Genomic DNA, 230,686 nt, shown 5'->3' with positions numbered 1-230,686 from the left:
CGGATCAGGCGACACGTAAGACAAGCAGAGCAATCCCAGCGGCATCGCCAGCACAACACCCGCCAGCAAAAGGGAAACATCGCGTTTGGTGCCTTGGCGCAGGGCTGCGGGCAGGTTTGGCAAAGGCCCCAGCAATTCTGCCGCTGTTAGAAATATCACCGCTTGGACGGGGCTAAGAACCGATGCCGCCACGGGCATGATGATCATTGCGCTGCCAAATCCGGCAAATCCGCGCACCAGCCCGGCAACGATGACAGCGCATAACAGCCAGATCAGACCTGTGGTCGATCCGGCTGCGGCTAATACCTCAGGCATCTATGTTGGCGTATTGGCCTGTGTTGTTGTCTTTCTTGGACCAGTCGCGTTTGACCCCAAGGAACAGCACCACGTTCTTCGCCACAAAGACCGATGAATAGGTCCCGACGACAACGCCCCATGTGATCGCAAAGACAAAGCCACGGATCACATCACCACCCAGAACCAACAGCGCAATCAGCGCCAAAAGGGTCGTGCCCGATGTCATCAAGGTACGGCTAAGGGTTTCGTTCACACTGATGTTCATCACATCGCGCAGCGGGCGTTTTTTGTATTTGCGCAGGTTTTCCCGCAACCGGTCAAAGATCACCACCGTATCGTTGATCGAATAGCCGATGATGGTCAGGATCGCCGCAATCACGGGCAAATCGAACCGGATTTGCAGCGCCGAGAAAATGCCGATGGTCAGGATCACATCGTGGAACAGGGCCGCGACCGCACCCACGGAAAACTGCCATTCGAACCGCAACCAGATGTAGATCAGGATCGCGGCCAGTGATGCACCAACCGCCAGAAACGCCGTCTGGATCAGTTCGCCCGATACTTTGGGACCCACCGATTCAACCGAGGTAAAGATGATGTTCGGCGCGACAGTTTTCAGCGCACCCTCAACCGCTGCGATCATTTCCGGCGTTGCGGCTTCTTCGCCCTCTTGCGCCTGAATGCGCACCATGGCCACGTGTTTGCTGCCATCGCTGGTCGGGTCGAACACCTCAGAAATCGAGATATCACCCAGCTCCAGCGGCTCTAGCGCGGCGCGGTAGGCAGCGACATCAACGGCAGCTTCGCTTTGGGTGCGCAATGTTGTGCCCCCGCGGAAGTCGATGCCATAGTTCAGACCCATCGTGAACCACACGGCCATGGCCAGAACCACAGCCACGCAGGACGCGCCAAAGGTGAATTTTGCGTGTTTGAAAAAGTCAAAGCTGGTTTCGTCAGGGATCAGTCGCAAACGTTTCATATCAATTTCCTAGACCGTGATCGTCTTGGGGCGGGCGCGTTCAAACCAGAACACGACCATCAGACGGGTGACGAAATATGCGGTAAAGACCGATGTAATAATGCCGATACCCAGCGTCACAGAAAAGCCGCGCACTGGCCCGGACCCTAAGGTGAACAGGATCACCGCGATGATAAAGGTGGTGATGTTGGCATCCAGAATAGCGCTGAGCGCGCGCTCGTATCCGAGGCTGATGGCACGCGCCGGACCTTTGGCTGTTTTCAGCTCCTCGCGGATACGTTCAAAGATCAGCACATTCGCATCAACCGCCATACCGACGGTCAAAACGATACCCGCAATCCCGGGCAATGTCAGCGTCGCCCCGATCAGGCTGAGCAGGCCAAAGATCATGCAGACGTTCACGATCAGCGCAATATTGGCAAAGAAGCCAAACAAACCGTAGCTCGCCCACATAAAGAACAGCACAGCGATGAAGGCGACGCTTGTGGCAATCTTGCCCGCGTCGATGCTGTCTTGGCCCAGTTCCGGCCCGATCGTGCGCTCTTCGACAAAGGTCAGCCCCGCAGGCAAGGCCCCTGCCCGTAGCAAGACGGCCAGATTGGTCGATTCCTCGACCGAGAAATTGCCGGTGATGATACCCGACCCGCCCGGAATGGCGCTTTGGATCGTGGGGGCGCTGATGACCTCGTTGTCCAAGACAATCGCAAAAGGCGCGCCGATGTTTTCCGCTGTATATGTCCCGAATTTGCGGGCACCCGTGGTGTCAAAGCGGAAGCTGACCGCAGGCCGACCGTTCTGGTCAAAGCTGGGCTGCGCATCGACCAGCTCTTCACCGGTCACAACGGGGGCGGTTTCGATGATGTAGAACACACCCTCAGACTCCGCGTCGGGCAACAGCGAATTGCCCAGACCGGGGGATGCGTTTTCATCCGCGCCACGGTTCACAACGGGGTTGAACGTCAATTGCGCCGTGGTCCCGATGATCGCCTTCAGCTCGGCCGCCGACCCGATGCCTGGCACCTGAATAAGGATACGGTCCGACCCTTGGCGCTGGATCGTGGGTTCGCGTGTGCCAACCTCGTCGATGCGGCGGCGGATGATCTCCAGCGATTGCTGCATGGTCCGCTCGTCCGTGGCCAGCTTTTCGGCGTCGGTCAAAGTCACGCTAATGATGTCTTCGGCACCGCTGACCACGATGTCATTCTGACCCGCCCCTGTGATCGTTTGCACAGGCCGCGCCAATGTGCGCGTCGCCTCTAGCGCCTCGGCCATCTTGTCCGCGTCGTTGATCCGCACGCGCAACTCGCCCTCGGGCGCGTCAACGCGGCGCACCGGCGTGATCGACCGCAACACATCGCGCACCTCGGGCCAGGCCGCTTCCATCCGGTTGGCATAGACCTCGGCGACGTTGACCTCAGCCAGCAGATGCGCGCCGCCGCGCAAGTCCAACCCGAGGTTCACCAACCGCTCTGGCAGCCACGTGGGCCACAGCGCCGCCTGCGCCTCAAGCTCGGGCGTGGCACCGGCCACGTCCATCGCTTTGATCGCATCATTATGCTGCTCTACGGGGCCGTAAAACGCGTTGGGCAGCGCCAGATACAGGCCAGCCGCACAGGTGAGGATGATCAACACCCGTTTCCACAGATCAATCTGAAGCATGGCGCAAGCCCTTCTTAACGCTGCCCTATTGGCAGTTTACTTGGCGGGTTCGGTCTTGGAGACGACGGTCGCGATGGTCGACTGCACAACGCGCACTTTGACGTTCTCGGCCAGTTCGACCTCAAGCTCGCCATCGTCTTTGACCTTGACGACCTTACCGATCAGACCGCCTTGGGTGACAACCTGATCGCCACGGCGCAGGCCCTTAACCATCGCCTGATGTTCTTTTACCTTCTTCTGCTGCGGGCGGATCAGCAGGAAATACATGATCGCAAAGATCAGAATGAGAGGGACGAATTGTTGAATACCTTGCATGGCGTTGGTCCTTTGAATGAGGGAGCACGCCCGTTCCGGCCTGCCGTCGAAGTTTGGCGGAACCTAGGTCTAGATGCGGGGCTTTGCAAGGAGGCTTAACGCGTATTTCAACCCCCAACGGGCCAAGCGCGGCCCCAAGAGCCGCCTTCAGAGCCTTTCACCCGTTTTCAGCGGTTGTGACAGGAGAATTTGCACGGCATGGTGGTGGGGAATATGAGGGTGTGCCGTTGGACGACATTATTTTTCAGATTGATGGGCGTGAGCTTCTAGGGATCGTTCTGGTGCTGGCGTTTCTATTCGTCCCAATTGGGATTTCCTTTATGCCCTCCAAGGGCGATCCCAGCAAACCGCCTCTTTTTGATCAATTGCAAAAACGGCTCGGACTTTCTGGTTTCAACTCTGGCCTATTATTCGTTGCTATCGCTTTGTGGGCCGTTATCTTTGGATCACTTGTTCTGGGGCTGCTGGCAGTGGTCTGGTCATTCATCTTGGCGGCTACCCCGCAAGGCTCAGAGCAAACATGGGACTGGCGTTTTTCATTAGCAAAGATGGCGGCCTTGACGGCAACCGTTGGTGCTGTCGTAGCACTTCCGTTCACAATGATCCGCCTCACGTTAACTCAGCGCCAAACCCTTGCCGCCGAAGAAGGGCTGATCACAGATCGCATTTCCAAAGCCGTTGAAGGGCTGGGCGCGGAAAAAACGGTCAAGGACAAGGATGATGAGTCCACAAAACCCAACCTAGAAGTACGCATAGGCGCGATCTATGCGCTGGAACGCATTGCCCAAGACAGCCTGCGCGACCACATCCAGATCATGGAAATCCTCTGCGCCTATATCCGTGAAAACGCACCCCTGCGCGAAACAGAGAAAAACCCGTTCCAGATTTGGGAGGACAAAGCGGCAGAAGATGCGGATAAGCCGAAGATGCCCGGTTCGGGAGAAATTTACACTTGGGCAAAAAAACTCCCCAAACCGCGCACCGATATTCAAGTCGCGCTAGAGGTTATCGGCCGGCGGGCATCGCGCCAGATCAAAGTTGAACGGGAGGCGACAGTCAGGGGCAGCGCGGTCGGATATCGACTGGACCTGCGATCAACTTGCCTGCAAGGCGCCGACTTAAGGGAATTGGAATTCACGCGTTGTCTTTTCAATCAGGCGCAGCTGCAGGGGGCGGACCTTCTCATGGCGCAGTTGCAGGGGGCGGAACTCAACGGGGCGGAGTTGCAGGGGGCAAACCTCTACGGGGCGAAGTTGCAGGGCGCGCGCCTCGGTAGGGCGCAGTTGCAGGGGGCCTACCTCAGCGCGGCGAAGTTGCAGGGGGCGGACCTCAGCGCAGCGCAGTTGCAGCGGGCGATCCTCAGTGCGGCGCAGTTGCAGGGGGCGAACCTCTACAGGGCGAAGTTGCAGGGGGCGAACCTCAGCGAGGCGAAGTTGCAGGAGGCCGACCTCAGCAGGGCGGAGTTGCAGGAGGCCTACCTCAGCGCGGCGAAGTTGCAGGGGGCGAACCTCAACAGGGCGCAGTTGCAGGGCGCGGAGCTCCCCATTGCGCAGTTGCAGGGGACGCGCCTCTTCATGGCGAAGTTTGATGGTGAAACATCTTTCGGTGCCGCTAATCTTCGAGGTGCGGCGCTGAAAGATGTTGATTTTACACAAACTAACATAGGATCGGATCAAATTACAGAAACGTTTGGTGATGCTAGCGTGACCTTGCCCGGCGGCCATGGCCCCGATCACGAAAACTGGCCCGAGCATTGGAGCAAAGAAAAACTAAAGTGGGAAGACTTCGACGACCAATGGCGCGCCTTCCAGCGTTCCATCGGCCAAGACCCAGACAACCCCACATAACCCGCCACACCACATCTGGCCCCGCGATCCACAATCGGGCATAACGCGGGCAAAGCGCGCCTGAGCGATTCAAAATCGGGCGATACCAGATCAAAGGACAGACCCATGCATGACATCAAAGCCATCCGCGAAAACCCTGATGCGTTTGACGCGGCCCTCGCACGGCGCGGCGATGCGCCTGTGTCCGGCGACATCCTAGCACTGGACGAGGCGCGGCGCGGCATGATCCTGAGCGCGGAAACAGCGCAGGCCGAGCAAAACAAAGCCTCCAAACTGGTGGGCGCGGCCAAGGCATCGGGTGACGAGGCCGAATTCGAGCGGCTGCGCGCCTTGGTCAGCGAAAAGAAGGCCGAAGTCGCGCAGATGAACGCCGACGCCAAGGAGCTGGACGCCAAGCTAACCGACATGCTGGCGCGCATTCCCAACCTGCCCGCCGATGATGTGCCCCAAGGCGCAGACGAGAATGACAACGTGGAGGTCAGCCGCTGGGGCACCCCCAAGACGTTCGACTTTGAAGCGCGCGAACATTTTGACATCACCGGCGTCGCTGCGTCGATGGATTTTGAGACGGCGGCCAAGATGTCCGGCAGCCGCTTTGTGTTGTTGTCGGGGGCCGTGGCGCGCATTCACCGGGCGCTGGCGCAGTTCATGGTCGACACCCATGTCGATGAAAACGGCCTGACCGAAGTGAACCCGCCCGTGCTGGTCAATAATGACGCCATGTATGGCACCGACAAGCTGCCCAAGTTCGGCGAAGAAAGCTATCAGACCACCAATGGCTGGTGGCTGGTGCCGACCTCAGAGGTGCCGCTGACCTATATCGCGGCGGGCCATGTGATCGACGCCGATTACCTGCCGCGCCGCTATACCGCGCACACCCTGTGTTTCCGGTCCGAGGCCGGATCGGCAGGTCGCGACACCGCAGGCATGCTGCGCCAACACCAGTTCGAAAAGGTCGAGATGGTATCGGTCACGCATCCCGATGAAAGCGAGGCCGAGCAAAAGCGCATGCTGCGCTGTGCCGAGGATTTGCTGGAACGGCTGAACATCCCCTATCGCACCGTGCTGCTGTGCACCGGCGACATGGGCTTTGGCGCGCGCCGCACCTATGACATCGAAGCATGGGTGCCCGGTCAGAAAACCTACCGCGAGATTTCGTCGGTTTCGACCACTGGCGATTTTCAGGCGCGGCGCATGAACGCACGGTTCAAGCCCGCGGATGGCGGTAAGCCCCAGTTCGTGCATACGCTGAACGGGTCCGGTCTGGCCGTGGGGCGCTGCCTGATCGCCGTGCTTGAGAACGGTCAGCAAGAGGATGGATCGGTGCAATTGCCTGACGTGCTGGCCCCCTATCTGGGTGGCAAGACGCTTTTGGGCGCGGATGGCAAGTTGTCATAAACTCTGGGAACTGAATGGCGGCGTGCTATGTTGCGTTTTGAACGATCACTTCAAAAGGACGCATCATGGCCCGCCCCCTGACCGCATTTGTGACATTTCTACTGGCCATAGGCTTTGCTGCGTCACCGTTTTTCGTGACCAGCTTTGCCGGGTTTGACCCCAATCAGTTCCCCGTGCCGCAGGTGTCGCCGCCTGTGCAGCCGGCGGGCTATGCGTTTTCGATCTGGGGCGTCATCTATCTGTGGCTGATCACCGGCATGGGCTGGGGGCTGTGGAAGGCCCGCGAGGATTTCACCTGGCATGACATGCGCATGCCGCTGGCGGTTTCGCTGTTCATCGGATGTTTCTGGCTGGCCGTCGCCAATGCCAGCCCGGTCTGGGCGTCCGTCCTGATCTGGGGCATGCTGATTGCAGCGCTTGTCGCCCTGTTCGAAGCGCCTGACGGTGACCGTTGGTTCGCCGCCCTGCCAGTCGGGCTATATGCAGGCTGGCTAAGTGCCGCATCCTGCGTGTCACTGGGTCTGCTCGCCGCTGGTTATGGCTGGGTCGGGGCGGAAACGGCCGCGCTGATCTTTGTGAGCCTCGCCATCGTGATTGCCGCCGCGGTGCAATCAACGCTAATGCGTGCGCCCACTTATGGGGTTGCAGTAATCTGGGCGCTGAGCGCTGTAGTGGTCCAGAATTATGCCACCACACCAAGCGTTGCAGCGCTGGCAGCAGGTGGTGCAATCGCACTACTGCTGCCAACCTTCAAGTCTTGGCGCAAGGCCTGAGGAGCGCGCCTAGCGGTCCTGACGGTGCCCGTTTGTATGTTTCCGCAGCTTTGATGGCTTGGCCTTTTTGCGCCCCTTATAGGGGTTCGCATCGGACTGGCCGCGCATCCAGATACGGATCGGCGTGCCGGGCATGTCAAAGTCAATTCGAAGCCCATTCACCAGATAGCGGTTATAGCTTTCGGGCACTTTGTCAGGATGGCTACACATGACAACAAATCCCGGTGGCCGGGTTTTCGCTTGGGTCATATAGCGCAGTTTGATGCGTTTGCCTTGGGGCGCGGGGGGCGGGTGCGCCTCCATCATGCCAGACAGCCAGCGGTTCAACTGCGCTGTAGTGATTCGGCGGTTCCAAACCTCGTAGGCGCGCATGATCGCCTGATGCAGGCGGTCCAGACCACGACCCGTTTTGGCCGATACCGTCACCAAAGGCGCGCCTTTGAGCTGCGGCAGCAAGCGCTCGAAACTCTCACGCAGGTCTTTCAGCTTGCCTTGTTTGTCGGTCTCAAGATCCCATTTGTTGACCGCAACGACGACGGCGCGGCCTTCGCGTTCAGCCAAATCGGCAATACGCAAGTCTTGCTGTTCAAAGGGGATTTCAGCGTCCAGCAACACAACAACGACTTCGGCAAATTTCACCGCACGCAGGCCATCGCTAACGCTCAGCTTTTCCAGCTTTTCCTGTACTTTCGCCTTTTTACGCATGCCAGCGGTATCAAATATCCGCATGGGTACGCCGTCCCAATCGGTTTTCAGCGAAATCGCGTCGCGGGTTATCCCGGCCTCTGGTCCGGTCAGCAAGCGGTCTTCGCCCATGATCTGGTTGATCAACGTGGATTTACCCGCGTTCGGGCGACCCACGACGGCGACTTGCAACGGTTTGGCGTTGGTGGGCACGGGCATGGGCGCGTCTTCGTCGCCCAGTTCGGCCTCTTCCTCGGTCAGGTCCACGTCGGTTTCGGGGGTATCGGTGTCAACGCGTTCGGCGAAACCATCAGCGATGGGCATTAGTTGTGCATAAAGATCGTTCAACCCTTCGCCATGCTCAGCCGACATGCGGATCGGTTCGCCCAGACCAAGGCTATAGGCCTCGATCACGCCAGCATCGGCGGCTTTACCTTCACCCTTGTTGGCGGCCAGAATAACATGGGCGGATTTTTTGCGCAGGATATCGGCAAAGACCAGATCGGACGGGGTCACCCCCACGCGAGCATCAATCATGAACAGGCAGATATCGGCCATATCGACCGCACGTTCGGTTAGACGGCGCATGCGGCCCTGAAGGCTGTCATCGGTGACTTCCTCAAGCCCGGCAGTGTCGATCACGGTGAAACGCAGGTCGGCCAGACGTGCAGCGCCCTCGCGCAGGTCGCGCGTCACACCGGGTTGGTCATCAACCAACGCCAGCTTTTTACCGACAAGACGGTTGAACAGCGTGGATTTTCCCACATTGGGACGGCCCACGATGGCGAGGGTGAAAGACATTGAAACGGCTCCGAAGGTCAGGTCAAGCCTGCCCTCTAGACTATTTCAAGGTCAACGGAAAGCGTGCAATTGACCTTTCGACGACACGACATAAAGCGTGCCACCCGCCACCACAGGCGCAGTGGTCGCGCCGCCGGGGATTTCTGTAGTCGCAATCAACGCGCCGTTTTTGGGATCAAAGCTGCGCATCAGCCCGTCATTCGACGCGATGATGATCCGGCCCCCGGCCAGAATCGGGCCATAATGGGCAAAGACTTCGGATTGACGTTTCGGCTTTTCCTTGACGAAATTCGGCAATTCCGCGCCCCAGATACGCTGGCCAGTATTGGCGTCCAGCCGAACCAGTTCGTTCAGGTCGGTGATCCCAAAGATGCTATCGCCTACGGGCCAAACCGGTCCAACAACACCGTCACGTGCCGTCCACAGACGTTCACCGCCGGCCAATGTCACAGCCGACAAGCGGCCCGATATGTTACCCACATAAACGGTGTTTCCAGATATGACCGGCGCGCCGGTGATATCAGACACATTCGCAAAAGCGCGGCCCGGGCGTTTGCCCAGAACCGACGTGTCCCAGCGGTTCAACCCGCCACGGCGGAACAGGCCCTGCACCTCGCCTGACCCGAATGCCATAACGGCGATTTCGGGGCTGATGGCCGGGGCTGGCGCGCCCAAGACGTTGCCAACAACCGAGTTCGATCCGGTCTGCCACTGCACGCGACCGTTGTTTTTGTTTAAGGCCCAGCCCAGATCATCACCCGATGTGAAATAGACCAGATCGCCGTAAACTGTTGGCGCACCTGAACCCGTCGCGTCGATATCCTGTTTCCAGCGGGTGGCACCGGATGCGGCATCCAACGCGCTAACGGTACCAAAGCCCAGCGACACATAAACCGTGTCGCCCTCGACGGCCAAACCGCCCCCCGTCGCGTCGCCCTGCCCGTCGTTGGTAGGTGTCAGATCGCGTGTCCACAAGGTCACCCCGGAGGTCGAGGTCGCGGTGACCAAGGCGCTGGAATCGATGGTATAAACCCGTCCGCCTGCAACAACAGGGGTTGCGGTGATGCGTTGTTTGCGGCTGTCGCCACTGCCGATGTTGGCAGACCATGCCAATTGCGGCGCGGCAGACAACGCCGCGTGGTTGACCCGTGTGCTGGGCGTACCCGCTGCTTGGGGCCAGCTGGCATTGTTGGTCATGGCAGGCAAGGAAATCGCCCGCGAAGTGTTTTCCGGCACAGCCAGATCGGCGTTCGCATCAAAGCTGTCATCGCTTTGAACCACCGCGCGTACATCTTCGCGCAGGCCCGGCAGAATCACATCCGGCTCAGAGCAGGCAGACAGCAACAGCGACGCCACAACGGCCCCCAGACCAAGCGAGAGCCGCCCGGCTTGCGATGATCTTGCACAGATGCGGTGGAGATTGGTCATAGCCCTGCTCGCTTTGCTCTTAACTCATGTCATTCTTGCGCCATTTCTGACGTTAGTTGCCGTCCGTACCTGTCGCATCAGACACTTCAGGTTGCGCGCCCAAGGCTGCGCCGCCCATCTCAGGTTCGCCGCCCAAGGCCACAATCACCTGAAGGGCACGTTGTTGCAAGTCCGTGCTGACCTCGGCGTCCAATAAGATGGCCTGATACTGGTCAATTGCCGCTTGTGTATTGCCTTGTTCGATCTCGATCAGCGCCAATTGTTCACTAGCCAGCAAACGCAGGGTGTTGCCGGGCTGGGCCAGCGCCTCAAGCGCGAGACGGCGGTCACTTACCGGTGTGTCGGTGCCCTGCAAGGTCAGCGCCTTGAATTGCGCAATCTCGCGGTAGATCGCAGGCACGTCGCCATTCGTGGCAATCGTGTTCAGGCTCTCAATCGCGGCGGCAGTATCGCCTGCCTTGGCCTGTTCCGCTGCTGTCAGAAACGCAACAACGGCTGCAGATTGCGGCGCGCCTGCCTCGATATCTTTGAAAGCGGTGATACGGCCATCCGAATCCCCGACCGCAAGGGCCGCGAACATCGCATCGCCAAGCGCCTCGGCTTTGGCGCGCGAATGTGCCTTTTGATATTCATTCCACGCGGCACCGCCGACCAGCAGCACCACGGCCAGAACGGCGATCCAGCCATACCGCTTGAGCATGAAATAAAACCGGTCGCGGCGGACTTCTTCGTTCACCTCGTCAATGAAACTGTCTGTATCGCTCATGTCTTGCCTGTCCCACCGTGAATTAGCGCCCCTCTTAACCTGCGGCAGCCAGCCTGCCAAGGGCATCCTTGCATCGTCTTTCAGCATCCAACCAAGGACAACGATTCAGTTTGCATAAAAAGATGCTGCGAACTGGTCATACCTCTCAATTTGGCCTAACAAAACCATGACGAAAATATCCGACCCTCAAAACCTGACCGGCCAAAGGCAAATTATGCGTATTTTTTCCATTATTGCGGCGATTGTCGTTTCAGCCCTCCTGTACATGGCGATCTTTCAACGTGACGCCCTTTTGGGCCGGTCTGGGGATGTGCCCGAGGATACCGGGACCGCACAGGACAGCGCGGCGGAAGACGTTCAAAACCCGTCACAGATCGGCACGCCAGAGCTGGTAAAAGTTGTCGTGCAGCGCAGCACCGCAAGCCCCTTGGCATCCGCCGTGATTGTACGTGGCCAAACCGCCGCCGCCCGAACCGTTGATGTCGCCTCAGAAACATCCGCCATCGTGACATCCCCGCCCCTGCGCAAAGGGACGAAAGTCACCGCAGGCGATACCATGTGTACGCTGGACATCGGCACACGCGGTGCCGCCAAAAGCGAGGCCGAGGCCCGCCTTGCCGAGGCTGAATCGCGCGTCCCCGAAGCCCAAGCCCGCGTAGAAGAGGCGCAAGCCCGCTTGGACGAAACATTGATCAAGCTGAATGCAGCGGAAAAGCTGGGCGCAGGCGGGTTTTCATCCACCACACAACTGGCAACCGCACAGGCAACAGCCGCAGGTGCGCGGGCCGGCCTAAGCTCTGCCCGGGCGGGGTTGAACGCGGCCAAAGCCGGGATCGAAGCCGCCGCAGCCGCCGTGGCCAGCGCTCAAGCAGAAATCGACCGCCTGACATTGACCGCCCCCTTTGACGGATTGCTGGAAAGCGACACCGCGGAATTGGGCAGCCTTTTGCAAACCGGTAGCCTGTGCGCCCGTGTTATACAGCTGGACCCGATCAAGCTGGTCGGCTTTGTTCCCGAAACCGAGGTAAGCCGCGTCACATTGGGTGCCATGGCCCGCGCACGACTCGCCGCTGACAACCGCGAGATCGGCGGTCAGGTTACATTTATCTCGCGCGCCTCTGACCCGACGACGCGCACCTTCCGTCTCGAGATTGACGTCAGCAACGATGATCTGGCGATCCGTGACGGGCAAACCGCCGAAATCGCGATATCCTCGGCCGGGGTGGACGCGCATTTGCTGCCGCAATCGGCGTTAACGCTGAATGACGAGGGTATCTTGGGCGTGCGTGTGATCGACGATGCTAACGTCGTCGGCTTTGTCCCCGTGCAACTGGTCCGCGACACCAAGCAAGGCGTCTGGGTCAGCGGTTTGCCGCACATGTCGAACGTTATCGTGCTGGGTCAGGAATACGTGGTTGCGGGCGTCACCGTCGCGCCGACCTACAAAGAGGTCACCCAATGAGTGGTATCGTCGATTGGGCCGCTGGCCGTGCCCGTATGGTTATGGCGTTTATTCTGCTTAGCCTTGTGGTGGGCGGATATGCCTATTCGACCCTGCCCAAAGAGGGTGAACCCGATATCGAAATCCCTGCCCTGTTTGTATCTGTGCAGTTCCCCGGCATTTCCGCCATCGACAGCGAAACCTTGCTGGTCAAACCGATGGAAACCGAACTGTCTGATCTGGACGGGCTGAAAACCATGTCGGGCACTGCTGCTGAGAATTATGCAGGTGTCGCGCTTGAGTTCGAATTCGGCTGGGACAAGACCAAGATCATGGCCGATGTACGCGATGCGATGAGCACCGCCGAGGCGAAGTTCCCCGAAGGCTATGAAAAATATTCAATCAACGAGATCAACTTTTCCGAGTTTCCGATCATCATCGTTAACCTGTCTGGCCCCGTTCCGGAACGGACAATGGCCCATGTCGCGCGCGAACTGCAGGACGAGCTGGAAGGCATAGATGCCGTGCTGGAGGCCGGGCTTGCCGGAGATCGCGACGAGATGCTTGAGGTCTTGATCGACCCGCTGCGCCTAGAAGCTTATGACGTCACCGCAGGCGAATTGATCAACACGGTTCAGAACAATAACCAGTTGATCGCCGCTGGCGAGGTACAGTCGGATCAGGGTGCGTTCTCGGTCAAAATTCCATCTTCCTTTGACCAGCCGCGCGATGTCTATGACCTGCCCGTAAAAACCAATGGCGATCGTGTTGTCACATTGGGGGATTTGGCCACGATCAACCTTACGTTTGAAGACCGCGAAGGCACGGCACGTTTCAACGGCGAGAAAACGCTGGCCCTGCAGGTGGTAAAACGCAAGGGTTTCAACCTCATCGACACGTCTTCCCGCGTGAAAGAGGTCGTGGCCGAGCAAAGCGCCAACTGGCCCGACGGGCTGAAGGCCGCTGTGGAAATCGGCACCTCAAACGATCAAAGCCGCGTCGTGGACAGCATGGTGCAGCAATTGTTGGGGTCGGTCCTGACTGCTGTGGCGCTGGTGATGATCGTGGTATTGGCCGCCCTTGGTATCCGTGCGGCCCTTTTGGTTGGTTTCGCGATCCCCACCTCGTTTTTGCTGTGTTTTGCATTTTTGGCACTGATGGGCATCTCGATCTCGAACATTGTGATGTTCGGGCTGATCTTGGCCGTGGGCATGTTGGTTGATGGGGCCATCGTTGTTGTCGAATATGCCGATGCGCGCCAGCAACAGGGCGAAGGGCCGATGCAGGCCTATGTCACCGCCGCCAAGCGCATGTTCTGGCCAATCATTTCATCCACAGCCACAACGCTTTGCGCGTTTTTGCCAATGCTGTTCTGGCCCGGTGTTCCGGGGCAGTTCATGGGCATGTTGCCAGTGACATTGATTTTCGTGCTCTCGGCCTCTTTGGTGGTGGCGCTGGTCTATCTGCCTGTTTTGGGTGGTGTGACCGGGCGGCTAGAACGCTGGATGGCCGAGAATATGACCGCCATTGCGAACCTGCGCCTGTATCTGCATCTGCTGCTCTTTCCCGTGGCCTTTGCGATGGTCGCGCTTCCAATGGCACTGGCGCAGCCCTTATTTGCTGTGATTTCCGCGCAATTTGCATCCATGGACGGGCTGGATATTCTCGGCTCGGTCATTCCGGTATTTGCCGTTGTTTTCCTGTGCATTGCGGCGCTTGCTGCCTTACTCTCCATCGGCGTTTCGGGCGCGATGCTGGGGCTGGTCAGCTTTTTCGCGCTGTTCACCCGTATGGGGCGTGGCGGCCAATGGGTCACGTCCAAACTGTTCCGCAAACCCGCCGATGTGATCCAAGCGGGCTATCGCAGATCGGCCTTTGGCCGCGTGATCGAATTTATCGCGGGCAACCCGGTGATGCCATTGGCCGTGCTCGGTGTAATCTTTGTTTTTGTCGGCACCACGCTGATTTTCTTTAGCAACAACTCAAAGGGGGTTGAGTTCTTTGTCGAATCCGAACCCGAGCAGGCCATCGTTTATGTCTTGGCGCGCGGCAACCTGTCGCTGACAGAAAAAGACACGATCATGAAGCAGGCCGAAGAGATCGTGCTGCGCCATCCCGGTATCCTGACCGCCTTTGCCTTTGCGGGCGAAGGCGGGTTGAACAGCAATACTGGCGGTGCGCAGACCCCCAAGGACAGTATCGGGCAGGTCCAGTTTGAAACGATCCCGTGGGAGGACCGCGCCCTGCGGCCCGATCTGGATGGCGATCTGGTGATCTCCGAGCTGACCGAAGAGCTGAGCCAGATCCCAGGTATCAAAATCGAAATTCTGGCGCAGGCCCGTGGACCGGCGTCGGCCAAGCCGGTGCATCTGCGCCTGAAAGGCAATGACTTTGACGATCTGATCACTGCGACCGCACTGGCGCGCGACCATTTCGACAAAACCCCCGGCCTGACGCTGATCGAAGACACACGCCCCCTGCCCGGCATTGACTGGCAAATCGACGTGGATGTCGCCAAGGCGGGCCAATACGGGGCCGATGTGTTGACCGTCGGCGCCATGGTGCAATTGGTGACGCGGGGGCTGCTACTGGATACCATGCGGGTTGATAGCTCGGACGAAGAAATCGAGATCAGGGTCCGTCTGCCCGAAGAGGACCGCGTGCTGAGCACTCTTGATACGCTGAAGGTGCGTACGGCTGACGGGCTGGTGCCGCTGGCGAATTTCATCACCCGCAAGCCTGTCCCGAAACTGGCCGAGATCAACCGCGTCGATCAAAAGCGCCACCTTGATATCAAGGCCGGTGTATCCGTTGGGTTGGCAAAGCTGGTCAAAACCGAAGATATCGACGGCGCAGAGAAAGACATAACCCTTGCCACCATGCGCCCGGCGGCATCTGACGGGGATATCACCGCGCTTGACGGAACGGGCTACAAAATCACAGACCGCACGGCTGCGGCCACTGGCGTTGATCTGCAAGACGGGGTGGACAAGACCCAGCTGCGCATCATCCCAATCAATGCCAACGAACGGATCACCGAGATCACAAAATGGCTGGAGACGGCCCCCCTGCCCGCTGGCATCAGCTATGAGTGGACCGGCGACCAAGAGGATCAGGCCGAAAGTCAGGCGTTCCTGAGTTCTGCCTTCACGGCGGCCTTGGGGTTGATGTTCATCATCCTGCTGGCCCAGTTCAACAGCATCTATAATTCGGTGCTGGTCTTGATCGCCGTCGTCCTATCGACCACTGGCGTGTTGATCGGGATGCTGGTGATGGATCAAACGTTTTCGATCATCATGACCGGTACAGGCATCGTTGCCCTGGCCGGGATCGTGGTGAATAACAACATCATTCTGATCGATACCTATCAGGAATTCAGCCAGTACATGCCCCGGATCGAGGCGATTATTCGTACCGCGCAGGCGCGTATTCGTCCGGTTCTGTTGACCACGATTACAACAATGGCCGGCCTTGCCCCGATGATGTTCGGGCTTAGTCTGGATTTCGCCAATGGCGGCTACACCATCGACAGCCCCACGGCGCTTTGGTGGAAACAGCTGGCGACAGCCGTTGTATTCGGTCTTGGCGTGGCAACGGTGCTGACGCTGATGGTGACGCCATCGCTGTTGGCCCTGCGCGTGTGGGCCACCACCTATGCCCGCTGGGTGGCGCAGCTGCTGGCCAAGATGTCGCTGGGCCGTGCCAGCAAGGCGGCACAGGATTGGGCGCTGGAAAAGGACGCACAGCGTCTTAAGACCGGCATCCTGATCTGGGGCGATGACGCAGCACCTTTGGCAAAGCTGAAGGTCGCTGAATAGCCCCTAGGCGGTAGCAAGCTCCATTTGCTGCTGCCGCAGCTTTGGCATGGTCACAATCACCAGCCCCACCGCCGCCAGCCCGCATAGCGCGATGCTGACAACCATCGGCAATGCGGTCCCGTCAAAAAACGGGGTCGACAGGCCGATGCAGGCTGCGCTGATCATCATCGTCATGCTACCGCTTAGGGATGATGCCATGCCAGCCCGCCGTCCGTGGGCGTCAAGCGCCGCCACCATGGCCGACGGGATGACCACACCAAGGCAAGCGTAGGCCAGAAACAATCCGATCAGCAGCACCCACATCCCTTGGAAACCCGCCAACTCGAGCAGAGCCAATACGGTCGCACAGGTCGCAAATCCGATCACGCCGCGCCCGATCAATGTGGCAAGGCCCCAAGCCTCTGCCAGCCGCCCCGCCATCTGGGTCGCGATGAAAAAACCGACCGCGTTGAACGCAAAAGCCAATGAAAATTCAGTCGGCGTAAGCCCGTATTCGCCAGTGTAGACAAACGACGCGCTGGACACGAAAAGGAAAAAGCTGGCCATGCCAAAACCTGCAATAAAGGTCAGGCCCAGAAAAACCGGATCGCGCAGCAATATCCCACAGCTGCGCGACAGCTCCTTGATGTTCACCTTGCGCCGACGGTCGGGCTTCAGGGTCTCTGGCAACGTCACCTGCGCCAAGGTCAGGCTTAGGGCTGCAAATACCCCCATCACCAGAAAAATCTCGCGCCAGCTACCGAACGCCACAATGCCACTGCCCGCCAAGGGGGCCAGCATCGGCGAGATCGAGATCACCAGCATAATCGTCGCCATCAACCGCGTCGCCTGTGCGCCAGTGTACATGTCGCGGATAATCGCACGGGGGATCACCATCACCGTCGCCCCGCCCATCCCTTGAACCAAGCGCCCAATGACCAACACCTCGATTGTAGGTGCCGATGCGCAGATGACCGAGCCGACTGCAAAGATGCTCATCCCGATCAACAACGTCTTTTTGCGCCCGATCTGATCTGACAACGGGCCATACACCAGTTGCGACACCCCATAGGCCAGAAAATACGCCACCAAGGTCAGTTGCGCCCCTGAAACCGATGTGCCCAGTGCGGCCTCGATCGCAGGGAGTGCAGGCAGATACATGTCGATGGCGAAAGGGCCGGTCACACAGATCAGACCCAGAATTAGCGCCGTGCGCAGCATGCTGGCTTGCATTGGTATTCCTTTGGGTTGGATATCAAATCGCTCTGGAACAGCGCTGCTGCGATGCGACAAGAGACGATTTTATGTATCACGCAAACGACGGGTTGCAAGGGCCGCTAGCCGGCCCAAGACATCAGCCGCCGCACTTAAATGCAAAGCGCCATCATTATCATTTTAGTCAGGCGTGTCCGCATTTCAGGATGGTGCGCCGTCGCGCAAACAAACGTGGCAAAGCCCGACGTCAGCAATGAGCCCATTTTGACCGATGCTGCATGGAGCACGAAGGTCGGCCTTCAATGTTAGGCATTACGTTTTTGCGACCAAACAACGGCTAGGAAAATGATGGACCCGCCAATGATTGCGGGAGAGGTTGGTACCTCTGATAACACAAGAAACGCTAAGACGGGTGCAAGCGGCATTTCCAGCGTCGAAAGCAATGCTGTTTCCGCCGACGGCAAACGCCTCGCGCCCTCCGTCAACGTCACCGAGGCAACCGCGAAAACAAGGCCGAAGGCTATTAGTATCGGCAATTCGTGACTTTGCACGGCAAACGGGTCGCCATACGCCAAAGCAAATGGCAGCACCACGATGGATGACAGGGCAGCCGGTAGCGCCGCAGTTGTCGATGGGAATTTCCGGTAAACAACCATAATGCCTGACATCATCAGGGTCATGAACAGGGCAAGGAAATCTCCTGTTAGCTGACTGCCGCCAAATGATGCTGAAACAATGACGAACACCCCGCCGAGCGCTGCCAAACTTGCAAAAATGACCCGCGTGGTTGGAAGCTCTTTGATGAAAATCCACGATAGCCCTGCGGCGATGAAAGGGGCTGTGGCATAGATCAAAGCGACATTTGCGACGCTGCTGAGTTTGAATGCGGGGATAAAGGCGGCAGTGCCAGCGGCCATCATCAAGGTCACAAAGAATGCGGGTTTGTTGAATGCTCTGATTTCTGCAAGAAGTGCACCGCGCAACACCAAATAAATCAGCGTAAACGCCGCCGCTGCAACCCCTCGCCAGAAGATGACCCCCCAAGCGTCTGTTGAAACGCCATTGGTGAAAACACCGGCAGAACTAAAGACAATCGCGGAGGCTACCACGAGAACAATGCCTGCTTTTCTTTGGTTGGTATTGATCAGTGTCACCGGATGCCCCTTGCATTGCTTGTGCATGAATAGCTACAAACTACTGACATCTGTATGTCAGGAGTGTTTCATGCCGGGTATAAAAAGGTGAACAGTCATGGCATCCAAGACGACACGGTTTTTCGAGATCATTCAGCTATTGCGCGACGCCAAGAAACCGCTTTTGGCGCGTGATCTAGCAGCGACCCTCGAAGTGTCAGTCAGAACCGTCTATCGGGACATTGCCAGCTTGCAGGCCATGCAAACCCCAATACTGGGGGAACCCGGTATCGGTTATGTTATGCGAAAGGGCTACGACCTTCCTCCGATCAACCTTGACGTCGATGAAGCCGAGGCCATTGCGGTTGGTTTAAGCCTTGTTGCACGCACGGGCGATCCCGGTTTGTGGCGCGCAGCGGGGCGGGCCTCACGAAAACTGCATGAGGCAGCACCGGGGACACGAAAGCTCGTTACCTCATCGTGGGGCGTCGAGACTGAGCCGCCGATAGATCTGTCAGGTCTTCGCGCCGCGATCCGCTCGGAAACCAAGTTGGAGATTTTCTATCGAGATGCGGAGGAACGTGAAACCCACCGCATCATCTGGCCGCTTGTTCTCATTTATTATGTGGACAATGTCATGATCGTTGCGTGGTGTGAGTTGCGTCAAAGCCTGCGCCACTTTCGCGTTGACCGTATCGCCCACGGCGATTTCTTGTCGGCCGATTTTAAGGGCGAAGGGGACGCCCTTATTGCGCAGTGGGAGAATACGCAGAAGAATGAGACTGTTTCGACAAAAGACTTCTAGCGCACAAAAGCCGCCATTGGAGCAGTCGCAGCGAAATAGTGCTTTGTCCAACAAAGTCGCCCTCGGAGGGTGGAGTTGGTTCAAACAACATCCGCAACCGCGGCGAATTGCTGGAAAGAGCCCCTTCTACCAGATTTCCGCACTGAAGCTAAAGTCTGGTTTGGGGAAGGCCAAGGTAAATGCTCACGGTCGCCGCACCCGAAGCGATAGAACTACGCGACCCCCGACTGATCCTCAGGTTGTTGGTATACACCCTTCTGGTCAACATCGCGGGCTTCTTCGTTGCGAAACACAACAACCTGTTCATGACTTGTGAAGATTCTGCAGTAGCCGAAGGCGTAGCCTCTGCAAAAGCTGACCTTACGCCAATCGATCAATCAGAAAATCCATAAAGCACCTGACTTTCGGGGTCAGAACGTTGGATTTCGGATAGATGAGCCACAGCACTGATTGATCGTTCAGACGCCATCCGGGAAGGATTTGCATCAACGTTCCTGCTTCGAGGTCATGGGCGACGCTCCAAAGTGAGTTTATCGAAATGCCCAACCCCGAAAGCGTTGCAAGGCGCTGCGAGGTGCCGTCGTCCAACACAGTTCGGCAAGTCATTTTTTCAGGGTCGAGGATCGCCCTTTGACCGTCTTGGTGCACGATCTCGCGAGCGGCCATGTCCGACCAAGCTAAAAACCGGTGTTCCTTCAAATCTTCTGGGGTTACAGGCACACCAAACCGATCCAGATAGGCCGGAGATGCGCAAAGCACACGACTGTCGTCAGACAGCTTTCGTCCCAAAAGGCTGCTGTCTTTCAACGGCGCATTCCGCAGGGCAAGATCAAAACTTCCGTCGATGATGTCGAAGCGTTTGTCAGAAAGCCGTAGATCCAGCGTGATATCCGGATAGCGCTCCTGAAATTCAGGTAACAACGGAATGATATGGAGTTGTGCAAAGCTACTGGGGGCTGCAAATCGCAAAATGCCACTGGGCCTGAGCGTATCCTCCCCTAATGCGGCACGACCTGCCTCTGCCTGCGCGATTATTTCGCGTGCATAGGGCAAGAACGCGGCGCCGTCTTGGCTCAGCGACACCTTGCGGGTTGTTCTATGGAGCAGTTCGACCCCCAGTTCCTTTTCAAGCTTTGCCAGGCGATTGCTGGACATCGCAGGCGCGAGGCCAAGGTCGCGGCCTGCCGCAGTGATGTTGAGCCGCTCGGCAGCGGCGACAAAAAGGCGAAGGGTATCTGTGTCCATGCAGCTTTATTATATCGAAAATCGGAATTATGAAACCAAATATCCGCTATTTCTATAATTTTTGGCGATGGTATTTAGCTTACTGAAACCGCACATAGGAGCAGGACAATGAAAGCAATCGGATATACGCAAGCTGGCCCAATCGATGGCAATGGCGCGTTGTTAATGATGGATGTTGCCAAGCCGCAAGTCGGCCCGCACGACCTTTTGGTTGCGGTCAAAGGCATCTCGATGAACCCCGTTGACGTAAAGCTGCGCGAAGGCCGCCCGCCTGAAGGTCCAACGAGCGTGTTGGGATATGACGCCGCAGGAACCGTTGTCGAAATCGGTTCTGACGTGACGGGCTATGCGGTTGGCGATGATGTATTTTATGCAGGTGATGTGACCCGCGCGGGCACGAACGCAGAACTGCACGCAGTTGATGAACGTATCGTTGGCAAAAAGCCAGCGACGCTCGACTTTACCGAAAGTGCGGGTCTTCCCCTAACGTCCATCACTGCTTGGGAAATGCTATTCGATGCCTTTCGTGTGACTGAAGGCGGTGGCGCGGGGCAAAGCCTATTGGTTATTGGCGGTGCTGGTGGTGTGGGTTCAATGCTGATCCAACTGGTCAAAACGCTAACCAATCTGACCGTCATCGCGACCGCCTCCCGTCCCGAAACCCAGGACTGGGTACGCAAGATGGGCGCAGATCATGTGATTGATCACCGTGGCGATTTGGCGGCGCAGCTTAATGACCTTGGGCAGACGCCGACTTATGTTGCAGCTTTGACGGCTACTGATCAGCACTGGTCTGCGATCATAAACCTGATTGCCCCACGTGGACACATCGCATTGATTGATGACCCGCAGAGCATAAACATCACGGATGCAAAGCCAAAGGCCCTGACGATTTCGTGGGAATTCATGTTCACACGGTCGGTGTTCAACACCGCTGACATCGCTGTCCAACGTGATCTTTTGAACCGCGTGTCCGCTATGATCGACGCGGGAACGCTGCAATCCACCGTTACGGAACGCGCCGATGTGCTGACTGTCGAAACGCTGACTGACGCGCACAAACGCCAAGAGAGCGGCCGCGTGATCGGCAAGCAGGTTCTTCCTGGTTTGTCCGCGTAACTTTGAAAAAAGGAAGTAATTATGACTTACTACTCGGTACTTGATGTGACCCCCACCAGCGAAGACTGGATTCCTGACTACCTGCCGGCGGCGAATGCCCGTGTAGCGGCCCACGGCGGGTGCTACATCGCCCGCACAGCCAACCACGAACAAGTCGAAGGCTCACCCCAAGAGGCCGGATTGCGTATCATCATCGAATGGCCATCCAAAGACGCCGCAGAGGCCTTTATGGCGGACGACAAATATGCGCCGTACCTCGTGGAACGGACCAAAGGCTCTGTCAGCCATCACTACCTGATCGCGGGCAAAGACGACCTTGCCTAATACCGCTGCGTCGCCCCGTCAAAGGGGCGGCGCACATCACGGGAGACCTCAAGTGCGCGACGAGACCAATACCCCCTTTCCGCAAATCAATCGCGGCTTTGATACGACGTTTCAGAACGGCCAAATCAGCCTCGGTCTTGTCGTGCCGATCGCACAATACGGGCACAGCCCCGTGCCGGATATGTCTGACCACCTGCGCCGAGTAAAACAAGCCGAGACGCTTGGCTTCAAGGCTGTCTGGTTGCGCGACGTACCGTTCAACGTACCCAGCTTTGGGGACGCGGGGCAGCTCTTTGATCCGTTCACCTATCTGGGATTTCTGGCTGGGCAAACTTCGGAGATTGCCTTGGGCGTTGCCAGCATTGTCCTGCCCCTGCGCCACCCCGCGCATGTGGCCAAATCCGCCGCGACCGCCGATGTGTTATCAGGCGGGCGGGTGATCCTCGGCCTGGCCTCTGGTGATCGCCCCGAAGAATATCCGGCCATGAATGAAAACTTCGATGCACGCGGCGACGCTTTCCGTGAGAGCTTTGAATACATCCGCGCAATGGGACAAACGGCACCGCAGGTCAGCAACGGCTTTGGTTCGGTAATCGCGCCCGTCGATATGCTACCAAAACCTTCTGGAACAAAACTGCCGCTTTTGATCACAGGATCAAGCCGCCAATCCCCCGACTGGATTGCAAAGAATGGCGATGGCTGGATGACTTACCCACGGCCCGGCGTCGCGCAAGACCGGGTTCTGCAAGACTGGCGCGAAACCTTGTTACGACTTGGGCAGCCACCGAAGCCGGTATTGCAACCATTATATATCGATCTGGCCGAAGACCCCGATGAGGTCCCAAGCCCGATCCATCTCGGCTTTCGCTCCGGCCATCGCCCGCTGACGCGCTACTTAAAGCAACTCGAAGAGATCGGCGTAAACCATGTCGCTCTGAACCTGCGGTTTAGTACCGGCCCCATTGAAGATACGCTCGAACAACTTGCCGAGCATGTTTTGCCAACTTTCAGTTAAGGAAACTAAAATGACTAAAACCATCCTGATCACCGGCGCAACCGACGGAATTGGCCGTGCCACCGCTTTGGCCCTTGCAGCCCAAGGGCACCGCATGATCGTTCACGGGCGCAGTGCTGAGAAACTGAATGCTTTGGCGCAAGAGATTGGCGGCGATGTCACGACTGTTCAGACCGATATGTCCGATCTATCGCAGGTCGCTGAAATGGCGCGCGGCCTCAAGAGCAGCAACGACAGGATCGACGTTGTGATCAATAACGCGGGCGTGTTCAAAGTGCCCGAACCACTTACGCGTGATGGTTTGGATGTCCGATTTTTAGTGAACACATATGCGCCTGCGCTCCTCTCGGACCTCTTGCTGTCCATCATGCCGAACGACGGGCGATTGGTGCATCTATCGTCAGCCGCGCAAGCCCCCGTCGACGTTGATGCAATGAAGGGCAAGCGACGCCTGAACGACATGGAGGCCTATGCGCAAAGCAAACTGGCGCTGACAATGTGGAGCCAGGATTTCGCGGCACAGCATCCCGACGGGCCGCTGTCGGTGGCCGTAAATCCGGGGTCTCTACTGGCCACGAAGATGGTGCGTGAGGGCTTTGGCACCGCCGGAAATGATCTGAACATCGGCGTTGATATCCTGTCCCGTGCGGCGCTTTCGGATGAATTTTCAGATGCGTCGGGTCGGTATTATGACAATGACTCTGGTGCATTTGCAGCGCCACATGTCGATGCGGCTGATGCGGACAAAGTCGCAAAGGTTGTTGCCGCGATTGATGGACAGATTAAAGGTGCGCTTACATAGGGGCGGCTACAACATCAAATCTGAACGATGCGCAATGAAATGATCAATCAGGCGTCGGGTTAGCGCCTTTTGCGGGCCGATGCCCGGCCAAACAGCGTAATTGCCCAATGTGGGCAAGTTCCAGTCCGGCAAAACTCTTACCAATTGTCCTGTGACCACCTCCTGCTCTATCACGCTAAGGGGGAGGTGTCAGATGCCAAGCCCGGCCAGTACAGCGGCCTTGGAGGCATTTACCTCAGTACGCATGTTTACGGGGGCAACCGGACGTTCACGACTGCGAGACGAATGGCAGCTTCGTCCGCAAAGCGGACAAACACAAAGCACGGACACAGCCTGAAATCAGACTGCATCCTCGGATTGTTGGCGCTGCCAAAGCTGGGCATAGCGGCCATTGCGTGCCAGCAGATCGTCATGGCCGCCCTGCTCGACGATCTCGCCTTGTTCAAGCACCACGATGCGATCGGCTTCAGCGACGGTAGACAGGCGGTGCGCGATGGTGAGAACCGTGCGGCCCTTGCCAGCCTGACGCAGGGCGTCTTGAATCTCGTGCTCGGTCTCGCTGTCTAGGGCGCTGGTGGCTTCGTCCAGCAACAAAATCGGCGGGTCCTTGAGCAAGGTGCGTGCGATCCCCACGCGCTGCTTTTCACCGCCCGACAGCTTTAGCCCACGCTCGCCCACGGCGGTGTCGTATCCGTTTGGCAGACGTTGGATAAAATCGTGGATTTGCGCCGCTTTCGCCACCGCTTCGATCTCCGCTTGGGTGGCATTATCGCGGCCATAGCCGATGTTATAGCCGATTGTGTCGTTGAACAGCACGGTGTCTTGCGGCACCACGCCAATGGCCTTGTGCAGGCTGTCTTGGGTCACGTCACGCACGTCTTGGCCGTCAATCAACAACGCCCCGCCATTCACATCATAGAACCGGAACAGCAGCCGCCCGATGGTGGATTTGCCCGATCCTGTTGATCCGACAATCGCCACCATTTCGCCCGGTGCGGCCTCAAGCGATATCCCCTTGAGGATCTGACGATCCGGGTCATAGCCAAACTGCACGTCCCGCAAGGTGACCCGCCCGCCGTCGACCTTCAGATCGTAGGCATCTGGTTTGTCTTTAATTTCAGCGGGTTGATCCAGAAGTGTGAACATCTGCCCCATATCGACCAATGCCTGACGGATTTCACGATATACCGTCCCGAGGAAATTCAACGGCACGGTGATTTGCACCATATAGGCGTTCACCATGACGAAATCGCCGACCGTCAGCGACCCGTTTTGCACGCCAATCGCGGCCATGATCATCACGCCAACCAACCCACATGTGATCAGCAAGGATTGGCCAAAGTTCAAGAACGCCAGCGAATAATTGGTCTTGATCGCGGCCTTTTCATAGCCCGCCATCGCCGTATCATAGCGCTGTGCCTCGCGGTTCTCTGCGCCAAAATACTTGACCGTTTCATAGTTCAGCAAGCTGTCGATGGCCTTTTGGTTGGCATCGGTATCTTGGTCATTCATCTGACGCCGCAGCTTTACCCGCCACTCGGTCACCGCAAAGGTGAACCAGACATAAAGCCCGATGGTCACGGCAACGACCAGCAGATACCAGAAATCAAACAGCACCGTCAGAATGATCCCGATCAGTATCAGCTCGAGGATCAGCGGCCCGATCGAGAACAGCAAAAAGCGCAGCAGGAAATCAACGCCTTTGACACCGCGTTCAATAATCCGGCTCAGACCGCCCGTCTTGCGGGTGATGTGATAGCGCATCGAAAGCTTGTGAATATGGTGAAAGGTTTCCAGCGCCAGCATGCGCAAGGCACGCTGCCCCACCCGTGCAAACACCGCATCGCGCAGCTGTTGAAAGCCGACGTTCATCGCCCGCGCCACACCATAGGCAATGGTCAACCCAATCGCACCAAGCGCCAAAAACGGCACACCCTCGTTCGCCAACGCGTCAACGGCATCTTTGTAAATAATTGGGATACATACGGAAATCAGCTTGGACACGATCAAAAACAGCATCGCCCAGACGACACGTCTTTTCACCCAAGGCATGTCCTTGGGCCAAAGGTAAGGTGCCACCTTTTTCAATACCAAAAGGTTTGATTGACGTTCGGCGGCGTCGGCCATTTCTGCTTCGGTCATAGGCGTGCGAGGTGGGGCTTTGGCACCAGGTGTGGCGCGGGTGGTATCGGCTGACATAAATTTTCCTGAATGCGTGCACCACTACATAGGCCCCAACCCGCGCGGTTGCCAGAGCAGCAGGTAAAATCATCGTCCTAAATGCAGGTGGGATGCGTCAGTCAGGCAGATCGAAAACCTGTCCGGGATAGATCAGATCGGGGTCGCGGATAGCACTGCGGTTTGCCTCGACCACACGCAAATACAAGGTCGGATCGCCATAGCGTTCGCGGGCAATCGCCCAAAGCGTGGCACCTTCCTGCACGGTGACTTCCTTGATCGGGCCATCGTAATTGGCAGTAGCACGGGCCAAAGTCTCGGCGCTTTCGCGTTTAAACGGCGTCTCGACCCGGCTGATTACGCCACCATCCTGATCCAGCTCATCCACGCGCAGGGTATAGATCCCTGTATCGATGCCTTCGATATCGCCGCTCCAGCGGCCTTCTTCGTCTACCGGCAACTTACCAACCGCATCATTATCAAGATAAACCTGAACAGCGGCTCCTTGAGATTGGGCGCGCCCGGCCAGTTGCACCTCTCCCTGCTCGGAATATGTAATGGTGTCCAGCGCCACGCTTTGCGCGGCATCGCGGTCGTCATCGGTTAACAGCTCTACCCCGTCCCGCGTCGATTTCAACAAAGCCACTTGCTGTGTTGGTTCTTGCTGCGCCGGGACTTGCGATGCCGGTTCGGCTGGCTCCGATTGTGCGACCTCACTGTCGATTGCTTCTGTTTTCGGTTTCTCTTCAACGGCTTCCGATACGTCCTTTGAATTCTCTTTGGCCGCTACAGCTGCAGGGGCCTTAGGCGTCATAGGGGCCAGAATAACCTCATCCTCGGACCGGGTTTCGGTATCTTCCACTTGCGCCTCAAGGCTTAACACCTGGCCCTTCCCGTCAGGGGGCAGAATGGCAAGCGTCGCGAATTTTCCAGCGCTGTCGGCAGTGGTTTTCGCGATCTCAGTGCCATTGCTGACAACTTTGACCTCGCTGCCTGGCGCGGCGCGGCCTGCGATGACCGTCATGCCATCAGCGTCCCTGCGTACCTCATCAAAGCTGGGCTTTTGCGGGGCTGGGTCGGGGATTTGTACTGGTGGTTCCGCTGCGGCAGGGGGTTGCGGCTTGGCAGGTTCAGGTGCGGCGGCGACTTGATCATCGGCGGGCGCGATCTGTACTGTCTCGCCCCCCTTAAAATCCTGATTAAAAAGGAAATATCCCGCCACGACTACAACCGCAGCAACAACAATTCCGCCCAAAACCTGAGCATTTCGCGATTGGAAAACCGACATTACCCGCCCCCTTGGTACTCACCACATTGAGCCCTTGTAGCAAGCAGGCTATCAAGGGTCAAAATAGAGCTGCGCCGCGGCCTCACATTTACTGACAAGGACCCTGTGATGTTTCAAAAATCCATCTGCGTTTATTGCGGATCACGCCCCGGTGCGGACCCAGAATATATGTTGGCTGCGCAGGCCATGGGCCGGGGGCTGGCGGATAAAAACTGGCGGTTGGTTTATGGTGCTGGTGACGTGGGATTGATGGGGGCCGTCGCACGGGCGGCGCAGGATGCGGGTGCCGTGACCTTTGGTGTGATCCCCGAACATCTGGTCAAATGGGAGGTCGGGAAAACCGATCTGACCCAGTACATCGTGACCGAGACCATGCACGAACGCAAAAAAGTCATGTTCATGAACTGCGATGCTGTTGTGGTGCTTCCGGGGGGTGCGGGGTCGCTGGACGAGCTGTTCGAGGTGCTGACATGGCGACAGCTTGGCCTGCATGAAAAGCCTGTAATCCTATTGAATACAAATGGTTACTGGGATCCGTTGATCAAGCTCCTAGAGCATGTTGTTGCAAACGGCTTTGCGGATAAGACACTGCTGGATTACTTCGTCTCCGTCCCCAATGCTGCATCCGCACTAGAGACATTAAGCGTTTCACTAAGCTGAGACGCAAGGGACTGCGAATAAACCATAGTGCCGGAAAAACAGGCGAGCCGAGCATATCAAAGATCATTCAGATCAGGGCGTCCAGACGTTCAACCACGTCTGCAAGTTTCCGTCGACGCGTTCGATACAGATACTTAACGAGAAAAGACCACCCGCAAGTAAGGTGGCATTTAAGCTGATTGGCTTTGGGAAAATTGGGGCCGAAGACCTCTCCGCGCCGCTCTAAGCCATGTTGCAAAATTGTCTCGTACAGCTTGCTACTTAAAGCGGCACCGAGGCCGTTTAATTGCCTTCCAGCTCTGCCTTAACAATCTTTTCGATCTCGTCCATCGGGTGATTGGTCAGCGTCTTGGGGATTTCACCAACGACTTTGGCCACGACCTCTTGATGCATTTCATCGCGCAATTCGCCCAAGGTTTTCGGCGGTGCAACGATCACGATCTTATCGAATTTACCTTTATGCGATTGTTTATACAGAATTTCTGCCAGCTCATCCGCGAAACGGTCTTTTGACAGTTGATGCCAGTCGGTGTCGTCCACGGCAGAGCGGTGCACCGAAGGACCGTCGTTAAAGCGCCCACGACGGTTGGCGGCCTGATCCCGGTTGGGCGGGTTGTCCTGCTCTTCCTCGCGGAAGACTTGCAAGAACGGGTCTTCGGCATCCGTCTCGTTCACCATAAACAGTGCTTTTTCACCGTCGGCGATCAGCACCCAAGTTCCATTTTCCAGCTTTGCCATTTGTCTACTCCTATCCTGAGAGTTGCGTCATTGAGAAAACAGTTCAAGATCATCCTAGTTCCAAAGAAAAAGCCCCGCAAACATCGTTCACGGGGCTTAATATTTTAACGCTTCGATAGATTACATGCGCGAGGCGACGTTTTCCCAATCAACCAAGTTGTCGAGGAAGTTGGTCAGATAGTCAGGGCGCGCGTTGCGGAAATCGATGTAATAGGAGTGTTCCCACACATCGCAGCCCAGCAATGCAGTTTGACCAAAGCACACGGGGTTCACACCGTTTTCGGTTTTGGTCACCTTCAGGCCGCCGTCTGTGTCTTTGACCAGCCATGCCCAGCCGGAACCGAACTGGCCCGCGCCAGCGGCTTTGAAATCATCCTTGAATTTATCAACGGAACCAAAGCTTTCAGTGATGGCTTTCTCAAGCTCGGTCGGCATTGCGTTGCCGTTTGGACCCATCATTTCCCAGAACTGGTTGTGGTTCCACAGCTGACTGATGTTGTTGAAAATGCCGCTTTGGGCGACCGCTTTGGGATCGTATGTGCCCTTGATGATCTCTTCGAGAGATTTGTCAGCCCATTCGGTGCCTTCAATCGCTTTGTTTCCGTTCACAACATAGGCATTGTGGTGCTTGTCGTGGTGATATTCCAGCGTTTCAGCAGACATACCTTTGGAAGCAAGGGCGTCGTGGGCATAGGGAAGATCGGGAAGTGAAAAAGCCATTTTTTGGGCCTCCGTTGATTAATTTCATCTGGGTCACATGAAGCCCCTCATGGCCTAAGGTCAAGGGGCAGGACACAAAAGAACGTCGCCCAAAGACGCATCGATACGGGTGGCTTCGCCTGACGTCTTGGTACCTCAACAAATCAAAACCGCGCTAAGTTCCGTTATCACAACGGGTTTTATGCGCAGGCTATGACTACAAAGGTTAACCGCGGTGGTAATTCACCTCTGATCCGGGCTGTGCTGCGGTTTTCAGCAGATCAAAGACATATTGCGCGACCGACCGGAAACAGACCAGTTCTGCCGTATCATCATCGATCATCCAGAATGCGGCAGGCACCTGCGCCAGCCGCGTGCGCCGGATTGTGCCGGGGGCAAAGGCATCGCGGCTGGTATCCACCGGCGCAAGCTTGGCCAGAACCTCGCGGGTATGCACGCCGCTCACGCGGAAAACCGCGCGTGCATCGGATACATTCACCGCCAGCGCATGGTTGCTGCCAATGGCCTTGTGCAATGTCTCAAGATTGGTGGCGACGTCAGCATAGGGGCCGATCAACAGCAGCTCATCCGGCGACATCCAAGCAACGCCTTTGCCAGCGTCAAGATTGATGCCGCGTACCTCGGGCATGGCGACGCCGGTGATCTTTTTGACGGGTTTCTTCAGATAGCTCGCAGTCAGATCACCACGGAGCGAGATCATACCAATCGGATCAAGGGCGGTGATTTCTGCGATACCTTGCGTATAGGTGGCCCCTTGCAGGGCGCTGATGGGCTCAGACATTCTGCTTCTCCCCTTCTTTATCGTAAAACACCGGATCGACGATTTTCGCATGGTAGATTTTGCCGTCGGTGCCGGGGAATTCCAGCACTTCACCCATGCGGTCAGGGCCGTTCAACACCAGCCCCATGGCAATACCTTTGCCCAGCGTCGGCGAATGATAGGTCGATGTGACGCGCCCGATCATGTTGCTCTGGTCGTTTTCATTCACGCCCTCGCCCACGGCATAGGCCCCGTCCGGCAAGGTGCTGCCATCGGTTGTCTCAAGCCCCACGAGCTTCCAGCGGGTCGGGTCCACCATATGGCTGCGCTGCTGCGCGCGTTTGCCAAGGTAGTCTTCTTTCTTTTTCGAGATCGCCCAGTTCAGCCCCAGATCCTGCGGGATCACGGTGCCGTCGGTTTCGTCACCGATCATAATGAAACCCTTTTCGGCGCGCAAAATGTGCAGACATTCCGTGCCATAGGGCATCACGCCCAGATCATTGCCCGCGACCATCAGCGCATCCCAAAACGCCTGCCCCACGCCGGCATCAACGGCGATTTCATAGCTCAGCTCGCCCGAGAACGATATCCGGTAGATGCGGCATTTGAACCCGCCCAGCTCTCCATCGACCCACTCCATAAAGCCAAGCGCGTCTTTGCTGACATCCATCCCGCCCAGCTTTTCAAGGCACTTGCGGGCATTGGGACCAACGACGGCGATCTGCGCATATTGTTCGGTGACATTGGCGACATAGACTTGCCAATCCCACCATTCGGTTTGCAGCCATTCCTCCATATGTTGGTGGATACGGTCCGCCCCGCCGGTCGTGGTATGGCACAGGAAGGTGTCATCATCGATGCGCGCGACCACACCATCGTCGATCAGGAAACCGTTTTCCGAACACATCAGACCATAACGGCATTTGCCCGGTTTCAGGCTGCTCATCATATTGGTGTAAAGCATGTCCAGGAACTTGCCTGCGTCCGGCCCTTTGACGATGATCTTGCCAAGGGTCGACGCATCCAGCAGGCCCATGTTAGTGCGTGTATTGGTCACTTCGCGCATCACCGCGTCATGGGTCGTCTCGCCGGGGCGGTTATAGGAATAGGGCCTGCGCCAATGGCCGACAGGTTCCCATTCGGCACCATTCGCCGCGTGCCAGTCGTGCATGGGGGTGCGGCGCAGCGGTTGGAACACATCGCCGCGCGCCTCGCCGCCAATCGCACCCATTGAAATCGGGTGATAGGGCGGGCGAAAGGTTGTGGTGCCCACGGTAGGGATATCCGCATCCAAGGCCCCCGCAAGGGTCGCAAGGCCGTTGATATTGCTAAGCTTTCCCTGATCCGTCGCCATGCCCAGGGTGGTATAGCGTTTGGTGTGTTCGACGCTCACGAACCCTTCTTGCGCGGCAAGGCGCACGTCGGAAACCTTGACGTCATTCTGGTAATCCAACCACGTCTTTTCACGCAGCTTGACGTTGGCACCATGGGGCATCATCCAGACCGGGGCCAAGGGGGTTTCCTCTTGGCGCTCGGCGTTGGGAGAAACCACATCGACGGGCAGTTTGAAGCCCAAAGTCGTCACGACGCCGTCCGCCGCAGCATGGGCATCATGCAAGATATCGTCCAGACTAAAGAACCCTGCCGCAGCGCCTGCGGCTGTGACAAAGCCATGGCCATCGGCACCAATCGGCGGGTGGTTCACGTCAGGGCGGAAGGTGGCAAGGCGCGCATCCCACACCAGCTTGCCGCCGCAATGGGACCACAGATGCACCACGGGCGACCAGCCGCCCGACATAGCCACCGCATCGCAGTCGATGGTTTCCAGCACCGCGCCTTCGCCAGCCTGGCTGCATACGTTCACGGCAGTTACCCGTTTGCCGCCTGTAACCGATGACACCGCGTGGCCCATCAAAACCCGAATGCCCAGTTCCTTGGCACGGGCCATCAGGGTGGAATCCTCGGGCAACACGCGGGCATCAAGGATCGCTGGCACATTCAGGCCAGCCTCGGTCACCGCGATTGCCGTGCGATACGCATCGTCATTGTTGGTGACCACGACGGTGCGATCCCCGACGGAAACACCGAAATTCACCAGATAATCCCGCACAGCCGCCGCCAGCATCACACCCGGTATGTCATTGCCCGCAAAGGACAATGGCCGCTCGATCGCGCCGGTTGCGGTGATAATATGCCCCGCCCGAATGCGCCACAAACGGTGGCGTGGCCCTTGGGCACCTGGTGCGTGGTCAGTCAGGTGCTCGTAGCCCAGCACATACCCGTGGTCATAGACCCCTGCCCCCATCACGCGGGTGCGCATCTGGACGTTTTCCATCGCGGACAGTTCGCTGACCAACCCGTCGATGTGGGACGTCACCGACGCCTCTTCGACCGCGCCGCCATCAACAGCCGCACGTCCGCCCCAATGGGCGGTTTGCTCAAGCAATATTACCTTGGCCCCGGCACGCGCAGCGGTGCGCGCAGCCTCAAGCCCCGCGACGCCCCCACCGATGATCAGCACATCGCAAAAGGCGTGGAAATGTTCGTAACTGTCCGCGTCTTGTTCTTTGGGGGCTTTGCCCAGTCCGGCGGAGTGACGGATGATCGGTTCATACACATGTTTCCAGAACGGGCGTGGATGGATGAACATCTTGTAATAAAAGCCTGCGGGCAGGAACCGGCTGAGGTGTTTATTGATCGCCCCCATGTCGAACTCGAGGCTTGGCCAGTGGTTCTGGCTGGTCGCATCAAGCCCGTCAAACAATTCGGTGGTCGTCGCGCGCTGGTTGGGTTCAAACCGCCCGCCACGGCCGAGGTTCATCAGCGCGTTGGGTTCTTCCGGGCCAGCGGCGACAATGCCACGTGGACGGTGATATTTGAACGACCGCCCCACCAGCATCTGGTCATTGGCCAAGAGCGCCGAGGCAAGCGTGTCGCCTTCGTAACCGCGCAACTGTTTGCCGTTGAACGAAAAACTGACAGCGTTGGATTTGTTGAGCAGGCGGCCGCCTGTGGCAATTCTGGTGCTCATGGGTCTAACCTTGGTGTTTGCGGAAAGCGCGGATGCCTCCGGCGGGAGTTTTTTGGGCAAAATGAAACAGCGGCATCTATGCGGTCTCGGGGGGCTGCCAATCTGGACGGCGGTCGGTGATTTTGTCGATGATATCCTGAGGGACCGTGCTGGTTTGGGCCGTGTAGGTGCCAAAGATTTCCAGCGTCGTTGTATCGCGGGCAGCGTGAAACCATTTGCCGCAGCCATAGACATGGCGCCACCGTTCAAAATGCACGCCCTTGGGGTTTTCGCGCATGAAGAGGTATTTTTCAAAGTCATCATCCGATGCGCCGGGGCCATGCCGGGTCAGATGCGCCTCTCCTCCGGCGTGGAATTCGGTTTCTTCGGCGGTGATGCCGCAGTTGGGACAGGTGAGGATCAGCATGGGACGCTCCTTTGGCAGGTTGCGCGAAACGCAAAAAAGCCGACCCCGCATGCGGGATCGGCTTTGGTCGCGAAAGAATGATGTGTTTTAGGCTCAGTTGCCGGTAGCGTTGTCCGCAGCGTCCTCGATGGAGTCGGCCGCGGATTGCGCTGCGTCCCCAACGGAGTCTGCCGCGTTTTCCATCGCATCGCCGGAACCTTCGACGGTAACGTTGATGTCGTTGGATGTATCCATCGGATCGCCGTCCGAGAAGTAGTAGAAGGCGAAGCCAACAACCAGCACGGCGAGAACGCCGATGACGATACCGATACCGGTATTGCTGGTTTTGTTAACCGTGGTGTGCGGGGTGTGGTTGTGTTCTGGTGTAGCCATTGTACTCGTCCTTCATAAACTCTGTATGAGGACACAACACCGTGAACGGCGGAATTGTTCCGCGTTTTGTTTGGGTTTATGGCGACCCGCGCAAACATCAATGCGCCACCCCAGCAGCCACGCTTTCGTCGATGAACCGGCCTTCTTGAAAGCGGTTCAGCCCGAAGGCGTCTGTGAGCGGCGAGCGGCCTTTGGCCATCAGTTCGGCCATGGCCCAGCCGGACCCCGGGATTGCCTTGAAGCCGCCGGTGCCCCAGCCGCAGTTGATGAATACGCCGTCAACGGGGGTTTTGCTGAGGATCGGAGAGCGGTCGCCCGTCACATCAACGATGCCACCCCATTGGCGCAGCATCTTGAGGCGTGACACCATTGGAAAGGTCTCGATCAGGGCGCGGACGGTTTCCTCGATATGGTGGAAAGACCCGCGTTGGGTGTAGTTGTTATAGCCGTCGGTGCCGCCGCCGATGACCATTTCGCCTTTGTCGGATTGTGACATATAACCGTGAACGGTGTTGGCCATGACGACCACATCCATGCAGGGTTTGATCGGCTCGGACACCAGCGCCTGAAGCGAGACGGATTCAATGGGCAGCCGGAAGCCCGCCATATCGGCCAGATGACCCGAATGGCCTGCGACGACCATGCCCAGCTTGTCGCAATCGATGTCACCGCGGCTGGTGGACACACCCACGACCTTGCCGCCTTCGGAGCGGATGCCGGTGACTTCGCATTTCTGGATCACGTCCATGCCCATGTCAGAACAGGCGCGCGCATAGCCCCATGCCACTGCATCGTGGCGCGCCGTACCGCCACGCGCCTGCCACAACCCGCCCAAAACGGGATAGCGGGGGCCGTCGAGATTGATGATCGGCACCAACTCCTTGACCCGCGCGGGGCTGATAAATTCTGTCGTCACCCCCTGCAGCGCGTTGGCGTGGGCCGTGCGTTGATAGCCGCGTACCTCGTGGTGGGTCTGGGCCAGCATGATCACGCCACGGGGTGAAAACATGACGTTATAGTTCAAATCCTGGCTCATCGTCTCGTAGAGGCTGCGGGCCTTTTCGTAGATCGCGGCGGACGGGTCCTGGAGGTAGTTCGAGCGGATGATCGTGGTGTTACGGCCCGTGTTGCCCCCGCCAAGCCAGCCTTTTTCAAGGATCGCCACATTGGTGATGCCAAAGTTTTTGCCCAGATAATAGGCTGTTGCCAGCCCATGCCCGCCTGCCCCGATGATGATCGCGTCATAGCGTTTTTTGGGCTGTGCGTCGCGCCATGCCCGTGTCCAACCTGTGTGGTGGCGCAATGCTTCGCGGGCGATGGCAAAAGCGGAATACTTCTTCATAAAGGACGGTCCCCGGGATGGATTCGCACGTGGCTGTGTGCTTGGGTTCTTTCTGGGTGAGCAGGCAGAAAAGAGGATACTCTGCGCGGCATTCCGTATCAGTTTTACGACATACCCCGCAATCGCACAAATCACAGATCAGGGTGCTGCAATATGGCCCCTTTTGTCACGGGACAACACCGTTTAGATATGCACCCTACTGAATGAATGGACCCGACCCACATGAACTTTTGGATCATCGCCGCCGCTAGTGCCACCCTTGTGACCGTTTTGCTGATCCGCGCCTTGTGGCGTGGGGCAACAGCGCAGGCACCGTCGCGGGCCGAACAGGACTTGCAAGTCTACCGCGATCAATTGGCCGAGGTCGAACGCGAGGTCGCGCGCGGTGTTCTGCCAGCCGAGGATGCAGCGCGTGCCAAGACCGAAATCTCGCGCCGCATTCTTGCCGCCGACAAGAGCCACACAGCCGAGATACAGACCGGGCGCGCGCCGTCAAAGCTGCTGATGACCATGATCGCAGCGGCGTTAATCGGGGGCAGCTTGTATCTATATACCAACCTAGGCGCGCCGGGCTATGGCGACTTGGCGCTGAAAGACCGCATCGCTTTCGCCAAGACGTTGCGCGAAACCCGCCCCAGCCAGGCCGATGCCGTTGCGGGTATTCCTCAAGCGTCGGTCGGGGCCGAGCTGAGCGCCGAATACGAGACCTTGCTGGCACGGCTACGCGAAACCGTTGCGACACGGCCTGACGATGTGCAGGGCCAGACCTTGCTGGCGCAGAACGAGGCGCGGGTTGGCAATTTTGCTGCCGCCGCCGATGCGCAATCTACCGTGGTGCGTCTGAAAGGGGCCGATGCGTCGACCGAAGAGGTCGCGAATTACGCCGAGCTGTTGATCATGGCCGCAGGTGGGTACGTGTCGCCCGAGGCCGAGGCCGTCTTGCGCGCCGTGTTGACCCGGGATGCAGAGAACGGGACCGCCAGCTATTACTGGGGCTTGATGCTGATCCAGACGGGGCGGCCTGATCAAGGCTTTCGGATTTGGGATGGATTGCTGCGCCGTGGCCCCGCCGATGCGCCGTGGATCGAACCCATATTGGGGCAAATCGAACCGGTCGCCGATCTGGCTGGGGTCGATTATGCCATACCAGAGATCGGCACCGGCTTGCGCCAAAGTGACCTGCCCGGTCCGTCGCAGGATGACATTGAGGCGGCGCAAGACATGACGCCAGCCGCGAGGATGGAGATGATTGGCGCAATGGTTGACGGACTGTCAGAGCGCTTGGCAACCGAAGGGGGCCCCGCCGAAGATTGGGCGCGCCTGATATCGAGCCTTGGTGTGTTAGGGCAGACCGACCGTGCCCAGGCAATATACGACAACGCGATGGATGTCTTTGCGGGTGATCCTGCATCGATCGACGTTATTGCCCGGGCGGGCGAAAAGGCGAATTTGATAAAATGATCTATGAGGACATCGCAGAATTCTCCGCGGCCCTGCCCCCGATGCAAGCGCTCATCGGGTTGGACTTGGGTGAAAAAACCATCGGCGTGGCGGTCAGCGACAGTTTTCTGTCGATTGCCACCCCGCTTGAAACCGTGCGGCGCAAGAAATTCGGCGTTGACGCGGCACGGCTAAGCGAGCTTATCGCGGAGCGACGCATCGGCGGGCTGATCCTTGGGTTGCCACGTAATATGGACGGATCAGAGGGGCCACGCTGTCAATCGACCCGTGCCTTTGCGCGTAATTTTGACAGGCTGGGTGATATTGCCATCGGGTATTGGGATGAACGGCTTAGCACCGTTGCTGCCGAACGCGCCCTGCTCGAGGCGGATACATCTCGTAAACGTCGCGCCGAGGTCATTGATCACGTGGCGGCAGGGTATATCTTGCAAGGTGTACTGGACCGTTTGCGCGTGTTGCGCATTCAAGGGGGCACACAATGACAGACGAGGTCTGGAAACGCGACGAAATCGAAAGCCCCTGCGTCAAGCTGTGCGTTGTGCACCCCGAGACGCGGTTGTGTACCGGGTGCCTGCGATCTATTGATGAGATAGGCGAGTGGTCACGGATGACACCTGAAACACGGCGTCAGATCATGGATGAATTGCCATCGCGTGCGGGCGCGCATTCAAAACGGCGCGGTGGACGGGCGGCTAAACTGGCCAGACAGCAGGATTAATTCGCTTACTGGGCAACGCCGTAGAGAAAATCCAACAGTAAATCGCTGGTTTGCGCACCCTCAAAGGCAGAGGGGCCGTAGTTGTCATTTGCAGGGCTGATGTGCTGAATATTCTGAAAATGTTGCGCGACGGCCCAATGACCACATGCCGGAGCCTTGGGCCTGAAAGCGATCACATTCCTGTCGTGGTTTTCAACTTTCGATATCATTGCACTGTCTCTCAATTCGGGGCCACGCTGATTCTGTCGCGTGGTGTTAGTCTCAAAATTTTTTCTTCCTATTTGATTAACTAACACCCCAGTTAAGGCGAGATTGCGGCAACACAGAGGTATTAGCGCGCAATTGCGAAACAATTCAGCGATACCGGCTCGCAACTGAGCAGGTTCTTAATGAAAGGCGGTGCAGAAATACCGCCGGTTAAAGCCCCAGCGACTTGCGCAGCATGTTGAGCGCTACGAGGATCAAAAATACCGCAAACACGCGTTTGAGCGGTTTCGGGTCCATGGCATGGGCCAGTTTGACCCCCAAGGGCGCGGTCATCAGCGTCATTGCAATCACAATCGCAAAGGTGGGCAGGTTCACCGCACCAACAGTCCAAGGCGGACTGTTATCAGGGGACGCAACCAGCAAAAACCCGATCACCGATGGCACCGCAATCAGCACACCAAACCCGGCGGCAGTCGCCACCGCGCGGTGGATCGGCACGTTAAACAGACTCATCAGCGGGACACCAAAGCTGCCGCCGCCGATCCCCATCAGCACCGATAGAAACCCGACCGAAGGCGACAGCGTTGCGCGCCCCAGACCAGTGGGCATCGCCTGCCCCAAGCGCCATTCCGTCCGGCCAAACGCCATATATAGCCCGACGATCAGCGCCAGCCCGCCAAAGATCCCTTGCAACACCGATGTGCGCAGCTGCGCCACGGTCAGCATGCCAATCACCGCCCCGATCACAATGCCCGGTGCCCATGTTTTCAGGATACCCCAGTCAACAGCACCCTTTTTATTATGGCTGTGCACCGACCGCAGGGACGTCACAATGATCGTGGCAAGCGACGTCGCCAAACACATCTGCATCAATTGCGGTCCGTCAAAGCCAAGCGTTTGAAACGCATAGAAAAACGCAGGCACCAAGACGATACCGCCGCCCACCCCCAATAGCCCGGCCAACACGCCCGCAAAGGCACCGATAAAGAGGATCAAAACGATCATTTGAATTAAAAGGGACATATCCGTCATGGCGCAGGGCTCCGTTAATGCTTGCCCTTGGTGCTACACCGCTTTTTGCGCCTCTGCCAGCGTTTGCATTGCATCAAGCGCATCCACCAAAACCTGACGGTCCGCCTGCGGGCCTGATGCGTTTTCGGACAGCATCCGCCGCCAGATCCGCGCCCCGGGCCGCCCGGCAAAAAGCCCCATCATATGGCGGGTAATCTGGTTCAACCGCCCACCGGAGGCGATATGCGCATCAACATAGGGCAGCATTTGCGCGACAGTATCTTCGGCGGTGGTGTCCTCGCCCTGCCCGTAAATCCGCCGATCCGCTTGGCACAATATATCAGCCGGGCTGTGATAGGCACTGCGCCCGATCATCACGCCGTCCAAACCACCGTCCAGAAACGCCTGCGCCTGATCCAGCGATGTAATCCCACCGTTGACCGAGATATGAAGGTTCGAAAACAGCCCCTTCATCCGGTGCACCAAATCATAATCCAAAGGTGGAATATCGCGGTTTTCCTTGGGGCTTAACCCCTTGAGCCACGCCTTGCGGGCGTGAATGGTCACACGTTCACACCCTGCCCCCACGATATGCGCCAGAAATTCCGGCAGCACAGTTTCGGGATCCTGATCATCCACCCCGATGCGGCATTTCACGGTCACTTCTACATCAACCGCCCTGCGCATCGCCGCCACGCATTTGGCGACCAAGGCGGGCTGCTCCATCAACACGGCCCCGAAACTGCCCGATTGCACACGGTCGGACGGACAACCGACGTTAAGGTTAATCTCGTCATACCCCGCCTGCGCCCCCAACCGCGCGGCCTCGGCCAGCTCTGCCGGATCAGACCCGCCCAGTTGAAGCGCCACCGGATGCTCTTGCGGGTTATGATCCAACAAATGCAACGCCCCCCCGCGCACCAACGCAGGCGACGTCACCATTTCGGTATAAAGCAACGTGTGCTTTGACATCAGCCGGTGCAGATAGCGGCAATGGCGATCCGTCCAGTCCATCATGGGCGCCACCGAGAGGCGTGCATTTCGGCTGAGGTTATATTTATTCTTTTCAGACACTTACGAAACCCATGTGCTGTGCGACTGGCATATGTGTAGATAGGGGGAAATTGGAGCGACGACAATAGGGGGATGGGGGAGGTCTTGTTATACACCCGCATGGGATGGCGAATGGAACGTGGGCGTTAGCTGCGCATCCGATAATCCATCTCGTGTGTGATCAAAGTAAAGATTTGCGTATAAAAGTTTTAGAGCAGTTCCATGAACTGGTTCAGCGTTTCTGCGGTTTGAAACAACTTTCGATCTTTTATCCGCTGAAGTAGCTCCCCAGCATCCATGTCTGGGTTCTTAAACCGGTCGCGCATCTTTCGTACTGCGGCTACGGCTGTGAGCTGATCAAGTTCAATCGCATCCGAAATAAACTCATCAGCAGAAATAGGCGTAATGTCAAAGGGAGCGAGAACCTTGCTCGGAAAGTCTTTAAGGTTTTCCGTCACAATCACTTGCGCTGATGTGGTAATGGCTGCCGCTAAGACGTGACGATCATCTGAATCGGGCAGTTCAAGGCTTGCTACAAGACCAGTATATCCTGTTACACACGCCTCCGGAAAGGCCCGGTCCATGACGGAACATTGCTTGACCAAATCGGCTTTACCTTTAGTAATTTTTGCGATCGCACCTGCTGTCTCACTCATAATTTCAGCACTCCACCGAGGCCGGAAAAGTCCGGCCTCGGCCAGCGACAGAATGATGTTTCTACGCATCGCACAGGCTAATACATTTGCATCAAGCAATGCTGTGAAACGGTCTGCGTAGTCACTCATAAAAGCTCGTTCTCCATGTCCATCACTGCGAGTTCAGACAGCGCGTCAGATCGTTCGGTGTCGCGTTTCTTTTTGTAGGCAAACAGATCTGCAGCTTTTACGCGACGGTGCCGCCCTGTCTTAACAAACGACATCTCATTGCTTTCCAATAGCTTTACGAGATGTGGACGCGAAACATTCAACAAATCAGCAGCCTGTTGAGTGGTCAACTCAGCGTCGACCGGGATCATCCGAAACCCTTTACCGCTCGAGACCAACCGTAACAACTCCATCAAGGATGCAGCCAGCGCCGGGGCAAGCGTGACGGGTTCAATCTGGTTGTCACCGAGTGCAAGACTCAACTTCACAGCTTCATCATCGTCCGCCTGCGAAGCAAGGATTCGGCGAAGGCTATCGGCATTCTCAATTTCAATCTGATCCGGCATGCGCTCTGCGAACGCATCTTTTGCTTGCATCATCGTAGTATCTCTCCTTTTTGACGGTGGGGTCTTACGCCCCTACTCGCAATAAACGAAATAAACGAAATAAACGTAAATACAAGTGTAAACTCGTTCACAAGATGGAGAGTTCGCCTCGGAGCAATCGGAACCTCCCCATCCAAGGGGGGCTGATTTAAGGACGTAGGACCACAAAAAATTACAGCAGTTTAAATGAAAGCCTTAGGCTTAACCAACCCACCCCTACTCAAAGAGCGTCGCATTCCGACCGCCGACGACGATATCAAAGTCATAGGCCTCTTTCACATCCGCCGTCTGCGCCCGGGCACCGTCAACAGAACAAGCCTGCACTGATGATGAGCGTGGTACACATCCAGCAAACTCAAAACGCCCCGCCGTTCATCAACAGCGGGGCGCTTTATTCTTTTACCGAGCTTACCGAATTTTAGATGTTCTTCAGCTCTGAACGCAGGCCTTTGTAGATGGCATAGCACATCACCAGCAGCACCACCGTAAACGGCAGGCCGGTCGAGATGACCATCGACTGAAGTGACGACAGCCCGCCGACCGACAGCAAAAGCACGATGGCCACTGCGCCTTCGAACACACACCAGAACACGCGTTGGGGTACCGGTGCGTCGATCTTGCCGCCGGCAGTGATCGTGTCGATCACCAGCGATCCTGAATCCGAGGATGTCACGAAGAACACCATGACCAGAATAATCCCGATCATTGATGTGATCCCCGCCAAAGGCAGCGCATCAAGCATCGCAAACAGCTGGCGTGGCAGCTCTGCCTCTTGGGCGGCGGTATAGCCGTCTTGCACAACTTGCTGGATGGCAACGCCGCCAAAGACGCTCATCCACAGGACGCAGACAAGGCTGGGGATCAGCAGCACGCAGGTCACGAATTCACGCACCGACCGGCCCCGGCTGACACGGGCGATAAACATGCCCACGAAAGGTGACCAGCTGATCCACCATGCCCAATAAAACGACGTCCAGCCTTGGCTAAAGTTCACATCTTCGCGCCCGATGGGGTTGGAAAGGCCCGGCAGGTATTCCGCATAGGCCAGCAGCGATGACCCAAAGTTTTTGAGGATCAAGAACGTCGGACCGACCAGCAACACAAAGGCCAGCAGCAAAAAGGCAAGGCCCATGTTCAGCTCGGACAGGATTTTCACGCCGCCATCCAAGCCACGCAGCACCGAAACCAATGCCACCGCAGTAATGCCCGAGATCAACAAGACCTGTGCGGTAGGCCCGACGGGAACGCCGAACAGCTCGTTCAGGCCGGCATTTGCCTGTGTCGCGCCAAAGCCCAGCGATGTGGCCAAGCCGAACAGCGTCGCAAAGACTGCCAGAATATCAATGACATGTCCCGGCCAGCCCCAGACTCTTTCACCAAGCAGCGGGTAGAAAGCCGAACGAATGGTCAGCGGCAAACCCTTGTTGTAGCTAAACAAAGCAAGAGACAGACCCACCACCGCGTAGATCGCCCAAGGGTGCAAACCCCAGTGGTAGATGGTGGCCGCCATGCCCAAACGGATCGCCTCGGCCTGATCGCCAGCCGCCGCGCCCAAGGGGGCCCAGTCGGTGCGCAGCCCGTCCTCACCCACAGCCGTTCCGCCCATTGAGCTTGAGAAATGTGACAGGGGTTCAGAGACGCCATAGAACATCAGGCCGATGCCCATGCCGGCGGCGAACAGCATCGCAAACCAGCCCAGATAGTTGTAATCAGGCACGGCCGATGCGCCGCCCAGACGGACTTTGCCCAGCGGTGTGACGATCAAAAGCAAGCAAAACAGAACAAAGATGTTGCCCGCCGAGATAAAGAACCAGTCGAACCCTTTGGTCACTGACGAGAACAACCAGCTAAACACTGCGCCCGCCTGTTCAGGCAGTGCCAGTGTATAGAATACAAAGGCGACGATGCAGATCCCCGAGATCATGAAAACGGGGTTGTGAATGTCAAAGCCGAACGGCCCGACGCTGCCCTCTACGTTGTCTTGGCCAATGGTATAATCGGTATCGATCACATTAGCCGCGCCATCCGGGGTCGGAATGCCTGGCGTCGTCACATCTGTCATAAGATGTCCTCCTTCATATTAACTGTGTATTAACTTCGTAACCTATTTACGCCGAGACGTCGCCAACTATCTGAGGTTGGGGTATCGTAGGTTGATTTCGTCTATTGGTGCCCCTTACACAACGGCGCAATGAGATGTGCAGCTAGATCAGATTAACCGCACGGCGAGGCTTGACCCCAAGGCCCCTGTGGTGCGCAGTACGCATCAGATGATTGCCAAGCCAAGGACGACAAGATGACCAGCCAGATCACCCCGACCACTCCAATCGAAGGACAAATGCCCGGCACGTCAGGACTGCGCAAGAAAACCCGCGTTTTTATGGGGCCGAATTATCTTGAGAATTTCATCCAAGCGACATTTGACGCGATCGGGGGCGGCGATGGTGGCCGTTATATCGTCGGTGGTGACGGGCGTTTCTTTAACAAGCAAGCCATTCAAACCATCCTAAAAATGGCTGCTGCCAATGGCGCAACCGAAGTGATCGTCGGGCAAAACGGTATCCTGTCCACCCCTGCAGTGTCCCATTTGATCAGGCTGAACGCATTCGACGGCGGGTTTATTCTGTCGGCCAGCCACAACCCCGGCGGCATTGATGAAGATTTTGGCGTTAAATTCAACGCCAGCAACGGCGGCCCCGCCCCCGAAAAGCTGACCGCCCGGATATTCGACGCCACCAAAACTATCAGCCGCTACAAGATCGCCGATTTTGAGGATGTGGATCTAAGCCAGATCGGTGAAACCCGTCAGGCGGGCATGGTGATCCGCGTGGTCGATCCGGTGGATGCCTATCAGGCGCTGATGGCAGAGCTGTTCGATTTCGACGCGATCCGCGCTTTGTTTGCCAGCGGGTTCACCATGCGATTTGACGCGATGCATGCGGTCACAGGCCCCTATGCCAAGGCGATACTTGAGGGCACATTGGGGGCCGCACCCGGCACCGTGGTCAACGGCATCCCGCTTGAGGATTTTGGCAAGGGCCACCCGGATCCAAACCCGATCTGGGCGAAGCCCTTGATGGACTTGATGATGTCGGACAACGCCCCCGATCTGGGGGCCGCGTCCGACGGCGACGGCGACCGCAACATGATCGTGGGACGCGGCGTCTATGTGACGCCATCCGACAGCCTTGCCGTGTTGGCCGCCAATGCGCATCTGGCACCGCCCTATCGCGGTGGTTTGGCTGGCATCGCCCGATCGATGCCCACCAGTGCCGCCAGTGATCGCGTAGCGGAAAAGCTGGGCATCGCCGCATATGAAACGCCGACGGGGTGGAAATTCTTTGGCAATCTGCTGGACGCGGGCAAGGCAACACTATGCGGTGAGGAAAGCGCCGGCACCGGATCAAACCATGTGCGCGAGAAAGACGGGTTATGGGCGGTGTTGTTGTGGTTGAACATCTTGGCCGTGCGCAAACAATCCGTCGCTGAGATACTGGCAGAGCATTGGCAAACCTACGGGCGCGATTACTATTCCCGCTATGATTTTGAGGCTGTGGCCTCAGACAAAGCTAACCGCCTGATGGATCATCTGCGCGATCAACTGCCTGATTTGGCAGGAAAAACTTTGGCCGGCTTGACCGTGACTACGGCGGATGAGTTTTCCTATCTTGATCCCGTTGACGGATCGATCAGCAAGAACCAAGGGCTGCGGATCGGGTTTGAGGGCGGTGCCCGCGCTGTCTTTCGATTGTCGGGCACAGGTACCGAAGGGGCCACGATCCGCCTTTATCTAGAGCAATACTCAGGCACCGACGGCGACACCACGCAAGACACTCAAGCCGCCCTTGCCGATGTCTGGGCCGCGGCGCAACAGGTCAGCGATATGGCCCAAATCATTGGCAGAACCACGCCCGATGTGATCACCTGACCGCCTAAACGCGCCCTATCTTGAACCCGCGCGAAAGGTGGCTGCGCATCGCAAAGAGCAGCGCAGCCCCCGGCAGCATAGACGCAACCGTGACAGCCATCACCAACCCGATGTCGGTTTGAAATCCGAACAAGGCGTTCAGCGCCATCGAAATCGGCTTGCCGTTGGTGGTGGTCAGAATGCGCGCGAAAACGACCTCGACCCACGAAAACATAAAGCAAAAAAATGCCGTGACCGCGATGCCGGGCGCGATTTGGGGCAACAGGATTTTCCAGATAAACTGGCGGCGCGAATAACCATCCAGAAAAGCGGTTTCATCCATTTCCTTTGGCACGGCAGATATAAACCCCTGCAAAATCCAAATCGAAATAGGCAGGTTGAACAGGCAATGGGCCAGCGCAATGCCAAAGACAGAGTTCACAATCCCAAGTGTCGAAAACAGCTGAAAGATTGGCAGTGTCAGCACCACGGGCGGTGTGATCCGAAAGGCGATGAACGCCAGAAACAGATGCTTGTCCCCGACAAATGAAAGCCGCGAAAACGCATAGGCCGCAGGGATCGCCACAGGCACCGTGACGCAAATATTGATCAGCACATAGGCGATCGAATTAGCAAAAGCCGATCGCAGGTTCGGGTCGTCTAGAATGGCGCTGTAATTACGCAAGGTAAACGCGCCCAGCGGCGCATCGGGATGGGCCAGCGTGGCGACAAAGCTGATCATCGTCATCTGTACCAATGGCAGGCTGACAAACACCACGAAAGCGGTCAGCGCCAATGCTTTGATGATCCGCCACATGCGCGCGCTATCCCTCATGATGTTTGCCTGTCGCTGAGTTTGGATTGTGCTTTGCTAAAGCTATAGGCGACGGTCAGCACGATCAGGAAATAGATCACCGAACGCGCAGCAGAGGGGCCATAGTTAAACGCCTTGATCTCTTCGCCCAGATCCACCGCCAGAAACATCGTGGCCCCGTCCGGCCCGCCTGCATTGATCGGAAACGCCTCGGTGTAGATCATGAAGCTGTCCATGAACCGCAGCAGAACGGCCATGAGCAACACATGATAAAGCTGCGGCAGTTGGATGTGGCGAAACACCTGCCACGGCCCTGCCCCGTCGATGGCTGCGGCCTGATAATGCGACGGCGGAATGGTTGTCAGCGCGCTATAGCACAAGATCACGACAAGGCTGGTCCAGTGCCAAACATCCATTGCGATCACCACGGCCCATGTGTGTGGGATCGACAGTTTCCAATCCACCGGCCAGCCTAGCCCCCCAAGCACGCGGCCCAAAATGCCGGTATCCGGGTTCATCAAAGCCAACCAAAGCGACGGGATCATATTCCATGGCACCAATAGCGGCAGCGCCACCACCGCAAGGCTGATCCCGACCCATGTTTTACGCTGCGGGATACATAAGGCGATGGCGATACCCAACGGGATTTGAATGGTAAGGATCAACATTGAAAACAGAGCGCTGCGGCCAAAGCTGGCCCAGAAGTGACCCGAGGTAATGATGCCCTCGTACCACTCAAACCCGACCCAAAACCGTGCATCTAGAATGAAAATCTCAAAGAATGAATAGTTCACCACAGTCATCAGGGGGATCAGCCCCACGAGGCCCAGCACCAGCACAGCGGGCAGCACAAAAATCCAACCGGTGTTGTCGCGATCTTTCATGCGCGCTCCGCTTTGGGGCGGCGTGGTTGCAGGCTATGCAATCACCACCTCGGTCTCCCATGCCGCGCAATGGGCCTCAAGCTCGGGCGACAGTGCGCCATCAGTGAAGAGCACATCAGCATCGCCCAATGTGGCGATGGCCAGCGGGGCGGTACGCTGGAATTTCAGGTGATCGGCCACCACCATCACCTTGCGCGACCGTTCGATCGCGGTGCTGCTGACGATGATTTCCTGACCGTCATAATCCAGAATATCGCCATCCGCATCGATGGCTGAACATCCCAAAACGCTGTAATCAAACTTGAACTGCTTCACCATATCTACGGTCATTCCACCGACGATCCCGCCGTCCGCACGGCGCAAGACCCCGCCCGCGAGGATGATTTCGCAGCTGTGGTTTGCCGCCAAAATATTGGCGATGTTCAGGTTATTCGTCACCACCAACAGGTTTTCGTGATTCAGCAATTCGCGCGCCACGGCCTCGGTCGTGGTGCCGATATTCATGAACACCGACGCCCCGGCAGGAATGGCTTGGGCGCATCTGACGCCGATGGCTTTTTTGCCCGCATCGTTCAACCGGCGCCGTTCTTCGTAGATGATATTCACCACCCCCGACGGCACCACAGCGCCGCCATGGACCCGTTCAAGTTGACCCGTTTCGGCGAGGTCCGACAAATCCCGGCGGATGGTTTGAACGGTCACGTCATAGTGCAACGCAAGACCATCCACCGTGACCCTGCCGTCTTTGCGTGCAAGCTCAAGTATCTCTTTTTGCCTGAAGTTCGAAACCATTGCGCCCTCCCGTGGTGCATACCCCCGTGCGGACAACGCCCGGCCTGCCGCATCCCCCACGCCACAATCAGCAGTCTGAGCGGAGCGTCAAGTGGTCGAATCATGGTTAACGCAAACAACCCGCCCAATACGGAAAGAAAACTTACCAATATTTGCGTATTTCACAGGGACTTGACCAAAAAGGAACGTAAACGAACATTCGTTATTGCGTTCTGGAGGAATTAAGTGTTCCTTTACCAGCAATCGCAGACCGCAAGGCTGCGGTGCAAAATGAATGCGGGGAGGCTTCATTGAGCCAGTACAAACACCATCACATGGTCGATCTGTTTGTCATCGGTGGCGGCATCAACGGATGCGGTATTGCGCGTGATGCTGCAGGCCGCGGCCTGAACGTCGAACTCGCCGAGATGCACGATCTGGCCTCCGCGACCTCCTCTGCCTCGACCAAACTGTTTCACGGCGGTTTGCGCTATCTGGAATATTGGGAAGTCCGCCTTGTCCGCGAGGCGTTGATTGAACGCGAAACCCTGCTGCGCGCGATGCCGCATATCTCGTGGCCGATGCGGTTCGTGCTGCCTTATCATCCCGATATGCGGTTCGAAGGCGACACACCGACATCGAAGCTGCTGAATGTCGTGATGCCATGGATGAAGGGGCGCAGGCCCGCGTGGCTGATCCGGCTGGGCCTGTTCATGTATGACAATCTGGGCGGTCGAAAGATTCTCAAAGGCACCACATCTCTGAATCTGCGCGGCACACCCGAAGGGGTGCCGCTGCAAGACCGCTTTGAAAAAGCCTATGAATACTCGGATTGCTGGATTGAAGACAGCCGCTTGGTTGTCCTGAACGCACGCGACGCCGAGGCGCGCGGAGCCAAGATCAATGTCCGCACCAAAGTCGTATCTGCCCAGCAGCAAGACGGTATCTGGCACATCGCCCTTGAAGAAATGGATGGCGGCGCGCAGCGGGTGGTGCAGGCGCGGATGCTGGTGAATGCAGGCGGCCCCTGGGTCGAGGACATCATCCGCAACACCGTGCGCATCAATTCGACCGAAGGCGTGCGTCTGGTTCGGGGCAGTCACATCGTGGTGCCAAAGCTCTATGATCATGGCAAATGCTATTTCTTTCAGGGCGAAGACGGGCGGATCATTTTCACAATCCCCTACGAGACTGATTTCACCTTGATCGGGACCACGGATGCCGAGCATACCGATGTGGATACCAAACCGGTGTGTACCCCCGAAGAGCAATCCTATCTCGCGGATTTCGCGTCTAACTACTTTAAGAAACCTGTGACAACCGACGACATCATCTGGACCTATTCCGGCGTGCGCCCCTTGTATGACGACGGCGCGACCTCCGCGACGGCTGCCACGCGCGATTACGTGCTGAAGGTTAATGAGACCGCAGGCGCGCCAATGTTGAACGTCTTCGGCGGCAAGATCACAACCTACCGCAGGTTGGCCGAAACGGCGCTGGAAAAGATCAGCTCGTTCTTTCCTGATATCAAGGGGCCATGGACAGCAGGTGTGCCCCTGCCCGGTGGTGACTTTCCTGTCGATGGTGTTGCCGATCTGACCGCCCGTTTGAAGACCCAATTCCCGTTTTTGACCCCCGCTTGGGCCAGCCGTCTGATCAAAGCATATGGCACCGACGCGTTCGTGATGTTGCAGGGGGCTACGTCAGAAACGGATTTGGGACAGAATTTTGGTTCGAACCTGACCGCGCAAGAAGTGTTATGGTTGATCAAGAATGAATATGCGCGCAAAGCGGATGACGTGGTTTGGCGACGGTCCAAACTGGGGTTACGCATGAGCGCGCAGGAAATCGAAATACTGGATGTTTGGATGGCGGAGAACACGCAGCAAACCACCAGCAAGCCGCAGCCCGCGCTGCGAAAGGGGAGAGGTTAATGTCACTCGTTCTTGAGGGTGTGTCCAAGGCCGTGAATGGCCAGACCCATATTTACCCCACCAACCTTGAGTTGCGCCCGGGGACAATGAACGTGCTGCTGGGGCCAACATCTGCTGGCAAAACATCGCTGATGCGTTTGATGGCGGGCCTCGATGTACCAAACACCGGCAAGGTGATCTGGAACGGCACGGATGTGACAGGGTTGCGCGTGCAGGACCGTGGCGTGGCGATGGTTTATCAGCAGTTCATTAACTATCCGTCGATGTCGGTTTATGACAACATCGCCAGCCCGATGCGTCTGCTGGGCAAGTCGAAAGATCAGATTGATCAGGCCGTCAAAAAGGCCGCGGAACTGATGAAACTAACTCCGTTCCTGGACCGCAAGCCGCTGGAACTATCGGGCGGACAGCAGCAGCGGTGCGCCCTCGCCCGCGCCTTGGTCAAAGATGCCGGTTTGGTTCTGCTGGACGAACCGTTGGCCAACCTTGACTATAAGCTGCGCGAAGAACTGCGCGCCGAAATCCCCAAGATATTCGAGGAAGCCGGTTCGATCTTTGTCTATGCGACCACCGAACCCGAAGAGGCATTATTGCTGGGGGGCAATACCGCCGCGATGTGGGAAGGCCGGATTACCCAGTTTGACCGCACGCCGGTTGTGTACCGTCAGCCCGTCGATGCGACGACCGCGCGCGTTTTTTCGGACCCGCCGATGAACTTCCTGAAGGTCACTAAATCCGGCGATACCCTATCCTTTGGCGATGGTCAGACTGCCCCCGCGACAGGCACATTCGCGACCCTTGGTGATGGCGGGTATTTGGCAGGGTTCCGCCCCAACCATCTGGAACTGGTGAAACCGACACCAACCGCCCTGACCTTTAGCGCCAAACTGCAAGTGACCGAAATCACGGGGTCAGAGACCTTTGTGCATCTTGATCATCACGGCGACAATTGGGTGGGCCTGATCCACGGGGTCAAGAACCTCAAGATCGGGTCGGCACTGGATGTCTATCTTGACCCCGCCCACGTCTATATTTTTGCAGAAGACGGCACGTCGGTCGCCCCTGCATCCTATGCAACCGCAGCCTGAGGGAACACGACATGGCAAAAATCACCCTCGATAATCTGGCGCATTCCTATCTGCCCAAACCCGTCACCGAAGACGACTTTGCGCTGAAGGAACTGAACCTTGATTGGTCCGACGGCGAAGCATACGCACTGCTGGGGGCATCAGGTTGTGGCAAGTCCACGTTGCTCAACATCATTTCGGGCCTGCTGCACCCAAGCCAAGGGCGCATCCTGTTCGACGATAAAGACATGACAATGGCACCGACCACACAGCGCAACATCGCGCAGGTGTTCCAGTTTCCCGTGGTCTACGACACCATGACCGTGCGCGACAATCTGGCCTTTCCCCTGCGCAACCGTGGCGCTGATCCGGCCTATATCCAGACCCGCGTGCAACAGATTGCCGCGATGATCGGGATGGAAGACACGCTGAACCGCAAGGCGCGCGGGTTGACCGCAGATGCCAAGCAAAAGATATCCCTTGGCCGTGGCATGGTGCGCGAAGACGTGAATGCGTTGCTGTTTGATGAACCGCTGACGGTGATCGACCCCCATATGAAATGGGAATTGCGCACACAGCTGAAATCGCTGCACCACGAATTTGGTCACACCATGATCTATGTGACCCATGACCAGACCGAGGCGCTGACTTTTGCCGATAAGGTCGTTGTGATGTATGATGGCCGCGTCGTCCAAATGGGCACGCCGCAGGAACTGTTCGAAACGCCTGAACATACGTTCGTCGGGTATTTCATCGGCTCCCCCGGTATGAACCTGATGGATGCTGACGTGAAGGGCGACAAAGCCGTGATCGGCGGCGTCGAGATCGCATTGGGCAAGGGTTTTGGCACCCCCACGGGCAAAGTGGAGCTGGGCGTGCGGCCCGAATTCACGTCGCTGCAAGCCGGTGACAGCGGCCTGCCCGTCACCATCAAACGGGTCGAAGACGTGGGCCGCCACAAGATCGTGCGCACCGATTTCCAAGGCACCGAGATCAACGTGATCGCCCCCGAAGGTGGTGAAATATCGCCCGATATGAACCGCATAGTCTTTGATACGGCAGGGGTGAATGTGTATTCTGACAGCTGGCGCGTCGCGCCAAAGGTGGCTTGATCATGAACAAGACAGTCAATCAAAAAGCATGGTTTCTCATCCTGCCCGTACTGGTGTTGGTCGCCTTTTCAGCCGTGATACCCCTGATGACCGTGGTGAACTATTCGGTGCAAGACACCTTTGGTAACAATCAGTTCTTCTGGGCCGGGCTTGAGTGGTTCGAGGAAATGCTTGCGTCCGAGCGGATGTGGGATGCCTTGGGGCGTCAGATAGTATTCTCGCTGATCATTCTGGCCATCGAAATCCCGCTGGGCATCTTTGTCGCGCTTAACATGCCCAAGAAAGGGTTCTGGGCATCGCTATGCCTCGTGCTGATGTCCCTGCCCCTGCTGATCCCATGGAACGTGGTCGGCACGATCTGGCAAATCTTTGGTCGCGTCGATATTGGCCTGCTGGGTCATACACTTGCCGCGCTTGGCATCGACTATAACTACACTCAGGATTCCACCGCCGCATGGATCACCGTGATTGTGATGGATGTCTGGCACTGGACATCGCTGGTGGCCCTACTGGCCTATGCCGGCCTACAATCCATTCCCGACGCCTATTACCAAGCCGCGAAGATTGATCAGGCCAGCCGCTGGAAAGTGTTCCGCTTTATCGAACTGCCCAAGATCATGGGCGTGCTGATGATCGCGATCCTGCTGCGGTTTATGGACAGCTTCATGATCTACACCGAACCGTTTGTCGTCACAGGCGGTGGCCCCGGCAACGCGACCACATTCCTGTCGATTGATCTGGTCAAGATGGCCTTGGGTCAGTTCGATCTGGGTCCGGCGGCGGCGTTCTCGATCATGTATTACCTTGTGATCCTGCTGGTGTCCTACGTGTTTTACACCGTCATGACGAACCTTGATAAAAGGGATGGCCACTGATGTCTGATCTTACCCAATCCCCCCCGAAACGCGGGTTTGGCCTGCCGTCTGTAAATGGCAGTGCCATTGTGATGGGCCTGTATCTGCTGTTTTTGTTGTTGCCGATCTATTGGTTGGTGATGATGAGCCTTAAGACCAACACAGAGATCCTGAACAGCTTTACCCTGTGGCCTCAGAACCTGACGTTCGACAATTACCTAACCATCCTTACTGATGCGTCTTGGTACACCGGCTATCTGAACTCCATGGCCTATGTGGTGATGAACATGGTGATTTCGCTGGCCGTGGCATTGCCCGCCGCCTATGCGTTCAGCCGCTATTCCTTTATGGGCGACAAGCACCTGTTCTTCTGGCTGCTGACCAACCGGATGGCACCGCCCGCGGTTTTCGCCCTGCCCTTCTTTCAGCTCTACAGCTCGGTCGGGTTGTTTGACACGCACATCGCCGTCGCGCTTGCGCATTGCCTGTTCAACGTGCCGCTGGCGGTTTGGATCCTCGAAGGGTTCATGCGCGGCGTGCCCAAGGAAATCGACGAGACCGCTTATATCGACGGCTATTCCTTCCCTCGGTTCTTCATCAAGATTTTCACGCCGCTGGTCGCATCTGGCATCGGGGTAACGGCGTTTTTCTTGTTCATGTTCTCTTGGGTTGAACTGCTGCTCAGCCGCACCTTGACCAGTGTTGATGCCAAACCGATTGCCGCCACCATGACCCGCACCGTGGGCGCGTCGGGCATCGATTGGGGCGTATTGGCCGCTGCCGGGGTTCTGACGATCGTGCCCGGTGCCTTGGTCATCTATTTTGTTCGCAACTACATCGCCAAGGGTTTTGCCCTTGGGCGCGTATAAGGGAGAAAACGCATGGAATGGATGGCATGGACTTGGCCGACCGCCATATTCTTCGCAATCATTGCAGCCACGCTGGTGACCTTCACCGTGCTGGCCATCAAATTTCCTGAAACGCCGCGCAATGGGGTTTTGGGGATCGAAACGACCCGTGGTGATCGTCTTTTCATCACGCTGCTGGGCTCGGCCTTTATCAATCTGGCCTGGCTTGGTCTGTTCAGCGCGCCCCAATGGGGGGCACTGATTGTGTGTTTCTTCTATACCATCGCGGTTTTCCGCTGGGTGTAGTTGATCAGGTACTCCGGCGCGCAAGAACCGGGGCTGCTTTCACTGTTCTAATTTAGGGAGGAACAACCATGAACTTGCGACTAAAAGGAACGACGGCCATCGGGCTTGCTGCTTGCATGCTTGGCGCGCCAGCGTTCGCGGACATGGATGCCGCCAAGGCATTCCTTGATAGCGAGATTGGCGATCTTTCGACATTGTCACGCGCCGATCAAGAAGCTGAACTGCAATTCTTTGTAGATGCAGCGCAGCCTTACCAAGGCATGTCTATCAACGTGGTCTCCGAGACAATCGGCACCCACGAATATGAATCAAACGTTCTGGCCCCCGCGTTCGAGGCCATTACAGGTATCAAGGTCACCCATGACCTGATCGGCGAAGGCGACGTTGTTGAAAAACTGCAAACGCAAATGCAGTCGGGCGAAAACATCTATGACGCCTATATTAACGACTCTGACCTGATCGGGACGCACTGGCGGTACCAGCAGGCACGTAACCTGACCGACTGGATGTCGGGCGAAGGTGCGGCTGTCACAAACCCGAACCTCGATCTGGAAGACTTCATCGGTCTGTCGTTCACCACGGGTCCGGATGGTAAGGTTTACCAACTGCCCGACCAACAGTTCGCGAACCTTTACTGGTTCCGCTACGATTGGTTCAACGACGAACAGAACAAGGCCGACTTCAAAGCGAAATACGGCTATGATCTGGGCGTTCCGGTCAACTGGTCCGCGTATGAGGACATCGCTGAATTCTTCACCGGCCGCGATCTGTCGCGTCTTGGCGTCGAGGGCGAAGTCTTTGGTAACATGGACTACGGCAAGAAAGACCCGTCCTTGGGTTGGCGTTACACTGACGCGTGGCTGTCCATGGCTGGTGCCGGTGACGTGGGCGAACCAAACGGTCTACCCGTCGACGAATGGGGTATCCGCGTAAATGAAAACTCGCAGCCCGTCGGGTCCTGCGTCGCGCGCGGTGGTGCCACAAACGGACCAGCGGCCGTTTACGCTGTGACCAAAGCAATCGAATGGTTGGAAAAATACTCCCCGCCTGCCGCTGCCGGTATGACATTCTCTGAAGCGGGTCCAATCCCTGCCCAAGGTAACGTCGCCCAGCAGATGTTCTGGTACACCGCGTTTACCGCAGCATCGGTGGAACCTGATCTGCCCGTGATGAACGAAGACGGCACGCCAAAATGGCGCATGGCCCCTTCCCCACACGGTGCATATTGGACCGAAGGTACCAAGATCGGCTACCAAGATGCCGGTTCCTGGACGCTGATGGAATCCACACCAGTGGACCGTGCACAAGCCGCATGGCTCTATGCACAGTTCGTGACTTCCAAGACTGTGGACGTAAAGAAAAGCCATGTTGGTCTGACATTCATTCGTGAATCCACGATCCAGCACGACAGCTTTACCGAGCGTGCACCGAAACTGGGTGGTCTGGTCGAATTCTATCGTTCGCCTGCACGGGTTCAGTGGTCGCCAACCGGCACCAACGTTCCTGACTATCCAAAGCTGGCCCAACTGTGGTGGCAGAACATCGGCGACGCAATGTCCGGTGCGAAAACCCCACAAGAAGCGCTTGATGCGCTTTGCGCAGATCAGGAAAAAGTTCTGATCCGTCTGGAACGTGCTGGTGTTCAAGGTGATATCGGCCCGAAAATGAACGAAGAGATGGACCCAGAGTACTGGCTGTCGCAGCCCGGTTCGCCCAAAGCGAAACTGGCAAACGAAGACGAAACGCCCGTCACCATCGCGTATGACGAGCTGATTAAATCCTGGCAGTAAACGACCCTTTCCGGGGCTAGGCAGCTGGCCCCGGTTACTCCTAACTCTTGAACCATGGGCCCATGTGCCTCAAGTTCAGATCAGCGGCTGCCCCTCAAGGTGGCCGCTTTTTACCTAACGCTTCGGGGATCCACATGACCTATATTCTTGCCATTGATCAGGGCACCACATCGACCCGCACGATTGTGTTTGACCGCGCAATGAACGTCACGGCCCAAGCGCAACAGGAATTCCCCCAGCATTTCCCGCAATCCGGCTGGGTTGAACATGATCCGGTGAACTTGTGGGACACCACGGTTGCCACCTGCCGCGATGCGATCAAGGCTGCGGATATCGTCGCCACTGATATCTCGGGCATCGGTATCACCAACCAGCGCGAAACCGTCATTGTCTGGGATAAGACAACAGGCGACCCCGTTTACAACGCCATCGTCTGGCAAGACCGCCGTACAGCCGACACCTGTCGGACCCTGCGCGATGCCGGTCACGAGCCGATGATCACCGTCCGCACCGGTCTGTTGCTGGACCCGTATTTCTCGGCCAGCAAACTAAGCTGGATTTTGGACCATGTTGACGGTGCCCGTGACCGCGCTGCCAAGGGAGAGCTGCTGTTTGGCACGGTTGATTGTTTCCTTATCTGGAAGCTCACCGGTGGCACCGTTCATGCCACCGACGCCACCAATGCCGCCCGTACCATGCTGTATGACATTCACAAAGGCCGGTGGAGCCAGACCATCTGCGGCCTGCTGGACATCCCCATGGAGATGCTGCCCGAGGTAAAGGATTGCGCCGCGGATTTCGGCCAGACGCAGCCGGACCTTCTGGGCACCCCGGTCCCGATTTACGGCGTTGCGGGCGACCAGCAAGCGGCCACCATCGGGCAGGCGTGCTTTGAGCCGGGCATGTTGAAATCAACCTATGGCACCGGCTGTTTTGCGCTGCTCAATACCGGTGACACGCCTGTGCAATCGAACAACCGCTTGCTGACCACCATCGCGTACCAGCTGGACGGCAAACCCACCTACGCGCTTGAAGGCTCAATTTTCGTGGCCGGTGCTGTCGTACAATGGCTGCGGGACGGGTTGAAAATCATCTCGGACGCCGCGCAAACGCAAGCGCTGGCCGAACAGGCCGACCCGCATCAAGACGTGATCCTCGTGCCCGCCTTTGTCGGTCTTGGTGCCCCCTATTGGAACCCCGATTGCCGTGGTGCCACCTTTGGACTGACCCGTGGCACGGGGCCCGCTGAAATGGCCAAGGCCGCCCTTGAAAGCGTCGGCTACCAGACCCGCGACCTGATTGAGGCGATGTCTGCGGATTGGAAAGCCACCGGCGTGCAGCCGACCTTGCGCGTGGATGGTGGTATGGCGGCCAATGATTGGGCGATGCAGTTTCTGTCCGACATTATCGCGGCCCCAGTGGATCGCCCCGTTAACCATGAAACCACCGCTTTGGGGGTCGCGTGGCTGGCGGGGATGCGGGCGGGTCTATACCCCGATCAGCAGGGCTTTGCCGCTGGATGGGCGCGCGAAACGCAGTTTTCACCGCATATGGATGAAACCCTGCGCGGTCAGAAATACGACGCTTGGAAACGCGCGGTTCAGGCGACACTTAGCGTCTAAGACACTGCCACGCAGCGCAAGGAGCCTGATATGTTTTCGTTTTTCAGCCCTCAAGCCATTCATTTCGGTCGTGGTCAAAGCGCGCAGGCCCCCAGCCTTGCCCGTGCGTATGGTAACACCGTCCTGTTGGTTCACGGCGCAAATGCACGACGTGCTGATTGGTTGGTGAACGCCTGCACAGACGCTGGCATGAACCTGCGCAGCCTTGGCTGCGAAAACGAACCCAGCTTGCCCGATGTCCAGCTTGCTCTGGCGCAGCTCAAAGGGTTCAACCCCGATGTCGTGATAGCACTTGGCGGCGGTGCGGTCATTGATTTTGCCAAGGCACTCGCCGCCCTGATACCTTGCACCTCCCCGCCACAAGAGTACCTTGAGGTCGTGGGCACCGGTCGTCCGCTTGACCATGCCCCCCTGCCTCTGATTGCCCTGCCGACCACTGCCGGAACCGGCGCAGAGGTCACGAAAAATGCGGTAATCACGGTGCCGGAACACGGCATCAAGGTCAGCTTGCGCGATCCCCGCATGATCCCCGACATCGCCATCGTTGATGCGGGCCTGATGCAGGGTGCCCCCCGCCGCGTCACGCTGTCTGCCGGGTTGGACGCGATTACCCAAGTGATCGAACCCTATCTTTCGATCAAGGCGAACCCGATGACCGACGCGCTGTGTCTGGCGGCCATTCCAACCGGCCTTGGCGCGATCAGGGATGTGGTTGAAAACGACGACCCCGCCGCGTGGGACGCTATGGCGCGGGTCAGTACTTGGGGGGGGCTTGCCTTGGCCAATGCCGGATTGGGTGCTGTACACGGTTTCGCAGGGGTGATCGGCGGCAGAACCAACGCCCCCCACGGAGAGATTTGCGGCGCGCTGTTGCCCGCGGTTCTGGCATCGCACCAGCGCAGGGCCAAAGACGGGACAGATATTCATGCCCGGTTGGGCTGGGTTTTGGATCAGATCGACCAGCAATTTGGCGCGGGCGGCATGGGGCTATCGCAGCTCAAAGCTTGGTCGCGGGACATGTGCCTTCGGGGCTTGGGCGATATGGGTGTGACAACCGCCGATCTGGAGGAGATTGCGACCGCATCAGCAGGCGCATCATCGATGAAGGGCAATCCCTTTGCCCTGTCGCAACACGAGCTGGTCGAGATATTGACCGACGCCCTATAGCGTCAAATCGCGACTTCACTGCGCCGATTTTTCCATGTCACAAAGCCGTCGTCACCCAAGCTCAACGCTGCGGATTTTGTGACCAGTCCCGAGGCCGTGGCGCGGATCAGATAGAATATCTGCTACCCCTTAACGCAGCGCCAACGCCCCATGCCCGCCCACACCGATTATATCATCCGGGTGCAGCACCAATGCGTCAACCATGCGACAACCCCTGTATCACGCCGCGCAATTCGGCCAGCCCGCGCAACCGCCCGATCAACGGATAGCCGGGGATCAGATCGCGTTCATGATCCGACAACATGTGGTGACCATGGTCCGGCCGAAACGGGATCAACACATCCTCACGCCCCGCAGCCAGCCGGCGCTTTTGTTCCGCCAACAGCACGGCAATCAAGGCGACCATATCGGTGTCGCCGTCCAGATGGGCCGCTTCCTCGAACGATCCGTCGGGGTCTTTGTGGACATTGCGCAAATGGGCGAAATGGATGCGATCCGCAACACGTGCCGCAATCGCGGGTACATCGTTCTGGGGGTTCGCGCCCAGCGATCCTGAACACAGTGTGATGCCATTGGCGGGGCTGTCATATGCACCAAGCACCCAGTCCAGATCATCGCCGTTTGACACGATCCGAGGCAACCCCAGAATATCGCGGGGCGGATCGTCCGGATGCACGCAAAGCCGCATGCCCAGTTCTTCGGCTGTGGGAATAACCTCGTCCAGAAAGCGTTTGTAATTCGCGCGTAACCCGGCGCGATCAATGCCGTCGTACTGCGTTAGCGCATCCCGTAACCCGTTGACATCATAGCGGTCAAATGCGCCGGGTAGACCGGCCATAATCGCCGCCAACAACGTGTCACGGTTCGCTTGAGTTGCTTGCTGAAACCATACGCCCGCCTGCACCACGACATCCGCGCTATAGTCATTCTCGGCCACCTGCCGGCCCAGCATATGGATTTCGAACGCGGCCATGCGCACCGCTTCAAAGCGCAGGCAGGTTGCCCCGCCCGCCACAGGAGCAGTAAGGTCTGTGCGGGTCCAATCCAGCAGCGGCATGAAGTTATAGCAAACGGTCTTGACCCCTTGCCCCGCCAGATTTGCCAGCGATTGGCGGTAATTTGCAAACAGCTGCGACAGATCGCCGTCGCCTTTTTTGATGCGCTCGTGAACGGGCAGGCTTTCGACGACCTCCCAGCTGAACCCCGCATCGATAATGCGCGCCTTGCGCTCGGCGATGGTGTGCGATGGCCAGACCTCTCCATAGGGAACCTCATGCAGGGCCGTGACGATGCCGCGCGCACCAGTTTGCGCGATCTCGGCCAACGAGATTGCGTCTAGATCACCGTACCAACGCCAGGTTTCAATCATGAGGATACCTCTTGCGCCGCAGCTCGGGCCCCTTTGGTCCACAGCAATTGCGCGGCTTGGGTCACCGGTTCTTGCAGCTTGTCTGCCATATCCGCAGGGAAAATATCACGCAGTGCAAGATAGGCCGCGACCTTGTCCGCAACCGTATCGGCGCTGGCCGCAGCGGCGCGCATCTGATCGGCAAGGGGATCGCGGACATCAATGTATTGCCCCGCCTCGTCCGTGCCAACACCATAGCGCATCCACGCCGCTACCGCCAAACACAACCTCGGCGATGGCCGCCCCGCCGCCATGTTGTCGCGCAGCGTGCCAAGAATGCGTTGCGGCAGTTTCTGGCTGCCGTCCATCGCGATCTGCCATGTGCGGTGGCGAATAGACGGGTTGCTGTAGCGCGCAAAAAGAGCATCAGCGTAGTCGGCCAAAGATACCCCTTTGGGGGCCTCTACAGATGGCATAATCTCGGACCACAGCAGACGGGCGTATTGCGCAAAAACCGGGTCAGCGATTGTATCGGCGATGGTTTCGTGACCTGCAAGGTATCCCGTATAGGCCAGCGCTGAATGCGTGCCATTCAGCATGCGCAGCTTCATGTCTTCATGCGCGGAAACATCGGCAACCATTTCAGCGCCTGCCGCCGCAAAATCTGGGCGCGCATCGTCAACAAAATCATCCTCGATCGCCCACTGACTAAACGGCTCATGAAACACCGGTCCGGCATCCGAAATGCCAGTACGCGCTGCGATCCGGTCAATATCGGCTGGTGTGGTGGCCGGTGTGATCCGGTCAACCATGGTCGACGGAAACCGGCCATTCTTTTCGATCCATACGGCCAGACGTGGGTCAATTTCTTGGGCAAGTTGCAACACCATGCCACGCACAAGTTTCCCGTTCTCCGGCAGGTTATCGCAGGTCAACACCGTGAATGGCATATGGTCGGCAGCGCGCCGCATTTCCAAGGCGCGGACCAAAAACCCGGGCGCTGATACGGGGGTCGGGTGCGCCAGATCATGCTGAATATCAGGATGATCAAGGTTCAGCGCCCCGGTTGACGGATTATGGCAGTAGCCTTTCTCGGTCACGGTCAGCGACACGATCTTGATCGCAGGATCGGCCATTGCGGCCAGAACCGCGACGGGGTCGTCGGGCGCGACAAGCACATCGTTCAACACATCAATATCGCAGATCATTTCGCTGTCAGGGGCCAGCGTGACCGACTGATAGCGCCAACCGCGTGGCCGCAGCGCGTCGCGGGTGTCGGGGCTGCGCAGCGACACACCAATGATGCCCCAGTCACCGCCCGACGCCGCCATTGCATCAGCAACATAAACGCATCCAAAGGCCCGAAAAAACGCGCCTAGCCCAAGATGGACAATCCCAGAGGCAGGACGTGTCTTATCTTGAGGGATGGCGTTACCGGGCAAGCCAGCCTCCATCAACGTTCAGTACTGCGCCGTGCACATATTGCGCGGCAGGTGTACATAGATAGACCGCAGCACCGGCAATGTCGGCGGCATCGCCCCAACGCCCTGCAGGAATACGGTCAAGAATTGCGGCGTTGCGGTCGGGATCATCGCGCAGCGCTTGGGTGTTGTTGGTCGCGATATAGCCCGGTGCCACGGCGTTCACATTGATACCCTTTGCCGCCCATTCATTGGCCAAAATCTTGGTTAATCCCGCCACACCATGTTTCGACGCGGTATAGGACGGCACGCGAATGCCCCCCTGAAACGACAAAAGCGAGGCGATGTTAACCACGGCCCCACGGGTGCCGCGCGACAGGGCATCCTTGGCAAAGGCCTGAGTGGTGAAAAACAGCGCCTTGAGGTTCACATCCATCACAGCGTCCCAATCGTTTTCGGTGAAATCCACCGAGTCATTGCGCCGAATGATACCAGCGTTGTTGACCAAAATATCGATGTTTTTCCCTGCGAACAGGTCTTGGCCCGCCATCGGGTCGCTGAAATCAACCAGTACGGATGTGGCGCGGCCGCCTGCATCCGTGATCTGCGCGACGGATTCGTCACTTGCACGGCGACTGGCGCAGATCACTTGCGCCCCTGCCGCAGCCAGACCCACCGCAATGGCCTGACCGATGCCGGTATTGGCACCCGTCACCAAGGCATGCCGCCCTTCGAGAGAAAACGGATTGGTCATCGCAGATCACCCATTGCGATCATGTCCATATCGGTGAAATCAACGTTGTCGCCCGCCATCGCCCAGCAGAATGTATAAGACGATGTACCAGCGCCCGCGTGAATAGACCAAGGCGGGGAGATCACGGCCTCTTCATTCGCCATGACAATGTGACGGGTCTGGCTTGGTTCGCCCATCAAGTGGAAAACGCGGGCGTCTTCCGGCATGCCAAAGTACAAATACGCCTCCATCCGGCGGTCATGGGTATGGGCGGGCATGGTGTTCCAAACGGAGCCTTCGGCAAATTGCGTATAGCCAACCAGCAACTGACAGCTTTTGCACACATCAGGGTGCAGCAGTTGAATGATGACCCGCTCGTTTGCGGCCTCTTTCGATCCCATTTCAACACGGCGCGCGTCGGCGATTTTGATCAGGGTCGTCGGATATGTGTGATGCGCCGGGGCTGACAACAGATAATAGCGCCCTGCCCCGCTGAATTCGACCGGACCCGCGCCCATGCCGATATACAGCACTTCGCCGTTTTCGATGGTGTGGCTGGTGCTATCCACGGAGACGGTCCCCGTATCACCGATGTTCAGAACCGCCATTTCGCGACGCTCCAGGAAACTCTGGGTGCCCGTCGCCTCGACATGGTCAAGGGTCAGCGGCGATCCGTTTGGCACGGCAGAACCCAAGATTAGCCGGTCATAATGGCTGTAGACCACATTGATCTCGCCGGGGGTAAACAACCCCGCAACATGGAAATGGTCGCGCAGCTGATCGGTGTCCAATGTCTTGGCTGTGGCTGGATCGATGGCATAGCGGGTCTCAGTCTTAATCATGGAAGGTGTCTTTCTTATCAAAGGAAATCGTCGCGGCGCGGTGTAAAGGTGTCGATCAGCGTACCCGCTTCAAGGCAGACGCAACCGTGTGTGATATTGGACGGAATGATCAGGCTATCGCCCGGCCCAATGTCGTGGTCGACCCCGTCCATATGAAACCGAAAACGCCCGCTTTCGACATAGGTGGATTGAACATGCACATGGTGATGCAGCTTGCCCTCTGCCCCGCCCTCAAAGCGAAAGGCGACAACCATCAGATCAGGGTTCTCGGCCAAAATCTGGCGGGTCACGCCGAGGTCAGCGGCCACAATTGGATAGGTCATAATGTCTCCTTAGCGAAACAGAGAGGGCAGCCACAAAGACAGCGCAGGGATGTAGGTAACAAGCAGCAGAACCGCAAAGGCCGCGCCGTAAAACGGCCAGATCGTACGCACCGCATCCCAGACAGGAATGCGCCCGACAGCACAGCCCACGAACAGCACCGCACCCACCGGAGGGGTGCAAAGGCCGATGCCGAGGTTCAGGATCAAGATCACGCCGAAGTGGACAGGATCCACCCCAAAGGCCATTGCCACAGGCAGGAAGATCGGCGTGGTGATCACGATCAGCGGCGACATGTCCATGAAGGTGCCAAGCATCAGCAGCACCAGGTTGAGCAGTAGCAGGATCACAATCGGATTGTCCGATAGCCCCTTCAGCAGGTCTACCATCGACGCGGGCACTTTGGTGTAGGCCAATAGCCAGCCAAAGGATGCGGCACAGCCGATAACCATCAATACCATTGCCGTGGTCCGCACGGCGGCAAATGTCGCTTGGACAAAGTCATTCCAGCTGAGGCTGCGGTAGACAAAGAATGTCACCAGCAGCGCATAGACGACCGCGATATTCGACGATTCAGAGGCTGTGAAAATCCCCGACCGTACCCCGCCAAAAATAATTGCAACAAGGATCAGACCAGGAGCAGCAGACATAAACAACGTGCCGATCATCCGGTATCCCTGAAAGGGTTGCACCGGATAGCCTTTGCGCTTGGCGACCCACCACGCGGTGATCATCAGCACCAATGCCAGTAGAAATCCGGGGATGATGCCGGCCGTGAACAGATCTGCGATGGAAATGCGCCCCCCCGCAGCGATCGAATAGATGATCATGTTATGCGAGGGCGGCAACAAAAGTGCGATGATCGAACTGACCACCGTGATATTGACCGCATATTCCGGCTCGTATCCACGTTCGACCATTTGCGGGACCATCAATCCGCCCACCGCCGACGCATCCGCCGCAGCAGACCCCGACACGCCGCCGAACATTACCGATGACAGCACATTCACTTGCCCCAGACCGCCACGCAGATGGCCGACAAAGGCCCCGGCGAGGGCAACCAAACGGCGGGCAATATCGCCGCGCACCATCAAATCGCCGGCAAAGATAAAAAACGGGATCGCCATCAGCGCAAAAACCGACACGCCCGAATTCAGACGTTGAAAGACCACCACGGGGGGCAACCCCAGATAGGCAATGGTCGCGAAGCTGGACACACCCAGGCAAAAAGCCACTGGCGTCCCAATCAGAAGCAAGAACACAAATGTGCCGAACAGGACATAAAGCTCCATCGGTTAATCCTCCACCGGGTCATCGCCAAAGCGCGCAGTCCCCAGGCCCGCAGCACGACGCGCGACACGCTCGACCGAGAAAATAAAGACCAGAAAACCGCCCACCACGATGGGAACAAAATCAAAGGCACCTGAAATGCCAAGGCTGGGCAGCTTGTTGCTCGCCGTCTTTTCGGCCAGTTGCCAGCCGAACCAGATCATCCCCACGCCAAAGCCTGCCACGGTCAGATCAGAGATCGAGTGGAGCACGAGCTTGGCCTTTTGCGGGATCATATAAAGGATGACATCAAAGGACAGGTGATACCCTTCGCGGATGCCGACGGCGGCCCCCAGAAAGATAAACCATCCCATAATCATGACCGACGCAGGTTCGGTCCACACGATGCTGTCGTTTAAAACGTAACGCCAGACGACCTGTGCCGCGATCAAGGCAGTCATCGAGATCAACCCAAGTCCGGCAGCCCACAGCGACACATGCGCCATTCGGGAAGTGGCACGGGCGACGAACCTCATCGTATCTTTCACTTGGTGTTCCTATCCTTGAAAAAACGGCCCGCCGGAAAATGCGCGGCGGGCCGTCTTGTTATTTATTTGGTCGCTTGGATATCGGCGACCATCTGCTTCAGAGTGTCCGAGGTCACATACTTTTCGTAAACCGGCACCATCGCTTCGATGAAGGGGGTTTTGTCGATGTCTGTCACGATCTCAACACCCGCTTCACGCACACGCGCTTCGGATTCTTTTTCGCGTGCCTGCCACAGATCGCGCATAATCGGCACGGAGTCTTTGGCGGCCTGACGGACCAAGGCCTGATCTTCGGCGCTTAGCTTATCAAAGCTGGACTTCGACATAACCAGAACTTCGGGCACGATCAGGTGCTGGTCGAGCGTGTAATATTTTGCGACCTCAAAGTGACCCGAGCTGTCATAGGACGGCCAGTTGTTTTCGGCACCATCGATAACGCCGGTTTGGATCGACGAATACACCTCGCCGTAGGGCATTGGCGTTGCGTTCGCGCCAAGGGCAGACACCATATCAACGAACATGTCCGACTGCATCACGCGGAACTTCATACCTGCAAGATCAGCCATGGAATTGATCGGCTTTTCCGAGTTGTAGAAGCTGCGCGAACCACCGTCGTAAAAGGCCAAGCCGACCAGATCGTGGTCAGAGAACGCATCCAGAATTTGCTGACCTACAGGGCCGTCCATGACCTTGTGCATATGCTCGACCGAGCGGAAGATATAAGGCAGCGAAGGGATTTGGGTTTCTTCGATGATGTTGTTGAATGGCCCAAGCGAAACGCGGTTCATATCGATCACGCCGAACTGTGTTTGTTCAATCGTGTCCTTTTCCTCGCCCAACTGCGCAGAGTGGAACACCTCGATGCACAAACGATCACCGGAACGTTCCTTGATCATGTCGCCCATCGCATTCACCGCAGCTACCGTCGGGTAGCCATCGGGGTGCGTGTCAGATGACCGAAGCGTGACCTCGCACGCGGATGCAGCCGTGGAGAGCGCCACGGATGTCAGCAGCGCCGCACCTAAAGATTTCATATAAGTCATTGGTTTTTCCTCCCAGAAAATGGCTCATTCAGAGCCGGTAAGCCTGTTTTGCAAGCCGATATGCGAGGTCATGTGCGACCTCGAATGCTTCGTCCTTGTCCAGTCGGCCCGTTGCGACCAGCGTGGCAAGAAACGAGCAATCCACCCGACGCGCCACATCGTGACGGGCGGGAATGGAACAGAATGCGCGGGTATCGTCGTTAAAACCGACGGTGTTGTAAAAGCCTGCGGTCTCAGTGGTCATTTCGCGAAACCGCATCATCCCTTCATAGCTGTCATGAAACCACCAAGGTGGTCCCAGTTTGAGGGCGGGATAAACACCTGCAAGCGGCGCCAGTTCGCGCGCATAGCTGGTTTCATCCAGCGTAAATATAATGACCGTCAGATCAGGGTTTTCGCCCACCGCATTCAGCAAGGGGCGCAGTGCGGTCACGTAATCGGTGCGGGTTGGGATGTCATAGCCCTTGTCGCGGCCAAACCGGTCAAAGATCGACGCGGAATGATTGCGCGTCGCGCCGGGGTGGATTTGCATAACCAGCCCGTCATCCAGGCTCATCCGCGCCATTTCAGTCAACATATGACCGCGAAACCGGTCCGCCTCCTCTGCGCTGCATTTGCCTTGCAACGCCTTGGCGAACAGCGCTGCCGCCTCGGCTTGTGGCAAGTCTTCGGTGCGGGCGGTGGGGTGGCCATGATCGCTGGCCGTAGCACCCCCAACCGTTTTGAAATAGGCGCGTCTGCTGCGATGGGCCGCCAGATAACCGACCCAGGTCGATGTATCCTCGCTCGTCAATTCACCCAAAGTCGCAATATTTTCGGCAAAGCCGCCAAATTCCGGGTCAATCACCGCATCAGGGCGGTAGGTGGTCGTCACCTTTCCCGACCACCCGCTGTCGCGGATCATCTTGTGCCAGTGCAGGTCGTCAAGCGCGCTTTCCGTGGTGGAAATCGCCTCGATATTGAAACGCTCAAACAGGGCGCGCGGGCGGTAGGCATCTTGGCTTAGGCATTCAGCGATCTGGTCATAGATTTCGTCAGCCGTTTCCGCCGACAGCCGCTTGTTGACGCCAAAGACCGTTTGAAACGCATGATCCACCCAGATGCGCGAGGGGGTCGCGCGGAGCAGATGGTAATTCTGTGCAAACAGCCGCCAGATCTTTCTTGGGTCAGCCTCGACCGGGCCGCCGTCAGCACGCGGCACGCCCATTGCATCCAGCGGAATGCCCTGCGAATGCAGCATCCGGAACACATAGTGATCGGGCGTGACAAACAGATTTGCGGGATCTGGAAACGGTTCGTTTTCAGCAAACCAGCGTGGGTCCGTGTGGCCATGCGGGCTGATGATCGGAAGGCCCTGAACGCTGCTATACAGCTCACGCGCCAAGGCACGCACCGCAGGCTCCGTCGGAAAAAGCCGATCGTCGTTTAATAGTGGCATACACCCTCCCAGATGAGGCTGGATGCACATCTACGCCAGCCTACCCAACTAATAACCTAGTTAATCAGATTTTGCGAGTCAACTAGTATCCCAGTTGTCATGTTCGGTAAACACTGTCATACAATAGGGCACCAATAACTATGTGTAGGAAGACCAATCGATGGTGACCTCAAAGCGGCAAAACGAAAACATATTGCCCTTACCGACGATTACGCAAATCCCGCAGCCTACTGTTGCAGATCAGGTTTTTGACGCATTACGGCGGCGCATCCTCAGTCTGGAACTGCCCCCGAGCACCAAGATTTCCGAGGCAGAGGTCGCGCGCCAAATGGGCGTATCGCGTCAACCGGTCCGCGAGGCGTTCAAACGGTTGGCCAAACTTGGTTTTCTGATGATCCGCCCGCAAAGCGGCACAACGATAAGCCTGATTTCCGAAGATGCGGTGATGCGCGCACGGTTTATTCGCAAAGCGCTTGAGGGCAAAACCTGCCGCAGAGCCTGCCGGACAATAACAGATTCAGGGCGTGATACCCTTGCTGCGCTAATAGAAGTTCAACAAGCCGCCGTCGCCAAAGGCGACCGCGCCGCGTTTCATGACGCAGACGATGCATTCCACCGCGAAATTTGCGTCATCGCAGGGGTCGAATACGTCTGGGACTTACTGGAAGAAACCAAAGCCCATATGGACCGTATCCGCATGCTGTCGCTGGACAGTACGTCGCAACAAATTGCCCTGCAGGAACATATCGATCTGTTCGATGCCATCATATCCAATAACCCGGACGAGGCTGAGCGCGTGCTCAACCAGCATCTGTCGCGGATATTGTTCCTGATTGCGGACCTCAAAGCCAAAGATCACAATTACTTCACGGAAGCGACCACATGAAACGGATTGTTTCAATCGGCGAATGCATGATCGAGATGGCACCCAATGGAAACGACGGCGGCTATCAGTTGGGTTTTGCCGGCGATACGTTGAACACTGCGTGGTACCTGCGCCAGCTGTTGCCGCCCACCATCCAGATTGACTATTTCACCGCCGTTGGCTGCGATTCCGCATCGGATCAAATGGTTCGCTTTATCGCAGATACCGGCATCGGCACCGCCCATATTGCGCGCCGTGACGGGGCAACCGTGGGGCTGTATATGATTCAGCTCAGCGAGGGGGAACGCAGCTTTAGCTATTGGCGTGGTCAAAGTGCCGCGCGCACCCTCGCCCATGATGCCGGGCCGCTTGCCGACGCGCTGACCGGTGCGGATGTTGCATATTTCTCGGGGATTACCTTGGCGATTTTGCCGCCCGAAGATCGCGAACGGTTTCTGGATGTATTGAGCACGTTTCGCCGCGATGGTGGTGTGGTGGTGTTTGACCCCAATTTGCGCCCGCGGCTTTGGCCATCCGTCGCAGACATGACGGCCAACGTGATGAAAGCCGCCGCCGTCAGTGACATCGTGCTGCCATCCTACGACGACGAGGCCGAGTGGTTCGGCGATGCAGACCCGCAAGCCACGGCACAGAGATATGCCAAGGCCGGTGTATCCACAGTGATCGTCAAGAATGGCCCCGGCCAGATTTTAGCGCTGCAAGACGGCGCGCTGACACACCACGCACCGGTTACTGTCGACAAAATCGTGGACACAACCGCCGCAGGGGATTCGTTCAATGCAGGGTTTCTGGCCGATTGGGCCCAAGGGCGCAGCACGGACCAAGCGATCAACGCGGGATCCGCGCTTGCCGCCCGTGTTATTCAGTATCGCGGCGCGTTGGTGCCCCTGCCCTAATATTCACCGGCCGGGCTCGGGTTCTCTTAAGCTGTGAACAAGCCCTGAAACTGATCGCGCAGCGCCTTTTTCTGGACCTTGCCCATCGTATTACGGGGCAGTTCAGGCATGATAATGATGCGTTGCGGATGTTTGAAACGGGCTAGCGATCTGGCAATGTTTGCCTTGATCGCCTCGACATCAGGCTGCCCCGTCGGTGCCGGCACCAAGATCGCCACGACGGTTTCGCCAAAGTCAGGATGCGGCACGCCGATCACGGCTGATTCCAGCACGTTTTCTTCCTCGTCCAGCATCTGCTCGATCTCTTTTGGATAGATGTTATAGCCACCCGAAATGATCAGATCCTTGTTGCGCCCGACGATATGAACATAGCCGTCCTCGTCGATCTGCCCCAAATCGCCAGTGATGAAAAACCCGTCTTCGCGCAGTTCCTCGGCGGTCTTCTCCGGCATCTGCCAATAGCCCTTGAACACATTGGGGCCGCGCACTTCGATCTCTCCGATCTCGCCTTGGGGCAAGGTTTCACCGGTTCTGCTGTCGGTGATCTTTAGCTCAACCCCCGGCAGTGGGAAGCCGACGGTGCCTGCGCGACGCTCACCCGAGTAGGGGTTGGACGTGTTCATATTCGTTTCGGTCATGCCGTAGCGTTCCAATATCCGCAGACCGGTCAGCTGTTCGAACTGGACATGGGTGTCGGCCAAAAGCGGCGCGCTGCCCGACACGAACAACCGCATATGCGCCACCAGTTCCTTGGTGAACCGCTTGTCGCCCAATAACCGCGTATAAAAGGTCGGCACCCCCATCAGCGCGGTCGATTTGGGCAGGTTTTCAATGATCTGGTCAATGTTGAAGGTGGGCAGGAAAATCATCTGCCCCCCCGCAAGCAATGTGATGTTGGAGGCCACAAACAAACCATGCGTGTGAAAGATGGGCAAAGCATGCAGCAAAACGTCGTCTTCGGTGAATTGCCATTCAGTGACCAATGTTTGCGCGTTCGACAGCAGGTTGCCTTGGGTCAGCATCGCCCCTTTGGAGCGGCCGGTGGTGCCCGATGTGTACAAGAACGCGGCCAGATCGTCCAAGCTGCGGTCAACGGTCGCAAAGCTGTCCGGCATATCTGCTGCCACATCGGCAAATGTGCCTGATCCGTCGGCGTTCAGGGTCGCCAGTTCCGCACTGCATGCTGTCGTCACTGGCACCATCGCCGCTTGTTTGGCCTGATCGCAGAGCACTAGACGCGCCCCACTGTTTTCGACGAAATAGGATACTTCATCAGCGGTATAGGCTGTGTTCAGCGGCAAGAAAATCACACCTGCCTGCGCGCAAGCGGCATAAACGGCCAACGCTTGCGGGGATTTAGCGATTTGCACCGCCAGTCGGTCACCCGGACGCAACCCAAATTTCGTGAGCGCCCCGGCATATTGCGCAGCCATGCGCAAAAACGCCGCATAGGTGATGGTCTGCCCATCGGCCAGATGCAAAAACACCCGCGATGTACCGGCATGTTTCCCGAAAAGACGATCAAAAAGCGGATTGGCCATTCTTCAAATTCCTACACTTCTAACCCACAGGATGCGCTTAGCGCGCGGACCTCAGCGGATGCAACAACCGTTTTCTCACCGACAAACAGTTCATGGTTTTTTGATATTTGCGACAGATCATAAAGGTAATTCACCATCACACCGCTGGATTGCCGCATCCCGTTTGGCGACAGGTCCGCGCCTGCGTGAACGGCGTGCACCATGGCACCATTGCCCAGATGGAACCGCGCGACGGGATCAAAGGGGATGCCGTCGGGGCGCTTGGCCTCAAGCAGGTAATGGGCCGCGATGGCTGTTTGATCGGCCTCTGCCGCGGTCTTGGGGTTCGCAGTCGCGCGCCACTTGTTGAGACCGGGGATCGGCGACAGGGTGACGAAAGTTTTGAGGCCCGGCAAGTCGCGAGACAGATCGGCCACAACTTGTTTGATCAGCGAGTTGCCAAAGGAAATCCCCGCCAGCCCTGCCTGACAATTTGAGATCGAATAAAAAACCGCCGTATCCGCATCTTCGGCATTGATGGCGTTGCGCCCGTCGGCCAGCAAGGCCTGAACCGAATTCGGGGTGCCCTTGGTCAGAGCGACTTCGACGAAAATCAGCGGTTCATCTTGCATGGCGGGGTGAAAGAACCCGAAACACCGTCGGTCGGCAGGCTGCACCCTGCGGCGCAGATCATCCCAACTGTCGATGGCATGCACGGCCTCATAGGCGATGATTTTCTCAAGTATATTCGCGGGGCTGGACCAGTTTATTGGCCGCAGCACCAGAAAGCCCCGATTGAACCAAGAGGTGAACAGGTGCTGAAAGTCCACGTCCAACGGCTCTAGCGCGGGTTGGTCGCGCAGCATCGACAGCAAATCCTTGCGCATCGCGACCAACTGCCCCGTACCGCCCGGCACCTGATTTAACCGGCGCGCCAGTTCCTGACGCTGCGGCTCGCAGGCCTGTGCAAATGCGCGGTAGGTCTTTTTGGACGGTGCATCACCATAGGCCGTGAGGGTGTTTTGGACCGCCTGCGGATCAATCTCGAGGCTATGCGTCATAAATTCGAAAAACGCCTGTTTTTCAGAGACATCCATCGCGCTGTAGCGATCCAGGATCAACCGCGCCAGGGTACTGCCGGACACTTCGCCATGACTGCTCAGCAACTGGCGGCACAGCTCGTTTGTTGTATGCCCCTCAGCTTTGTCCGAGATCGCCTTGCGGTGGCTTCTCTCAAAGACCGACGCGAGAAGGCCCGAGAAAAAGCTCATAGCGCGGCCCCCATCACGGCATCAGGCAACCATGTGGCCAGCCCCGGAAAGATACATAGCAGGATGATCGCCAGCACCATGCACGCCACGAATGGCAGTGAACCCATCAAAATCGTCTTTAGCGAAATATCCGGCGCGATGCCGTTGATCACATATAAGTTCAATCCCACCGGAGGCGAGATCAGCCCGATTTCCATATTGATCGTCAACACAACCGCGAACCAGATCGGATCGAAACCCGCCGTCGTGATGATCGGCAACAAGATCGGTGCCGCCATCAAGATCACGGCCACCGGGGGCAGAAAGAAACCGGCGATCAGTAGAAATACGTTCACAAAACCCATCAACACCCATGGATTGACGTCCAAGGTGCCGATCCAATTGGCGATGGATTGCGTGATATAAAGGCTGGATAGCATGTAGGAAAACACACCCGCGGCGGCGATGATGAACAGGATCATCACGCTTTCTTTGGTGCTGTCGCGCAGCACGACCCACAGGTCGCGCGGGTTCCACAGCTTATAGATCACCATCGCGATCAGCAGGCACAACAGCGCGCCCACGGCAGCCGTCTCGGACGGCGTAGCGACCCCGCCATACATCGCATAAAGCACGCCAACGATGATGAACAAGAACGGCAGAACGCGCGGCAGGATTTCGAATTTTTCCTTCCAGCTGTAGCTGCCCGTGGCCAGCAATTCACGGTTGCCGGATTTCCATGTGGAATACAGCGACCACGCCATGAACAACGCGACCAGCAACAAGCCGGGGATCACCCCCGCCAAGAACAAGCGCCCGATCGAGGTTTCTGTGGCAATGCCGTAAACGATCATGGTGACCGAGGGTGGGATCAGAATACCCAAGGTACCGCCCGCTGCAATCGACCCTGCGGCCACCCCCTCGGGGTAGCCACGTTTGCGCATCTCGGGGATGCCCATCTTGCCAATTGCCGCGCAGGTGGCGGGGCTGGAACCGGACATCGCGGCAAACAGCGCGCAGGCGCCGAGGTTGGAGATCACCAACCCGCCCGGTACACGCGTCAGCCAGCGTTCAAGCGCCTCGTAAAGGTCGGCCCCCGCCCGCGTGGATGCAATGGACGATCCCATGATGATGAACATCGGGATCGACAAAAGCGCAAAGTTATCCAGCTTGCCGAATAGGATTTCGGGCAGCAGTTCAAGCGAACGCATCCCGTCAAAGACCATCAAAAACCCGGTCGATACGATCAGCAGGCCAAGGGCCACCGACACGCCGGAAAACAGAACAATAATCGTGCTAAAGGCGACGAACGCGCCAAGTGTAAGCGGATCCACTAGCGCCCCTCCAAGCCGAACGGCTTATCAATTTTCAAAACAACTGCGACAAGGTCGGCAATCAGTTGCAAAAGAAACAACGCAAATCCGATGGGCAGCGCGGCATAGGGTATCCACAGCCGGACGCCCCATATCGTGTCGGATTTCCAGTTGCGCTCAAAGGCGAGGTGCCAGAATTCATAGCCGTACCACAGCATGATCGCGACCATCACGATGGACAGCGACAGGGTAAACAGCGCCATGACATAGCGTGCCCGTGGCCCCAACGAAATCGGGATCAGGTCGACATTCACATGGCCACGCAGACGTTGCACATAGGGCAAACCCACCAGCGTTGAACCGATGGCCAGATAAATCACCGCCTCGGTCTGCCAAACGGTTGATCCGTTCAATACAAAACGGATGAAAATCATCTGGCAGGTGATGGCCACCGCCGCGACAATCATCGCCGCCGAACACCACCCTGCAACCGTTGAGATCGCCGCCACCATGCGCAGGAATACATTGCCCCCTGTCTGCGCGGCCACGGCCGAGCTTTGGCCCGCCATAAAATCACCCTTAGAAAGTTTAGAAATTCATCTGATCAAGGAAGGCCACAACGATGCAGCCTTCCTTGAGTGTATTATTCGACCGCCAGCGCCATATCGAGCAGCGCTTGACCGTCCGGTACATCTGCGACGAACGCTTTGTAGGATGTTTCCTGCGCCAATGCGCGCCATGCGTCAAAGTCTGCCGGTGTCATCTGCGCGATCTCGACGCCCGCATCACGGAACACCTGCTCGGAAGCTGCGTCTTGCTTTTTCGCTTCTTCCAGATAGAACGCCTGCGCTTTAGCAGATGCGTCCAGCAGTGCATTTTGCTGATCAGCTGTCAGACCGTCGAACTTGGATTTGTTCATCAACAGCGGTTGATACATGAACCACAAAGCCACATCGCCCGCAGGTGTATAGCAGGCCACCTGTTCGTAAATCCGGTAGGATACGAAGGACGAAGACGATGTGTTCGCAGCAGTCAGAACGCCGGTTTGCATTGCATTGTAAATCTCGGACGATGCCATGGACGCAATCGACGCCCCTGCCCCTGCCAACATTTGTTCAAACGCCTTACCAGCCGCGCGGGTTTGCAAGCCCTTCACGTCTTCGGGTTTGGTGATGCATTTGTCTTTGCCAACGAAACCGCCCGCAAGATAGCCATGGACCAAGACCATCACATCATCGTCGGCCATTTTCTCTTCCAGCGCGGCCATAAAAGGTGACGCGCTAAGCCGGGCGGCGTGATCGTGGTTTTTCACCATGCCGGGCATCAGTGTCAGGTTGAACGCGGGCTGTTGACCACCGGCATAGCTCAGCGGCAGAACTGTCATATCCAGCTGGCCACGGCTTAGGGGGCGATATTGCTCGCGTGGTTTAAACAGGGACTTGGACCCGAAAATCTGGATATCCAGATCGACATCGGCAGCCGCGACACCATCAGCAACAATCTGTGCCACCTGATGGCGTACATCAGTGTTTGACCATTGGTGCGACAGGCGCAGGGTTTCAGAATGTGCAGCAGATCCAAGCGTAAAACAGGCAAGCGTCGCCGCTGCCTTGAGTGCAGTCATTTTCATCTTTTCCTCCCAGAATGTGACCAAGGTCAAACGCCCCGGTTCTACAGTACAAAACTTTCCACGCTTTGCATCCCAAGTCAAACATCTTGTATACAATATCACTTATATTGCATTACCTCCCAACCGTCGCTAGATTGCATTTATGGATATCAGACGTGCAGACATGATTGCGGAAACCTTGGAACAGCATGTGTTTGCTGGCAAATACCGCGATGGCGAACGGCTGGACGAATTAAAGCTGGCCGATCAATTCTGCGTATCCCGGACCCCTGTGCGCGAAGCGCTTCAGGTTCTTGTTGCAAATGGCATTGCCGAACAATTCCCGCGACGGGGCGTGTTTGTACGCCTGCCCGGCCCCGTTGAACTGATGGAGATGTTCGAGATGATGGCCGAGCTGGAAGCATCCTGTGGCAGGTTGGCCGCGTCCCGCATGACGGAAACAGGTCTGCGCCAATTGGCCGAGGCCAACATCCGCTGCCAAGAGGCGATCGACCAGAACGACCATGCAAAATACTACGCCGAGAACGAAAAATTCCATCAGATCATCTATCGCGGATCGGCCAACGGCTATCTGGAACAACAGACGTTGCGCTTGCAAAACAAGCTGAAAGCCTATCGCAGGATGCAGTTGCGATTCCGTGGACGGATGGCGCAATCCATGGCCGAGCACCGCGAAATCGTCGCGGCACTTGAGGCCGAGGATGCAGAGAAAGTAGCGTCAGTCCTGCGCAACCACGTTGCCGTGCAGGGCGAAAAATTTCATCAGCTTATGGCGAACTTCAACAGCTAGGCCGCGTCGCTGCAATCGGTCAGAGCTGGTCCGGTGGCTGGTCGCCGCGGAAAAACGCATCCAGATTATCCAAGGCTTTGAACCCCATCGCATTGCGCGTGGTGACGGTACCGCTGCCGGCATGAGGCATCATCATGATGTTTTCATGCTGTGCAAATGCCGGATTTCCGCCCGGCTCTGTCACAAAGCAATCAAGCCCCGCCGCCCCGACATGGCCGCTTTTGATGGCAGCCAGCAGCGCGTCTTCGTCCACCAGCGCGCCCCGCGCCGTGTTCACCACCACGCAGCCTTTGGGCATTTGCGCCAACCGTTTGGCGTTCAGCAATCCGGTTGTGTCCGGCGTTGCGGGACAGTGCAATGACAGGAAATCAGAAACCTCCAGCAGATCATCAAGGTTATCGTGATAAATCGCGTCGGCCTCATCCTTGGGCGAAAGGCGGCTGCGGTTGTGGTAATGGATTTCCATATCAAAGCCGCGCGCCTTGCGGGCAAAGGCGCGGCCCACGCCGCCCATCCCAACAATCCCCAACCGCGCACCCGTCACCTGCTTGCCCACCAGAAACGCTGGCGACCAGAAATCCCAAGCGCCGGACCGCACCGTGCGATCCCCCTCAACCGCGTGACGGGCAGCACCCAGCATCAGCATCATCGCCAGTTCCGCCGTGGCATCCGACAGCACGCCGGGCGTGTTGGTGACAGTGATCCCCTTGGCGCGCAGTGCTGGTAAATCGCAATGGTCGACGCCAACAGAATGGTTCGCGACGATCTTAAGACGTCGATCAAGCTGGGCCACAACATCGGCGCTGAAATGTTCGGAATGGCAGGGGATCATGCCATCAACCTTGGCGCTCATCGCGATGATATCATCCGCGCTACCCGGTGTATCTGCGGGGTCCCAGATGACTTCGTAGTCGCGGCGCGCGCGCGCCAAGGTGGCATCTGACAGGGTGCGCGTGATCCAGATAACCGGCTTGGGCATGTGGCTAGTCCCGCTTGTTTTTGCTTGAGGTGGTAAAATCATAGGCCACGAACGCAAGGGTCACGACGACAATGATCACCAGATCCGGGCTGGGAACTTTGACCGCCAAGATCAGCAAAAAGGCAGCAAGCGTGGCGAATGCGAAAAGGGCGAGTATGCGGTTCATATCATGTCATTCCTTATGAGGGTGCGCCATCGGCCCAGTTAAACAGCCATTGCGCGCTGCGCATCAGGCGCGCGTCATTGCCACGTTCCCCGATAAGCTGGACGCCCATTGGCAGCCCCTCGACCGAGGTAAGCAGCGGTAGGCTGATGCAGGGTGTGCCGCAGAATGTCCAAAGACCGTTGAAAATCGGATCGCCCGTGTCTTCAAGCCCGCGCGGTGCGGGGCCCGTTGCCGACGGGCAGATCAAAGCGTCGCAGCGGGTCAGCAATTCATCCAGCGCCGCATTCAGTACCTTGGGCATATCGCAGGCCGACTGGTAATCACGCGCCAGAACCGCGTTCCCCTCGTTGATTGCGTCCTGCGTCACCTGCCCCAATTGATCGCCCATATCGCGGGCATAGGGGTAGTAATGATAGGCCATTTCGGCAAAATTGATCAGCTTGCGTTGCTCAGCGGCGGATCGGAAAACCGCGGGCAGCGGCAGCTCAAACGCCTGATCGCCAAGCGCCGCAATCAGCTCGTTGAACGCTTCCTTCAGCTGAGGGTCTGCATGTTCGTCCCAGCCCGGCGGGCGCACGAAACCGAATACAGGTGGCAGCGGTGGTTTTGACACCGCCGCGGTATGAAGCGCGGGTGCGGGGGCCAAGCTGGTTGCCGGATCGTCAATATCGTGACCGAACAAAACCTCAGCCAACAATGCGGCACCCGCTGGATCGCTGGCGAAAACCCCGATGGTGTCCAATGTCGGTGATTGAGCCAGCACCCCGCGCCGCGGGATCGCGCCGAATGTGGGTTTATAGCCGGTCACGCCGCAAAAGGACGCAGGCCGGATCACGGACCCGCCAGTTTGCGTGCCAATGGCCAAAGGCACCATGCCGTCAGCGACGGCGGCGGCAGATCCTTGTGATGACCCGCCCGGCGTATGGGCCAGATTATGCGGATTGGCGGTTTTTCCAGGATGCATAAAGGCAAGCTCGGTCGTGACCGTCTTGCCCATGAGGATCGCACCCTCTTTCTTGAGCCGCTCAACGATAAAGGCGTCGCGCAGTGGTACCCGCCCCGCATCGCCCGCGCATCCGTTTTCTGTCGGAATACGCAGGGTATCGATCACATCCTTCAACCCCACCGGCAACCCGTGCAAACGGCCTAACGGCAGCCCTGCCCGGCGTTGCGCATCCAGCGTTTTGGCCTGCGCGCGCACGAAATCCGCGTCGAACCATGCCCACGCGCCGACGTCCGCCTCGCGGGCCTCGATCCGGGCGATATAGCTTTCGACCAGAACGCTGGCATCCAGCGCACCGGATGCCAGCCGATCCCGCAGCAACGTCACGCTGGGCGATGCGACCATGTGATCGGCCTGTGGGGCGTTATCGTCCATAGAACATTTCCGGTAGATAGAACACGATCGACGGGAAGACATACATCAGCACCATCGACAGGATCACACAGAACAGGAACGGCATCACGCCTGCAAAGATTTGCGTCAGGCGCAGTTCGGGCGGTGCAATCCCCTTGAGGTAATAGGCCGACATGGCCATGGGCGGCGTCAGGAAACTGGTTTGTAGATTGAGCGCCACCAATATCCCAAAGAACAGCGGGTCGATCTCGAACACAGCCAGAAGCGGCAAAAAGATCGGGACGAAAATGATGATGATCTCGGACCATTCCAACGGCCAGCCCAGCAAGAAGATGATCAGCTGGGCAAGGATCAGGAACTGGATAGGCGTGAGGTCCATGCCTTGAACGAACTCGGAAATCACGTGTTCCCCGCCAAGATACGAGAACACCGCCGAGAAAGTATAGGAGCCGACAAACAGCCAGCATACCATCGCCGTTGTACGCACGGTCAGATAGACGCTTTCGCGCATCCGCTGCCACGTCATCGCACGATAGATAAAGGCCAGAAAGATACCGCCCAAGGCCCCAATGGATGCCGCCTCGGTCGGGGTGGCAAGGCCAAACAGGATTGATCCGAGAACCGCAAAGATCAAAAAGGCGAGCGGCACAAAGGACGTGATGATCATCCACACCAGCTTGACCATTGGCATGTCCGGTACTTCGTCATCGGTGGGTTTGGGGGCCGAGGATGGCTGAAGCAACGACCGACCGATGATATAGATCAGGTACAGGCCAACAAGCGTCAGCCCCGGCAACAACGCCGCCGCGTATAGGCGCACGATAGATACGTTAGTGGCCGCCGCATAGACGATCAGCATGATCGACGGCGGGATCAAAATGCCAAGCGTACCGCCCGCGCAAATGATGCCCGCCGCAAAGGATGGGTCATAGCGCGCTTTGAGCATCGCAGGCAGCGCCAGCAAGCCCATCAAGGTGACGACCGCGCCCACAATCCCTGTGGCTGTCGCAAACAAGGCGCAGGTGATCAGCGCCGCAACACCCATCGAACCCGGCACGTTTTTGGACGCGACATTCAATGTGGTGAACAGACGATCCACGATGTTGGAGCGTTCGACGATATAGCCCATGAACAGGAACAACGGCACGGCGGTCAGAACTTCGTTCGACATCACCGTAAAGGTCTGGTTCACAAATAAGTCGAATATTCGGTTATTATAAAACCCCTCTAACCAGGTTGACCATTGTTCCCACTGCCCCGCAGTTTCGTCTAACCGGTCAAAGCTGCGCCACATGCGGCGCGCGTCGAAATAGGCGTAGTAGCCAAAGCCGATGCCCATCGCCATCAGCGTGAATGCAATCGGAAAGCCAAGGAATACAAAGATGATGAACAGGCCCAGCATCATCAGGGCAATATGCGGATCGGTCATGTGATATGGTCTTTCTCGGCTTTATTGGCCTCTTGCATAAGCAGGTCTTCGGTTTCAAAGACGTCTTCGTCGGGTTCCACCCAATAGTTATCGCGAATGGCGATAATACATCGACATACCTGCGCAATACCCTGAATAAACAGTAAAATACCTGCGGCGACGATCACCGTTTTGAACTGGAATATCGGCACACCCGCCGGGCTGTTCACTGAAACCTCGCCATATTGCCATGATCGGGCAGCATATTTCCACCCCGCCAGAATAAGGGCCGTCACACCAGGAAAGAAGAACAGGATGTACAAGACAAGGTCAATCTTGCCTTGTGTCCGGGGTTGCAAAAGCCGGTACAGAAAATCGCCCCGAACATGCCCGCCCCGCGACAGCGTATAAGCGCCGCCCATCATGAACAATGTGCCGTACATAATAAACGATACGTCCAGCGCCCAGGCCGTGGGGTTGTTCATCACATAGCGCACGAAAACTTCGTAGCCCGTGCCGATCGACATCAACAAAATGAGCCACGCAAATGACTTGCCGAACCAAGCCGACAGATTATCGGCAAAGCGGATAATGGATAACATAGTGTTCCCTTACTGCGCGTAAGAACCCCGGCATAAAAAATGCCGAGGTTCGTTTCTTTACACTGACCTATGCGATCAAAGCTTGATCTTGCCGGGGAAGTAATGCTCGTAAGCCAACCCGTAGTCAGGCGAGTTCATCAACTCATAGTACGACACACGGCTGACCCAGTCACGCTGGCTGTCGAGACATTTCTTCATGAACGGGTCTTGCTCCAGTTCTGGAATAAGTTCGTCCCATGCCTTGAGTTGCGCATCCAAGATTTCCTTGGAAGTGCGGCGCACTGTAACGCCCGCATCATTCTCCAAGAACTGGAGATCGGCAGAGTAGCGGTTCATCGCCTTGGCTGTGTTCGCCGTCGATACGGCCTCGACACCGTATTTCAAGATCGCCTGAAGATCAGGATCCAGGTCTTCCAAGAACGTCTTAGAGAACAGGAATTCAAAGCTTTCCGACGCTTGGTGATACGAGGACAGATAGTAGTTTTTGGCCACATCCTGCGCGCCAAAATCCTTGTCCGACGATGGGTTGTTGAACTCGAACGCATCGATCACGCCGCGTTCCATCGCGGGCACGATCTCGCCGCCGGGCAGCTGCGCGACCGACATGCCAAGCTTGGCCATCAGATCAGCCGCGAGACCAACGGTGCGGTACTTAAACCCTTGCAGGTCCGCAACGCTGTTCACCTCTTCCTTGAACCAGCCAAAAGGCTGCGCGAACATCGGAAAGCCCATGTAGCCAACGACATCAAGCCCCATAACGTCTTGGGTCAGCTCGTTATACAGCGCTTGACCGCCCCCTTCATAGAACCAGGACAGCATGGTTGTTGCAGAGCCACCGAAAACAGGTCCGGTGCCGAACAGCGATGCAGCTTTGTTTTTACCGTACCAGTAAACCGGCACAGAGTGTGCGGCATCAATCAGACCGTCGTTCACCGCGTCCAGCACTTGGAATGCAGCGACAACCGCCCCGGCAGGCAACACGTCAACCTTCAGACGGCCCCCAGACATTTGTTCAACGCGGGTTGCATAATCACGTGCAAAATCCTGCCAAATGTTGGCGTCATTCCACGATGTCTGCATCTTGATCACCAGCGGCGCTTGCGCAAGAACAGCAGGTGCGGCCAGCATGCTGCCAGCAGCAGCGCCGCCCGCAACGGCAGATTTCGCTAGAAATGAACGCCGGTTAATGTTTGTTTTTTCTGTCATTTTTTCTCCTCCCAGAGTGAACGCGCGCAAGCTTTCGCAGCGTGCGGCCGTCGCGCGTTCTAAACGAAAGGTTAATGTTTTTGTGTCTGCAAGCAAGAATATTTACGCAAAGGCGCACTCAAATGCATAAGCCGAACGCAAACCCGGGCGCAGATATAAATCTGCGCCCGGGTTTGCGTATGTTTCGGCCCCGCCATGCCGACAGGCACTGTATTTAACTTAGTTAAACAGCAGCTTGGCTTCGTATTTTTTGACAGTCGAACGTGCTGTCCGGTAGTTTCTGATCCCCATTTCCGTTTCAAGTTCGGGGAAGAGCGACAGGATTTCGTCCCGCTGGTCCGACCCAAGACCGTCGATTGTATAATCCCCGGGATAGAAGCTTTCGGTCCAAGCACCATCCGACAGCACGACCTCGTGCCGCTCGAACATAAAGTGGATATAGCTTGTTCCGGCCACGTCCACATGGCTGACCCCGTCCCGTCCGACAAGATGTTTGGCCGCGGCTAGAACTTCGGGTTCGTCAAAATACATCGACACGCCTTTATCGGCGATCAGCATCCGGTGGTTTGGCGACACCATGATGTCACGCTCTGGCATATCTTCACCAAGCGATCCGGCCTTGATCAGAACCGGCCTCAGCTCGGGCTGATTGACAAAGTCTTTTTGCGTCAAGGGCTTTTGACCCACCCATGCGATTTCCTGCAACCCGTTGTCGCGGGTGATAACCATGTCACCCTGCTGCAGATCTTCGACACGGCGCTGACCTTTGGCTGTCGCAATCAACGTGCCCGGCGTAAAACACGGCACGATTTTTTCGATGTTGGTGAAATCAAGACGACCGGTTTCGTTACCCAATGCATCGGTAAAGACGATTGTCCCGTCTAGGCCGTCGTTGCGGCTGCCATCATCGTCGGTATCCCCCACGTCGGTGTCAGACTTCAGGCCGTCAAGGTAATAACCGCCACCGTTCAGCGACCCCGTCAGATCGATAACGTCATAGTCTGTGGCCAACGGACCGGAACCCCCGTCGATCGTATCGCCGCCGTTCACGTTAAGGAACAGATCCTCGTCGTCACCACCGCGCATGCTATCATTGCCAGCGTCGCCGTGGATCGTATCATTTCCTACTCCGCCGTCGATGGTATCATCGCCGTCACCACCGCTGATGGAATCCGCGCCCGCCCCCCCTGATAGGGAATCGTTCGTGGCAGTGACAGTGCGGGTTGAGGCAACCGCCGTGCGAAATGTCGAAGGGCCGACGACGGGCTCTGCATCGCCATAGATCGTGTCATTACCGCTGCCACCATCAATGGTATCGCTACCACTACCGCCCTCGATCAGGTCGTCGCCAGTGTTGCCCTCGATTTTATCGTTATCCAGACCGCCATCGATGGTGTCATCGCCACCTTCCCCATAGATCGTGTCATTGCCCGCATCACCGGTGATAACATCATCGGCACCTTCGGTCCCCGGGGTGATTGGGCCAGATGTCGTATCGTAATACATTTCGGTCACATTAATGCCCGAATTATCGCTCCCGTCTTGGGTGTGGGTCAGAACGATACGCGATACCGGGCCGGGAATTTGAACATTCAGAGTATACTTAGCAGAGTCGACATTCTCGTGGCCGCCCCTGCTATCGGCGATTTCATTGCCGGGCACTGCATCGTTGTCCTTCAGCGTGATACCGGAACCACTGGTAAGGTTCACCGTGATCAGCTTGCCGCTCGCGTCATAGGCTTGGATCTCAACGACGCCATCCTGATCAAGATCGTTCACATTGAATGAAACGTTGCCAACCGGTGCCGAGAAATCCCATTGAAACTGACCGATGTTGCCTTCGCCCTGTGTCACAGATTTAAGCGAGCTGTTGTCATCAACCACGCCCCCATCTGAAATAACGCCGTCTGTGTTAAGCTGGTCTGACGAAGCCTCGGCCTTGTGCTTCCCGGTATCTTTGGTTTGCGTAAATTCAACCGTAACATTGCCGGTATCTTGGCTAAACCCGTCGGTGATTTGACGATTGGTTACGCCTTCCCACTCAAAGCTCTCGCGCACAACTGCTGACGAAGCATTCCCACTGTCGCCAAAGATCAGGTCATCCCCTGCGCCACCGCTGATCGTGTCCTCGCCCACCGAGGTGTCATCAATGATAAATGTGGCCGGATTGTCGAAATAGACGTCCGTAACATTAATCCCAGAGTTGCCATCGGACGACCCTGTGTGAACGAATTCAATCTTCGATACCGGCCCGTCGATGGAAACGTTCACCGAATATTTGGATCCGCTTGCCTCTTCGTCGCCGCCCTTACTTTTGGCCAGATAGACATTGCTTGAATCGCTTAAATCAATGCCGGATCCGCCGGTTAGATCAATATCCAGCTTATTCCCGGCCGCGTCATAGGCAATAATTTTAACGGCACCTTTGTTGTCGATATCGTTGATATTAAACGAAATATTCTCAACTTCGGCGTCAAACCGCAGTTCGAACTCGGCTGTATTGTGCTTGTTGGCCAGTGAATCGAATGCACTGTTTTTATCAACGGGGCTACCGTCGCCAACAACGCCGTTAATGTTCTGGTCATCATAGGTGTATTTCTGATCGTCGGCCCGGTTATTGGTGTTCGACTTCACTTCGAAGGTGACATTCACGGTGCCTGTGTTTTGCACAAATCCGTTTTTTAGGATGTCATCTTCGTCAATGGAGGTACCCGGATCGTTGGGATCTGGCGCTTTGGACCACTCAAAGCTTTCGCGCGCCGCAGTGCCTGTGACTGATGTACCCGCGTCGCCGAAAAGAACATCGTCTCCGTCTTCGCCAAGAATGCTGTCGTCGCCTGACCCGCCCAGCACCGTATCATCGCCATCGCCAGCCGAAATGGTGTCATCCCCACCACGGCCCAAGATGAAATCATCGTCCGAGCCTATGGTCCCAAAATTAATGGCGTCATTCGCATCCACGTAGTCGCCATTCGGGTCGCCAGTATAGGCGGTGTCGATCACGTCCCCGTCACCCGTCCCCTCGACGATACCATCCTTGGAGCTTGACCGAGCGGTTGACGTTGTAGAGCCGCTCTTGGACCCTGAATACATGCTTAAAAGGCTACCTAAGAAATATGTCATGTCTGTCGTCTCCAAATTACTTGCGAGGCATCTGCTCTGCGCCCCAAATCTCTAATGCCCGGTGTCGGGCGAACTGTGTTCAGTTCAACCCCTGTTTCGAGCCCTGCTCAGTTCTGTGCCGCGATCGGGGAAAGTCTCCGAGGCCGCAGGCAGAGGGGGTAGAAAAATAAATTTTCGCCAATCGTACTAAGTGGCGTGCAAAAAATGAGCCGCACAATGTCTTGGTAGAGACAATATGTGGTATCGATTTGATGCGATTGTGGCGAGTTGAAGGTGAAAATAGGCAGTTTCCGTCTGTGGTGCGGCGCGGAGTCGTGGTTGATGCGATTGGCCCGCTCAACATCCCGGCTTTTTCAAACCTGTTCATCTTTCTCTCCCTCACCCGCCAGACAGACGGACCGCAGCTATGCGGCGAACAAAAAATACCCAAGAGCACACTTCGGCGGTCTGATGACGGCACCCAGTGAACCTTGACCCGAAAGAAGGGATGTCGGGTCGCAAGCGACCAGTCCTGACCGAACCTTGGCCAGAAATATATTCGACGACTTAGCAGCGCGACGAACACATCTATCCCGTACGTAACAGCACGCGTTCAATGCGGTCGCCCCCGTGACCTGCAGACTTTGCCCCCCCAGTTGGGCCCCTAATCGTTAGCGGCGCTTCGGCATTCGGGGAAGGGAAAATTACCATATCTGGTCAGCATGGTGACGCTTTTACGCCCTTTTTTTGAGAGATTTCCGCCATGCCGATCCAACCGCAGAGTGCCCATTGTTTCGACAGCACCCGAAAATTTCTGGCGTTAAGATCGGTAAACATTGAAGAAAATCGGAATCGCCGCGTTAATGAATCTTAACCTGACCAAAGAACTGTATCTAAAGCCGAAACAATTAACCTAGCGTAAAGTAGCGGCAAATTTCTGCCATTTTTTTTTGACAATCCCGTAAAAAGAGAACCAATCGAGGGAAAATTAACTATTTGTTTACGAAATTTAAACGTAGCGCCTCATTCCTGCCGAATCACTTCCGCGATAGATTCGGCTGATCTTGATTAATGTAACTATTATAGGGGCATGCAGGATCGTATCGAAAAGATGCCCGAACGACATGCCTTATGCGGATACGCAAGAGCAATCGCACAACCGGTGGTATTGAGGCGAAAATGCGCTCAAACCCCTAAGAGGTCGGATGACTGCGCCCTATAATCACACCATGCGCCAAGTAATGCACGCCCCGATCAAGTGTCACAAAAAGGGCTGCAGAGTGATCACAGTCTTCACCCGTTGTCAGCCCCGTTCATCGCCTGCCCGGCGATACGTGACGCTTTATGCGTGGCGTAAAGGCGGTTAACAAATGCCACAATAAACACCGCTGTCAGGATCAGAACAATGGTCGGGGCCGGCGCGCTGTCGATGAAAAAGCTCAGGTAGGTGCCTGCGAACATCGACGCTGTGCACACCGCGACCGACATGATCAACATCGGACCAAAGCTGCGCACCAACAGAAACGCAATCGCCCCCGGTGTGACCAGCAAAGCGACCGCAAGGATCAGCCCCGTTGCGGTCAAGGTCGCCACGATGGTCAGCGACAACACGGCCAGCAAGCCATAGTGCAGCAGATCTGTGCGCAACCCGCTTGCCTGCGCTTGGGCCGGATCAAAGGCGTGCAGCAGCAGGTCCTTCCACTTCAGCACCATAAACGCAGTTACAAAGATCGAGATAACGCCAGCCGTCCATAGGTCCTGCGGACCCACCCCCAGCATGTTGCCAAACAGGATGTGATCCAGATGCTGGTTGGTCGAAATCGATGTGTACATGATAATGCCAATGCCAAACATCCCCGAGAAAACTACCCCCATCACGGTGTCCTGCTTGATCCGGCTATTGTGGCTTAGGTATCCGGTCAGCAAGGCGCAGGACATGCCCGCAGCAAAGGCCCCGATGATCAGCGGAATGCCCGTAATCCAGGCCAGAACCACCCCCGGCAGCACCGCATGGCTAACGGCATCCCCCATCAGCGCCCAGCCCTTGAGAACCAGAAAACAAGACAGCAATGCCGTGGGGGGTGCGACCAGCAGAATGATCCAAAAGGCATTTTGCATAAAGGGAAACTGAAACGGAAACAGCAATGTGTCGATCATGATGGCACCTCGTCTCGCAAGGACTGCAGCGCTTGGGCCGCCTTGCGCCGTGCCGCCAGCACGCCGTGTTTTGGCGCAAAGACAAAGGCCGCAAGGAAAATGGCAGTTTGCAGGGTCACAATCACACCGCCTGTCGCGCCATCCAGAAAATAGCTGGCATAGGCCCCCAGAAATCCGGTTAACGTCCCGATGATCACCGACACAATGATAAGGCGCGGAAACCGGTCGCAAAGCAGATAGGCCGTGGCACCGGGGGTCACGACCATCGCGATCACCAAAAATGCGCCCACGGTCATCATCGCCGCCACAACGGCAGCAGACAGCAACATAAAGAACACCGCCTTCAGAACATCCGGTTTCAGCCCGATGGATCGCGCGTGGTTTTCGTCGAAAAACGTAACCATTAAATCTTTCCACTTCAGCAGCAGCACCGTCAGGCAGACCGCGCCGATGATCGCCAGTTGAATGATGTCAGACGGGGCGATGGCCAGAATATTGCCCATGATGATGGTTTGGATACTGACCGACATGGGCGACAGCGACACCATGAACAGGCCCAGCCCAAAGAACGATGTAAAGATGATGCCAATGATGACGTCGATCTTGAGGCCCGAGCGCCCCGACAGAAACAACATCGCCCCCGCCGCCAGTCCGCCCGCCAGAAACGCGCCAAGCGCAAAGGGCAGACCCAACATATACGCCCCTGCCACACCGGGCACGACCGAATGGCTCAGCGCGTCGCCGATCAGCGACCAACCTTTCAGCATCAGGTAGCATGACAGAAACGCGCAGACCGCGCCGACCATGGCCGATACCCACATGGCGTTGAACATGTAGCCGTAGCCGAACGGCTCTAGCAGCAGGTCGATCATTTGTCGTCCTCGCCCTTCGCCAGCGCCTCTCCGTAATGAACAAAGGGGCGTTCGTCGTCAGTGATGATCCGCAGCTCGCGGCCATCATCGTCGTCATGCAGGTCACTACCGCCAAGGGTAAAGTGACGCAGCACGCCACCGAATGCCATCTCAAGGTTGTCATGGGTAAAGACCGTTTCGGTCGGCCCATAAGCAAGGACGGTCCCCTTGACCAACACGGTACGGTCGCAGAATTCGGGTACAGAGCCCAGGTTATGGGTCGAGACCAACATCACGCGGCCCTCGTCGCGCAGTTCGCGCAACAGGGCCACAATCTGATCCTCGGTTTTGACGTCCACCCCGGTGAAAGGTTCATCCAGCAGGATCACGCGGCCGTCTTGGGCCAAGGCGCGGGCCAGAAACACACGTTTGCGTTGGCCGCCGGACAGTTCGCCAATCTGGCGGTTCCGAAAGTCGCTCATGTTCACGCGGCGCAAGGCCTCGTCCACGGCTGCGTGATCTGCGGCTTTGGGACGGCGCAGGAAACCCATATGCCCGTAACGCCCCATCATCACCACGTCCTGCACCAACACCGGAAAGGCCCAATCGACCTCCTCCGATTGCGGCACATAAGCGACAAGGTTCTCGCGCAGCGCCTCGCGCACGGATTTGCCAAGCAGCTTGATCTCGCCCGCTGCGGCGGGAACAAAGCCCATGATGGCCTTGAACAAAGTGGACTTCCCCGCCCCATTCACCCCCACCAGCGCGGTGATCGTGCCGCGCGGAATCTCGAAATTCGCATCATACAGCGCCGTGTGACCGTTGCGATACGTGACGGTCACATTATGGGCAGATATCCCGCTGTCTTGGGGCGCGAAATGTTCAGCATCATGTTGGATTTCGGCGCTTAGCATAACTGTGTTCCGATCACTTTAAGTTCTCAGCCAGTCCATCGGCGATGGTCTGGGATGTCACCCGCAGCAGGTCCAGATAGCTGGGCACTGGCCCCTCCGCCGTGCTGAGGCTGTCGACGTATAGCACCCCACCATAGGCCGCATCCGTTTCACGGGCGATCTGTTTGGCAGGTGCTGTATTGACCGTGCTTTCGCAGAAAACCACGGGAATATCATTGGCCCGAACCTCGTCGATCACGGTGCGCACTTGCTGCGGTGTGCCGGTCTGGTCTGCATTCATCGGCCACAAATACAGCTCTTTCATAGCGAAATCACGGGCAAGATAGCTAAACGCCCCTTCGCAGGTGACCAACCAACGCTGCGCTTGGGGAATTTCCGCCACACGGTCCCGCAGCGGCGCAATTGTATCACGAATCTCGCCCTTATACGTTTCGGCGTTCGCCAAATAGATATCGGCATTGTCCGGGTCATATTCCGCAAAAGCGGCGGCGATATTGTCGACATAGATCAGCGCATTATCCAATCCCATCCATGCATGTGGGTTTGGCTTGCCCTCATAGTCGCCAGTAGCGATCGAAATCGGGTCAATGCCATCCGTCAAAGTCACAGACGGAATATCGCCAAGATTGGACAAAAACTGCTCGAACCACAGCTCGAGGTTCAGGCCGTTCCACAAGATCAGATCGGCATCAACCGCCCGCACGATGTCACGCGGCGTGGGTTCGTAGCCATGAATTTCGGCACCCGGCTTGGTGATCGATACAACCTCGGCCGCGTCCCCCGCTACGTGCTGGGCCATATCCGCAAGCACTGTGAACGTCGTCACCACCTTGAAATCCGCCGCCCACACAGGGGCCGCTGTCATCAATACTGTCGTGGAAACCGTCGCCAACAAAGTTTTTTTCACCAAAGCCTCCATAGCTTAACACTTCAGCTACATGTAAATGCGAATTATTCGCAAATGTCAAACATGCGAATGAGAATAGATCGCAGAATGTTGCAGGCAAGAAAAAACTTGCTTAAAGTCGTGGCAACACAAGGATGGTGACCGCATTGGAAAATGACCCCGACTACAGGAAAATGCTGCGCGATGCCGGGCTGCGCGTCACACCGCAACGTGCATCGATTGTAACGATTCTGTCTGAAACCGATGACCATCCCAACGTCGAAGACCTGTATGAGAAAGTGCGCGCGCTGGATGATACTGTGTCGGTCGCAACCGTATATCGCACCATGTCAGTGCTTGAAAACGCAGGGCTGGTGCGCAAGCTGGTGATGGACGATGCCCCTGCCCGCTATGAAATGATGCCCCATACCGAGCACGACCATCTCGTCGACCTTGAAAGCGGCGATTTAGTCGAAATCCCCGGCACCGAAATCGCCGAGCTGATGAGCAGGGTAGCGGCGGAACTGGGCTATCAAATCGTCAGCCATCATACTGTGATCCGCGCCCGCAAAACCTGATCTGAATTACGGGGTATCTTCGGCCTCTAACGACCGGATCATCGCAGTAGCGCCGGCAGAAATGGCCCGCAGGATTTGATCGCTGGGAATATCGCGGTTCAGCCAATCACGCATGGGGCCAAAGGCAGACAAAAACACCATCAGGTTTGACACAATATCAAGACGGCGGTCTTCGGATGAAATCCCCAGCCGAAGGCTAAGCTGATCGGCCAGATCCTTCATCGCCGCATATTCGCGGGCGTGCAAGGCTTCGCGGTCCTCTGGCAGCATATGGGGCACGCAGCGATAGGCCAGCAATGTGCCTTTGCGCTTATATGCCCAAGTTTCGCGGAAATACTGTTCAATCGCGTCTTCCAGCGAAAGCGATTGATCTTGCAGGATCACTGACAGGGTTGGCACGTCTTCGCGAAACCAAAGCTGGTTCAGAAGGCGGCGCAGGATATCATTTTTGTTGGCGATGTAATCATAGATGCTGGCCTGATTAACACCCGAGCGCGCGCAGATGTCGCGTATTGTTGTGGCCGCAAAGCCTTTCTCCAAAAACAGCTCAAGCGCGGCGTCGCAAATCTGTTCGCGGCGGCTTTGGATCAACTCTTGGTTTTGGACACTTGTTATATCTGCCTCGGCCAGAAGCTGCGTGCGCAATTTATGAAGACGTTCCGGGTACACGGACGTGGGCATGGCTTCGGACATTCAGGCTTCCTCCTGTCAAAGAAACTACGCACTTTCGACATGTGAAACAACAAAGAAGCTACACGCGCAGATTACGAAAAACCGCCCCTGCGTCGGCAAAGGCGGGTCATTGGTTTGGGTCGCGTGAAAGCCGCTGTTTAGTCTTCGATACCAATCGCGACAAAACGCGGATCTCCGGCGCGCCGGATCAGCAAGAGCAACGATTTGCGCCCCGCATCCTGTGCCTCGGCGATCCGGTCCTCAAGATCCGCCACTGTGGCAACGCTTTGCTGGCCCGCCTCGGTGATCACGTCACCTGTGCGCAGGCCCTTTTCAAAGGCCTCGGACACCTCATCAACATCTGTGACGACCAAGCCGGTCGTGGTGTCATCAGCGCCGAGTTCCGCACGCATGTCATCCGTCAGTGGGGTGAGAGTCAGGCCCAGCAGCGATGCTATCTCAGGCTCTTGCGGTGCGTCGTCGTCCTCCGGCGTGCCAGCGGGGCTGGTGTCATCAGCATCTTCGCGGCGTCCAAGGGTCACTTTGAGCGTTTGCGTTTTCCCGTCGCGCAGCACCGTAACCCGCACAGCCGCGCCCACGGCACTGTTGCCGACCTGACGGACCAACGCACGGGTGTCTTCGACCTCGACCCCGGCAAAGCTCATGATCACGTCTCCGGTTTTCAGCCCAGCTTCCTTGGCCGGTCCGTCGGGCACGTCAGTGATTAACGCGCCCGCCGCCTTGGCCAGCCCCATGGCATCGGCCACGTCCTGGGTGACGTCCTGAATGCGCACACCCAGCCAACCCCGGCGGGTTTCACCGTATTGCTTAAGCTGGTCCACCACGCGTTTCACCACGTTAGACGCCATGGAAAAGCCGATCCCGATCGAACCGCCATTGGGGGATAGAATGGCCGTGTTCACGCCGATCACAGCGCCATCCATGTTGAACAATGGCCCACCGGAATTCCCGCGGTTGATCGCCGCATCGGTCTGGATGTAGTCGTCATATGTCCCTGACAGCGCCCGGTTGCGCGCCGATACGATCCCGGCGGAAACCGAAAACCCCTGCCCCAGCGGATTGCCCATCGCGATGACCCAGTCGCCCACACGTGCTGCGTCGCTATCGCCGAACTTTACGAAGGGCAGCGGCGATGGGGCCTCGACTTTCAACAAAGCAATATCAGTATTGGGATCCGTGCCTATAACCTTGGCGATCAATTCCGCGCCCGAGAAAAATTCAACCGTGATTTCATCCGCGCCTTCGATAACGTGGTTGTTCGTCACCACATAACCGTCTTCGGAAATCACAAACCCAGACCCAAGCGCCGATGACTTGCGTGCAGACGGACCCGATTGCCCATCATTATTGCGATCCTGAAATTCGCGAAAGAAGTCCTCGAACGGTGACCCTTCGGGCACGATGCCGCGCGGGCCGGTGCGCCCTTCGACCACCGTGGATGTCGTGATGTTCACAACCGACGGGCTGATTTTCTCGGCCAGCGGTGCCAGGCTTTCGGGCTTGGCATAGGCCATGACGGTTTGCATCGCGACAAATGCCAAGGCCAGCATGCCCATCAAGAGCCACTGCTCCCAAACAGGCGAGGTGGTTGTTTTCGACACGGGTACGGCCTTTGGCTGCATTCACAATCTCCTGAACAAGGGGGACGCAGGGCCGCGCCCGAAATTTCTGACAGCAGAGTGCATCTGCAATGCCACTGCTGCAAGGTGAAAGATGTGATCGTTCACGCGCATGTCAACGGGCAGTGCCGCTTGGTGGACCCGGTTGATGTCATTTCAGGGACCGGCGGCGTTTTCTTATAGCAGGCCTTGCGAGGTGAAATGCACGCTGACCGAGACTGTGCCTGCACCTACCTTGGGCAGGTGGTTCAGTCGTGAGTGATGTTTCTAAGGGGCGACATCAAGCGGTACTGCGGATCAGTCAGGCAGTTGAAACAAGTCCTCAACAGCTACGCCAAGGCAGCGTGCAAGCTTCAACGACAAAACGGTGGATGGCACAAATATTCCGTTTTCGACCGTGTTAATTGTCTTCCGGCTGACCTCAACCTTTTCGGCCAATTCAGCCTGCGTTAGCCCCGCCCGCTTTCGATGTTCTTTCAGGTTCGCTCGTAGCAGGGTCATCCAGCACGCCCCAGGAAAGTTGCGATAATCATCCACAGCGATGGCGCCCCCATCAGGATAACGCCCACCCAAAGGAAAGAGCTATCTACTTCGGTATTGGAGACCCGAGAATACAGGAACAGTGCCCAGAACCCGATCAGCGCCGACCAATAGCCAAACTGATATGATCCGCGATGCGACGCGACCGATTGTTCGTCCCACGCCGGTTTGATGTCGCGTGGACGCATGACCGATACCATAAACTGCGCGACGCCCCCCAAAAGAGCGAGAGCGCCTATAACGATCACATGGAACGGCGCTATTGCCGTCCCCCAGAACATCATGATCGTGAGCAAAAGCACCGCAGCGATAAGGAGAATGTTTCCAGTCAAACGCGTTATGGCAAGCAAGTTCATCATTGATACCTCTAGCAACCTATGGGTTACATAGCGGGTGACGATAGTAACGTCAAGGTTACACATTATACGCAATGCGCATTCCATCAAGCTGGATCAAGCGGCAATAACAACGGCTTGGATGCCTAATCTCGGACGCAATACTGCTTACGTGCGGCCCTTCCATGGGACCAGCCAATCCTCGGCTTTGCGCATCAGGATGTCGATGCTAAAGCCAATCACACCGATCAGGATGATCCCCATAAGCACGATATCGGTCAGTTGGAAACGACTGGCGACCATGATCATCATACCTGCCCCTTTTTCGGCAGCAACCAATTCGGCTGCGACCACGGTGCCCCAACAAACCCCCATAGCGACGCGTGCGCCGGTGAAAATTTCTGGTAGCGAATTTGGCACGATAACATATCTCAGAACCTGCCAGCGGCTTGCGCCCAGCGAATAAGCCGCGTGCACCTTGGAAATCGCAACACCCGATACGCCCGCGCGCGCTGAGATGGCCATGATCCACAGTGCCGCCAGGAACAACAGGATGATCTTGCCGCTTTCGCCGATGCCAGCCCAGATGATAACCAGCGGGATCAAGGCGAGCGGCGGCACCGGGCGCATAAATTCTACGATCGGGTCAAACCAGCCGCGGAACCAACCGCTTAGCCCCATGGCATAGCCAAGTGGAATACCGACAATCGCGCCACATAAGAAGCCAACGATGACGCGGAATAGCGACCAATAAAGATGCTCCCACAGGGTGAAGTTCTGATACCCTCTCACCGAGATTTCCTTGACCCGGGCGACCACGGATTCCGGCGCGGGCAGCCAGATCGGCTCCATCTGCATGCCGCCATCGGGCACAAAGTTCAGCGACCCTTTCGACGTAACGGCGACGGTACCATGGGCAACCTCTACACGGCTTCCCGGCGATACCGGTTGCCCGTCGATAGCAACGACCTTGCCGCCGTCTTTGCGCGTGATTTCATCGTTCTTATCCATAAGCACCAGATCGGAACGCCAAGCAGCAAGGGCGATGCTGTCGTTTTTCGCGAAACCATCCCCCGCTGGCACGTCCTGCGGGTCGCCCTTCTCTCCTGTCGGCAGGACCCGGGCATAGACGGTGGCATCGTCGCGGGCACCATCGGGTGCCTCCATCGTATAGGTGAATTCCGTATCGCCCACGAAGGGGCCCGGCGCATGAAACGGCACCCAAGCAGAACCTGTGAATGCCCCCCAAAGGAAGAATAGCGTCAGCACCGACAGGAAACTGGCCCATCTGTTAGGGCGCACCGCGCTTTCGTCGCCAAAGGTTACGGTCTTGAGTGAGGTGAAATCGCGGCGTTCCGTGATTTTGCTTATCCCGAAACGTACAACAATAAATGCTGCGCAGAAAATCGCGATATAGATACCAAGAACGATCATGCTTTTGCCTCCTCGGTACGGCCCATGATCTCTTCTTCCATGTCCCAGATCATTGACAGAATTTCCTCGCGTTTTTCAGCAAATTCAGGATCGCGCTTAACGGTCCGCAAATCCTTGCCCACCCCTGCGGCAGCGAATGGAAGGCGGTATTCTTTGTGGATGCGCCCCGGTCGCGGTGCCATCACCAAAAGCCGTTGCCCCAAAAGCAAGGCTTCCTCGACCGAGTGGGTGATCAGGATGATCGTCTTGCCGGTTTCCTTCCACAGCTTCAGGACCAGCCCCTGCATCTTTTCGCGGGTCAGCGCATCGAGCGCGCCCAGCGGTTCATCCATCAAGATCACGTCCGGATCGTTCGCGAGGCAGCGGGCCAGTGCCACACGCTGCTGCATACCGCCCGAAAGCTCGTAAACCGACTTGTCTTTGAAATCCTGAAGCCCCACCACGTCAAGCAAGTGATTTACATTGTCCATGTAGTCTTTTTTCTTGCGGCCAGCCATGCGCGGCCCAAAACTCACATTGTCCCGCACGCTCATCCACTCAAAGAGCGCCCCTTGCTGAAAGACCATTCCGCGCTCGGCGCTCGGCCCGATTACGGCATTATCATTAAGTGTCACACTGCCCTCGGTCGGCGAGAGAAAACCGGCAAGGATATTGAGAAACGTGGTCTTGCCGCAGCCCGAAGGCCCCAAGACGCTCATCAGCTCTCCGCTTTCAATGTCCAGCGAAACGTCCTTGAGCGCCTGCACAAAGCTTCCGTTGGGAAGGTCGAACCGCATGGAGAGATTATTGATCGAAAGTTTCGACATACGGCACCAGGCACCCTTTAATGTATCAGCGTTTAGAAAACGCGGGCCCACATCCGTGCGCGCCCGCGTCATTGGTATCGTTACATGTCGCCAGCTTGTGCCAGCGGGCCTGTATTTACGTTCTCGGAATAGTCATCCTTGGCGGCGTCGAAGCTGCCTGCCTCGACGAACACATCGGCAACGCCCTTCATGAAGGTTTGCGCACCACCACCAAGCCATTTCTGGCTCAGCTGATCCTCGACGCTGGGGAACGCAAATGTCGCCATGGTAGCAGCGGCTGCGTCTTCGTCCATCCCTGCATCCTTGGCGATGGCGGGCAGCATCTTGTCGGTGTTTTCACCGCTGTTCCACATTGCATTCGCCTTAGCCGTCACAGCAAGAAAGCCAGCCACGACGTCAGGGTTTTCCGCGATATAATCGCTAGGGCCAGAGGTCACGTCGAAAACGAGGATCCCCAGTTCTTCCTTTTCCGCACCAGTCAACAAGACGTTCCCGTGCTCGAGCATACGCCGCAGGCTACCGCCCCAGCCACATGCCATGTCGATAGAACCCTGCGCGATTGCCGCAGCACCTTCGGGTGGGGCCATATTCACGACCTGCATCGATCCGATGTCCACGCCGAAATGGTTCATCTGCACGATAAAGTTGTAATGCGCGGCAGTGCCCAGAGGCACGGCAACCTTCTTGCCGGCCAGTTCGCCAGCGTTGCTCTTGTCGATCTCAAGCGCTTCGCGCACAACGCAGTTGTCGTTTTCCGAATAGCTGACCGCCACATCGAGAACCTGCAAATCCTGACCCGCACTCGTTGCGACCACGAAAGGCGGCACACCTTGGCTGACCGACAGCTGTACGTCGCCCGACGCCATTGCCGCGCTCATCGCTGTACCGGTATCGAACGCGCGCCATTGGACTTCCATGCCCAGCGCGGCATCATACATGCCTTCAACTTTGGCGTATTGAAATGGCATCGGCCATTCCTGGAAATAGCCGACAGTCAGCTGTTCCTGTGCGGCAGCGCCCTGAGCCGACACCGCGGCAATAACGCCCGCCAGGATCGACATCCGTTTGGTTTCTTTTTTCACTGTTGTGTTACTCCTTGTTGGATTTTTATGGTGTAGCCTTGATAAGGCAGACGATGTTTCCTCGATCTGCGCCGAGGCTAATTGCCGTAAAGTGTACCGCTTGACGGACGGTGGTTTTTTGTCACTGTCGAACTCCTTATGACCCGATGGGTGAATGAATTCAAAAGCTTGCCTTTCCGATATCTGCACATGTACCAGCATAATAGCACCGAAAAACGGCAGCCGCTTTCAGATTTTTTAGGCTTCCACGGATTACAAAAATATCCGACGACAATTTGTTTTGTGAAATAAATTGAGATTTATATTCCGTATATTTAGAAACAAGGCAACATCCTCAAACTGGTTTAGGAGATCTTGTCATGGCCCATCGCTCTACGTCAAAGGATCTTAACCTCAAATGGCTGGAATTATTTCAAATATGTGCACAGAAGGGTACTTTGCAGGCAGCGGCACAAGAATCCGGCCTGACCGTCAGCACCGTATCCTATCATCTTCGCAGCCTTGAGGATCATCTGGGCGTGGCGCTTTTCAATCATGCCCGAAGACCGATGGTGCTGACGCCCAAGGGCACGGCGTTTCTGCGCAACATAGATCAAGCGCTCCAATCCATCCGCAAAGCCAAGGCCGAAGCATCGGCTGGAACCCTCTCGGACGCGAGTTTCCTGAGGATTGGCACGATCGAGGATTTCGATAGCGATATAATACCCGAACTGGCTGTATATCTGTCCGAGAAAATGCCGGGTTGCGATTTTATGTATCACAACGATTCCAGCCATTCGGTCATAAAGATGCTGAGGGACCGCCAGCTGGACCTGGGCGTCACCACCATCCCAAGCGAAAGCATACGTGACCTTAAAGATCGCCCCCTGCTGCGCGATCCATTTGTTATCGTGCTTCCCCAGGTCGATGACCGATCCCTGACAGAGATCGTCGAAGGGCGCACCAAGATGCCGTTCCTGCGGTTTTCCAGCAACCTGATGATCGCACAACAGATTGAATCCCAGTTGCAGCGCATCGGACTGTCGCCCCCCCAGAGGTTCGAATGCACCAGCCATCAAACGCTGATGGCCATGGTTGCTGCCGGTGCCGGATGGACCATCACCACCCCATTGCATTTCTCGCGCGCGAAACGGTTTCATTCGAAGCTTCGAATGCACCGCTTTCCCGGCAAGACTTTTTCGCGCACGTTGGCGATCGTCATCACACCGGACTGCTCAAGCGCGCTTGTCGACCTGATCGACAGCAAACTACGCAGTCTGGTCCTTCAGCACGCTATCGCGCCACTTCATCAAAGCAATCCATGGCTCTCAGACAGTTTCACGCTTGTCACTTGAGTACAGGATAGCGGTGTGCGGCTCCCTTTTCCTGCTATCACTACGTCACAAGTATATTTCGATATTTTAACAACTCCGGACTGAGTGTTGCGACGAGACGGCGTTCTGCGACTTACTTCATGAAGTAGCTTCGGGGATGCCTCATGAAATCGCGAACCAAGGTCGTTGTCATTGGCGGTGGGATTGCCGGGTGTTCGACGCTTTATCATCTTACCCAAGAAGGCTGGAGCGACGTTGTCCTGATCGAGCGTGACGAGCTAACCTCGGGCACGACATGGCATTCCGCCGCTCAGGTCACCAACTTTGGGGCCAACCAGACAATGGTCGGCCTGAAAAGCCATTCCATCGCGCTTTACAAAAAACTGCGCGACGATCCCGAGTATCCGGTCGGCTATCACCACGGCGATGGCGGCATCCGGTTGGCCAATACCGAAGCACAGATGCAGGGTTATCGGCATTTCGCGTCTATGGCACGCGGTATGGGCGTCACCTACGAGGTGATCGACGCAAAGGAATGCGCACGCCGCCACCCTCTCATTTCAACCGATAACCTGTTGGGCGGCCTTTGGGATGGGGAGGATGGCGATATCGACCCTGCGCAGCTGTGTCAGGCGTTGGCCTTTCACGCGCGAAAGGCTGGCGCAGAGGTGTACCGGCAGACAAACGTCACTGGTCTGACCCAGAAAGCCGACGATACTTGGAGCGTCGAGACGGACAAGGGCACAATCGACGCGGATATTGTCGTGAATGCCTGCGGCTACCGCGTAAACGAAGTCGGCGCAATGATGGGCGTGCATCACCCCGTCGCATCGATGGAGCACCAGTATTTCGTAACCGAAGATATTCCCGCCATCGCCGAAGCTGGCCACCGAATGCCACTGCTACGGTGTCCCATCTCTGACTATTATTCACGGCAGGAAAAGAACGGCCTGTTGGTGGGTTTTTACGAACAGGATTGCCGCACATGGGGGATGGACGGGATCAGCCCCGGTTTCTCGAATGATCTGTGCCCCGACGATCTGGACCGTGTGATGGACGTGCTGGAAGGCGCGTTCGAGCGGATGCCGGTTCTCGCCGAGGCGGGCATCAAGCGCATCGTCAACGGCCCAATCACCTACACCATCGACGGCGCGCCATTGGTCGGCCCGATCCCCGGAAAACGCAATGCGTTCTGTATCATCGGCCTGCGCGCGGGCCTTGGCGAAGGCGGCGGTCATGGCTGGCTGCTGGCGCAGCAGATCGTGCATGGCGAGGCGCAATACGACACATGGGTTATCGACCCGCGCCGCTTTACCGGACACACAAATGTGGAACTGACGGCGCTCAAGGCGATCGAGGATTACCAGAACGAATTCCGCTTTCATTTCCCGCACGAACATCGCCCCGCAGGCAGGCCCGCCAAAACAACGCCGCTGACCCCCGTCTTTGCCGCCGAAGGAGCGGAATTCACCGTGGTGAATGGCTGGGAACGGGTCGACTACATCAAGCCGACAACCGTTTTCCACCCCACACTCGACTTCAATTTCGACGAAACATTTGACGTGATCGGTGCCGAAATCAAGAACGTACAAGAGAACGTCGGCCTATGCGAAGTCAACGGTTTCAACCGGTTCGAGATCACTGGCGCGGATCGGCACGCGTTTCTTGATCGCATGTTCTGCGGCACGGTGACCAAGCGCGACGGCCGCGTCGGGTTGGGGTATCTTTTGAACCATCACGGCATGATCAAGGGCGAAGCGACCATCGCCAACCTGCCTGCCAGCGACCGTGGCCCCGAACGCGTCTGGTACGGCTCCGCCGCGGCAAGCGAATTCCATGACATGGATTGGCTACAGGCGCATCTGGCGGATGACGAAGACGTCACAATCCGTAGCCTGACCAATGACCAGACGATCCTGGTCCTTGCCGGCCCCAAGGCACGTGATGTGCTGTCAGCCTGTTCGCGGGGCGATTGGTCCAAGACCGCCTTTCCTTGGCTCAGCGCGCGCGAATGTTTTATCGGGTTTGCCCCCGCCACCGTGCTTGGCGTCAGTTTTTCCGGCGAATTGGCCTATGAAATTCACGTCCCGAACGCGTCGCTTTACGCGGCCTATCTGGCATTGCGCAAAGCGGGCGAAGCGTATGGGCTGAAGATTTTCGGCGCGCGCGCGGTCGATTCAATGCGGATGGAGAAAGGTTTTTTACACTGGAAAGCCGACCTTTTGACCGAGTTCGATCCGTTCGAGACCGGGCTTGATCGCTTCGTTAGGCTTGAGAAGGGCGATTTCATCGGCAAGGCCGCCCTGCTGCAACGCAAGGCCGACGGCCTGCGCAAAAAGCTGGTCACGCTCAAGATCGACGCGGACCACGCCCCGGCCCATGGCGGCGCGTCGCTGATGCGCGACGGCAAGGTGGTGGGCACTGTGACCTCGGGCGATTGGGGCCACCGGATGGGGATGAACCTGGCCTATGCCTTTGTTGACCCTGATCTAAGCGTTGAGGCCAGCACCATGCAGATCGACCTTTACGGTGATCTTGTGAATGCCACCGTGATTGCGCCATCGCCCTATGACCCCGATTACACGCTGATGCGGGGATGATGTAGCATGACGCAGTTTCAGCGCAGTGTAGTGATCAAAAACGAGGCTGTCGCATCCGCGCCCCAAGTCTTTGAAATCATGGATATTTGCGGGTTCGGCAGCCCGTCATACTATTTCACACCATACGCCAGCGCCTTTGGCGCATCTCCGTCACAACGCCGTGCACATCTGTCGGGCAAGGCTGCCCCGCGCGGCTCCATCTCGTAGTTACAAGGATAACAAAATGCATCTGTCACGCTTTCCCCGCGTTCGCCTCGCCCATCTGTCCACACCACTGGAACCGATGAAACACCTCTCCAAGGAACTGGGCGTCGACCTTTGGATCAAGCGCGACGACTGCACCGGATTGTCGACAGGCGGCAACAAGACCCGCAAGCTGGAATTCCTGATGGCCGAGGCGCTGGAACAAGGGGCCGACATGGTAATGACCCAAGGGGCCACCCAGACCAACCACGGACGTCAAACCGCCGCAGCGGCTGCAAAGCTTGGGCTTGCCTGCCATATCCTTCTTGAGGATCGCACAGGTTATGACGATGCCAACTATAACACCAATGGCAACGTCCTGCTGGACCACCTGCACGGCGCGACAACGCAGAAATTTCCCGGTGGCCATGACATGCCCGCCGAGATGGAACGTGCAGCAGAAAAAATGCGGGCCAAAGGGCACAAGGTTTATGTGATCCCCGGCGGCGGGTCCAACCCGACTGGGGCGCTTGGCTACGTGAACTGCGCTTTTGAACTGCTGACTCAATTCACCGATACCGGCCTCAAGGTTGACCGCGTCGTCCATGCGACCGGATCGTCGGGCACGCAGGCGGGTCTGGTCACTGGCATGTGCGCAATGAACGCGCAGATCCCTGTATTGGGCATCGGCACCCGTGCGCCGCAGCCCAAGCAGGAACAGATGGTCTATGATCTGGCCTGTAAAACCGCCGAGAAACTCGGCTGCCCCGGCGTGGTCAAGCGCGAGGATGTGATGGCTAACACCGATTACGTCGGTGAAGGCTACGGCCTGCCAACCGAAAGCGGCATCGAAGCGATCCGGATGTTCGCCGAGCTTGAAGGTATCCTTTTGGACCCTTGCTATTCCGCCAAGGGAGCCGCTGGCCTGATTGATCTGGCACGCAAGGGCGCATTCAAAGACGAACGGATTGTGTTCCTGCACACTGGCGGTGCTGCCGCTCTTGGCGGTTATGATTTCGCCTTTGACAGCAGCGACCGCTGGGTCACGCTCTAGCGATGGGCACCGTCGTGGGACGCAGATTTACAAGGTATTTCACCCGGCAAGAGCCGATCCCCGCGGTAGCCATTGACGCTGTTGTGCTGCCCGATGGGATTACTCTTGCCCCCGTCCCCGGTGCCATCAGCGCCGCTGCAACCGAGGTGGCACCATGATGCGCAATCTTGTTGGCGTATTGGGTGGCATGGGGCCCGAGGCGACCATCCTTTTGCAAGAGCGCCTACTGGCTACCGTCGTGGCCTATGATGATGCTGATCATATCCCACTGCTGATCGACATGAACCCGCAGGTGCCCTCGCGCATTGCCCATCTGATCGAAGGTACAGGTATCGACCCCGGCCCGACCCTCACCGCGATGGCGCAACGGCTTGAAGCCGCAGGCGCGACGGCGCTGGCCATGCCCTGCAATACGGCCCATCACTATGCGCCCGAGATTGCAGCGGCCGTATCTGTGCCGCTGCTTAATATGGTTGATCTGTCCGTCGCCCATGCCGTGCGCTGCGCCCCCGAAGCAGCCAATATCGGCATGCTCGCGTCTCCTGCTGTGCAGCGGGCCGGGGTATTCGATACGGCCTTTCGCGGGGCAAACCTATCAGCCCTTTGGCCCGAGGATACCGACCGCATGCTGCGGGAAATCCGCAACATCAAGGCCCACGGTGCCACCTCCGAGGCCCATCAAACGCTCCAATATGCCGCAGACGAACTGGTCGGCAAGGGTGCCGATATTCTCTTTATTGCCTGCTCTGAATTTTCGCTGCTTACCCCGGATTTGCACGCGGCGGTTCCCGCCATCGATACTGTAGACGTGCTGGCACGCGCGATACGTGACCACACCCTGATGGAATAGAATTAACCATGGCTATTACCTATCTCAAAACCGCCGATCCCCGCCCTTTGGTCGAGAACAAGGACATTCGCGATATCGTGCACATCATGCTTGCCAATATCGACCGTGAAGGCGAGACAGCCGTGCGCGACTACGCAAAAAAGTTGGACAGGTGGACCGGTGATATCGTGCTCTCGGACGCGGCCCGCCGCGCGGCTTGCGCCCGCGTTCCCGAAGACCTCAAGAACGACATCCGCTTTGCGCATGGCAATATCCAACGCTTTGCCGAGGCGCAAAAGGCCACGATGGGTGAATGCGAAATCGAGGTGATACCCGGCCTGATCGCTGGCCAAAAGCAAATCCCGGTCTCAAGTGCGGGCTGCTATGTGCCCGGTGGCCGCTATAGCCATGTCGCCAGTGCGCTGATGACGATCACGACCGCCAAGGTTGCTGGCGTACCGCATATTACCGCCGTATCCCCCACGCGGCCCGGCATCGGCATTCCCGATGCCATCGTTTTTGCGATGGATTTATGCGGTGCGGACCTGATCCTGAACCTTGGCGGCGTGCAGGGGATCGCCGCTATGGCCAAGGGGTTTTTCGGCGGCAAACCCACTGATATTCTTGTCGGGCCCGGCAATAGCTATGTTGCCGAAGCCAAGCGGATGTTGTTCGGTGAAGTCGGCATAGACATGTTCGCGGGGCCCACGGATTCGCTGGTTATCGCCGATCACACGGCCTCTGCCGAAACTGTCGTTTGGGACCTGATCAGCCAGGCCGAGCACGGCATGGACAGCCCCGTTTGGCTGGTCACCACAGACAGGATGCTGGCGATGGATGTGCTTGCCCGTGCCCCTTCGGTGATCGACAGCCTGCCCGAACCGAACGCCACAGCGGCCCGTACTGCGTGGAATGAACGCGCCGAAGTCATCTTGTGTGACACCCGCGAAGAGGCCGCAGAGGTGGCTGACCGCTACGCACCTGAACATCTGCAGGTCCAAGCCGATGATCTGGACTGGTGGCTGGACCGGCTGTCAGTATATGGCTCGCTCTTTCTGGGCAAAGAAACCACCGTCGCGTTTGGGGATAAAACCTCAGGCCCCAATCATGTGCTGCCGACCAGCGGTGCCGCACGATATACTGGCGGGCTGTCGGTCCATAAATTCACCAAGACAGTGACATGGCAGCGCTGCAATGCCGCCGCCTCGCACGAGTTGGCCCTGCGAACCGCGCGGATCAGCCGGGTCGAGGGGATGGAAGGGCATGCCCGCGCCGCCGATTTGCGGCTGCGGCCCCAGGCTGTCTAAGGGTCCCTGAGTGACCTATTGCGGCGGTCTACTGGCGCATGGGCATGCCACGATATGTGATTGCCCAAACGAGAGGCGAAATGCGGACGCCCTTAAGTTCATGGAAGCGACGAAAAAAGGGCCAGCGCAGTGGCCGGCCCTTTGTAATCACACATTGTCAGTGGGTTTTAGTTTCCTGCCCCCTCGGAGGCGCGGCTGCCTTGATCCGATCCCAGATAGTTAAAGAATTCGCTGTCCGGGGACATCACCATGGTCGAGTTCTCTCCCTTCAACGCTTGTTCATAGGCGCTGAGCGAGCGGTAGAATTCAAAGAATTCCGCGTCCTTGGAATAGGCTTCGGCAAAGATTTTGTTGCGTGCGGCGTCTGCCTCACCTTCGGTTATGCGGGCATCACGGCGAGCTTCTGACAAAATTTCCTCATACGTACGATCCGCAAGGGCCGTGACACGTTGCGCGGCTTCGCGGCCACGGGCACGTTCATCGGTCGCTTCGCGGGCACGTTCCGCAATCATCCGCTGCAATGTCGCATCAAAGTTCTGCTCGGGCAGATTGGTCTGGCGCAGGCGCACGTCAACCACATCCAGACCCAAGGCCTGCGCACGCGCATCGGACCGTTCGCGGATCTGATCCATCAAAGCCGAGCGTTCAGGCGACAGAATGGTGTTCGATGTCACACCTTGCGAACCCAGAACCGCACGGATCTGACCATCAAGGATACCGTTCAGCTGGATTTCAGCCTGACGGGCCCCATCGGTGCCCAAAGCCTGACGGAACTGACGCACATCGGCGATGCGGTACAGAACAAAGGCGTCGACTTCCAAGCGACGATCATCGGCTGGGGTGACTTCGATCATAGGCGTCTCAAGCGACAGGATCCGGTCGTCATAGCGCACGACTTCGTCCAGCAGCGGGATTTTGAACCCGATGCCTGCGTCTTCACGCACCTGTTTGATCTGACCAAAGCGCAGAACCAGCGCCTTTTCACGTTCATCAACAATAAAGATCGACGACAGCGCAACAATTGCCGCAATCACGATAACGGGGATAAGAAGGTTTAGCTTACGCATCAGTTTGACCCCTGTTTCGAACGCAGTTCATTAAGCGGCAGATAGGGGACGACCCCCTGCCCGCTTCCGTCTTGGTTGTTTTCAAGAATAATCTTGTCCACGTCACCCAGAACCTTTTCCATGGTTTCGAGGTACAGACGCTTGCGCGTCACCTCGGGTGCGGCGCGGTATTCGGTCAAAACGGCCTCGAACCGGCTTGCCTCACCCACGGCATCGTTCACAACCCGCGCGCGGTACCCTTCGGCTGCTTCAAGCAGTTGCGCCGATTGTCCGCGTGCTTCGGCGGTGCGCTGGTTGGCATAGGCGTCCGCCTGACGTTCCACCCGGTCGCGTTCTTGCTCGGCGGCCTGAACGTCACGGAAGGCGTCGATGACGGATTCCTGCGTCACCCGACCATCTGCGTCTGTCACAGTCACGGTCTGGCTTGGCGGGTCCACTTTGTTAAAGTTGACGCGGATAATGTTGATACCTGTCTGACGGTTGTCCAAAGTGGTCTGGATCAACTCGCGGGCATTTGCCTCGATTGCCGCACGGTCACGGTTCAGGATCGGGGCCAGTTCGGATTGCGCGATGATTTCACGCATCGCCGATTCAGAGATCGCCCGCACGGATGCCGTCGGGTCCCGCAGCGAGAACCGGAAATCTTGGGCGTTTTTCACATTCCAGACGACCTGAAAGTCGATGTCGACGATGTTTTCATCTGTTGTCAGCATCAAGCCTTCGTTGTCGCCGCCAGAGCGGCCAGCGCCAATTGTTTCGGCACGGTTGGTTGTCACGTCGAACACTTCGGCGGTGACAAAGGGCCACGGCGCAAAGTTCAGACCTTCGGTGCCAATGCCAGAGAATTCACCAAGAAATAGTTCAATCGACTGCTGTTCAGGGCGTACAGTGTAAAAGCTGGCCATGCCCCAAAGAACCACGGCTGCCAATGCGCCCAGTCCGATTGTGCCACGGGTGAAACGCGGGCTATTGCTGTCGCTGCCCCCGCCGCCAGTACCGTTACCACGGCCGCCGCTTTTGCCGCCCATCAAAACGCGCAGCTGTTCCTGACCTTTTTTCACCAGATCATCAATTTCGGGGATTTGTGGTTTGTCACCACCGGGGCCACGGCCCCCACCACTTGGTCGGTTGCCATTTGGCTTATTCTGGTCACCACCAGAATTGCCGCCTGTGTTTCCTCCGCCGCCCCAAGGGCCGCCTGTATTTCCAGCCATTAACTCTTCCCTATTACGACCGCCTTTGCGGTCTCGTCTCGTTCAAACTTGGGCATAAATGCCCGGATTTCAAGCTGTGCGTGTCGGTGTGCGCATCGTGACCAGTTCTTCCGACATGGTCGGATGCACCGCACAAGTCACATCAAACTGTTCTTTTGTCAGCCGCGCCTTGACGGCAATGCCCACCATCTGGATCAGCTCGCCAGCATTGGGTGCAACGATATGGCACCCTAACACAACGCGAGTGTCCTCACACACGATCAGTTTCATCATCACACGTTGGTTCTGTTCGGCAAAGGCCGTTTGCATGGGCCGGAACGAAGTTGCATAGATTTCAACCGGGCCCGCGTCACGCGCCTGCTCTTCGGTCAGCCCGACGGTACCCATTTCAGGTTGGGTAAAGACCGCCGACGGGATCAGATCGTGATCCACCGCTGTTGGGTTGCCGGCAAAGACCGTCTCGACGAACGCCATGCCTTCACGGATCGCGACAGGCGTCAGGTTGACGCGGTTGGTCACATCGCCAATCGCATAGATCGACGGCACGCCGGTCTGGCTATACTCATTCACTTCGATTTCGTTACCGCGGCCCAAGCTAACGCCGACATCTTCGAGGCCCATATCGTCGGTCATCGGTGTGCGCCCTGTGGCGAACAGCACGGTATCAAAGACTTTTTCATTGCCATTAGTGGATTTAACCCAGATCGGCCCTTGTGAACCCTCACGCGCAGCGGCGTTGTGGCGGTTCAGTTCACCTGCTTGGTTAACCGTAGCCCCCATCGCGGCGTCAGAATTGCTGAGCGCGTCGGCGTTGCCACGGTCAACCTCAAGCGCCATTTCAACAATGTTCGTGCCACAGTGAATGTCGATCCCGCTTTCGCGCATCGATTCAGCGACCAGCCCGCGGGCTTCATCGTCAAAGCCGCGCAGGATTTGTGCGCCGCGATAATATTGTGTCACCTCAACGCCAAGCCCCTGCAAGATGCAGGCGAATTCACAGGCGATATAACCGCCACCAATGATCAGAATAGATTTAGGCAGCTTTTCAAGGTGGAAAATATCATCGGATACAATTCCTAGATCAGCATTTGGCAGATCAGGGCGCACCGGGCGTCCGCCGGTAGCAACCAAAATATGCTTGGCGGTTTTCACCTCGCCGTTGGACAGCTCTACCGTATGCGCGTCTTTGATCTTGGCCCGCGCATCAAACGTCTCGACCCCGGACCCTGACAACAATTTACGGTACACGGCCTCAAGACGGTCCAATTCGCCGTGCAGGCGCTTGCGGAAGGAATGCCAATCAAATGTGCCCGGCTTGATATCCCAACCGTAAGCTTGCGCCTCGTCCGCCATGCCGGAATAGCCCGACGCAAATACCATAAGCTTTTTCGGCACACAGCCCCGGATTACGCAGGTCCCGCCATAGCGGTCCTCTTCAGCCAACCCGACTTTGACCCCATGTTCGCTGGCCGCCACCCGTGCGGCACGCACCCCGCCTGAACCGCCGCCGATTACAAACAGATCAAAATCAAAATCACTCATTGGGCCCGGGCCTTTCTATGGTCAGTCAGTCAGGTCAGAAAACACATTATCCGACTCGACAAAATCAACGCGATCACGGTCAACCGTACCCTCGTTGATGTCGCGTACTTCGAAACGCCCATCCCCAAAGCCGATGATCACTGCGTCACAGATATCAATAAACAATCCGTTTTCAACAACACCGGGCATCTGATTGATCACCAGCGACAATTGGCGCGGGTTTCCGATCCGGTTCAGGTGCAAATCCATGATATAATTGCCCTCGTCCGTGATGAACGGCACTTCACCATTCATCCGCAACGTAGACGTCCGCCCCAGCACATCCATCGAGATCAGCGTTTCCTCGACCAGCGCTTGGGTGGTTTGCCAGCCAAAGGGGATCACTTCGATCGGCAAGGGGAACGCGCCCAGCGTTTCGACCTCTTTACCGATGTCGGCGATCACAACCATCTGGTCAGACGCGGTAGCCACGATCTTTTCTTGCAGCAGCGCACCGCCGCCGCCTTTGATCAGGTTCAGCTCGCCATCAAATTCGTCGGCACCATCAATGGTCAGGTCCAGCCATTTAGCCTCGTCCAGGCTGATCACTTCGATACCGACCTCGCGGGCCAGTTGCGCAGTGCGCGTCGATGTCGGCACCCCTTTGATGCGCAACCCTTCGTCGCGTACCATTTCACCCAAACAACGCACCAACCACGCAGCGGTTGATCCGGTACCCAGCCCAACACGCATGCCGTCTTCGACAAACTGCGCGGCACGTTTCGCGGCAACAAATTTCGCCTTGTCAATGGGTGACAGTTCTCCGGCCATAATAGCGACTCCTGATTTATCGCTGCCCTTATAGACGCTGAGAGCGGTGGGTGCGACCCCTCAAAACCACCCACTGCACAGCTGGTTTGCGCGGCGCGGTGAATCATGTTTTGGGACGCCTGAGTAGACAACAATCGGAACGCATCATTTTGTGCAAACCGTCTGCTTTTTGCGCCCGCCGTTCCACAATGCACGCGAACATGTCGTTTTCAATCGCTCAGACCCACCGCAATCGGCTAACACAGCGGTATGAGCACCTATACACTTCACTATGCCCCCGATAACGCGTCGCTTGTCATCCGCCTGGCGCTTGAGGCGTTGGGCCAACCCTATCGCACGGTATTGGTCGACCGGAAGCTGGCAGCGCACAAAACGCCGCCCTACCTAAAGCTTAATCCCCATGGGCTTATTCCCGTGCTCGAATGCGCTGATGGCCCGATCTTTGAAACAGGTGCAATTCTGCTATGGCTCACGGATCAGCACGGAGAGCTTGGGCCGCAAGCTGACAGCCCGCAGCGCGCCGATTTCCTTAAATGGTTGTTTTTCATCTCGAACACGGTTCATTCTGCGCTGCGTATGACATTCTACCCCGAAAAATACGCAGGCCCCGACCCCGCCCATCAGACGGCATTGCGTCTAACCATGCAGGACGCGCTGAAACGCCATCTGGCAGAGCTGGATGTGCGGGCCGCCAAGGGGCCATTTGCGCTGGCCATCCAGCTGTATCTTGGCCCCTTGCTGCGTTGGTCTGTGCTGTATCCTGTGCAAAAAGACCAAGACTGGTTTAGCCTTGATGCTTACCCCAATCTCAAACAGATGTGCCTGACGCTCGACAGTCTGCCTTGCACCGCCGCGGCACAAACCGCCGAAGGGCTGGGCCCCACGCCCTTTTCGGCCCCACGCTATGCCACCCCTCCCCAAGGAAGTGCCACCTGATGTTTCTCTCTGTCTTCGATATGTTCAAGGTCGGCATCGGCCCTTCGTCCTCCCACACCATGGGGCCGATGGTGGCTGCGGCACGGTTTTTGGACCTGATGCGCGCATCGCCGTTCAAATTTGCGGGCTTGCGAGCGTCGCTTCATGGCAGCCTCGCCTTTACCGGTGTGGGCCACGCCACCGACCGCGCGACGATCCTGGGGCTCGCGGGCTTTACCCCCCAGGACTACGATCACGACAAGGCAGAAAATGTACTGACCGAGATACGCGCCAGCAATCTGATCACGCTCCCTGATTTTGGAACGCTCAAATTCAATCCCAAGACGGATATGATCTTTGACTATGATGTAAAGCTGGACGGCCACGCCAATGGCATGATGCTGATGGCAACCGACGCCCAAGGCGACGTCACCCTGCGCGAAACCTACTATTCCATAGGCGGCGGTTTTGTGATGACCGAGGCCGAACTAAACGCTGGCAAAGACACCGACGAAGGCGCGCCCGTGCCGTTTCCGTTCAAATCAGCCAGCGAGATGCTTGAGATGTCACAAGCGTCCGGCAAAAGCATCGCCCAGATGAAACGCGCCAACGAGGAATCGCGCGGCGGGGCGGCCCATCTGCGCGACGGGACCAAGCGACTGTGGCAGGTGATGAACGATTGTATAACGCGCGGGCTTGAAACCGATGGCATCCTGCCCGGCGGATTAAACGTCAAACGCCGCGCCAAGGGCATTTATGATGCGCTAATCGCCGAACGTGGCCTGAACCAGCAAGCGCCCCACACAATCAACGACTGGATGAGCGTCTACGCCATGGCTGTGAACGAGGAAAACGCCGCTGGCGGTCAGGTCGTCACCGCGCCCACCAATGGCGCAGCGGGAGTGATGCCCGCGACCCTGCGCTATTATCTGGATCACGTGCCCGGCGCGTCCGAGGCCCATATCGAAGACTTTCTTTTGACCGCTGCCGCCATCGGCGGGTTGGTGAAATTCAACGCCTCAATCTCGGGTGCCGAAGCAGGCTGTCAGGCCGAGGTTGGATCGGCCGCGGCGATGTCTGCGGCCGGATTATGCGCCGTTATGGGCGGGACGCCTGAACAGATCGAAAACGCCGCCGAAATCGCGCTGGAGCACCACCTTGGCATGACATGCGATCCGGTGCGCGGCTTGGTGCAGGTGCCGTGCATCGAACGCAATGGTCTTGGCGCGATCAAGGCGGTTTCCGCCGCATCCCTCGCCCTGCGCGGTGATGGCACGCATCTGGTTCCACTGGATGCATGTATAGAGACCATGCGCCAGACCGGCGCGGACATGTCCGAGAAATACAAGGAAACCTCGCTGGGCGGTCTCGCCGTGAATATACCAAACTGCTGATCTGACGCAGCGGCACCCGGCCAACCGACGCTTGACCCTGCCAGCCCTTTGCAAGACGCTGACATCTGTCAGGAAACGTCGGGAGGGACATCATGGAACTGGAACAGGCAATGTTGGGGCGCCGCAGCATCAGGGGCTTTACCAAAGACCCGGTATCGCGCGCGCTGCTGGAAGAGATCATTGAGCTGGCCAACCGCGCGCCATCATCGATGAACACCCAGCCTTGGCATTTCCACGTCCTGACAGGTGACCCGCTTGAGAAAGTCCGCGAGGGGAATTCCACCCGCATGTTGCAAGGCGTCCCGCCGGTGCGCGAGATCAGCGATCACGGGGCCTATGCGGGCGTGCACCGCGAACGGCAGGTTGATATCGCCAAGCAACTGTTCGCCGCCATGGGGATCGCGCGCGAAGACAAAGAACGCCGTCAGGATTGGGTGATGCGCGGTTTCCGTCAGTTTGATGCGCCCGTGTCAATCGTCGTTTGTTTTGACAAATCGCTGGATGACAATGGCACCATCGCGCATTTCGATCTGGGCGCTGTGACCTATGGCTTGGTCCTTGCCGCGTGGAGCAAAGGGTTAGGGTCTGTCATCAACGGCCAGGGGATCATGCAATCGCCCGTCGTGCGCGAGCATGCCCAAATCCCCGACGACCAAGTGATCATGACCTGCGTGGCCCTTGGCTGGCCTGACGAAAGTTTTTCTGCAAATGACGTTAAATCGGTGCGCCGCCCGGTGGACGCTGTGGCGCGGTTCGTGGGCTTTGACGGCTAAGACCGCAGCTCAGCGCGATTAACCATATTATGGTTGTTTTCGGGTATTTTCACCGGGTTGGAAAACCTGAAAACATCGTATTTTCAGGGGTATAACAGGCAACCCTCCCATCGCGTCTTAACAGTAATTAGGGTTAATATTTTCTTAAAAATCTGTAAACGATGCGATGCGGCCAAACGTGTTTATTAACACTTTCGCAGCTTTGCCTTTGCAAAAGCGTCGCGGTAAAAACTAAACACCAAATGATGCCAATAGTTTGCCGCGCGCACCTCTCCTATGACCTTAGAATTTACCATGGTTAACGCGCAGCGACCTCATAGCCGCGTTCTTCAGGCTCATCGTCTATCAATTCTTGAGGAAACCCATCTGCCAGTATTTTCAGGCCGGTTGCGTCCTCTAACCGTTCGATAATACGGTCCGATTGCGCCCGTTCACCATAGCGTTGTTGCCCGTCTTTCATGATCTCAATGATCAGCGGGGACAGTTCAAGCGGGATCGAACGTTGGTCAGCAAGCTTTTGAAATAGCCCGATATCTTTCTGGATAAGGTCCATGGTAAAGTTCACATCCCGCGACCCCGACAGGATCAGCTGGCTTTCTGTTTCATGGACAAAAGACGTTCCCGATGACATGGCAATCGCCTGATACGTCGTCGCCATATCCATTCCTGCCCCCTTCATCACGGTCATCGCTTCGCAGACGGAAACCAGGTTCACAGTGGCAAGGTAATTTGTCATCACCTTTAGCACGGACGCCGTGCCCAGATCGCCTGTATGCAGCACGCGCCGTCCCATCAGCGTCAGCAGCGGCAAGACGCGATCAAAACCGGGCCGATCGCAGCCCGCAAAAATGCTGATATTGCCAGTGTCGGCGCGGTGGCATCCGCCCGAAACGGGGCAATCAACGGCGGTGCCCCCTGCATTAATCACAGCCGCGCCGAGGCGTTTGATCTCGGCCTCGTCCGTTGTCGACATCTCCATCCAGATCTTTCCGGGGCCGACATGAGGCAGCATCTCGGCCATCACTGCCGCCGATGCCGCCGGACTGGGCAGGCAGGTGATGACCACATCGCAGGTCTGCATCAGATCCGCAGGTGATGCGCCGTCCTTGGCCCCCGCTGCTACTTTGGCGGCTACGAAGTCAGCATTCAAATCATGCACATAGAGATCGACGCCATTCCGAAGCAAGCTGCCTGACAGCTTGCCGCCCACGTTACCCAAACCAATAAATCCGACCTTCATGCCTGCGCTCCCCTTTAAGTTAACGATAGGTGAACCGCGCCAGGCCAGCCCGGTCGCGCCTGTTTGCGACCCCTGCAGCCCTGTCAGCGCAACAGTTCAAATTTGCACAAGCTTGGTTCGCCGCTGCGATATTGCAGCGCGGTCAGTATCGACCTACCTATGGGTCAACTCACGAAAGGAGAGCGACAATGTCCCTCAGACCCACACTTGAGACCCGCGCAGCTGTCCCAACTTTGGAAGGCGCAGGCGTCAAATTGCACCGCGCCTTCGGGTTTCAGGATCCCAGCGAGCTGGACCCGTTTTTGCTGTTTGATGATTTTCGGAATGAGCGCCCCCAAGATTTCGAACGCGGCTTTCCGTGGCATCCCCATCGGGGGATCGAAACCATTACCTATGTTCTGTCAGGCACGGTGGAGCATGGCGATTCCCTTGGCAATGTTGGCACCCTAGGGGCGGGCGATGTGCAGTGGATGACTGCCGGATCGGGGATTTTGCATCAGGAAATGCCGCACGGAAATGCGCAGGGCCAGATGCACGGCTTTCAGCTGTGGGGAAATCTGCCATCCGCGCAAAAGATGACCGCGCCGCGCTATCAGGATGTCACGGCCAAGGATATTCCGGTGATCACCGATGATGATGGCAGCGTGGTCAAAGTCATCACCGGCGAATTCTGGGGCAAGACCGGTCCGGTAGATGGCATCGCTGCCGATCCGCAGTATCTGGACATTTCCGTACCCGCGGGCGTCAAAAAGACGTTCAAGATCGACACTTACCGCCGTGCTTTTGCTTATGTATTCGAAGGGGCTGCGGCGTTTGCAGATGCTTCAAAGCCATCGGGCGTGCTGCTTGAAAAAGAGGTCGGCGGCGAAGAGGTCAACATTCGCGATCTCAGCGGGGACCGGACGCTGATCCGTTTCGGTACGGGCGACGAGGTGACATTGCAAGCCGGGCCTGAGGGGGTGCGTTTCCTGCTTATTTCGGGTGCCCCGATAGACGAGCCTGTGGCCTGGCATGGCCCGATCGTGATGAACACGCAGGACGAATTGCGCCAAGCAATGCGAGACCTGAACAACGGGACATTCATAAAACCTGCGCATTGAATGAGACGCGCATTGAAAAACGGGGGTATGGCCGACTGCGGCCTACCCCGACATCACTGACTTACGCACCATATCCCAATATTGCGCAATGACCTGATCCAGCGAAAGCCGGCCACCGACCCGAAACCACGTATTCACGCCCGTGAGCATCGCGATAACAGCCAGCGTCGCGATTTTGGTGTCAGCAATGTCAAACTCACCCGCATCAGCACCGCTTTGCAAAATGGCCTGTAGGCGATCTTCGTACTGGCGGCGCAGCGCTTCGACAGCGCTAAAATTCTCGGGCGACAGATTGCGAAGCTCCATATAAGAGATGAAAACCTCGTCGGGGCGGTCGGCGTGGAACCGAATGTGGAAATCCACGAAGCGGCGCAGCCTGTCCACCGGCGCGAGGCTCGTGTCGTCGGTAAACGCCGCCAAAAGCTGCTCCATATGGGTGCAAAGCAGATTAAACAGCAGCGTTTGCTTGTCTGGCGTATAGTTATAAAGCGCCCCCGCCTGCACGCCGACCTCGCTGGCGATGGCACGCATGGACACGGCGGCAAACCCGTTTTGCGCAAACAGGCGCAATGCAGCCTCGCGGACCTTGGGGCCGGTGATATCAGAATGTGAACCAGTGGTACGTGCCATACTCAAACGCTAATTGAACAGTCGTTCAAAGGCAAACCCCGCTTGCACGATAACTATGGCTGGTGCATGAATTGCCGCCATGACACATCACATCCTTCGCCGCCTTTGCGCCCTTGCCCTGCTGTTGCCAGCCGCCTGTACTCAGTTTCCAGCGCTCGACAGCCGTGCCACGCCTGAAATGCTGGCCGCGCAGTACCCTGCCCTTGTTCCCGTGGATCCGCTGTCGGCGCAGCTGACGACCGGGCAGAGTGACGCTGAGCAGATTGAAAGCACGATGGACGCCCGCGTCGCGGGTTTGCAGGCCCGGGCAGCACAGCTGCGCGGATCAGTTCTCACAGATGCCGAGAAACAACGGCTCAGCGAAGGCCTGCAATAGACGATTTTCCGACGGGCTGCGTTGCACGTGGGGTTTGAACCCGTTACATCGCCGCCATAGAGTAATTTCGTCGCCCCTGCGCACCGTTTTAAAGGAACCGCACATGTCACATCCGCTTCAGTCTGGGCCACTTCGTCTTGGGATTGCGGGATTGGGTACGGTGGGCGTTGGCGTTGTGCGTATTTTGCGCAAACAGGCCGATCTGCTTGAGGCCCGCACAGGCCGCAAGATCACCATTTCGGCCGTGTCCGCCCGCAGCAAAGACAAAGACCGCGGCGTCAACCTGTCGGGCTATGCTTGGGAGGACGACCCCGTCGCCCTGGCCAAGCGCGATGATGTCGATGTGTTCGTTGAATTGATCGGTGGCGACGAAGGTCCGGCTAAAGACGCGACCGAGGCCGCATTGGGCGCTGGTAAAGACGTTGTAACCGCAAACAAGGCGATGCTGGCCATCCATGGTCAATCGCTTGCCGAACAGGCCGAGGCAGCTGGCCGCCACATCCGGTACGAAGCGGCGGTGGCAGGCGGTATCCCCGTGATCAAGGTCCTGAACGAGGCCTTGGCCGGAAACGAGATTACCCGCGTGATGGGCGTGATGAACGGGTCTTGCAACTATATCCTGACCCGGATGGAGGACGCTGGCCTGCCCTATGAGGACGTTTTCGCCGAGGCTGACGGCCTTGGCTATCTTGAGGCTGATCCGGCGCTGGATGTGGGCGGCATTGATGCTGCGCATAAACTGGCGATCCTGTCATCCATTGCCTTTGGCTCGCGCGTTGATTTCGACGGGATCGACCTTGAAGGCATTGAACGGGTCAGCATCGAAGACATCCGTGCAGCCGCTGGCATGGGGTACAAGATCAAACTGTTGGGTGTCGCCCAGATGACCGGACGCGGGCTTGAGCAGCGCATGCAGCCCTGTCTTGTGCCTGATACATCGCCTTTGGGGCAATTGTCCGGCGGCACCAATATGATCGTGCTTGAGGGCGACGCCGTTGGCCAAATCGTGCTGCGCGGCCCCGGCGCGGGCGAAGGTCCTACTGCCAGCGCCGTTCTGTCCGACATCTGCGATCTTGCCCGTGGTTGGCAAGGGCCGGTGTTCGGCCAAAAAGCCAGCACCCTGACCAACACCGCGTCGGCCATGTCACAGGCCCCGGCGGCATTCTATCTGCGCATGGGCCTGCTGGACAAACCCGGCGCATTGGCCAAAGTAGCAACGGTGCTGGGCGAAGCAGGCATCAGCATTGACCGAATGCGTCAGACCGCCCACCATAACGATCACGCGCCGGTTTTGATCGTCACCCATAAAACCACTCGCAGCGCGTTAGATGATGCTTTGGCCGCAATGGCGAAAACCGGAGTTCTGGCCAGTGATCCCGTTGCCCTGCGGATCGAAGACCTTTGAGCCGCCCTTAAAAGATTGATGTAAAAGGAACCGACCCTCATGACCTCTCCTGCTGATTTCAAAGACCGCATGTTGTCCCTTGGCCTTGCGCGCGTATCCGAGGCCGCAGCGTTGGCGTCGGCCAAACTGATCGGTCGCGGCGACGAAAAAGCGGCAGATCAAGCGGCTGTAAACGCCATGCGCAAACAGTTGAACATGCTGGATATCGCAGGCGTCGTGGTGATTGGCGAAGGCGAACGTGACGAGGCCCCGATGCTGTATATCGGCGAGGAAGTCGGCACCGGCAATGGCCCCGGTGTAGACATCGCGCTGGACCCGCTCGAAGGGACCACATTGACGGCCAAGGACATGCCAAACGCGCTGACCGTAATTGCCATGGGCCCGCGCGGGTCAATGTTGCATGCGCCTGACGTGTACATGGACAAGCTGGCCATCGGGCCGGGCTTTGCCAAGGATGTTGTGACGCTTGATATGACACCGGCGCAACGCGTGCAGGCCCTTGCCGCCGCCAAAGGCTGCAGCACGCAGGACATCACCGTATGTATTCTGGAACGCCCCCGCCACGACGAAATGATCGCCCAGGTCCGCGAAACCGGCGCGGCGATCCGGCTGATCACCGATGGCGACGTGGCCGGCGTCATGCATTGCGCAGAACCCGGCACGGGCATCGACATGTATATGGGATCTGGCGGCGCGCCTGAAGGCGTACTAGCCGCCGCCGCTTTGAAATGTATGGGCGGGCAAATGTATGGCCGCTTGCTGTTCCGCAACGACGATGAACGGGGCCGCGCCGCCAAGGCCGGGATTACCGATCTTGACCGTATTTACGGGCGCGACGAAATGGTCACCCAAGACGTGATCTTTGCCGCGACGGGTGTGACGGGCGGTACACTCTTGCCCGGCGTGCAGCGCGAACCGGGCTGGCTGACAACCGAAACACTGATCATGCGGTCCAAATCCGGGTCAGTGCGGCGGATCAATTATCGCACGCCGACCGATAGCTAAGCACGTTGGGCACGCAGACTACTGGATAAGTTACTGAACATGAACGGAGTGAGGGACGCATGAGCTTTTTAGGTGTTGATGCATCCCTGACCGGGCGCAAATGGGTCGGACCCAGCGTCGAGTCCGAACGCGCCACACAGGTGCTGTTGCAACAGACCGAGCTGCCGCAGGCGTTATGTCAGGTGCTGGCCCGCCGTGGCGTAGGTGCCGCCGTGGCCAAGCAGTTTTTGTCCCCATCTTTGCGCGAGTTGCTGCCCGATCCACGCAGCCTGCGGGATATGGAAAAGGCCGCAACACGGTTTCTGGCAGCCGTTAAATCCCGTCAACGCATTGCCGTGTTTGCCGATTACGATGTCGATGGTGGCAGTTCCGCCGCGCTGCTGCTGGTGTGGCTGCGCGACATGGGCTGCCAGGCGACGCTATATGTGCCTGACCGCATAGACGAAGGCTACGGCCCCAACGAAGAGGCCATGGCCGCCTTGGCCGCCAAGCACGACCTGATCATCTGTGTCGATTGCGGGACGCTGTCACATGGGCCAATTGCTGCGGCGGTGGGCGCGGATGTGATTGTGCTGGATCACCACCTTGGTGGCGAAAACCTGCCGGATGCTGTCGCGGTCGTGAACCCGAACCGGCAGGACGAAGACGGCGCGCTGGCCCATCTGTGCGCCGCTGCCGTCGTATTCTTGATGCTGGTCGAGGCGGGCCGCCAACTGCGCGAGGCGGGCACCAAAGGCCCCGATCTGATGTCCATGCTTGATCTGGTCGCCCTTGCCACCGTAGCCGACGTGGCCCCGCTGATTGGCGTGAACCGCGCTTTTGTACGCCAAGGGTTGCGCGTGATGGCACGACGAGATCGCGTTGGGCTGGCCGCGCTTTCTGATATCGCACGGATGGACACGGCCCCTGCAGCCTATCATCTGGGGTTTCTGCTGGGTCCGCGCATCAATGCGGGCGGGCGCATCGGGCAGGCCGATCTGGGCGCGCGCCTGCTGTCCACCAATGACCCGCACGAGGCTGCGGCCTTGGCCGAGCGGCTGGATACCCTGAATACCGAACGCCGCGATGTCGAGAACGCAGTGCGCGCGGTGGCATTGGATCAAGCCGAGGCGCGTGGCTTTGACGCGCCGCTGGTCTGGGCCTCTGGCGCGGGCTGGCATCCCGGCGTCGTGGGCATCGTCGCCTCGCGCCTTAAGGAAGCATCGAACCGCCCGTCCATCGTGATCGGGTTCGAAGACGGCATTGGCAAAGGATCGGGCCGATCCGTGTCCGGCATTGATTTGGGCGCGCCGATCCAACGGCTGGCCGCCGAAGGGTTGTTAATCAAGGGCGGTGGCCACAAGTTGGCCGCTGGTCTGACCGTCGCCGAAGACAAGCTGGACGCCGCAATGGCACGGCTGGCCGAGTTGCTGGAAAAACAGGGGGCCCATCTGGCTGGTGCCGCAGATCTGCGGCTGGACGGTATGCTGATGCCCACCGCGGCCACCGTTGAACTGGCCGAGCAAATCGAACAAGCGGGCCCGTTCGGTGCCGGTGCCCCTGCCCCGCGTTACGTTTTTGCGGATATGCAGATTCGGTTCGCCAAGCGCGTCGGTGAAAGCCATCTGAAAATCAGTTTCGGGGATGGCGGAGGTGCCGGTACCAAACTGGATGCCATCGCCTTTGGTGCATTCGACGGCCCGCTTGGCCCAGCCCTTGAAAACCACGGCGGTGCGCGGTTTCACTTGGCGGGTCGGCTCGACATCAATAGCTGGCGCGGGCGGCAAACCGTGCAACTTCGACTGGAAGATGTAGCACCCGCATAAAACTTTTTCACATTAGGGGTAATTTCTACTTGCGCCCTTTCGCGTGATTGCCTAATGAACCGCTCACAAGCTAAGTGGCCCGTTCGTCTATCGGTTAGGACGTCAGGTTTTCAACCTGAAAAGAGGGGTTCGACTCCCCTACGGGCTGCCACTTCCCTCCTAAAAGCCTTTATTCATTGGCATCTGATACTTCAGGTGTCCCACGGTTTTCGTGGCGTGGGACACTTCGCTCTTGGCGAGCTCTCTCAACCCTGTCGAAACCAGACTCGACCAATCGGGCGCGATCAACTCCCTGGACATAGGGTGCCGACGATTTGAAGTCCGAGTGAGACAGGCGAGCGGCAATCTCATAGACATTCGCACCCGATAGGGCCATCTCGTGTCCAGTAGCTTTTCGAACCCCGTGTTGAGAGCGCGTGGCCCTCTTTTCAGTCCTTTTTTTACCTGTCTTGTTATCTACCACTTCAATACTTTTGTAGAATCCTGCTTGCACAACCCACTTTGAAATCTTGTTTCCCAATGAATTTTTCGAAGCGAACGGACGACCGAATTCGGTGAGCAAAAAAGCGTCCTCATGCACACCGAGTTCCAGTTCCTCAGCAAGCTCTTTCATTAGAGGCACCTCCACATACTTAGAGCCGTTCTTTTTGGGCTGCCAACCCAAAAAGGCACGTCCTTGCTTGAGCTTGATGCTCTCCGGTCCAATATCGAAAGTGTCTCCGATGCGGCCTGCCATATTCTTGGTCAAATAAAACCAGCGCCGCGCCATGGTGCCACTTCCATGTGTTTCCAAGAATTTTTTCTCTTCTTCTTCTGTCCACGCTATTGCGCCACCACGCCCCTTATGTGGGCTTGAAACTACGAAAACTTCCGACTTCTCTGGAAACCCACGAGATTCACCCCAGCGGTAAGCGGCCTTCATGGCTTTAAGACACGTTTCCGCAGCACCTGTGTGCGAACCAAAAGAATCGAGGATGTGAACGAATGCTTTTTTGGGGAAGTCCGCGTTGAGCTCCCCCATGCGCCGTCCGCGCATTTTCACATCGGCTGCCTGTCGAAGTCCACGCTGCCGACCGGTCCTTGTGTCTTCATTCAGAACCCCAGCCATTACCATGTCTACCATCGCTGCATTGAAACGCTCACACAGTTCATCAAAGGTGCCACGTGCGACCTTAGCGGGAATCTGAGCCTCCAGCTTAATTCCAAGTCGCGCAGCCTCGTAGTGATCCTTAAAAGCTGGATTACTCGGGCCCACGGGTATTGTGATACGCCGAGATTTATCGCCTTCTACACGAACTCGCCAACGGGGATTTCCCGCAGGTGTAAATTCCTCCAGAAGACCCGGGTATTCTGTCCAAACTCTCATCGTAGGTCCTCAAATCTTTCTGGCTCGTCCGAAAACGCCTCTTCACTTCGAATTTTCGTATCGATTGCATCTGAGACAGATATTTCGATCCGGAAAGAACCGTCTCCGTGAACATGAAGAGCACCGGGTATGAGCCCTGCGGTAATCACGGCACTGATGGCATTTGAGAGAGAAGCTTGAGATGGGCGTGCGGCTGGCATTGTGTTTCCTCATTTTCGAGGATGTGCGTCGGATTTTCGCATTTCGGGGACATCTGTGTTTATGGTTCGATATCTCTCGAATTCCGGTAGATATTTCAAATTAATCATTATAAATCAGTTACTTGAATCGAGTCACTGTATGGACAAAAACTCAAAACTGAGAGCGCAGCTGATCAACTACGATTTCCTCTGCACCCTTTTTGCGAATTATCTTGAGCGTTCCTTTGGAGATCGGCCTATCGCGGCGTAATCAACATCGACAAAAGCCTTCGTCGAGACAGATTGCATATCAAACGCGTGCAGGCCGTGAGCAGCAGTTGGGGTGAAAGGCCGGCACGCGCTGGCTGGTGGCTGGCCAAGGCAACCTCTGGGCATCTCAGCCCTCAAGATGACGGCGCTGAAGCTCAGCGCCGTCCTGCGTCATCCCTGAAGAAGGTCGTCCATCAACCGCTCGGCCTGGACCGTATCGATTACTTCGGTGACCGCCTCGTAGAGCCCAATAAGATGTCCGACAGCGACCGCCAGAGAATGTGTGCGCGTATCGAAATGACGCTGGTGATGCCCACCATGCACGTTGTGTTCATCCGCGATCCACGTCGTCTGAACATCTTTTTCGATTTCAACTCTCATGAAATCAATGAGTATCTCCAGATCATGGAGGAATGGCTCCGTGAGCAAAGCATCTGCGTTGAGGTGACGCTTTACTGCCTCAGCGATTGCTCGGCGCAGAGGAGGAAGCGACGGAATGATAACATCATAAAGTTGGTCGCGGGCAATGCGAGCTTGCATCACCGCGTCTGCAGTCAACGCCAACAAAAATTCTCGGTGGGAAAGTTCTACACTCATTGCAGATCTCCCATTTCTTGAGCAACGGCGTGATGATGGGAACCATGAACGCCGTTGACGTTGTTTGCACAGTTACCCAGCGGGGAAGCCTCGGAACAGATGCGCAATGCCTCGGCAAAGCCGTCAGCGAGCAGGCAGATCTCCTCGACCATTGGGTCCGCGGGGTCGATGGCCGCGAAATAGCCAGATTCCGGTTGGTATGGCTCATCAACGTGCTTCAGGAATAAGATGTCCTTTAACTTGCTGAGCAGGCCCATTGTCCGTCGGGACGGCATCATTTCTCGGCCCAGAGCATCGGAAATATTTTCGACGAGGTTTGCTCCTTCGCCACCGGCCAGCAAGTATGCCGCATGGTGAAGTCCATTGTGATATTTCTCAACAAACCCATGAATGGGAAAATTTGAGTGTTGATGTGGCGTTGTCGGCTTGAGAGCCCAAGGGGTGACAATATTCATATTAGTCGTACTCCAACAGTGCAAAGAGGAACTCCTTGCTTCAAGCATCTATTCGCTGCTGGTGGCGGGTTCATTCTGTCCGCGGTCTCTCACAGAAGAGCGCGGACAAAATGAACCGCAGCCTCTTTACTCCAGTGTTCTAATTACTGATAAAATCTGGGCACTTCGTCGCTTCGGAGTAAATATTGCCGAACTTTGGTGACGTCGATGCAGTGAACCTTCGGGAGTAGCGTCAGGCCATCTGATAAATCTCACTGTCTTGCTGGATGCAACTTCGCAAAAGGTCTGCCAATCGTCGGATCCTCAGTCTCAGCGCGCAATTCCGATACATATCTCGTGCAGCTTCCAGCAGGACTACGCTCTGGTGGCGATGTAGCCATGACCTTGGCAGACAACATCGAGATTGGCAGGAGATTAGGGCGTAAGCGGGCGCTGTCGGCGCGCTGCCTGATCGAAGGTATATGCTCCATGGAGTGTTTCGGGTTGCTGTCGGGGGGGTGTTTGAGCGGCTGGTGCCCCACTGCAGCCTTTAGCAATGGCGTTCCGCGTGGCAAGCCCCCCTGTCGTAGTAGTAGACTTGTCTCACTTTTTCTGCAGGGTTCCACGTCTTTAATTTCAGCGGTTTTTCTTTCTGTCACCGACGCGGGTGGGCATCCCTTTCGATACCATGTCGACCGAGAATAACCGTGTACCAGCCATGGCTTTTCGGTCGAGATGTTGTTTGCCGCCAGGTAGTCCTTGCGCATCTTCATGCCCTTAGCACGGCGACGGGCGGCTTCGCTCTCAACCCGCCGTTTACTTCTTTCCACGGAGGAAAATACTTGCCGCAAATCGAGCTTCTTCGCGAGGCAGTCGGAGACTCCGAGCATCTCCGCAATTCGCGCACCAGAATAGTTATACTTTTGCTGGTCGCGCTTGAGGCGCCGAATGGCGGCTCGGATCACAGACGCCACCTCCGTCCGCGACAGCCCGATGCAATACTGGGCTGCGACCCGCTCCACTTCAGACTCAAGGTCTTTCACATCGTGTTCATGCGTGAGGCACGTAGCATAGACATGTAGCCACACGTTGCGGAGACCCTCGGGTACCTGATCTTTCCAGTAGTGCACGAGCGTCAATAAATCGCCGCGCACATGACGGAAGCGTGTAGCTGGGGCGAGACCACGCGGTCCCGTAGAACCCTTCTGCTTGTTCGCTTTCTGTACGGAGGTCATGTCAGCAAGTGCAGCCCGCGTTGGCCGACCCGCCGCAATATAAATTCGATCAGCGAGCGCATCAAAACCGTAGCGCCGCAGCGTGCCTCCAAGCACGGCGACCTCGCGACCATTCTTATTATTGATAGTTTCAGGTATGCGAAAAACTCTCGCAGGGTCGCAACAGGCGCGATCCGCTCCAAACTTCTGGAACAAATCTATAAGACAGGCCTGTGCCGCCTGCCATCTTTCCAAGGCTGCCGGATGCAGCTCGTCAATAAACCACAGAGCCGCGAAACCGCGCCCGGTATCCGTCAGCGTTGACGGCATCGGCAGCCCCAAGGATTGTACGACAGCCGAGAATGCCTCGACGACTTTGCTGAGCGCGGCATCTCGCCAGCAAGGCATGGTTCTATAATCAAGGTCCAAGGCCAGTACATTGAGTGCCGCCAGACGGCCGTAGCTGCGAGGGCCATGAAACCGGTGCAGCGTGACATAGGCCGAGACGTCGAGCCAAACAGAGGCTGTAAAAGGCAGAGATGCACAATCATATGTGCGGGCGCATTTCACATCGTCGTCCAGCCGCATCAACGTTACTTGGCCGTGCGCACCTTCTGGGTGAAGCAGCCGTAGATAATCCTCGGCCCGCATCTTGGTGAGGGCCGGTAGGGGATGATCGGAGAAATGAAGTTGTTGCGAGGGTTCCATTTTGAGGACTTACGTCCGAAATGAACCCTCTCAAAATTTCGCGACGTAATTCTTTAGAGGTCAAATGCACTCGACCGTTTCCGTATCACCCGAGGTAGCTCCACTTCCTAACCACAGGCAGAATAACTCGCCCGTATTTAGACAAAGGATAATCGAATGCTCGCCCTCCCTATCGCCCTACCTGCTATTCTTGCTGGACAAATTGACATCGAGACTGTGAAGATAAAGTGTGAAATCGACAATGCGCTTCCAGTAAAATTTCGATCTTCGTTGAAGGAGCTAACGCTTGACGTCTGGGGTACGTTTCAATTCGATAAAACCAATCGATTTATTAAGTTTTCGCTCTCAACTGAACGCATTTCAAAAGCTTCTTTTCAGGTGACTTTCGACAATGAGACTTTCTCGCACGCGAAATATACTGTGGAACATCAGGTGGTTTCCGCTTGGTTAGACATGGCGATTAAGCGGCGCATAAGCTGGGGACGTGAACTCGCCCAATATTTCCGACGATGATCTCGACAACCGCGCATTTGGCGGATTGGTCAGATTAGTCGGAAACCACACAAGCGCTCAAGAGCACGTCGCGCTACAAGAACTTTTTCTTTTCCGTCTGTGTCAGGCGGAACGCGAAATACGCAAGACCGCAAAGTCAAATCATTCAACACTTGAAGCCATCTCAAAAGCTCAACCTCTTCTCCAGCTTCTGGACGATGAAAGGTTGAGGGCGAAGGATTGGGCAGTTGCGGCCAGTGAGCGCGAACTCAAACTGGTCCATTACGGCGAAGAAACAATCCCGAAGGAAATTCACCTAATTTATGCTTACCGCCGCTACCACATGAATAGACGAGAGAATTTCCCACTTTTCAATCAATGGGGTGAGCCATGGGGCAAAGCGAGTAAAGTGAACTGCGCTTCCAAGACTGTATCCGCAGCAGCATGATCGTCTCGGCGGGCGACCGCAACTCTTCGGGTCTGAACGCCGGTCGACACCGCTCGGTTTTAAGCTTTACTCCTAAGCGCCGCGTGTTCTCTGGCGCTGCCGTTGACGAGCAAACCTACTCGCAGCATTTTTGTTGATTTCTACGTTCGGCGGAATCCCCGACCCTGAAGTAGCCGCTGTTTCCGTCTCCGGATTCATACGCCGGTCTGAAGCCGGATCAATCGTTTCATCCCTACCGCCTTTTGCCCAAGCCATTGCCGCTGCATAAGGATCGAGCGCGTCAAGGTGTGGTGCTGCTTCAATCGCTGCGACACGCGCCGTCTCGGTTTTCGTAGCCGCGATCTTTGCTTCCGCTTCTGACGCCTCCATGCGCCTTGCGGCCTCCGTCTGGTTAGCGTGTTCTCTCGCTCTCTCCAACCTGCCTTTTTCGCGTTCAAGCGCCCGAAGCGTCAACCAGCTATCCCAGCAATTTGCATTATGTTTTTGGGTTTCTGCTCGATCGACTCCAAGGTAAGTACTATCTTCACCGACCTCTAACTCTCGCTGACGTCCACGCGCGGCATTTTTAGGTCCCATCTTCTTTTGCGCCATCAGACCTTCAGGCGCATCGCCAGCCGCCGCCATTTTCTTGTAACTGCGCAAATCTACTTTCTCATTGATGCCATGTTTAATAAGCAAGCGATTGACGCGGCGCTCCCACTCATCTCGAACAGACTGGACAAACTTCGGTCCCTTCACGATATGATCGAGATCACGCAGTTTTTTTGTGAACTGTCCTGTTTCGTCGCACCAGTGCCGTGTTGGGCAGAGAATATGAACATGCTGGTTCAGAGGGTTCCCTCGTTCGTCTTTTCGCACCTTGATTGGCTTCTTCCTTCCCTCGGTCTGTGGCCTAAGATCAGATAATATCTCTTTGTCCGCCCCGTCCGACAGCGGATGATGGATTGACGCAAATGAGGAAACACCATGGGTCTCATGCATCCAGAGGCAATATCCGCGGACCAATTTCCGCTGAACATCGAGCGGTAGATCGACGGGCAGCGATATCACAAATTCCCGTGCCAGCCGTGCTCCCGGGTGTTTTTCAACGGCATCTGCCGCATTCCAGATCCGCTCTGGATCATGCGGCATTTTGATAGACTCGACCGAGACGACATCGCGGCGGCACTGATAGTTCTTTAATCGCCCAGTGCGGTCGCAGCGGTAGCGCTCGCCAGCACAATAGGCGGCAGCAGCAACAATCGAAGTACAGTTGCTGCGGTTGCGGATCTTAATCTCGAGACGTGATGCTTTGTGTATCATAAAGAGGACTTGGTGCCCGCAGCCGAAGTCCGCTCCCGAAAAAAAGCCCGCGGCAGGCGCGCGGCAACTCCACCGGAGTTGCGTAACCGCGCCCTTCGCCTTTTTTGGCTTCGGGTTTATCGGCACCCACCTCATCTGCCGTCAAAAATTGTAATTCCCGCGCGAAATTCCTGGCAAAGACCTATGTCCAATTCAACAATGCCAAAATCGGAGAAATCGTAATGGTAAACATCGACCAAAAAATCGCAGCCGCCGAGAAGAAGATTGACAGAGAACGGCAAAAGCTGCGCGATCTAAAAGCACAATCCAGTAAGCAGGAACGTAGAGATGATACCCGCCGAAAAATCCTTTACGGCGCAGCATACCTTGCTGGCCTAAACACCTTGTCCGAGCGGCAGCAAGAACAGAGTCTGGAGCGCATTCACGCTCTGATTCGATCACAAAGAGATCGAGATTTCTTGGGGCTTTCTGTGCTCGATTATGAATGCTTCGCCGGAACGGAGAAATCGAAAAAGCTTGATGGGGTAAAGACACAAAGCCTGCCGTTCATACCTTCAGACGCTCCCAAGAGCTGACCACGACCTCCAGATTTGCTTCGATCGACGCGTGCCTTTCACTTTCTGATGAGTGTCACCTCATCAGGCTGGCATCCGAATAGATGCACGCTCCAACCTGGATCTTCACAACGACATCATGGATCATGTCCGTCGGCACGACAGACCATTCACGCAAGCGGATGGGCTTACCAGAACGACCACGGATTCGATTGGCAAACGCTCCCTGCTTAGTGATCCCAACGTGCGGGCGGAAGGTCTGGCCTCCGTCGGACAGCGCGGCCTCAGTACCATAGCCTGCAATCAAGAATTGGGATCATACCGACGGGACGCGAAAAACATTTCAACTGTAGATGGAAGGCCGTAGACCGTCGCCTTTTGAGATAGGCTTAACCCACGCGTATGGCGGGCCACAATCTGATTGTATTTTTCGACGCGCTTCGCAATCCGTTCGTCAACGTGCTCGAAGATGGTTACGTCGTCACAGAACGCAAAAGACTTTTGCCAACCATATAGCTTTTTTCCGAGTGTGTGTAGGACAGAGCTTGGAGATTGCTGCGAATGAAAGGAACCGCCCTTTTCCTTGAAGCGCTTGATGGTGTTTTGAGATTTAGAAAACGTGTCCTCTGCGTCGGCTAAAATACGTTTCACAGATGCGGCGCTCGGCACACACTTTTTCGGATGTAGAGTGCATCCCAAGAACCCGAAACTGTCTGAACACCTTCCAGTCTCGGCCTTATCGCTCCCGTTAATAGGTTCATAGAGGGTAAAACCAAGGTTTTTCAGCTTTAACTGCGCTAAGGCGACTGCCGCATCCAGTTTCCCCTGAGTATCTGCAACGATCATTATATCGTCAATATAGCGAATTCCGGTGACGCCCAACGCGTTAATTTCATGATCCATATCATAAAGAAGCACGTTGCCAGCAAAAGCTGACAGGGAGGAGCCTTGAGCTACTCCGTGCCCATTAGAAGGAAATAGGTGCGCATACCCACGAAGCTCATCCTCGTTGCCAAGGTGTACTTCAAGGCCAAGTGCAAACAGGTCTGCCAGTTTGTCATCGCCTGTTTCTTTCCTGACGAACTCGATAACCGGGGCCACCGGAATGTCAGTGAAGAACGCCTTGATGTCAGAGCGGTAAAAAAGCGTCGCTCCGTGATTCATGGCTGACATGATTGCATCGATACCACGCCCAACACCTCCATAGGGTTTGATCAGCCCCCCAACGCCATAAGCGGATGAGTTTACGTCATTAATCTTACCCAAAGCCGGATTCACGGTAGTTTCGAAACGACCATCGACCTCTTTGACATCCCGGGGTTTGCGTGGTTGTAAAATTTGTAAGATAGCACGCTGTACAACACGGTTTTTAAGGGTGGCGATTGCTATCGGCCTTGGATCCTTATTTGCTCTCTCACGCTCTTTTTTATCGGCGAGCACACCTTGTACCGCATCGAATTCAAACGTCCCCTGCTGCAACTGGCGAATGAAACGCTTGATGTAGCGCTGATGCTGGTGCTCAAAAACTGACGCCGCGCCTTTGATCTCCATGTTAGCGGAACTCAGCGCACTTCTTTTAACATGACGCCATGCGGCGAACATATTGCTTTCAGCTCGAACTGCCTTGAAAAGATCACCCATAAGTTCTCCGGTTCGGACCCCCGTGCATGCATCTCCGACCGTTGACGGGTACTTCATCCATCTCGCCTGAATATTCCCAGACAAGAGACACGTTGGCAGCCAAGGCCACCTCGGTATTGCCACCATGACGCGCGATCCGCATGGACAGTGCCAGCTTCACGTCGGACGCCATCGCAACAATGGACGATCACAATATAGTGCTCCCAGAACTGCGCTTCAATAGATGTTGAACCGTTTTCCATTATATTCAGGTAAATGGGCTGGACTTATAAAGAACAATTTCACATTGGGGATGAATTCATGTGTCCCTCCAGAAATAGAGCCTTAGTCTTACATGACCGCAATAATTGAAGCTATCTAAGCGGAAATTCGCTATTCCGTACTGCGACACTTCCCTGCAACTGCGTTCGGAGTTGATGCCCCCACCCTTCGTGTTGATCCAATCAGAACTTCACCGAAGTTCAGCTTCGACACCAACCTGCATGATCGAACCCTTATTCTTGGCTGGAGAGAAACTTTCGATTTTGATTGCCGGCGGTCACTTGCCTAATCCATCACATCCGTCCTGTATGTAGGTCATCAAGCTGCACCGCCTCAAAACTACTTCGAGCTCTGGTTGACGGATGCAGCGCAGTAAACCAAGGTCAACATGAGAGAAATACGGCTTGCCTTTTCGTAATCACTTTTTGCATTATCTAAATTATTGGTGTGACATCATGCTTTACAACCGCATTATCAAGCAGGGAACCATTAACGAGCCAGAGGGTAAACCGGACCCGCAATTCGCGCTACCCGCGACTGTTAACTGGATGCGTGCGCTGCGAATATTAGCCGAGGACGAGGGCATCGATTTCACGGCGGCGATTTCCTATTACAGGCAGGAAGGCAAGCGGAACATGGATGCCCGGGTGGAGAACACCGTTCTCGAGCAGCTCTTCCTCGGACTCCATCATCTTTCCGCGCTTGATCAGTTTCGCGGCGGAACGACAGCCGCGGACTATGCCCGGGTCGGGGTTCTGGCCTGGTATTATGGCATCGCCAATGCAGCGAGCGCGATGACAGCCGCTCAATCCGGGTCGTTTCAAGAGGACCATGCGGGGACGGCTCGTCTGTGGGACGAACAGATCGCAAGCCGAAGTCTGGCCATGGCACCATTTAGTTGGAGGGTTAGTAGCCTCGTGGGGAAGACCTACAAGACAGAGATCGACGCACTACGGAACGCCAGCAGCGGAAAGCTCCAGACGCAACCAATCACCAAAGACGACGCGCAAGGCGCAGCAGCCGGTTACCTATCAGGGTCGGCGAAATGGTATGCATGGAAAACGGAGGAGGATCTAAGGCGCAACCGTGCGTTCAGGGATTTGGGAGTAGACAACTTTCGATCAAAGCCAGCGCGAGCATTGCGTGATCAGTGGCTCGATCGGAAACCTGTAGGCTTTGTTCACCAGGCAGCCCGTTACCGTGGCAAAGCGAACTATAGGGAAGCGCTGTTTCTCGCATACGGACCTGGTACCGAGACCCTTCTTTCTGGATACATCGATGACATGCATGCAGTCCTAAAGGCGTTTCTCGTAATGGCCGGTGCATTTGCAAGTCGGAAGCTGGGCAAGAACTTGTGGTTGGAATTCGTCGCAGACGTCGATGCAAAGAAGGCCTTCACAACGAGCGCCAGCAACATCTGGACATGATTGAGTCTCTATGGATATTTGTGCGAATTTAGCAGCAAGATTATAAGCCTTGGTACCAAAGAAGACGCTGAAGCAGGAAAAATTTTAGAACGCGACCAATTAGCCCGCACTGCTGCCGATCAATCGCCAAAGGGCACAGTGCTTGAGGCAAGCATCAACCTCAGCGTGCGGGAAGGCGGAACTTATGGGCTACCTTCCTAATCGGTCGCCAGCTGTCGCGGCAACTATGCAAATTTCGATCACTGGACACTGCTGAAGCTATCTTCAAACGCAGCGCTGATTAAGGGCCAACCCTCGAATATTATGGCCATCATGTTTACGCTGGCAATGTCACCGATATATTGGGCCGCAAGCGAGAGTTCGCAACGTTCAATCCACCGTCCTTGGACAAGCGACAAACAGATACTTGAACCTTTACGGAAGTAGAGATCCAAATTCGTATAAACTGCATTTTATTGTGCTGCAGAGAGCTGTTGGAGCTCAGTTGAGTTCTAATTATTAGTAATGGGTCTTTGCGCACCCGCTAAAGCTGATAGAAACATCGCAACCACACCCGAACCCGGACGTAGATAAAGTGAAAATTATTCAAAAGCTTCAACGGGCCTTGTTGCCCTTTTTTTCTATAACAACAGAAGTAAACGCGCAGAGTGGTAAGTTCGTTGATCTTGCCCCTACAAGCCAGGCCGACGAAAAAGGAGCCTACTTCGAGGCACTCAATTTCGCGACCAACAATGCCGCCGTATTCAACATTGCGCTAACCGGCCCGTACGGCTCGGGAAAAAGTAGTGTGATCAAATCGTTTCTCAGGAGATACAGCCGACCTTATCTGCAGATATCGCTGGCATCTTTTGTTTCAGATTCGGACAGCAGTAACTTTTCTACATTGTCCGATGACCGAACATCCAACGTCAATAATCAAGAAATTGAAATAAGCATTCTTCAGCAAATGCTGTACGGTGCTGACGCCAACAGTTTGCCTCTTTCACGCTTCAAACGCATTCAATCACCAAAGTGGTGGGCATCAGCTGTTTCGCTATTGATCATATTCGGCTGCATGTCCGTATGGTATCTACTGCAACACAAAACCGAGATCGCATCTGGCGAATTCTTTCAACCACTTGACTGGTCGAATTGGGTTAATCTCAACGTCTTCGCTTTTGGCTTCTTGTTTCTTTGGCTGATATTGCATCGAATTTATCTCCAGAGCTTCGGATTATCTCTGAAGGGCATCTCTCTGAAAGATATTGAAATCGCTCCAGAAAACGCTGGTGAAGAATCAATCCTCAGTCGCCACCTCGATGAAATCATTTACTTTTTCCAGTCAACTTCCTACGATCTGGTTATTATTGAAGACTTGGATCGCTTCGACAATCCAGAAATCTTTGTAACTCTCCGCGAAATCAATGGCTTGATAAATTCAAACAAGGGTGTGAAACGCCATGTTCGGTTCTTGTATGCTCTTCGAGACGACATGTTTGACAATACGGACCGAACTAAATTCTTTGAATTCATTGTTCCAATCGTTCCAATCATCAATCACTCGAACTCGATTGATAAGATTTTGGAGCAAGGGAAACGACTGTCGCTCGTGGAACGTCTCGACCCGCAGTTTTTGAGGGAAGTGTCGCGCTATCTGAACGACCTAAGGCTAATTCACAATATTTTCAACGAATATGCCATCTATGTTGATAATTTAGAGCGCGACGATGAGGGCGTTCTCAACGCAAATAAACTTTTGGCTTTGTTAATCTACAAGAACGTGTTGCCAAGCGACTTCGAAGCTCTTCATCAACAAAAAGGTGCTCTCGCTTCGTTACTTCAACGATATGAGGAATTCATTGAAATCACTGAAACTGACATCAAGGGTCAAATATCCGAAATAGAGGCCGAGATCGGTGAAGCAAACAAGCAGTTACCTAAGGATTTAGGAGAATTGCAAAAGATATATGCGATGGCCGTGATTGAAAAATTGCCACCTGGCCACGGTCACATACGCGTTAGCAATAATGAATTTGTCGTTGGTCAGCTCGCCAGCCGCGAGGACCTCGAACAGATAATGGCATCAGACAAAATCGTAACTTCGCAGAATCCAAATGGCGGTTGGCAACAGAGCCGTCTTCCAGACATTGAAAAGGAGGTTGATGAGAGTAAAACTTTCGTTGAACGGAAGGCGGAAATTGAGAAAAAATCGGCTAAGTACGTAGCAAAATCTGGGCAGACAGTTCGAGATTTGAAGTCGGACATCTCAGTTTTGCGTATTCGGAAGTTTGCCGAGGTTATCCGTGCAAACTCCACCTTAGCCGAAGCCTGCTTCAAGGATCTGGGAGACAACAAGGAACTGATGAAATTTTTGGTGTTTGAGGGACATCTCGACGATACCTACTACCAATACACTTCATTGTTTCACAAAGGCCGTTTGTCTCCTTATGACAACAAATTCCTAATCCAAATTCGAAGCTTCAACACGCCCGATCCTGACGTCCAGATTGACAACCCAGCCGAAGTGATTGTCGCGATGCGGGAGGCCGACTTTAGGCAAAGCTATGTCTTGAATTGCCATATCGTTGATTGCCTCTTTGATAATCAAGCGAAGTATGCTGAGCAGATATCTTCTACACTGGCTTACATTTCTACAAATTTTGATGACTGCCGTCAGTTCTTCAATAGCTATTATGAAAGGGGGCGAAATGTTCAGGCTTTTGTTGCGTCCCTTGCCTCCCAATGGTCCGAGTTTCCAGCCATCGCTGCCGAAAGCGAACAGAACGTTTCGCATATTTCCAGATTGGTTGCCTACGCTCCCGAACAGATGCTGACAGAGGCACCATACGCGGAAGGGCCTGTATCTGCGGTTTTCTCCACGAGCACCCGAGAAGTGCTCAGCGAAGGCGTTGAAATTGAGCTGTCGAGACTAAGTCAATTGAACATAGAAGTATTTAATCTACCAAGCCTTGCCGATTTTCCAAAGGAAATTGAGTTTATAATGGATGGTGGTCTGTATCAGGTCAACATTCCGAACATTCAGTTCATATTCGAGAGCATGCATAGCACTATCGAGATCAGCTTGCTGGAGAAGAGCCACTACACCACAATTCTGGCGTCCAATAACACAACTCTGAAAACCCGCGTTGAGGCAGATTTCATTCGGTATGTCCGGCGTGTGCTTCTCAAGCTTGAAAGCAACACAAGCGAAGACGAGTCTGCGATATTGGCCGCCCTGCAGCACGATGAGGTCGCAACCGAATACTTGGAAGAATACTGGGAGAGACAAACGGCAATTCTGTCCTCACTTGCAGAGATTCCCCACTATTTTCACCCGTATGCTTTTGAGAAAAAACGTATAGATCCCTCATGGGATAATTGCCTTAGGTTCTTAAACAGCGAAAGCTTTAGTTCTGAACATTTGACCAATTACTTGCAGGACGATGACATCAGAAAATTGCTTCTTGCCATAGACATCCCAGATAGCAAAGAAGCACTCCAAATTCGCGAGTTTTTGCTAAACAATGGGAATTTTGACGATGATACCTATAGGTCCTATATCTCAAAACTTTCCAAGCAATTCAAAAATTTCCCGACCGACTTGAGTCATGATAAGTTGAAGATCTTGATCGAAGAGAAAAAAATCTTGTTCTCCGTTCAGAACTTTATTTTTCTGGGGGACCAACTTGATCTCAAATTACAATTTGTTGCGCAAAATATCGATGTATTCCTGAGCGCGTCAAGTGACTTCGAAATCGACGATAACTTCAGAGCAGGACTTCTGAGTTCAGAGATTTCTGACGACCAAAAGAGAACTATCGTTAAAGATATGGACCCCGTGTCAATCACCGCGGATGGCACTCGAGCATCAGTTGTTGGCCCCATTTTGGATCGAACAAGCTTCGAGACAGATGGGTTCGGATTTGACTTCCTTCGGTCAGTAATTGTCAACTCCAGCCCTGCGTCGGTTCAGGTATCTCTGCTGAACAAAAGCCAAGAAGCGCTGAACGTCGAGCAAGTTCGAAGTATTCTTGAGGGATTGCCTGAACCATACTCTGAAATTGCTAATTTTGGAAAGTCACCAAAGATCGAAAACACGGCAGACCACCGATCTCTGGCAGAGTGGCTGGAAAAACGTCAAATCATCTCATCTTGGAAGCCCACATTCTCGGAGAAAGACATCCAAATTCATACTTTTAGAAAAGCAAAAGAGAAACCAGAATAGCTCGCGCACTGCCGGTCAAAGGTGAGACTGAAACCAAATATCCGGGATAATCTCAAAAGAAACTCCAACTTCAGCAATAAAAATATTCTGCCAAACGCAAGAGAGCCTTGCGGAGTTTGTGGTTTTTCCCTTGGAACAGCGTGGGACACCCACCTGATAAACCATTGATTTCCATTCCGCCCAGTCGGCCAGATCGTGGGACACCTACGCCTATATTTCATTGGAACTTTGGGCACTTTTGGGAGGCCCCTACGGGCTGCCACTTGTACCGCTTACATTCTGATATAGTTGCCATATATCGCCGCTGAATGCCCCTAATATCATTGCGGGTCTTCTTATCGTGCGCCATCCCCGTCACCAAGCCCCCCGCCGCCGCAGGCAAGCAGTTCACCACATGCCTATCTGCCGCCAAGCGTCTGCGACCCTTAGATTTTCCCAAAGGTACTGGACAATCTTCCCATGGGTACACGGAACTTTTCGGATGGCAGCGTGTTGACTGACAACTGGTAGCGACATGCTTGCATTCGCACGCGGACCTGACCGCTGTGCACGATCTAAAACTGTGCAGGTAATGGCAAAATCGGGGCTGGTACATATGCACCTCATCAACCGAAAGCGCAAAATGTGAACAATTCAAAGATGACCCACACGCCAAAGATCGTAATTATTGGCGCGGGTCCGATGGCCATCTACACTGCCAAAGGGCTGCTACACGGGGATGCCCCACTTGAATTAACCATCTTTGACGCAACCGATCAGGTCGGATGTGGCATGCCCTATCGCGCGGGCATGAATGCCGATTACATGTATTGTAACGCCTTCAGCCGCGAGATTCCGTCAATTACGCAGCCGCTTGTGTCTTGGCTGCATGATCAAGACGACGCATTCCTGAACGCTTGGGACCTGGCGCGCGACGACATCGACGCGCGCGATTTTTACCCGCGCGTCTTGCTTGGCCACTATATGAAGTCCGAGTTTGATCAGCTGTGCGAGGCAGGTCGAAACGCAGGCCATACGGTGCGTGTTTTGCCAAATCACAAAGTCGTCGATGTTGTCCCGACCGAAAGTACTATCAAGTTAGAGGCTATGACACCTGACGGCCAATCGTCTTTTGCCTTCGATAAGGTGGTGTTGGCCACAGGGCACGACTGGCCCACTGCCCCTAAAATTGGGGGTGCCGATCTGGTGTCGCCATGGCCCTATACGAATATCACGGACCTGCCCGCCGGGCGGGTTGGTGTGCTGGGGTCATCCCTGTCGGCGATTGATGTGATTGTCGCCTTGGGTAAACAGCACGGCACGTTTATAGAAGAAGGCGACAAGGTCAGTTGGTTCAGCAACCCCGACAGCGAAGCGATGTCCGTCACGATGGTATCGCACAAGGGCATCATGCCGGAGCCGGATTTTTACTATCCCTACCCTTACGAAACATTGCAACACGTGCACCCCGAGGCCGTTTCAGCGGAGCTGGAAAGCGGCACTGGTGCCCTGCTTGAGAGGGTCTTTGCCTTGCTACTGGCCGAGCTGAACGACGCCGCGCCTGACTACATGGAGGCATTAGGGCCGAAGGCGCAATCCATAGACGGGTTTTCAGAAGCTTACTTTAACCACCGCGAAACCGTCGGCGGCCTGCGCGCCCTGCGCGAGACCCTGACCGCCGCCGTCAAATCGAAAGAGAATAAAGAGACACAACATCACCGTTATGCGCTTTTGCGTGGGCATGAGAACTTTGAGATGATCCTTGAACATCTAAACGATGAGGATTGGCAGATTTTTAGCGAAAAGCTCATGCCGGTTTTCGGCGACTGCTATGCCGCGATCCCTCATATCTCGGTCCGGCGGGTGCTGGCGTTATATGATGCCGGCGTTTTGCAAATTATTCCCACAGGCCCGGAATCGTCGTTCAGCAATAGCCATTCTGGCGGGGTGACAGTCAAAACAGTCGATGGTGATATCACGTTCGACGCATTGATAGATGCCCGTGGACAAGCGGCGGCAGCACTCTCTGATTTGCCATTTCCGAGCTTGGTCAGTAAATTGTCCGCACCTAAAGGCGATCTGCGCGCGCCGTTCAAGCTTGATCTTTCAACTCCAACCAAAGGGGCCGTTTACTGCCTGTCGATGCCGCAGATTTTGCAGCGGCATCCGTTCTCGCAAGGTTTGCCCAATTGTGACGCGCTTGGCCGCGACGTATCAAAAGATATTCTACGCAGCATTTAGACACATGTATTTCCCGATCGCGGTCATGTTTTGGCCGAAAGGCGATCTTAATCTGCCCAGATAGAGGGGGCGACTATATCGGTTTTTTGGAACAATGTCTGGCGGGAACGGCCGGCATTTTTGGATTGGTACAGCGCCATGTCAGCGTCAGCCAAGATATCTTTGGCGTCCAGCATGTGACCTTCTTGTATCCAGACGGTACCGATGCTTGCGGAAATATTGCATGGGTTGCCCTGAAATTTTATCGGATTTTCAAGCCGCTCAATCAGTCGGTCGCCGATGGACAGTAGCATCTGCTCTGACCCGACATTGGGCAAAATGAGCGTGAATTCATCACCGCCCACCCTTGCGACGGTGTCTGCGTTGCGCGTTTCTTCGACCATGATTTGTGCGACAGCCTGCAACACATGATCCCCCGCCGCATGACCAAAGGTGTCATTGACGGCCTTAAAGAAATCCAGATCGATTTGCATCACAGCAAAACTTGCCTGTGTGCTGACAAGGCGCGTCAACACGTGATCCAAGGCGCGCCGGTTTTTCAGGCCAGTCAATGTGTCTGTGAATGCTTGTTCTTCTGCCGCGATTTTCGCCCCCTGCAGGCGCAGGTTCAATTGGCGCGACGCATCCATCGCCGCCGATTTCGCCTCGATCAGATAGAGCATTTCAATGGCAAGGTCAGTTGCGGCAAAATCTGCATTGCTTAGCGCATAGGTCCGCACACCATCAAGGATCGAGATTCCAAAGGACAGGTTGATCACCACCTTGCCGTTATCGATGTCATACGGCACCAGCACCGCCTTCAGATCGCTGTCTGGATCATCGCGCAGTGAGATATGCAGCTTGCTGCCCGCTCTGCGTCTCAGCGCCTCGATGTTGCGGATGCCTTTGGGTCGTTTCACCGCGAAAAGGTCGAAAAAGCTGGACCCGACCAATCTGTCCGGTGGGCAAATTTTTTGCACTGTCGGCCCCGCGTGGCTAATCGTGCCATCCTTTTCAAGCAGTACATGCATTGGGCACAGCACGTCCATCATCGCATTCAATTGTACATTATTCATCCGACGCGGGCCCCAAGGTCAAACTGCCGCCCTTGGGCAAAATCCTTGTCTACCAATGTGATAAACACCTTTTCGACGCCGTCATTGCCTGTCTCGTGATCCAGCAGCACCAATGCGCCATAATCATCCGCAATCACCCGCAGCATGCCAACAAAGACATATCCGAAACCAGACACGGCGCTGCGGCAGAGCAGTTCAAAACAGCCGCTGGCGCGTTCATCCATTTCCAGTTCCGGCAGATCCAGATCAGAGACGGCGAGCCGCGCCCTGTCTGGCAAATCGTCCAAAGACAGCAGGAATTCCTCGAACGTGACGCCGCCAAACCGCAACAGGCGCCGCACCCCTTCCAGTTTGGGCGTGGACACAAGGTAGGTGCCGATGTCTTCCAACAGGTCATGCCTGGGCCGCGACGTAACCAGCGACAACGCATCAATAACGCGTGTCGTCACGTCATCTTCGTAGGTCATCATCGCCTCGAAGTCGGTGAACCCCAAATCCGCGCTGCCGGTCACCTGGCCCCAGACATCATGCCCAAACGTGTCGGTAACATAATTTTGGACACTGCGATTAATAAGCCCGTGCATCTGAACCCTTCCGATTGACCAAAAGGACCATCGGAAAAGACAATTAACATTTGGCAAAAACAGCCCCAACAGCCCCTGCACCCGCCACGGGAAATACGTTGAAATTGTCGATAAATTTCAACGAAACGACCTTAGTTGCGGGCTTTCAACCTCGCGAGGTTAACCATCCGACACTTAAAAGTCAGTCGGTGCTCCGCCTTCGGTTTTGCGCCGCGCAACAAAATCGGCCAGTTCGTCGCGAATGGCAGAGTCCATGGGCGGCGCTTCGAAATTTCCGACGATCTCTTTGAACATCATATGCGCGCGCTCGGGCGTCCAGATTGCGCCTGCGGCCTCCCATCCTTCGTAGTTTTTCCAGTCACTTAGAAACGGTTGATAGAACGCGTCGGTATAGCGATCCTGAGTGTGTTGAATGCCAAAGAAATGGCCCTGATTGCCGACAGATTTAATCGCGTCCAAGGCGATCTCATCCGGGCCTGTCGCACAGATCACCGAATCCATATAGCGCTGTATTTGCTGAAGAACCTCGCAATCCATGATGAACTTCTCGGGCGATGCGATCAGCCCGCCCTCAAGCCAACCCGCGGCGTGATAGACCATATTAGTGCCCGATTGCACGGCGGCCCACAGGCTGTTGGAGGTTTCCCACATCGCTTGCCCGTCGGGCACATTGGCCGCACATACCCCTGATGACCGCATGGGCAGATTATAGTACCGGCACAGTTGCCCCGTCATCTGAGTTGCGCGCATATATTCAGGTGTACCAAAGGCGGGCGCGCCGGTCTTCATATCGACGTTGGATGTGAACGTGCCGATTGCACATGGCGCGCCGGGGTTGATGATCTGCGCCAGAACCACGGCGCAGAGCGCCTCGGCCAGTGATTGCGCCACAGCACCTGCCATTGTGACTGGGGCCATGGCCCCGGCCAGCGTAAAGGGCGTCACGACCAGCCCCTGCCCGCGCCGTGCCAGCCGCATCCAGCCGTCCAGCATCGGAATATCGTGTTTCAGCGGTGAGGTCGAGTTGATGTTGGTGTACATGCGCGGGGTGGCGTTGAATTCATCATGGGTCAACCCGCCCGCAATGCGCACCATCTCCATCACGTCTTCGACGCGTTCCTTGCCCAGACTATAGGCATGCATAACCTTGTCGGTCAGCGTTAACTTGTCATAAAGTACATCCAGATGACGAACGGACGCGTGGATATCGACCGGTTCCACAGGATAGCCGCCCGCAAAGTGGATACAGTTGAAATACTGCGTCAACTTTAGCAAATCCTGACACATGGCGCGGGTGCCGGGGACCTTGGTGCCAATCGACATGTCCCAGTAGTTTGGCGGCGACGATACATTGCCGAACAGCAAATGCTTGCCGCCCATCGTGATCTGGCGATCTGGGTTGCGCGGCGTGAGGGTGAATTGCGACGGTGCTTTGCCGATCCACTCCATCACGAAATCACGCCCCATGCGGACGTTTTCACCGTTCACCGTGCACCCCGCTTTGCGCAATATTGCAAGCGCCTCGTGGTTCAGGAATTCGATCCCGATCTCTTCGAGAATACGCATGGCACCGTCATGGATTGCCTCGACCCCCTCGGGGGTCAGCGGTTCGGTGGGCCGGTCAATGTTGATCGGCGGGTTCCACGGCATCTGATCGATAACAGCAGTGCCGCGCCGGTTCCTGGCACCCGCACGCCCGCCGCCACGTGTTCTGCGTTTTGGATCGGTCTCGGCCATGGCAACCTCCTGAAAGCTGATCTCAGAAGGCATCATCCCCGCAACGGGATCGTTTCCATTACCGACGGTAAATGTCGCTTTTCGCGCCTGAACCGCCTAGCGGCGCTGCGAATTCCAGCTGTTGATCCAGTCTGGCAAATGGCTGATGTTGGGCAAAACGACATCCGCAAAGGGTGCCAAATCATCGGCCGACGCCATCCCGGTCAGCACACCGACACGCAACATACCAGCAGCCTCGGCCGCCAACAGATCATGGGTGCTGTCACCGATCATGGCAACCGCCGCAGGGTCCAGCGCCACATGTCTAGCAAAGCCAAGCAATTGCCCGGGCGCTGGTTTACCGCCAAAGCCACTGTCGAATCCGGCTACAAAATCGAAAAGATGCGTAGCACCTGCACTGTCCAGATGTGCCAAGGCCGGTTCCTCAGCATCATTGGTGGCCACACCCAGATGCAGCCCCTGCGCCTTAAGCCCGGTCAGGAATGGCACCAATGGGGTTACTTCGATCTGGGGGGCGTTTCCGGCCTCTTCGTTGATCAGATCAATCAATGCCTGCTGCGAATACTCAGGTAGGTGTTGTTCGAGCACGGAAACGACATCTTTGGGCGTGCCCGCAATCACGACGCTGTTGGCGGCAAAGCTCTTGGCACTGTAATCAAACCCGATCGCGGCACCGATGGTGCTGGCCCGAGCGGTATCTTCTGCGGTCAACCGGGTCAGGAACGCATGGGCCCAAGCCTCCCATGTTGTCGCGAAATCGAACAGGGTTCCGTCCTTGTCGAAAAGAATGCCTTTGATCACTGTCATGTCCAATTCACCTGTTCGCCACCGGGCAACGCCTGACGCGACTGCATAAGGGTTTCATACTGTGCCCCTATGGTGTCACAGAACGCAATCACCCACGCATCATCCATCATCAGAAAATCCAGAACAGCGCCTAAAAGCGCCGGATCGGAAGCCTGCGCACGCAGGTCATCCGCCCCGACACCACTTGCATCCATGAACACAGGCAAAAGGTCGTCATTGGCCACCAACCACGCCAAAGCCTGCAATCCCAAAGCTTCGGCGGCTTCCTGCTTACCCATGGGTATTTCCTTATTGTTTAACTTTTCTGGCAACTCTTTTTTAACCAATTCGGGCAACAAAGAACGCTATATCCTTGTGATTTTGGTATATTTTTCGTGGGAAAGGAAGGCAAATGCGGGGCAAAATCCTCATCGTTGATCCGATCGCCACAAATAGAATTATGCTGAAAACCAAGCTGGGGCCGGCGTTTTATGACGTGCGACAGGCAACCACTGTTGCAGACGCATTGGTTCAGGCCAATCAAGACCCGCCTGACCTTGTCATTACGGCATTTCAACTGTGCGATGCTGATGCGACGGCGATGCTGGATGGGTTGGCCCAAGGCCAAAACGGTCGCCGTATTCCCGTGCTTGCCATCGGCGAGGATGAAAGCGCCGCCCTGCGCCAGTTGTTTCTGTCGCGCGGTGCACGCGATGTGCTGGTTAAACCGCTTGCGGATTCCCTGCTGCTTAGCCGGGTAAGAAGCCTGATCCGTCTGTATCACTCGAGCGAGGAATGGCATGTGCGCGCCGAAACCAGCCGCGTCTTCGGTCTGGCCGATCCCCCTGCCCGGTTCCAAACGGCAGGGCATGTTCAGTTGGTCGGATCGGATAAGGGGTTAAACCATATCTGGGCCGGCCAACTGCGGCGCGACACACCCCATAAAATTTCCGTCGCAGCGCCAGAGGACGCCATGAACGGGTTATCAGGCGACGGGATACCAGATGCCTTTGTCCTTGTGCTGACACCTGATCCTGCAGCGGTCACCGGCCTGATGCACCTGATCTCTTCGATCCGGTCCAACGCACGCACGCGCCACTGCGGTATCATTGTTGTGCAAACCACGGTGGATTCAGATGTTGCGGCAAACGCCCTGGATATGGGTGCTGATGATCTGATGCCACAAGGCTTTGACACGGACGAGCTGCACCTGCGTCTGACCGCGTTGCTGGAACGCAAGGCGCAGATCGACCGCATTCGTGAAAGCGTTGATCTGGGTCTGCGCGAGGCGATATTTGACCCGCTGACCGGCCTGTATAACCGGCGCTATGGTCTGGCCGAAATAACCCGCCAAACCAGCGAGGCAAATTCGGACGATCTGCCCTTTGCCGTGATGATGGCGGATATGGACCATTTCAAACGCGTTAACGATAGATATGGCCATGCCGTCGGCGATGCCGTGCTGGTTGAAACTGCGCGCCGCCTGCGAGAGCACCTGCGGCCCCGTGATATGGTCGTGCGCATGGGCGGGGAAGAGTTTTTGCTGCTGTTGCCCGCCACTCAGGAGGCCGCGGCCACTGCTGTTGCCAAGAGGTTGTGCCAGACGTTCGAGCATACACCCTTCGTGATTCCGCGTGTCCCAGCCCCCTTTACCGTCACAATCAGCATTGGTTTGTGCATGATCTCCCGCGCCGACCTGGCAGATTTCGATATATCGTCGTCTGCGCTTGAGTGGGCGGATAAAGCGCTTTATGCCGCAAAGAACAAAGGGCGTAATCGCGTGTTGTTAGGTCGCCCTGCGGCGTAACTCTTACTGGGATCACCACTCCCGCGACCATTGTGTGAATTAATACCTTGAACTTCACGTAAAAGTGGAGAGTATACACTTTTAGGTTGATATTTTTGCGGAAAAACACCATGAGCGATAGCGACAAGCCTTTGATCGGAATCATGCTGATGCTGGGCTTTTGCATTGTCGCGCCCATCGGCGATGCGGTGGCAAAGCTGCTGGGGACCTCTGTGCCACTTGCACAGGTCGTATTCGTGCGATTTGCCGTTCAGGTGATCCTGCTTTTGCCCATTGTATATCTGACCAAACGGAAATGGCGCATGTCGGGCATGACGCTTTGGCTGACGTTCCTGCGCACCTTGCTGCATATATTGGGGATCGCCGCCATGTTCACCGCGCTAATCTATCTGCCGCTGGCCGATGCTGTCGCGATTGCGTTCGTGATGCCCTTTTTCATGCTGATCTTGGGAAAATATGTCTTGGGAGAGGAAGTTGGCAGCAGACGGCTAATGGCGTGCATTGTGGGGTTCATTGGGACCTTGTTGGTGGTGCAGCCCAGCTTTGCCAACGTGGGCTGGCCCGCTTTGTTGCCTGTCTTTGTGGCGGCCAATTTTTCCGTGTTTATGTTGGTCACCCGCAAGATCGCGAAACAAACAGATCCGATTGGATTGCAAACCGTCAGCGGTGTCATGGCCGTTATCTTGATGCTGCCGCTGCTCTGGCTTGGGCCAAAGCTGCATATAGATGCGCTTGCACTGATCACACCCAACGTAGCCCAGTGGTCGCTTTTGCTGGCGCTTGGCATACTGGGCAGCATGGCGCATCTGCTGATGACGTGGTCCTTGCGCTACGCGCCTTCGGCCACGGTGGCCCCAATGCAATATCTGGAAATACCTTTTGCCACACTGATCGGCTTTGTGATCTTTAATGACCTGCCCAACCCGATTGCGACCGTGGGCATCGTCATCACCATGACCGCTGGCCTTTATATTATTATGCGCGAGGGGGCCATCCAGCGGCAGCTTCAGACACAAGCGCTTGGGCAACCGGCTGAATAAGTTTGCGTGGTAACACCAGCACCGCATTGGGTGCTGACATCTCAAGCGTGAACTGCCCTTTTGCCCGGTTCGATGTGCCCACTTTGGACAAGGTATCAAACGCAAGCCCCTCGATCGGCCACTCAAGCCCCTGACTGCGCCCTGTCACGGGACCAAGCGGAAAGATCGACACCACATCGCCCGGCTCTGCTGGCAGCTGGATCACCGGCGGCGCGATCAACACAATTTCAGTCTGTGCCATCAGAATGCAGGGCCGATGGGCATGCATCGCCAGAATGTGCAGCGCATGCATTTGATGATCCATGCGCCCCCCCAGAAAGCCAATGCCAATCACCAGCGGCGCGTCGATATGCCTTAGGGCCTTGTCAAAATCAGTGGTTTCCTGTTCACTTATTATAATTTGCCGGTCTTGGGGGATCTGCGAAAGAGTATCTGCTGAAATGGAATCCATATCACCGATCACGGCCCTAAGCGGTATTTCCGCACGACGGGCCAGCTCTGCTCCGCTGTCGGCTGCGACGCATACCGGCGCAAGGCCAAGCGCCTCTTTAAGCTGTATGACGCTGGCATCCCCACCACCCACAAGGGTGACTGGCTCAGAACTGGATACAATATGGCGTTTCAATGTCTTTTTACCTCTTTTCGGAAACCTCGTCACAATGATGACACCAAATGATACCCCGCACGGCACAGATTCGGGCCGCTTTAGTCTTGAACGTCATGGTAAACAGTAAGCTGCAAAACGGCAGAGGACGAGCATCAGATGATGAATAACAGCAAAATTCTGACGGTCTCATACGGCACGTTCTCGTGTACGTTGGAGGGCTTTGACGATTCATTCGGCACCATGAAGGTCATTGCGGAGTATTTCCGCGATCTGGCGGCGGAAGATCGGTACTTTGGTGCTGAGCCCCCACAGCCTGATGCAGAGATGTTGGCCCATATCGCGCAAAAAGAGATTTCGCGCAAAGTTGTCGGCTATCAGCAAGACGGCCAGATTGTGTTAAACGCCCGTGAAGATAGCACGCCGCCCGAGGCACAGACCGCCCCGGCGCAGCAGCCCGCTGCGGCTAATCTGCCAGAGTCTTCCCGTGTAGACGAAACCGACAAGGCCACACAAGCTGCGGAAACGCCTCAGGTTGACCTGTCCGAGGTCGATATCGTTCCCGGCCAGCCCGACGAAGATATTCACGCATTCTTTGATGACAAGACAGCGGATGAAGCCGAGGATAGCCCCCCAAGCGCGCCATCACATGCCGCGCAAAACAGCAGCATCGCCGCCAAATTGCAGCGCATCCGGTCAGTCGTATCGCGCCAAGACGTTGATGCCCCTGACGCAGATTATACCGAAGACGAGCATGCCGAAGAAAACCCGGTCCCTATGGCAGAGACCAACGGATTTGTTGCCGATGCAGTCAAAGACATCGAAAGCGCCCTTGCTGCCGATGACGCATCGCAGACTGCTGACACCTCTATGGAGGCTTCCACTGCGCCGCGTGGCCGTGTGGTCAAGGTAAAGCGCGCCGATCTGACCAATGCCATCGCGCGTGGCACGCTTGAAGAATATGATGACGACAATGGTGCGCCAGTTGCACAACCCAGCGACATCCAGAAACCTGCGCCTGAAACCGTAGTTGATGTCCCTGTCCAGTCTTCCTTGTCTGCGGAAGATGAGGCCGAGCTCGCGCGCGAACTGGCCGAAGTCGAAGCCGATTTCGCACAAGACGATGTGGCAACGGAAACGGCAGAAACGACAGAAGACGATATTGCGCCTCAAACCCAGGCCAGTGCCGAACCGCGCCGCAAGCTGCCGTCCCTGGACGACGCCCAAGGTGCCGATATGAGCCGCCTTTTGGCCGAGACCGACAATCAAATGGACGATCCGGAAGGCACTGTGCGCCGCGACGCCATCGCACATCTGCGTGCGGCCGTTGCCGCCAAGAAAGCGGACATGGCCATGGGAAGCGCCGATGCCGCCCTCGACGATGGGACCGCATACCGCAGCGATTTGGCCGAGGTTGTTAAACCGCGCCGCCCCGCCGCTGCTGAACAGCGTACAGACCGGCCCACAGGGCCGCGCCCGGCCCCCTTGAAGCTGGTCGCAGAGCAGCGGATCGATGTTAACTTTGTCAAACCCGATACAGCCCCCATACGCCCCCGCCGCGTGGCTGCCGTAGCTCCGGCACCGGCACCAGCCACCGCTGCGCCGCTCGAGGGCGGATTTGTTGAATTTGCCTCTGACATGGGTGCCACCACATTGCCCGAGCTTTTGGAAGCAGCGGCTGCCTATCTGTCGTTTGTCGAAGGGGTCGGTCAATTCTCAAGGCCGCAAGTGATGCAAACCGTGCGCTTGGCCGGGACCGATGACTTCAGCCGTGAAGAAGGCCTGCGCGCCTTTGGTCAGCTGCTGCGCGCCGGTAAATTGATCAAACTGGAGGGTGGCCGTTTTAAAGTGTCGGATGACATCGGATATCAACCCGAGGAACGTGCCGCTGGATAACCGCCACGGTAGATACCCAAATTCAAAAACGGCCCCGCATCAGGGGCCGTTTTTCATTTCTAACTGTCGGATTGTTCCGGATCGGCCTGGCCAACCCCCTTGAACACGAACTTGAACGGTATCGCCCAGATGATGCCAAGGACGACATAGACCACCAGCTCGACCCAGAATGGCGGCCGGTCAAACTGGCCGATGATCGCCACCGCCGCGATGATATAGGCGGGCAAACCAACCAATAAGATCACCAGCGACCAGCGCCGCCGTGCCTTGTAACTTAGTGCCATTACCATCTCCTTTTGCGCGAACGACAGAGGCCACAGCCCCTAAAACCCACCTTAGTCGGCGAAAGGGTCCGTGACCAAAATAGTGTCATCGCGTTCGGGCGACGTGGACAGCAATGCAACTGGGCACCCGATCAGCTCTTCAACCCGGCGCACGTATTTGATCGCATTGGCAGGCAATTCCGCCCAGCTGCGCGCGCCTTCGGTCGATTCGGACCATCCGGGCATTTCCTCGTAAACCGGTGTGCACCGCGCCTGCTGATCTGCCGCTGTTGGCAAATACTCAAGCATCGCGCCGTCCAGTTCATAGCCCGTACAAATCTTGAGCGTCTCAAAACCATCCAGCACGTCCAGCTTGGTAAAGGCGATGCCGTTCACCCCGGATGTAGCACATGTCTGGCGCACCAGAACTGCATCAAACCAGCCACAGCGACGTTTGCGCCCGGTGACGGTGCCAAACTCGTGACCCCGTTCGCCCAAACGCTGGCCATCCGCGTCATTCAACTCGGCCGGAAACGGACCTTCGCCAACACGGGTGGTGTAGGCTTTGACGATCCCCAAGACGAAATCAATCGACCCAGGCCCGATACCGGTGCCCGTTGCCGCCTGACCTGCAATCACATTGGAAGAGGTGACAAAAGGATAGGTGCCAAAATCAATGTCCAGCAACGCGCCTTGCGCACCCTCAAACAAAATCCGTTTGCCGGCTTTGCGCTTCTCGTTCAGCACTTTCCAAACCGGTGCTGCATATTCCAATACCGCTGGCGCAATCTCGCGCAAGGCAGCTAGCAGCGCATCACGGTCAATCGGCTCAAGCCCAAGGCCCCGGCGCAACGCATCGTGATGCACCAATGCGCGGTCTACACGCAGCTCCAGCGTGGCATCATCGGCCAGATCAGCCACCCTAACCGACCGGCGGCCAACTTTATCCTCATATGCCGGTCCGATACCGCGACCCGTTGTGCCGATCTTGGCAACACTGGTCTGGTCTTCTCTCGCGCGGTCCAGCTCCCCGTGAATGGGCAGGATCAGCGGCGTATTCTCGGCGATCATCAACGTCTCGGGGGTGATGGCCACGCCCTGCTCGCGCAGAATCGCAATCTCTTTGACCAAATGCCACGGGTCCAAAACAACACCATTGCCAATAACAGACAGCTTACCGCCCCGCACAATGCCCGATGGCAGCAGGCTCAGCTTGAAAACCTTGCCGTCAATAACCAGCGTGTGCCCGGCATTATGCCCGCCCTGAAACCGCGCGATTACATCAGCGCGCTCGCTCAGCCAGTCGACAATTTTGCCTTTTCCCTCATCGCCCCACTGGGCGCCTACGACAACAACATTGGCCATGGTGATATTCCTTTAACGGTGCAAACCCGCGCCGGTATAGCCGCGCGCGCAGCGAACCGAAACTGCAAAATGACATCTTCGCTTCTCTGGCTCACAAATATCCTCGCCAACGGCGAAATCTTTTGGACTGACCATAGACTTTTATGCCTTCGGCGAGGATATTTACAAACCAGAGAAGTAGGGGAATGAACTGAATGGGTTTTATTATAAGATGGCTATGTGCCTTGGTCCTGCTCACGGTCACCTTTAACCCGACACAGTATAATTACATCACTTGGCTGCGCGAGTATGGACAGATGAACATGTCCATCGCCGTGCTGCTCGGGCTGCTCTTGTTTATTGCCTACGTGATTTATCTGCGTGCCACGCTGCGCTCGATCGGCGGATTCGGTATGTTTCTGGTTCTTGCTGTTGTCGGCGCAGGTCTTTGGGTCCTGTTTGATTTTGGCATACTGAGCTTGGATAATAAGGGCCTCAACGTCTGGCTGGGCCTGCTTGCCCTCAGCTTTGTGCTCGGCATCGGCCTCAGCTGGAGCATCGTGCGCCGTGCCTTATCAGGTCAAGCGGATATGGATGACGTCGAAGAATAAATGGCATGGCGGGCGGGGCGTCTTGGCCGCCGGGCCAAGCGCGCCATGGCCATCCAGCGGATGATCAGCGCCGCGCGGGCCAATCCTTACTTGCCCCCATGGGCAAACATGCCTAGATACCTGCAAAGTTAAAACCAAAGCCCGTAGGTACTCATGGAAAACGTTGTCCTGATCGTCCATCTTATTCTGGCCCTCGGCCTGATTGCCGTTGTCTTGCTACAACGGTCCGAAGGCGGCGGCCTTGGTATGGGCGGCGGAGGCGGCGGTGCCGTATCCGGCAGATCCGCTGCAACGGCTATGGGCAAGATCACATGGGTGTTGGCCATATTGTTCATCATCACCTCAATCACGCTCACCATCATCGCGGCAGAAAAATCCGCAGGTTCATCCGTGATTGACCGTCTGGGGGCCACACCGCCCGCGCTGAATGACGCACCAGTGCTGCCAGATACCGACAGCTTGCTGCCACCAACGCCGGCAGACAACACGCCGCAAGTTCCGACAGCGGATTAATCCAGTCACCACAATAACTTGAGGTCAGGCCAAGTTTAGCAACAGGATGTTGCGACTTGGCCTTGCCTTATCCACCACAATTCTGTTAGGCTTTAGTCCCGTGGTGCTGCGGATTTCCGCAGCTCATTTGGCTGGCTTTGGCCACATCAAATTTGAACTTCACGGGGGTCTTCGATCACATGGCACGCTATATTTTCATCACGGGCGGTGTGGTTTCCAGCCTTGGCAAAGGGCTTTCATCGGCCGCCTTGGGCGCTTTGCTGCAAGCACGCGGCTTTTCGGTACGTCTGCGCAAGCTTGATCCATACCTGAACGTTGATCCCGGTACGATGTCACCGTTTGAGCATGGCGAAGTGTTCGTGACCGATGACGGCGCGGAAACCGACCTTGATCTGGGCCATTACGAACGCTTCACCGGTGTTGCCGCGCGCAAGACGGATTCGATCAGTTCAGGCCGCGTCTATTCCACCGTTCTGGAAAAAGAACGTCGTGGCGATTACTTGGGTAAAACCATTCAAGTCATTCCCCACGTCACCAACGAAATCAAAGATTTTTTGCATGTCGGCGATGACGAGGTTGATTTCATGCTCTGCGAGATCGGTGGTACCGTGGGTGACATCGAAGGTCTGCCCTTCTTTGAAGCGATCCGCCAGTTCAGCCATGACAAGCCGCGCGGCCAGTGTATTTTTATGCATCTCACCCTGCTGCCCTATCTGGCCGCCAGCGGAGAGTTGAAAACCAAACCTACCCAACACTCGGTCAAAGAGCTGCAAAGCATCGGGATCGCGCCGGACATTTTGGTATGCCGGTCCGAGCATCCGATCCCCGAGAAAGAACGCGAAAAGATCGCGCTGTTCTGTAACGTGCGCAAAGAGGCCGTTGTTGCAGCCTATGACCTGAAAACCATTTATGACGCGCCGCTTGCCTATCACGCCCAAGGGTTGGATCAGGCCGTGCTGGATGCGTTTCAAATCTCACCCGCGCCCAAGCCTGATTTGACCGTCTGGCGCGATGTATCCGACCGCGTCCACAACCCCGAAGGCGAGGTCAGCGTGGCCATCGTGGGCAAATACACTCAGCTTGAAGATGCCTATAAATCCATCGCCGAGGCGTTGACCCATGGTGGCATGGCCAACCGGGTCAAGGTCAAGGTCGAATGGGTCGATGCCGAGGTGTTCGACAAGGCGGATGACGTTGCGCCGTACCTCGAAGGGTATCACGCGATCCTTGTGCCGGGTGGTTTTGGCGAGCGCGGGACCGAAGGCAAAATCAAAGCCGCGCAATATGCGCGAGAGCACAAAGTACCCTATCTGGGCATCTGTCTGGGCATGCAAATGGCAGTGATCGAGGCTGCGCGGAATGTTGCGGATCTGCCCAATGCGGGCTCAGAGGAATTTGATCACGAATCCACCGGCAAAAAGCGGTTCGAACCGGTTGTTTACCATCTCAAGGAATGGGTGCAGGGCAATCACAAGGTCGAACGCAAAGTCGGCGATGACAAAGGCGGCACCATGCGTTTGGGCGCCTATGACGCGACGCTGAAAGAAGGGTCACATGTGGCCGAGATTTACGGCAAGACATCGATTGATGAACGCCACCGCCACCGCTACGAGGTCGACACCGCGTACCGCAAAAAGCTTGAAGAAGCCGGTCTGGTATTTTCGGGCATGTCGCCGGATGGCAAGCTGCCCGAGATCGTGGAATGGCCCGATCACCCGTGGTTCATCGGCGTGCAGTTCCACCCCGAGCTGAAGTCCAAGCCCTTTGACCCGCACCCCCTGTTCAAGGATTTCGTCCGCGCAGCGAAAGAGATATCGCGGCTCGTCTAACCCTATAAAAGGCGGCCCCTCATGCTGAGCTATCAACATATCTACCACGCGGGCAATCTGGCCGATGTGCACAAACACAGTCTGCTGGCGTGGACCTTGGGCTATATGACCCGCAAGGAAAAGCCGCTGACCTACATGGAAACCCATGCCGGTCGCGCGCTGTATGATTTGTCTGATACTGCCGCGCTAAAGACTGGTGAGGCGGTGCAGGGTATTGGCCGCGCGCGCGGCTGGTTTGGCAAGGATCACCCTTATACGCGCCTGTTGAATGACGTCGCACAGGAACACGGGCCCGATTCGTACCCCGGCTCGCCGCTCATCGCCGCCAAATTGCTGCGCGAGACGGATAATATCCATCTGGCCGATCTGCACCCCGGTGAGTTCAGTGCGCTTGATCTGGCGATGTCGCCCTATAACGTCAAATGCCATCATAGCGACGGGTTCGACATGGCCTTTGCTTTGACGCCGCCCACCCCGCGGCGCGGGCTGATGCTGATTGACCCCAGCTTCGAGATCAAGACCGATTACGTGGATATCCCCCGCCACATTGGCAAGCTGGCCAAGGCGTGGAACGTCGGCGTGATTGCCCTTTGGTATCCGATCCTGACATCCAAGCTGCACCAACCCATGCTTAGCGCGCTGATGGGCGCGCACCCCGATGCCCTGCGTCACGAGGTCGGGTTCGCCCCCGCCCGTCCGGGGCATGGCATGATCGGATCGGGCATGTTCATGATCAATCCGCCCTATGGGCTAAAGGAAGAAGCCGCTAGGCTGACCGGAAAATTCAAAACGCTGCCAAGATAAGGAAATACGATGCCCAAAGGATACTGGATCGCGAATGTCGATGTGCGTGACGCCGCCGTTTACGAAAAATACCGCGCTGCCAATGCGAAACCCTTCGCCGATTTCGGTGCCAAGTTTCTGGTGCGTGGTGCCCCTGCTGATGTGCGCGAAGGCACCTCGCGGCCCCGGATTGTGGTGATCGAATTTGCCAGCCTTGCCGATGCCGTCGCCTGCTATGAAAGCGCTGATTATCAAGCCGCCAAAGACATTCGTTCGGCCGTGTCAGATGGCACGCTGGTGATCATCGAAGGGTACGACGGTTAGGGCTGCGTCCTTTATACATCAGTCATGTGTCATCGCTGTTTCTGTGGGAACAGATCGCCGCAAACAATGTTAAATTACCTCTGCGAAACCATCTAGTGAGTGCCCATGTTCGAACGCCTGTTTCCACGTCGCAAACCTGATCCCAAACCCTTGCCCCAACCGACGCCGCAGTTGGCACTTGGGGCGCTTTTGGTACGAGTGGCCTTTGCAGACCAAAACTATGAGCTTGCCGAGGTAAGCCAGATCGACCGGATCCTTGCGCGGACGTTCAACCTTAAACCGCTTGAGGCCGCAAAACTGCGCGCCACCTGCGAGGCGTTGGAGCGCCACGCCCCCGGCACGCCGGAATTCGCCAGCATCTTGCGCGAAGAAATCCCCTATGCGGACCGCAAGGCGCTTGGCGATGCGATGTGGTCGGTGGCGCTGGCAGACGGCGGCAGGGATGAAAACGAAGAAATTCAACTGCTTGCCATTGAAACCGCCCTTGGCCTGACGGACGAAGACATGGCAGCGGCACGCGAAACCGCGCTCAAGGCATTGTAAGCTTGGCCTTTCTGCATGGCGGGACTATATGACCCCCATGTTTGCAGATTTTCTAAAGCGGCTGACACAGCCTGAACCCGCCCAAATGCCCGATGCCGATGCACGTCTGGCGCTGACCGCCCTTTTGGTGCGCATCGCCAAGTCGGACAATGAATATGCCCCGGCTGAAAAATCCCGCATCGACCAGATCACCGCCAAACGCTATGGCCTTGATTCTGGTGGCGTAAAGGCCCTGCGCGCCGACGCAGAACAGCTTGAAGCCGAAGCCCCAGATACCGTCCGTTTCACCCGCGCCATCAAAGACGCCGTCCCCTATGACGCGCGCCTTGGGGTGATTGAAGCGCTGTGGGAAGTCGTGCTGGCCGACGGCATGCGCTCTGACGAAGAGAACGCACTGCTGCGCTTGGTCACCAACCTGTTGGGCGTGACCGATACCGACAGCGCCATGGCCCGTCAGCGGATCGAAGAGCGCGGCTAATTTCACCGCAGCCTGCTGCAATTACGCCGGGTCAATGCCGTTTATTTAGGCAAAAACCAAGTTCTAGATTGCAAACGCCCCTTAGAATAACCTTTAATCGCTTGAGCCAGCGCAACAAGGATGCCTCGTGACACAACAGCCCCCTGTGATTGAGATCAGAAACCTGCACAAAGCCTATGGCGCTTTGGAGGTGCTGAAAGGCGTGTCGATGGTTGCACCCAAGGGGCATGTGATTTCGCTAATCGGGTCCTCGGGGTCGGGCAAATCGACGTTGCTGCGCTGCTGCAATCTGCTTGAGGACAGCCAGCAAGGCGACCTGATTTTCAACGGGGAACCGGTGACGTGGAAAGGCGACGATCATAACCGCCGCCCTGCCGATCCCAAACAGGTGCTGCGCATTCGCACCAACCTGTCGATGGTGTTTCAGCAGTTCAATCTCTGGGCGCATATGACGATCCTTCAAAACGTGATGGAGGCCCCGCTGACCGTGTTGCGCCGCGATCGTGCCGAGGTGGAAAAATCCGCACGCGCCTATCTGGACAAGGTCGGCATTGGCGACAAATGCGATGTCTATCCTGCCCAGCTGTCTGGCGGCCAACAACAGCGCGCCGCCATCGCCCGCGCCCTGTGCATGGAACCCGAAGCCCTGTTGTTCGACGAACCCACGTCGGCGCTGGACCCCGAGCTGGAACAGGAAGTTATCAAAGTTATCAAAGATTTGGCAACCGAGGGGCGCACGATGCTGATCGTGACCCATGACATGAAACTGGCCGCGGATGTGTCGGACCATGTCGTGTTCCTACACCAAGGGCTGATCGAAGAACAAGGGGCACCGGACCAACTGTTCGGTGCGCCCAAATCGGAACGTCTGCGTGGATTCCTGTCAGCAGGCCACGTGTCGTAATATCAACAAAAAACGTTGGGAGACTACAAAATGAAGAAACTACTTTTGGCGACAGCCGCCATCGCGCTGAGCACCGGTTTCGCACTGGCAGACGGCCATGGCAAAACAATCCGCATGGGGACCGAGGGTGCCTACCCTCCCTATAACTTCCTGAATGACGCTGGCGAAGTTGATGGTTTTGAGCGCGAAGTCGGCGACGAGCTGTGCGCGCGCGCAGAACTGACCTGTGAGTGGGTCACGAATGAATGGGACAGCATCATCCCGAACCTGACATCCGGCAACTATGACACGATCATTGCCGGCATGAGCATCACAGACGAGCGTGAAAAAGTCATCGATTTCACGCAAAACTACTTCCCGCCAGCGGCCTCGGCCTATGTGGCGAAATCTGAAGGTGCAGACATCGCAGGCGGTGTTGTTGCAGCACAGACCAGCACGATCCAAGCAGGCCACGTTGCCGAATCCGGTGCGACTTTGCTGGAATTCGCGACCTATGACGAAACCGTCGCAGCCGTGAACAATGGCGAAGCCGACGCTGTTTTTGCAGACAAGGATGCGCTGGCCCCAACCGTTGAAGAATCCGGCGGCGAGCTGGTGTTTGTTGGTGACGACGTGCCATTGGGCGGCGGTATCGGCCTTGGCCTGCGCGAAAGCGACACCGAGCTGAAAGAGAAATTCAACGCCGCGATCCAGTCCATGAAGGACGATGGCAGCCTGAACAAGCTGATCGTTAAATGGTTCGGCGAAGGCGCGAATACCTTCTGATCGGGAACTTCTGATCTTAGGGGGCGGCGTCACACCCGCCCCTTTTTCCATAGTTCAAGACGCCCATTAAGGGCGCTGCCACCGGGGACATCTCGTTATTTTTGCCTGTACCGATCCTGAAACGCTTTCCGGCCTGTCTTGGCTGACGTGCTACCTGACCACGGGCAAGCATCTGGCGTTCTACGGGGCCTTTGGCACCGTGCTGTTGTTGCTGGCCGTAACGGCACCGGCGGCGATGATCTTTGGCTTTAGCGGGGCGATGGCCGCGCGGTCGCGGGTTTTGCCGCTGTCGTGGCTGGGCCGTGGCTATATCGCCATCGTGCGTGGCGTACCCGATATTGCATTTTTCCTATTCTTTGTGATCGCGCTGGATCAAGGCATCGAATACCTGCGCCACAAGATCAAATGCCCCGATTGGAACGAGCCGATCCGGCAGGGCAGTGATTTTATCGTCTGTCAGGCGGCCAAAATGCCATTGGGCAACTCGCCCCAATGGGTTCATGAGGCCTATGGGTTTTCGCTGGCCGTTCTGACCTTTGCTATCGTTTTCGGGGCCTTTGCGGCCAACGTTCTTTACGGTGCCATGCGCGCCGTCCCTCGTGCCCAGCTTGAAACAGCCGAGGCCTACGGCATGTCGCCCCGCCAGACCTTTTGGCGCGTGTTGGTGCCGCAGATGTGGGTCTATGCCCTGCCCGGTTTGGGCAACCTGTGGATGGTGCTGATCAAGGCCACGCCGCTGTTGTTCCTGCTGGGCGTCGAAGACATCGTCTATTGGGCGCGTGATCTGGGCGGGGCCAAGACGCCGCGCTTTACCGACTATCCCCACCCCGATTGGCGGATGTGGTATTTCCTGGCCCTGTTGGTGTTTTACCTGTGCTTTACGCGCCTGTCTGAAATTGTGCTGGACCGCACCATGCGGCGGCTAACCCACGGGCAGGCCACAGCGGGCGGCGAAGCCCAGCGAAAGGCGCTGACATGACCTGTTTGGAGACAATTCAGGCCTATGGGCTACGCTCGCTTGGGATTGGCGAGCGGCTGTTGCCACGCAGTGATTTCACCCTGTGCGATCAATTCACCCTGATCGGGTCGGGCATGATCTGGAACGTCTATTTCGGATTTTTCGCATTGATCTCGGGCTTTCTATTGGCAACTGCGCTTGCCGTCGCCAAAGCCAGCCCGAACCGGTGGCTGCGCAAACCGGCAGAATGGTTCATCTTCCTGTTTCGCGGCTCGCCGCTGTTTATCCAGTTCTTCTTTGGCTATTTTTTGTTCCTTAGCTTAAAATCTGTGCATCCGTTTTTTGATGCATTTACCTCTGCTTGGCTGGGTGCACTGGTGGTTTTGTTCTTTAACACCTCGGCCTATTCCGCCGAAATCTTCTATGGTGCGCTGCAATCCATCCCTAAGGGAGATACCGAAGCGGCCGACGCCTACGGCCTGTCTGGATGGCATCGGTTCAAGCGTGTGATCTGGCCCACCATGCTGCGTCTGGCGTGGCCCGCCTATACAAACGAGGCTATTTTCCTGTTTCACGCCACAACTTTGGTGTTCTTCACCGGGTTTCCCGCGCTGCAACAACGCGGCGATGCGCTCTATTATGCCAGCTATTTCGCGGACAAAACATTCAACCCCTTTATCCCCTATCCGATACTGGCGATGTATTTCGTCATGCTGACGCTGGTCATCATTGGCGTCTTCGGTCTGATAAATCGCCGCCTGAACAAGCACCTACCGCAAACGCAAATTCGGAAAATTCGCTTGCGTCCTAATCTGATACGGTAGTATCCATCTTTTGATCAAATTATTTGGCGCGTGGGCGCCTACCTCGGGTTTCGCTTATTGAAAACCCCGTTTCATGCCCGCCGCTTACAAGGTGCGTTATGAAAAATTGGCTCCGTAAACATCCTCAGGTTCGCACGATCCGTGTGGCTGCCGCCGACCTGAACGGTCAGGCTCGCGGCAAACGCATCCCCACGCGTTTCGCTGACAAAATCGTCGAGGATGGTACGCGCTTTCCCGTGTCTGTCCTGAACCTGGATATCTGGGGCGAAGACATCGACGACAGCCCGCTGGTGTTTGAATCCGGCGATGCCGATGGGGTGTTGTTCCCCACCGAACGGGGCTTTCTGCCGATGCCATGGCTTGATTCTCCCTCGGCCTTACTGCCCATCTGGATGTTTCGCGAAGATGGCACGCCCTACCCCGGCGACCCGCGTCATGCACTGCGCGCCGTCTTGGAGCGCTTTAAGGAACGTGGCCTGACGCCGGTTTGCGCGGTCGAGCTTGAGTTTTTCCTGATCGACGATTCTGGCCGCAAGCTGCAGGTCCCTGTCTCTCCACGATCGGGTAAACGGCGCAAGGCGGCAGAGACCCTGTCGATCCGGGCGTTGGACCAGTTCGATGAATTCTTTACCGATCTCTATGACGCCTGCGAGGAAATGGACATTCCCGCAGACACCGCCATCTCAGAGGCCGGGCTGGGCCAGTTCGAGATCAACCTGATGCATTGCGATGACGCCTTGCGCGCCGCCGACGATGCGTGGTTCTTCAAGATGCTGGTCAAAGGCCTTGCCCGTCGTCACGGCTTTGCCGCCAGCTTTATGGCGAAACCCTATGAGGATTACCCCGGCTCGGGTCTGCATACACATTTCTCGGTGCTGGATAAGAATGGCAACAACATCTTTGACGATGGTGGCCCGGATGGGACTGCGATCATGCGTCACGCCATTGCGGGCTGTATGAACGCGATGGCCGGATCAGCGCTGGTGTTTGCGCCCCATGCCAACAGCTTTGATCGGATGGTGCCGGGTTCCCACGCGCCGACCGGTATTTCCTGGGCCTATGAAAACCGCACATCGTCGATCCGTGTGCCGTCGGGCAGCCATAAGGCACGGCGGATTGAACACCGTGTGTCCGGGGGCGATGTGAACCCCTATCTGATGCTGGCGGCCGTTTTGGGCGCAGCGATGAACGGCATCGAAGACGCGATTGACCCACCTGCCCCCATCACCGGCAACGCCTATGCCGCCGATCTGCCGCAAATCCCCGGTGACTGGAAAACCGCGATTGATCTCTTTGAAACCTCCCCCGAGGTGGCGCGCATTTTCGCCCCCGAACTGATCCGCAATTTTGTCCTGACAAAGCGCCAAGAGCTGCATTACATGCAAGAGCTTACCCCACAAGAACAGGTCGAGATCTATCTCGACACCGTATAAAGGCAACGTGATGAAAATCGGCATCCTTCAAACCGGCCACTCGCCCGACAACATGAAAGACCAGTTGGGCGACTACGGCGAGATGTTTACCAAACTGCTGGGCGGGCATGATTTCGACTTTCAGATTTGGTCGGTTGTGGATGGCGATTTTCCGGCCTCGGCCGTGGATGCCGACGCATGGCTGATCACCGGCTCGAAATTCGGCGCATATGAGGATCACGACTGGATTCCGCCGCTCGAACAGCTGATCCTAGCCATTCGCGAAACCGGCCGTCCCTTAGTTGGTATTTGCTTTGGCCACCAGATCATCGCCCAAGCACTTGGCGGTAAAGTCGAAAAATTCGACGGCGGCTGGTCTGTGGGCCCCACGGAGTACATCGTGAACGGACAGCCGATGGCGCTGAACGCGTGGCATCAGGATCAGGTCACGACCCTTCCCAAAGGGGCCAAGGTTGTCGGGTCCTCGGATTTTTGCGCCAATGCGGCGCTGCTCTATGACGATCAAATCTGGACGATCCAACCTCACCCGGAATTCAGCGCTGATTTCATCGACGGTCTGATACGCACCCGCGGCAAGGGTGTGGTACCTGATGAACAGCTTGCAGCGGCTGCAAAGCGGCTGGATACCCCCACAAATAACGCTGATATTGCAGATTTTATTGCCGATTTCCTCAAGAAAGAGAGACCGTGATGTCCGACTGGATTGACGACCTGCCCGAACCTGCCCGCGACTATCTGGAGGGGAGACGTCTGGATGAAGTCGAATGCATCATCCCGGATTTGCCTGGCATCGCACGCGGCAAAGCCGTGCCCGCCAAGAAGTTCTCGCGTCAAGAATATTTTCACCTGCCCGACAGCATTTTCTATCAGACCATCACCGGTGAGTGGGGCGAAGCCGCGGGTGCCGATGGGTTCATCGAAAAAGACATGATCCTGCGACCCGATATGTCGACGGCGACCGCCGCACCCTGGACTGCGGATTGGACGCTTCAGGTGATCCACGACGCCTATGACCGCGATGGTGAACCGGTGCAATATTCGCCTCGCAACGTTTTGAAACGCGTGGTCGAACTCTATCGCCAGCAAGGTTGGGAACCTGTTGTCGCCCCGGAAATGGAATTCTTTCTGGTCGCACGCAATCTGGACCCTGCCCATGCGATCAAACCGATGATGGGCCGCTCAGGCCGCCCCGCAGCCGCGCGTCAGGCCTATTCCATGACTGCCGTGGATGAGTTTGGCCCGGTGATCGACGACATCTATGATTTTGCCGAGGCCCAAGGTTTCGAGATCGACGGCATCACCCAAGAAGGCGGTGCGGGCCAGCTCGAGATCAACCTGATCCACGGCGATCCGGTGCGGTTGGCGGATGAAGTGTTCTATTTCAAACGTCTGATCCGCGAAGCCGCACTGCGCCACGATTGCTATGCCACGTTTATGGCCAAACCGATCGAGGACGAACCCGGCAGCGCCATGCATATGCATCATTCGGTGCTGGATATTGAAACCGGCAAGAACATCTTTTCCGACACAAAGGGCGGCGAAACCGATGCGTTTTTCCACTTTATCGCAGGCATGCAAAACCACATGCCCGATGCGCTGGCTGTGTTGGCCCCCTATGTGAACAGCTATCGCCGTTACGTCAAAGACCACGCAGCACCGATCAACCTTGAATGGGGCCGCGACAACCGTACCACGGGCATTCGCGTGCCGCTGTCCAAACCCAACTCACGCCGTGTAGAAAACCGGTTGGCCGGGATGGATTGCAATCCCTATCTGGGCATCGCGGCATCGCTTGCATGCGGTTTTCTGGGGCTGATGGACAAGAAACACCCGAAACCCGAATTCAAAGGCGACGCCTATGAGGGCGACGGGGACATCCCGCAGGTTCTGGGGTCTGCCTTGGATTTGTTCGAAGAGGCCACCGGGCTGCACGAAGTATTAGGCCCCGATTTTGCCCGGGTCTACGCCATCGTGAAACGTGCCGAATATGACGAGTTCCTGCAGGTTATTTCGCCTTGGGAACGCGAGCATCTACTTATGAATGTTTGATCCCGTCGCCGATGGCGGATGCCTTCGGCGAGGATTTAAAACCATTTGGAAGCGGGGACAGGAGCCCCTTTGCGATGAACCTGCTTTATGCAAATGATGAAAAAGGCGCTTATCCTGACAGCTGGTATGCCGCGACGGCGACCCCGATGCAACGGTTTGCCCCCCTCAAAGGTGCCATAAAAGCAGATGTTTGCGTGGTCGGGGGCGGCTATACCGGCCTGTCCGCTGCCCTGCATCTGGCACAGGCAGGTCGCGATGTTGTTTTGCTGGATGCGCAACGCGTCGGGTTCGGGGCGTCCGGTCGAAACGGCGGGCAATTAGGCGGCGGCCAGCGGATTGAACAGGACACGCTGGAAAAGACGTTGGGTGTAGATCATGCGCGCAGATTGTGGGATTTGGGCGAAGACGCAAAGGCTTTGGTCAAAGGCCTGATTGCTGAGCACGATATTGACTGCCATCTGAAGCCGGGTGTCGCTTGGACAGCATCCACAGCCAGCGACCTGCACCATCTACACGACTATGCCGGACACCTGCAAAGCCGCTATGGCTATGACCAGATCGAAGTGCTGGACCACGACGCCTTGCAATCGGTTTGCCCCTCGCCCGATTACAAGGGTGGTATTCTGGATATGGGTGCCGCGCATTTACATCCGCTTAACCTCGCCCTCGGTTTGGCACGGGCGGCACAAAAGGCAGGCGTCCGTATCTATGAAGGCTCTGCCGTGAACCATATCCAAGAGGGCGCGAAGGTGGTGGTTCAAACCGACGGCGGGCGCGTCACGGCGGGACACGCTGTGCTGGCGTGCAACGGCTATATGGGCGGTTTGAACCGCAAGGTTGCGGCGCGGGTCATGCCGATCAACAACTTTATCGTAGCGACCGAACCGCTGGGCAATCGCATCCGCGATGTATTGCCCCGCGATGTGGCGGTGGCCGATAGCCGGTTCGTGGTGAACTATTTTCGGCTGAGCCATGACGGTCGGCTACTGTTTGGTGGCGGGGAGAGTTATGGTTACAAATTCCCACGCGATATCGCCGCCAAGGTACGCGCCCCAATGTCCGTGGTGTTCCCCCAGCTCAAAGACGTGGCGATAGATTATGCTTGGGGTGGCACGCTTGCCATCACTATGAAACGTCTGCCCTATCTTGCCCGCGTCGCCCCCAACATCCTGTCCGCGTCGGGGTATTCGGGACACGGTGTCGGCACAGCCACCCATGCTGGGCAGCTCATGGCCCGTGCCATTATGGGCGACAGCGACGGGTTTGATGTGATGTCCGCCATCCCCACCAATCCCTTTCCCGGCGGCGCGGCAATGCGCACGCCTTTGCTGACCCTTGCAATGACCTGGTACAGCCTACGCGACAAGCTCGGCCTGTAGTCACAAATATTTCACAGTTTTCAAACCTGAATTCGCTTGGCCGTAATCCGCCGCTGTTTTAATATTCTGAAAGAAAACCTTCAGGATTTTGAAATATGCCCCTGCCCGATATGCATCACGCAGAGCCGATCCCAGAAGCAGCCCGCGCCGAGATTGAGCGGCTTTTGCAAACCGGCGATCTGTTTCGCTATACGGCCGCCAGCGAAGCGCCTGTCTCCCTGCTCGAGACCGAATTCGCCCAGATGATGGGGTCCCGCTACGCCCTCGCGGTATCTTCGTGCTCGGCTGCGCTGTTCCTGTCGCTGATGGCGCTGGACCTGCCAAAAGACGCACGCGTGCTGATCCCGGGGTTTACCTTTGCCGCGGTGCCCTCCTCTGTGATCCATGCAAATTGCCAACCGGTGCTATGCGAGGTCGGGGATAACTACCGCATCGATATCAGTGACTTCGAGGCCAAACTGCCCACAGTCGATGCCGTCATCATCAGCCATATGCGGGGGCACACCTCAGACATGGACGCCATTATGGCCCTGTGCAACGCGGCCAACATCCGCGTCATCGAAGACGCGGCGCATTCACTGGGCACGCTCTGGCACGACCAGAAAATCGGCACCATCGGCAAAATCGGATGCTTTTCTTTCCAATCCTATAAGATGATCAACGCCGGCGAAGGCGGGATTATGATCACCGATGACGCCGACCTGATCGCCCGCGCGATCATTATGTCAGGCGCTTATGAACACAATTGGAAGAAACATCCCCACATCGCTGACGCCTGTGCCCGCTGGCAGAATAAACTGCCTCTATACAATCTACGCCTCAGCAACCTGTCCGCAGCCATCCTGCGCCCGCAACTGGCCGAACTCCCCCGGCGTGTAGCGGACGGGCGTCGCAACCACGACTATGTCGCGGCCAAACTGAACCGGTCCCCCTATCTCAACGTCCCCACACCATTGGCCCCGGAAACCCGCGCCCCGGATTCAATACAGTTCAACATGATCGGGTTGGACGATGATGCAGTCCGTGCTTTCGCAAACGCCAGTGCCGCCGCAGGGGTCAAGGTTCAGGTCTTCGGCCAAAGCACCGACAATGCCCGCGCCTTCTGGAACTGGCAATTTATCGAAAGCCTGCCGGACCTGCCGCAAACCCGCAAAATGCTAATGACAGCATGCGATGTGCGCTTGCCCGTTCACCTCACACCCCGCGACCTTGATGCCGTCATCGACGTCCTGCTGGGCGCAGTTCAAAATGCGGCAAGCTCCGAGGCCGCCTAACCTGCCTTTTCATTTTGCCAGGTAAACTCCCGCCGGAGGCATCTAACACATGCGAAAAAGCCCACCCAATAGCGGGGTGGGCTCAGGTCTGATCTGGATCAAATAAAACAGTCGCACGTCAGTGCGGCCGCTGGATCACTTCAACTTTGACAGCTTATCCTGCAATTCGGCCAATTGCTGCTTGATCGCGTCCAGACTCTCGTCTTGTTTACTATCGGACTTCTCCGGCTGCGGCGGTGTCTCGGCCTCGGGCTTGGTCATGCCGGGCCATGCGGCGGGGATATTGCCCGTCATGGCTTTCATGAATGCCTCTTGCTGGGCCTGCATCACATCGAACCCTGGCATTTTGGACATCGGGTTGATCGTGTTCATGTTTTCCAGCACCCGCGATTGGCCATCGCGCAGCATGTCAAAGGACGCTTTCAAAAACTGCGGCACAACGCTTGCGCCAGGCGACATGTAACTGCGCACCAGATCGTTCAGCACATCTACGGGCAAAACTGATTCACCACGGCTTTCGTGATCTGCAATGATCTGCAGCAGATACTGACGGGTCAGATCATCACCGGATTTCAAATCCAGAATCTGGACTTCGCGCCCATCCCGGATAAACCCCGAGATATCCTCAAGCGTCACGTAATCGCTTGTTTCCGTATTATAAAGCCGCCGGCTGGCGTAGCGCTTGATAAGCAGAGGCTTGTCTGTGTCGGCCACGGTGGATCCTTCCCAAAGTGCGTGCTGCATTGCAGCTTAGGGTAGCACGTTTCAAAAAGAAAGGGCCTCGCAACAAAGAAAGGGCAGACTTTCTCAAGCCTGCCCCCTCACTCATGAAAGTGGTTTTGCCGTGCGGCGCGTTACTTTGCAGTCGCTTTTTTCGTGGCTTTTGTGGCTTCAGCTGTGGCTTTTTTCACGGCAGCTGTTGCTTCCTCGGACATGTCTTTGCCCGCAGCCATCATCAGTTCAACAGTGTCCATTTGAACGGATTTTGCGATTTCAGCGAATGCGGCCATGTGCTCGGCTGCAACTTCGGCAGAGGCAGATGTGAAATCTGTCATCGCTTTTGCATAGTCAGCAGGCTCGGACTTGGCTTTGGACATTTCGGCCAGCTTGTTGAGTGTTTCTTTTTGCCATTTGTTGGAAATCTCGGCGGATTTCTCGGCAGCTGTCAGTGCAACGCCGGACAGTTTTTCATTCAGTGTTGCTGTTGTTTTGAACGCATCGTTCAGCGCAGTTGTATCAACTGGGAATGCGCCCATAACGTCTTTCATCATGGCGGAGATATCAGGTGTCTTTGTCATAGTCTCTTCCTCTTTCAGTTGAGAGCGGCAACAGCCTACTCGTTCTGGTATAGGAGACACCTACATGCTGCGGCGCGGCATTTCAAGTATATTCTGCACTGCAGCATGTGAAAGTTGACCTAGGGGAAAAGATTAATCAGATCAGTCTCTTGCTTTGCGTGTGACATAGGTTCCGGGGGCATCACCCAGTATTTCACGACCGTCCGCGCCCGGCACACGTGCCTCGATCAGCCCGCCAGAGTGATTCTCAAGCCACTTGCCCCAACGGGGCCACCATGACCCTTTGTGGAACTTGGCACCGTCCAGCCAGTCTTGGTATTCCAGCGACATATCAGCGTTCGTATAATGGCCATACTTGCCTTTGCTGGGCGGATTAACGATGCCCGCGATATGGCCCGACTGGGTCATGATGAATGTTTTGTCCTTACTGCCCATCTGCTGGACGCCGCGGTAGCTGTCTTTCCACGGTGCAATGTGGTCCGTTTCGCACCCGATGGCGATCAGCGGCACGTCGATATCGCCCAACTCAAGGTGGTGCCCCATCAGATCAAACCCGCCCTCGGCCAGTTTGTTTTGTTGGCACAGCCCGCGCAGGTATTCCATCGCCATACGTTCAGGCAAGTTCGCCCCGTCCCCGTTCCAATACAGCAAGTCAAACGCAGGCGGCGTATCGCCCAACATATAGCTTTTGATCGCAGGGCCATAGACCAGATCGTTTGAGCGCAGGAACGAAAACGTCCGCGCCATGATCACCGATGGCAGTATGCCTTTGTCCTTGGTCTCCGCTTCGATCCCGTCGATGAAATCATCGGTCAGGAAGGGCTGGAATTCCCCCTGATCCGAAAAATCGGTCAGCGCGGTAAAGAACGTCGCCGATTTTACCGATGGGTCGCCGCGCTGCTTTAGTAAGGACAGTGTCAGCGACAGCGTGGTGCCCGCAATACAATAGCCCACAGCGTTGACCTGATCCTGACCGGTGATGTTTTTGACCTCTTCAATGGCCGCGACGAACCCATCCTCGATATAGTCGCCCATGCCGACATCGCGGTAGCTGCTATCGGGGTTGATCCAGGACACCATGAACAACGTGTGTCCCTGATCGACGACCCATTTCACCAGACTGTTCTGTTCCTTCAGGTCCAGAATGTAGAATTTGTTGATCCACGGCGGAAAGATCACGATCGGTGTTTCATGTACCGTTTCGGTGGTCGGGGCATATTGGATCAGCTCGAACATGTGGTTGCGAAACACCACCTTGCCCGGTGACGTGGCAATGTTGCGGCCCAGCTCGAACGCGGTTTCATCGGCCAGCCGCACGATCATCTCGCCGTTGTTGGCCTCAAGGTCGGCGATCAGGTTCTCAAGCCCTTTGATCAGGCTTTCGCCTTCGGTGGCAACCGCACGCTCCAGCGCATCGGGATTGGTTGCCAGAAAATTAGTCGGGCTCATCAGGTCGATGATCTGGCGGCTGAAATATTCCAGCCGTTGTTTCTCGCGCGGTTCAAGGTCGGACACATCTGCAATCGCCTGGTGCAGCGTTTCGGCGTTGATCAGATACTGCTGTTTGACATAGTTGAAATAGGGGTGGCTTTCCCACAACGGGTTGGCAAAACGTCTGTCCTTGGGCGTGGTATCAGCCGGCGCTTCCAGCTTGCCCTTGGCCAATGCCTTTTGAGCCTCGACAAAATGCGACACCGATTTGGTCCAGAATGAGACCTGTTGTTCGATCAGCTTGGCTGGGTTTTGTACCGCTTCGTTCCAATAGGAATGCGCAGCCTTGGCGAATAATTCCTGATTCGGCCCGTCCAGGGCGGCCTGATGCCCCTCCCGGTTCACCATAATCTGAGATAATCGCGCGCCCAACGCTTCAACTTTATTCATATTCTCTGTCATCCGCGCCAGCGCGGCTGCATCAGGTTCCAAGGGCTCATTCGTTTTTGTTGTCATCTTAACGGTTCCTCCCTATGTTTGCACTTGCAGCATCGCGCCGTCCTATCTGGGAGGGGACCGGCGGAGCGCCCAAGCACAAGGGCCAACCAACAGGAGACCCCTCATGAAGTATATGGCATCTTATGATTTAATGGAAACAATGCGTAACACCAATCAGTGGCTTGGTGCTACAGCGCAGGCGTTTGCGTCATATCCTGTATTTTCCGCCTTCCCCAATCCCGCGATGGATTGGATGGCCGCTTGGGGCGAAGTCACCGAACGCAGCTTTGCACGGATGGTTGCCAAACCCGATTGGAACCTGCCCGCCGTCGTTGGCGAAGACGAGGCAGACCACCAAGTAGAAATCGAGAAAGAAATCAAAGGTGCGTTTGGCGATCTTTTGCATTTCGTGGTTCAGAACCGTCCAGCGCCAAAGCGCAAGGTGCTGTTGGTCGCCCCTATGTCAGGCCACTATGCCACATTGCTGCGGTCAACCGTGATCAGCCTGATCCCCGACACAGATTTGTACATCACCGATTGGCACAATGCCCGCGAAATTCCCGTCAGCGCGGGCAAGTTCGACGTCGAAGATTACACCCTGCATCTGGTCGAATACATGCGCCATCTTGGCCCGGACGTTCATATTATTGCCGTGTGCCAACCTGCGCCGCTTGCACTTGCCGCCACCGCTTATCTGGCCGAGGAAGAACCAAGCGCGCAACCCAGCTCCCTGACCCTGATCGGCGGCCCGATTGATCCCGACGCCGCCCCGACCGAGGTCACCGATTTTGGCGACCGTGTCCACATGGGGCATCTTCAGGAAATGTCGATCCAGCGTGTGGGCTTCAAATACCCCGGCGTGGGACGCAAGGTTTATCCGGGGCTGTTGCAGCTCAATTCCTTTATCTCGATGAACAGCGAAACCCATGCCAAAGCATTCCGCGATCAGATCATGCGCGTCGCCCAAGGCGAGGCTGGCGATCACGACAAACACAACAAATTCTATGACGAATATCTGGCCGTCATGGATATGCCCGCCGAATTCTATCTCTCCACTGTCGAGCGGATCTTTAAAAACAACGAAATCGGCAAGAACAATTTTACCATTGCGGGTAAAAAGGTCGATATTGGCAAGATCACAACCGTCGCCGTTAAAACGGTCGAAGGCACCAAGGATGACATTTCAGCACCCGGTCAATGTATTGCGGCGCTTGATCTGTGCACCGGCCTGCCCGACAGTAAAAAGGCCAGCCACCTAGAAGACGGTGCTGGGCATTACGGTATCTTCGCTGGCAAAAGCTGGCGCAATAATATCCGCCCGCTGGTGCTGCAATTCATTGATGCAAACCCACGTGACGCCGAAAAGCCAAAAGCAAAAGCCAAGAAACCGGCCAATGATAACGCAGCTGCCTGATGTTCAAAAAGCCTAAAGATGTCGCCTTTTTCTGCAGCTGTGGCACCGTCACTGGCACGTTGCTAGGCGCATCGCCTGCCGTCGGCACGCATCTTGAATGCTTTTGCAAAGATTGCCGCGCGGCCGAGGTTTTTTCAGGCCAACCCGACACCCCATCGGTGGCCCTGTTCCAGACCACACCGAACCGGATCAAATTTGACCAGGGGTTCGACCAAGTGGCGGTCTTTTCCTTTGGCGAGAAAAACGTACTGCGGTGGCATGCAAAATGTTGCGGTTCCGTGATCGGCAACACCCTGCGCAATCCCAAGATCGCATTTTCCAGCATCCGCACCACGATCCTGACAGACCCCGATGCCATTGGCCGCGTCGCCACCAAGGCGAATTTGCACGCCCCTGGCGACAAGCCCAAGCACAAGGGCATGGGCCGTTTCGTCTGGGGCGTGCTCAGCCGCGGACTGGCAGCACGGATAACGGGCCGTTGGAAAGACACGCCATTTTTCGACACAGACAGCCTGAAGCCCGTGCGCGATGTTTATGTGGTGCCCAAGGACAAACGCCGCGAAATCAACGCGCAGCTTAGTTAAGCGCGCAGGTCCGCCCTGCACCGATCATTCAGGATAGGTAATGCCGCGCAAGGGCGGGAAATCGGCATATCGCGCACGGCGCTGCGCGGCCTCCTCGGCCGGTGTGTTCCCGGCGCGCAGCAACATGCCCCTAGGCGCGATGTAGCTTGAGATCGTGCGCAAAGGCCTGGGCCGCCAGACCAGATTGAACGCCGCCAGTTTGGGAAAAAACCACATCTCGGAATAAGGCAGATGGTCGTGTACCCACCACGCCAGATCGCGCCAATCGCGGCCCTGATCATATTGATCCGCAAACCATGGGATCACGATAGACGCCCCTGCAATGGCCGCATCACCCGCGTCCCGGTCCCAGATGTGGCATTCGAGGGGGTTGCCGCTGGACGCGCAGTTCAGCTTGTTGGCGTTGCCGTAATCATTCAACGCCCGCGACCGATAGCCCGACCGCACCGCGACCCGGCCGAATGTTTCCTCAAGCGGGTCCAGTAGCGCGATACAAAACGCCCGCCCGTTTTCGATCGCCAGATCGGGATTGTCGGGAATGTTCGGGACGCCGTGAAAGCCGTTGATCTCGGAATACAGAAAATCGCGCATGTAGAAATGTTTCGACAGACGTACCCGCCCGACGGTTTCAAGGCTCCACATGCTGGCGGGTTTACGCATCCGCGGCCTTATCCAACACCTCTTGCAACGACGCTTGCATCAGCCCCAGACAGCGGTCGTCGGAAAAGCGGTGATCGGCATCTTTGACCAGTTGTAACTGCATGTCCGGCCCCGTGGCATGTTCCAGCAGTTTCACCGCTGTTGCGACGCTTACCGCTGTATCCGCCGTGCCTTGCAAAAACCGCACCGGAAACGGCAGGTCCAACGCAGACCGCAGCACCAACTGCTCGCGCCCGTCCTCGATCATCCGGCGCGTGATGATGTAAGGCTCCATATAATCCGACGGCAGTTCAACGCGGCCTTCGGTTTCCAACCGCTGCTTTTGCGCGTCGGTAAAGCTGGCCCAATACCCGTCTTCGGTAAAATCCGGCGCTGCCGCGATGGTGACCAGCCCAGCAATCCGCTCAGGCATCGCGCGGCACAGCAGCAGCGATTGCCAGCCACCCATGGACGACCCCACTGGCACGATCTTGCCCTTGGTCAACGCGGTCACGGCGGCCAGCGTATCCTGCGCCCAATCGCCAATACAGCCATCGGTGAAATCGCCCGAGGATTCACCATGACCCGAATAATCAAACCGCAAAAAGGCGCGGCCCTCGCGGCGGGCCCATTCCTCAAGAAACACCGCCTTGGTGCCTTGCATGTCGGATTTCAGCCCGCCCAAGAAGACCACGCAAGGCCCGCGCCCATGCGTCAGATGATAGGCCAGCGTCCGGCCTTGTGGCGTCTTTAGGGTTTGCGCCATGGTCATCCGCCCAAATAGGTGCCCTTGGCGGGGCGATAGAATATCTTTTGATTGTGCAGACGCCCCAGCAAGTCGTCGATCTTGCGCAGGGAATCCACGGTCTTATCGGCGGGCAGCATCTCTTGGGTGCCGTTATAGACGTCCGCTGATAGATCACGCTTGGTGATATGCAGGGCGGCCTCGATCAGGTCGATATCGCTGACTGTCAGTTCGAAGTTGCGGTTGTGTTTGGACATCTCGCCATCCTTTTGAATGCGTGTACCGTCCCCCATGTCATAAAACCATGCGCGCCGACGTTCAATCCACTGCGTCGACCTCGCTGAGGCCAAAGGCCACAACCGCCGCGCCCACGGCCATAAGCGCAAACAAAACCAGCGTTGCATTTGGCCCGAACAGCGCCGCACCGCCCCCGGCAAATCCCGCAATCAACAACAAGACACCGATCACCGTGTTGGAAACCGCGGCATAGGCCGACCGCTGATCCTTGGGCGACATATCCACCAGATAGGTCGACCGCCCCTGCCGCACCCCGTGATAGGCGATCATCAGGATGAACAGCACCAGCGGCATCGCCCAGATTTGCGTGGCCAACCCCAACAGGCTAAGCGCCACAGCCCCCAGCATCGCACAGGCCCCGACGATACCTGTTAACATCAACACCTTGCGGCTGGACTGATCCGACAGACGACCCCAGATATAAGAGCTTAGGAAAGATGCCAGCGCCGATGCCAGCACCAAAGCGCCCAATTGGCCAAGGGCGGATTGTTCCTCTCCCCCCGCCAACACCACAAAATACGGCGGGGCCAACGCGGTCGAGGCCAGCAATCCCCGCACCAGAATAAAACGTCGCAGGTTCGCGTCTTGTTTCAATATACTGAAATCGGCCCCTTCTGCCTTGGACGGGTCGCTTTTCATTTCTTTCAATGTGGAAAACAGCAGTGCGGCCGCGCCCCACAGGCAGGCACCCAAAGCGATGGCGGCAATAACAATGCCGGTGCTTTCAAACAGGCCCGACATCAGCAGCAGCGCCAAGATGACCACACCTACAGATGACACCGATCCCGCCAGCCCGGTGATCGACCCGCGCCGCGATTTACCGACGGTCTTGCCCAAGATATCTTTGTACGACACCGAACAGGCCGCACGACACAGCGCCAGCCCGCCAAGGGCCGCGCAGATGGCAAACCCGGCGGCGGCCCCTTCGAGGGTGAGCGCAGCAAGCACGATCAACGCGGCGAATATCCCCTGCCCCGCGCTGCCCAGCACCCATGCCCATTTGCGCCGCTGCATCGCCTGCACCCAAGACGCCAGCAACATCTGCGGCAGCAAAGCGCCACTTTCGCGGATCGGCACCAGTGCACCGGCAAACACGGCGGGCGCACCAAGCGACGTCAGCAACCATGACAACATTAGTTTGGGATCAATCAGCCCATCCGCCACCTTAGTCATCGACAGGCTGGCAACATGGCGTAAGGCGTTTGGCGCTTCGGCGTTTTGTGCGCCCCCGGTCAGGTCGTCGGCGTCGCCCTCGGCCCCTGACAGTTTCTCAAAAGCCTTGCGTGTCCATCCGTCCTGCATCCTGTCGTTTCCCATCGTGCTGATTTTTTTGCGGCGTCATCATAACGCAACGCACAAACACCCAAAGAGGTTTCGAAAAACGCCGCAGTTATTGACAACCCCGCCGCGCGCCGCCATCTAGCGCAGGCACATAACCCGCAACCGGGCGTCTCGTAGGCGCCAAACCGACGAGGAGGCCCAAATGGCCCAGATCACTCTCACCCTTCCCGATGGCAATGCACGGCAGTACGGCGCAGGTATCACTGCGGGCGACGTGGCCAGCGACATCTCAAAGTCCCTTGGCAAGAAGGCGATCAGCGCCACCGTGAACGGTGCGCATTACGATCTGGCCTGGCCGATTGACGCCGATGCCAACATCGCGATCCACACCATGGCTGACGAAGAACAAGCCAACGAATTGGTCCGTCACGACCTTGCCCACATCATGGCTCGCGCCGTTCAGGAAATCTGGCCCGACACGAAGGTCACCATCGGCCCGGTGATCAAAGACGGCTGGTATTATGACTTTGACCGCGCCGAACCCTTCACCCCCGAAGACCTTGGCGCGATCGAAAAGAAGATGAAGGAAATCATCAACAAGCGTGATCCCGTCCGGACCGAGGTCTGGGACCGTCCCCGCGCGATCAAGCATTACGAGGATCTGAACGAGCCCTATAAGGTCGAGCTGATCGAAAGCATCCCCGGCGATGAACCCTTGCGCATGTATTGGCATGGCGACTGGCAAGACCTGTGCCGTGGCCCGCACCTGCAACACACCGGCCAAGTGCCCGGCGACGCGTTCAAATTGATGTCCATCGCCGGTGCTTATTGGCGCGGTGATAGCGACCGTGCCATGCTGCAACGTATCTATGGCGTGGCCTTCACCGGCAAGGAAAAGCTGCGCGCGCATCTGAACATGCTCGAAGAGGCCGCCAAACGTGACCACCGCAAGCTGGGCCGCGAGATGGACCTGTTCCACATGCAAGAAGAAGCCCCCGGCCAAGTGTTCTGGCACGCCAACGGCTGGCTGATTTACACCCAGCTTCAAGACTACATGCGCCGCAAACAACGCGCTGGCGGCTATGTCGAGGTGAACACCCCGCAGGTCGTTGACCGCAAACTATGGGAAGCATCGGGCCACTGGGAAAAGTACCAAGAGCACATGTTCATCGTTGAAGTTGACGAGGAACACGCCCGCGAGAAATCAGTCAACGCGCTGAAACCGATGAACTGCCCCTGCCACGTGCAGATCTTTAACCAAGGCATGAAATCCTACCGCGACCTGCCGTTGCGCATGGCCGAATTCGGCTCGTGTAACCGCTATGAACCCTCGGGCGCGCTGCACGGTATCATGCGTGTACGGGGCTTTACCCAAGACGACGGCCACATCTTCTGCCGCGAGGACCAGATCGAAGAAGAGACCCTGATCTACATCGAATTCCTGTCCGCCATCTACAAAGACCTTGGGTTCGAGAACTTTAAGGTCAAGTTCTCGGATCGCCCCGAAACCCGCGCCGGATCGGACGAGGTATGGGACAAAGCCGAAGCAGCCCTGCTGTCAGCGACCCGCAAAGCCGGGATCGAGCCTGAGATTAACCCAGGCGAAGGTGCGTTTTACGGCCCCAAACTGGAATTCGTGCTGACCGATGCGATTGGGCGCGACTGGCAATGTGGCACCCATCAGGTTGACTTCGTACTACCCGAACGGCTTGATGCGACCTTTGTCGGGTCGGATGGCGCGAAACACCGCCCCGTCATGCTGCACCGCGCAACATTGGGGTCGTTTGAACGTTTCATCGGCATCCTGATCGAAGAACACGCAGGGAAACTGCCATTTTGGCTGGCCCCGCGTCAGGTCGTTGTGGCCTCCATCACCTCAGAGGCGGATGAATATGTGCGCGAGGTCATCGAGACCCTGACCGCCGCCGGTGTCCGCGCTGAAGCTGACACACGCAACGAAAAGATCAACTATAAGGTCCGCGAACATTCGGTTGGAAAGGTGCCAGTCATCCTTGCCGTGGGGGCCCGCGAGGTCGAAGAAAAAACCGTATCGGTGCGCCGTCTTGGGGAAAAACAGACTTCTGTCCAATCCCTTGCGGACGTCGCAGCGGCCCTCGGGGTCGAGGCAACTCCGCCCGATCTGCGCTAACTATATTGTAACAAACCCATCCGGGCGGCCAAAAAAATCTGCCCGGATGTGACCGTTTGTTTCAACGAAAAACCCGTTTTCGGGGTTTTTCTGCCAAATATTACAAAAAAACAGCGGTTTTCCTGACGTTGATGTGAGACACTTTGACGTGAATAGATTTGTCACATCAACATGGGCTTAATTAGGATACGAATAAGAATTACCAATCAGACCATCAGGAGGAACATACAATGTCCAACACAATGAAAACATTCGCCGTCGCCGGTGCCGTTGCCGCAGCCATGGCCGCGCACAGCACGCCCGCCGACGCTGCCGCCAAAGAAAAATGCTATGGTGTGGCGCTGGCCGGTGCCAATGATTGCGCCGCCGGTCCGGGCACCACATGCGCTGGTTCATCCGTGACCGATTACCAGGGTAATTCGTGGAAACTGGTTGACGCAGGCACATGCGAATCCATGGAATTGCCCGAAATGGCAGACGGTTCCGCGCGCAAAGGCTCGCTTGAGCCACTTGATCGCGACCTGCCCGCATAATTCTAGATCAGGCGCAGGCGGTGGCAATCACCGCCTGCGTTTCTTACACCTGAACCCCCAAAGGGAGCGCGCGTCATGCTGGACAGTCAACGCCGCTTTGACCGACTGCCCGCCAGCCCGGGGGTTGGCTATAAGCTCCAACATTTCAACGACATCCTCGGCGATCCCGGTCCGGTGAAATGGATCGAAATCCACGCAGAAAACTATATGGGGGACGGCGGTCGTCCCCTTGCCCAGCTTCGCGCGCTTTCGCAACGTTTTGCGCTGTCCGTTCATGGCGTGGGCCTGAGCATCGGGGGCGAAACCCCGCTGGACCGCGACCACCTGAACCGCTTGAAAAAGCTTTGTGATTGGGCGCAACCTGCCAGCTTTTCCGAACATCTTGCATGGTCGACCCACGGGGCCGAGTTCCTGAACGATCTGCTGCCCCTGCCCTATACCGACGCCACATTGAACCGCGTCGCCAGCCACATCAGCCAGGTCCAAGACACCCTTGGCCGTCAGATGCTGCTTGAAAACCCGTCCAGCTACCTCGCCTTTGCTGAATCCACACTATCCGAGACCGAGTTTCTGGCCGAACTTGTGCGCAAAACCGGCTGCGGCCTGCTGCTGGACGTCAATAACGTCTTTATATCCGCCACCAATCTGGGCCTATCCGCCCAGCAATATATCGATGCCTATCCGCTGGCGCATGTCGGCGAAATCCATGTCGGCGGCCATGACGAAGACACCGATGACACGGGTGCGCCCTTGCTGATCGACAGCCATGGCAAACCCGTGATTGATCCCGTCTGGGCCTTGCTGGATTACACCCTTGCACGGACTGGCCCCAAACCGGTTTTGGTTGAGTGGGACAATGATGTGCCGGATTGGCTCACCCTGCGGGCCGAGGCGCAGCGCGCGGCCCATGCGCTTGCCGCATGACAGGTCAATCCGATTTCCGCGCCGGCCTGCTTGACCCGTCCGCCGCCGTTCCGGACGGGCTGGAAAGCGGCGATGGCACCCCTGCGGGCAAGCGATATGATGTCTATCGCAACAATGTCACCCATTCGCTGATCGCAGCACTACAAACGGCCTTTCCCTTGGTACGTAAAATTCTGGGTAGGCAAAATTTCAACAGCCTTGCACCGATTTATGTCCGCGCGCATCCGCCCAAATCGCCATTGATAATGCATTATGGCGATGCGTTCCCGGACTTCCTTAGCCAGTTGCCACAGCTCGAAAAGCTCGGATATCTGCCCGATTGCGCGCGGTTGGATCTGGCGATGCGGGCGTCTTATCATGCTGCGGACGCCCCCGCCTTTGATTTGACCGGGTTCCAGCAGTTGCCGCAGGAAGCGATGATGTCGCAGACACTCACCCTCGCCCCTGCAACGCGGGTCTTAACCTCTTCTTGGCCGCTTTTTGATATCTGGCGTTTCAACATGATCAAAGATGCGCCGAAACCCGTCATGCAGCCGCAGGATGTGCTGATCACAAGGCCGGATTTCGACCCTGAGCCAAACCTGCTGCCACCGGGTGCTGCGGATTGGCTGGCGCATCTGGGTCAGAACGAAACCTTGGTCGCAGCCTATGAGGCAACGGCGGCAACGACCCCCGAATTCGATCTGGCCGCCGCATTGACCATCACATTTACCAGCCAAGCTTTTTGCGCAAATGAAAGGGCCTCGGATGCAACAACTTCTTGATCGTTATGACCGCATCGCTGCCACCCTGTCACGTCAGGACTGGCTGCTGGCCACCCTTGCCCGGCTGGTGTTTGCAGCCGTACTGGCCGTATACTTCCTGAATTCCGGTGTTACCAAATTGGGTGACGGTCCCCTTGGCGTGCTGAACCCAAGCGCCGGTGCCTATATCCAGATATTCCCCCGCGCCTTTGCCAATGCGGGCTATGACAGCACGGCGCTTGGGCTGTTTCACCATGCGATTGTTATCGCGGGAACCAGCGCCGAGTTCCTGTTGCCCGTGCTGATACTGATGGGTCTTTTCACCCGATTGGCTGCGTTGGGCATGATCGGTTTCGTGCTGCTTCAATCGGCGACCGACATCATTGGCCACGGGCAATACGACGCCTTGGGCCGCTGGTTCGATCACATCCCCGATGCGGCCATTATGGATCAACGCGCATTGTGGCTGCTGTTACTGATCACACTTTTGGTCAAAGGCGCGGGGCCGCTGTCCCTTGATAAACTGTTGCTGATGCTGCGCCGCTAAACGCCAAGGGCGCTCTGTACCTCTTTGGTCCAGCCCAGATGCAAGGTGCCCGCGTCGTCAATCAACGGCCGTTTCATCAACGTGGGGTGCTGCGCGATCAACACCAGCGGATCGTTGTCCCGTTCGCCCGCGTCCAGGCCCCGCCATGTGGTCGACCGTGTATTGAGCAAGGCCATGCCAAACTGCGCAAATGCCCGCTGCATTACGTCATCCGAAACACCATCTGCCCGCACATCAACCAATTGCGCATCAGGCAACGCTTTGACAGCCTTGCGGCAAGTATCGCAGTTTTTCAGCCCGTAAATGATCATATCTTGTGATTTCCCTAAGATTTTCACCCCCGCAGCACCACTAGGCCGGGAATTTCCTTGATTTTTGCCCAAAGCAGACGATGTTTTAATGTACTCAGCCAATGAACGTTGGTTGGGTCTCATTACTACGGCACTAAGTACTACTCAACAGGAGGCACCGAAGGACATGCCAACAGGAACCGTTAAATGGTTTAACACGACCAAAGGGTATGGATTTATCGCACCAGAAGATGGCGGCAGCGATGTGTTTGTGCACATCTCGGCCGTTGAAGGATCGGGTTTGACCGGTCTTGCAGACAATCAGAAAGTTTCATTTGAATTGTCAGAGGGCCGCGATGGACGCCAGATGGCAACGAACCTAAGCCTTTTGTAGGCCCGTACCCGATGTGTCTGCATCGGATCATTATACACGTAAGGCTGCGGTTTTAGCTGCAGCCTTTTTCACCTGAAATGCACGGAAGACCCGGCTCGGCAACGCGTCTAGTCGACCGGAGGTGCCATGACCTGCGCAAGCGGCATGGACCGGGTTGGCGTAACACAACGGATCACCCAGCATGGTGATCGGATGGACCTCGGCTGGGCAATAATTAACGTGCACGGGTACGAGAAAATCTGTTTTCCAACAGAGGCTTGAACCCCAAACGCAAAGCGCGCGTCCATCATACCAAGCCCGGCTATTACACTGCCCGCAGATACTCGCGCACGGTGCATCTTGGCACCGCTTCGCGCAGCACGCGGTCGTTGACGACGCGCCATTTTGCGGGATCAAAGGCCGGGAAAAACGTGTCCGCATCCTTAATCTCTACGTCGACTTCAGAGATCAGCAACCGGTCGGAAAGCCCTAGCATCTCTTGGTAAATGCCTGCCCCGCCAATTCCATAGACGCGGTCATAACCCTGTGACGATGCCATTTTGATCGCCTCGGCCACCGACGGCACGACGATCTCCGCGGCATCGGGCCGTGAAGACACGACGATGTTCAAACGCTTGGGCAGCGGTTTGAACGGCAGGCTATCCCACGTGTTGCGCCCCATGATCAGCGCACCGCCAAGGGTTTCGCGCTGAAAAGATTTGAGGTCTTCGGGCACGTGCCAAGGGATCGTACCGTCCCGCCCGATGGCACCGTTCACTGCTTTGGCAACGATCAAGGTAATCATGATCAGACCGCCACGGGTGCGCGGATCAGCGGATCAGGGTCATAGCCCTCGATCTCAAAGTCCTCGTATTTAAAGTCAAAAATCGACGTCACATCGCGTTTTATCCGCACCGTCGGCAGCGGCTTTGGCGTTCGGGACAATTGCAATTCCACCTGTTCCATATGGTTCGAATAGATATGTGCGTCGCCCAGCGTGTGCACAAAATCGCCCGGCGTATAGCCGGTCACGTGCGCCAACATGACCTGAAGCAACGCGTAGGATGCGATGTTAAAAGGCACGCCCAAAAACATGTCCGCTGAGCGTTGGTAAAGCTGCAGATGCAGCTTGTTATTGGCGATCCGGACCTGCCACATCGTATGACAGGGCGGCAGCGCCATCAGCGGCACATCGGCAGGGTTCCATGCGGTCACGATCAAACGGCGGCTGTCGGGTGTTGTTTTAATCATCTCAACCAGTTGCGCGATTTGGTCAATGCTGCCGCGGGTATAAAGCGGCGTGCCGTCCTGGGTCTGGTCCGTGGCTTTCAGCGTCGGAAAATTACGCCATTGATAGCCATAAACCGGGCCAAGATCGCCATTCTCGTCGGCCCATTCATCCCAGATCGAAACACCGTTATCCTTAAGGTATTTAACGTTGGTATCGCCGGATAAAAACCACAGCAGCTCGTGAATGATTGATCTTAGGTGCAGTTTTTTCGTGGTAACCAACGGAAACCCATCGGCAAGGGGATAGCGCGATTGCATGCCGAAATAGGACCGCGTTCCAGTGCCTGTACGGTCGGTCGACTCGTCGCCCTGTTCCAAAATCATTTTCAACGCATCATGGTATTGCTGCATCGTTACCCCGCCTTATTACATTGCCGCACTGCTGTTTACCTCCCAAGCTATAGCGCAATTCATGCGGCGACCGCCATATGTAGTGTTGATCTCGGGCCGCCCTTTATGGGAAAGATGCCCCGAAGCCACGCAAAACCGGGCGTTTTTGCATTCAATATGATGGTAGTTTTTGACACGCGCGGCTTTGCGTCTAAATTCACTGCTAAGGCGAGCCAGACATATTCACCGCCCCCCGTTTTGAGACCGGAAATCCTGGACTGCGACATGGGGCACGATCCCTTTCGCCTTCCACAAAAAGACCAGAAAGAAGGACCCCCATGCCGATCAAATATCTTCACACGATGGTGCGCGTTAAGGATTTGGAAAAATCCATGGCCTTTTACGAATTGCTCGGCCTGCAAGAGCGCCGCCGCATGGACCACGAAGGCGGGCGGTTTACGCTGGTCTATCTCTGCGCGCCCGGTCAGGACGATGGTCATGCGGACCTTGAGCTGACCTATAACTGGGATGGTGACGACGCATTGCCTGATGACAGCCGCCATTTCGGACATCTCGCCTATACGGTCGAGAATATTTATGACACCTGCAAAATGCTGCAAGACAACGGTATCGTGATCAACCGCCCGCCCCGCGACGGGCGCATGGCGTTTATCCGGTCGCCCGACAATATCTCGGTCGAGCTGCTGCAAGAAGGTGATGCGCTGGAACCGGCAGAGCCATGGACAAGCATGGAAAACATCGGCCACTGGTAGGGCCCGTGCGGGCTGCGCTTGCGGTTTGCACGGCGGCGGGTCTTTTGGCCCCCGCCGCTGCGGCAGCGGCGCAGTGCCGTCTGGCCTTGGTCCTTGCCATGGATGTGTCCAGCTCTGTCGATGCGGCAGAGGACCGGTTGCAGCGCGGCGGCATGGCGTCGGCGCTGGTGTCAGACGCCGTGGCGCAGGCGTTTTTCGCCAGCGATCTGCCTGTGGCATTGGCGGTTTACGAATGGTCGGGGCGCTACAATCAGCAACTAATCCTGGATTGGACGTCAATTGACACGCAGGCCGATTTGCTGAGCGCCGCGGAGACCGTCGCCCGCAGCACACGCAGCCACAATGATTTCCCCACGGCGATGGGCTATGGGTTGGGCTATGGCGCGGGTCTGTTGGACCGCGCACCGCGCTGTTTGTACAAGATGCTGGATATAGCCGGAGATGGCCAGAACAACGAAGGCTTCGGACCGCATCACGCGTATGATGCGTTTCCCTTTGAGGGGGTCACCGTGAACGGGTTGGTGGTGAATGCCGCCGACTACGAGGCCGAAGTCGGATTGATCGCCTTTTACCGGTCCGAGGTGTTGCACGGGCCGGGCGCGTTTTTGGTCGTGGCCAACGGGTTCGAGGATTACGAGCGCGCCATGCGGATCAAGCTGGAACGCGAGCTTACACCCCCCGCGATTGGCATGCTGTCCGCACCGGTGGACGCGGGATGATACGTGCACTGGCCTGTGTTCTGGCGCTTGCGCTTGGCGGGGCGGCCGATGCGGCTTGCCGTCAGGCGCTGGCGCTTGGGTTGGATGTATCAGGTTCCGTCGATGCGCGGGAATACCGGTTGCAGATCAACGGACTGGCGGCAGCACTGGACAATATCGCGGTGCGCGATGCGCTGCTATCGTCGCCCGGCGTGCCGGTGTCGGTCATGGTTTATGAATGGAGCGGCCCATCTGATCAGGCGGTGATCGCGCCATGGGCTGTGATCGAGAATGCCGCGACTTTGAACGGATTGATCGAGACGTTGTTACAAACCACCCGGCGTGACGTATCGCCGGGGACAGCCTTGGGTACCGCGATAACCCTGGGCGCGCACTATCTGGATCAGCAGCCCGGATGCTGGAAACGCACCTTGGATATCTCGGGCGACGGGATGTCGAACCTTGGCCCGCGTCCCCGCGATGTGAAAGACGCGATTGGCGCGCGGGGTATCACGGTGAATGCGCTGGTGATCGGGGCAGATGCCACCGTGGCGGACCCATCTGAGAGCAACGCGCTGCCCTCGTACTTCAGGGCCGAGGTGATCACCGGCCCCGATGCATTCGTAGAGACAGCATTGGGTTTTGAAGATTATGAGGCCGCAATGACCCGCAAACTGCTGCGCGAGCTGGAGGTGCTGGCAGTGTCAGAGTTGGTGGCCGACTAGATTTCACGCACCTCGCCCGACACACGGATCGACGCCCCTTTTTCATCGGGGATTTCAGCGGTGATGATGGATTTCACCCCCATGTCCTCGCCTTGGATGATGGTGATTTTGCCGCCATGCGGCCATGAGATATCGCGCAGATACCCTGAAAACGCAGCGGCGGCGGCACCGGTTGCGGGGTCTTCAAGCACACCGCCAGAGGCAAACGCATTGCGCGCGTGGAACAGCTGATCGTTTTCGATCCAGACCAGCATGATTGTGACAAGGCCATGTTCCCGCATTAGATCGCGCCCGGCATCCAGATCATAGGACATTGCCGCCAGCCTATCGCGGCTGTTCAGGGCAAGGATAAGATGCGTAGCCCCTGCCCCTGCAAAACGGGGGGCGATGCGGGGGTCCAGATCGTCGGGGACAAGCCCCAGCAGGGCAAGTGCTCCGGCGGTTAAGTCCGGGGCGGCGGGGTTGCTATGCGTGGCGGGGGATTGCAGCGCCGCGCGCATCTGGCCGTTTTCGCTGTGCCCTTCGACGGTGATGGTCGTATCGTTCAGAACCAGCGTGTAGACGCCATTGTCATGCTGGGCCGCAAGTGCCGCGCCCAAGGCCACGGTGGCATGGCCGCAAAAGGGGACTTCACTTTCCGGGGCGAAATAGCGGACGCGCCATGCATCATCTTGCGGACTGGCAAAGGCGGTTTCGGAATAGCCAAGATCGGCGGCAATCTGGCGCATTTGATTGTCCGAAGGAAGCTGCGGCGCAATCATGACGCCTGCGGGGTTGCCACCTTTGTTGTCGGTGGAAAAGGAGGCGAGACGAAGTAGTTGCATAGTATGATCCCAGAATGAATGACGGGATCATGGTGTCGTGAATATGTCGGGGAGACCAGAGATATGTCCCCAATCGGTCATGACGATTTGATCGCTATCACCGCACAATAATTGATCAGTAGATGTATCTGATCTGATCGGACCAATAGCGTTCGACCCGCTTTAGCGAATGGGTGATGTCTTCGATCCCTTCAGGGCCCAACACGCCCTTGCTTTCCAACCCAAGAGCATGGCGTGCAAACAACTCAGATACGATGGTACTGATATTGCGCCCTTTTTCGGTAAGACGCACGCGCACCGACCGGCGATCAATCTCGCACCGCTGATGGTGCATATAGCCCATATCAACCAGTTTTTTCAGGTTATAGCTGACGTTGCTGCCCTGATAATATCCGCGGGTTTTCAACTCTCCGGCGGTGACCTCGTTGTCGCCAATGTTGAACAGCAACAACGCCTGTACGGCATTAATCTCAAGCGCGCCCACCCGTTCGAATTCGTCTTTGATCACATCAAGCAACAGCCGGTGCAATCGTTCCACAAGGCTGAGCGCCTCGAGATAACCCACCATGAACCCTTTTTGGGATCCCGGTAGGGTGATTGGGTCTTGGACACTCATAATTTTTCTCCGACAAAAAATGCTATGTCGGAAACTCAACAAAAAAGAGAAATATATCGTTAAACCAGTTACATGCTTATTTCGAATGCAAATTAAACGCTTAACCCATCGGCCTAAAGTGGGTTATCCGCAATATGCGTCTGGATATCGGCGATCAAGGCTGCGAACTCCGCGGGGGGCTGCTTTTGCCCGGTAACCCATTGATATAGATCATGATCATTCTCGGCCAACATGTCATCATACAGCGCAAGCGCGGTATCATCCATGTTTTCCAGGCGGGTGGACGCATAGGACGGCAGGATCAAATCCATCTCTTTGATCCCGCGGCGCATGGATCGCATGTGCAGACGCTTCACCTTGTGTTCGCGCGGTTCAGCCATGTTATGACTCCCGCAGCGATTTACGCAGGCGCTTTTCGAGGCGGCCCAGCTGCTCTGCCCGTTTAAGCATAGAGGCGCGCAGATCGCGCAATTCATTCAGCACATCCATGGCGCTTTCATCTGCAGAGGGGCCTTCCTCAGGAGCGTCAAGGCCTTCGCCTTCGCCGTTGATCAGCCACATCATCGACACGCCCAGAACCCCAGCCAAAGTGGCCAGACGGTTCGCGCGCGGCTCTGACAGATCGTCCTCCCAGCCGCGCAGGGTCGATTGTTTCACGCCCAGCCGTTTGGCCAAGGCCGCCTGTGTCATTTGGGCATTTTCACGTGCCGCAGCGACGCGATCCCCAAAGGTGGCCACGTCCGGGCCATACCAATCTTCGTTCTCGGTCATTGGTTCTCTCCTGTATGGCACCGTTGTTGCTTGATCGGTGCGGGGGTCAGCCGTATGAGTGTCACGCACACATATCAAACTGAGGCCGAAATGGAACTGCTGTCCAAGACACTTGCCCGCGTAAAACCGTCCCCCACCATTGCTGTGACCCAAAAAGCGGCCGAGCTGAAGGCCGCAGGGCGCGATGTGATCGGTCTGGGTGCCGGTGAACCGGATTTTGACACGCCCACCAATATCCAAGAGGCAGGGATTGCCGCGATCAAGGCGGGCAAAACGAAATATACGGCAGTCGATGGTATCCCTGAGCTAAAGCAAGCGATTTGCGAAAAGTTCAAGCGCGACAACGGGTTGGACTATGTTCCGGCACAAGTCAGCGTGGGCACAGGCGGTAAGCAGGTGTTGTACAACGCGCTGATGGCAACGTTGAACCCCGGCGAAGAGGTGGTGATTCCCGCGCCCTATTGGGTCAGCTATCCCGATATGGTTTTGCTGGCTGGTGGGGAACCTGTCATCGCGCCTGCCACCCTTGAGAATGATTTCAAGCTGACGCCCGAGGCGCTTGAGGCCGCGATCACGCCCAAGACCAAGTGGTTCATTTTCAACTCGCCCTCGAACCCCACCGGTGCGGGCTATGGCTGGGACGAGCTGAAGGCCCTGACCGATGTGTTGATGCGCCACCCTCATGTCTGGGTGCTGACCGATGATATGTACGAACATCTGGCCTATGACGACTTCAAATTCTGCACCCCCGCGCAGGTGGAACCGGCCTTGTATGACCGCACCTTGACCATGAACGGTGTGTCCAAGGCCTATGCCATGACCGGCTGGCGGATCGGCTATGCCGCTGGACCCGAAAAGCTGATCGCGGCGATGCGGAAGATTCAGTCGCAATCGACGTCGAACCCCTGCTCTATCAGCCAATGGGCCGCAGTCGAGGCGTTGAACGGTCCGCAGGATTTCATCCCCCAGAACAACAAAATGTTTGTCCGCCGCCGCGATCTGGTGGTGGATATGCTGAACGACATCGACGGCATGATCTGCCCCAAGCCAGAGGGCGCGTTTTATGTCTATCCGTCGATCAAGGGGCTGATCGGCAAGACATCAGCGGCTGGCACCAAGATCACCGATGACGAGGTGTTCGCGACTGCGCTGCTGGAAGAAACCGGCGTGGCGGTGGTGTTTGGCGCGGCATTTGGGCTTAGTCCGAACTTCCGCATCAGCTATGCCACCTCGGATGACGCGCTCAAGGAAGCATGCACACGGATACAAGGGTTTTGCGCGGGGCTGACATAAGCCCGGCCTGCCCTGCCCCAAAGGTATTCATTTATTAGCCATTCACAAGCTATGGCTGCGCCAAGGCCAGACAAAAGGACCACCGAGATGACCAGCGAGTTGCCAGAGTATTATTTCCGCGTCCGGGAAAACGGGGCCGCGGTTTTTCGGATTGATACCGCGAACCGTCAGCGCCGCATTGAAATGGATCAGATCGCCGTCGCAAACATCCGCAACGGCGATATCAAACCGCAGGGCGATCGGGAACTGTCGGATGATGATATCAAGCATATCCGGGCGTGGATGAAAGAACGTACCGCGTTGCTCGCTCGGCGCGATATGGATGACATCCACCGCGCCATTGATCACTTGAACCTGACCACGCAATGGGTGCAGTCCAAGGCCAGTGATGAGCAGCTGGAAGAGGTCACCGATGCGCTGCTTCTGGCCATGCATGATCTGCGCAGCACTTTGGTACGCAAGAAATCCTCCCGCTTGCCCTAGGCGGGCAACGGCGCGCTGCCCTTGCGCAGGCCCCGCATGGCAGGGCCCCAGAACCGCAGGTTCAGCAAGATCGCGGCCACCCCCAGCCCAACAACCAGCCCTAGCCAGACGCCAATGCCGTCCAGCCCAAGGGTAAAGCCCAGCAGATAGGATGCGGGGATGCCCACCACCCAATAGCTTATGCCGGCAAGGATCATCGGTATCTTGGTATCTTGCACCCCGCGCAGCAGGCCAAGCGCCACGGCCTGCGCACCATCGACAAGCTGGAACAGCGCCGCCATCGCCAAAAGCCCGGTACCGACGGCCAGTATTTGCGCCCGCGCCGGTTCTGATTTCTGCATGAACAGATTGATCAGTGGTTCTGGCCACGCAACAAAGGCGACGATTGTCAGGGCGGCAATACAGATCGACATCGTCGTGCCGGTGATCGCCCCCTTGGCCAGGTGTTCTGGATCGCGGCGACCGTAAGCATTGCCTGCGCGGATTGTGGCGACGTTGCTGATGCCCAGATGCACCATGAAGGTCATGGATGCCAGCTGCAGCGCGATCCCATGCGCGGCCAGGGCCACCGTGCCAAGCCAGCCCATCATCACTGCAGAGGCGGCGAACAGGCCGACCTCGCTTAGCCCGGTAAAGCCGATGGGCAGGCCCAGACGGAACACCCGCGCAAGCATATCCCAATCGGGCCGCCACAGACGTACGAAAATCTGATGCTCTGGCAGTGCCTTGAGGACATAGATAACCACCGCAAGCAAGGCGACAGAGTTAGACGCAAGCGACGCGATTGCGGCACCGCGAATGCCCAGTTCCGGCGCGCCCCAATTGCCAAAGATAAAGGCGTAATTGGCCAGAACATTGGCGATGGCAGACAGGATGGTGATCCAGAAAACCACTTGGGTCCGCTCCAGCGCGGCCAGATAGCTTTTGAGAACCATCACCAGCAACGCAGGGATAATACCCCATCCGGCAATCGCCAGATATTGGCCGACCATTTCGGCCAGCGCCGGTTCCTGCCCCATCAGCGCCATCACGGGACGTGACCAGATCATCAACGGCAGGGATAAACAAGCAAAGCCCAGCGACAGCCACAGCCCCATGCGGGTGGCGCGGCGCAGGCTGGTTTCATCGCCTTCGGCCTCGAACGCGGCGACCATGGGCATCACGCCCCAAGCAAAGCCAGAGCCGAAAATCAGCAGAACAAAGAAATATGTGCTGGCAAGGGTGACGGCGGCCAGCGCCTCAACGCTGTACCAACCCATCATGACCGTGTCGGTCACACCGATGGCCACCTGTCCCAGATGGCCGCCAACCAACGGCAACCCCATCACCGTAATTGCGCGAACGTGGCCAATATATGTCATGTTTGAACTCATGCTTGATGACATAGGCCAGCAATCACCCAAGGGAAAGAGATTCTAATCAGGCACGCATGCGTGGGCCCGCATCAAAGCACCACAACCCAAAGGCCGCGGCGCGGCACTTAAAAACCTGTTGCCTTGGACCGTTTTCACTACACTCCCCTGCTTTGCTTTCCCAAGAGCGCTTGTCACAGTATTCCCGTCGTAGTAGTGGGTTTACCTAAAGGGAGCGCCGTGCATAACCGTATTGATATCGTGCGCCCTGATGCGCCCAGTCTAGCGGCGCGCGGGCAACATCCGGTCGGGGTCACAACTCACGAGATTACCGTCTATGCAGGCCGCGCATTAACGACGGAAATCTGGTATCCCGCACATCCCGATACAGAGTCCGGCATCGACTACCACACATTGATCCGCGATGGGGTCACACCGACTGTTCTGCACGGTTCTGCTAGCCGCAACGCCGAACCCGCCCAAGGGATTGCGCCGCTGGTCGTCATCTCGCACGGCTATCCGGGCAATCGGTATCTTCTCGCACATCTAGCCGAAAGCCTTGCCGCCAAGGGATATGTTGTGGCGGCCCCTGATCATGCAGGCAGCACCTATGAGGATCAGCAGCCTTTTGACGTCACCTTGGCCCACCGGCCCCTGGATCAGCGCGGTGTGATTGATGGGATGGCACAGCTGGGCGGTGATCTGGGTGCATTGGTCAATTGCGAAAAGGTCGGGCTGATCGGCTATTCGATGGGCGGCTATGGCGCTTTGATCTTTGGCGGTGCCGGATTGGCTCCAACAGCCCTGAACCATACCCGCGCGGGCGAAGATAATATGTTGGCCCGGCATCTGGCTGGATCAGATACCCATGCCGCCCTGCGCGACCCGCGGTTAAAAGCAATTATACCAATCGGGCCTTGGGGCAACGGGCAAAACATGTGGGATGCGGACTGTCTGGCGCAGTTGGACACCCCCATGTTCATGATGGCCGGAACATCTGACGAGGTATCAAACTACCGCGCGATGCGCCGCATCTTTGAAGGGGCAAGCGCAGATCGCTATCTGCTAAGCTTTCAGGGTGCTGGTCATAATGCCGCCGCGCCCATTCCGGCCCCTGCCGAAAGCTGGTCCATGTCTGATGTGTTGGGCTGGTCCCCGTTTTTTCACTATGCCGATCCGGTTTGGGATACGTTGCGCATGAACAACGTTGCCCAGCATTTTGCCGCCGCGTTTCTGGGTCTCCATTTACGCGGCGAGGATATGCTGCATTATCTCGATGGCACCATTTGGCGCGGCTTTGATCCCGGTACCTCGGCTGGTCTTGTGCTCGAATATATGCCAGCCACGCAACGCAACATTACCTTTGGGGGAGGGCACATCGGATGACAGCCGATTGGACAGAAACAGTGACGCTGAACGGGCATCCTTTCTTTGTGCGCCATTGGGGCGACAAGAACGCGCCGAAACTGTTAATGCTGCACGGGTTTCCCGAATATTCAGGAGCGTGGAATGATGTGGCCCCCTTGCTGGCCACACGGTTCCACTGCATCGCCCCGGACCAACGCGGTTATGGCCAAAGCTGGCGTCCGGCTGAGGTCGAACATTACAAAACGGCGCAGCTGGTGTCGGACATGGCCGCGCTGATCGGCGATGAGCCGGTGATCCTGCTGGGTCATGACTGGGGCGCATCGGTGGCTTATGCGCTGACCATCGGACGGCCCGAACTGGTGTCGAAACTGATCATTATGAACGGCGTCCATCCGGCTCCGTTCCAGCGCGAACTTGCCAAAGGCGGGCCGCAAACCGACGCGTCACAATACATCCACTTCCTGCGCCGCGAAGGATCACAGGACATTCTGGCCGCCGATGATTTTGCCAAGCTGATGGGACTATTTTCGGCGCATATGGATATGAGCTGGCTAGAGGGCGACACCTTGGCCGGCTACAAAGCCGCATGGCGGGATGCATCTGGCCTGCGCGGGATGGTCAACTGGTACCGCGCCTCACCGCTCAAGATCGGCCAAACCGGCGAGGCGATCAACGATGCGCTGACCTTTAATCCGGCGCGGTTACAAGTGCGCTGCCCGCATCTGTTGGTCTGGGGCGAGGACGACACCGCGCTGATGCCCGCATCGACCCAAGGGCTTGAGGACTATGCCCCCGACCTGACCCGCGTTGCGATCAAGGGCGCGGACCACTGGCTGCACCACCAAAAACCGCGCGAGGTTGCAGACGCGATTTTGAACTGGCTATGAAACGGGGTGTGAACGACACCACCCTTCCGTCCGCGTCGCACCCGCCCATCAAAACCTGCGCCACAGCGCTGGAAAACGCCTACGTGCGACGTCATCCGCCCTTCCCCCGCCCTACGTGCTCTGGCATAATAGGACCCTAACAAAAGCAACAGACAGGCAGGCCCCCCTTATGTCCGATCTTCTTTCCGGTACGCAGCCCGCGGCCAAAGAATATGACGCATCATCCATCGAGGTGTTGGAGGACATGGAGCACGTCCGCCTGCGCCCGGGTATGTATATCGGGGGCAAGGACGACCGCGCACTGCATCACATGGTTGCCGAGATCATCGATAACTCCATGGACGAAGCGGTTGCAGGGCATGCCACCTGGATCGAGCTGGAATTGCATGAGAACGGTCATGTCACCGTGCGCGACAACGGGCGCGGTATTCCTATTGATCCACACCCCAAAGACCCGAGCAAATCCGCGCTTGAGATCATCTTTTGCACCCTGAACGCGGGCGGCAAATTCTCGGGCGATTCGTACGAAACATCGGGCGGCTTGCACGGTGTTGGGTCATCCGTGGTCAACGCCCTGTCCGACCATCTGCGGGTCGAAGTTGCGCGCAACCGCGAACTGTTTGCGATGGAATTTTCGCGCGGCAGGCCGCAAGGACCTCTGGCCAAAATCGGGGCTGCCCCGAACCGCCGCGGCACCGCAGTCACCTTTCACCCCGATGCCGAAATCTTTGGCGCGCTGAAACTGAAACCTGCGCGGCTGTTTGCGATGGCGCGGTCCAAGGCGTATCTGTTCTCGGGCGTTGAAATCCGCTGGAAATGCGGCCAATCCGATGGCGACACCCCTGCTGAAGCAACGTTCCATTTCCCCGGCGGCCTGTCCGATTATCTGAACGAAACCCTAAGCGGATCAACCACCTATGCCGAGGCCCCCTTTGGCGGCACCGTAGATTTCCGCGAAAAATTCAACACCCCCGGCAAGGTCGAATGGGCGATCAACTGGACCCCGTCACGCGACGGGTTCATCCAGTCCTACTGTAACACCATCCCCACACCCGAGGGCGGTACCCACGAGGCCGGTTTCTGGTCTGCGATCCTGAAAGGCGTCAAAGCCTACGGCGAATTGGTCGGCAATAAAAAGGCCGGCACCATCACCCGCGACGACCTGATCACGGGCGGCTGCGCGCTGGTGTCCTGCTTTATCCGCGAGCCTGAATTCGTCGGCCAAACCAAAGACCGGCTGGCCACAGTGGATGCGCAGCGCATGGTCGAAAACGCCGTGCGCGACCACTTTGACAACTGGCTGGCGGCGGATACGAAATCCGCCGGTGCGATCCTTGATTTCCTTATCCTGCGCGCCGAGGAACGCCTCCGCCGCCGTCAGGAAAAAGAAACCGCCCGCAAGACCGCCACGAAAAAGCTGCGCCTGCCCGGCAAGCTGACCGATTGTACCTCCAAAACCCGCGAAGGCACCGAGCTGTTCATCGTGGAGGGGGACTCCGCCGGTGGGTCCGGCAAAGGTGCCCGCAACAGGGTCAACCAAGCGCTGCTGCCGCTGAAAGGTAAGATCCTGAACGTGCTGGGCGCGGCCTCTGGCAAGCTGAACACCAACGCCGAGATCAACGATCTATGCGAAGCGCTTGGCGTCGGGATGGGGACCAAGTTCAATCTGGACGATCTGCGCTATGATAAAATCATCATCATGACCGACGCGGATGTCGACGGGGCGCATATCGCGTCCCTGCTGATGACATTCTTCTTTACCCAAATGCGCCCGATGATCGACGCAGGGCATTTGTACCTCGCCTGCCCGCCGCTCTACCGTCTGACCCAAGGGGCCAAACGCGTCTATGTGGCGGATGACATCGAAAAAGACATGTGGCTGGAGAAAGGTCTGGGTGGCAAAGGCAAGATCGACCTGCAACGGTTCAAAGGCCTGGGCGAGATGGACGCCAAGGATTTGAAAGAAACCACCATGGACCCCACCACCCGCAAACTGATCCGCGTGACCGTGCAGGAAGACACCCCCGGAGAGACCGGCGATCTGGTGGAACGTCTGATGGGTAAAAAGCCCGAACTGCGCTATCAGTATATTCAGGATAACGCGCAGTTTGTGGAGGAGTTGGATGTTTGAGTGACAAAGAACAACATATTTTAGCCAAGCGGGGACTGGCAGCGACTTGGATCTATTTGATCATTCTTATTGGCGGCGTTCCGCTACTAGGAACTCTTGGCGCGATTGAAATTAAGCCAATCTCGTTGAACGAACTTGGGGATTTACTTGCTGGGGCGTTTGGGCCGCTCGCAATTTTCTGGATTGTCCTTGGCTTTTTTCAACAGGGACGGGAATTACAAAATAGTGTAGCGACTCTTGAATTGCAGGCAAAGGAGCTTGCCAACTCCGTGACCCAGCAGAAAGAGCTAGTTTCGGTCACACGTGAGACCCTAGAACAAGAACGGCAAGTACTTAGTTTAAAGGAAAATCAACGGAAAAAGGCTCTGCAGCCAACGCTTCAGATTAGTTTTCAAAACGGCGGTTCTTACGGTCAAAATAGCTTCGTTCACGATCTCAGAATTGTAAATACCGGTGAAAGTGTATCAAATTTTTCAGCAAACTTAGTTTCTGGGACTGAGAAGATTTGCTCTATTTCAGCCGTCCATTTCAAAAATGATGGTGCTCTTGATAGCCGCCATTATGGCAAGATCGAGAAATTCGACGGAATCTTGGATCTAGTGATTGAATACACCGATAGGGATGGTGAAATAACGGGTCAACTTTACGGTATTGAATATGTGGAGCAAAGTGATCGCGCGAAGTATGTCATCACCTTACGAGAAACCTGAATATATTATTAAATAGAACTCATTAGTGACCGCAAATTTTTGAGTGCTGAATCAAATAATACCACGTCGACACGACGACACCCCACAAACCACATCCCTGACCGTATCCCATGCGCCTTTGGCGCATAGCCCCTTCCCTTCCCCCCATGGGGAAGGGGCTTCGACGGAACAGAGGTTGGGGAATGTACGTCGTTACATCCAATAATTATCCGGTTTGTGGGGGATGGGGCTTTGGTGGGTTGCACCCACCCTACGTAGGGTGGGTGATAACCCACGCGTAACCGACCTCACCGCACACGACCCACGCGTCCCCAACCTCCACGCACACACCCACCGCGCGCCCCGCGCACCTCCCCCATCACCGCGAAAATTCCCCTTGATCGTCCCGCGGCTTTCACCCACGGTTTGGGCATGAAACGCGCGCTGATCCTTGTCCTGCTCCTTGCCTCTTGCGGGCGTCCGTTGACGGTGAATGAACGCGCATTTGCGCAGACCATCACGGGCGATACGCTGAATGTCGCGCGGGTGCGGCTGCATGACGGGGCCCCGTCCAAGGCCGTTACCATGACCCGCAAGGCGCGGCCCCGCACCACCTGTCGCGAGCGCATTTTGCCCCCTGAAAAAGTGGGCGAGGTGATCACGACCAAGCCCGCCGCGATGGCTGCGTTCAACACGGTGCTCTTCGACAAGGATTGGTATCTGGACGATTATCTGCCCGATTATCCCGACCAGATCAGCCTGATCGAGGCGATGGTGTTCAGCCACGAGCTGACCCATGTGTGGCAATGGCAAAACCGCGCGACGACGGGCTATTCCCCGCTGCGCGCGGCGTTTGAACATGGCGGGATGGCCGACCCCTATCTGTTTGATCTCACGGCAAAACCGCAGTTCCATGACTTTGGTTTTGAACAACAAGGGGCCATCGTCGAGGAATTCGTCTGTTGCCGGGCGCTCGCCCCGCAGGCGTCGCGGACCAAGCGGTTACATGCGCTGATCTCGCAGGTGATGCCGGTCGCCCCCCTGCCCCAAAGCCGCGCCTATGCGGTGCGGATGCCGTGGAATGGGGTCGAACTACGCGGGATTTGCGACTAGCGCTGGATGCTTTCAAGATAGACCAGCAGCCCGGCCAGCACGCGCGGTGTCGGGGTCCATGCGCCGTCCAGCTCGACCGGCACCAGATCCAGCGCCATTTCCTTGCCAAAGTCGGGCATGACGCGAGTCAGGTGGTTTTCCTGCGGATCGCCATAGATATAGGCCAGCGTTTTGGTTTGCGGGAACCGGCCATCATTGTTGCGCGACAGCAGCGTCAGATCGGGCGGCGTGGTGGTCAGGTTCCCGGCCAAGGGGCCATCGCCGCGTGCGGATGTGCCGTGGCAAGCAGTACAGTTGTCAGCAAAAAACGCAGCCCCCTCGGGCCGTTCCGGCATGCCGGTTTCAACGCAGGCCGCAAGGGCGAGCGGGCCGAACATACACGAGATCAGGGGCAGACGCATTTTTGTTTCCTTTTATTGCTGGGACTAAACCTTGCCGTTCACCTGATGCTTTGCCATGATCTGTGTCAATTGGATAGAATAAATTGAGAGCTCCCATGGCCCACTATGCGATCATTATGCTTTTGGCCGGGGTCGGCATTCCAATTCTTGCAGGGTTGAACGCGGCCTTGGGCGCGCGTATCGGATCGCCAGCCGCGGCGGCCACGGTGCTGTTTATCGTGGCTTTCGGGGCCAGTCTGATCGTCGCGCTCGTTCACAATCCGCAAGGGTTTGCCAAGATGCCCGCAGCGCCCCGTCATCTGTTTCTGGCCGGGCTGTTCGTCGCGTTTTACGTGCTATCGATCACGTTTATCGCGCCGCATTTTGGCGTCGGCAATGCGGTGTTCTTTGTCTTGCTTGGCCAGTTGATCAGCGCCGCGGCGATTGATCATTTCGGGCTGTTCGGCGCGCAGGTGTCGCCCTTGGGGGCTGCGCGCATGGGGGGCATTGCGCTGATGTGTGCCGGCGTCTGGCTGACCCAGCAGGCATAGCCTACAGCGGCACCAACTGCCCCGCATCCAGCCGTATCTGACGGTCCATCCGTGCAGCCAGTTCAAGGTTATGGGTCGCGATCACCGCAGACAGCCCCGTGCCGCGCACCAGTTCCATCAACGCCGCAAAGACCTGATCCGATGTGGCCGGGTCCAGATTGCCCGTGGGTTCATCCGCCAGCAAAAGGCGCGGTTCATTGGCCAGCGCACGGCAAAACGCGACGCGCTGCTGTTCACCGCCCGACAATTCAGCGGGGCGATGGCTGGCGCGATGTGCGATGCCCACCTGATCCAGCAAGTGCAGCGCGCGGGTCTGGGCGGCAGCCTTGCTGACGCCATTGGCCAGTTGCGGCAACACGATGTTCTCGACGGCTGAAAACTCGGGCAGCAGATGGTGGAACTGATAGATGAACCCCACATCGCGCCGCCGCACGCCCGTGCGTTTGCGATCGGACTGGCCCGTCATATCTGTGCCCGCGATTTCAACCGTGCCACTGTCCGGCGTGTCCAGCAGCCCCGCGATATGCAGCAAGGTCGATTTACCTGCACCAGATGGCGCGACCAAGGCCACGACCTCGCCCGGGGCGACGGTCAGGTCTATGCCGCGCAAAACCGATACTTCGGATGGAAGACCGGCGTTATAGGCCTTGGAAATGCCCGACAGGCGCAACACGGGATCATTCATAGCGCAGTGCCTCGACCGGGTTCATCCGCGCGGCACGGCGTGCGGGAAAGATTGTCACGATGAACGACAGGCCCAACGACAGGACCACGGCCGACATCACATCGCCAAATTGCAGCTTGGCCGGCAGGAAATAAATGCCGCGCACTGATGCGTCCCATGCAGTTCCGCCTGACAGCCAGTTCACCACGCCAAAGATTTGGTCGACGTACAGTGCGAATAAACAGCCAAGGATCACGCCCATGGCGGTGCCAATGATGCCGGTAAACGCGCCACAGATGAAAAACACCCGCAGGATCGATCCCTCGCTTAGGCCCATGGTGCGCAAAATGCCAATGTCGCGGCCCTTGTTTTTCACCAACATGATCAGACCTGAGACAATGTTCATCGCGGCAATCAGCACAAGGATGCTCAGGATCACGAACATCACGCGGTCTTCGATATCCAGCGCATCCAGAAACGACCCAGACGCGTCGCGCCATGTCCAGACCATCGCACGTTCGCCAGCGGCGGCCATCAAGGGCTGGCTTAGGGCGTCAACGTTATCGGGGTCCTCGACCATGACTTCCAGCTCGTCCGCCACCCCTTCGCGGTTAAAGAACGACTGCGCCTCGGTCAGGGGCAGATAGGCGCGGGTGCGGTCGATGTCATAGCGTCCGGCGCTAAAGATATAGACGACGTCATAGGCGTTGATCCGCGGGCTGGTCCCAAGGGCGGTTTTCACCCCGTTGGGCGAGATAATCTTGATCCGGTCGCCAAGCCCGACCCGCAGCGCCTGCGCCACGCCAGACCCGATGGCGATGCCCTGATCGAAATTCGCCAGATCGCCCTGCGCCGTTTCAGGGTTGGCGATACGCGGACGGTTCGCCAGATTAGCACCATCAATGCCATAGACCTCGATCCCGGTGTTGGCCTGTCCCTTGTTGGCCATCACCTGCCCGCGCACCAAGGGGGCCACATGGGTCACACCGGGCACCTGTGCCACCCGCGCCGCCATGTCGGTGTAATCGGGTATTCCGGTCTGGCTGACACCGTTTTCATCAACCGTAGCCAAATTATAAACGGTCACATGGGCATTCGCGCCCAGAATGGTGCCCACGAATTCCGCCCGAAATCCGGACCGTACGGAAAGCGTGGCAATCAGCGCGAACACCGCCAAGGTAATCCCGATCAGGCTAATCCATGTCATGACACTGACGCCGCCCTCGGCCCGGCGGGCGCGCAGGTACCGCCATGCGATCATCCATTCAAACGGGGCAAAGGGCGCGGTGGTCTGGGCAGGTTTCGCCATCAAAGGGCTCCGGTCAGATAGGTCGCAGGCAACCTGCTGGTTTGCGCACGACGGGTCAAGCGGTGAAGGGGCGGCAGCATTCCGCGCCGCCGCCTGCATTCATTTAGCCGGAACGTTGCCTTAGGCAATCGCGCGATAGATCGCTGCGACCTTTTCGACGGCCGCTTCTGGTGTCATCTCTTCGCTTTCGCCGGTCTTGCGCGAGGTCAGCTCGACAACACCGTTCTTCAATCCGCGCGGGCCGACCGTGATCCGCCACGGCAAACCGATCAAATCCATCGTCGCGAATTTGCCACCCGCACGCTCATTCCGGTCGTCATAGAGCGGATCAAGCCCCAAGGCGGTGATGCTGTCATAGAGCGCCTGACAGGCTGCGTCGGCCTCTTCGTCGCCTTGTTTGAGGTTCACGATCCCCACATGGAACGGTGTGACACCTTCGGGCCAGATGATGCCCTTGTCGTCATGGCTGGCCTCGATGATCGCGCCCAGCAAACGGCTGACACCAATACCGTGGCTACCCATATGGACCGGTGTCGATTTGCCATCGGGACCTTGCACCGTCGCGCCCATGGCCTCCGAATATTTGGTGCCAAAATAGAATATCTGCCCCACTTCAATGCCGCGCGCGGTACGCTGACGGTCTGCAGGGACTTGCGCAAACAGATCGGCGTCATGGGTTTCGTCGGTGCGGGCATAGCGCGAGGTGAATTCTTCCAGCACGGCCTGACACTGATCGACCGAATCAAAATCAATCTCGCGGTCGCCGAATTTCAGATCGGTGATCTCGCTGTCATAGAACACTTCCGACTCGCCCGTGTCGGCCAGCACCAAAAACTCATGGGTATCGTCACCGCCAATAGGCCCGGAATCCGCACGCATCGGGATCGCTTGCAGGCCCATCCGCTCATAGCTGCGCAGATAGCTGACCAGATGCCGGTTATAGGCATGCAGCGCGTCTTCCTTGGTCAAATCAAAGTTATAGCCGTCCTTCATCAAAAACTCGCGGCCACGCATCACACCGAAACGCGGGCGGATCTCATCTCGGAACTTCCACTGGATGTGATACAGCGTCAGCGGCAAATCCTTGTAAGACCCGACATGGCTGCGGAAAATATCCGTGATCATCTCTTCGTTGGTGGGACCATAGAGCATATCACGGTCCTGACGGTCCTTAATGCGCAGCATTTCGGGGCCGTAGGCGTCATAGCGTCCGGATTCCTTCCACAGATCGGCAGGCTGCAAGGTCGGCATCAACATCGGAATATGCCCAGCGCGCTGCTGCTCTTCATGCACGATATTTTCAATCTTGCGCAGCACCTTAAAGCCCAGCGGTAACCACGAATAAATCCCGGCAGCTGATTGCTTGATCATGCCCGCCCGCAACATCAACCGGTGGCTGACAATTTGCGCCTCGGACGGGTTTTCCTTGAGCACGGGCAGAAAATAACGGGACAGACGCATGATGATCCTCTCAAACTGGCTTCGGCCCTGATTATGCCAAAGCCATCAGGGAAACAATCACCAACACCGCCCCGCTTCTCTGGCTCTTAAATATCCCGGGGTTTGGGGCAGAGCCCCAATCGAACCCATGCCACACGCACCGCCCCTAAACCGTCAGCCCGGCACCGCCCGCTTGGCCAGTTCCAGCGCCACCCGCAAGGCCTTGGCCATATCCTGAACCGATATCCATTCAAGCGGCCCATGAATTTCCTGCATTCCGGTAAAAATATTGGGGCATGGCAGGCCCATCTCGGTCAAACGCGACCCGTCTGTGCCACCCCGAATGGGGATCGATACCGGCTCCATCCCTGCCGCGCGCACCGCATCATGGGCCAGCGTCACCGGCGTCATGTCATTTTCCAACCAATAGCGCATATTACGATACTGCGGCATGATCTCGCAGGTGATCTGCGCGCGCGGCTCCGTCGCCTGAACCGTTTCACATACCTGTTGCAGCAATGCGCCCTTCTTGGCCAATCCCTCCCGCTCAAAATCGCGCAGGATAAACTTGATCTCCGCCTCCGATGATCCGCCCTTGATGGTTGAGGCGTGAATAAACCCCTCAAGCCCATCGGTCGTTTCAGGTGTCATGGTAACATGCGGCAGGGTCATCAGGATCTTGGCCGCCAGATGTAATGCGTTCACCATCTTGTCCTTGGCCCAACCCGGATGCGCCGAAACACCTGTTACAGTCACCACCGCCGCATCCGCCGAAAACGTCTCGAACTCAACCTCACCCGGTTTCGATCCGTCAAAGGTATAGGCAAAGTCGCAAGCCATATCGGCAGGCAAACGCGCATCGACACCCCGACCGATTTCCTCGTCAGGGGTAAAGGCCAGCCTGATCTTGCCGTGGGCCACTTCAGGGTTTTCCAACAGATGCCGCGCGGCGGTCATGATAATCGCCACACCCGCCTTATCGTCGCCGCCCAGCAATGTCGTGCCACTGGCCGTGATGATATCGTCGCCCTGCTTCTCAGCCAGAAAGGGTGAATTTTCCGGTGAAAGCTTTAACTCTGGCGCGTCTGCAAAGGTGATATCGCCGCCGTTATACCCCCGATGCACGACCGGCTTGACCCCGGTTGCATTAAATTGCGGTGCGGTATCCACATGGGCGCACCACCCCATAACAGGCGCACCATCGACCGTGGCGGGCACCGTGGCCAGAACCACGCCATAATCGGTCAGTTCAACATCAGCCGCCCCCATTGTCTCCAGCTCTTCCATCAGCAAACGCGACATATCCAACTGCCTCTCGGTGCTGGGACTGGTCGGACTGGTCTCATCACTTTGGCTGTCGATCGCAGCATAGCGCACCAGACGCTGTTCAAGTTCACGGTCAAAATCACTACGCATATCAGGTCTCCTTCTTGGCCACAGTGGCAATGGCCATCGCCCTGTTGTCAAGCCGCACAAAGCAAGAGCCACCGACCCAGCGCAACCTTCAATTTCCAAATGGTCTTAAATCCCCGCCGGAGGCCCTACATCCGCCAAATGCGCCCATGATTTAGTGCTCACACGCCGCTCAGCCCTTGAAAATCCGGTACCAGTGCGCAATGTCAACATGGAACGCGTTTCGGAGGTTGCCCATGGCACTGCCTATCAGAGATCAATTGAAATACTGGGGGATTGCGGGCGCAGTCGCCCTTGTGATCCTTTGGTTCACCGGGGATATCCTGCTGCCCTTTTTGATCGGCGCCGCGATTGCGTATTTCCTTGACCCTGTTGCGGACCGGCTTGAAAGCTTGGGCCTTAGCCGCGCCATGGCCACCGCAGTCATCACGTTATTCGCGCTCTTGATCTTTGTCGTGATGGCCCTTTTGGTGGTGCCGACCTTGGTCAGTCAAGCGATCAATCTGATCGAAGTCGCGCCAGAGCTGACCCGCAATTTCACCGATTTCTTAACGGACCGCTTCCCGACGCTCTTGGTCGAGGGATCAACCCTGCGCACATCAATCACAGGCATTGGCGCGACAATCCAGGAACGCGGCGGAGAGTTGCTGAACACCGCTCTGGCCTCGGCTGCGTCATTGTTGAACATCCTGCTCTTGTTCGTGATCGTCCCTGTTGTAGCCGTTTATCTGCTTCTCGACTGGGACCGCATGGTCGCGCAAATTGACAGCCTGCTGCCCCGTGACCACGCGCCAGTCATCCGCCGTCTGGCCCGCGAGATTGACAAAACCCTTGCCAGCTTTATCCGCGGTATGGGAACTGTCTGCCTGATCTTGGGCACCTACTACGCCATCGCGCTGATGTTGGTCGGGTTGCAATTCGGCCTTGTCGTCGGGTTCATCGCAGGGCTGGTCACCTTTATCCCCTATCTTGGCGCGGCACTGGGCGGCGTGCTGGCCATCGGCCTGGCCCTGTTCCAATTCTGGGGCGACTGGATATCGATCGGTTTGGTCGCAGCAATCTTCGTTCTGGGGCAAATGCTCGAAGGGAACTTCCTGACGCCAAAACTGGTCGGGAATTCCGTTGGTTTGCACCCTGTTTGGCTGATCCTTGCATTGTCCGTCTTTGGCTCCCTGTTCGGCTTTGTGGGCATGCTGGCTGCGGTGCCAATCGCTGCGGCCCTTGGGGTCATCGCGCGCTTTGCAACCGAGCAATATCGTGAAAGCGTCCTGTATAAGGGCGTTGATCAAACCACCTTGGACGAACGGGCCGACTGATATGGCAAAACAGCTTGGCCTTGCACTTCCCAGTCGCACCGCACTGGGGCGCGACGATTTCTTTGTTGCCCCGTCGAACGCGATTGCGGCGGCGATGATTGACGGCTGGCAAGGCTGGGCGGGCCATAAACTCGCGCTGACCGGCCCCGCCGGATCGGGCAAAACCCACCTGACCCATGTGTGGGCCGCCATGTCAGGGGCGCAGATCATCAGCGCCGCAGATCTGCCCGATGCCGATATCCCCCAATTGGCGCAAAGCTGTATCGCCGTCGAAGACGTGCCCGCCATCGCGGGCAATACAGCTGCCGAAACGGCCCTGTTCCACCTTCACAATCTGGTTCTGGCCGATGGGCACAGCCTGTTGATGACAGGCACGCCCCCTGTCGCTGGTTGGAACCTGACCCTACCGGATCTGACCAGCCGCATGGGTGCCGCAGGTTCGGCCGCACTTGAGGCCCCCGATGACATGCTGCTGACGGCCGTGCTGGCCAAGCTTTTGGCAGACCGTCAACTGACGCCGAAACCCGATTTGATCCCCTATCTGCTGCCCCGCATGGACCGGTCCTTTGCCGCCGCAGGCGATCTGGTTGCTGCCCTTGACGCAGCCAGCCTTGCGCAGAAAAAGCCTGTGACCCGTACGCTTGCCGCACAAGTGCTGGACAATCGCGCCTAACCCGCGCGATACTCGCACCACTTTCCGTGTCATAATTCTGTTGTAATCCAACGCCATAAGGCCGCTATGAACCAAGCTGACTTTCTAAAAGCCGCCTTCCCCGACCCTGAAACCCTGCCCGAACTGGATATGTCTGGCCCGGGCCGTTTCTATAACCGTGAACTCAGCTGGCTGGGTTTCAATTGGCGTGTGCTGGAAGAGGCGCAGAACCCTCGGGTCCCGTTGCTCGAACGCCTGCGGTTCCTGTCGATTTCCGCCAACAATCTAGACGAGTTTTACACCGTCCGCGTGGCGGGTCTGCGCGAATTGGCCCAAGCGGGCAACACAACTCCCGCCGCCGATGGCCTGTCCCCTGCCGAACAGTTGGTGTTGATCAATGAGAACGCCCGCAAGCTGATGCTGACCCAGCAAAGCACGCTGGTAGATCTGATTGCCGAAATGGACGCGCAAAACATCATGCTCGAACGCGCCGCCGATCTGGACAATGCCGATCTGGCCCATCTCGAAGATGTGTTTCTAAATCAGGTATTTGCGGTCCTGTCCCCATTGGCCATTGACCCTGCACACCCCTTTCCTTTCATCCCCAACACCGGCTACGCGCTGGCGCTGCAACTGGAACGGACAGCGGATAAACGCCCCCTACAGGCGCTGCTGCCGATCCCGGCCAAGATCGATCGCTTCGTCGCACTCCCCGCGCCAGAAGGTTGCCAGAGGTTCCTGCCCCTCGAAGACTTGTTGGTGCTGAATGTCCCGGGCCTGTTCCCCGGCTACAAACTGAAAGACCACTTTGAGTTCCGCGTCTTGCGTGACAGCGATCTCGAGGTCGAGGACGAAGCCGAAGATCTGGTACGAGAATTCGAGGTTGCGCTAAAACGTCGTCGCCGCGGCGAGGTGGTGCGCCTCACCCACTCCTCGGGTGCACCTGAAAAGCTGAAAAACGTGGTCATGGCCGAACTCGGTGTGCGCCCCCAAGACGTCATAGAAATCGACGGGATGATCGGGGTTGCTGACCTGTCCGAACTGGTCATCGACAGTCGGCCCGATTTGCTATGGCCGCAGTTTACCTCACGCGTGCCGGAACGGGTCACTGACCATGATGGCGATATGTTCGCCGCGATCCGCTCCAAAGATATGCTGCTGCACCACCCCTATGAAACCTTCGATATGGTGGTGCGCTTCCTGACCCAGGCCGCACGCGATCCCAATGTGGTGGCGATCAAACAAACGCTTTACCGCACCTCACGCGACAGCCCCATCGTCGAAGCACTGTGCGAAGCCGCCGAAGACGGTAAATCCGTCACCGCACTGGTCGAGCTCAAGGCCCGCTTTGACGAGGCCGCAAATATCCGCCAATCGCGCAGGCTCGAACGGGCCGGCGCCCATGTGGTTTACGGCTTTATAGATCTGAAAACACACGCAAAAATCTCGACAGTGGTGCGCCGCGAAGGCGATCAACTGGTGACCTACACACACTACGGTACCGGAAACTACCACCCGATTACGGCGCGCATTTATACCGACCTTTCGCTGTTCACCTGCGATCAAAAGCTGGGGCGCGACGCCACTAAAGTGTTCAACTACCTGTCCGGCTATGCCCAGCCCGAGACCTTGGATAATCTGGCGATCTCACCGATTACCCTAAAGCCCCGCCTGCTCGATATGATCGCCGCAGAGGCAAAACATGCCGCCGCCGGTAAACCCGCCGAGATTTGGGCCAAGATGAACTCCATCGTGGATGCCGATGTGATCGACGCGCTTTATGCCGCCTCGCAGGCGGGCGTTAAAATCAGCCTCGTCGTGCGCGGTATTTGCAGCCTGCGCCCCGGCATCAAAGGTCTGTCCGAAAACATCCGCGTCAAATCCATCGTCGGACGGTTTCTGGAACATTCGCGCATCGTGTGCTTTGGCAATGGCCACGGCCTGCCCCATAAAAAGGCCCGCGTTTTCATGTCCTCCGCCGACTGGATGGGCCGCAACCTGACCCGCCGCGTCGAAACGCTGGTTGAAATCGAAAACCCCACCGTCAAGGCACAGATCACCAGCCAGATTATGGCGGCAAATCTTGCGGATGTGGCCCAAAGCTGGGTCATGTCCGCCGATGGGAGCTTTACCCGCCCGCCCCTGCAAGAAGGCGTATTCGCATTCAACTGCCACCGCTTCTTCATGGAAAACCCGTCGCTTTCCGGGCGCGGCAGTGCCGGTGCCTCGGACGTGCCCAAACTGACCCATACCGAAGACTGATCCCCTTTTCATTTTGCCAAATAAACTCTCGCCGAAGGCGCAGCTTTCCTCCCCGATCCCGTCTGCGGCCATATGGGGCTCACGCCTCCCCCACGCGCCAAAATGTCACGAGGGCCGCAGGCCCTCTCCTTTTTACAACAGGCCCCGCACCGTTAACAATTGACCTCCCCCCCACAACTGGGCCAATTTGGACATGAACCAAAGCCCCCGCAGGAGCATTTGTGGCAGATACGCTAGACACCAATCCGCCCTCCCTTGTCCCTGAAACCGGCGTGGCCGATCTGGGGCTTTTCGGAAAACCACTGTTCCAAGATCCCTCAGCCCGCGCGTTGGCCAAGGTGGGCGTGGTCGACGTCGGGTCAAACTCTGTCCGCTTGGTGGTGTTTGACGGGGCTGCACGATCGCCCGCGTATTTCTACAATGAAAAAATCATGTGCGCCTTGGGTGCTGGCATGGCGGAAACCGGTCATCTGTCGCCACAGGGGCGCGCGCGCGCTTTGTCAGCGATGAAACGGTTCAGGAAACTTGCCGATGGCATGCAACTGGCTGAACTGACCGTCGTGGCCACGGCCGCTGTACGCGATGCCTCCGACGGCCGCGCCTTTTGTGACGAGGTCGAACGCGAAACAGGCTTGAAAATCTGGGTCATCGATGGCGAGGAAGAAGCACGGCTTTCGGCGCAAGGTGTTCTTTTGGGCTGGCCGGGGGCCTACGGTCTCGTCTGCGACATCGGTGGCTCGTCGATGGAGCTGGCGGAAATTTCCGCTGGCCGCGTGGGCAAGCGGGTTACATCCGCGCTTGGGCCGCTGAAACTGCGCGATATCAAAGGCGGTGCCAAGGCACGGCAGGGACATATCAAAGAGGTCATGCAAGGCTTGGCCGAAAAAATGGGCGCGCAACGTGACCGTCTGTTTCTGGTCGGTGGATCATGGCGGGCGATTGCGCGCATCGATATGATGCGGCGCGGCTATCCGCTGCATGTGCTTCACGAATACCGCATGACGGCCAAGTCCGTACGCGATACAGTCAAATACATCAAGAATAACGACCTCGAAGAGCTGCGCCAGATTAGCGGCGTTTCCTCAAGCCGGATGGCACTGGTGCCCTTTGCCGCCGAGGTTCTGTCGCGCTTGGTTAAAACCTTCAAGCCCAAAGACATCGCCATTTCCAGCTATGGTATCCGCGAGGGGATGCTGTACGAGCAGATGCCCCAACGGCTGCGCGACCGCGACCCACTGATCGAGGCCTGCCGCTTTGCCGAGGCCAAAGACGCCCGCATGCCCGGCTTTGGCAAGGTGCTCTATGATTTCATTCAACCGCTCTATAAATCTGCCCCGCCACAGCGCAAACGCTTGGTCAAGGCGGCCTGTTTGCTCCATGATGTCAGCTGGCGTGCGCATCCCGATTACCGTGCCGAGGTCTGTTTCGACAACGCCACCCGCGCCAATCTGGGCGGGCTAAAACATTCCGAGCGGATATTTTTAGGCCTTGCCCTACTCCACCGCTATTCCAACAAACGCGAAAATACCCGCTTTGAAGATCTCTATGAGATGGTCGATGAAAAGACACGGGTTGAGGCTGAAATTCTCGGTAAGGCCATGCGCTTTGGCGCGATGCTGTGGATGAACAAGGACGAAGACCGCGGCACATTGCGTTGGTATCCCAAGAAGAAACAGCTTGAGCTGTGGCTAACCAATGACATGCTACCGCTGTTTGGCGAGGTCGCCGAGGCGCGCCTGAACTCCCTTGCCGCCTCTCTGGGTGCCGAGGTTCAGCTTAAGACGGTCAAGTCCTAGGTAGCAAGCACACCGCGCGGCGAGGTGATTGGGCCTGCGGTAAAAGATGCCGCACCCTGCCGTTCAGTCGTCGAACTCGATTGTCACCGGAAAGTGGTCCGATGCGGTGATCAACGCATCGCGCAAAGCCGTATCCGCCCAGCAATCAGGATCGTCCAACGGATGCCAGATGCGCCAACGTGCATTGCGCTGCACAAACGCAGGGCTGACCATGATATAATCCAGCAAAGCCTGCAAATACCGGTTCTCGGGCGCAATCCAAAACCGCGAGGTCGTGGGCGTCGCACCGATGCGTTGGGACAGCGCGCGCTCAGCATGCGGTTCAATCAATGCGTTTTCACCCCGGTGCCCCATCACAATTTCGACGGACGACCGCCCGAACAGGTCCTCAAAGGAATCCAGCCCCGGACCGTCGTTCAAATCGCCCAGCACCATCATCGCATCGCCTGCCACAAGATGGGTCTCGATCCGCCGGCGCAACCATATCGCCTGGGCCAATTGTTTGCGCCGGTTGGCAATGCCCAAACGCAGCACGTCTTCGGGAGTCTTCGCACCATGGGGCGCTTTTGACTTCAGATGTGCGCCGATCATTCGGAACGCAAACCCCGTATTGGTCTGAACGTTCAGCTCCAGCGGCGGCTTTGAGAAAACGACCAAATCTTCCTTGGCATCAATATCCAGATCGATCCGCAAGACACCGTCAAAGCGTGGTGCGCCGGTTGCACCTTCTCGTCCGGTCCCGTCGCCGCCCGGGCTATGGCTGACCGTCAGCTTGTCCGGGTCATAGAGCAATGCAATTTCCTGCTGGGTATCATTGGCAAACCCCATGATTGCGTCGGTCGTGCGCAGGCCGAAATGTGCAGCAAAATTCTGCAAGGCCGCCACGGTCGCGTGATTGCGGCTGGTATCCGGTGCCTCGATGATCATCACCGCATCGGCATCAAGCGCATGAAACACACGGCCCAAGGCTTGGGTCTGCTGGGCGCGTGTCACATTATGCCGCGCCGACCATGCGCCATCGTCAAACAATTGATCTTTCTCGTCAAACAGCCCCGTGAACCATTCGACATTATAGGTCGCAATACGCATCAGCGCGCCTTGCCTGACCATGTCTCCCACGCTCGGTTGATGTCGATCAGCCGCTTTTCCGCCATCGAAACGGCTTCGGGCGGCAGGCCCCTTGCAACCAATGCATCGGGGTGATTGTCACGCACCAATCGCCGCCACGCGACCTTGCCTTCCTCCAGCGACGCATTGGGGGATATCCCCAAAACCGTATGGGGCAGCGGTGATGTATCCGGCACAAACCGCGCGCGCAGCGACGCAAAATCGCTCTCGTTCATCGCAAAAATCTCGGCCACACGGGCCAAAAACGCATCCTCGTTCGGATGATACGTACCGTCGGCCATGGCAATATGAAACAGCCCCTCAATCAGGTCGCGCAGCATCTCGGGCTGGTCCGAGAACATACTGGCAATGCGGCTTGCGTAGTCTTCAAAACCCGTCACATCCTGCCGCGCAAGGTTGAACACTCTTGCCGCACCGTGCTGATCGTCCTCGGTGATGTGAAACACTTCGCGAAAAGCCGTTACCTCGTCTCGGGTGACCTGCCCGTCCGCCTTAGCCATCTTTGCGCCAAGAGCGATCACCGCAATGGTAAAGGCAACCGACCGCTCTGGTGGGCTGCGCAGACGGTCAAAAACCGACGCAAGCCCCTCCCCTGCGGTGAGTGCTGACAAAGCTTCGGTGATGCGTGACCAAATCGACATGGCATCACCCTACTGCGCCGCAGCGCAGAAGTCAGGGGGCGGTCAGCATTTTCTGCATCAAAATCAAATCCAGCCATTGCCCGTCTTTGCGCGCGATCTCGGGCATCCGGCCGACATGCTCAAACCCCAAGGCCGCGTGAAACGCCACGCCGCCCATGTTGGCCGAACTGATGCCCGCGACCATGATGTGCCGCCCCTGCTGCGCCGCAGATAAACACGCCTGATCCATCAACGCGCGCCCCATGCCCTGCCCGCGCGCGCCATCACTTAGCACGATGCTATGCTCAACACTGGTGCGGTACCCCGGCCCGGTTCGAAACTGCGCATGGGTGACAAAACCAACGATCCGATCCGTCTGAGCGACCCAAACGGCCCCCGGTCTGTCTGCGATCATCGCCACAATACCGGCTTTGGTCTTCTGTTCAGTAGTAAAGGTGAACAATGTATCGCGGATCATGGCGTTCCAGATCGCGGCAATCTCGGCCGCGTCCTGCGCCACAGCGGCCCGGATCATCCTAGCACAGCCTTTGTGCCCGCAACATCTAACCCGGCCTTCAACCCCGGATCACCCTGCACAAAGGACACCCGATCGTCCTGCAGCAATGGTGCCAGCATCTCAGCCAACACCAAGGCATCCGGATGCTGCACCTCTAACCTCTCTAAACGGCAGCCCCCCGCCCCAAGCCGCGGCGCGGGATGCGCATCACCCTGCCATTCGATCAACGCCGGGGCGCAATTATCAAAGGGCAGGACACCGGACTGCGGCACCGCCATACGCCAGCGCAGATCACCGCGCTGCAGCTGCACCGGCGCGCCGAACCCGTCTGGCAAAACCTCCAACGCCGCATCCAGATCATCGCAGCGACAAATCCAGTTGGTCAGCCGCGCTGGACCGCTGAACCGGTCCAGATCAAACCATCGCGCCCGATCCGGAGCTGGTGCAGCTGGGTTCACGGCAATCGCCTCAAGATACAGCCCATCATGCAATCCGAGTAGCTTGTTATGGGTATGAAATACTGCGTGCTCGCCGCCCGGCTGCATCGCCACACCCAACGTTTCTTGAACATAAGAAACCGCCGCAGACAAAGTCTCCCCGGCGATTGCAATGTGATCCAGTTCCATCATCACGTCATTTTCCAAATGGGTCTAAATCCTCGGGGGAGTTTGAGGGGGCAGACAGCCCCCTCATTCTTTAAAGTAATAGAGCTTCTAGAACGCGAAAGCCCCAACCAACCTTAGCCGCGCGCCTCACGGATCAACTTCAAGATATCCTGCGCCGCGTTGGGGATGTTTGTGCCCGGCCCGAATATCGCTTTGACCCCCGCGTCATACAAGAATTTATAATCCTGCTGCGGGATCACGCCGCCGCAGATGACCAAGATATCCTCGGCCCCCGCGTCCTTCAGCGCCTTGATCAATTGCGGCGCTAGGGTCTTGTGGCCCGCCGCCTGCGACGAGATGCCGATGACATGCACGTCGTTGTCTACGGCGTCTTGGGCGGCCTCGGCAGGTGTCTGGAACAAGGGGCCGACGTCCACGTCAAACCCGATATCGGCAAAGGCGGTCGCGATGACTTTAGCCCCGCGGTCATGCCCGTCTTGGCCCATTTTCACGACCAACATGCGTGGGCGGCGGCCTTCGGCCTCAGCAAAGTCTTCGACGGATTTCTGGATTTCGGCAAAGCCGCTATCGCCCTCATAGGCCGCACCATAGACGCCCGCCAATGTTTTCACCTCGGCGCGGTGGCGGCCGAATTCGCTTTCCATAGCCATGCTAATTTCTCCAACTGTGGCGCGGGCACGGGCGGCCTCGACGGCCCCCTCAAGCAAGTTACCGCCCTCTTTTGCCCGACGGGTCAATTCCGCCAGCACGGCGGTGCAAGCAGCCTCGTCCCGGGTATCCCGTACCGTTTTCAGGCGCTTGATCTGACTGTCACGCACAGCCACGTTATCAACATCCAGGATATCAATCTCGTCTTCGGTCTCGCGGCGGTATTTATTAACCCCGACGATCACATCGGTGCCCCGGTCGATCTTGGCCTGACGGGTGGCAGCGGCTTCTTCGATGCGCAGTTTGGGCATGCCAGAGGCCACGGCCTTGGTCATGCCGCCCAGTTCCTCGACCTCTTCGATCAGCTTCCAGGCCGCCTCGGCCAGATCGCTGGTCAATTTCTCCACGTAATAGCTGCCAGCCAGCGGATCGACGACATTGGTCACGCCGGTTTCTTCTTGCAAGATCAACTGGGTGTTACGGGCAATACGCGACGAGAATTCGGTCGGGAGGGCAATCGCTTCGTCCAACGCGTTGGTGTGCAGCGATTGGGTGCCGCCCAACACCGCCGACATCGCCTCGTAGGCGGTGCGGATCACGTTGTTATAGGGGTCTTGTTCCTGCAACGACACGCCCGAAGTCTGGCAATGGGTGCGCAGCATGGCGGATTTGGGGTTTTGCGGCTTGAATTCATCCATGATCCGCGACCACAGCAGACGGGCGGCGCGCAATTTGGCGGCCTCCATAAAGAAGTTCATACCGATGCAAAAGAAAAAGCTGAGACGTGGCGCGAATTTATCCACGTCCATGCCGGCGGCAATGGCGGTGCGCACGTATTCCCGACCATCGGCCAAGGTGAAAGCCAGCTCTTGCACCAGGTTCGCACCGGCCTCTTGCATGTGATAGCCCGAAATCGAGATCGAGTTGAATTTCGGCATGTGGTCAGAGGTATATTCGATGATGTCACCGATGATCTTCATCGATGGTTCTGGCGGATAGATATAGGTGTTGCGCACCATGAACTCTTTCAGAATGTCATTCTGAATGGTGCCGGCCAGTACCGATTTGTCATGGCCCTGCTCTTCGCCTGCGACGATGAAATTGGCCAGGATCGGGATCACCGCGCCGTTCATGGTCATGGACACCGACACCTTGTCGAGCGGGATGCCATCAAACAGAATTTTCATATCTTCGACGCTATCGATGGCCACGCCAGCCTTGCCAACGTCGCCCTCAACACGGGGGTGATCGCTGTCGTATCCACGGTGTGTCGCCAGATCGAAGGCCACCGAAACGCCCTGCTGACCGGCGGCCAGGGCACGGCGATAAAAGGCGTTGGATTCTTCGGCCGTGGAAAAGCCCGCATATTGGCGGATGGTCCAAGGGCGGCCTGCATACATCGTCGCCTTGACACCGCGGGTAAAGGGGGCCTGACCGGGAACGCCGCCCATATGATCCAGACCGGCGGTATCCTCGGCGGTGTACAGCGGTTTGACGTCGATGCCTTCCAGCGTGTGCCAGGTGAGATCGTCAACAGGGCGTCCGCGCAGCTCGGCCTCAGCCAGATTGCGCCATGTATCTTTGTCGGCTGTCATGGGAATGTCCTTTTTTGGGGTCGCCCGACGGCTGGCTTGTGCCTGCTCTTTCTCGGGCGTTATTTTCTGTCAGTTGGGCCAGACCATCCGCCCCGGCGGTCAGCCAGAACAGATCATCACAATAGGTTTCACGCAAAGCGGTCGCTTGTGCGTCGGTAAATGGGTTCCATCGACCGGTTGCATCGGGCAGCAGATCGGGGTCTTGGCCGCCCTCGGCCAAGATGGTGCGCAGCGCAGGCAGATCCGGCGCACGGTTCAGCCAGAAATGATCTCGGTTAACGGGGGCCGCAACGCCCGTCGCCTCGGCCAGCAGCGCATCCGGGCGGCCTGCGTATTCTTCGAATGTGGCGACCTTGATTTCGGCGTTCGGTACGGCGCAAGCCAGATCAGTGATTACGTCCCGCCAGCTGCGCTGTGCGCTGGCGATCTTGTCCAGCTTTGTCTGGTCGGGCACATCGTGGCCGCGCGAAACGGCATATGACGCCGCCGAAGCCCACCAGGTTTCAGGCGACCGGATGTTAAGCATGATCCGGGTAATTTTTCCATCAAACGCCGCGCAGTACCGCGCCATCCGGTCGCCTGCCGCCGGGAAAAGCAACCCTGTGCGCACGCAGTGGCGCGACGACCCGATCATATTTTCTTCGGACAGTACCAGCCGCGCCATCCCGGCCTCGCGGGCACGCGCCAATTGCAACGCGACCCGCCCTTTTACCCGCTCGGGGGATCGGCCCGGCAGTTTGGGGCTGGGAAAAATTCCTGAAAACAGCCCCTTACGGATGCGCAGCGGGCCCCAAACGCCGGTTTGGGATGTTGTGATCGCGTCAGAGTTCGCACGCAGATAGCTTTGAAAGCTGGTCGTCGCCGTTCTATGCGCGCCGACGTGCATAATAATATCCATTAGCTTTTCGCCCAATCGTAACAAGGGAACCGTCCCAACCGATCCATACAAGGGAACTGCCCTATTCATGTCCGATGACCCGTTTCGTTAAGCTTAATGGCCGTTTGCCATAAATTGCGCATCGCAATCTGGCGGAAACCCCCTATATCTGAGGCAGTAGGAGAAGAAATGAAATCAGTGATAGCCCTTGTTTTCGTTGGATTGTTCGCGCCTTTCGCCGCTGCACAATCCGCCACAGAACCACCCGCCCCAGTGCTGTTTGCACCGGCAGATATGGCAGATTTGAGTGAATTCCACTGGAAAAAAAGGCCCGTTTTAGTCTTTGCCGACAGTCCGGACGACCCTGCGTACATATCGCAGATGGATTTACTGATGGCCCAGCAAGAGGATTTGCTGGAACGCGATGTCATCGTGCTGACCGATACGGACCCCACCGCGCGCAGTGCTTTGCGGCTGAAAATGCGCCCCCGCGGGTTCATGTTGGTGCTGGTCGGCAAGGATGGCGGCATCAAGCTGCGCAAACCGCGCCCTTGGGATGTGCGTGAAATTACACGCAGCATCGACAAGATGACCATCCGGCAACGCGAAATCCGCGATGCCAAAGAGGATGCGCGGCAGCTGTTCGACTGACGACCTGATCTAAACCCACGCAGCGCCACGCCGATCGGGGCGGCAAAAGATGCCGATCCGATGGTGGGGCTGATGCATGGGCTGGCAAGCATTGGCTTTATTCGAACTCAATAATGACGTCATCAACGGCAAGGCTGTCACCTGCGTTGGCGTTGATCTTTGACACGGTGCCCTTCTTCTCGGCGCGCAGGATGTTTTCCATCTTCATCGCCTCGATTGTGCAGAGGCTTTGGCCTTCTTGAACTTCGTCGCCGACCGCGACGTCGATTTTCACGACCAGTCCCGGCATCGGGCACAACAGCAATTTGGAGGTGTCCGGGGGCAGTTTTTCAGGCATCAAGCGGGCCAGTTCGGCCTGACGCGGATTGCGCACATGGACCTTTAGATCAGCGCCACGGGCACGAATACGGAACCCACCCGACACTTTACCAACCTTAAAGATCAGCGGTGCATTATCGACCGTCATCGTCGCCAGATGATCGCCCGGCGTCCAGTCGCCCGCGACGCGCATTTCATGACCATCTTCGAAGGTTACGGTCGCGCCTTCATGGTCCGCTGCAATATCGACGTCATAGGATTGCCCCTGAATGGCGACATTCCACGCGGTGCCAACCTTGCGTTCGTGGTTGTCCATCCGGCCAGACACACGGGTGCGGCGGATTTCACTGACACGGTGCATGGCGGCCGTCGCGGCTGCGATGCGGCGTAGCTCGGCCTCGGGCAGTTCAACGCCTTGGAAGCCGTCGGGGTATTGTTCTTCGATAAAGGCGGTTGTCATGTCGCCGGCGGTAAAGATCGGGTGATCCATAACGGCAGACAGGAACGGCAGGTTGTGCCCGATGCCTTCGACCTCAAAGCTATCAAGGGCGACGCGCATCGCCTCAATTGCTTGATCGCGGGTGGGGGCCCATGTGCACAGCTTGGCGATCATCGGATCGTAATACATGCTGATTTCGCCGCCCTCATAGACGCCGGTATCGTTGCGCACAGCCGTCTCACCGCTGGGCGCGTCGCCTTGCCATTTGTCATTGGTCAGCAGCGGGCCAGCCGCAATTTCCATGGGCGGACGGTAGCGGGTCAAGCGGCCGATGGAGGGCAGGAAACCACGATACGGGTCTTCGGCATAAAGGCGATTTTCGATGGCCCAGCCGTTCAGCTTTACATCGTCTTGAGTGATCGTCAGCTTTTCGCCATTGGCCACGCGGATCATCTGTTCAACCAGATCGACGCCGGTGATCAGCTCGGTCACGGGATGCTCCACCTGCAAACGGGTGTTCATTTCAAGGAAGTAAAAATTCTTGTCGCCATCCACGATGAATTCGACGGTGCCCGCCGAGGCATAGCCAACCGCTTGGGCCAGTGCGACAGACTGTTCGCCCATGGCTTTGCGCGTGGCCTCGTCGAGGAACGGCGATGGTGCCTCTTCGACAACTTTCTGATTACGGCGCTGGATCGAACATTCCCGCTCGCCAAGATAAACACCATTGCCATGTGCGTCGCACAGCACCTGAATTTCGATGTGGCGTGGCTGGGTTACGAATTTCTCGATAAAGATACGGTCATCGCCAAAGCTGTTTGCGGCTTCGTTCTTGGAGGACTGAAACCCTTCGCGGGCCTCTTCGTCGTTCCATGCAATGCGCATGCCCTTGCCGCCACCACCCGCAGACGCCTTGAGCATCACTGGATAGCCGACTTCGTTCGAGATTTTGACGGCCTCGTCCGCGTCAGCGATCAGGCCCATGTAGCCCGGCACGGTGGAAACCCCCGCCTCTTTCGCAATCTTTTTCGAGGTGATCTTGTCGCCCATTTTCTCAATGGCACCGACGGGTGGCCCGATGAATGCAACGCCAGCCGCAGAGAGGGCTTCGGCGAATTTGGCGTTTTCGGACAAGAACCCATAACCGGGGTGTACAGCCTGCGCACCGGATTCCTTGATCGCGGCCATCACCTTGTCGATGACGATATAGGATTGGTTCGCAGGGGGCGGGCCGATATGGATCGCCTCGTCTGCCATTTGGACGTGCAGCGCTTGGGCGTCTGCGTCCGAATAGATGGCGACGGTCTGGATGCCCATCTTTTTCGCAGTCTTGATGACACGGCACGCAATTTCGCCGCGGTTGGCGATCAGGATCTTATTGAACATGGGCTGTCCCTTTGGGTCTTGAGGAAACGGAAAAACCCCGCATCAGCGTTTGCTGAGCGGGGTCGGTATTGTGATATAGTGAGGCGCTGCCTTTGACGGCAGCATCTTGGATTAGTTTAGTTGCAGCGCACGGCACCCGACTGGCAGGCAAGCACGTTAGCGCCTGCACCGATGGCCGCACCTTGCAGCAAACCACCGCCTGTGAGGGCTGCAGCACCGGCACCGATGGCACCGCCGCCAAGGGCTTGTTCGCCCATGGTGTCGCCGCATGCGGCAAGGCCTGCACAAGCTGTGAGTGTAAGGATGATGTTATTGATTTGCATAGCGGGCGTCCTTTTGATCTGCTCAACGCAACGTTTTGAATACGTGGCTTAACGCGATGATAGATCAATGGTTCCGCCGCACCCAGAACTTTGCCACGGCGCGGTCGGCTAAAGGGCAAAAACCCGCTGGCCACGGGGCGGTTATCCGCTGACGTGATCCATACGGGCATCTGTTCAATCCTCGAATGCGTCGGGAAAAGACGCACGGGCAAGCGGTTCATTGATCACCAGCAAGGCCTCGTAATCTTCGGGATCAAAGGGGTCTTCGACGGCGACGACCTCGCGGCCGAACATCCACGACAAACGCCCCGCGTCCAGATTGCCACGCTCGAACGGCTCTGTGCCAAAGGCCTCCCAGAGTGCCGCCATAAAGGCCGTATCCGCCCGCCGGTCCACGGATTTACGATCCGAGCGACGCTCGCGACGGGTCAGCGGCGTAACCCCTTTAGGGTTGGCGCGACGAATGGTGAATTGAAAGTCTGAACCGGGCATACGCCCCGGAAAACCGCGATGTTTCAGCATGATGCCCCCCAGACTGCGGGGATCATGTGCGGCTGTGTTTGCGTGGGGACAGGCGCAACCGCCTGCCCCCGGCAAGCATTACTTGTACTTGCCTGTGTATACTGGCTCAACCGAGATGGGCTCGGGTGCGACAACAACATATTCTTCCTGCTTGGGCGCGCATGCTGAAACAGCTGCGACAAGGCCGAATGCGGCCAACATTGTGATGCTCTTTGACATCGTAGTCTCCTGTGATTGCATAAGGGGCCCGGCACTGCCTCATGCCCATAAAACCCCGCTTTTGTAGTAAGGGATACCTGCGTATTCCTTGGCGCGATATTACCGCAGTTGCGGCGCATTGCATACGGGGACCGGTTCAATCGGCGAAAATGTGTCGCCAAAGCCGCAGTTCTGCCAGTGCGTGCAGATGTCAGCGCAAGATATTGTGGTAGCATCATAATGCCTCCCAGATACAGATGTCGTTTTCGGGGCGATATGCTTCGAAAAACTGTGTTACGCTTGGGTCTACGGCACCAAATTCAACGGCCCGATCCGCCAGCGAAATCACAATCACGTCGCCCGTCAGCGCATACTGTGCGGCATAGGGGATGGCCAGCCTGTCGCACAGCGCCTTCATATCAGGTGCTGCGACATCATACGTGATTGTGCCGCTGTCACGGGCGATACCGGGCGCGACAAAGCGAAACCGCAGCCATGTCTCATCGCCCATCTGGTCGATCAGAACCTCTTGCAGGTCGACCTGCTGCCCCGAGGGGACATCAAGCGCCTGTAGCGGCGTTGCAGCAAGCAAAAGCGCGGCGGCCAGCTTCATCTGGCCACCAGCCCCGTCGCAGCGCGCAATGGGTATGATCTATGATCAGCGAACGGTTTCACGCGTTTCTCCTGTCGCGCCAAAGATTCTATGCCTTCGGCGAGGATATTTAAGAGCCAGAGAAGTCAGAGCGGGATGTTATCGTGTTTCTTCCACGGCATCGTTTTGGACTTGTTGCGCAGGGACGCAAAGGCGCGGGCAATGCGTTTGCGCGTCATGCTGGGTTGGATGACCTCGTCGATAAAACCGCGTTCGGCTGCCACAAACGGGTTCGCGAAACGCTCTTCGTAGTCAGCAGTGTGGCTCGCGATTTTTTCGGGGTCTTTCAGGTCGGCGCGGTGGATAATTTCGGTCGCACCCTTGGCCCCCATCACCGCGATTTCGGCGGTGGGCCATGCATAGTTAAAGTCGGATTGCAGATGTTTGGACGCCATAACATCATAGGCGCCGCCGTAAGCCTTGCGAGTGATCACGGTCACCATCGGCACTGTCGCCTCGCCGTAAGCAAAGAGCAGTTTGGCACCGTGTTTGATCACGCCGCCATATTCCTGGCTAGTGCCAGGCAGAAAGCCGGGGACATCAACCAAGGTCAGGATCGGAATTTCGAACGCATCGCAGAAACGCACGAAGCGCGCCGCCTTGCGCGAGCTGTCGATATCCAGACAGCCAGCAAGCACCATGGGCTGGTTGGCCACAACACCGACGGTGCGTCCTTCGATACGGATAAAGCCGGTCAGGATGTTCTTGGCGAAATCTTCTTGGATCTCGTAAAAGTCACCCTCATCCGCCAGCTTGTGGATCAGCTCTTTCATGTCATAGGGCGTGTTGGCGTTGACCGGCACCAGCGTGTCGAGCGACGTTTCAATCCGGTTCGGATCGTCAAAGAACGGGCGGACGGGTGGTTTTTCACGGTTATTAGCGGGCAGGAAATCAACCAAGCGGCGCACTTCGGCCAGTGCCTCAACATCATTTTCAAACGCCGCATCTGCGACAGATGATTTGCGCGTGTGGGTGGAGGCACCGCCCAGCTCTTCGGCGGTGACCTGTTCGTTGGTCACGGTTTTCACCACATCGGGGCCGGTCACGAACATATAAGACGTGTCTTTGACCATAAAGATAAAGTCGGTCATCGCCGGGGAGTAGACCGCGCCGCCCGCGCATGGCCCCATAATCACGCTGATCTGCGGGATCACACCTGAGGCTTCGATATTGCGCTGGAACACTTCGGCATAGCCCGCGAGGCTGGCCACCCCTTCCTGAATACGCGCGCCGCCGGAATCGTTGATGCCGATTACAGGGGCACCGTTTTGAATGGCCATATCCTGAATTTTGCAGATCTTCTGAGCGTGCGCCTCAGAAAGCGACCCACCAAAAACGGTAAAGTCTTGGCTGAAGACATAGACAAGCCGGCCATTGATGGTACCCCACCCCGTGACAACACCGTCGCCTGCAGGCTTTTGCGACTGCATGCCGAAATCGGTGCAGCGGTGCGTGACGAACATGTCGAACTCTTCGAAAGACCCGTCATCCAGCAGCAGATCAATTCGTTCGCGAGCAGTCAGCTTGCCACGGGCATGCTGCGCATCGATGCGTTTTTGCCCGCCCCCCAGGCGCGCCTCTTGGCGACGGTCTTCCAGCTGTTCTATGATATCTTTCATGACGCACCTCTTTTGGATTTTCGCCATACTAGCCAGTGCGAGGCGGCAACCAAAGAGTCTTTTTGCAAATTTGCAAATTTTATTCAGCAACAATTAAGCAAACTGCAAATACGCAAACCACACGGAAGATCATAGACAATATCCAACCACAGGCCTAACTGCATTACATGATGAGAGAAAACGAGGTCCGGTTTCTGGACAAGACGAGCCCGCCGCATGTCTCAACGCTGATCCTATTGTCGGGTATCGGCGCGCTGGCAATGAACATGTTCCTGCCCAGCCTGCCTTCGATGGCCGAATATTTCGAGACCGATTATAGCGTTATGCAGCTGTCGGTGCCTCTGTACCTGCTGTTCAGCGCCGGATTGCAGCTGATTATTGGCCCTGTCTCCGACAACCTGGGACGGCGTAATGTGTTGCTGTGGGGGTTGGTCATTTACATGATCGCCACGGTGGGCTGCATCTATGCCCCCACGACCACGGTGTTCCTGATCTGTCGCTGCGCACAAGCCATTATCGCCGTCAGCATGGTGCTGAGCCGCGCGGTCGTGCGCGATATGTTTACTCAAGACAAAGCCGCATCGATGATCGGATATGTCACCATGGGGATGGCAGTGGTCCCGATGATAACCCCCGCGATTGGGGGCATACTGGATCAGGTATTCGGCTGGCAGGCCACGTTCTGGGCCATGTTCGCCGTGGGCGCATTTGTTTTTGCGCAAACTTGGTATGACTTGGGTGAGACATCCGTTCGGTCGGGTAAAACCATGAGCCAGCAATTCCGCGAATACCCCGAGTTGCTAAAGTCACCGCGGTTTTGGGGATACTCGATGGCGGCGGCCTGTTGTTCGGGCGCATTTTTCGCGTATCTGGGCGGCGCGCCCTTTGTCGGCAGCGAAGTCTTTGGCATGGAGCCTGCCGAGCTTGGCCTGTATTTCGGGGCACCCGCCATCGGATATTTCATGGGCAACTTTATCACCGCGCGCACGGCCACCAAATGGGGCGTCAATACGCTGGTACTATGTGGCTGTCTGGCCAATGCTGTGGGTGGTGCTGTGTCGATGCTGATCTTTCTGGCCGGGTACGGCAGCCCCATGTCCTTCTTTGGCATGATGACGCTGGTCGGTCTTGGCAACGGGCTGTGCATCCCCAATGCGACCGCGGGCTTGTTGTCCGTGCGGCCGCATCTTGCGGGCACGGCATCGGGTCTGGGCGGGGCCGTGATGATTGGTGGGGGTGCAGGCCTTAGCATTCTGGCCGGATCACTGCTGAGCAAAGAAACCGGTGCATATCCCTTATTGTGGATCATGCTGGGGACGGCGGTTGCCGGGGTCGCGGCGATCTTGGTCGTGATCCGCCGCGAAAAAATGCTGGGCCTGAGCTGACGACACACAGTTGCCGACGCGGGCCTTGTCGACGCCACTTTGCAAAGCTAGCATAGGGGCATCTGCAAATTTGCAAAGGCCCTGATCCGGATGGCGACCCAAAAGCTCTATGCTGGCGCGAAACTGCGCGAATTACGCACCAAGAATGGCAGCACGCAAAAGGATTTCGCCGCCAAGCTGGGCGTGTCCCTGCCCTATTTGAACCAGATGGAAAACAACAACCGTCCCGTCAGTACGACGGTGGTTCTGGCGCTCGCGTCCGAATTCGGGATGGACGTGACCGAACTGTCCAGCGGTGACAGCCAACGCTTGGTCAGTGACATGCGCGAAATTTTGGCCGACCCGCTCTTCGAAGGGGATACCCTGCCGCTGGCGGATCTGCAGCTTGCTGCGTCAAACGCGCCGGGGTTGGCGCGGGCCTTTATCAAACTGCACCAAAGCCATCGCCAGACCCATGAACGCCTTGCCTATCTGGACGAGGCATTGGGCCGCGAAGATGCCCGCGCATCCCCCAGCCCATGGGAGGAAGTGCGCGATTTCTTTCATTACTGCGATAACTACATTGATGCCGTTGACCGCGCCGCCGAACATTTCGCCCGTGCCAACAGCGATGGCAAAACGCTGAAGGCCACGGCGATTGCGGCACTGACGGCAGTGGGTATCAAGGTCAGCTTTGACGATATGGCCGCCTTGCGCCGCTATGATCCGAACGCGGGGATTTTGCACATCTCGTCACGCGCCCCGCAAGAGACGCAACTGTTTCAACTGCTGTTCCAGACCGCCATGACCCGACAGAACAGCCTGCTTGAGGCGACGCTTGATCTGGCGCGGTTTCACAGCGGGGCCGCGCGGGACATCGCCAAGATCGGGCTGGCCAATTATTTCGCTGGCGCGGCGCTCATGCCCTATCAGACGTTTTTGACCAGCGCGCAGGACTGCCGCCATGATCTGGAAATTTTGGCCGGCCAGTTTGGTGCCTCGATTGAACAGGTCGCCCACCGTCTGTCGACGATGCAACGCCCCGGCTCCAAGGGTATTCCGTTCTTTTTTGTGCGCGTCGATCAGGCGGGGACAATCACCAAACGCCATTCGGCCACGCGGCTGCAATTCGCCCGCTTTGGCGGGGCCTGTCCGCTGTGGAATGTGCATAGCGCGTTCGAGACACCGGGGCGTTTCCTGCGGCAGCTTGCCGAAACCCCCGATGGGGTGCGCTATATCTCCTTGGCGCGCGATATCTCGAAGCCCGCCGGACGGTTCGGCGCGCCGGTGCGACGCTATGCGATTTCGCTGGGCTGCGAGGTGCGCCATGCGGCCGCGTTGGTCTATGCCGACGGGATGGATACCAGCCGCTCATCGGCCTTTGAACCTATCGGGATTTCCTGCCGCATCTGCGAGCGCAAAGGCTGCCACCAACGGTCCGTTCCGCCGCTTGAACGGCAGTTGGTTGTTGACCCTGATTTGCGCGATGTACTGCCCTATCAGGTGGAATGATCAGCGTCGTGCGGCACGCCAGCCTGCCGCGCGCGCCTCGCTTGCGGAACAAAACATGCGCCATGACTGAAGCGTTTGACCGCCCCAATCAATGGCATTTGTTAATGTGCGCTAAATTTCCCTTAACGCCCTATCGTCCTAGCGCTGCGAGGTTTTCCAATCGGGGTGGATCCAAGGTTCGTCATTCGCGGCGGCTAATGGATCGATCCCCAAGATATGATCAGACATCTTCTCACCCACCATGATCGACGGCGCGTTCAAATTGCCATTGGTGATCCGTGGGAAAATCGAGCTGTCCGCAACGCGCAGACCGTCCACACCAATCACCCGACCTTGAGGGTCGACCACGGCATCAGGGTCGTCTGCACGCCCCATCCGGCAGGTGCCACAGGGGTGATAGGCGCTTTCGGCGTGTTCACGGATAAAGGCATCCAGCTCGTCATCCGTTTGTACATCGGCACCGGGCTGAATTTCGCTTTTCACGAACGGTTTGAACGCGTCTTGGGCAAAAATCTCGCGGGTCAGGCGGATGCAATTGCGAAATTCCTCCCAATCGCGGTCCTGCGACATATAGTTGAACACGATTTTCGGCGTATCGGCAGGGTCACCCGACCGGAGCGAAACCGCCCCCCGCGAGGTCGACCGCATCGGGCCGACATGAGCCTGAAACCCGTGTCCTTCCGCCGCTGCCTTGCCGTCATAGCGCACGGCAATGGGCAGGAAATGGTACTGGATATCAGGGTATTTGATCCCCGGTTTGGACCGGATGAACGCGGCCGATTCAAACTGGTTGGATGCGCCCAGACCGGTTTTCGTGAACAACCATTGCGCGCCGATCATGGCCTTGGAAAAGAGGTTCCAATGCTTGAACAATGTGATGGGCTGGCTCGCGGCCATCTGGATATAGAGTTCAAGGTGGTCTTGCAGGTTTTGGCCCACACCGGCGCGGTCTGCGACGACGTCGATGCCATGTTCGGCCAGATGCGCAGCTGGCCCAATGCCAGACAGCAACAACAGCTTGGGCGAGTTGATCGAGGACGCGGCAAGGATCACCTCGCCACTGGCGCGCAGCACCTCGGTCTTGCCGCCGCGCAACACTTCGACACCGACCGCGCGGCCATCTTCGATCACCACGCGCTGTGCGAGCGCACGGATGATTTCAACATTACCCGTCTTTTGGGCAGGCCGCAGATAAGCGTTGGCCGCAGACCAACGCCGCCCGCCATAAACCGTCTGCTCCATCGGGCCAAAGCCCTCTTGCTTTTCGCCGTTATAGTCTTCGGTGGCCTCGTAGCCGGCCTGTTTGCCAGCCTCGACAAAAGCCTTGAACAGCGGGTTCTTACGCGGGCCACGTGACACGTGCAGCGGGCCGTCTTTGCCACGCCATTGCGCGTCGCCGCCATGACCGCCGTCATGCCAATGTTCCATCCGTTTGAAATAGGGCAGCACGTCAGCATAACCCCAGCCATCGGCCCCCTGTTCGGCCCAATGGTTATAATCCTCAGCGTGGCCGCGCACATAGACCATGCCGTTGATCGACGACGAACCGCCGATCACCTTGCCACGCGGGGTCGCCAAACGGCGGTTGCCCAGATGAGGTTCGGGTTCGGATGAAAAGCCCCAGTCATAGGTTTTCATGTTCATCGGATAGGACAGGGCCGCAGGCATCTGGATGAACGGCCCTGCGTCGGTGCCGCCATGTTCAATGACCAACACCTTGCGCCCGGCCTTGGCCAAACGATACGCCATCGCACATCCGGCACTGCCTGCGCCCACTATGATAAATTCAGCTTGCATTAATTCGCGCTCACATAACCGATTAGCAGCGACAGGAATGCACCGACATGCACCACCATAATCGCGCGATCTTTCCACATCACACCAACCGCGAACCACAAAACGATACCCGCAAAGAATGCGAACACGTTCCACGGTTGTAGCCCCATCCCTGTCAACCCGTAGCCGATCAACTGGACGACTGTCGCGACCCATTTCAAGATATCAACACGGTTCATGCGCGGCTGTTGCGCTTCTGGCTCTGGTAGTCCGACCATCAGAAAGGTGCCTCCATATCGCCCATGCGCACATAGACGGATTTCAACTGGCTGTAGTGTTCAATCGCCGCTTTCGAATTTTCACGGCCAACGCCTGAATTCTTCATCCCGCCAAACGGGGCCTCTACGGGCGCGTCGTTATAGGTGTTGATATAGCAGGTGCCCGCCTGAAAATTCGCAGCCACACGGTGGGCGCGGGACAGATCGCGGGTAAACACCCCAGCCGCCAGCCCGAATTCGGTGTCATTGGCACGGGCCATCACGTCGTCTTCGTCGGTGAAATCCAGCACGGAGAGGACCGGGCCAAAAATCTCTTCGCGGGCGATGGTCATGTCGTCGGTAACATCGGCAAAAACGGTTGGCTGCATATAGAAGCCTTTGCCGTCAATCGCATTGCCACCATAGACCAGACGCGCGCCTTCGGCCTTGCCCTTGTCGATATAGCCCAGCACGATATCCAGCTGGCGCTTTGACACCATCGGGCCAAAGCTGGTGTCGGGGTCCATCGGATCGCCGATCACCGCATTGTCCAGACGTTCGGCCAAGCGTTTCAGAAACGCCTCTTTGATATCGGTATGTACGAACACACGTGTGCCGTTTGAGCAGACCTGACCGGAGCTGTAGAAGTTGCCCACAATCGCACCGCTGACCGCGTTTTCGATATCGGCGTCTTCGAACACGATGATCGGGGACTTGCCGCCCAGTTCCATCGTGACATGCTTCATCCCGTCGGCCGCAGCGGCATAGACCTTGCGGCCCGTGGGCACCGATCCGGTTAGCGATACTTTGTCGACGCGCGGGTCGGTAACCAATGCGGCACCCACTTCGCCCATGCCTTGCACAACGTTGTACAAACCTGCGGGCAGACCCGCCTGGACCAAAATCTCGGCCACTTTCAGCGCGGATAGCGGCGTGGTCTCGGACGGTTTAAAGATGATCGAATTGCCGCAAGCCAGCGCAGGCGCGCCCTTCCAGCAGGCGATTTGCGTGGGGTAGTTCCACGCGCCGATGCCGACACACACGCCCAACGGTTCGCGGCGGGTATAGACCCAGTCTTCGCCCAGTTGGATGTGTTCGCCGGTCAGCGTTGCTGCCATACCGCCGAAATATTCCAACGCATCGGCACCGCTGGTGGCATCGGCAACCGATGTTTCCTGATACGGTTTGCCGGTGTCATAGGTTTCAAGGATCGACAGGTCGTGATTGCGTTCGCGCATGATATCGGCGGCGCGGCGCAGGATGCGGCCCCGTTCCGTGCCGGTCATCGCACCCCATGCGGCTTGGGCGTCGCGGGCAGCGGTAAGTGCCTGTTCGATAATCGCAGGCGTCGCAGCATAAACCATCGCGATCTTTTCACCGGTCGCGGGATAGATCACATCGATGGGCGTGCCATTGGTGTCTTCGACATAAGCGCCGTTGATAAAGTGGCTGGCTGTAGGTTGGGTTTGCATAGGGTTCTGGCCTTTCGGTAGCGCCGTTCTATTCGGTAAATGTCTATTCGCCGCGCGGGAAGCGTTTGTTCTCTTCTAGCACGTTCAGGTCCATATGGTTGCGCATGTATTGTTCAGACGCATTTCGCAGAGGCTGGTAATCCCACGGGTAATAGCCGCCCTTGCGCAAAGACTCGTACACAACCCAGCGGCGGGCCTGGCTTTTGCGCACATCGGCGTCAAAGGCGTCCAGATCCCAGCGGGCGTCGGCCTTGGCGCGCAAGGTCTGGCGCGTGCCTTGGTGAGCCGGTTCCTCGGCCAGATTGGTCAACTCGTGCGGGTCGGCGTCCAGATCAAACAGTTGATCGGGGTCCAGCGCACAGCGGTTGTATTTCCACTTGCCATAGCGCAGCGATACCATCGGGGCATAGGATGCTTCGGCGGCGTATTCCATGGCGACGGGTTCGGTGCGTTCCACCCCCTGCCCCATGGGCACCAGCGACTGGCCCGTGGTCCATTCCATCACCTCGTCCATCGACACGCCCGCCAGATCACAAAGGGTCGGGCAGACGTCGATATTGCTGACGGGAGTTTCGTTCAAACCGGGTTCCATCTGCGGGGCGGCGATCATCATCGGCACGCGGGATGACCCCTCAAAAAAACTCATCTTGAACCACAACCCGCGCTCGCCCAGCATATCGCCATGGTCCGACACAAACACGATAATTGCCTCTTGGCGGGTATCCTCAAGCGTTTGCAAAATCTCACCGATCTTGTCGTCAAGATAGCTGATGTTCGCAAAATACGCTTGGCGGGACCGTTTGATGTTCTCCTCGGTGATGTCAAAGCTGCGCCAGTCATTCGCATCAAAGATACGTTTGGAATGGGCGTCTTGGGCGTCATAGCCCAGATCACCGACCTGCGGCATCAGATGCTCGCAGTCGTTGTACAAGTCCCAATATTTCTTGCGCGCCACGTAAGGGTCGTGCGGGTGGGTAAAGCTGACTGTCATGCACCACGGACGGTCATCAAGCCCGCGCGACAAATCATACAGCTTGCGCATTGCCTCGTATGCGACGGCGTCGTCATATTCCATCTGGTTGCTGATCTCGGCCACGCCTGCGCCGGTCACCGACCCCATGTTGTGATACCACCAATCAATCCGTTCGCCGGGCTTGCGGTAATCCGGCGTCCATCCGAAATCGGCGGGATAGATGTCAGTGGTCAGGCGCTCCTCGAACCCGTGCAGCTGATCGGGGCCGACGAAATGCATCTTGCCCGACAGGCAGGTCTGATAGCCCGCACGGCGCAGGTGATGCGCATAAGTCGGCACGCTGGATGGAAATTCAGCGGCGTTGTCATAGACGCCCGTGGCGCTTGGCAATTGGCCCGACATAAACGCCGCCCTACCCGGTGCGCAAAGCGGGCTGGCGGTATAGGCGTTCTTGAACCGCGTCGACCGCGCCGCCAGCTTCTTGAGGTTCGGGGCATGCAGCCAATCTGCCGGACCGTCAGGGAAAAGCGTGCCGTTCAACTGGTCGACCATCAGGATCAGGATGTTTGGTTTGGTCATGGCTTGCTTCCGATCAGGGTGTTCAAAAGGGACAGTGCTTGGGCGCAGGCGGCAGGCGCGCTACCGCTGTCAGACAGGGCCGCACGCAGATACAGCCCGTCAATCAGCGCGGCGAGGGTTTCGGCATCTTGTTCGGGCTGCGTTGAAATAAGCCGCAGCGCGTGGGTCAGATTGGACCGCAACCGCGCCTGATAGACGATCAACAAACGGTAGGTTTCGACATTGGTGCGCGACGATCCGTACAGCGTCATCCACGCGCTAACTGTCGCAGGATCAAAGCAGCTTTCGTCAAAGCTGGCCCTGATGATCGCCTCTGCGCGGGCAGCTGGTGTTCTGGCTTTGCGCAGTTCGCGGCGCACCTCGGCCGAATATTCCGACAGGATGTAGCGCATCGCCGCGAGGAAAATCTGATCTTTGCCGCCGAAATAGTGATGGGCCAGCGCCTTGGACATTCCAGCACGTCGCGCGATCTGATCCACCGTCACATCCAATGACTGCGCGGCCCCGATTTCGGCAATCGTTGCCTTGACCAGCGCATCGCGGCGGATCGGTTCCATTCCAAGCTTGGGCATTGTCGTTCCTCAACGTTTCCGGTCGGTTTGATTCCGGTTTCGAGGGTAGATGTAGGGTTGTTGACCGGCGAGTCAATAACGAGCGAAAATCACAGTTTGCACAAGGCCCGCAGGCCCCGAATTTTGTGCCAGCTAAAGCTTGGTCGCGGGGCTGGCCGGGGTGATCTGCCGGTTCAACATCGCCTCGCGCCAGGTGATAAAGGTCACCGACCCCAAGATCACTAAGCCGCCGATGATCACCCAGATATCAATCGGTTCCGCAAAGACCAACGCACCAAGGGCTGTCGCCCAGACCAACTGCAAAAACGTAACCGGTTGCGTGACCGTCAGCGGTGCGGCGGCAAAGGCAAGGGTCATCGTGTAATGCCCCCCTGTCGCAAAACATGCCACCGCGGCCAAAATACCAAGCTCTTGCCATGTCGGCATGATCCACACGGGCAGCGCAAAGGGGGCCAGCATCAGCGTGACAAACAGTGACATCATCGCAACCACGACCGATGGCTTGACCTCGTCCGCCAACACTTTGGCCAACAAATACGCCCCGCCAAACACCACCGCCGCGATCAACATCGCATAATGGCCCATCGCAAGCTCGCGAAACCCGGGACGCAGGATAATGACGGCACCGACCAGCCCCAAAACAACGGCGATCATCCGACGCAATGCCAGCTTTTCCCCCAGAAACAGCGCCGCACCGATGGTGACATATATCGGCGCGAGATAGTTCATGGCAGTGACCTCGGCGATGGAAATGCGGGTCATCGCGAAAAACCACAAGATCACGCCGATCCCATGTAACCCGCCCCGGACACTGAACAACGCCCATTGACGAGGGGTCAAATGCGCGGCCCGTAAGGCACCGATTGCTGGCAGCAAAAACACCAGCCCAAAACCATATCTGATAAAGGCGGCCTCGGCTGCGGGCAGACGTGGCCCCATGTATTTCACCAGTGCGGTAACACAAATGAACAGCAGGCCGGTTATGACCATCCAGAAAATGCCGACGACGGGCCGTTGTGGGGATTTAGGTTCCATGCGCCATACATTCCTTAATGGCGCGGCGATCACAAGATCACATCAACAGCAACTTGGCCGCAATCGCCCACATGGTGAGCGCGATCAATCCGTCAAGGATTTGCCAGCTACGGGGTTTGGCAAAAAGCGGGCTAAGCAGCCGCGCGCCATACCCCAGGCTAAAAAAGAACACGAAACTAGCGGTCACGGCCCCGACCCCGAAAGCCAGCCGGTTGTCATACTGCGCCGAGATCGACCCCAACAAAACCACCGTATCAAGATACACATGCGGGTTCAGCCAGGTCAGCGCCAGCAACGTCAACAGCGTCCGGCGCAAGGTCAGCGGGCCGGCCCCGTCAGCCTCAAGTACCTCTCCTCCGCGCCAGGCAGAAAGCGCATTTTGCGCACCATACCAGATCAGAAATGCCGCCCCGCCATAGCGCATCACAGGCTCGAACCACGGCACCGCCTGCCCCAACGCCCCAAAACCTGCAACGCCCGCCGCGATCAACGCAGCATCCGACACAGCACAGGTCAGGCACACCCAAAACACATGGCTTTTGCGTAAACCTTGCCGCAAAACAAAGGCATTTTGCGCCCCAATCGCAAGGATCAACGTGAGACTCAGGGCAAAGCCGGGCAGAAAAGCGTTCATGAAACCCTCGTTGAAAGAATAAAACTGCCTAACACGGCTGCCAGAAAAGGCAAACAAGCAAGCTACTTAACCGGGTTTTCCCCTTGACGGCGGATTTTCGCAAATACTGGATGAAACAAATTCGTGATCTCGCGCGTATCCTCTGGCGAAACCCCGCAACAGTACCTATCTGACCATAATCAATTTAAGGAAAACTGTTATGCCAGACGAAAAACAGAAGCTGGAAATCAGCCAAAGCGAATTAGCGCTTATTGAATCGGCACTGCATACGCAGGCAAAAATACTCAGCGTGCAGGCAAGCGCGGGCGGCGCAAAAGCATTGGCGCGCCTGAATGATGTTAAACGCGCGCTGTCCACGATCACACAGCAAAAGCCTACGCCAAAGGCAGAAAAAAAAACGCGCGCGCCTGGTGTCTTTTTTAGCATGTCGCGGATGTTCGGCTGAACGCAAATACGCATCACCCAGTTGCTAAAAAGCCGCTCCCCATCGCTGGAGGGCGGCTTTTTACATCGTGACGCAAGACTGTCAGAAATGACGGCCTGAAGGCCTATAGCTGTTCCATAACCGCGTCAGAGGCTTCGAAATTCGTAGTGACGCGTTGCACGTCATCATCATCTTCCAGCGCATCAATCAGCTTCATCAGCTTCTCCATGCCTTCCAGATCCATCTCGGTGGTAGTGGTGGGTCGCCACACCAGCTTGGTGCTCTCAGATTCGCCCAATTCCGCCTCAAGCGCCGTGGCCACGTCATTCAGATCCGTATCCAGACACCAGATCACATGGCCCTCTTCCGTGCTCTCCACATCCTCAGCACCGGCCTCAATTGCGGCCATCATCACCGTGTCGGCATCGCCTACACTTGCCGGATAGGTGATTTCGCCCTTGCGGTCGAACATGAACCCGACGCTGCCGGTTTCACCAAGATTGCCACCGTTTTTGGTAAAGGTGGAACGAACCGTGGAGGCCGTGCGGTTGCGGTTATCAGTCATCGCCTCAACGATGACGGCAACACCATTGGGGCCATAGCCCTCATAGCGGATTTCTTCGTAATCTTCGCCCTCGCCCGCAGTGGACTTCTTGATCGCGCGGTCAATCACATCCTTTGGCACGGAAACCGATTTGGCCTCTTTAATCGCCAGACGCAAACGCGGGTTTTTATCGGGGTCGGGGTCACCCATTTTGGCGGCAACGGTGATCTCTTTCGACATCTTCGAAAACACCTTCGCGCGCAACTTGTCCTGGCGCCCTTTACGGTGCTGGATATTTGCCCATTTTGAATGGCCTGCCATGGTAACCTCGTCTGCGTAATTCCGGAACTGTGGCCTTATAGGCCAGCGCTTGCCCACGAACAAGCCACGCAGCGCATCAACGCACCCAACTTCTCTGGCTTTCAAATATCCTCGGGGGTTTGGGGGCAGACAGCCCCCATTCTGACTGTTAGGGCTTGGACAAACACCCCAATTCAAGCGATCCATTCCATGACCCAAGACCAGATTACCCTGTTCACACTCTTCGCCGCCGTCTTTGGCATGCTGCTTTGGGGGCGATTTCGCTACGATCTGGTAGCGTTTTCCGCGTTGATGATCGCCGTGGTGCTGGGGGTGGTCGACAGCAAGAATGCCTTTGACGGCTTTGGCCATCCTGCCACGCTGATTGTGGCGCTTGTTCTTGTTGTCTCCGCGGGGTTGGTGCGGTCAGGGGCGGTACTTCTGATCACCCGCACGATGGTTGATGCTTCGCGCAGTCTGGGCGCGCATATTACCATGATGGGGCTGGTCGGCGGTGTTTTGTCCGCCTTCATGAACAATGTGGCGGCGCTGGCATTGCTGATGCCCGTCGACATCCAAACCGCGCGCAAGGCCGGGCGGTCGCCGGGGCTAAGCCTGATGCCGCTCAGCTTTGCGACAATTCTGGGGGGCATGGTGACGCTGATTGGGACGCCGCCTAACATCATCATCGCGTCCATCCGCCAAGAATCACTGGGTGCGCCCTTTGGCATGTTTGATTTTGCCCCGGTCGGCGGGATTGCCGCGATTGCAGGGTTAGCATTTGTGGCGCTGGTCGGCTGGCGCATGATCCCGGCCCGCGATGACAGCGCCCTCAAGCCCGAGGATCTGTCCCAATACATCGCCGAATTGACGGTTCCCGAAGGCAGTAAACAGATCGGCAAACGTCTTGCCGAGCTGCAAGAGACTGCAGATAAATCCGACGTGGCGATGCTGGGACTGATCCGCGACGGGGCCCGCGTCTATGGTCAGGCCCGCAATGTGGCCTTGCAGGCTGGTGATGCCTTGGTGCTTGAGGCGACGCCGGATGCGCTTGACGAATTTCGCAGCACGCTTGATCTGTCGGTCGCAGATAGCACCCGCCAAGACTTACTGCATGCGGACGGAGAAGGTGTCGAGATCATTGAGGTCGTCGTACCAAATGACTCCCGTCTGAACGGGCGCTCGGCCCAGACCATTGGCTTGGCATGGCGGCAAAGGTCGGTGCTGCTTGGTATTTCACGGCAGGGCAAAAAGATCACCGCGCAGCTGCGCAAAACCGAATTGCGGGCCGGCGATATCCTGCTTTTGCTCGTGCCGCGCGATACGGCAGCCCATGTGGTGGAATGGCTCGGTGTGCTCCCCCTCGCCGACCGCGGCCTTGCGGTGACTGAAAACAGCAAGGTGTGGCTGGCCATCGGGTTGTTTGGCGGTGCCGTCACAGCCGCTAGTTTCGGGCTTATCTATCTGCCTGTCGCCCTTGGGTTGGTGGTTGTGGCCTATGTACTGGCCAGGATTGTTCCCCTGTCCGAGCTCTACACCCATATCGAATGGCCGGTGGTGGTGTTGCTGGGGTCCATGATCCCCTTGGGTGCCGCGCTAGAGACATCCGGCGGGACCGAGTTGATCGCGGGCGCTTTGGTCAATCTTACCGGCGGATTGCCCGCATGGGCAGTGTTGACCGTCTTGATGATCGTGACGATGACTTTGTCAGACGTCCTGAACAACACGGCAACCACCATCGTCGCAGCCCCGGTCGGCATTCAGATGGCCCAGACATTAGAAGTGTCGCCTGACCCGTTTCTAATGGCGGTCGCAGTGGCGGCCTCAAGCGCGTTCCTGACGCCGATCGGGCATAAGAACAACACCTTGATCTTGGGGCCCGGTGGCTATTCCTTTGGGGATTACTGGCGGATGGGTTTGCCGCTTGAGATCATCGTAGTTGCGGTTTCCATCCCTGCGATCTTGGTATTCTGGCCATTGTGATGTGATCAAAGCGTGACATGGGGGCCAGCCCCCACACACAGCACAAAATGGGGGCCAGCCCCCATACCCCCGGGATATCTTTGAGCCAGAGAACGAGGGGCGCGCGTTTTACCAGATAAGCGGGATGACCGAAGAGACCAGCACGGACATGGTCAGGTTCAGCGGAATGCCGATGCGCATGAAGTCCGTAAAGCGGTAGCCGCCCGGGCCATAAACCAGCGTATTGGTTTGATAGCCGATGGGTGTTGCGAATGCGCAAGAGGCGGCGATCATGACCGCAACCACCAGCGGGCGCGGGTCCATGCCAAGGGCGGTGCCTAGACTGATGGCGATGGGGGTCATAATGACGGCAACGGCGTTGTTTGAGACGATTTCCGTCAAGATGGTGGTCAGCAGGAAGACCGAGAAAATCACATAAAACGGCGACAGCGTGCCGAGGAACGGCGCGATATTATCGACGATGAGATTGATCGCGCCCGAATTTTGCAGCCCTGCCCCGATGGCCAGCATCGAAAAGATCAGCGCCAGCAGCCGTCCGTCGATAAAGGTAAAGGCCTCGTCTGCATCAATGCAGCCGGTAACCAGCACAAGCGCCACGGCGATGACTGCCAGCAGCAGGATTGGGGCCACGTTGAGGGCCGCAAAGATAACAATGCCCGCCAGGGCCGTTATCGCAATGGGGGCATGTCCGCGCCGGAACGCGCGCGCCGACGGTTGCGAGACATCGACCATGTCCATGTCGGACGCGAGGCGTTGGATGTCTTCCATCGCCCCTTCGAGCAGCAAGGTATCGCCGACTTTGACGATCAGATCGTCCAATTGCCGACCGATATTCTGGTTCCGGCGGTGCACCGCCATCGGATAGACCCCGTAGCGGCGGCGCAGGCGCAGCGCGCCCAAGGACCGGCCCACCATTTTACAGCCCGGCGTGATCAGCACCTCGACCGTTGAGGTTTCCACCGCAGACACCTGATCGACGCGTTTGAGCTCCTTGTTGGCTTGCAGGCTCAGCAGCTCTGTCATCTGTGTGCGCAGCACCACGCGGTCGCCTACCCGCAGCTGAACCGCCGCAAGATCGCGCCGCAGGGATTGATCGCCGCGCACCACATCGATCAACCGCACGCCTTCACGTTTGAACAATTGCACGTCCAGCACTTCACGCCCGATCAGGTTGGATTCCGGCGGGATCACCGCCTCGGTAAAGAACTTCATCTTTGAGCGGTCCGACAGCATATTGGCCATGCTATCGCGCGCGGGCAGAAGCCGGGGCGCGAAGACTGCCATGTAGATAAGCCCCCAAGCGCAGACCACCAGACCAATAGGCAGAATTTCAAAAATGCCAAAGGGGTCAAGCCCCTGACTGCGGGCCACCCCATCCACCAATAGGTTGGTCGAGGTCCCGATCAGGGTCAGCGAGCCGCCCATGATCGCCGCATAGCTCAGCGGGATCAACAGTTTGGAGGCTTTGGTCCCCAAGGTCTGGCTAAGCTGTACCACCACGGGGATCATCACCACCACCACAGGCGTGTTGTTCATAATGGCCGAGGCCGCCATAACGGCGATGATCACCCCCACCACTGTGGTTTTCGGATTGGTTTTCGCATAGCGTTCGGCCAGACGTGTCAACACATCCAGCGCGCCCGTGCGCACCAACGCCCCCATTACAATAAACATAGCCGCAATCGTCCAGGGGGCCGAATTTTGCAGCACCGCTTGCGCATCATCATAAGGCAGAATGCCAAGCACCAGCATCAGCGCGGCCCCGGCAAGGGCGACCACCTCGGTCGGGAGGGATTCGCGCAAGAACATGACAAACATCACAGCAACAATCGTCAACGCGAGGATCGCCGAGGTGCTTTGCGACAGGTTCAGAAGGTCCATTCGAGGTATATCCAGCCTATCAAGGAGGTATGAGCTAGCCGTCAGTTTCGCCGATTGCAGCAGTTTGGGCAAGCGCCGCTTTGGGCCGTGGCTGCACCAAATACAGGCCCGCAAACATGATGCCAAGGGCGATCCACAGCGTCGGGGCATAGGTTTCGGACAGGATAAGTTTGGCCCAAAGCAAACCGAACCCCGTTACAAGATAGCTGACCTGAACGGCAAAGACCGGCCCAGCCCGTGCGACCAGCCAGACGTAACCCGCATAGACAGCCATATGCACCAGTGATGACACCACCAACGCCCATTGTGCAATGTCCCATGGCGGGGTCGGGTCGATAAACTGGCCCGTCATCAGGGCCACCGGCAGGGTCAAAACGGCCCCGACGATCGACGCGCCCTGCAACACCTGAAAGGCACCCAGATCAAGGGTGCCCCATTTGGCGATGATATTCCCCTCGATCGCATAGCACAGGCCCGCGATCAGCCCGATCGCGATCCAGAATGCCGGCAGGTTCATGGAGACATCAGCCCCCGGCAGCACCAGCAAAAGCACCCCCACCAAGCCGCAGGCCAGTCCGGCAAGGCGGCGATAGCTGAAATGATCCAACCCCATAGCAAGCGCGATGGGAAAGGCAAAGATCGGCACAAGGC

The 230,686-nt window shown here is 57.0% G+C and carries 219 protein-coding genes and 1 tRNA gene (2 of these 220 cut by a window edge); 98 read left to right on the top strand and 122 right to left on the bottom strand.

All coding sequences use genetic code 11. The features are described 5' to 3' along the window. The 4 genes in view from BM347_RS01370 to yajC are tightly spaced (at most 36 nt apart) and all read right to left on the bottom strand, a layout consistent with a single transcriptional unit that may run on beyond the window. Positions 1 to 315 carry the start of a sulfite exporter TauE/SafE family protein gene (locus tag BM347_RS01370; RefSeq protein WP_093914631.1) on the bottom strand. Its footprint begins 441 nt before the window's first position, so the window shows 315 of its 756 coding nt (coding positions 1–315); it begins with the start codon at positions 313 to 315; its stop codon lies beyond the left edge, outside the window. Then, a complete protein-coding gene (gene secF / locus BM347_RS01365) occupies positions 308 to 1,276 on the bottom strand; it encodes a protein translocase subunit SecF (RefSeq protein ID WP_093914630.1) in 969 nt (322 codons plus the stop codon). Before secF ends, BM347_RS01370 begins: the two co-directional genes overlap by 8 nt. A gap of 9 nt (positions 1,277 to 1,285) precedes the next feature. Then, positions 1,286 to 2,935, bottom strand: a complete 1,650-nt coding sequence (secD, locus tag BM347_RS01360) for a protein translocase subunit SecD (protein ID WP_093914629.1) — start codon at positions 2,933 to 2,935, stop codon at positions 1,286 to 1,288. 36 nt (positions 2,936 to 2,971) lie between these two features. After that, on the bottom strand, positions 2,972 to 3,250 hold the full coding sequence (yajC, locus tag BM347_RS01355) for a preprotein translocase subunit YajC (protein WP_093914628.1): 279 nt from the start codon (positions 3,248 to 3,250) through the stop codon (positions 2,972 to 2,974). Positions 3,251 to 3,477: 227 nt separating this feature from the next. On the opposite strand from yajC, the gene BM347_RS01350 reads away from it, so the two are divergent. From BM347_RS01350 to BM347_RS01340, 3 genes are all read left to right on the top strand, one after another. Further along, the gene (locus BM347_RS01350; RefSeq protein WP_139226435.1) at positions 3,478 to 5,097 is read left to right on the top strand and encodes a pentapeptide repeat-containing protein; all 1,620 of its coding nucleotides are present in this window, start codon (positions 3,478 to 3,480) and stop codon (positions 5,095 to 5,097) included. A gap of 105 nt (positions 5,098 to 5,202) precedes the next feature. Then, positions 5,203 to 6,495: a serine--tRNA ligase gene (gene serS, locus BM347_RS01345; RefSeq protein ID WP_093914626.1), complete on the top strand. Its 1,293-nt coding sequence runs from the start codon at positions 5,203 to 5,205 to the stop codon at positions 6,493 to 6,495. 65 nt (positions 6,496 to 6,560) lie between these two features. Next, positions 6,561 to 7,268: a tryptophan-rich sensory protein gene (locus tag BM347_RS01340; protein ID WP_093914625.1), complete on the top strand. Its 708-nt coding sequence runs from the start codon at positions 6,561 to 6,563 to the stop codon at positions 7,266 to 7,268. Positions 7,269 to 7,277: 9 nt separating this feature from the next. Here BM347_RS01340 and der read toward each other — a convergent pair whose 3' ends face one another. Genes der through BM347_RS01325 form a run of 3 tightly spaced genes read right to left on the bottom strand, consistent with a single transcriptional unit; the run spans position 7,278 to position 10,947 of the window. Then, positions 7,278 to 8,753, bottom strand: a complete 1,476-nt coding sequence (gene der / locus BM347_RS01335; RefSeq protein ID WP_093914624.1) for a ribosome biogenesis GTPase Der — start codon at positions 8,751 to 8,753, stop codon at positions 7,278 to 7,280. A gap of 51 nt (positions 8,754 to 8,804) precedes the next feature. Further along, positions 8,805 to 10,181 (bottom strand): PQQ-like beta-propeller repeat protein, encoded by a 1,377-nt coding sequence (locus BM347_RS01330; RefSeq protein ID WP_093914623.1) that lies wholly within the window; start codon positions 10,179 to 10,181, stop codon positions 8,805 to 8,807. 52 nt (positions 10,182 to 10,233) lie between these two features. Further along, positions 10,234 to 10,947 (bottom strand): tetratricopeptide repeat protein, encoded by a 714-nt coding sequence (locus BM347_RS01325; RefSeq protein WP_093914622.1) that lies wholly within the window; start codon positions 10,945 to 10,947, stop codon positions 10,234 to 10,236. 214 nt (positions 10,948 to 11,161) lie between these two features. Between BM347_RS01325 and BM347_RS01320 the strand changes: the two genes are divergently transcribed. Together BM347_RS01320 and BM347_RS01315 are read left to right on the top strand one after the other, a co-directional pair. Further along, positions 11,162 to 12,409 (top strand): efflux RND transporter periplasmic adaptor subunit, encoded by a 1,248-nt coding sequence (locus tag BM347_RS01320; protein ID WP_093915363.1) that lies wholly within the window; start codon positions 11,162 to 11,164, stop codon positions 12,407 to 12,409. After that, complete coding sequence (locus tag BM347_RS01315) at positions 12,406 to 16,206, top strand: efflux RND transporter permease subunit (RefSeq protein ID WP_093914621.1); 3,801 nt, start codon at positions 12,406 to 12,408, stop codon at positions 16,204 to 16,206. Before BM347_RS01320 ends, BM347_RS01315 begins: the two co-directional genes overlap by 4 nt. Positions 16,207 to 16,209: 3 nt before the next feature. On the opposite strand, the gene BM347_RS01310 is transcribed toward BM347_RS01315, so the two are convergent. Both BM347_RS01310 and BM347_RS01305 read right to left on the bottom strand, forming a co-directional pair. After that, positions 16,210 to 17,418 carry a multidrug effflux MFS transporter gene (locus BM347_RS01310; RefSeq protein ID WP_093914620.1) on the bottom strand — a complete coding sequence of 403 codons (1,209 nt, stop codon included), beginning with the start codon at positions 17,416 to 17,418 and terminating at the stop codon, positions 16,210 to 16,212. 287 nt (positions 17,419 to 17,705) lie between these two features. Further along, positions 17,706 to 18,554, bottom strand: a complete 849-nt coding sequence (locus BM347_RS01305) for a DMT family transporter (protein ID WP_175498461.1) — start codon at positions 18,552 to 18,554, stop codon at positions 17,706 to 17,708. A 97-nt stretch (positions 18,555 to 18,651) separates the two neighbouring features. Between BM347_RS01305 and BM347_RS01300 the strand changes: the two genes are divergently transcribed. Next, a complete protein-coding gene (locus BM347_RS01300; RefSeq protein WP_093914618.1) occupies positions 18,652 to 19,338 on the top strand; it encodes a helix-turn-helix transcriptional regulator in 687 nt (228 codons plus the stop codon). A gap of 179 nt (positions 19,339 to 19,517) precedes the next feature. After that, complete coding sequence (locus BM347_RS17410; RefSeq protein WP_139226434.1) at positions 19,518 to 19,730, top strand: hypothetical protein; 213 nt, start codon at positions 19,518 to 19,520, stop codon at positions 19,728 to 19,730. Here BM347_RS17410 and BM347_RS01295 read toward each other — a convergent pair. Next, positions 19,699 to 20,583 (bottom strand): LysR family transcriptional regulator, encoded by an 885-nt coding sequence (locus tag BM347_RS01295; RefSeq protein WP_093914617.1) that lies wholly within the window; start codon positions 20,581 to 20,583, stop codon positions 19,699 to 19,701. The two genes, BM347_RS17410 and BM347_RS01295, sit on opposite strands and share 32 nt — an antisense overlap. A gap of 108 nt (positions 20,584 to 20,691) precedes the next feature. Between BM347_RS01295 and BM347_RS01290 the strand changes: the two genes are divergently transcribed. From BM347_RS01290 to BM347_RS01275, 4 genes are read left to right on the top strand one after another with little or no spacing between them, the layout of a single operon-like run. Then, positions 20,692 to 21,702: a zinc-binding alcohol dehydrogenase family protein gene (locus BM347_RS01290; protein ID WP_093914616.1), complete on the top strand. Its 1,011-nt coding sequence runs from the start codon at positions 20,692 to 20,694 to the stop codon at positions 21,700 to 21,702. Positions 21,703 to 21,723: 21 nt separating this feature from the next. Next, on the top strand, positions 21,724 to 22,026 hold the full coding sequence (locus tag BM347_RS01285) for a DUF1330 domain-containing protein (protein ID WP_093914615.1): 303 nt from the start codon (positions 21,724 to 21,726) through the stop codon (positions 22,024 to 22,026). Positions 22,027 to 22,078: 52 nt separating this feature from the next. Next, positions 22,079 to 23,041: an LLM class oxidoreductase gene (locus BM347_RS01280; protein WP_093914614.1), complete on the top strand. Its 963-nt coding sequence runs from the start codon at positions 22,079 to 22,081 to the stop codon at positions 23,039 to 23,041. A gap of 10 nt (positions 23,042 to 23,051) precedes the next feature. After that, on the top strand, positions 23,052 to 23,843 hold the full coding sequence (locus BM347_RS01275; RefSeq protein WP_093914613.1) for an SDR family NAD(P)-dependent oxidoreductase: 792 nt from the start codon (positions 23,052 to 23,054) through the stop codon (positions 23,841 to 23,843). Between the two features lie 339 nt (positions 23,844 to 24,182). On the opposite strand, the gene BM347_RS01270 is transcribed toward BM347_RS01275, so the two are convergent. Both BM347_RS01270 and BM347_RS01265 read right to left on the bottom strand, forming a co-directional pair. Next, a complete protein-coding gene (locus tag BM347_RS01270; RefSeq protein WP_093915362.1) occupies positions 24,183 to 25,985 on the bottom strand; it encodes an ABCB family ABC transporter ATP-binding protein/permease in 1,803 nt (600 codons plus the stop codon). Positions 25,986 to 26,139: 154 nt separating this feature from the next. Further along, positions 26,140 to 27,309, bottom strand: a complete 1,170-nt coding sequence (locus tag BM347_RS01265; protein WP_093914612.1) for an Ig-like domain-containing protein — start codon at positions 27,307 to 27,309, stop codon at positions 26,140 to 26,142. 108 nt (positions 27,310 to 27,417) lie between these two features. Between BM347_RS01265 and BM347_RS01260 the strand changes: the two genes are divergently transcribed. Continuing rightward, a complete protein-coding gene (locus BM347_RS01260; protein WP_093914611.1) occupies positions 27,418 to 27,969 on the top strand; it encodes an LOG family protein in 552 nt (183 codons plus the stop codon). A gap of 282 nt (positions 27,970 to 28,251) precedes the next feature. On the opposite strand, the gene BM347_RS01255 is transcribed toward BM347_RS01260, so the two are convergent. From BM347_RS01255 to BM347_RS01225, 7 genes are all read right to left on the bottom strand, one after another. After that, positions 28,252 to 28,707, bottom strand: coding sequence for a host attachment family protein (locus BM347_RS01255; RefSeq protein WP_093914610.1), 456 nt, complete (start codon positions 28,705 to 28,707; stop codon positions 28,252 to 28,254). 120 nt (positions 28,708 to 28,827) lie between these two features. Next, entirely contained in the window at positions 28,828 to 29,427 is a 600-nt protein-coding gene (locus BM347_RS01250) for a superoxide dismutase (RefSeq protein ID WP_093914609.1), read from the bottom strand. A gap of 205 nt (positions 29,428 to 29,632) precedes the next feature. Then, on the bottom strand, positions 29,633 to 30,208 hold the full coding sequence (locus BM347_RS01245; protein ID WP_093914608.1) for a sarcosine oxidase subunit gamma: 576 nt from the start codon (positions 30,206 to 30,208) through the stop codon (positions 29,633 to 29,635). Then, positions 30,201 to 33,218 carry a sarcosine oxidase subunit alpha family protein gene (locus tag BM347_RS01240; RefSeq protein WP_093914607.1) on the bottom strand — a complete coding sequence of 1,006 codons (3,018 nt, stop codon included), beginning with the start codon at positions 33,216 to 33,218 and terminating at the stop codon, positions 30,201 to 30,203. Before BM347_RS01240 ends, BM347_RS01245 begins: the two co-directional genes overlap by 8 nt. A 76-nt stretch (positions 33,219 to 33,294) precedes the next feature. After that, entirely contained in the window at positions 33,295 to 33,624 is a 330-nt protein-coding gene (locus tag BM347_RS01235) for a sarcosine oxidase subunit delta (RefSeq protein ID WP_093915361.1), read from the bottom strand. A 93-nt stretch (positions 33,625 to 33,717) separates the two neighbouring features. Continuing rightward, positions 33,718 to 33,996, bottom strand: a complete 279-nt coding sequence (locus BM347_RS01230; RefSeq protein ID WP_093914606.1) for a hypothetical protein — start codon at positions 33,994 to 33,996, stop codon at positions 33,718 to 33,720. Positions 33,997 to 34,093: 97 nt separating this feature from the next. Continuing rightward, positions 34,094 to 35,338 carry a sarcosine oxidase subunit beta family protein gene (locus BM347_RS01225; protein ID WP_093914605.1) on the bottom strand — a complete coding sequence of 415 codons (1,245 nt, stop codon included), beginning with the start codon at positions 35,336 to 35,338 and terminating at the stop codon, positions 34,094 to 34,096. Positions 35,339 to 35,560: 222 nt separating this feature from the next. Between BM347_RS01225 and ccmI the strand changes: the two genes are divergently transcribed. Genes ccmI through BM347_RS01210 form a run of 3 tightly spaced genes read left to right on the top strand, consistent with a single transcriptional unit; the run spans position 35,561 to position 37,517 of the window. Next, positions 35,561 to 36,799: a c-type cytochrome biogenesis protein CcmI gene (gene ccmI / locus BM347_RS01220; RefSeq protein WP_093915360.1), complete on the top strand. Its 1,239-nt coding sequence runs from the start codon at positions 35,561 to 35,563 to the stop codon at positions 36,797 to 36,799. Further along, a complete protein-coding gene (gene ruvX, locus BM347_RS01215) occupies positions 36,796 to 37,281 on the top strand; it encodes a Holliday junction resolvase RuvX (protein WP_093914604.1) in 486 nt (161 codons plus the stop codon). Before ccmI ends, ruvX begins: the two co-directional genes overlap by 4 nt. After that, entirely contained in the window at positions 37,278 to 37,517 is a 240-nt protein-coding gene (locus BM347_RS01210) for a DUF1289 domain-containing protein (RefSeq protein ID WP_093914603.1), read from the top strand. The genes ruvX and BM347_RS01210 overlap by 4 nt, the downstream gene beginning before the upstream one ends. Before the next feature lie 5 nt (positions 37,518 to 37,522). Here the strand turns inward: BM347_RS01210 and BM347_RS01205 are convergent, their stop codons facing one another. The 6 genes from BM347_RS01205 to BM347_RS01180 form a co-directional block, all read right to left on the bottom strand. Then, entirely contained in the window at positions 37,523 to 37,726 is a 204-nt protein-coding gene (locus BM347_RS01205; RefSeq protein WP_093914602.1) for a hypothetical protein, read from the bottom strand. A 208-nt stretch (positions 37,727 to 37,934) separates the two neighbouring features. Further along, positions 37,935 to 38,756 carry a sulfite exporter TauE/SafE family protein gene (locus BM347_RS01200; protein WP_093914601.1) on the bottom strand — a complete coding sequence of 274 codons (822 nt, stop codon included), beginning with the start codon at positions 38,754 to 38,756 and terminating at the stop codon, positions 37,935 to 37,937. Positions 38,757 to 38,789: 33 nt separating this feature from the next. Further along, complete coding sequence (dusA, locus tag BM347_RS01195) at positions 38,790 to 39,752, bottom strand: tRNA dihydrouridine(20/20a) synthase DusA (protein ID WP_245764151.1); 963 nt, start codon at positions 39,750 to 39,752, stop codon at positions 38,790 to 38,792. Positions 39,753 to 39,997: 245 nt separating this feature from the next. Further along, positions 39,998 to 40,573 (bottom strand): PIN domain-containing protein, encoded by a 576-nt coding sequence (locus tag BM347_RS01190; protein ID WP_093914599.1) that lies wholly within the window; start codon positions 40,571 to 40,573, stop codon positions 39,998 to 40,000. After that, on the bottom strand, positions 40,570 to 41,031 hold the full coding sequence (locus BM347_RS01185; RefSeq protein ID WP_245764150.1) for a helix-turn-helix domain-containing protein: 462 nt from the start codon (positions 41,029 to 41,031) through the stop codon (positions 40,570 to 40,572). Before BM347_RS01185 ends, BM347_RS01190 begins: the two co-directional genes overlap by 4 nt. A gap of 424 nt (positions 41,032 to 41,455) precedes the next feature. Beyond that, positions 41,456 to 43,099, bottom strand: a complete 1,644-nt coding sequence (locus tag BM347_RS01180; RefSeq protein WP_093914598.1) for a BCCT family transporter — start codon at positions 43,097 to 43,099, stop codon at positions 41,456 to 41,458. Positions 43,100 to 43,333: 234 nt separating this feature from the next. On the opposite strand from BM347_RS01180, the gene BM347_RS01175 reads away from it, so the two are divergent. After that, positions 43,334 to 44,965 (top strand): alpha-D-glucose phosphate-specific phosphoglucomutase, encoded by a 1,632-nt coding sequence (locus BM347_RS01175; protein WP_093914597.1) that lies wholly within the window; start codon positions 43,334 to 43,336, stop codon positions 44,963 to 44,965. 4 nt (positions 44,966 to 44,969) lie between these two features. Here the strand turns inward: BM347_RS01175 and BM347_RS01170 are convergent, their stop codons facing one another. From BM347_RS01170 to BM347_RS01160, 3 genes are read right to left on the bottom strand one after another with little or no spacing between them, the layout of a single operon-like run. After that, a complete protein-coding gene (locus BM347_RS01170) occupies positions 44,970 to 45,779 on the bottom strand; it encodes a carbohydrate ABC transporter permease (RefSeq protein ID WP_175498460.1) in 810 nt (269 codons plus the stop codon). Further along, a complete protein-coding gene (locus tag BM347_RS01165; protein ID WP_093914595.1) occupies positions 45,776 to 46,642 on the bottom strand; it encodes a carbohydrate ABC transporter permease in 867 nt (288 codons plus the stop codon). The genes BM347_RS01170 and BM347_RS01165 overlap by 4 nt, the downstream gene beginning before the upstream one ends. Positions 46,643 to 46,675: 33 nt before the next feature. Next, a complete protein-coding gene (locus BM347_RS01160) occupies positions 46,676 to 47,434 on the bottom strand; it encodes a DeoR/GlpR family DNA-binding transcription regulator (RefSeq protein ID WP_093914594.1) in 759 nt (252 codons plus the stop codon). Positions 47,435 to 47,748: 314 nt separating this feature from the next. On the opposite strand from BM347_RS01160, the gene glpD reads away from it, so the two are divergent. From glpD to BM347_RS01115, 9 genes are all read left to right on the top strand, one after another. Next, on the top strand, positions 47,749 to 49,347 hold the full coding sequence (glpD, locus tag BM347_RS01155; protein WP_175498498.1) for a glycerol-3-phosphate dehydrogenase: 1,599 nt from the start codon (positions 47,749 to 47,751) through the stop codon (positions 49,345 to 49,347). Continuing rightward, the gene (locus tag BM347_RS01150) at positions 49,347 to 50,435 is read left to right on the top strand and encodes an ABC transporter ATP-binding protein (protein ID WP_093914592.1); all 1,089 of its coding nucleotides are present in this window, start codon (positions 49,347 to 49,349) and stop codon (positions 50,433 to 50,435) included. The genes glpD and BM347_RS01150 overlap by 1 nt, the downstream gene beginning before the upstream one ends. 11 nt (positions 50,436 to 50,446) lie before the next feature. Then, a complete protein-coding gene (locus BM347_RS01145; RefSeq protein WP_093914591.1) occupies positions 50,447 to 51,526 on the top strand; it encodes an ABC transporter ATP-binding protein in 1,080 nt (359 codons plus the stop codon). Positions 51,527 to 51,528: 2 nt separating this feature from the next. After that, a complete protein-coding gene (locus BM347_RS01140; protein ID WP_093914590.1) occupies positions 51,529 to 52,401 on the top strand; it encodes a carbohydrate ABC transporter permease in 873 nt (290 codons plus the stop codon). Further along, positions 52,401 to 53,249 carry a carbohydrate ABC transporter permease gene (locus tag BM347_RS01135; RefSeq protein ID WP_093914589.1) on the top strand — a complete coding sequence of 283 codons (849 nt, stop codon included), beginning with the start codon at positions 52,401 to 52,403 and terminating at the stop codon, positions 53,247 to 53,249. Before BM347_RS01140 ends, BM347_RS01135 begins: the two co-directional genes overlap by 1 nt. A 12-nt stretch (positions 53,250 to 53,261) precedes the next feature. Next, positions 53,262 to 53,534: a DUF2160 domain-containing protein gene (locus BM347_RS01130; RefSeq protein ID WP_093914588.1), complete on the top strand. Its 273-nt coding sequence runs from the start codon at positions 53,262 to 53,264 to the stop codon at positions 53,532 to 53,534. A gap of 68 nt (positions 53,535 to 53,602) precedes the next feature. Further along, on the top strand, positions 53,603 to 55,324 hold the full coding sequence (locus tag BM347_RS01125) for an ABC transporter substrate-binding protein (RefSeq protein ID WP_093914587.1): 1,722 nt from the start codon (positions 53,603 to 53,605) through the stop codon (positions 55,322 to 55,324). 134 nt (positions 55,325 to 55,458) lie between these two features. Then, positions 55,459 to 56,946, top strand: coding sequence for a glycerol kinase GlpK (glpK, locus tag BM347_RS01120; RefSeq protein ID WP_093914586.1), 1,488 nt, complete (start codon positions 55,459 to 55,461; stop codon positions 56,944 to 56,946). Between the two features lie 30 nt (positions 56,947 to 56,976). Then, complete coding sequence (locus BM347_RS01115; RefSeq protein ID WP_093914585.1) at positions 56,977 to 58,113, top strand: iron-containing alcohol dehydrogenase; 1,137 nt, start codon at positions 56,977 to 56,979, stop codon at positions 58,111 to 58,113. 196 nt (positions 58,114 to 58,309) lie between these two features. Here the strand turns inward: BM347_RS01115 and uxuA are convergent, their stop codons facing one another. The 9 genes from uxuA to uxaC form a co-directional block, all read right to left on the bottom strand. Then, a complete protein-coding gene (gene uxuA, locus BM347_RS01110) occupies positions 58,310 to 59,482 on the bottom strand; it encodes a mannonate dehydratase (protein ID WP_093914584.1) in 1,173 nt (390 codons plus the stop codon). Next, positions 59,479 to 60,888 carry a mannitol dehydrogenase family protein gene (locus BM347_RS01105; protein ID WP_425442444.1) on the bottom strand — a complete coding sequence of 470 codons (1,410 nt, stop codon included), beginning with the start codon at positions 60,886 to 60,888 and terminating at the stop codon, positions 59,479 to 59,481. The genes uxuA and BM347_RS01105 overlap by 4 nt, the downstream gene beginning before the upstream one ends. Positions 60,889 to 60,892: 4 nt before the next feature. After that, a complete protein-coding gene (gene kduD / locus BM347_RS01100; protein ID WP_093914582.1) occupies positions 60,893 to 61,636 on the bottom strand; it encodes a 2-dehydro-3-deoxy-D-gluconate 5-dehydrogenase KduD in 744 nt (247 codons plus the stop codon). After that, positions 61,633 to 62,457 carry a 5-dehydro-4-deoxy-D-glucuronate isomerase gene (gene kduI, locus BM347_RS01095; protein WP_093914581.1) on the bottom strand — a complete coding sequence of 275 codons (825 nt, stop codon included), beginning with the start codon at positions 62,455 to 62,457 and terminating at the stop codon, positions 61,633 to 61,635. The genes kduD and kduI overlap by 4 nt, the downstream gene beginning before the upstream one ends. Positions 62,458 to 62,474: 17 nt before the next feature. Next, positions 62,475 to 62,780, bottom strand: coding sequence for a cupin domain-containing protein (locus BM347_RS01090; protein ID WP_093914580.1), 306 nt, complete (start codon positions 62,778 to 62,780; stop codon positions 62,475 to 62,477). Positions 62,781 to 62,789: 9 nt separating this feature from the next. After that, on the bottom strand, positions 62,790 to 64,070 hold the full coding sequence (locus BM347_RS01085; RefSeq protein WP_093914579.1) for a TRAP transporter large permease: 1,281 nt from the start codon (positions 64,068 to 64,070) through the stop codon (positions 62,790 to 62,792). Between the two features lie 3 nt (positions 64,071 to 64,073). After that, the gene (locus BM347_RS01080; RefSeq protein ID WP_217644000.1) at positions 64,074 to 64,595 is read right to left on the bottom strand and encodes a TRAP transporter small permease; all 522 of its coding nucleotides are present in this window, start codon (positions 64,593 to 64,595) and stop codon (positions 64,074 to 64,076) included. Positions 64,596 to 64,657: 62 nt separating this feature from the next. Continuing rightward, complete coding sequence (locus BM347_RS01075) at positions 64,658 to 65,638, bottom strand: TRAP transporter substrate-binding protein (RefSeq protein WP_093914577.1); 981 nt, start codon at positions 65,636 to 65,638, stop codon at positions 64,658 to 64,660. Between the two features lie 28 nt (positions 65,639 to 65,666). Next, a complete protein-coding gene (uxaC, locus tag BM347_RS01070) occupies positions 65,667 to 67,076 on the bottom strand; it encodes a glucuronate isomerase (protein WP_093914576.1) in 1,410 nt (469 codons plus the stop codon). A gap of 160 nt (positions 67,077 to 67,236) precedes the next feature. Here uxaC and BM347_RS01065 point away from each other — a divergent pair, with 160 nt between their 5' ends. After that, a complete protein-coding gene (locus BM347_RS01065) occupies positions 67,237 to 67,962 on the top strand; it encodes a GntR family transcriptional regulator (RefSeq protein WP_093914575.1) in 726 nt (241 codons plus the stop codon). Continuing rightward, positions 67,959 to 68,858: a sugar kinase gene (locus BM347_RS01060; RefSeq protein WP_093914574.1), complete on the top strand. Its 900-nt coding sequence runs from the start codon at positions 67,959 to 67,961 to the stop codon at positions 68,856 to 68,858. Before BM347_RS01065 ends, BM347_RS01060 begins: the two co-directional genes overlap by 4 nt. 26 nt (positions 68,859 to 68,884) lie before the next feature. On the opposite strand, the gene BM347_RS01055 is transcribed toward BM347_RS01060, so the two are convergent. The 5 genes from BM347_RS01055 to dctP form a co-directional block, all read right to left on the bottom strand. After that, positions 68,885 to 70,399 carry a malonate--CoA ligase gene (locus tag BM347_RS01055; protein WP_093914573.1) on the bottom strand — a complete coding sequence of 505 codons (1,515 nt, stop codon included), beginning with the start codon at positions 70,397 to 70,399 and terminating at the stop codon, positions 68,885 to 68,887. An 11-nt stretch (positions 70,400 to 70,410) separates the two neighbouring features. Further along, the gene (locus BM347_RS01050) at positions 70,411 to 71,649 is read right to left on the bottom strand and encodes a malonyl-CoA decarboxylase (protein ID WP_093914572.1); all 1,239 of its coding nucleotides are present in this window, start codon (positions 71,647 to 71,649) and stop codon (positions 70,411 to 70,413) included. Beyond that, a complete protein-coding gene (locus tag BM347_RS01045; protein WP_093914571.1) occupies positions 71,646 to 72,962 on the bottom strand; it encodes a TRAP transporter large permease in 1,317 nt (438 codons plus the stop codon). The genes BM347_RS01050 and BM347_RS01045 overlap by 4 nt, the downstream gene beginning before the upstream one ends. After that, entirely contained in the window at positions 72,962 to 73,510 is a 549-nt protein-coding gene (locus tag BM347_RS01040) for a TRAP transporter small permease (RefSeq protein ID WP_093914570.1), read from the bottom strand. The genes BM347_RS01045 and BM347_RS01040 overlap by 1 nt, the downstream gene beginning before the upstream one ends. A 74-nt stretch (positions 73,511 to 73,584) precedes the next feature. Beyond that, entirely contained in the window at positions 73,585 to 74,571 is a 987-nt protein-coding gene (gene dctP, locus BM347_RS01035) for a TRAP transporter substrate-binding protein DctP (protein WP_093915358.1), read from the bottom strand. Positions 74,572 to 74,713: 142 nt separating this feature from the next. Here dctP and BM347_RS01030 point away from each other — a divergent pair, with 142 nt between their 5' ends. Next, entirely contained in the window at positions 74,714 to 75,361 is a 648-nt protein-coding gene (locus BM347_RS01030) for a GntR family transcriptional regulator (RefSeq protein WP_093914569.1), read from the top strand. A gap of 19 nt (positions 75,362 to 75,380) precedes the next feature. Here the strand turns inward: BM347_RS01030 and BM347_RS01025 are convergent, their stop codons facing one another. The 11 genes from BM347_RS01025 to BM347_RS00980 form a co-directional block, all read right to left on the bottom strand. After that, the gene (locus tag BM347_RS01025) at positions 75,381 to 76,340 is read right to left on the bottom strand and encodes a 2-hydroxyacid dehydrogenase (RefSeq protein WP_093914568.1); all 960 of its coding nucleotides are present in this window, start codon (positions 76,338 to 76,340) and stop codon (positions 75,381 to 75,383) included. Positions 76,341 to 76,344: 4 nt separating this feature from the next. Beyond that, positions 76,345 to 76,506, bottom strand: a complete 162-nt coding sequence (locus tag BM347_RS17500) for a hypothetical protein (RefSeq protein ID WP_175498459.1) — start codon at positions 76,504 to 76,506, stop codon at positions 76,345 to 76,347. A gap of 13 nt (positions 76,507 to 76,519) precedes the next feature. Then, positions 76,520 to 77,884: an amidase gene (locus BM347_RS01020; protein ID WP_245764149.1), complete on the bottom strand. Its 1,365-nt coding sequence runs from the start codon at positions 77,882 to 77,884 to the stop codon at positions 76,520 to 76,522. Continuing rightward, the gene (locus BM347_RS01015; protein WP_093914567.1) at positions 77,874 to 79,292 is read right to left on the bottom strand and encodes a TRAP transporter large permease; all 1,419 of its coding nucleotides are present in this window, start codon (positions 79,290 to 79,292) and stop codon (positions 77,874 to 77,876) included. Before BM347_RS01015 ends, BM347_RS01020 begins: the two co-directional genes overlap by 11 nt. After that, entirely contained in the window at positions 79,289 to 79,873 is a 585-nt protein-coding gene (locus tag BM347_RS01010; protein WP_093914566.1) for a TRAP transporter small permease subunit, read from the bottom strand. Before BM347_RS01010 ends, BM347_RS01015 begins: the two co-directional genes overlap by 4 nt. A gap of 75 nt (positions 79,874 to 79,948) precedes the next feature. Beyond that, a complete protein-coding gene (locus BM347_RS01005; protein WP_093915356.1) occupies positions 79,949 to 81,079 on the bottom strand; it encodes a TRAP transporter substrate-binding protein in 1,131 nt (376 codons plus the stop codon). A gap of 219 nt (positions 81,080 to 81,298) precedes the next feature. Continuing rightward, positions 81,299 to 84,202 carry a Hint domain-containing protein gene (locus BM347_RS01000; protein WP_093914565.1) on the bottom strand — a complete coding sequence of 968 codons (2,904 nt, stop codon included), beginning with the start codon at positions 84,200 to 84,202 and terminating at the stop codon, positions 81,299 to 81,301. 1,272 nt (positions 84,203 to 85,474) lie between these two features. Next, a complete protein-coding gene (locus BM347_RS00995) occupies positions 85,475 to 86,338 on the bottom strand; it encodes a metal ABC transporter permease (RefSeq protein ID WP_093914564.1) in 864 nt (287 codons plus the stop codon). Continuing rightward, positions 86,335 to 87,210, bottom strand: a complete 876-nt coding sequence (locus tag BM347_RS00990; RefSeq protein ID WP_093914563.1) for a metal ABC transporter permease — start codon at positions 87,208 to 87,210, stop codon at positions 86,335 to 86,337. Before BM347_RS00990 ends, BM347_RS00995 begins: the two co-directional genes overlap by 4 nt. Continuing rightward, positions 87,207 to 88,103: a manganese/iron ABC transporter ATP-binding protein gene (locus BM347_RS00985; RefSeq protein ID WP_093914562.1), complete on the bottom strand. Its 897-nt coding sequence runs from the start codon at positions 88,101 to 88,103 to the stop codon at positions 87,207 to 87,209. The genes BM347_RS00990 and BM347_RS00985 overlap by 4 nt, the downstream gene beginning before the upstream one ends. A 13-nt stretch (positions 88,104 to 88,116) precedes the next feature. Continuing rightward, positions 88,117 to 88,968 (bottom strand): metal ABC transporter substrate-binding protein, encoded by an 852-nt coding sequence (locus tag BM347_RS00980; RefSeq protein WP_245764192.1) that lies wholly within the window; start codon positions 88,966 to 88,968, stop codon positions 88,117 to 88,119. Between the two features lie 176 nt (positions 88,969 to 89,144). Here BM347_RS00980 and BM347_RS00975 point away from each other — a divergent pair, with 176 nt between their 5' ends. Then, a complete protein-coding gene (locus BM347_RS00975; protein ID WP_245764148.1) occupies positions 89,145 to 89,567 on the top strand; it encodes a Fur family transcriptional regulator in 423 nt (140 codons plus the stop codon). A 6-nt stretch (positions 89,568 to 89,573) separates the two neighbouring features. On the opposite strand, the gene BM347_RS00970 is transcribed toward BM347_RS00975, so the two are convergent. The 7 genes from BM347_RS00970 to BM347_RS00940 all read right to left on the bottom strand — a co-directional run bounded on the left by BM347_RS00970 (position 89,574) and on the right by BM347_RS00940 (position 96,055). Then, positions 89,574 to 90,260 (bottom strand): TetR/AcrR family transcriptional regulator, encoded by a 687-nt coding sequence (locus BM347_RS00970; protein ID WP_245764147.1) that lies wholly within the window; start codon positions 90,258 to 90,260, stop codon positions 89,574 to 89,576. 137 nt (positions 90,261 to 90,397) lie between these two features. Next, entirely contained in the window at positions 90,398 to 91,882 is a 1,485-nt protein-coding gene (locus tag BM347_RS00965) for a DegQ family serine endoprotease (protein ID WP_093914560.1), read from the bottom strand. 294 nt (positions 91,883 to 92,176) lie between these two features. Continuing rightward, positions 92,177 to 92,380: a helix-turn-helix transcriptional regulator gene (locus BM347_RS00960; RefSeq protein ID WP_093914559.1), complete on the bottom strand. Its 204-nt coding sequence runs from the start codon at positions 92,378 to 92,380 to the stop codon at positions 92,177 to 92,179. Then, entirely contained in the window at positions 92,377 to 92,775 is a 399-nt protein-coding gene (locus tag BM347_RS00955) for a hypothetical protein (protein ID WP_175498458.1), read from the bottom strand. Before BM347_RS00955 ends, BM347_RS00960 begins: the two co-directional genes overlap by 4 nt. A gap of 147 nt (positions 92,776 to 92,922) precedes the next feature. Further along, on the bottom strand, positions 92,923 to 94,188 hold the full coding sequence (locus tag BM347_RS00950) for an ABC transporter permease (protein ID WP_093914557.1): 1,266 nt from the start codon (positions 94,186 to 94,188) through the stop codon (positions 92,923 to 92,925). Further along, complete coding sequence (locus BM347_RS00945) at positions 94,185 to 94,994, bottom strand: taurine ABC transporter ATP-binding protein (RefSeq protein ID WP_093915353.1); 810 nt, start codon at positions 94,992 to 94,994, stop codon at positions 94,185 to 94,187. Before BM347_RS00945 ends, BM347_RS00950 begins: the two co-directional genes overlap by 4 nt. A gap of 80 nt (positions 94,995 to 95,074) precedes the next feature. Then, complete coding sequence (locus BM347_RS00940; RefSeq protein WP_093915352.1) at positions 95,075 to 96,055, bottom strand: taurine ABC transporter substrate-binding protein; 981 nt, start codon at positions 96,053 to 96,055, stop codon at positions 95,075 to 95,077. Positions 96,056 to 96,435: 380 nt separating this feature from the next. Between BM347_RS00940 and BM347_RS00935 the strand changes: the two genes are divergently transcribed. The 7 genes from BM347_RS00935 (at position 96,436) to hisD (ending at position 103,362) form a co-directional block, all read left to right on the top strand. Further along, positions 96,436 to 97,410: a LysR family transcriptional regulator gene (locus tag BM347_RS00935; RefSeq protein ID WP_093914556.1), complete on the top strand. Its 975-nt coding sequence runs from the start codon at positions 96,436 to 96,438 to the stop codon at positions 97,408 to 97,410. A gap of 143 nt (positions 97,411 to 97,553) precedes the next feature. Continuing rightward, a complete protein-coding gene (locus BM347_RS00930) occupies positions 97,554 to 99,989 on the top strand; it encodes a GcvT family protein (protein WP_093914555.1) in 2,436 nt (811 codons plus the stop codon). A 6-nt stretch (positions 99,990 to 99,995) separates the two neighbouring features. Continuing rightward, positions 99,996 to 100,196 (top strand): hypothetical protein, encoded by a 201-nt coding sequence (locus BM347_RS00925; RefSeq protein ID WP_093914554.1) that lies wholly within the window; start codon positions 99,996 to 99,998, stop codon positions 100,194 to 100,196. 16 nt (positions 100,197 to 100,212) lie between these two features. Further along, complete coding sequence (gene cuyA, locus BM347_RS00920; RefSeq protein ID WP_093914553.1) at positions 100,213 to 101,226, top strand: D-cysteate sulfo-lyase; 1,014 nt, start codon at positions 100,213 to 100,215, stop codon at positions 101,224 to 101,226. Positions 101,227 to 101,240: 14 nt separating this feature from the next. After that, positions 101,241 to 101,384 (top strand): hypothetical protein, encoded by a 144-nt coding sequence (locus BM347_RS17495; protein WP_175498457.1) that lies wholly within the window; start codon positions 101,241 to 101,243, stop codon positions 101,382 to 101,384. Next, entirely contained in the window at positions 101,381 to 102,076 is a 696-nt protein-coding gene (cuyB, locus tag BM347_RS00915) for a cysteate racemase (protein WP_175498456.1), read from the top strand. Before BM347_RS17495 ends, cuyB begins: the two co-directional genes overlap by 4 nt. 8 nt (positions 102,077 to 102,084) lie before the next feature. Then, positions 102,085 to 103,362, top strand: a complete 1,278-nt coding sequence (gene hisD, locus BM347_RS00910) for a histidinol dehydrogenase (protein ID WP_093914552.1) — start codon at positions 102,085 to 102,087, stop codon at positions 103,360 to 103,362. 167 nt (positions 103,363 to 103,529) lie between these two features. On the opposite strand, the gene hflC is transcribed toward hisD, so the two are convergent. The 4 genes from hflC to rpiA all read right to left on the bottom strand — a co-directional run bounded on the left by hflC (position 103,530) and on the right by rpiA (position 107,995). Continuing rightward, on the bottom strand, positions 103,530 to 104,429 hold the full coding sequence (gene hflC, locus BM347_RS00905) for a protease modulator HflC (RefSeq protein ID WP_093914551.1): 900 nt from the start codon (positions 104,427 to 104,429) through the stop codon (positions 103,530 to 103,532). After that, the gene (gene hflK, locus BM347_RS00900) at positions 104,429 to 105,643 is read right to left on the bottom strand and encodes an FtsH protease activity modulator HflK (protein ID WP_175498455.1); all 1,215 of its coding nucleotides are present in this window, start codon (positions 105,641 to 105,643) and stop codon (positions 104,429 to 104,431) included. Before hflK ends, hflC begins: the two co-directional genes overlap by 1 nt. A gap of 69 nt (positions 105,644 to 105,712) precedes the next feature. After that, positions 105,713 to 107,185: an FAD-dependent oxidoreductase gene (locus BM347_RS00895; RefSeq protein WP_093914550.1), complete on the bottom strand. Its 1,473-nt coding sequence runs from the start codon at positions 107,183 to 107,185 to the stop codon at positions 105,713 to 105,715. A 21-nt stretch (positions 107,186 to 107,206) separates the two neighbouring features. Continuing rightward, positions 107,207 to 107,995 (bottom strand): ribose-5-phosphate isomerase RpiA, encoded by a 789-nt coding sequence (gene rpiA / locus BM347_RS00890; protein WP_093914549.1) that lies wholly within the window; start codon positions 107,993 to 107,995, stop codon positions 107,207 to 107,209. A 249-nt stretch (positions 107,996 to 108,244) separates the two neighbouring features. On the opposite strand from rpiA, the gene BM347_RS00885 reads away from it, so the two are divergent. From BM347_RS00885 to BM347_RS00875, 3 genes are all read left to right on the top strand, one after another. Continuing rightward, positions 108,245 to 108,931 (top strand): glutathione S-transferase family protein, encoded by a 687-nt coding sequence (locus BM347_RS00885; protein ID WP_093914548.1) that lies wholly within the window; start codon positions 108,245 to 108,247, stop codon positions 108,929 to 108,931. Beyond that, positions 108,931 to 110,304, top strand: a complete 1,374-nt coding sequence (locus BM347_RS00880; RefSeq protein ID WP_093914547.1) for an L-serine ammonia-lyase — start codon at positions 108,931 to 108,933, stop codon at positions 110,302 to 110,304. The genes BM347_RS00885 and BM347_RS00880 overlap by 1 nt, the downstream gene beginning before the upstream one ends. Before the next feature lie 92 nt (positions 110,305 to 110,396). Further along, entirely contained in the window at positions 110,397 to 111,077 is a 681-nt protein-coding gene (locus BM347_RS00875) for a nitroreductase (RefSeq protein ID WP_093914546.1), read from the top strand. A gap of 298 nt (positions 111,078 to 111,375) precedes the next feature. Here BM347_RS00875 and BM347_RS00870 read toward each other — a convergent pair whose 3' ends face one another. Then, positions 111,376 to 112,344, bottom strand: a complete 969-nt coding sequence (locus tag BM347_RS00870; RefSeq protein WP_281247836.1) for an NAD(P)-dependent oxidoreductase — start codon at positions 112,342 to 112,344, stop codon at positions 111,376 to 111,378. A gap of 161 nt (positions 112,345 to 112,505) precedes the next feature. On the opposite strand from BM347_RS00870, the gene BM347_RS00865 reads away from it, so the two are divergent. Then, positions 112,506 to 113,417 (top strand): pirin family protein, encoded by a 912-nt coding sequence (locus BM347_RS00865; protein WP_093914544.1) that lies wholly within the window; start codon positions 112,506 to 112,508, stop codon positions 113,415 to 113,417. A 42-nt stretch (positions 113,418 to 113,459) separates the two neighbouring features. On the opposite strand, the gene BM347_RS00860 is transcribed toward BM347_RS00865, so the two are convergent. Continuing rightward, entirely contained in the window at positions 113,460 to 114,047 is a 588-nt protein-coding gene (locus BM347_RS00860; RefSeq protein WP_093914543.1) for a TetR/AcrR family transcriptional regulator, read from the bottom strand. 79 nt (positions 114,048 to 114,126) lie between these two features. On the opposite strand from BM347_RS00860, the gene BM347_RS00855 reads away from it, so the two are divergent. The 5 genes from BM347_RS00855 (at position 114,127) to BM347_RS00835 (ending at position 118,789) form a co-directional block, all read left to right on the top strand. Continuing rightward, on the top strand, positions 114,127 to 114,423 hold the full coding sequence (locus tag BM347_RS00855; protein ID WP_093914542.1) for a hypothetical protein: 297 nt from the start codon (positions 114,127 to 114,129) through the stop codon (positions 114,421 to 114,423). Between the two features lie 103 nt (positions 114,424 to 114,526). After that, positions 114,527 to 115,828 carry a homoserine dehydrogenase gene (locus tag BM347_RS00850; protein ID WP_093914541.1) on the top strand — a complete coding sequence of 434 codons (1,302 nt, stop codon included), beginning with the start codon at positions 114,527 to 114,529 and terminating at the stop codon, positions 115,826 to 115,828. Positions 115,829 to 115,867: 39 nt separating this feature from the next. After that, a complete protein-coding gene (glpX, locus tag BM347_RS00845) occupies positions 115,868 to 116,833 on the top strand; it encodes a class II fructose-bisphosphatase (RefSeq protein WP_093914540.1) in 966 nt (321 codons plus the stop codon). 59 nt (positions 116,834 to 116,892) lie between these two features. Next, positions 116,893 to 118,638, top strand: a complete 1,746-nt coding sequence (gene recJ / locus BM347_RS00840; RefSeq protein WP_093914539.1) for a single-stranded-DNA-specific exonuclease RecJ — start codon at positions 116,893 to 116,895, stop codon at positions 118,636 to 118,638. A gap of 76 nt (positions 118,639 to 118,714) precedes the next feature. Continuing rightward, positions 118,715 to 118,789: transfer RNA gene (locus tag BM347_RS00835), tRNA-Glu, on the top strand. An 18-nt stretch (positions 118,790 to 118,807) separates the two neighbouring features. On the opposite strand, the gene BM347_RS00830 is transcribed toward BM347_RS00835, so the two are convergent. The 4 genes from BM347_RS00830 to BM347_RS00815 form a co-directional block, all read right to left on the bottom strand. After that, positions 118,808 to 120,004, bottom strand: a complete 1,197-nt coding sequence (locus tag BM347_RS00830; protein ID WP_093914538.1) for a hypothetical protein — start codon at positions 120,002 to 120,004, stop codon at positions 118,808 to 118,810. 620 nt (positions 120,005 to 120,624) lie between these two features. After that, entirely contained in the window at positions 120,625 to 121,050 is a 426-nt protein-coding gene (locus BM347_RS00825; RefSeq protein ID WP_093914537.1) for a hypothetical protein, read from the bottom strand. Beyond that, the gene (locus tag BM347_RS00820) at positions 121,047 to 121,505 is read right to left on the bottom strand and encodes a hypothetical protein (protein ID WP_093914536.1); all 459 of its coding nucleotides are present in this window, start codon (positions 121,503 to 121,505) and stop codon (positions 121,047 to 121,049) included. The genes BM347_RS00825 and BM347_RS00820 overlap by 4 nt, the downstream gene beginning before the upstream one ends. Before the next feature lie 251 nt (positions 121,506 to 121,756). After that, positions 121,757 to 123,406, bottom strand: a complete 1,650-nt coding sequence (locus BM347_RS00815) for a hypothetical protein (protein ID WP_093914535.1) — start codon at positions 123,404 to 123,406, stop codon at positions 121,757 to 121,759. A 156-nt stretch (positions 123,407 to 123,562) separates the two neighbouring features. On the opposite strand from BM347_RS00815, the gene BM347_RS00810 reads away from it, so the two are divergent. Together BM347_RS00810 and BM347_RS00805 are read left to right on the top strand one after the other, a co-directional pair. After that, positions 123,563 to 123,919 (top strand): hypothetical protein, encoded by a 357-nt coding sequence (locus BM347_RS00810; protein WP_093914534.1) that lies wholly within the window; start codon positions 123,563 to 123,565, stop codon positions 123,917 to 123,919. Further along, entirely contained in the window at positions 123,891 to 124,346 is a 456-nt protein-coding gene (locus tag BM347_RS00805; protein ID WP_139226432.1) for a hypothetical protein, read from the top strand. Before BM347_RS00810 ends, BM347_RS00805 begins: the two co-directional genes overlap by 29 nt. Before the next feature lie 72 nt (positions 124,347 to 124,418). Here BM347_RS00805 and BM347_RS00800 read toward each other — a convergent pair whose 3' ends face one another. Next, positions 124,419 to 125,648, bottom strand: a complete 1,230-nt coding sequence (locus BM347_RS00800; protein WP_175498454.1) for a MobA/MobL family protein — start codon at positions 125,646 to 125,648, stop codon at positions 124,419 to 124,421. A gap of 221 nt (positions 125,649 to 125,869) precedes the next feature. Between BM347_RS00800 and BM347_RS00795 the strand changes: the two genes are divergently transcribed. After that, positions 125,870 to 126,223, top strand: coding sequence for a hypothetical protein (locus BM347_RS00795; protein WP_093914531.1), 354 nt, complete (start codon positions 125,870 to 125,872; stop codon positions 126,221 to 126,223). 282 nt (positions 126,224 to 126,505) lie between these two features. Here the strand turns inward: BM347_RS00795 and BM347_RS00785 are convergent, their stop codons facing one another. Further along, positions 126,506 to 127,843 (bottom strand): reverse transcriptase domain-containing protein, encoded by a 1,338-nt coding sequence (locus BM347_RS00785; RefSeq protein WP_093914529.1) that lies wholly within the window; start codon positions 127,841 to 127,843, stop codon positions 126,506 to 126,508. Positions 127,844 to 128,559: 716 nt separating this feature from the next. Here BM347_RS00785 and BM347_RS00775 point away from each other — a divergent pair. The 3 genes from BM347_RS00775 (at position 128,560) to BM347_RS00765 (ending at position 135,955) form a co-directional block, all read left to right on the top strand. Continuing rightward, the gene (locus tag BM347_RS00775; protein ID WP_093914527.1) at positions 128,560 to 129,531 is read left to right on the top strand and encodes a hypothetical protein; all 972 of its coding nucleotides are present in this window, start codon (positions 128,560 to 128,562) and stop codon (positions 129,529 to 129,531) included. A gap of 574 nt (positions 129,532 to 130,105) precedes the next feature. Then, positions 130,106 to 133,735, top strand: a complete 3,630-nt coding sequence (locus tag BM347_RS00770) for a YobI family P-loop NTPase (protein WP_093914526.1) — start codon at positions 130,106 to 130,108, stop codon at positions 133,733 to 133,735. Between the two features lie 624 nt (positions 133,736 to 134,359). Then, a complete protein-coding gene (locus BM347_RS00765; protein ID WP_139226431.1) occupies positions 134,360 to 135,955 on the top strand; it encodes an FAD/NAD(P)-binding protein in 1,596 nt (531 codons plus the stop codon). A 47-nt stretch (positions 135,956 to 136,002) separates the two neighbouring features. Here BM347_RS00765 and BM347_RS00760 read toward each other — a convergent pair whose 3' ends face one another. The 5 genes from BM347_RS00760 to BM347_RS00740 all read right to left on the bottom strand — a co-directional run bounded on the left by BM347_RS00760 (position 136,003) and on the right by BM347_RS00740 (position 140,416). Then, entirely contained in the window at positions 136,003 to 137,010 is a 1,008-nt protein-coding gene (locus BM347_RS00760; protein ID WP_245764146.1) for a GGDEF domain-containing protein, read from the bottom strand. Next, positions 137,007 to 137,594: a heme NO-binding domain-containing protein gene (locus tag BM347_RS00755; protein ID WP_093914524.1), complete on the bottom strand. Its 588-nt coding sequence runs from the start codon at positions 137,592 to 137,594 to the stop codon at positions 137,007 to 137,009. Before BM347_RS00755 ends, BM347_RS00760 begins: the two co-directional genes overlap by 4 nt. A gap of 174 nt (positions 137,595 to 137,768) precedes the next feature. Then, a complete protein-coding gene (locus BM347_RS00750) occupies positions 137,769 to 139,331 on the bottom strand; it encodes a trimethylamine methyltransferase family protein (RefSeq protein WP_093915348.1) in 1,563 nt (520 codons plus the stop codon). Between the two features lie 96 nt (positions 139,332 to 139,427). Continuing rightward, positions 139,428 to 140,138 carry an HAD family hydrolase gene (locus BM347_RS00745; RefSeq protein WP_175498453.1) on the bottom strand — a complete coding sequence of 237 codons (711 nt, stop codon included), beginning with the start codon at positions 140,136 to 140,138 and terminating at the stop codon, positions 139,428 to 139,430. Then, positions 140,135 to 140,416 carry a DUF3572 domain-containing protein gene (locus tag BM347_RS00740; protein WP_093915347.1) on the bottom strand — a complete coding sequence of 94 codons (282 nt, stop codon included), beginning with the start codon at positions 140,414 to 140,416 and terminating at the stop codon, positions 140,135 to 140,137. Before BM347_RS00740 ends, BM347_RS00745 begins: the two co-directional genes overlap by 4 nt. A gap of 113 nt (positions 140,417 to 140,529) precedes the next feature. Between BM347_RS00740 and BM347_RS00735 the strand changes: the two genes are divergently transcribed. Both BM347_RS00735 and BM347_RS00730 read left to right on the top strand, forming a co-directional pair. Then, positions 140,530 to 141,924 carry a diguanylate cyclase domain-containing protein gene (locus BM347_RS00735; RefSeq protein WP_093914522.1) on the top strand — a complete coding sequence of 465 codons (1,395 nt, stop codon included), beginning with the start codon at positions 140,530 to 140,532 and terminating at the stop codon, positions 141,922 to 141,924. Positions 141,925 to 142,034: 110 nt separating this feature from the next. Continuing rightward, positions 142,035 to 142,964, top strand: a complete 930-nt coding sequence (locus BM347_RS00730; RefSeq protein WP_093914521.1) for a DMT family transporter — start codon at positions 142,035 to 142,037, stop codon at positions 142,962 to 142,964. On the opposite strand, the gene BM347_RS00725 is transcribed toward BM347_RS00730, so the two are convergent. After that, complete coding sequence (locus tag BM347_RS00725; protein WP_093914520.1) at positions 142,900 to 143,589, bottom strand: thiamine diphosphokinase; 690 nt, start codon at positions 143,587 to 143,589, stop codon at positions 142,900 to 142,902. The genes BM347_RS00730 and BM347_RS00725 overlap by 65 nt on opposite strands. Positions 143,590 to 143,730: 141 nt before the next feature. Between BM347_RS00725 and BM347_RS00720 the strand changes: the two genes are divergently transcribed. Then, positions 143,731 to 145,464 carry a hypothetical protein gene (locus BM347_RS00720; RefSeq protein WP_245764145.1) on the top strand — a complete coding sequence of 578 codons (1,734 nt, stop codon included), beginning with the start codon at positions 143,731 to 143,733 and terminating at the stop codon, positions 145,462 to 145,464. A 59-nt stretch (positions 145,465 to 145,523) separates the two neighbouring features. Here the strand turns inward: BM347_RS00720 and BM347_RS00715 are convergent, their stop codons facing one another. Both BM347_RS00715 and BM347_RS00710 read right to left on the bottom strand, forming a co-directional pair. After that, positions 145,524 to 145,748, bottom strand: a complete 225-nt coding sequence (locus tag BM347_RS00715; protein WP_093915346.1) for a DUF2842 domain-containing protein — start codon at positions 145,746 to 145,748, stop codon at positions 145,524 to 145,526. A gap of 51 nt (positions 145,749 to 145,799) precedes the next feature. Beyond that, entirely contained in the window at positions 145,800 to 147,092 is a 1,293-nt protein-coding gene (locus BM347_RS00710) for an adenylosuccinate synthase (RefSeq protein WP_093914518.1), read from the bottom strand. Between the two features lie 194 nt (positions 147,093 to 147,286). Here BM347_RS00710 and BM347_RS00705 point away from each other — a divergent pair, with 194 nt between their 5' ends. The 16 genes from BM347_RS00705 (at position 147,287) to BM347_RS00630 (ending at position 161,738) form a co-directional block, all read left to right on the top strand. Next, a complete protein-coding gene (locus tag BM347_RS00705) occupies positions 147,287 to 147,682 on the top strand; it encodes a DUF6524 family protein (RefSeq protein ID WP_093914517.1) in 396 nt (131 codons plus the stop codon). Positions 147,683 to 147,835: 153 nt separating this feature from the next. Continuing rightward, entirely contained in the window at positions 147,836 to 148,195 is a 360-nt protein-coding gene (gene secG / locus BM347_RS00700; protein WP_093914516.1) for a preprotein translocase subunit SecG, read from the top strand. Between the two features lie 179 nt (positions 148,196 to 148,374). Continuing rightward, positions 148,375 to 150,024, top strand: coding sequence for a CTP synthase (locus BM347_RS00695; protein ID WP_093914515.1), 1,650 nt, complete (start codon positions 148,375 to 148,377; stop codon positions 150,022 to 150,024). Positions 150,025 to 150,045: 21 nt separating this feature from the next. Next, positions 150,046 to 150,828 carry a 23S rRNA (adenine(2030)-N(6))-methyltransferase RlmJ gene (gene rlmJ / locus BM347_RS00690; protein WP_093914514.1) on the top strand — a complete coding sequence of 261 codons (783 nt, stop codon included), beginning with the start codon at positions 150,046 to 150,048 and terminating at the stop codon, positions 150,826 to 150,828. A 9-nt stretch (positions 150,829 to 150,837) separates the two neighbouring features. Next, positions 150,838 to 151,131: a DUF1330 domain-containing protein gene (locus tag BM347_RS00685; protein WP_093914513.1), complete on the top strand. Its 294-nt coding sequence runs from the start codon at positions 150,838 to 150,840 to the stop codon at positions 151,129 to 151,131. 105 nt (positions 151,132 to 151,236) lie between these two features. Further along, a complete protein-coding gene (locus tag BM347_RS00680) occupies positions 151,237 to 151,674 on the top strand; it encodes a tellurite resistance TerB family protein (RefSeq protein ID WP_093914512.1) in 438 nt (145 codons plus the stop codon). Between the two features lie 37 nt (positions 151,675 to 151,711). Further along, positions 151,712 to 152,152: a tellurite resistance TerB family protein gene (locus BM347_RS00675; protein ID WP_093915345.1), complete on the top strand. Its 441-nt coding sequence runs from the start codon at positions 151,712 to 151,714 to the stop codon at positions 152,150 to 152,152. A gap of 127 nt (positions 152,153 to 152,279) precedes the next feature. Then, positions 152,280 to 153,056, top strand: a complete 777-nt coding sequence (locus BM347_RS00670; RefSeq protein WP_093914511.1) for an ABC transporter ATP-binding protein — start codon at positions 152,280 to 152,282, stop codon at positions 153,054 to 153,056. Positions 153,057 to 153,086: 30 nt separating this feature from the next. Further along, complete coding sequence (locus BM347_RS00665; protein WP_093914510.1) at positions 153,087 to 153,821, top strand: transporter substrate-binding domain-containing protein; 735 nt, start codon at positions 153,087 to 153,089, stop codon at positions 153,819 to 153,821. 172 nt (positions 153,822 to 153,993) lie between these two features. Then, on the top strand, positions 153,994 to 154,800 hold the full coding sequence (locus BM347_RS00660) for an ABC transporter permease (protein WP_093914509.1): 807 nt from the start codon (positions 153,994 to 153,996) through the stop codon (positions 154,798 to 154,800). Further along, complete coding sequence (locus BM347_RS00655) at positions 154,797 to 155,603, top strand: ABC transporter permease (protein ID WP_093914508.1); 807 nt, start codon at positions 154,797 to 154,799, stop codon at positions 155,601 to 155,603. The genes BM347_RS00660 and BM347_RS00655 overlap by 4 nt, the downstream gene beginning before the upstream one ends. A 98-nt stretch (positions 155,604 to 155,701) precedes the next feature. After that, positions 155,702 to 157,036: a glutamine synthetase family protein gene (locus tag BM347_RS00650; RefSeq protein WP_093914507.1), complete on the top strand. Its 1,335-nt coding sequence runs from the start codon at positions 155,702 to 155,704 to the stop codon at positions 157,034 to 157,036. A gap of 10 nt (positions 157,037 to 157,046) precedes the next feature. After that, positions 157,047 to 157,727 carry a type 1 glutamine amidotransferase gene (locus BM347_RS00645; RefSeq protein ID WP_093914506.1) on the top strand — a complete coding sequence of 227 codons (681 nt, stop codon included), beginning with the start codon at positions 157,047 to 157,049 and terminating at the stop codon, positions 157,725 to 157,727. Then, positions 157,727 to 159,085 (top strand): glutamine synthetase family protein, encoded by a 1,359-nt coding sequence (locus BM347_RS00640; RefSeq protein ID WP_093914505.1) that lies wholly within the window; start codon positions 157,727 to 157,729, stop codon positions 159,083 to 159,085. Before BM347_RS00645 ends, BM347_RS00640 begins: the two co-directional genes overlap by 1 nt. Positions 159,086 to 159,159: 74 nt before the next feature. Beyond that, positions 159,160 to 160,464: an NAD(P)/FAD-dependent oxidoreductase gene (locus BM347_RS00635; RefSeq protein ID WP_093915344.1), complete on the top strand. Its 1,305-nt coding sequence runs from the start codon at positions 159,160 to 159,162 to the stop codon at positions 160,462 to 160,464. Between the two features lie 95 nt (positions 160,465 to 160,559). Further along, on the top strand, positions 160,560 to 161,738 hold the full coding sequence (locus BM347_RS00630) for a DegT/DnrJ/EryC1/StrS family aminotransferase (protein WP_093914504.1): 1,179 nt from the start codon (positions 160,560 to 160,562) through the stop codon (positions 161,736 to 161,738). Positions 161,739 to 161,873: 135 nt separating this feature from the next. On the opposite strand, the gene phaR is transcribed toward BM347_RS00630, so the two are convergent. The 3 genes from phaR to BM347_RS00615 form a co-directional block, all read right to left on the bottom strand. Next, positions 161,874 to 162,452, bottom strand: coding sequence for a polyhydroxyalkanoate synthesis repressor PhaR (phaR, locus tag BM347_RS00625; protein WP_093915343.1), 579 nt, complete (start codon positions 162,450 to 162,452; stop codon positions 161,874 to 161,876). Positions 162,453 to 162,592: 140 nt separating this feature from the next. Next, positions 162,593 to 163,036, bottom strand: coding sequence for a phasin, PhaP (locus BM347_RS00620; protein WP_093914503.1), 444 nt, complete (start codon positions 163,034 to 163,036; stop codon positions 162,593 to 162,595). A gap of 141 nt (positions 163,037 to 163,177) precedes the next feature. Continuing rightward, a complete protein-coding gene (locus BM347_RS00615; protein ID WP_093914502.1) occupies positions 163,178 to 164,983 on the bottom strand; it encodes a PHA/PHB synthase family protein in 1,806 nt (601 codons plus the stop codon). A gap of 106 nt (positions 164,984 to 165,089) precedes the next feature. Between BM347_RS00615 and phaZ the strand changes: the two genes are divergently transcribed. Further along, positions 165,090 to 166,379 (top strand): polyhydroxyalkanoate depolymerase, encoded by a 1,290-nt coding sequence (phaZ, locus tag BM347_RS00610; protein WP_093914501.1) that lies wholly within the window; start codon positions 165,090 to 165,092, stop codon positions 166,377 to 166,379. Continuing rightward, on the top strand, positions 166,379 to 166,963 hold the full coding sequence (locus tag BM347_RS00605; protein ID WP_093914500.1) for a DUF6151 family protein: 585 nt from the start codon (positions 166,379 to 166,381) through the stop codon (positions 166,961 to 166,963). The genes phaZ and BM347_RS00605 overlap by 1 nt, the downstream gene beginning before the upstream one ends. A 24-nt stretch (positions 166,964 to 166,987) precedes the next feature. Here the strand turns inward: BM347_RS00605 and BM347_RS00600 are convergent, their stop codons facing one another. The 4 genes from BM347_RS00600 to BM347_RS00585 form a co-directional block, all read right to left on the bottom strand. Beyond that, positions 166,988 to 167,605, bottom strand: coding sequence for a hypothetical protein (locus tag BM347_RS00600; protein ID WP_093915342.1), 618 nt, complete (start codon positions 167,603 to 167,605; stop codon positions 166,988 to 166,990). Between the two features lie 10 nt (positions 167,606 to 167,615). After that, the gene (locus tag BM347_RS00595) at positions 167,616 to 168,368 is read right to left on the bottom strand and encodes an alpha/beta hydrolase (protein WP_093915340.1); all 753 of its coding nucleotides are present in this window, start codon (positions 168,366 to 168,368) and stop codon (positions 167,616 to 167,618) included. 2 nt (positions 168,369 to 168,370) lie between these two features. After that, complete coding sequence (locus tag BM347_RS00590; RefSeq protein ID WP_093915341.1) at positions 168,371 to 168,604, bottom strand: hypothetical protein; 234 nt, start codon at positions 168,602 to 168,604, stop codon at positions 168,371 to 168,373. Positions 168,605 to 168,665: 61 nt separating this feature from the next. Continuing rightward, positions 168,666 to 169,961: an MFS transporter gene (locus BM347_RS00585; protein ID WP_425442424.1), complete on the bottom strand. Its 1,296-nt coding sequence runs from the start codon at positions 169,959 to 169,961 to the stop codon at positions 168,666 to 168,668. Between the two features lie 166 nt (positions 169,962 to 170,127). On the opposite strand from BM347_RS00585, the gene thrS reads away from it, so the two are divergent. The 5 genes from thrS to BM347_RS00560 all read left to right on the top strand — a co-directional run bounded on the left by thrS (position 170,128) and on the right by BM347_RS00560 (position 174,821). After that, entirely contained in the window at positions 170,128 to 172,074 is a 1,947-nt protein-coding gene (gene thrS / locus BM347_RS00580; RefSeq protein ID WP_093914499.1) for a threonine--tRNA ligase, read from the top strand. A gap of 230 nt (positions 172,075 to 172,304) precedes the next feature. Beyond that, a complete protein-coding gene (locus BM347_RS00575; RefSeq protein WP_093914498.1) occupies positions 172,305 to 172,607 on the top strand; it encodes a BufA1 family periplasmic bufferin-type metallophore in 303 nt (100 codons plus the stop codon). A 75-nt stretch (positions 172,608 to 172,682) separates the two neighbouring features. Beyond that, positions 172,683 to 173,531 carry an MNIO family bufferin maturase gene (gene bufB, locus BM347_RS00570; RefSeq protein ID WP_093914497.1) on the top strand — a complete coding sequence of 283 codons (849 nt, stop codon included), beginning with the start codon at positions 172,683 to 172,685 and terminating at the stop codon, positions 173,529 to 173,531. Next, positions 173,528 to 174,295, top strand: a complete 768-nt coding sequence (locus BM347_RS00565; RefSeq protein ID WP_093914496.1) for an HvfC/BufC N-terminal domain-containing protein — start codon at positions 173,528 to 173,530, stop codon at positions 174,293 to 174,295. The genes bufB and BM347_RS00565 overlap by 4 nt, the downstream gene beginning before the upstream one ends. Further along, positions 174,279 to 174,821 (top strand): DoxX family protein, encoded by a 543-nt coding sequence (locus BM347_RS00560; RefSeq protein WP_093914495.1) that lies wholly within the window; start codon positions 174,279 to 174,281, stop codon positions 174,819 to 174,821. Before BM347_RS00565 ends, BM347_RS00560 begins: the two co-directional genes overlap by 17 nt. On the opposite strand, the gene BM347_RS00555 is transcribed toward BM347_RS00560, so the two are convergent. Continuing rightward, positions 174,818 to 175,132 (bottom strand): arsenate reductase family protein, encoded by a 315-nt coding sequence (locus BM347_RS00555; RefSeq protein WP_093914494.1) that lies wholly within the window; start codon positions 175,130 to 175,132, stop codon positions 174,818 to 174,820. The two genes, BM347_RS00560 and BM347_RS00555, sit on opposite strands and share 4 nt — an antisense overlap. Before the next feature lie 166 nt (positions 175,133 to 175,298). Between BM347_RS00555 and BM347_RS00550 the strand changes: the two genes are divergently transcribed. Then, positions 175,299 to 175,505 carry a cold-shock protein gene (locus BM347_RS00550; protein WP_093914493.1) on the top strand — a complete coding sequence of 69 codons (207 nt, stop codon included), beginning with the start codon at positions 175,299 to 175,301 and terminating at the stop codon, positions 175,503 to 175,505. 304 nt (positions 175,506 to 175,809) lie between these two features. Here BM347_RS00550 and BM347_RS00545 read toward each other — a convergent pair whose 3' ends face one another. After that, positions 175,810 to 176,289 carry a dihydrofolate reductase gene (locus BM347_RS00545; protein WP_093914492.1) on the bottom strand — a complete coding sequence of 160 codons (480 nt, stop codon included), beginning with the start codon at positions 176,287 to 176,289 and terminating at the stop codon, positions 175,810 to 175,812. A 2-nt stretch (positions 176,290 to 176,291) separates the two neighbouring features. Beyond that, positions 176,292 to 177,125 carry a thymidylate synthase gene (locus BM347_RS00540; protein ID WP_093914491.1) on the bottom strand — a complete coding sequence of 278 codons (834 nt, stop codon included), beginning with the start codon at positions 177,123 to 177,125 and terminating at the stop codon, positions 176,292 to 176,294. A gap of 317 nt (positions 177,126 to 177,442) precedes the next feature. Between BM347_RS00540 and BM347_RS00535 the strand changes: the two genes are divergently transcribed. From BM347_RS00535 to BM347_RS00525, 3 genes are read left to right on the top strand one after another with little or no spacing between them, the layout of a single operon-like run. Further along, on the top strand, positions 177,443 to 177,877 hold the full coding sequence (locus BM347_RS00535; RefSeq protein ID WP_093914490.1) for a VOC family protein: 435 nt from the start codon (positions 177,443 to 177,445) through the stop codon (positions 177,875 to 177,877). After that, positions 177,844 to 178,596 carry a DUF1194 domain-containing protein gene (locus BM347_RS00530; protein ID WP_093914489.1) on the top strand — a complete coding sequence of 251 codons (753 nt, stop codon included), beginning with the start codon at positions 177,844 to 177,846 and terminating at the stop codon, positions 178,594 to 178,596. The genes BM347_RS00535 and BM347_RS00530 overlap by 34 nt, the downstream gene beginning before the upstream one ends. Next, a complete protein-coding gene (locus BM347_RS00525) occupies positions 178,593 to 179,300 on the top strand; it encodes a DUF1194 domain-containing protein (RefSeq protein ID WP_093914488.1) in 708 nt (235 codons plus the stop codon). The genes BM347_RS00530 and BM347_RS00525 overlap by 4 nt, the downstream gene beginning before the upstream one ends. Here the strand turns inward: BM347_RS00525 and BM347_RS00520 are convergent. The 4 genes from BM347_RS00520 to BM347_RS00505 all read right to left on the bottom strand — a co-directional run bounded on the left by BM347_RS00520 (position 179,297) and on the right by BM347_RS00505 (position 181,511). Then, positions 179,297 to 180,124, bottom strand: coding sequence for a PhzF family phenazine biosynthesis protein (locus BM347_RS00520; RefSeq protein ID WP_093914487.1), 828 nt, complete (start codon positions 180,122 to 180,124; stop codon positions 179,297 to 179,299). The two genes, BM347_RS00525 and BM347_RS00520, sit on opposite strands and share 4 nt — an antisense overlap. A 115-nt stretch (positions 180,125 to 180,239) precedes the next feature. Continuing rightward, positions 180,240 to 180,740 carry a MarR family winged helix-turn-helix transcriptional regulator gene (locus BM347_RS00515; protein WP_093914486.1) on the bottom strand — a complete coding sequence of 167 codons (501 nt, stop codon included), beginning with the start codon at positions 180,738 to 180,740 and terminating at the stop codon, positions 180,240 to 180,242. A gap of 113 nt (positions 180,741 to 180,853) precedes the next feature. Continuing rightward, positions 180,854 to 181,120: a succinate dehydrogenase assembly factor 2 gene (locus BM347_RS00510; RefSeq protein ID WP_093914485.1), complete on the bottom strand. Its 267-nt coding sequence runs from the start codon at positions 181,118 to 181,120 to the stop codon at positions 180,854 to 180,856. 1 nt (position 181,121) lies between these two features. Beyond that, positions 181,122 to 181,511, bottom strand: coding sequence for a helix-turn-helix domain-containing protein (locus BM347_RS00505; RefSeq protein ID WP_093914484.1), 390 nt, complete (start codon positions 181,509 to 181,511; stop codon positions 181,122 to 181,124). A gap of 90 nt (positions 181,512 to 181,601) precedes the next feature. Here BM347_RS00505 and BM347_RS00500 point away from each other — a divergent pair, with 90 nt between their 5' ends. Beyond that, positions 181,602 to 182,804, top strand: a complete 1,203-nt coding sequence (locus BM347_RS00500; RefSeq protein ID WP_093914483.1) for a pyridoxal phosphate-dependent aminotransferase — start codon at positions 181,602 to 181,604, stop codon at positions 182,802 to 182,804. Positions 182,805 to 182,891: 87 nt separating this feature from the next. Next, positions 182,892 to 183,287 carry a hypothetical protein gene (locus BM347_RS00495; RefSeq protein WP_093914482.1) on the top strand — a complete coding sequence of 132 codons (396 nt, stop codon included), beginning with the start codon at positions 182,892 to 182,894 and terminating at the stop codon, positions 183,285 to 183,287. Here BM347_RS00495 and BM347_RS00490 read toward each other — a convergent pair. Then, positions 183,284 to 184,660: an MATE family efflux transporter gene (locus tag BM347_RS00490; RefSeq protein ID WP_093914481.1), complete on the bottom strand. Its 1,377-nt coding sequence runs from the start codon at positions 184,658 to 184,660 to the stop codon at positions 183,284 to 183,286. The two genes, BM347_RS00495 and BM347_RS00490, sit on opposite strands and share 4 nt — an antisense overlap. A gap of 219 nt (positions 184,661 to 184,879) precedes the next feature. Between BM347_RS00490 and BM347_RS00485 the strand changes: the two genes are divergently transcribed. The 5 genes from BM347_RS00485 (at position 184,880) to BM347_RS00465 (ending at position 190,827) form a co-directional block, all read left to right on the top strand. Beyond that, complete coding sequence (locus tag BM347_RS00485) at positions 184,880 to 186,025, top strand: alpha/beta hydrolase family protein (RefSeq protein WP_093914480.1); 1,146 nt, start codon at positions 184,880 to 184,882, stop codon at positions 186,023 to 186,025. Next, positions 186,022 to 186,894, top strand: coding sequence for an alpha/beta fold hydrolase (locus BM347_RS00480; protein WP_093914479.1), 873 nt, complete (start codon positions 186,022 to 186,024; stop codon positions 186,892 to 186,894). Before BM347_RS00485 ends, BM347_RS00480 begins: the two co-directional genes overlap by 4 nt. A 169-nt stretch (positions 186,895 to 187,063) precedes the next feature. Beyond that, positions 187,064 to 189,025 carry a DNA gyrase/topoisomerase IV subunit B gene (locus BM347_RS00475; protein WP_093914478.1) on the top strand — a complete coding sequence of 654 codons (1,962 nt, stop codon included), beginning with the start codon at positions 187,064 to 187,066 and terminating at the stop codon, positions 189,023 to 189,025. Next, on the top strand, positions 189,022 to 189,735 hold the full coding sequence (locus tag BM347_RS00470) for a hypothetical protein (RefSeq protein ID WP_093914477.1): 714 nt from the start codon (positions 189,022 to 189,024) through the stop codon (positions 189,733 to 189,735). Before BM347_RS00475 ends, BM347_RS00470 begins: the two co-directional genes overlap by 4 nt. Before the next feature lie 411 nt (positions 189,736 to 190,146). Then, the gene (locus tag BM347_RS00465; protein ID WP_093914476.1) at positions 190,147 to 190,827 is read left to right on the top strand and encodes a hypothetical protein; all 681 of its coding nucleotides are present in this window, start codon (positions 190,147 to 190,149) and stop codon (positions 190,825 to 190,827) included. Here the strand turns inward: BM347_RS00465 and BM347_RS00460 are convergent. After that, positions 190,824 to 191,228 (bottom strand): c-type cytochrome, encoded by a 405-nt coding sequence (locus BM347_RS00460; protein WP_245764144.1) that lies wholly within the window; start codon positions 191,226 to 191,228, stop codon positions 190,824 to 190,826. The genes BM347_RS00465 and BM347_RS00460 overlap by 4 nt on opposite strands. Positions 191,229 to 191,323: 95 nt before the next feature. Between BM347_RS00460 and BM347_RS00455 the strand changes: the two genes are divergently transcribed. Next, positions 191,324 to 191,758 carry a DMT family transporter gene (locus BM347_RS00455; RefSeq protein WP_093914475.1) on the top strand — a complete coding sequence of 145 codons (435 nt, stop codon included), beginning with the start codon at positions 191,324 to 191,326 and terminating at the stop codon, positions 191,756 to 191,758. Between the two features lies 1 nt (position 191,759). Here the strand turns inward: BM347_RS00455 and BM347_RS00450 are convergent, their stop codons facing one another. From BM347_RS00450 to pepT, 4 genes are all read right to left on the bottom strand, one after another. Then, the gene (locus BM347_RS00450; RefSeq protein ID WP_093914474.1) at positions 191,760 to 192,443 is read right to left on the bottom strand and encodes an ABC transporter ATP-binding protein; all 684 of its coding nucleotides are present in this window, start codon (positions 192,441 to 192,443) and stop codon (positions 191,760 to 191,762) included. Continuing rightward, entirely contained in the window at positions 192,436 to 193,683 is a 1,248-nt protein-coding gene (locus BM347_RS00445; RefSeq protein ID WP_093915337.1) for a lipoprotein-releasing ABC transporter permease subunit, read from the bottom strand. The genes BM347_RS00450 and BM347_RS00445 overlap by 8 nt, the downstream gene beginning before the upstream one ends. A gap of 168 nt (positions 193,684 to 193,851) precedes the next feature. Then, entirely contained in the window at positions 193,852 to 195,192 is a 1,341-nt protein-coding gene (proS, locus tag BM347_RS00440) for a proline--tRNA ligase (protein WP_093914473.1), read from the bottom strand. 153 nt (positions 195,193 to 195,345) lie between these two features. Beyond that, positions 195,346 to 196,587: a peptidase T gene (gene pepT, locus BM347_RS00435; RefSeq protein WP_093914472.1), complete on the bottom strand. Its 1,242-nt coding sequence runs from the start codon at positions 196,585 to 196,587 to the stop codon at positions 195,346 to 195,348. 233 nt (positions 196,588 to 196,820) lie between these two features. On the opposite strand from pepT, the gene BM347_RS00430 reads away from it, so the two are divergent. The 4 genes from BM347_RS00430 (at position 196,821) to ppx (ending at position 202,610) form a co-directional block, all read left to right on the top strand. Then, positions 196,821 to 197,900, top strand: coding sequence for an AI-2E family transporter (locus BM347_RS00430; RefSeq protein ID WP_093914471.1), 1,080 nt, complete (start codon positions 196,821 to 196,823; stop codon positions 197,898 to 197,900). Position 197,901: 1 nt separating this feature from the next. Further along, the gene (locus tag BM347_RS00425) at positions 197,902 to 198,573 is read left to right on the top strand and encodes a P-loop NTPase family protein (protein WP_093914470.1); all 672 of its coding nucleotides are present in this window, start codon (positions 197,902 to 197,904) and stop codon (positions 198,571 to 198,573) included. A 66-nt stretch (positions 198,574 to 198,639) separates the two neighbouring features. Beyond that, entirely contained in the window at positions 198,640 to 200,814 is a 2,175-nt protein-coding gene (locus BM347_RS00420; RefSeq protein ID WP_093914469.1) for an RNA degradosome polyphosphate kinase, read from the top strand. A gap of 221 nt (positions 200,815 to 201,035) precedes the next feature. Continuing rightward, a complete protein-coding gene (ppx, locus tag BM347_RS00415) occupies positions 201,036 to 202,610 on the top strand; it encodes an exopolyphosphatase (protein WP_175498452.1) in 1,575 nt (524 codons plus the stop codon). Positions 202,611 to 202,673: 63 nt separating this feature from the next. Here the strand turns inward: ppx and BM347_RS00410 are convergent, their stop codons facing one another. The 6 genes from BM347_RS00410 to BM347_RS00385 all read right to left on the bottom strand — a co-directional run bounded on the left by BM347_RS00410 (position 202,674) and on the right by BM347_RS00385 (position 208,642). Further along, positions 202,674 to 203,699 (bottom strand): endonuclease/exonuclease/phosphatase family protein, encoded by a 1,026-nt coding sequence (locus tag BM347_RS00410; RefSeq protein ID WP_093915335.1) that lies wholly within the window; start codon positions 203,697 to 203,699, stop codon positions 202,674 to 202,676. After that, a complete protein-coding gene (locus tag BM347_RS00405) occupies positions 203,699 to 204,379 on the bottom strand; it encodes a molecular chaperone DjiA (RefSeq protein ID WP_093914468.1) in 681 nt (226 codons plus the stop codon). Before BM347_RS00405 ends, BM347_RS00410 begins: the two co-directional genes overlap by 1 nt. A 31-nt stretch (positions 204,380 to 204,410) precedes the next feature. Then, on the bottom strand, positions 204,411 to 204,893 hold the full coding sequence (locus tag BM347_RS00400; protein WP_093914467.1) for a GNAT family N-acetyltransferase: 483 nt from the start codon (positions 204,891 to 204,893) through the stop codon (positions 204,411 to 204,413). Next, positions 204,890 to 205,504, bottom strand: coding sequence for a VOC family protein (locus BM347_RS00395; protein ID WP_093914466.1), 615 nt, complete (start codon positions 205,502 to 205,504; stop codon positions 204,890 to 204,892). Before BM347_RS00395 ends, BM347_RS00400 begins: the two co-directional genes overlap by 4 nt. 110 nt (positions 205,505 to 205,614) lie before the next feature. Continuing rightward, entirely contained in the window at positions 205,615 to 207,744 is a 2,130-nt protein-coding gene (gene scpA, locus BM347_RS00390; protein ID WP_093914465.1) for a methylmalonyl-CoA mutase, read from the bottom strand. Beyond that, the gene (locus tag BM347_RS00385; protein WP_093914464.1) at positions 207,707 to 208,642 is read right to left on the bottom strand and encodes a hypothetical protein; all 936 of its coding nucleotides are present in this window, start codon (positions 208,640 to 208,642) and stop codon (positions 207,707 to 207,709) included. The genes scpA and BM347_RS00385 overlap by 38 nt, the downstream gene beginning before the upstream one ends. A 168-nt stretch (positions 208,643 to 208,810) precedes the next feature. Between BM347_RS00385 and BM347_RS00380 the strand changes: the two genes are divergently transcribed. Beyond that, positions 208,811 to 209,272: a DUF4174 domain-containing protein gene (locus BM347_RS00380; protein WP_093914463.1), complete on the top strand. Its 462-nt coding sequence runs from the start codon at positions 208,811 to 208,813 to the stop codon at positions 209,270 to 209,272. A gap of 97 nt (positions 209,273 to 209,369) precedes the next feature. Here BM347_RS00380 and BM347_RS00375 read toward each other — a convergent pair whose 3' ends face one another. From BM347_RS00375 to BM347_RS00355, 6 genes are all read right to left on the bottom strand, one after another. Then, positions 209,370 to 211,415, bottom strand: coding sequence for an acetyl-CoA carboxylase biotin carboxylase subunit (locus tag BM347_RS00375; protein WP_093914462.1), 2,046 nt, complete (start codon positions 211,413 to 211,415; stop codon positions 209,370 to 209,372). 116 nt (positions 211,416 to 211,531) lie between these two features. Next, positions 211,532 to 211,738, bottom strand: a complete 207-nt coding sequence (locus BM347_RS00370) for a hypothetical protein (RefSeq protein ID WP_093914461.1) — start codon at positions 211,736 to 211,738, stop codon at positions 211,532 to 211,534. 174 nt (positions 211,739 to 211,912) lie between these two features. Then, positions 211,913 to 212,260 (bottom strand): hypothetical protein, encoded by a 348-nt coding sequence (locus BM347_RS00365; RefSeq protein WP_093914460.1) that lies wholly within the window; start codon positions 212,258 to 212,260, stop codon positions 211,913 to 211,915. Positions 212,261 to 212,338: 78 nt separating this feature from the next. Next, positions 212,339 to 212,479: a hypothetical protein gene (locus BM347_RS17490; protein ID WP_175498451.1), complete on the bottom strand. Its 141-nt coding sequence runs from the start codon at positions 212,477 to 212,479 to the stop codon at positions 212,339 to 212,341. A 214-nt stretch (positions 212,480 to 212,693) separates the two neighbouring features. Further along, the gene (locus BM347_RS00360; RefSeq protein WP_093914459.1) at positions 212,694 to 213,071 is read right to left on the bottom strand and encodes a DUF6497 family protein; all 378 of its coding nucleotides are present in this window, start codon (positions 213,069 to 213,071) and stop codon (positions 212,694 to 212,696) included. 125 nt (positions 213,072 to 213,196) lie between these two features. Continuing rightward, positions 213,197 to 214,729 (bottom strand): acyl-CoA carboxylase subunit beta, encoded by a 1,533-nt coding sequence (locus tag BM347_RS00355; RefSeq protein WP_093914458.1) that lies wholly within the window; start codon positions 214,727 to 214,729, stop codon positions 213,197 to 213,199. A gap of 167 nt (positions 214,730 to 214,896) precedes the next feature. Here BM347_RS00355 and BM347_RS00350 point away from each other — a divergent pair, with 167 nt between their 5' ends. Together BM347_RS00350 and BM347_RS00345 are read left to right on the top strand one after the other, a co-directional pair. Then, positions 214,897 to 216,114: a multidrug effflux MFS transporter gene (locus BM347_RS00350; protein ID WP_093914457.1), complete on the top strand. Its 1,218-nt coding sequence runs from the start codon at positions 214,897 to 214,899 to the stop codon at positions 216,112 to 216,114. Positions 216,115 to 216,204: 90 nt separating this feature from the next. Next, positions 216,205 to 217,605, top strand: coding sequence for a helix-turn-helix domain-containing protein (locus BM347_RS00345; RefSeq protein WP_093914456.1), 1,401 nt, complete (start codon positions 216,205 to 216,207; stop codon positions 217,603 to 217,605). Positions 217,606 to 217,743: 138 nt separating this feature from the next. Here BM347_RS00345 and betA read toward each other — a convergent pair whose 3' ends face one another. From betA to BM347_RS00310, 7 genes are all read right to left on the bottom strand, one after another. Further along, positions 217,744 to 219,402: a choline dehydrogenase gene (betA, locus tag BM347_RS00340; protein ID WP_093914455.1), complete on the bottom strand. Its 1,659-nt coding sequence runs from the start codon at positions 219,400 to 219,402 to the stop codon at positions 217,744 to 217,746. Then, complete coding sequence (locus BM347_RS00335) at positions 219,402 to 219,659, bottom strand: DUF6552 family protein (RefSeq protein WP_245764143.1); 258 nt, start codon at positions 219,657 to 219,659, stop codon at positions 219,402 to 219,404. The genes betA and BM347_RS00335 overlap by 1 nt, the downstream gene beginning before the upstream one ends. Then, positions 219,659 to 221,110 (bottom strand): betaine-aldehyde dehydrogenase, encoded by a 1,452-nt coding sequence (gene betB / locus BM347_RS00330; protein ID WP_093914454.1) that lies wholly within the window; start codon positions 221,108 to 221,110, stop codon positions 219,659 to 219,661. Before betB ends, BM347_RS00335 begins: the two co-directional genes overlap by 1 nt. 43 nt (positions 221,111 to 221,153) lie before the next feature. Then, on the bottom strand, positions 221,154 to 222,662 hold the full coding sequence (gene betC, locus BM347_RS00325) for a choline-sulfatase (RefSeq protein WP_093914453.1): 1,509 nt from the start codon (positions 222,660 to 222,662) through the stop codon (positions 221,154 to 221,156). Next, complete coding sequence (betI, locus tag BM347_RS00320; protein WP_093914452.1) at positions 222,659 to 223,234, bottom strand: choline-binding transcriptional repressor BetI; 576 nt, start codon at positions 223,232 to 223,234, stop codon at positions 222,659 to 222,661. The genes betC and betI overlap by 4 nt, the downstream gene beginning before the upstream one ends. A 132-nt stretch (positions 223,235 to 223,366) precedes the next feature. After that, positions 223,367 to 224,269 carry a DMT family transporter gene (locus BM347_RS00315; RefSeq protein WP_093914451.1) on the bottom strand — a complete coding sequence of 301 codons (903 nt, stop codon included), beginning with the start codon at positions 224,267 to 224,269 and terminating at the stop codon, positions 223,367 to 223,369. 37 nt (positions 224,270 to 224,306) lie between these two features. Then, positions 224,307 to 224,903: a LysE/ArgO family amino acid transporter gene (locus tag BM347_RS00310; RefSeq protein WP_093914450.1), complete on the bottom strand. Its 597-nt coding sequence runs from the start codon at positions 224,901 to 224,903 to the stop codon at positions 224,307 to 224,309. 199 nt (positions 224,904 to 225,102) lie between these two features. Between BM347_RS00310 and BM347_RS00305 the strand changes: the two genes are divergently transcribed. Continuing rightward, the gene (locus BM347_RS00305) at positions 225,103 to 225,348 is read left to right on the top strand and encodes a hypothetical protein (RefSeq protein WP_093914449.1); all 246 of its coding nucleotides are present in this window, start codon (positions 225,103 to 225,105) and stop codon (positions 225,346 to 225,348) included. A 103-nt stretch (positions 225,349 to 225,451) separates the two neighbouring features. Here the strand turns inward: BM347_RS00305 and BM347_RS00300 are convergent, their stop codons facing one another. Then, positions 225,452 to 226,192, bottom strand: a complete 741-nt coding sequence (locus BM347_RS00300; protein WP_093914448.1) for a YebC/PmpR family DNA-binding transcriptional regulator — start codon at positions 226,190 to 226,192, stop codon at positions 225,452 to 225,454. A 189-nt stretch (positions 226,193 to 226,381) separates the two neighbouring features. On the opposite strand from BM347_RS00300, the gene BM347_RS00295 reads away from it, so the two are divergent. Beyond that, on the top strand, positions 226,382 to 228,154 hold the full coding sequence (locus BM347_RS00295) for an SLC13 family permease (RefSeq protein WP_093914447.1): 1,773 nt from the start codon (positions 226,382 to 226,384) through the stop codon (positions 228,152 to 228,154). A gap of 108 nt (positions 228,155 to 228,262) precedes the next feature. Here the strand turns inward: BM347_RS00295 and BM347_RS00290 are convergent, their stop codons facing one another. Both BM347_RS00290 and BM347_RS00285 read right to left on the bottom strand, forming a co-directional pair. Continuing rightward, on the bottom strand, positions 228,263 to 230,035 hold the full coding sequence (locus BM347_RS00290) for an SLC13 family permease (RefSeq protein ID WP_093914446.1): 1,773 nt from the start codon (positions 230,033 to 230,035) through the stop codon (positions 228,263 to 228,265). A 34-nt stretch (positions 230,036 to 230,069) separates the two neighbouring features. Further along, positions 230,070 to 230,686: the 3' portion of a DMT family transporter gene (locus tag BM347_RS00285; RefSeq protein ID WP_093914445.1), read on the bottom strand. The gene runs 313 nt beyond the window's last position; only the last 617 of its 930 coding nucleotides appear in the window; its start codon lies beyond the right edge, outside the window; its stop codon occupies positions 230,070 to 230,072.

Origin of the sequence: Sulfitobacter marinus (assembly GCF_900116285.1) — a bacterium.
Taxonomy (GTDB): Bacteria; Pseudomonadota; Alphaproteobacteria; order Rhodobacterales; family Rhodobacteraceae; genus Sulfitobacter; species Sulfitobacter marinus.
The sequence above is the reverse complement of the archived record's forward strand: the minus strand, read 5'-3'. Positions and strand labels throughout refer to the sequence as shown.

Bases quoted from the DNA above. Each gene is read 5' to 3' on its own strand.
- BM347_RS01005 (WP_093915356.1), bottom strand. From the start codon at position 81,079: ATGACAGAAAAAACAAACATTAACCGGCGTTCATTTCTAGCGAAATCT.
- BM347_RS00680 (WP_093914512.1), top strand. From the start codon at position 151,237: ATGTTCGAACGCCTGTTTCCACGTCGCAAACCTGATCCCAAACCCTTG.
- BM347_RS00540 (WP_093914491.1), bottom strand. From the start codon at position 177,125: ATGCAGCAATACCATGATGCGTTGAAAATGATTTTGGAACAGGGCGAC.
- rpiA (WP_093914549.1), bottom strand. From the start codon at position 107,995: ATGGCCGGAGAACTGTCACCCATTGACAAGGCGAAATTTGTTGCCGCG.
- BM347_RS00290 (WP_093914446.1), bottom strand. From the start codon at position 230,035: ATGGACCTTCTGAACCTGTCGCAAAGCACCTCGGCGATCCTCGCGTTG.
- BM347_RS00665 (WP_093914510.1), top strand. From the start codon at position 153,087: ATGAAGAAACTACTTTTGGCGACAGCCGCCATCGCGCTGAGCACCGGT.
- glpD (WP_175498498.1), top strand. From the start codon at position 47,749: ATGGTCGATCTGTTTGTCATCGGTGGCGGCATCAACGGATGCGGTATT.
- BM347_RS17410 (WP_139226434.1), top strand. From the start codon at position 19,518: ATGCTCACGGTCGCCGCACCCGAAGCGATAGAACTACGCGACCCCCGA.
- BM347_RS00710 (WP_093914518.1), bottom strand. From the start codon at position 147,092: ATGGCCAATGTTGTTGTCGTAGGCGCCCAGTGGGGCGATGAGGGAAAA.
- pepT (WP_093914472.1), bottom strand. From the start codon at position 196,587: ATGCGTAGTGATTTTGACCGTGAACTTGAACAGCGTCTGGTGCGCTAT.
- BM347_RS00860 (WP_093914543.1), bottom strand. From the start codon at position 114,047: ATGGCACGTACCACTGGTTCACATTCTGATATCACCGGCCCCAAGGTC.
- BM347_RS01050 (WP_093914572.1), bottom strand. From the start codon at position 71,649: ATGAGCTTTTTCTCGGGCCTTCTCGCGTCGGTCTTTGAGAGAAGCCAC.
- betB (WP_093914454.1), bottom strand. From the start codon at position 221,110: ATGCAAACCCAACCTACAGCCAGCCACTTTATCAACGGCGCTTATGTC.
- BM347_RS01145 (WP_093914591.1), top strand. From the start codon at position 50,447: ATGGCAAAAATCACCCTCGATAATCTGGCGCATTCCTATCTGCCCAAA.
- BM347_RS00550 (WP_093914493.1), top strand. From the start codon at position 175,299: ATGCCAACAGGAACCGTTAAATGGTTTAACACGACCAAAGGGTATGGA.
- BM347_RS00695 (WP_093914515.1), top strand. From the start codon at position 148,375: ATGGCACGCTATATTTTCATCACGGGCGGTGTGGTTTCCAGCCTTGGC.
- BM347_RS00655 (WP_093914508.1), top strand. From the start codon at position 154,797: ATGACCTGTTTGGAGACAATTCAGGCCTATGGGCTACGCTCGCTTGGG.
- BM347_RS00525 (WP_093914488.1), top strand. From the start codon at position 178,593: ATGATACGTGCACTGGCCTGTGTTCTGGCGCTTGCGCTTGGCGGGGCG.
- BM347_RS00760 (WP_245764146.1), bottom strand. From the start codon at position 137,010: ATGAATAATGTACAATTGAATGCGATGATGGACGTGCTGTGCCCAATG.
- ruvX (WP_093914604.1), top strand. From the start codon at position 36,796: ATGATCTATGAGGACATCGCAGAATTCTCCGCGGCCCTGCCCCCGATG.
- BM347_RS00880 (WP_093914547.1), top strand. From the start codon at position 108,931: ATGTTTCTCTCTGTCTTCGATATGTTCAAGGTCGGCATCGGCCCTTCG.
- BM347_RS00715 (WP_093915346.1), bottom strand. From the start codon at position 145,748: ATGGCACTAAGTTACAAGGCACGGCGGCGCTGGTCGCTGGTGATCTTA.
- hisD (WP_093914552.1), top strand. From the start codon at position 102,085: ATGGCTATTACCTATCTCAAAACCGCCGATCCCCGCCCTTTGGTCGAG.
- BM347_RS01320 (WP_093915363.1), top strand. From the start codon at position 11,162: ATGCGTATTTTTTCCATTATTGCGGCGATTGTCGTTTCAGCCCTCCTG.
- BM347_RS00755 (WP_093914524.1), bottom strand. From the start codon at position 137,594: ATGCACGGGCTTATTAATCGCAGTGTCCAAAATTATGTTACCGACACG.
- BM347_RS00775 (WP_093914527.1), top strand. From the start codon at position 128,560: ATGCTTTACAACCGCATTATCAAGCAGGGAACCATTAACGAGCCAGAG.
- BM347_RS00455 (WP_093914475.1), top strand. From the start codon at position 191,324: ATGGCCCACTATGCGATCATTATGCTTTTGGCCGGGGTCGGCATTCCA.
- BM347_RS17490 (WP_175498451.1), bottom strand. From the start codon at position 212,479: ATGTCAAAGAGCATCACAATGTTGGCCGCATTCGGCCTTGTCGCAGCT.
- BM347_RS00985 (WP_093914562.1), bottom strand. From the start codon at position 88,103: ATGCTAAGCGCCGAAATCCAACATGATGCTGAACATTTCGCGCCCCAA.
- BM347_RS01185 (WP_245764150.1), bottom strand. From the start codon at position 41,031: ATGATGCAAGCAAAAGATGCGTTCGCAGAGCGCATGCCGGATCAGATT.
- BM347_RS00620 (WP_093914503.1), bottom strand. From the start codon at position 163,036: ATGACAAAGACACCTGATATCTCCGCCATGATGAAAGACGTTATGGGC.
- BM347_RS01140 (WP_093914590.1), top strand. From the start codon at position 51,529: ATGAACAAGACAGTCAATCAAAAAGCATGGTTTCTCATCCTGCCCGTA.
- BM347_RS00410 (WP_093915335.1), bottom strand. From the start codon at position 203,699: ATGCGTATTGCGACCTATAATGTCGAATGGTTCACGGGGCTGTTTGAC.
- cuyB (WP_175498456.1), top strand. From the start codon at position 101,381: ATGATGCGCAATCTTGTTGGCGTATTGGGTGGCATGGGGCCCGAGGCG.
- phaZ (WP_093914501.1), top strand. From the start codon at position 165,090: ATGAAGTATATGGCATCTTATGATTTAATGGAAACAATGCGTAACACC.
- BM347_RS00815 (WP_093914535.1), bottom strand. From the start codon at position 123,406: ATGGAACCCTCGCAACAACTTCATTTCTCCGATCATCCCCTACCGGCC.
- BM347_RS01160 (WP_093914594.1), bottom strand. From the start codon at position 47,434: ATGGTTTCGAACTTCAGGCAAAAAGAGATACTTGAGCTTGCACGCAAA.
- BM347_RS01270 (WP_093915362.1), bottom strand. From the start codon at position 25,985: ATGACCGAAGCAGAAATGGCCGACGCCGCCGAACGTCAATCAAACCTT.
- BM347_RS00305 (WP_093914449.1), top strand. From the start codon at position 225,103: ATGCCAGACGAAAAACAGAAGCTGGAAATCAGCCAAAGCGAATTAGCG.
- BM347_RS01285 (WP_093914615.1), top strand. From the start codon at position 21,724: ATGACTTACTACTCGGTACTTGATGTGACCCCCACCAGCGAAGACTGG.
- BM347_RS00940 (WP_093915352.1), bottom strand. From the start codon at position 96,055: ATGTCGATCCTGGCGGGCGTTATTGCCGCGGTGTCGGCTCAGGGCGCT.
- BM347_RS01115 (WP_093914585.1), top strand. From the start codon at position 56,977: ATGTTTTCGTTTTTCAGCCCTCAAGCCATTCATTTCGGTCGTGGTCAA.
- BM347_RS00645 (WP_093914506.1), top strand. From the start codon at position 157,047: ATGAAAATCGGCATCCTTCAAACCGGCCACTCGCCCGACAACATGAAA.
- BM347_RS01295 (WP_093914617.1), bottom strand. From the start codon at position 20,583: ATGGACACAGATACCCTTCGCCTTTTTGTCGCCGCTGCCGAGCGGCTC.
- BM347_RS00360 (WP_093914459.1), bottom strand. From the start codon at position 213,071: ATGAAGCTGGCCGCCGCGCTTTTGCTTGCTGCAACGCCGCTACAGGCG.
- BM347_RS01065 (WP_093914575.1), top strand. From the start codon at position 67,237: ATGGTGACCTCAAAGCGGCAAAACGAAAACATATTGCCCTTACCGACG.
- BM347_RS01175 (WP_093914597.1), top strand. From the start codon at position 43,334: ATGACCAGCCAGATCACCCCGACCACTCCAATCGAAGGACAAATGCCC.
- BM347_RS00615 (WP_093914502.1), bottom strand. From the start codon at position 164,983: ATGACAACAAAAACGAATGAGCCCTTGGAACCTGATGCAGCCGCGCTG.
- glpX (WP_093914540.1), top strand. From the start codon at position 115,868: ATGACCTCTCCTGCTGATTTCAAAGACCGCATGTTGTCCCTTGGCCTT.
- BM347_RS00965 (WP_093914560.1), bottom strand. From the start codon at position 91,882: ATGCAGCCAAAGGCCGTACCCGTGTCGAAAACAACCACCTCGCCTGTT.
- BM347_RS01235 (WP_093915361.1), bottom strand. From the start codon at position 33,624: ATGCTGATCCTCACCTGTCCCAACTGCGGCATCACCGCCGAAGAAACC.
- BM347_RS00730 (WP_093914521.1), top strand. From the start codon at position 142,035: ATGAGCGATAGCGACAAGCCTTTGATCGGAATCATGCTGATGCTGGGC.
- ccmI (WP_093915360.1), top strand. From the start codon at position 35,561: ATGAACTTTTGGATCATCGCCGCCGCTAGTGCCACCCTTGTGACCGTT.
- BM347_RS01340 (WP_093914625.1), top strand. From the start codon at position 6,561: ATGGCCCGCCCCCTGACCGCATTTGTGACATTTCTACTGGCCATAGGC.
- BM347_RS00370 (WP_093914461.1), bottom strand. From the start codon at position 211,738: ATGCAAATCAATAACATCATCCTTACACTCACAGCTTGTGCAGGCCTT.
- BM347_RS00475 (WP_093914478.1), top strand. From the start codon at position 187,064: ATGTCCGATCTTCTTTCCGGTACGCAGCCCGCGGCCAAAGAATATGAC.
- betI (WP_093914452.1), bottom strand. From the start codon at position 223,234: ATGCCCAAGCTTGGAATGGAACCGATCCGCCGCGATGCGCTGGTCAAG.
- BM347_RS01165 (WP_093914595.1), bottom strand. From the start codon at position 46,642: ATGAAAGATCGCGACAACACCGGTTGGATTTTTGTGCTGCCCGCTGTG.
- dctP (WP_093915358.1), bottom strand. From the start codon at position 74,571: ATGAAAATGACTGCACTCAAGGCAGCGGCGACGCTTGCCTGTTTTACG.
- BM347_RS17500 (WP_175498459.1), bottom strand. From the start codon at position 76,506: ATGAACCGCATACTCGCCCTTTTCGCATTCGCCACGCTTGCTGCCTTT.
- uxaC (WP_093914576.1), bottom strand. From the start codon at position 67,076: ATGCCACTATTAAACGACGATCGGCTTTTTCCGACGGAGCCTGCGGTG.
- glpK (WP_093914586.1), top strand. From the start codon at position 55,459: ATGACCTATATTCTTGCCATTGATCAGGGCACCACATCGACCCGCACG.
- BM347_RS01055 (WP_093914573.1), bottom strand. From the start codon at position 70,399: ATGGCCAATCCGCTTTTTGATCGTCTTTTCGGGAAACATGCCGGTACA.
- serS (WP_093914626.1), top strand. From the start codon at position 5,203: ATGCATGACATCAAAGCCATCCGCGAAAACCCTGATGCGTTTGACGCG.
- BM347_RS00505 (WP_093914484.1), bottom strand. From the start codon at position 181,511: ATGACCGAGAACGAAGATTGGTATGGCCCGGACGTGGCCACCTTTGGG.
- BM347_RS00385 (WP_093914464.1), bottom strand. From the start codon at position 208,642: ATGGATATTATTATGCACGTCGGCGCGCATAGAACGGCGACGACCAGC.
- BM347_RS00445 (WP_093915337.1), bottom strand. From the start codon at position 193,683: ATGATCGCATGGCGGTACCTGCGCGCCCGCCGGGCCGAGGGCGGCGTC.
- BM347_RS00990 (WP_093914563.1), bottom strand. From the start codon at position 87,210: ATGATCGACCTGCTGCTAGAGCCGTTCGGCTACGGCTACATGTTCAAC.
- BM347_RS00375 (WP_093914462.1), bottom strand. From the start codon at position 211,415: ATGTTCAATAAGATCCTGATCGCCAACCGCGGCGAAATTGCGTGCCGT.
- uxuA (WP_093914584.1), bottom strand. From the start codon at position 59,482: ATGATTGAAACCTGGCGTTGGTACGGTGATCTAGACGCAATCTCGTTG.
- BM347_RS01300 (WP_093914618.1), top strand. From the start codon at position 18,652: ATGGCATCCAAGACGACACGGTTTTTCGAGATCATTCAGCTATTGCGC.
- BM347_RS00930 (WP_093914555.1), top strand. From the start codon at position 97,554: ATGAAATCGCGAACCAAGGTCGTTGTCATTGGCGGTGGGATTGCCGGG.
- der (WP_093914624.1), bottom strand. From the start codon at position 8,753: ATGTCTTTCACCCTCGCCATCGTGGGCCGTCCCAATGTGGGAAAATCC.
- BM347_RS01225 (WP_093914605.1), bottom strand. From the start codon at position 35,338: ATGAAGAAGTATTCCGCTTTTGCCATCGCCCGCGAAGCATTGCGCCAC.
- BM347_RS00430 (WP_093914471.1), top strand. From the start codon at position 196,821: ATGGCACTGCCTATCAGAGATCAATTGAAATACTGGGGGATTGCGGGC.
- BM347_RS00595 (WP_093915340.1), bottom strand. From the start codon at position 168,368: ATGGCGCAAACCCTAAAGACGCCACAAGGCCGGACGCTGGCCTATCAT.
- BM347_RS01010 (WP_093914566.1), bottom strand. From the start codon at position 79,873: ATGTTATCCATTATCCGCTTTGCCGATAATCTGTCGGCTTGGTTCGGC.
- betC (WP_093914453.1), bottom strand. From the start codon at position 222,662: ATGACCAAACCAAACATCCTGATCCTGATGGTCGACCAGTTGAACGGC.
- BM347_RS00420 (WP_093914469.1), top strand. From the start codon at position 198,640: ATGAACCAAGCTGACTTTCTAAAAGCCGCCTTCCCCGACCCTGAAACC.
- BM347_RS00785 (WP_093914529.1), bottom strand. From the start codon at position 127,843: ATGGGTGATCTTTTCAAGGCAGTTCGAGCTGAAAGCAATATGTTCGCC.
- BM347_RS00520 (WP_093914487.1), bottom strand. From the start codon at position 180,124: ATGCAACTACTTCGTCTCGCCTCCTTTTCCACCGACAACAAAGGTGGC.
- BM347_RS00720 (WP_245764145.1), top strand. From the start codon at position 143,731: ATGAATAACAGCAAAATTCTGACGGTCTCATACGGCACGTTCTCGTGT.
- BM347_RS01265 (WP_093914612.1), bottom strand. From the start codon at position 27,309: ATGTCGGTTTTCCAATCGCGAAATGCTCAGGTTTTGGGCGGAATTGTT.
- BM347_RS01275 (WP_093914613.1), top strand. From the start codon at position 23,052: ATGACTAAAACCATCCTGATCACCGGCGCAACCGACGGAATTGGCCGT.
- kduD (WP_093914582.1), bottom strand. From the start codon at position 61,636: ATGACCAATCCGTTTTCTCTCGAAGGGCGGCATGCCTTGGTGACGGGT.
- BM347_RS01230 (WP_093914606.1), bottom strand. From the start codon at position 33,996: ATGGCTACACCAGAACACAACCACACCCCGCACACCACGGTTAACAAA.
- BM347_RS00830 (WP_093914538.1), bottom strand. From the start codon at position 120,004: ATGAGAGTTTGGACAGAATACCCGGGTCTTCTGGAGGAATTTACACCT.
- BM347_RS01240 (WP_093914607.1), bottom strand. From the start codon at position 33,218: ATGAGCACCAGAATTGCCACAGGCGGCCGCCTGCTCAACAAATCCAAC.
- BM347_RS01330 (WP_093914623.1), bottom strand. From the start codon at position 10,181: ATGACCAATCTCCACCGCATCTGTGCAAGATCATCGCAAGCCGGGCGG.
- BM347_RS00575 (WP_093914498.1), top strand. From the start codon at position 172,305: ATGTCCAACACAATGAAAACATTCGCCGTCGCCGGTGCCGTTGCCGCA.
- proS (WP_093914473.1), bottom strand. From the start codon at position 195,192: ATGCGTCTGTCCCGTTATTTTCTGCCCGTGCTCAAGGAAAACCCGTCC.
- BM347_RS00800 (WP_175498454.1), bottom strand. From the start codon at position 125,648: ATGATACACAAAGCATCACGTCTCGAGATTAAGATCCGCAACCGCAGC.
- BM347_RS00820 (WP_093914536.1), bottom strand. From the start codon at position 121,505: ATGAATATTGTCACCCCTTGGGCTCTCAAGCCGACAACGCCACATCAA.
- BM347_RS00950 (WP_093914557.1), bottom strand. From the start codon at position 94,188: ATGATCGTTCTTGGTATCTATATCGCGATTTTCTGCGCAGCATTTATT.
- BM347_RS00460 (WP_245764144.1), bottom strand. From the start codon at position 191,228: ATGCGTCTGCCCCTGATCTCGTGTATGTTCGGCCCGCTCGCCCTTGCG.
- BM347_RS01125 (WP_093914587.1), top strand. From the start codon at position 53,603: ATGAACTTGCGACTAAAAGGAACGACGGCCATCGGGCTTGCTGCTTGC.
- BM347_RS00750 (WP_093915348.1), bottom strand. From the start codon at position 139,331: ATGGCCGAGACCGATCCAAAACGCAGAACACGTGGCGGCGGGCGTGCG.
- BM347_RS01085 (WP_093914579.1), bottom strand. From the start codon at position 64,070: ATGGAGCTTTATGTCCTGTTCGGCACATTTGTGTTCTTGCTTCTGATT.
- BM347_RS00425 (WP_093914470.1), top strand. From the start codon at position 197,902: ATGGCAAAACAGCTTGGCCTTGCACTTCCCAGTCGCACCGCACTGGGG.
- BM347_RS00675 (WP_093915345.1), top strand. From the start codon at position 151,712: ATGTTTGCAGATTTTCTAAAGCGGCTGACACAGCCTGAACCCGCCCAA.
- BM347_RS01135 (WP_093914589.1), top strand. From the start codon at position 52,401: ATGTCTGATCTTACCCAATCCCCCCCGAAACGCGGGTTTGGCCTGCCG.
- rlmJ (WP_093914514.1), top strand. From the start codon at position 150,046: ATGCTGAGCTATCAACATATCTACCACGCGGGCAATCTGGCCGATGTG.
- BM347_RS01190 (WP_093914599.1), bottom strand. From the start codon at position 40,573: ATGAGTGACTACGCAGACCGTTTCACAGCATTGCTTGATGCAAATGTA.
- scpA (WP_093914465.1), bottom strand. From the start codon at position 207,744: ATGACAGCCGACAAAGATACATGGCGCAATCTGGCTGAGGCCGAGCTG.
- BM347_RS00395 (WP_093914466.1), bottom strand. From the start codon at position 205,504: ATGATGGAACTGGATCACATTGCAATCGCCGGGGAGACTTTGTCTGCG.
- secF (WP_093914630.1), bottom strand. From the start codon at position 1,276: ATGAAACGTTTGCGACTGATCCCTGACGAAACCAGCTTTGACTTTTTC.
- kduI (WP_093914581.1), bottom strand. From the start codon at position 62,457: ATGATTAAGACTGAGACCCGCTATGCCATCGATCCAGCCACAGCCAAG.
- BM347_RS00705 (WP_093914517.1), top strand. From the start codon at position 147,287: ATGGGTTTTATTATAAGATGGCTATGTGCCTTGGTCCTGCTCACGGTC.
- cuyA (WP_093914553.1), top strand. From the start codon at position 100,213: ATGCATCTGTCACGCTTTCCCCGCGTTCGCCTCGCCCATCTGTCCACA.
- thrS (WP_093914499.1), top strand. From the start codon at position 170,128: ATGGCCCAGATCACTCTCACCCTTCCCGATGGCAATGCACGGCAGTAC.
- BM347_RS00515 (WP_093914486.1), bottom strand. From the start codon at position 180,740: ATGAGTGTCCAAGACCCAATCACCCTACCGGGATCCCAAAAAGGGTTC.
- BM347_RS00980 (WP_245764192.1), bottom strand. From the start codon at position 88,968: ATGACAGCGGCCCCTGTGTGGGCGGCGGATTTCAAGGTGGTGACGACG.
- BM347_RS00925 (WP_093914554.1), top strand. From the start codon at position 99,996: ATGACGCAGTTTCAGCGCAGTGTAGTGATCAAAAACGAGGCTGTCGCA.
- yajC (WP_093914628.1), bottom strand. From the start codon at position 3,250: ATGCAAGGTATTCAACAATTCGTCCCTCTCATTCTGATCTTTGCGATC.
- BM347_RS00895 (WP_093914550.1), bottom strand. From the start codon at position 107,185: ATGAGTGATTTTGATTTTGATCTGTTTGTAATCGGCGGCGGTTCAGGC.
- BM347_RS00650 (WP_093914507.1), top strand. From the start codon at position 155,702: ATGAAAAATTGGCTCCGTAAACATCCTCAGGTTCGCACGATCCGTGTG.
- BM347_RS00945 (WP_093915353.1), bottom strand. From the start codon at position 94,994: ATGTCGAAACTTTCGATCAATAATCTCTCCATGCGGTTCGACCTTCCC.
- BM347_RS01210 (WP_093914603.1), top strand. From the start codon at position 37,278: ATGACAGACGAGGTCTGGAAACGCGACGAAATCGAAAGCCCCTGCGTC.
- BM347_RS00995 (WP_093914564.1), bottom strand. From the start codon at position 86,338: ATGATCGACACATTGCTGTTTCCGTTTCAGTTTCCCTTTATGCAAAAT.
- BM347_RS00635 (WP_093915344.1), top strand. From the start codon at position 159,160: ATGAACCTGCTTTATGCAAATGATGAAAAAGGCGCTTATCCTGACAGC.
- BM347_RS01015 (WP_093914567.1), bottom strand. From the start codon at position 79,292: ATGACCGATCCGCATATTGCCCTGATGATGCTGGGCCTGTTCATCATC.
- BM347_RS01260 (WP_093914611.1), top strand. From the start codon at position 27,418: ATGTTTCAAAAATCCATCTGCGTTTATTGCGGATCACGCCCCGGTGCG.
- dusA (WP_245764151.1), bottom strand. From the start codon at position 39,752: ATGATGGACTGGACGGATCGCCATTGCCGCTATCTGCACCGGCTGATG.
- BM347_RS00975 (WP_245764148.1), top strand. From the start codon at position 89,145: ATGGTGACCGCATTGGAAAATGACCCCGACTACAGGAAAATGCTGCGC.
- BM347_RS01290 (WP_093914616.1), top strand. From the start codon at position 20,692: ATGAAAGCAATCGGATATACGCAAGCTGGCCCAATCGATGGCAATGGC.
- BM347_RS01250 (WP_093914609.1), bottom strand. From the start codon at position 29,427: ATGGCTTTTTCACTTCCCGATCTTCCCTATGCCCACGACGCCCTTGCT.
- BM347_RS00405 (WP_093914468.1), bottom strand. From the start codon at position 204,379: ATGTCGATTTGGTCACGCATCACCGAAGCTTTGTCAGCACTCACCGCA.
- BM347_RS00450 (WP_093914474.1), bottom strand. From the start codon at position 192,443: ATGAATGATCCCGTGTTGCGCCTGTCGGGCATTTCCAAGGCCTATAAC.
- BM347_RS00400 (WP_093914467.1), bottom strand. From the start codon at position 204,893: ATGATCCGGGCCGCTGTGGCGCAGGACGCGGCCGAGATTGCCGCGATC.
- BM347_RS01130 (WP_093914588.1), top strand. From the start codon at position 53,262: ATGGAATGGATGGCATGGACTTGGCCGACCGCCATATTCTTCGCAATC.
- BM347_RS00565 (WP_093914496.1), top strand. From the start codon at position 173,528: ATGACAGGTCAATCCGATTTCCGCGCCGGCCTGCTTGACCCGTCCGCC.
- BM347_RS00590 (WP_093915341.1), bottom strand. From the start codon at position 168,604: ATGTCCAAACACAACCGCAACTTCGAACTGACAGTCAGCGATATCGAC.
- BM347_RS00480 (WP_093914479.1), top strand. From the start codon at position 186,022: ATGACAGCCGATTGGACAGAAACAGTGACGCTGAACGGGCATCCTTTC.
- BM347_RS00355 (WP_093914458.1), bottom strand. From the start codon at position 214,729: ATGAAAGATATCATAGAACAGCTGGAAGACCGTCGCCAAGAGGCGCGC.
- betA (WP_093914455.1), bottom strand. From the start codon at position 219,402: ATGCAAGCTGAATTTATCATAGTGGGCGCAGGCAGTGCCGGATGTGCG.
- BM347_RS00545 (WP_093914492.1), bottom strand. From the start codon at position 176,289: ATGATTACCTTGATCGTTGCCAAAGCAGTGAACGGTGCCATCGGGCGG.
- BM347_RS01200 (WP_093914601.1), bottom strand. From the start codon at position 38,756: ATGACGGATATGTCCCTTTTAATTCAAATGATCGTTTTGATCCTCTTT.
- BM347_RS00560 (WP_093914495.1), top strand. From the start codon at position 174,279: ATGCAACAACTTCTTGATCGTTATGACCGCATCGCTGCCACCCTGTCA.
- BM347_RS01090 (WP_093914580.1), bottom strand. From the start codon at position 62,780: ATGACCTATCCAATTGTGGCCGCTGACCTCGGCGTGACCCGCCAGATT.
- BM347_RS00500 (WP_093914483.1), top strand. From the start codon at position 181,602: ATGGAACTGCTGTCCAAGACACTTGCCCGCGTAAAACCGTCCCCCACC.
- BM347_RS00735 (WP_093914522.1), top strand. From the start codon at position 140,530: ATGCGGGGCAAAATCCTCATCGTTGATCCGATCGCCACAAATAGAATT.
- BM347_RS00315 (WP_093914451.1), bottom strand. From the start codon at position 224,269: ATGGAACCTAAATCCCCACAACGGCCCGTCGTCGGCATTTTCTGGATG.
- BM347_RS01310 (WP_093914620.1), bottom strand. From the start codon at position 17,418: ATGCAAGCCAGCATGCTGCGCACGGCGCTAATTCTGGGTCTGATCTGT.
- BM347_RS00685 (WP_093914513.1), top strand. From the start codon at position 150,838: ATGCCCAAAGGATACTGGATCGCGAATGTCGATGTGCGTGACGCCGCC.
- secG (WP_093914516.1), top strand. From the start codon at position 147,836: ATGGAAAACGTTGTCCTGATCGTCCATCTTATTCTGGCCCTCGGCCTG.
- hflC (WP_093914551.1), bottom strand. From the start codon at position 104,429: ATGCGTAAGCTAAACCTTCTTATCCCCGTTATCGTGATTGCGGCAATT.
- BM347_RS01245 (WP_093914608.1), bottom strand. From the start codon at position 30,208: ATGTCTGAGCCCATCAGCGCCCTGCAAGGGGCCACCTATACGCAAGGT.
- BM347_RS01180 (WP_093914598.1), bottom strand. From the start codon at position 43,099: ATGACAGATGTGACGACGCCAGGCATTCCGACCCCGGATGGCGCGGCT.
- BM347_RS00640 (WP_093914505.1), top strand. From the start codon at position 157,727: ATGTCCGACTGGATTGACGACCTGCCCGAACCTGCCCGCGACTATCTG.
- BM347_RS00865 (WP_093914544.1), top strand. From the start codon at position 112,506: ATGTCCCTCAGACCCACACTTGAGACCCGCGCAGCTGTCCCAACTTTG.
- secD (WP_093914629.1), bottom strand. From the start codon at position 2,935: ATGCTTCAGATTGATCTGTGGAAACGGGTGTTGATCATCCTCACCTGT.
- BM347_RS01150 (WP_093914592.1), top strand. From the start codon at position 49,347: ATGTCACTCGTTCTTGAGGGTGTGTCCAAGGCCGTGAATGGCCAGACC.
- BM347_RS00795 (WP_093914531.1), top strand. From the start codon at position 125,870: ATGGTAAACATCGACCAAAAAATCGCAGCCGCCGAGAAGAAGATTGAC.
- BM347_RS01060 (WP_093914574.1), top strand. From the start codon at position 67,959: ATGAAACGGATTGTTTCAATCGGCGAATGCATGATCGAGATGGCACCC.
- BM347_RS00855 (WP_093914542.1), top strand. From the start codon at position 114,127: ATGACACATCACATCCTTCGCCGCCTTTGCGCCCTTGCCCTGCTGTTG.
- BM347_RS01020 (WP_245764149.1), bottom strand. From the start codon at position 77,884: ATGGACGATAACGCCCCACAGGCCGATCACATGGTCGCATCGCCCAGC.
- BM347_RS01040 (WP_093914570.1), bottom strand. From the start codon at position 73,510: ATGGCGGGCCAAAGCTCGGCCGTGGCCGCGCAGACAGGGGGCAATGTA.
- BM347_RS00295 (WP_093914447.1), top strand. From the start codon at position 226,382: ATGACCCAAGACCAGATTACCCTGTTCACACTCTTCGCCGCCGTCTTT.
- BM347_RS00465 (WP_093914476.1), top strand. From the start codon at position 190,147: ATGAAACGCGCGCTGATCCTTGTCCTGCTCCTTGCCTCTTGCGGGCGT.
- BM347_RS01170 (WP_175498460.1), bottom strand. From the start codon at position 45,779: ATGAGGGATAGCGCGCGCATGTGGCGGATCATCAAAGCATTGGCGCTG.
- BM347_RS00825 (WP_093914537.1), bottom strand. From the start codon at position 121,050: ATGAGTGTAGAACTTTCCCACCGAGAATTTTTGTTGGCGTTGACTGCA.
- BM347_RS00605 (WP_093914500.1), top strand. From the start codon at position 166,379: ATGTTCAAAAAGCCTAAAGATGTCGCCTTTTTCTGCAGCTGTGGCACC.
- BM347_RS00630 (WP_093914504.1), top strand. From the start codon at position 160,560: ATGCCCCTGCCCGATATGCATCACGCAGAGCCGATCCCAGAAGCAGCC.
- BM347_RS00350 (WP_093914457.1), top strand. From the start codon at position 214,897: ATGATGAGAGAAAACGAGGTCCGGTTTCTGGACAAGACGAGCCCGCCG.
- BM347_RS00365 (WP_093914460.1), bottom strand. From the start codon at position 212,260: ATGCTGAAACATCGCGGTTTTCCGGGGCGTATGCCCGGTTCAGACTTT.
- BM347_RS01000 (WP_093914565.1), bottom strand. From the start codon at position 84,202: ATGACATATTTCTTAGGTAGCCTTTTAAGCATGTATTCAGGGTCCAAG.
- BM347_RS01205 (WP_093914602.1), bottom strand. From the start codon at position 37,726: ATGATATCGAAAGTTGAAAACCACGACAGGAATGTGATCGCTTTCAGG.
- BM347_RS00875 (WP_093914546.1), top strand. From the start codon at position 110,397: ATGGAACTGGAACAGGCAATGTTGGGGCGCCGCAGCATCAGGGGCTTT.
- BM347_RS00490 (WP_093914481.1), bottom strand. From the start codon at position 184,660: ATGAGTTCAAACATGACATATATTGGCCACGTTCGCGCAATTACGGTG.
- BM347_RS00885 (WP_093914548.1), top strand. From the start codon at position 108,245: ATGAGCACCTATACACTTCACTATGCCCCCGATAACGCGTCGCTTGTC.
- BM347_RS00955 (WP_175498458.1), bottom strand. From the start codon at position 92,775: ATGAACTTGCTTGCCATAACGCGTTTGACTGGAAACATTCTCCTTATC.
- BM347_RS00530 (WP_093914489.1), top strand. From the start codon at position 177,844: ATGGACAAGCATGGAAAACATCGGCCACTGGTAGGGCCCGTGCGGGCT.
- BM347_RS01255 (WP_093914610.1), bottom strand. From the start codon at position 28,707: ATGGCAAAGCTGGAAAATGGAACTTGGGTGCTGATCGCCGACGGTGAA.
- BM347_RS00555 (WP_093914494.1), bottom strand. From the start codon at position 175,132: ATGATCATTTACGGGCTGAAAAACTGCGATACTTGCCGCAAGGCTGTC.
- BM347_RS00535 (WP_093914490.1), top strand. From the start codon at position 177,443: ATGCCGATCAAATATCTTCACACGATGGTGCGCGTTAAGGATTTGGAA.
- BM347_RS00970 (WP_245764147.1), bottom strand. From the start codon at position 90,260: ATGTCCGAAGCCATGCCCACGTCCGTGTACCCGGAACGTCTTCATAAA.
- BM347_RS00495 (WP_093914482.1), top strand. From the start codon at position 182,892: ATGACCAGCGAGTTGCCAGAGTATTATTTCCGCGTCCGGGAAAACGGG.
- BM347_RS00380 (WP_093914463.1), top strand. From the start codon at position 208,811: ATGAAATCAGTGATAGCCCTTGTTTTCGTTGGATTGTTCGCGCCTTTC.
- recJ (WP_093914539.1), top strand. From the start codon at position 116,893: ATGAGCTTTTTAGGTGTTGATGCATCCCTGACCGGGCGCAAATGGGTC.
- BM347_RS00935 (WP_093914556.1), top strand. From the start codon at position 96,436: ATGGCCCATCGCTCTACGTCAAAGGATCTTAACCTCAAATGGCTGGAA.
- BM347_RS00960 (WP_093914559.1), bottom strand. From the start codon at position 92,380: ATGACCCTGCTACGAGCGAACCTGAAAGAACATCGAAAGCGGGCGGGG.
- BM347_RS01030 (WP_093914569.1), top strand. From the start codon at position 74,714: ATGGATATCAGACGTGCAGACATGATTGCGGAAACCTTGGAACAGCAT.
- BM347_RS00335 (WP_245764143.1), bottom strand. From the start codon at position 219,659: ATGGTCGGACTACCAGAGCCAGAAGCGCAACAGCCGCGCATGAACCGT.
- BM347_RS00510 (WP_093914485.1), bottom strand. From the start codon at position 181,120: ATGGCTGAACCGCGCGAACACAAGGTGAAGCGTCTGCACATGCGATCC.
- bufB (WP_093914497.1), top strand. From the start codon at position 172,683: ATGCTGGACAGTCAACGCCGCTTTGACCGACTGCCCGCCAGCCCGGGG.
- BM347_RS00300 (WP_093914448.1), bottom strand. From the start codon at position 226,192: ATGGCAGGCCATTCAAAATGGGCAAATATCCAGCACCGTAAAGGGCGC.
- BM347_RS00810 (WP_093914534.1), top strand. From the start codon at position 123,563: ATGCTCGCCCTCCCTATCGCCCTACCTGCTATTCTTGCTGGACAAATT.
- BM347_RS01325 (WP_093914622.1), bottom strand. From the start codon at position 10,947: ATGAGCGATACAGACAGTTTCATTGACGAGGTGAACGAAGAAGTCCGC.
- BM347_RS00745 (WP_175498453.1), bottom strand. From the start codon at position 140,138: ATGACAGTGATCAAAGGCATTCTTTTCGACAAGGACGGAACCCTGTTC.
- hflK (WP_175498455.1), bottom strand. From the start codon at position 105,643: ATGGCTGGAAATACAGGCGGCCCTTGGGGCGGCGGAGGAAACACAGGC.
- BM347_RS00740 (WP_093915347.1), bottom strand. From the start codon at position 140,416: ATGGGTAAGCAGGAAGCCGCCGAAGCTTTGGGATTGCAGGCTTTGGCG.
- BM347_RS01075 (WP_093914577.1), bottom strand. From the start codon at position 65,638: ATGACTTATATGAAATCTTTAGGTGCGGCGCTGCTGACATCCGTGGCG.
- BM347_RS00850 (WP_093914541.1), top strand. From the start codon at position 114,527: ATGTCACATCCGCTTCAGTCTGGGCCACTTCGTCTTGGGATTGCGGGA.
- BM347_RS00310 (WP_093914450.1), bottom strand. From the start codon at position 224,903: ATGAACGCTTTTCTGCCCGGCTTTGCCCTGAGTCTCACGTTGATCCTT.
- BM347_RS01025 (WP_093914568.1), bottom strand. From the start codon at position 76,340: ATGCCCAAGCCGGTTATCTGGATCACGCGCACCCTGTCAGATGCCACC.
- BM347_RS00585 (WP_425442424.1), bottom strand. From the start codon at position 169,961: ATGGGAAACGACAGGATGCAGGACGGATGGACACGCAAGGCTTTTGAG.
- BM347_RS00600 (WP_093915342.1), bottom strand. From the start codon at position 167,605: ATGTGGAGCCTTGAAACCGTCGGGCGGGTACGTCTGTCGAAACATTTC.
- BM347_RS00345 (WP_093914456.1), top strand. From the start codon at position 216,205: ATGGCGACCCAAAAGCTCTATGCTGGCGCGAAACTGCGCGAATTACGC.
- BM347_RS01315 (WP_093914621.1), top strand. From the start codon at position 12,406: ATGAGTGGTATCGTCGATTGGGCCGCTGGCCGTGCCCGTATGGTTATG.